Source organism: Streptomyces pluripotens (assembly GCF_000802245.2).
GTDB classification, from domain to species: domain Bacteria; phylum Actinomycetota; class Actinomycetes; order Streptomycetales; family Streptomycetaceae; genus Streptomyces; species Streptomyces pluripotens.
This window is the reverse complement of the sequence record NZ_CP021080.1, coordinates 979,532-1,207,897: the sequence shown is the minus strand read 5'-3', so window position 1 is coordinate 1,207,897 and position 228,366 is coordinate 979,532. Positions and strand designations below refer to the sequence as shown.

At 69.3% G+C, this 228,366-nt stretch carries 213 protein-coding genes, 8 tRNA genes and 3 pseudogenes (2 of these 224 only partly in view); 147 read left to right on the top strand and 77 right to left on the bottom strand.

What is annotated here, in order from left to right; translation table 11 throughout:
• From LK06_RS05255 to LK06_RS05245, 3 genes are all read left to right on the top strand, one after another.
• Positions 1–1,044 carry the 3' portion of a hypothetical protein gene (locus LK06_RS05255; RefSeq protein ID WP_071659102.1) on the top strand. 6 nt of this gene lie to the left of the window's left edge, so 1,044 of the gene's 1,050 nt are visible here — the last part of the coding sequence; the start codon falls outside the window, past its left edge; its stop codon occupies positions 1,042–1,044.
• Positions 1,045–1,269: 225 nt separating this feature from the next.
• Complete coding sequence (locus tag LK06_RS05250) at positions 1,270–2,004, top strand: molybdopterin-dependent oxidoreductase (protein ID WP_039651753.1); 735 nt, start codon at positions 1,270–1,272, stop codon at positions 2,002–2,004.
• A complete protein-coding gene (locus LK06_RS05245; protein ID WP_039651754.1) occupies positions 1,988–2,617 on the top strand; it encodes a cytochrome b/b6 domain-containing protein in 630 nt (209 codons plus the stop codon). Before LK06_RS05250 ends, LK06_RS05245 begins: the two co-directional genes overlap by 17 nt.
• 51 nt (positions 2,618–2,668) lie before the next feature.
• On the opposite strand, the gene LK06_RS05240 is transcribed toward LK06_RS05245, so the two are convergent.
• Both LK06_RS05240 and LK06_RS05235 read right to left on the bottom strand, forming a co-directional pair.
• Entirely contained in the window at positions 2,669–4,120 is a 1,452-nt protein-coding gene (locus LK06_RS05240) for a GntT/GntP/DsdX family permease (protein WP_039651756.1), read from the bottom strand.
• A 36-nt stretch (positions 4,121–4,156) separates the two neighbouring features.
• Positions 4,157–4,675, bottom strand: coding sequence for a gluconokinase (locus LK06_RS05235; RefSeq protein WP_043433246.1), 519 nt, complete (start codon positions 4,673–4,675; stop codon positions 4,157–4,159).
• Between the two features lie 139 nt (positions 4,676–4,814).
• Here LK06_RS05235 and LK06_RS05230 point away from each other — a divergent pair, with 139 nt between their 5' ends.
• Positions 4,815–5,516, top strand: coding sequence for a FadR/GntR family transcriptional regulator (locus LK06_RS05230; RefSeq protein ID WP_039651757.1), 702 nt, complete (start codon positions 4,815–4,817; stop codon positions 5,514–5,516).
• 16 nt (positions 5,517–5,532) lie between these two features.
• On the opposite strand, the gene LK06_RS05225 is transcribed toward LK06_RS05230, so the two are convergent.
• Positions 5,533–5,964, bottom strand: coding sequence for a YchJ family protein (locus tag LK06_RS05225; protein WP_043433220.1), 432 nt, complete (start codon positions 5,962–5,964; stop codon positions 5,533–5,535).
• Positions 5,965–6,068: 104 nt separating this feature from the next.
• Here LK06_RS05225 and LK06_RS05220 point away from each other — a divergent pair, with 104 nt between their 5' ends.
• The 3 genes from LK06_RS05220 to LK06_RS05210 are packed head-to-tail and all read left to right on the top strand — an operon-like array spanning position 6,069 to position 8,825.
• Positions 6,069–6,383: a dsRBD fold-containing protein gene (locus LK06_RS05220; RefSeq protein WP_039651759.1), complete on the top strand. Its 315-nt coding sequence runs from the start codon at positions 6,069–6,071 to the stop codon at positions 6,381–6,383.
• 12 nt (positions 6,384–6,395) lie between these two features.
• Positions 6,396–7,697: a phosphoribosyltransferase family protein gene (locus LK06_RS05215; protein ID WP_039651760.1), complete on the top strand. Its 1,302-nt coding sequence runs from the start codon at positions 6,396–6,398 to the stop codon at positions 7,695–7,697.
• Positions 7,698–7,712: 15 nt separating this feature from the next.
• Entirely contained in the window at positions 7,713–8,825 is a 1,113-nt protein-coding gene (locus tag LK06_RS05210) for a CapA family protein (protein ID WP_039651761.1), read from the top strand.
• 21 nt (positions 8,826–8,846) lie between these two features.
• Here LK06_RS05210 and polX read toward each other — a convergent pair whose 3' ends face one another.
• A complete protein-coding gene (gene polX, locus LK06_RS05205) occupies positions 8,847–10,574 on the bottom strand; it encodes a DNA polymerase/3'-5' exonuclease PolX (protein ID WP_043433225.1) in 1,728 nt (575 codons plus the stop codon).
• A 235-nt stretch (positions 10,575–10,809) separates the two neighbouring features.
• A tRNA-Leu gene (locus LK06_RS05200) sits at positions 10,810–10,897 on the bottom strand.
• 214 nt (positions 10,898–11,111) lie between these two features.
• Here LK06_RS05200 and LK06_RS05195 point away from each other — a divergent pair.
• The 3 genes from LK06_RS05195 (at position 11,112) to LK06_RS05185 (ending at position 13,780) form a co-directional block, all read left to right on the top strand.
• A complete protein-coding gene (locus LK06_RS05195) occupies positions 11,112–12,437 on the top strand; it encodes a M20/M25/M40 family metallo-hydrolase (protein ID WP_039651764.1) in 1,326 nt (441 codons plus the stop codon).
• Between the two features lie 163 nt (positions 12,438–12,600).
• The gene (gene chpH / locus LK06_RS05190; protein ID WP_039651765.1) at positions 12,601–12,834 is read left to right on the top strand and encodes a chaplin ChpH; all 234 of its coding nucleotides are present in this window, start codon (positions 12,601–12,603) and stop codon (positions 12,832–12,834) included.
• A gap of 145 nt (positions 12,835–12,979) precedes the next feature.
• Complete coding sequence (locus tag LK06_RS05185) at positions 12,980–13,780, top strand: chaplin (protein WP_043433228.1); 801 nt, start codon at positions 12,980–12,982, stop codon at positions 13,778–13,780.
• Between the two features lie 89 nt (positions 13,781–13,869).
• Here the strand turns inward: LK06_RS05185 and LK06_RS05180 are convergent, their stop codons facing one another.
• Positions 13,870–14,058, bottom strand: a complete 189-nt coding sequence (locus LK06_RS05180; RefSeq protein WP_043407302.1) for a DUF5703 family protein — start codon at positions 14,056–14,058, stop codon at positions 13,870–13,872.
• 47 nt (positions 14,059–14,105) lie between these two features.
• On the opposite strand from LK06_RS05180, the gene LK06_RS05175 reads away from it, so the two are divergent.
• On the top strand, positions 14,106–14,843 hold the full coding sequence (locus tag LK06_RS05175; protein ID WP_043407299.1) for a hypothetical protein: 738 nt from the start codon (positions 14,106–14,108) through the stop codon (positions 14,841–14,843).
• 58 nt (positions 14,844–14,901) lie between these two features.
• On the opposite strand, the gene LK06_RS05170 is transcribed toward LK06_RS05175, so the two are convergent.
• Together LK06_RS05170 and LK06_RS05165 are read right to left on the bottom strand one after the other, a co-directional pair.
• Positions 14,902–17,208 (bottom strand): ATP-dependent DNA helicase, encoded by a 2,307-nt coding sequence (locus tag LK06_RS05170; RefSeq protein ID WP_107430811.1) that lies wholly within the window; start codon positions 17,206–17,208, stop codon positions 14,902–14,904.
• Positions 17,205–18,188, bottom strand: coding sequence for an aldo/keto reductase (locus LK06_RS05165; RefSeq protein ID WP_043407296.1), 984 nt, complete (start codon positions 18,186–18,188; stop codon positions 17,205–17,207). Before LK06_RS05165 ends, LK06_RS05170 begins: the two co-directional genes overlap by 4 nt.
• A gap of 174 nt (positions 18,189–18,362) precedes the next feature.
• Here LK06_RS05165 and LK06_RS05160 point away from each other — a divergent pair, with 174 nt between their 5' ends.
• Complete coding sequence (locus tag LK06_RS05160) at positions 18,363–19,418, top strand: LLM class F420-dependent oxidoreductase (RefSeq protein WP_043433700.1); 1,056 nt, start codon at positions 18,363–18,365, stop codon at positions 19,416–19,418.
• A gap of 195 nt (positions 19,419–19,613) precedes the next feature.
• Entirely contained in the window at positions 19,614–20,402 is a 789-nt protein-coding gene (locus LK06_RS05155) for a hypothetical protein (protein ID WP_039648722.1), read from the top strand.
• Between the two features lie 25 nt (positions 20,403–20,427).
• On the opposite strand, the gene corA is transcribed toward LK06_RS05155, so the two are convergent.
• Complete coding sequence (corA, locus tag LK06_RS05150) at positions 20,428–21,423, bottom strand: magnesium/cobalt transporter CorA (RefSeq protein ID WP_039648723.1); 996 nt, start codon at positions 21,421–21,423, stop codon at positions 20,428–20,430.
• Positions 21,424–21,485: 62 nt separating this feature from the next.
• Between corA and LK06_RS05145 the strand changes: the two genes are divergently transcribed.
• The 4 genes from LK06_RS05145 (at position 21,486) to mshC (ending at position 24,986) form a co-directional block, all read left to right on the top strand.
• Positions 21,486–22,172, top strand: coding sequence for a histidine phosphatase family protein (locus LK06_RS05145; protein WP_043433698.1), 687 nt, complete (start codon positions 21,486–21,488; stop codon positions 22,170–22,172).
• A gap of 93 nt (positions 22,173–22,265) precedes the next feature.
• Positions 22,266–22,856 (top strand): DUF3090 domain-containing protein, encoded by a 591-nt coding sequence (locus tag LK06_RS05140; RefSeq protein WP_039648725.1) that lies wholly within the window; start codon positions 22,266–22,268, stop codon positions 22,854–22,856.
• A complete protein-coding gene (locus tag LK06_RS05135; RefSeq protein WP_052269724.1) occupies positions 22,820–23,644 on the top strand; it encodes an SCO1664 family protein in 825 nt (274 codons plus the stop codon). The genes LK06_RS05140 and LK06_RS05135 overlap by 37 nt, the downstream gene beginning before the upstream one ends.
• 112 nt (positions 23,645–23,756) lie before the next feature.
• Complete coding sequence (gene mshC, locus LK06_RS05130) at positions 23,757–24,986, top strand: cysteine--1-D-myo-inosityl 2-amino-2-deoxy-alpha-D-glucopyranoside ligase (protein ID WP_039649100.1); 1,230 nt, start codon at positions 23,757–23,759, stop codon at positions 24,984–24,986.
• A 153-nt stretch (positions 24,987–25,139) separates the two neighbouring features.
• On the opposite strand, the gene LK06_RS05125 is transcribed toward mshC, so the two are convergent.
• The 6 genes from LK06_RS05125 to LK06_RS05100 form a co-directional block, all read right to left on the bottom strand.
• Positions 25,140–26,129 (bottom strand): PAC2 family protein, encoded by a 990-nt coding sequence (locus LK06_RS05125; RefSeq protein WP_039648727.1) that lies wholly within the window; start codon positions 26,127–26,129, stop codon positions 25,140–25,142.
• Between the two features lie 166 nt (positions 26,130–26,295).
• The gene (locus LK06_RS05120) at positions 26,296–26,967 is read right to left on the bottom strand and encodes a FadR/GntR family transcriptional regulator (protein WP_039648728.1); all 672 of its coding nucleotides are present in this window, start codon (positions 26,965–26,967) and stop codon (positions 26,296–26,298) included.
• 151 nt (positions 26,968–27,118) lie between these two features.
• Positions 27,119–28,735 (bottom strand): glycerol-3-phosphate dehydrogenase/oxidase, encoded by a 1,617-nt coding sequence (locus tag LK06_RS05115; RefSeq protein ID WP_039648729.1) that lies wholly within the window; start codon positions 28,733–28,735, stop codon positions 27,119–27,121.
• Positions 28,736–28,785: 50 nt separating this feature from the next.
• Positions 28,786–30,324 (bottom strand): glycerol kinase GlpK, encoded by a 1,539-nt coding sequence (glpK, locus tag LK06_RS05110; RefSeq protein WP_039648730.1) that lies wholly within the window; start codon positions 30,322–30,324, stop codon positions 28,786–28,788.
• A gap of 69 nt (positions 30,325–30,393) precedes the next feature.
• Positions 30,394–31,188 (bottom strand): MIP/aquaporin family protein, encoded by a 795-nt coding sequence (locus tag LK06_RS05105; protein WP_039648731.1) that lies wholly within the window; start codon positions 31,186–31,188, stop codon positions 30,394–30,396.
• A gap of 346 nt (positions 31,189–31,534) precedes the next feature.
• Positions 31,535–32,299 (bottom strand): IclR family transcriptional regulator, encoded by a 765-nt coding sequence (locus LK06_RS05100; protein WP_039648732.1) that lies wholly within the window; start codon positions 32,297–32,299, stop codon positions 31,535–31,537.
• A 335-nt stretch (positions 32,300–32,634) separates the two neighbouring features.
• Here LK06_RS05100 and metH point away from each other — a divergent pair, with 335 nt between their 5' ends.
• The 4 genes from metH (at position 32,635) to LK06_RS05080 (ending at position 40,816) form a co-directional block, all read left to right on the top strand.
• Positions 32,635–36,159, top strand: a complete 3,525-nt coding sequence (gene metH, locus LK06_RS05095; RefSeq protein ID WP_039648733.1) for a methionine synthase — start codon at positions 32,635–32,637, stop codon at positions 36,157–36,159.
• A gap of 182 nt (positions 36,160–36,341) precedes the next feature.
• Complete coding sequence (locus LK06_RS05090) at positions 36,342–37,079, top strand: HAD family hydrolase (RefSeq protein WP_078858882.1); 738 nt, start codon at positions 36,342–36,344, stop codon at positions 37,077–37,079.
• Positions 37,080–37,511: 432 nt separating this feature from the next.
• Positions 37,512–39,116: an ABC transporter substrate-binding protein gene (locus LK06_RS05085; RefSeq protein WP_039648735.1), complete on the top strand. Its 1,605-nt coding sequence runs from the start codon at positions 37,512–37,514 to the stop codon at positions 39,114–39,116.
• Positions 39,117–39,235: 119 nt separating this feature from the next.
• Complete coding sequence (locus LK06_RS05080) at positions 39,236–40,816, top strand: ABC transporter substrate-binding protein (protein WP_039648736.1); 1,581 nt, start codon at positions 39,236–39,238, stop codon at positions 40,814–40,816.
• A 65-nt stretch (positions 40,817–40,881) separates the two neighbouring features.
• Here the strand turns inward: LK06_RS05080 and LK06_RS05075 are convergent, their stop codons facing one another.
• Entirely contained in the window at positions 40,882–41,553 is a 672-nt protein-coding gene (locus tag LK06_RS05075; RefSeq protein WP_039648737.1) for a response regulator, read from the bottom strand.
• A 14-nt stretch (positions 41,554–41,567) separates the two neighbouring features.
• Positions 41,568–42,671 carry a RecB family exonuclease gene (locus LK06_RS05070; protein WP_234367363.1) on the bottom strand — a complete coding sequence of 368 codons (1,104 nt, stop codon included), beginning with the start codon at positions 42,669–42,671 and terminating at the stop codon, positions 41,568–41,570.
• A 177-nt stretch (positions 42,672–42,848) separates the two neighbouring features.
• Here LK06_RS05070 and LK06_RS05060 point away from each other — a divergent pair, with 177 nt between their 5' ends.
• The 3 genes from LK06_RS05060 (at position 42,849) to LK06_RS05050 (ending at position 46,297) form a co-directional block, all read left to right on the top strand.
• Positions 42,849–44,525, top strand: a complete 1,677-nt coding sequence (locus LK06_RS05060) for a site-2 protease family protein (RefSeq protein ID WP_043433697.1) — start codon at positions 42,849–42,851, stop codon at positions 44,523–44,525.
• A gap of 44 nt (positions 44,526–44,569) precedes the next feature.
• Complete coding sequence (locus LK06_RS05055; RefSeq protein WP_039648739.1) at positions 44,570–45,472, top strand: tRNA (adenine-N1)-methyltransferase; 903 nt, start codon at positions 44,570–44,572, stop codon at positions 45,470–45,472.
• Positions 45,473–45,715: 243 nt separating this feature from the next.
• Entirely contained in the window at positions 45,716–46,297 is a 582-nt protein-coding gene (locus tag LK06_RS05050) for a hypothetical protein (protein WP_039648740.1), read from the top strand.
• Positions 46,298–46,304: 7 nt separating this feature from the next.
• On the opposite strand, the gene LK06_RS05045 is transcribed toward LK06_RS05050, so the two are convergent.
• Positions 46,305–46,607 (bottom strand): ferredoxin, encoded by a 303-nt coding sequence (locus LK06_RS05045; RefSeq protein ID WP_039648741.1) that lies wholly within the window; start codon positions 46,605–46,607, stop codon positions 46,305–46,307.
• Between the two features lie 522 nt (positions 46,608–47,129).
• Here LK06_RS05045 and arc point away from each other — a divergent pair.
• The 6 genes from arc (at position 47,130) to prcA (ending at position 53,298) form a co-directional block, all read left to right on the top strand.
• Positions 47,130–48,896: a proteasome ATPase gene (gene arc, locus LK06_RS05035; RefSeq protein WP_039648742.1), complete on the top strand. Its 1,767-nt coding sequence runs from the start codon at positions 47,130–47,132 to the stop codon at positions 48,894–48,896.
• A 232-nt stretch (positions 48,897–49,128) separates the two neighbouring features.
• Positions 49,129–50,640 (top strand): depupylase/deamidase Dop, encoded by a 1,512-nt coding sequence (dop, locus tag LK06_RS05030; protein WP_342351823.1) that lies wholly within the window; start codon positions 49,129–49,131, stop codon positions 50,638–50,640.
• Positions 50,641–50,849: 209 nt separating this feature from the next.
• On the top strand, positions 50,850–51,068 hold the full coding sequence (locus LK06_RS05025) for a ubiquitin-like protein Pup (RefSeq protein ID WP_039648744.1): 219 nt from the start codon (positions 50,850–50,852) through the stop codon (positions 51,066–51,068).
• A gap of 206 nt (positions 51,069–51,274) precedes the next feature.
• A complete protein-coding gene (locus LK06_RS35025) occupies positions 51,275–51,661 on the top strand; it encodes an endonuclease domain-containing protein (protein ID WP_324618349.1) in 387 nt (128 codons plus the stop codon).
• Positions 51,642–52,484 carry a proteasome subunit beta gene (prcB, locus tag LK06_RS05015; RefSeq protein ID WP_039648745.1) on the top strand — a complete coding sequence of 281 codons (843 nt, stop codon included), beginning with the start codon at positions 51,642–51,644 and terminating at the stop codon, positions 52,482–52,484. The genes LK06_RS35025 and prcB overlap by 20 nt, the downstream gene beginning before the upstream one ends.
• A gap of 64 nt (positions 52,485–52,548) precedes the next feature.
• On the top strand, positions 52,549–53,298 hold the full coding sequence (prcA, locus tag LK06_RS05010; RefSeq protein ID WP_039648746.1) for a proteasome subunit alpha: 750 nt from the start codon (positions 52,549–52,551) through the stop codon (positions 53,296–53,298).
• Between the two features lie 78 nt (positions 53,299–53,376).
• Here the strand turns inward: prcA and LK06_RS05005 are convergent, their stop codons facing one another.
• Positions 53,377–54,393 carry a LacI family DNA-binding transcriptional regulator gene (locus tag LK06_RS05005; RefSeq protein ID WP_039648747.1) on the bottom strand — a complete coding sequence of 339 codons (1,017 nt, stop codon included), beginning with the start codon at positions 54,391–54,393 and terminating at the stop codon, positions 53,377–53,379.
• A gap of 118 nt (positions 54,394–54,511) precedes the next feature.
• Between LK06_RS05005 and LK06_RS05000 the strand changes: the two genes are divergently transcribed.
• From LK06_RS05000 to LK06_RS04925, 16 genes are all read left to right on the top strand, one after another.
• Entirely contained in the window at positions 54,512–55,771 is a 1,260-nt protein-coding gene (locus LK06_RS05000) for an MFS transporter (protein ID WP_039648748.1), read from the top strand.
• A gap of 9 nt (positions 55,772–55,780) precedes the next feature.
• Complete coding sequence (pafA, locus tag LK06_RS04995; protein ID WP_039648749.1) at positions 55,781–57,142, top strand: Pup--protein ligase; 1,362 nt, start codon at positions 55,781–55,783, stop codon at positions 57,140–57,142.
• A 146-nt stretch (positions 57,143–57,288) separates the two neighbouring features.
• The gene (locus LK06_RS04990; protein ID WP_039648750.1) at positions 57,289–58,293 is read left to right on the top strand and encodes an FKBP-type peptidyl-prolyl cis-trans isomerase; all 1,005 of its coding nucleotides are present in this window, start codon (positions 57,289–57,291) and stop codon (positions 58,291–58,293) included.
• Positions 58,294–58,378: 85 nt separating this feature from the next.
• Positions 58,379–58,759 carry an FKBP-type peptidyl-prolyl cis-trans isomerase gene (locus LK06_RS04985; RefSeq protein WP_039648751.1) on the top strand — a complete coding sequence of 127 codons (381 nt, stop codon included), beginning with the start codon at positions 58,379–58,381 and terminating at the stop codon, positions 58,757–58,759.
• A gap of 161 nt (positions 58,760–58,920) precedes the next feature.
• Entirely contained in the window at positions 58,921–59,898 is a 978-nt protein-coding gene (locus tag LK06_RS04980; protein WP_039648752.1) for a helix-turn-helix transcriptional regulator, read from the top strand.
• A 19-nt stretch (positions 59,899–59,917) separates the two neighbouring features.
• A complete protein-coding gene (locus tag LK06_RS04975; RefSeq protein ID WP_039648753.1) occupies positions 59,918–60,958 on the top strand; it encodes a helix-turn-helix transcriptional regulator in 1,041 nt (346 codons plus the stop codon).
• 82 nt (positions 60,959–61,040) lie between these two features.
• Positions 61,041–61,301 carry a hypothetical protein gene (locus tag LK06_RS04970; RefSeq protein ID WP_039649105.1) on the top strand — a complete coding sequence of 87 codons (261 nt, stop codon included), beginning with the start codon at positions 61,041–61,043 and terminating at the stop codon, positions 61,299–61,301.
• Positions 61,302–61,343: 42 nt separating this feature from the next.
• Positions 61,344–61,538 carry a hypothetical protein gene (locus tag LK06_RS04965; RefSeq protein WP_039648754.1) on the top strand — a complete coding sequence of 65 codons (195 nt, stop codon included), beginning with the start codon at positions 61,344–61,346 and terminating at the stop codon, positions 61,536–61,538.
• Positions 61,539–61,773: 235 nt separating this feature from the next.
• Positions 61,774–62,058: a Sec-independent protein translocase subunit TatA gene (tatA, locus tag LK06_RS04960; protein ID WP_039648755.1), complete on the top strand. Its 285-nt coding sequence runs from the start codon at positions 61,774–61,776 to the stop codon at positions 62,056–62,058.
• 47 nt (positions 62,059–62,105) lie between these two features.
• On the top strand, positions 62,106–63,050 hold the full coding sequence (tatC, locus tag LK06_RS04955; RefSeq protein WP_174673807.1) for a twin-arginine translocase subunit TatC: 945 nt from the start codon (positions 62,106–62,108) through the stop codon (positions 63,048–63,050).
• A 148-nt stretch (positions 63,051–63,198) separates the two neighbouring features.
• Entirely contained in the window at positions 63,199–66,051 is a 2,853-nt protein-coding gene (locus LK06_RS04950; protein WP_039648757.1) for a DEAD/DEAH box helicase, read from the top strand.
• A 933-nt stretch (positions 66,052–66,984) separates the two neighbouring features.
• The gene (locus tag LK06_RS04945; RefSeq protein WP_174673806.1) at positions 66,985–68,634 is read left to right on the top strand and encodes an ATP-binding protein; all 1,650 of its coding nucleotides are present in this window, start codon (positions 66,985–66,987) and stop codon (positions 68,632–68,634) included.
• A complete protein-coding gene (locus LK06_RS04940; RefSeq protein WP_039648759.1) occupies positions 68,631–69,038 on the top strand; it encodes a roadblock/LC7 domain-containing protein in 408 nt (135 codons plus the stop codon). The genes LK06_RS04945 and LK06_RS04940 overlap by 4 nt, the downstream gene beginning before the upstream one ends.
• Complete coding sequence (locus LK06_RS04935) at positions 69,035–69,460, top strand: DUF742 domain-containing protein (RefSeq protein WP_039648760.1); 426 nt, start codon at positions 69,035–69,037, stop codon at positions 69,458–69,460. Before LK06_RS04940 ends, LK06_RS04935 begins: the two co-directional genes overlap by 4 nt.
• The gene (locus LK06_RS04930; protein ID WP_039648761.1) at positions 69,441–70,061 is read left to right on the top strand and encodes a GTP-binding protein; all 621 of its coding nucleotides are present in this window, start codon (positions 69,441–69,443) and stop codon (positions 70,059–70,061) included. Before LK06_RS04935 ends, LK06_RS04930 begins: the two co-directional genes overlap by 20 nt.
• A 46-nt stretch (positions 70,062–70,107) precedes the next feature.
• Positions 70,108–71,598 carry a cytochrome P450 gene (locus tag LK06_RS04925; protein ID WP_039648762.1) on the top strand — a complete coding sequence of 497 codons (1,491 nt, stop codon included), beginning with the start codon at positions 70,108–70,110 and terminating at the stop codon, positions 71,596–71,598.
• A 7-nt stretch (positions 71,599–71,605) separates the two neighbouring features.
• Here the strand turns inward: LK06_RS04925 and LK06_RS04920 are convergent, their stop codons facing one another.
• A complete protein-coding gene (locus tag LK06_RS04920; protein WP_043407278.1) occupies positions 71,606–72,556 on the bottom strand; it encodes a pseudouridine synthase in 951 nt (316 codons plus the stop codon).
• 246 nt (positions 72,557–72,802) lie between these two features.
• On the opposite strand from LK06_RS04920, the gene LK06_RS04915 reads away from it, so the two are divergent.
• The gene (locus tag LK06_RS04915; protein WP_039648764.1) at positions 72,803–73,741 is read left to right on the top strand and encodes a 5'-nucleotidase; all 939 of its coding nucleotides are present in this window, start codon (positions 72,803–72,805) and stop codon (positions 73,739–73,741) included.
• A 50-nt stretch (positions 73,742–73,791) separates the two neighbouring features.
• Here the strand turns inward: LK06_RS04915 and LK06_RS04910 are convergent, their stop codons facing one another.
• Together LK06_RS04910 and LK06_RS04905 are read right to left on the bottom strand one after the other, a co-directional pair.
• Positions 73,792–74,637 carry a siderophore-interacting protein gene (locus LK06_RS04910; protein ID WP_039648765.1) on the bottom strand — a complete coding sequence of 282 codons (846 nt, stop codon included), beginning with the start codon at positions 74,635–74,637 and terminating at the stop codon, positions 73,792–73,794.
• A 114-nt stretch (positions 74,638–74,751) separates the two neighbouring features.
• On the bottom strand, positions 74,752–75,672 hold the full coding sequence (locus LK06_RS04905) for a 5'-3' exonuclease (protein WP_043434390.1): 921 nt from the start codon (positions 75,670–75,672) through the stop codon (positions 74,752–74,754).
• A 677-nt stretch (positions 75,673–76,349) separates the two neighbouring features.
• On the opposite strand from LK06_RS04905, the gene LK06_RS04900 reads away from it, so the two are divergent.
• Together LK06_RS04900 and LK06_RS04895 are read left to right on the top strand one after the other, a co-directional pair.
• On the top strand, positions 76,350–76,922 hold the full coding sequence (locus LK06_RS04900; protein WP_039648766.1) for a helix-turn-helix domain-containing protein: 573 nt from the start codon (positions 76,350–76,352) through the stop codon (positions 76,920–76,922).
• Entirely contained in the window at positions 76,922–77,650 is a 729-nt protein-coding gene (locus tag LK06_RS04895) for a helical backbone metal receptor (RefSeq protein WP_043434386.1), read from the top strand. Before LK06_RS04900 ends, LK06_RS04895 begins: the two co-directional genes overlap by 1 nt.
• Here LK06_RS04895 and LK06_RS04890 read toward each other — a convergent pair.
• Positions 77,562–78,719 carry a TDT family transporter gene (locus tag LK06_RS04890; RefSeq protein ID WP_039649110.1) on the bottom strand — a complete coding sequence of 386 codons (1,158 nt, stop codon included), beginning with the start codon at positions 78,717–78,719 and terminating at the stop codon, positions 77,562–77,564. The two genes, LK06_RS04895 and LK06_RS04890, sit on opposite strands and share 89 nt — an antisense overlap.
• A gap of 71 nt (positions 78,720–78,790) precedes the next feature.
• On the opposite strand from LK06_RS04890, the gene LK06_RS04885 reads away from it, so the two are divergent.
• On the top strand, positions 78,791–79,714 hold the full coding sequence (locus LK06_RS04885; protein WP_039648768.1) for a LysR family transcriptional regulator: 924 nt from the start codon (positions 78,791–78,793) through the stop codon (positions 79,712–79,714).
• A gap of 168 nt (positions 79,715–79,882) precedes the next feature.
• Here LK06_RS04885 and LK06_RS04880 read toward each other — a convergent pair whose 3' ends face one another.
• Positions 79,883–80,572: a gamma-glutamyl-gamma-aminobutyrate hydrolase family protein gene (locus LK06_RS04880; protein ID WP_039648769.1), complete on the bottom strand. Its 690-nt coding sequence runs from the start codon at positions 80,570–80,572 to the stop codon at positions 79,883–79,885.
• 51 nt (positions 80,573–80,623) lie between these two features.
• Complete coding sequence (locus LK06_RS04875) at positions 80,624–81,361, bottom strand: FadR/GntR family transcriptional regulator (RefSeq protein WP_039648770.1); 738 nt, start codon at positions 81,359–81,361, stop codon at positions 80,624–80,626.
• Between the two features lie 95 nt (positions 81,362–81,456).
• Between LK06_RS04875 and LK06_RS04870 the strand changes: the two genes are divergently transcribed.
• From LK06_RS04870 to LK06_RS04860, 3 genes are read left to right on the top strand one after another with little or no spacing between them, the layout of a single operon-like run.
• On the top strand, positions 81,457–82,827 hold the full coding sequence (locus LK06_RS04870) for a glutamine synthetase family protein (RefSeq protein ID WP_039648771.1): 1,371 nt from the start codon (positions 81,457–81,459) through the stop codon (positions 82,825–82,827).
• Between the two features lie 26 nt (positions 82,828–82,853).
• A complete protein-coding gene (locus LK06_RS04865; protein ID WP_043407314.1) occupies positions 82,854–84,227 on the top strand; it encodes an aldehyde dehydrogenase family protein in 1,374 nt (457 codons plus the stop codon).
• Positions 84,224–85,015: a 3-oxoacyl-ACP reductase gene (locus LK06_RS04860; RefSeq protein WP_039648773.1), complete on the top strand. Its 792-nt coding sequence runs from the start codon at positions 84,224–84,226 to the stop codon at positions 85,013–85,015. Before LK06_RS04865 ends, LK06_RS04860 begins: the two co-directional genes overlap by 4 nt.
• Positions 85,016–85,117: 102 nt before the next feature.
• Here the strand turns inward: LK06_RS04860 and LK06_RS04855 are convergent, their stop codons facing one another.
• Positions 85,118–86,320, bottom strand: coding sequence for an amino acid deaminase/aldolase (locus tag LK06_RS04855; RefSeq protein WP_043434383.1), 1,203 nt, complete (start codon positions 86,318–86,320; stop codon positions 85,118–85,120).
• A gap of 271 nt (positions 86,321–86,591) precedes the next feature.
• Here LK06_RS04855 and LK06_RS35020 point away from each other — a divergent pair, with 271 nt between their 5' ends.
• Together LK06_RS35020 and mycP are read left to right on the top strand one after the other, a co-directional pair.
• Complete coding sequence (locus tag LK06_RS35020; RefSeq protein WP_324609087.1) at positions 86,592–87,980, top strand: hypothetical protein; 1,389 nt, start codon at positions 86,592–86,594, stop codon at positions 87,978–87,980.
• Positions 87,977–89,164, top strand: a complete 1,188-nt coding sequence (mycP, locus tag LK06_RS04845) for a type VII secretion-associated serine protease mycosin (RefSeq protein WP_052269725.1) — start codon at positions 87,977–87,979, stop codon at positions 89,162–89,164. Before LK06_RS35020 ends, mycP begins: the two co-directional genes overlap by 4 nt.
• 27 nt (positions 89,165–89,191) lie before the next feature.
• Here the strand turns inward: mycP and LK06_RS04840 are convergent, their stop codons facing one another.
• A complete protein-coding gene (locus LK06_RS04840; protein ID WP_039648775.1) occupies positions 89,192–90,154 on the bottom strand; it encodes a serine hydrolase in 963 nt (320 codons plus the stop codon).
• Between the two features lie 152 nt (positions 90,155–90,306).
• Between LK06_RS04840 and LK06_RS04835 the strand changes: the two genes are divergently transcribed.
• A complete protein-coding gene (locus LK06_RS04835) occupies positions 90,307–91,038 on the top strand; it encodes an SseB family protein (RefSeq protein ID WP_039648776.1) in 732 nt (243 codons plus the stop codon).
• 45 nt (positions 91,039–91,083) lie between these two features.
• On the opposite strand, the gene LK06_RS04830 is transcribed toward LK06_RS04835, so the two are convergent.
• Entirely contained in the window at positions 91,084–91,440 is a 357-nt protein-coding gene (locus LK06_RS04830; protein ID WP_039648777.1) for a DUF1844 domain-containing protein, read from the bottom strand.
• A 380-nt stretch (positions 91,441–91,820) separates the two neighbouring features.
• On the opposite strand from LK06_RS04830, the gene infC reads away from it, so the two are divergent.
• From infC to LK06_RS04775, 10 genes are all read left to right on the top strand, one after another.
• Positions 91,821–92,459, top strand: coding sequence for a translation initiation factor IF-3 (infC, locus tag LK06_RS04820; protein WP_071659165.1), 639 nt, complete (start codon positions 91,821–91,823; stop codon positions 92,457–92,459).
• A 112-nt stretch (positions 92,460–92,571) separates the two neighbouring features.
• Positions 92,572–92,766: a 50S ribosomal protein L35 gene (gene rpmI / locus LK06_RS04815; protein WP_004933563.1), complete on the top strand. Its 195-nt coding sequence runs from the start codon at positions 92,572–92,574 to the stop codon at positions 92,764–92,766.
• 107 nt (positions 92,767–92,873) lie between these two features.
• The gene (gene rplT, locus LK06_RS04810) at positions 92,874–93,257 is read left to right on the top strand and encodes a 50S ribosomal protein L20 (RefSeq protein ID WP_016642495.1); all 384 of its coding nucleotides are present in this window, start codon (positions 92,874–92,876) and stop codon (positions 93,255–93,257) included.
• Positions 93,258–93,417: 160 nt separating this feature from the next.
• A complete protein-coding gene (locus LK06_RS04805; protein WP_043407271.1) occupies positions 93,418–94,278 on the top strand; it encodes a TrmH family RNA methyltransferase in 861 nt (286 codons plus the stop codon).
• A gap of 50 nt (positions 94,279–94,328) precedes the next feature.
• Entirely contained in the window at positions 94,329–95,474 is a 1,146-nt protein-coding gene (locus tag LK06_RS04800) for a sensor histidine kinase (protein WP_039648786.1), read from the top strand.
• Positions 95,475–95,620: 146 nt separating this feature from the next.
• On the top strand, positions 95,621–96,745 hold the full coding sequence (gene pheS / locus LK06_RS04795; RefSeq protein ID WP_039648788.1) for a phenylalanine--tRNA ligase subunit alpha: 1,125 nt from the start codon (positions 95,621–95,623) through the stop codon (positions 96,743–96,745).
• Positions 96,745–99,249 carry a phenylalanine--tRNA ligase subunit beta gene (gene pheT, locus LK06_RS04790; protein ID WP_039648791.1) on the top strand — a complete coding sequence of 835 codons (2,505 nt, stop codon included), beginning with the start codon at positions 96,745–96,747 and terminating at the stop codon, positions 99,247–99,249. The genes pheS and pheT overlap by 1 nt, the downstream gene beginning before the upstream one ends.
• A 300-nt stretch (positions 99,250–99,549) precedes the next feature.
• Positions 99,550–100,635: a PP2C family protein-serine/threonine phosphatase gene (locus LK06_RS04785; RefSeq protein WP_039648793.1), complete on the top strand. Its 1,086-nt coding sequence runs from the start codon at positions 99,550–99,552 to the stop codon at positions 100,633–100,635.
• A gap of 206 nt (positions 100,636–100,841) precedes the next feature.
• A complete protein-coding gene (locus LK06_RS04780) occupies positions 100,842–102,182 on the top strand; it encodes an NsdA family TPR-like regulatory protein (RefSeq protein ID WP_039648796.1) in 1,341 nt (446 codons plus the stop codon).
• A 65-nt stretch (positions 102,183–102,247) separates the two neighbouring features.
• Complete coding sequence (locus tag LK06_RS04775; protein ID WP_071659164.1) at positions 102,248–102,784, top strand: NUDIX hydrolase; 537 nt, start codon at positions 102,248–102,250, stop codon at positions 102,782–102,784.
• Positions 102,785–102,965: 181 nt separating this feature from the next.
• Here the strand turns inward: LK06_RS04775 and LK06_RS04770 are convergent, their stop codons facing one another.
• Both LK06_RS04770 and LK06_RS04765 read right to left on the bottom strand, forming a co-directional pair.
• A complete protein-coding gene (locus LK06_RS04770) occupies positions 102,966–103,226 on the bottom strand; it encodes a hypothetical protein (protein WP_039648800.1) in 261 nt (86 codons plus the stop codon).
• Between the two features lie 194 nt (positions 103,227–103,420).
• Positions 103,421–104,296 (bottom strand): 3-hydroxybutyryl-CoA dehydrogenase, encoded by an 876-nt coding sequence (locus tag LK06_RS04765; RefSeq protein WP_071659163.1) that lies wholly within the window; start codon positions 104,294–104,296, stop codon positions 103,421–103,423.
• Between the two features lie 168 nt (positions 104,297–104,464).
• Between LK06_RS04765 and LK06_RS04760 the strand changes: the two genes are divergently transcribed.
• Positions 104,465–105,733, top strand: coding sequence for a glycoside hydrolase family 10-like protein (locus LK06_RS04760; RefSeq protein ID WP_459171081.1), 1,269 nt, complete (start codon positions 104,465–104,467; stop codon positions 105,731–105,733).
• A gap of 70 nt (positions 105,734–105,803) precedes the next feature.
• Here LK06_RS04760 and LK06_RS04755 read toward each other — a convergent pair whose 3' ends face one another.
• Positions 105,804–106,004: a DUF1918 domain-containing protein gene (locus tag LK06_RS04755; RefSeq protein ID WP_039648807.1), complete on the bottom strand. Its 201-nt coding sequence runs from the start codon at positions 106,002–106,004 to the stop codon at positions 105,804–105,806.
• A 13-nt stretch (positions 106,005–106,017) separates the two neighbouring features.
• A pseudogene (locus LK06_RS35190) lies at positions 106,018–106,490 on the bottom strand (EamA family transporter); the annotation flags it as partial.
• Between the two features lie 127 nt (positions 106,491–106,617).
• Between LK06_RS35190 and LK06_RS04745 the strand changes: the two are divergent.
• On the top strand, positions 106,618–107,226 hold the full coding sequence (locus tag LK06_RS04745) for a histidine phosphatase family protein (RefSeq protein ID WP_039648809.1): 609 nt from the start codon (positions 106,618–106,620) through the stop codon (positions 107,224–107,226).
• Here the strand turns inward: LK06_RS04745 and LK06_RS04740 are convergent.
• Positions 107,193–107,696, bottom strand: a complete 504-nt coding sequence (locus LK06_RS04740; protein WP_052269726.1) for a DUF6314 family protein — start codon at positions 107,694–107,696, stop codon at positions 107,193–107,195. The two genes, LK06_RS04745 and LK06_RS04740, sit on opposite strands and share 34 nt — an antisense overlap.
• A gap of 166 nt (positions 107,697–107,862) precedes the next feature.
• The gene (locus tag LK06_RS04735; RefSeq protein WP_039648811.1) at positions 107,863–108,303 is read right to left on the bottom strand and encodes a carboxymuconolactone decarboxylase family protein; all 441 of its coding nucleotides are present in this window, start codon (positions 108,301–108,303) and stop codon (positions 107,863–107,865) included.
• A gap of 717 nt (positions 108,304–109,020) precedes the next feature.
• Here LK06_RS04735 and LK06_RS04730 point away from each other — a divergent pair.
• Genes LK06_RS04730 through LK06_RS04720 form a run of 3 tightly spaced genes read left to right on the top strand, consistent with a single transcriptional unit; the run spans position 109,021 to position 112,926 of the window.
• Positions 109,021–111,594: a YfhO family protein gene (locus tag LK06_RS04730; protein WP_043407268.1), complete on the top strand. Its 2,574-nt coding sequence runs from the start codon at positions 109,021–109,023 to the stop codon at positions 111,592–111,594.
• A gap of 22 nt (positions 111,595–111,616) precedes the next feature.
• A complete protein-coding gene (locus LK06_RS04725) occupies positions 111,617–112,567 on the top strand; it encodes a glycosyltransferase family 2 protein (protein WP_039649118.1) in 951 nt (316 codons plus the stop codon).
• Positions 112,564–112,926, top strand: a complete 363-nt coding sequence (locus tag LK06_RS04720; RefSeq protein WP_039648816.1) for a GtrA family protein — start codon at positions 112,564–112,566, stop codon at positions 112,924–112,926. The genes LK06_RS04725 and LK06_RS04720 overlap by 4 nt, the downstream gene beginning before the upstream one ends.
• A gap of 95 nt (positions 112,927–113,021) precedes the next feature.
• Here LK06_RS04720 and LK06_RS04715 read toward each other — a convergent pair whose 3' ends face one another.
• Complete coding sequence (locus LK06_RS04715; RefSeq protein ID WP_039649120.1) at positions 113,022–113,855, bottom strand: hypothetical protein; 834 nt, start codon at positions 113,853–113,855, stop codon at positions 113,022–113,024.
• A 266-nt stretch (positions 113,856–114,121) separates the two neighbouring features.
• Here LK06_RS04715 and argC point away from each other — a divergent pair, with 266 nt between their 5' ends.
• The 5 genes from argC (at position 114,122) to LK06_RS04690 (ending at position 119,059) form a co-directional block, all read left to right on the top strand.
• A complete protein-coding gene (gene argC, locus LK06_RS04710) occupies positions 114,122–115,150 on the top strand; it encodes an N-acetyl-gamma-glutamyl-phosphate reductase (RefSeq protein WP_043407265.1) in 1,029 nt (342 codons plus the stop codon).
• 85 nt (positions 115,151–115,235) lie between these two features.
• Entirely contained in the window at positions 115,236–116,387 is a 1,152-nt protein-coding gene (gene argJ, locus LK06_RS04705; protein ID WP_039648825.1) for a bifunctional glutamate N-acetyltransferase/amino-acid acetyltransferase ArgJ, read from the top strand.
• Entirely contained in the window at positions 116,384–117,304 is a 921-nt protein-coding gene (gene argB, locus LK06_RS04700; RefSeq protein WP_039648827.1) for an acetylglutamate kinase, read from the top strand. Before argJ ends, argB begins: the two co-directional genes overlap by 4 nt.
• Positions 117,301–118,506 carry an acetylornithine transaminase gene (locus LK06_RS04695; RefSeq protein WP_043433301.1) on the top strand — a complete coding sequence of 402 codons (1,206 nt, stop codon included), beginning with the start codon at positions 117,301–117,303 and terminating at the stop codon, positions 118,504–118,506. Before argB ends, LK06_RS04695 begins: the two co-directional genes overlap by 4 nt.
• Before the next feature lie 7 nt (positions 118,507–118,513).
• On the top strand, positions 118,514–119,059 hold the full coding sequence (locus tag LK06_RS04690; protein ID WP_039648831.1) for an arginine repressor: 546 nt from the start codon (positions 118,514–118,516) through the stop codon (positions 119,057–119,059).
• Positions 119,060–119,150: 91 nt separating this feature from the next.
• Here the strand turns inward: LK06_RS04690 and LK06_RS04685 are convergent, their stop codons facing one another.
• Genes LK06_RS04685 through LK06_RS04665 form a run of 5 tightly spaced genes read right to left on the bottom strand, consistent with a single transcriptional unit; the run spans position 119,151 to position 124,088 of the window.
• Entirely contained in the window at positions 119,151–119,954 is an 804-nt protein-coding gene (locus LK06_RS04685; protein ID WP_234367362.1) for an FAD:protein FMN transferase, read from the bottom strand.
• A complete protein-coding gene (locus LK06_RS04680) occupies positions 119,947–120,762 on the bottom strand; it encodes an FMN-binding protein (RefSeq protein WP_174673805.1) in 816 nt (271 codons plus the stop codon). The genes LK06_RS04685 and LK06_RS04680 overlap by 8 nt, the downstream gene beginning before the upstream one ends.
• 17 nt (positions 120,763–120,779) lie before the next feature.
• Positions 120,780–122,162 (bottom strand): ferredoxin reductase family protein, encoded by a 1,383-nt coding sequence (locus LK06_RS04675; RefSeq protein WP_039648833.1) that lies wholly within the window; start codon positions 122,160–122,162, stop codon positions 120,780–120,782.
• Between the two features lie 59 nt (positions 122,163–122,221).
• Positions 122,222–122,725 (bottom strand): FMN-binding protein, encoded by a 504-nt coding sequence (locus LK06_RS04670; protein WP_039648835.1) that lies wholly within the window; start codon positions 122,723–122,725, stop codon positions 122,222–122,224.
• A 10-nt stretch (positions 122,726–122,735) separates the two neighbouring features.
• Entirely contained in the window at positions 122,736–124,088 is a 1,353-nt protein-coding gene (locus LK06_RS04665) for a ferredoxin reductase family protein (protein WP_039648837.1), read from the bottom strand.
• A gap of 210 nt (positions 124,089–124,298) precedes the next feature.
• Here LK06_RS04665 and LK06_RS04660 point away from each other — a divergent pair, with 210 nt between their 5' ends.
• Both LK06_RS04660 and LK06_RS04655 read left to right on the top strand, forming a co-directional pair.
• A complete protein-coding gene (locus LK06_RS04660) occupies positions 124,299–125,039 on the top strand; it encodes a response regulator transcription factor (RefSeq protein WP_039648840.1) in 741 nt (246 codons plus the stop codon).
• Positions 125,036–126,577, top strand: coding sequence for a sensor histidine kinase (locus LK06_RS04655; protein WP_374208071.1), 1,542 nt, complete (start codon positions 125,036–125,038; stop codon positions 126,575–126,577). Before LK06_RS04660 ends, LK06_RS04655 begins: the two co-directional genes overlap by 4 nt.
• Here LK06_RS04655 and LK06_RS04650 read toward each other — a convergent pair.
• Complete coding sequence (locus LK06_RS04650) at positions 126,564–127,268, bottom strand: L,D-transpeptidase family protein (protein WP_043433306.1); 705 nt, start codon at positions 127,266–127,268, stop codon at positions 126,564–126,566. The genes LK06_RS04655 and LK06_RS04650 overlap by 14 nt on opposite strands.
• A gap of 146 nt (positions 127,269–127,414) precedes the next feature.
• On the opposite strand from LK06_RS04650, the gene LK06_RS34825 reads away from it, so the two are divergent.
• The 5 genes from LK06_RS34825 (at position 127,415) to LK06_RS04630 (ending at position 132,358) form a co-directional block, all read left to right on the top strand.
• A complete protein-coding gene (locus LK06_RS34825; protein ID WP_267894061.1) occupies positions 127,415–127,546 on the top strand; it encodes a hypothetical protein in 132 nt (43 codons plus the stop codon).
• Between the two features lie 128 nt (positions 127,547–127,674).
• Positions 127,675–129,102 (top strand): argininosuccinate lyase, encoded by a 1,428-nt coding sequence (gene argH, locus LK06_RS04645; protein WP_039648846.1) that lies wholly within the window; start codon positions 127,675–127,677, stop codon positions 129,100–129,102.
• Between the two features lie 57 nt (positions 129,103–129,159).
• Entirely contained in the window at positions 129,160–130,131 is a 972-nt protein-coding gene (locus tag LK06_RS04640; protein WP_039648848.1) for an aldo/keto reductase, read from the top strand.
• 86 nt (positions 130,132–130,217) lie between these two features.
• Positions 130,218–130,766 (top strand): TetR/AcrR family transcriptional regulator, encoded by a 549-nt coding sequence (locus LK06_RS04635; protein WP_039648851.1) that lies wholly within the window; start codon positions 130,218–130,220, stop codon positions 130,764–130,766.
• A 68-nt stretch (positions 130,767–130,834) separates the two neighbouring features.
• A complete protein-coding gene (locus LK06_RS04630; RefSeq protein WP_043435934.1) occupies positions 130,835–132,358 on the top strand; it encodes an MFS transporter in 1,524 nt (507 codons plus the stop codon).
• Positions 132,359–132,425: 67 nt separating this feature from the next.
• Here LK06_RS04630 and LK06_RS04625 read toward each other — a convergent pair whose 3' ends face one another.
• A complete protein-coding gene (locus LK06_RS04625) occupies positions 132,426–133,097 on the bottom strand; it encodes a lysophospholipid acyltransferase family protein (protein WP_039648855.1) in 672 nt (223 codons plus the stop codon).
• 365 nt (positions 133,098–133,462) lie between these two features.
• On the opposite strand from LK06_RS04625, the gene LK06_RS04620 reads away from it, so the two are divergent.
• The 3 genes from LK06_RS04620 (at position 133,463) to LK06_RS04610 (ending at position 135,792) form a co-directional block, all read left to right on the top strand.
• Positions 133,463–134,650 (top strand): glycerophosphodiester phosphodiesterase, encoded by a 1,188-nt coding sequence (locus LK06_RS04620; protein ID WP_039648858.1) that lies wholly within the window; start codon positions 133,463–133,465, stop codon positions 134,648–134,650.
• Between the two features lie 92 nt (positions 134,651–134,742).
• Entirely contained in the window at positions 134,743–135,249 is a 507-nt protein-coding gene (locus tag LK06_RS04615) for a sigma-70 family RNA polymerase sigma factor (RefSeq protein ID WP_039648861.1), read from the top strand.
• Positions 135,250–135,294: 45 nt separating this feature from the next.
• Positions 135,295–135,792 (top strand): GNAT family N-acetyltransferase, encoded by a 498-nt coding sequence (locus LK06_RS04610; protein ID WP_043407258.1) that lies wholly within the window; start codon positions 135,295–135,297, stop codon positions 135,790–135,792.
• On the opposite strand, the gene LK06_RS04605 is transcribed toward LK06_RS04610, so the two are convergent.
• Together LK06_RS04605 and LK06_RS04600 are read right to left on the bottom strand one after the other, a co-directional pair.
• Positions 135,782–136,201: a hypothetical protein gene (locus LK06_RS04605; protein ID WP_039648865.1), complete on the bottom strand. Its 420-nt coding sequence runs from the start codon at positions 136,199–136,201 to the stop codon at positions 135,782–135,784. The genes LK06_RS04610 and LK06_RS04605 overlap by 11 nt on opposite strands.
• 1 nt (position 136,202) lies before the next feature.
• Positions 136,203–136,562 carry a hypothetical protein gene (locus LK06_RS04600; RefSeq protein WP_039648867.1) on the bottom strand — a complete coding sequence of 120 codons (360 nt, stop codon included), beginning with the start codon at positions 136,560–136,562 and terminating at the stop codon, positions 136,203–136,205.
• A gap of 602 nt (positions 136,563–137,164) precedes the next feature.
• On the opposite strand from LK06_RS04600, the gene LK06_RS04595 reads away from it, so the two are divergent.
• The 8 genes from LK06_RS04595 to LK06_RS04560 all read left to right on the top strand — a co-directional run bounded on the left by LK06_RS04595 (position 137,165) and on the right by LK06_RS04560 (position 148,793).
• On the top strand, positions 137,165–138,217 hold the full coding sequence (locus LK06_RS04595; RefSeq protein WP_039648869.1) for a methionine ABC transporter ATP-binding protein: 1,053 nt from the start codon (positions 137,165–137,167) through the stop codon (positions 138,215–138,217).
• A gap of 20 nt (positions 138,218–138,237) precedes the next feature.
• Complete coding sequence (locus tag LK06_RS04590; protein WP_043407305.1) at positions 138,238–138,960, top strand: methionine ABC transporter permease; 723 nt, start codon at positions 138,238–138,240, stop codon at positions 138,958–138,960.
• 62 nt (positions 138,961–139,022) lie between these two features.
• A complete protein-coding gene (locus tag LK06_RS04585; protein WP_039648872.1) occupies positions 139,023–139,847 on the top strand; it encodes a MetQ/NlpA family ABC transporter substrate-binding protein in 825 nt (274 codons plus the stop codon).
• A 140-nt stretch (positions 139,848–139,987) separates the two neighbouring features.
• Positions 139,988–140,626: a GNAT family N-acetyltransferase gene (locus LK06_RS04580; RefSeq protein WP_039648874.1), complete on the top strand. Its 639-nt coding sequence runs from the start codon at positions 139,988–139,990 to the stop codon at positions 140,624–140,626.
• Positions 140,627–140,762: 136 nt separating this feature from the next.
• A complete protein-coding gene (cbiE, locus tag LK06_RS04575) occupies positions 140,763–141,971 on the top strand; it encodes a precorrin-6y C5,15-methyltransferase (decarboxylating) subunit CbiE (protein ID WP_039648876.1) in 1,209 nt (402 codons plus the stop codon).
• A 344-nt stretch (positions 141,972–142,315) separates the two neighbouring features.
• Complete coding sequence (gene cobT / locus LK06_RS04570) at positions 142,316–146,416, top strand: nicotinate-nucleotide--dimethylbenzimidazole phosphoribosyltransferase (protein WP_043435936.1); 4,101 nt, start codon at positions 142,316–142,318, stop codon at positions 146,414–146,416.
• Between the two features lie 252 nt (positions 146,417–146,668).
• Positions 146,669–147,901 carry a uroporphyrinogen-III C-methyltransferase gene (cobA, locus tag LK06_RS04565; RefSeq protein ID WP_039648880.1) on the top strand — a complete coding sequence of 411 codons (1,233 nt, stop codon included), beginning with the start codon at positions 146,669–146,671 and terminating at the stop codon, positions 147,899–147,901.
• A 73-nt stretch (positions 147,902–147,974) separates the two neighbouring features.
• Positions 147,975–148,793: a TrmH family RNA methyltransferase gene (locus LK06_RS04560; protein ID WP_039648882.1), complete on the top strand. Its 819-nt coding sequence runs from the start codon at positions 147,975–147,977 to the stop codon at positions 148,791–148,793.
• A gap of 15 nt (positions 148,794–148,808) precedes the next feature.
• On the opposite strand, the gene LK06_RS04555 is transcribed toward LK06_RS04560, so the two are convergent.
• Positions 148,809–150,251, bottom strand: a complete 1,443-nt coding sequence (locus LK06_RS04555; protein ID WP_052319118.1) for a serine/threonine-protein kinase — start codon at positions 150,249–150,251, stop codon at positions 148,809–148,811.
• A 613-nt stretch (positions 150,252–150,864) separates the two neighbouring features.
• On the opposite strand from LK06_RS04555, the gene LK06_RS33645 reads away from it, so the two are divergent.
• From LK06_RS33645 to LK06_RS04540, 3 genes are all read left to right on the top strand, one after another.
• Positions 150,865–151,032, top strand: coding sequence for a hypothetical protein (locus tag LK06_RS33645; protein WP_167747925.1), 168 nt, complete (start codon positions 150,865–150,867; stop codon positions 151,030–151,032).
• Between the two features lie 241 nt (positions 151,033–151,273).
• Positions 151,274–152,284, top strand: a complete 1,011-nt coding sequence (locus LK06_RS04545; RefSeq protein ID WP_234367361.1) for a phosphotransferase family protein — start codon at positions 151,274–151,276, stop codon at positions 152,282–152,284.
• A 14-nt stretch (positions 152,285–152,298) separates the two neighbouring features.
• Positions 152,299–152,574: a TFIIB-type zinc ribbon-containing protein gene (locus LK06_RS04540; RefSeq protein WP_039648886.1), complete on the top strand. Its 276-nt coding sequence runs from the start codon at positions 152,299–152,301 to the stop codon at positions 152,572–152,574.
• A gap of 47 nt (positions 152,575–152,621) precedes the next feature.
• Here the strand turns inward: LK06_RS04540 and LK06_RS04535 are convergent.
• The 5 genes from LK06_RS04535 to LK06_RS04515 all read right to left on the bottom strand — a co-directional run bounded on the left by LK06_RS04535 (position 152,622) and on the right by LK06_RS04515 (position 153,088).
• Positions 152,622–152,693: transfer RNA gene (locus tag LK06_RS04535), tRNA-Val, on the bottom strand.
• A 28-nt stretch (positions 152,694–152,721) separates the two neighbouring features.
• Positions 152,722–152,793 (bottom strand) — tRNA-Val (locus tag LK06_RS04530).
• Between the two features lie 35 nt (positions 152,794–152,828).
• Positions 152,829–152,900: transfer RNA gene (locus LK06_RS04525), tRNA-Val, on the bottom strand.
• A gap of 1 nt (position 152,901) precedes the next feature.
• Positions 152,902–152,975, bottom strand: a tRNA-Cys gene (locus LK06_RS04520).
• Between the two features lie 40 nt (positions 152,976–153,015).
• Positions 153,016–153,088, bottom strand: a tRNA-Gly gene (locus LK06_RS04515).
• 178 nt (positions 153,089–153,266) lie between these two features.
• Between LK06_RS04515 and LK06_RS04510 the strand changes: the two genes are divergently transcribed.
• The 3 genes from LK06_RS04510 (at position 153,267) to LK06_RS04500 (ending at position 156,104) form a co-directional block, all read left to right on the top strand.
• Positions 153,267–154,367, top strand: coding sequence for a chorismate-binding protein (locus LK06_RS04510; protein WP_039648888.1), 1,101 nt, complete (start codon positions 153,267–153,269; stop codon positions 154,365–154,367).
• Positions 154,364–155,185 carry an aminotransferase class IV gene (locus LK06_RS04505; protein WP_039648890.1) on the top strand — a complete coding sequence of 274 codons (822 nt, stop codon included), beginning with the start codon at positions 154,364–154,366 and terminating at the stop codon, positions 155,183–155,185. The genes LK06_RS04510 and LK06_RS04505 overlap by 4 nt, the downstream gene beginning before the upstream one ends.
• A gap of 94 nt (positions 155,186–155,279) precedes the next feature.
• Positions 155,280–156,104, top strand: a complete 825-nt coding sequence (locus tag LK06_RS04500) for a GNAT family N-acetyltransferase (RefSeq protein ID WP_039648892.1) — start codon at positions 155,280–155,282, stop codon at positions 156,102–156,104.
• A gap of 16 nt (positions 156,105–156,120) precedes the next feature.
• On the opposite strand, the gene LK06_RS04495 is transcribed toward LK06_RS04500, so the two are convergent.
• The gene (locus LK06_RS04495; protein WP_039648895.1) at positions 156,121–156,645 is read right to left on the bottom strand and encodes a DsbA family protein; all 525 of its coding nucleotides are present in this window, start codon (positions 156,643–156,645) and stop codon (positions 156,121–156,123) included.
• Between the two features lie 229 nt (positions 156,646–156,874).
• Here LK06_RS04495 and LK06_RS04490 point away from each other — a divergent pair, with 229 nt between their 5' ends.
• Entirely contained in the window at positions 156,875–157,321 is a 447-nt protein-coding gene (locus LK06_RS04490) for a hypothetical protein (protein ID WP_039648897.1), read from the top strand.
• Positions 157,322–157,486: 165 nt separating this feature from the next.
• Complete coding sequence (locus tag LK06_RS33640; protein ID WP_167747935.1) at positions 157,487–157,639, top strand: hypothetical protein; 153 nt, start codon at positions 157,487–157,489, stop codon at positions 157,637–157,639.
• A gap of 125 nt (positions 157,640–157,764) precedes the next feature.
• On the opposite strand, the gene LK06_RS04485 is transcribed toward LK06_RS33640, so the two are convergent.
• On the bottom strand, positions 157,765–158,322 hold the full coding sequence (locus LK06_RS04485) for a CGNR zinc finger domain-containing protein (protein WP_039648899.1): 558 nt from the start codon (positions 158,320–158,322) through the stop codon (positions 157,765–157,767).
• Positions 158,323–158,659: 337 nt separating this feature from the next.
• A complete protein-coding gene (locus LK06_RS04480) occupies positions 158,660–159,073 on the bottom strand; it encodes an SsgA family sporulation/cell division regulator (RefSeq protein WP_004002642.1) in 414 nt (137 codons plus the stop codon).
• A 191-nt stretch (positions 159,074–159,264) separates the two neighbouring features.
• Here LK06_RS04480 and LK06_RS04475 point away from each other — a divergent pair, with 191 nt between their 5' ends.
• The 5 genes from LK06_RS04475 to LK06_RS34020 all read left to right on the top strand — a co-directional run bounded on the left by LK06_RS04475 (position 159,265) and on the right by LK06_RS34020 (position 162,479).
• Positions 159,265–159,720, top strand: a complete 456-nt coding sequence (locus tag LK06_RS04475; RefSeq protein ID WP_039648906.1) for a TIGR02611 family protein — start codon at positions 159,265–159,267, stop codon at positions 159,718–159,720.
• Between the two features lie 87 nt (positions 159,721–159,807).
• Positions 159,808–159,879 (top strand) — tRNA-Val (locus tag LK06_RS04470).
• A 1,174-nt stretch (positions 159,880–161,053) separates the two neighbouring features.
• On the top strand, positions 161,054–161,506 hold the full coding sequence (locus tag LK06_RS04465; protein ID WP_039648908.1) for an SRPBCC family protein: 453 nt from the start codon (positions 161,054–161,056) through the stop codon (positions 161,504–161,506).
• Positions 161,507–161,545: 39 nt separating this feature from the next.
• Positions 161,546–161,620: transfer RNA gene (locus tag LK06_RS04460), tRNA-Val, on the top strand.
• Between the two features lie 187 nt (positions 161,621–161,807).
• The gene (locus LK06_RS34020; RefSeq protein ID WP_159025284.1) at positions 161,808–162,479 is read left to right on the top strand and encodes a hypothetical protein; all 672 of its coding nucleotides are present in this window, start codon (positions 161,808–161,810) and stop codon (positions 162,477–162,479) included.
• 81 nt (positions 162,480–162,560) lie between these two features.
• Here the strand turns inward: LK06_RS34020 and LK06_RS35185 are convergent.
• A pseudogene (locus tag LK06_RS35185) lies at positions 162,561–163,367 on the bottom strand (recombinase family protein); the annotation flags it as partial.
• A 91-nt stretch (positions 163,368–163,458) separates the two neighbouring features.
• Positions 163,459–164,310: a replication-relaxation family protein gene (locus LK06_RS04445; RefSeq protein WP_078859142.1), complete on the bottom strand. Its 852-nt coding sequence runs from the start codon at positions 164,308–164,310 to the stop codon at positions 163,459–163,461.
• A gap of 499 nt (positions 164,311–164,809) precedes the next feature.
• On the opposite strand from LK06_RS04445, the gene LK06_RS04440 reads away from it, so the two are divergent.
• Positions 164,810–165,961, top strand: a complete 1,152-nt coding sequence (locus tag LK06_RS04440; RefSeq protein ID WP_234367286.1) for an ISAs1 family transposase — start codon at positions 164,810–164,812, stop codon at positions 165,959–165,961.
• Here the strand turns inward: LK06_RS04440 and LK06_RS04435 are convergent.
• The 7 genes from LK06_RS04435 to LK06_RS33030 form a co-directional block, all read right to left on the bottom strand.
• Positions 165,916–168,138 (bottom strand): type IV secretory system conjugative DNA transfer family protein, encoded by a 2,223-nt coding sequence (locus tag LK06_RS04435; protein ID WP_234367359.1) that lies wholly within the window; start codon positions 168,136–168,138, stop codon positions 165,916–165,918. The two genes, LK06_RS04440 and LK06_RS04435, sit on opposite strands and share 46 nt — an antisense overlap.
• Positions 168,135–168,308 carry a hypothetical protein gene (locus LK06_RS33045; protein ID WP_159025283.1) on the bottom strand — a complete coding sequence of 58 codons (174 nt, stop codon included), beginning with the start codon at positions 168,306–168,308 and terminating at the stop codon, positions 168,135–168,137. The genes LK06_RS04435 and LK06_RS33045 overlap by 4 nt, the downstream gene beginning before the upstream one ends.
• A gap of 19 nt (positions 168,309–168,327) precedes the next feature.
• Positions 168,328–169,023, bottom strand: a complete 696-nt coding sequence (locus LK06_RS04430; protein ID WP_078858932.1) for an MT-A70 family methyltransferase — start codon at positions 169,021–169,023, stop codon at positions 168,328–168,330.
• A gap of 304 nt (positions 169,024–169,327) precedes the next feature.
• Positions 169,328–169,546 carry a hypothetical protein gene (locus LK06_RS04425; RefSeq protein ID WP_043434044.1) on the bottom strand — a complete coding sequence of 73 codons (219 nt, stop codon included), beginning with the start codon at positions 169,544–169,546 and terminating at the stop codon, positions 169,328–169,330.
• The gene (locus LK06_RS33040; protein WP_159025282.1) at positions 169,543–169,707 is read right to left on the bottom strand and encodes a hypothetical protein; all 165 of its coding nucleotides are present in this window, start codon (positions 169,705–169,707) and stop codon (positions 169,543–169,545) included. The genes LK06_RS04425 and LK06_RS33040 overlap by 4 nt, the downstream gene beginning before the upstream one ends.
• Positions 169,708–169,906: 199 nt before the next feature.
• Positions 169,907–170,191 carry a hypothetical protein gene (locus LK06_RS33035; RefSeq protein WP_159025281.1) on the bottom strand — a complete coding sequence of 95 codons (285 nt, stop codon included), beginning with the start codon at positions 170,189–170,191 and terminating at the stop codon, positions 169,907–169,909.
• 318 nt (positions 170,192–170,509) lie between these two features.
• Positions 170,510–171,268 carry a hypothetical protein gene (locus LK06_RS33030; protein WP_159025280.1) on the bottom strand — a complete coding sequence of 253 codons (759 nt, stop codon included), beginning with the start codon at positions 171,266–171,268 and terminating at the stop codon, positions 170,510–170,512.
• Between the two features lie 118 nt (positions 171,269–171,386).
• Between LK06_RS33030 and LK06_RS33025 the strand changes: the two genes are divergently transcribed.
• Complete coding sequence (locus tag LK06_RS33025; protein WP_159025279.1) at positions 171,387–172,805, top strand: hypothetical protein; 1,419 nt, start codon at positions 171,387–171,389, stop codon at positions 172,803–172,805.
• 20 nt (positions 172,806–172,825) lie between these two features.
• On the top strand, positions 172,826–174,034 hold the full coding sequence (locus tag LK06_RS33020) for a hypothetical protein (RefSeq protein ID WP_159025278.1): 1,209 nt from the start codon (positions 172,826–172,828) through the stop codon (positions 174,032–174,034).
• 59 nt (positions 174,035–174,093) lie between these two features.
• Here LK06_RS33020 and LK06_RS04420 read toward each other — a convergent pair whose 3' ends face one another.
• Together LK06_RS04420 and LK06_RS04415 are read right to left on the bottom strand one after the other, a co-directional pair.
• Entirely contained in the window at positions 174,094–174,510 is a 417-nt protein-coding gene (locus LK06_RS04420) for an ATP-binding protein (protein ID WP_043434047.1), read from the bottom strand.
• The gene (locus LK06_RS04415) at positions 174,507–174,866 is read right to left on the bottom strand and encodes a hypothetical protein (protein WP_043434050.1); all 360 of its coding nucleotides are present in this window, start codon (positions 174,864–174,866) and stop codon (positions 174,507–174,509) included. Before LK06_RS04415 ends, LK06_RS04420 begins: the two co-directional genes overlap by 4 nt.
• Before the next feature lie 348 nt (positions 174,867–175,214).
• On the opposite strand from LK06_RS04415, the gene LK06_RS04410 reads away from it, so the two are divergent.
• A complete protein-coding gene (locus tag LK06_RS04410; protein ID WP_043434053.1) occupies positions 175,215–176,666 on the top strand; it encodes a helix-turn-helix domain-containing protein in 1,452 nt (483 codons plus the stop codon).
• Between the two features lie 3 nt (positions 176,667–176,669).
• Here the strand turns inward: LK06_RS04410 and LK06_RS04405 are convergent, their stop codons facing one another.
• From LK06_RS04405 to LK06_RS04400, 3 genes are all read right to left on the bottom strand, one after another.
• A complete protein-coding gene (locus LK06_RS04405; protein WP_234367358.1) occupies positions 176,670–177,473 on the bottom strand; it encodes an alpha/beta hydrolase in 804 nt (267 codons plus the stop codon).
• An 85-nt stretch (positions 177,474–177,558) separates the two neighbouring features.
• Complete coding sequence (locus LK06_RS33015) at positions 177,559–179,181, bottom strand: hypothetical protein (RefSeq protein WP_159025277.1); 1,623 nt, start codon at positions 179,179–179,181, stop codon at positions 177,559–177,561.
• A 7-nt stretch (positions 179,182–179,188) separates the two neighbouring features.
• Positions 179,189–179,449, bottom strand: a complete 261-nt coding sequence (locus LK06_RS04400) for a helix-turn-helix domain-containing protein (protein WP_043434059.1) — start codon at positions 179,447–179,449, stop codon at positions 179,189–179,191.
• Between the two features lie 276 nt (positions 179,450–179,725).
• Between LK06_RS04400 and LK06_RS04395 the strand changes: the two genes are divergently transcribed.
• From LK06_RS04395 to LK06_RS04380, 4 genes are all read left to right on the top strand, one after another.
• On the top strand, positions 179,726–180,844 hold the full coding sequence (locus LK06_RS04395; RefSeq protein ID WP_043434062.1) for a hypothetical protein: 1,119 nt from the start codon (positions 179,726–179,728) through the stop codon (positions 180,842–180,844).
• Positions 180,845–181,146: 302 nt separating this feature from the next.
• Positions 181,147–181,902, top strand: a complete 756-nt coding sequence (locus tag LK06_RS04390; protein WP_043434065.1) for a hypothetical protein — start codon at positions 181,147–181,149, stop codon at positions 181,900–181,902.
• Between the two features lie 35 nt (positions 181,903–181,937).
• Positions 181,938–182,912, top strand: a complete 975-nt coding sequence (locus tag LK06_RS04385; protein ID WP_043434067.1) for a ComEC/Rec2 family competence protein — start codon at positions 181,938–181,940, stop codon at positions 182,910–182,912.
• Between the two features lie 43 nt (positions 182,913–182,955).
• A complete protein-coding gene (locus tag LK06_RS04380) occupies positions 182,956–183,168 on the top strand; it encodes a KTSC domain-containing protein (protein ID WP_078858934.1) in 213 nt (70 codons plus the stop codon).
• A gap of 8 nt (positions 183,169–183,176) precedes the next feature.
• Here LK06_RS04380 and LK06_RS33010 read toward each other — a convergent pair whose 3' ends face one another.
• From LK06_RS33010 to LK06_RS04370, 3 genes are all read right to left on the bottom strand, one after another.
• Complete coding sequence (locus tag LK06_RS33010) at positions 183,177–183,560, bottom strand: hypothetical protein (protein ID WP_159025276.1); 384 nt, start codon at positions 183,558–183,560, stop codon at positions 183,177–183,179.
• A 138-nt stretch (positions 183,561–183,698) separates the two neighbouring features.
• Entirely contained in the window at positions 183,699–183,983 is a 285-nt protein-coding gene (locus tag LK06_RS04375; protein WP_052318964.1) for a helix-turn-helix domain-containing protein, read from the bottom strand.
• A 360-nt stretch (positions 183,984–184,343) separates the two neighbouring features.
• Positions 184,344–185,069 (bottom strand): 3'-5' exonuclease, encoded by a 726-nt coding sequence (locus LK06_RS04370; RefSeq protein WP_039648910.1) that lies wholly within the window; start codon positions 185,067–185,069, stop codon positions 184,344–184,346.
• 168 nt (positions 185,070–185,237) lie between these two features.
• Between LK06_RS04370 and LK06_RS04365 the strand changes: the two genes are divergently transcribed.
• The 3 genes from LK06_RS04365 to thrS all read left to right on the top strand — a co-directional run bounded on the left by LK06_RS04365 (position 185,238) and on the right by thrS (position 189,154).
• Complete coding sequence (locus tag LK06_RS04365; RefSeq protein ID WP_043408914.1) at positions 185,238–185,861, top strand: DUF4365 domain-containing protein; 624 nt, start codon at positions 185,238–185,240, stop codon at positions 185,859–185,861.
• Complete coding sequence (locus LK06_RS04360; RefSeq protein ID WP_039648914.1) at positions 185,858–187,078, top strand: hypothetical protein; 1,221 nt, start codon at positions 185,858–185,860, stop codon at positions 187,076–187,078. Before LK06_RS04365 ends, LK06_RS04360 begins: the two co-directional genes overlap by 4 nt.
• A gap of 99 nt (positions 187,079–187,177) precedes the next feature.
• Complete coding sequence (gene thrS, locus LK06_RS04355) at positions 187,178–189,154, top strand: threonine--tRNA ligase (RefSeq protein WP_039648916.1); 1,977 nt, start codon at positions 187,178–187,180, stop codon at positions 189,152–189,154.
• 86 nt (positions 189,155–189,240) lie between these two features.
• On the opposite strand, the gene LK06_RS04350 is transcribed toward thrS, so the two are convergent.
• Positions 189,241–189,897 (bottom strand): potassium channel family protein, encoded by a 657-nt coding sequence (locus tag LK06_RS04350; protein WP_039648918.1) that lies wholly within the window; start codon positions 189,895–189,897, stop codon positions 189,241–189,243.
• A 67-nt stretch (positions 189,898–189,964) separates the two neighbouring features.
• On the opposite strand from LK06_RS04350, the gene LK06_RS04345 reads away from it, so the two are divergent.
• On the top strand, positions 189,965–190,522 hold the full coding sequence (locus LK06_RS04345) for an HIT family protein (protein ID WP_039648920.1): 558 nt from the start codon (positions 189,965–189,967) through the stop codon (positions 190,520–190,522).
• Positions 190,523–190,557: 35 nt separating this feature from the next.
• On the opposite strand, the gene LK06_RS04340 is transcribed toward LK06_RS04345, so the two are convergent.
• Positions 190,558–192,204, bottom strand: a complete 1,647-nt coding sequence (locus LK06_RS04340) for a hypothetical protein (protein WP_086083643.1) — start codon at positions 192,202–192,204, stop codon at positions 190,558–190,560.
• Between the two features lie 370 nt (positions 192,205–192,574).
• On the bottom strand, positions 192,575–194,782 hold the full coding sequence (locus LK06_RS04335; RefSeq protein WP_043434071.1) for an elongation factor G-like protein EF-G2: 2,208 nt from the start codon (positions 194,780–194,782) through the stop codon (positions 192,575–192,577).
• 252 nt (positions 194,783–195,034) lie between these two features.
• On the opposite strand from LK06_RS04335, the gene pgsA reads away from it, so the two are divergent.
• The 7 genes from pgsA (at position 195,035) to LK06_RS04300 (ending at position 200,932) form a co-directional block, all read left to right on the top strand.
• Complete coding sequence (gene pgsA / locus LK06_RS04330) at positions 195,035–195,778, top strand: phosphatidylinositol phosphate synthase (RefSeq protein WP_039648926.1); 744 nt, start codon at positions 195,035–195,037, stop codon at positions 195,776–195,778.
• Positions 195,775–196,683: a phosphatidylinositol mannoside acyltransferase gene (locus tag LK06_RS04325; RefSeq protein ID WP_039648928.1), complete on the top strand. Its 909-nt coding sequence runs from the start codon at positions 195,775–195,777 to the stop codon at positions 196,681–196,683. Before pgsA ends, LK06_RS04325 begins: the two co-directional genes overlap by 4 nt.
• On the top strand, positions 196,680–197,843 hold the full coding sequence (locus LK06_RS04320; RefSeq protein ID WP_043434073.1) for a glycosyltransferase family 4 protein: 1,164 nt from the start codon (positions 196,680–196,682) through the stop codon (positions 197,841–197,843). Before LK06_RS04325 ends, LK06_RS04320 begins: the two co-directional genes overlap by 4 nt.
• A 78-nt stretch (positions 197,844–197,921) precedes the next feature.
• Positions 197,922–198,464: a LemA family protein gene (locus tag LK06_RS04315; protein WP_039648933.1), complete on the top strand. Its 543-nt coding sequence runs from the start codon at positions 197,922–197,924 to the stop codon at positions 198,462–198,464.
• Positions 198,465–198,588: 124 nt separating this feature from the next.
• A complete protein-coding gene (gene pdxS / locus LK06_RS04310; protein WP_039648935.1) occupies positions 198,589–199,494 on the top strand; it encodes a pyridoxal 5'-phosphate synthase lyase subunit PdxS in 906 nt (301 codons plus the stop codon).
• A gap of 27 nt (positions 199,495–199,521) precedes the next feature.
• On the top strand, positions 199,522–200,130 hold the full coding sequence (gene pdxT / locus LK06_RS04305; RefSeq protein WP_039648936.1) for a pyridoxal 5'-phosphate synthase glutaminase subunit PdxT: 609 nt from the start codon (positions 199,522–199,524) through the stop codon (positions 200,128–200,130).
• Between the two features lie 49 nt (positions 200,131–200,179).
• A complete protein-coding gene (locus LK06_RS04300; protein WP_039648939.1) occupies positions 200,180–200,932 on the top strand; it encodes a YebC/PmpR family DNA-binding transcriptional regulator in 753 nt (250 codons plus the stop codon).
• A 61-nt stretch (positions 200,933–200,993) separates the two neighbouring features.
• On the opposite strand, the gene LK06_RS04295 is transcribed toward LK06_RS04300, so the two are convergent.
• Entirely contained in the window at positions 200,994–201,284 is a 291-nt protein-coding gene (locus tag LK06_RS04295) for a hypothetical protein (RefSeq protein ID WP_039648941.1), read from the bottom strand.
• A 310-nt stretch (positions 201,285–201,594) separates the two neighbouring features.
• On the opposite strand from LK06_RS04295, the gene ruvC reads away from it, so the two are divergent.
• From ruvC to LK06_RS04250, 8 genes are all read left to right on the top strand, one after another.
• Entirely contained in the window at positions 201,595–202,134 is a 540-nt protein-coding gene (ruvC, locus tag LK06_RS04290) for a crossover junction endodeoxyribonuclease RuvC (protein WP_039648943.1), read from the top strand.
• The gene (ruvA, locus tag LK06_RS04285) at positions 202,131–202,736 is read left to right on the top strand and encodes a Holliday junction branch migration protein RuvA (RefSeq protein ID WP_039648945.1); all 606 of its coding nucleotides are present in this window, start codon (positions 202,131–202,133) and stop codon (positions 202,734–202,736) included. Before ruvC ends, ruvA begins: the two co-directional genes overlap by 4 nt.
• 25 nt (positions 202,737–202,761) lie before the next feature.
• On the top strand, positions 202,762–203,856 hold the full coding sequence (ruvB, locus tag LK06_RS04280; protein WP_043434075.1) for a Holliday junction branch migration DNA helicase RuvB: 1,095 nt from the start codon (positions 202,762–202,764) through the stop codon (positions 203,854–203,856).
• 177 nt (positions 203,857–204,033) lie between these two features.
• Positions 204,034–204,549 carry a preprotein translocase subunit YajC gene (yajC, locus tag LK06_RS04275; RefSeq protein WP_039648949.1) on the top strand — a complete coding sequence of 172 codons (516 nt, stop codon included), beginning with the start codon at positions 204,034–204,036 and terminating at the stop codon, positions 204,547–204,549.
• A 144-nt stretch (positions 204,550–204,693) separates the two neighbouring features.
• Positions 204,694–206,502, top strand: a complete 1,809-nt coding sequence (secD, locus tag LK06_RS04270) for a protein translocase subunit SecD (protein ID WP_052269728.1) — start codon at positions 204,694–204,696, stop codon at positions 206,500–206,502.
• Between the two features lie 3 nt (positions 206,503–206,505).
• A complete protein-coding gene (gene secF / locus LK06_RS04265) occupies positions 206,506–207,609 on the top strand; it encodes a protein translocase subunit SecF (RefSeq protein WP_039648951.1) in 1,104 nt (367 codons plus the stop codon).
• The gene (locus LK06_RS04260) at positions 207,606–208,154 is read left to right on the top strand and encodes an adenine phosphoribosyltransferase (protein ID WP_039648953.1); all 549 of its coding nucleotides are present in this window, start codon (positions 207,606–207,608) and stop codon (positions 208,152–208,154) included. Before secF ends, LK06_RS04260 begins: the two co-directional genes overlap by 4 nt.
• Positions 208,155–208,623: 469 nt before the next feature.
• Entirely contained in the window at positions 208,624–211,197 is a 2,574-nt protein-coding gene (locus LK06_RS04250; RefSeq protein ID WP_039648955.1) for a RelA/SpoT family protein, read from the top strand.
• 187 nt (positions 211,198–211,384) lie between these two features.
• Here the strand turns inward: LK06_RS04250 and LK06_RS04245 are convergent, their stop codons facing one another.
• Together LK06_RS04245 and LK06_RS04240 are read right to left on the bottom strand one after the other, a co-directional pair.
• On the bottom strand, positions 211,385–212,614 hold the full coding sequence (locus LK06_RS04245) for a DUF349 domain-containing protein (protein ID WP_039648957.1): 1,230 nt from the start codon (positions 212,612–212,614) through the stop codon (positions 211,385–211,387).
• A 157-nt stretch (positions 212,615–212,771) separates the two neighbouring features.
• Complete coding sequence (locus tag LK06_RS04240; RefSeq protein ID WP_043434077.1) at positions 212,772–213,620, bottom strand: peptidylprolyl isomerase; 849 nt, start codon at positions 213,618–213,620, stop codon at positions 212,772–212,774.
• Positions 213,621–213,800: 180 nt separating this feature from the next.
• Between LK06_RS04240 and LK06_RS04235 the strand changes: the two genes are divergently transcribed.
• Positions 213,801–214,517, top strand: a complete 717-nt coding sequence (locus LK06_RS04235; protein WP_039648961.1) for an MBL fold metallo-hydrolase — start codon at positions 213,801–213,803, stop codon at positions 214,515–214,517.
• A gap of 13 nt (positions 214,518–214,530) precedes the next feature.
• Positions 214,531–215,793: a histidine--tRNA ligase gene (hisS, locus tag LK06_RS04230; RefSeq protein WP_039648963.1), complete on the top strand. Its 1,263-nt coding sequence runs from the start codon at positions 214,531–214,533 to the stop codon at positions 215,791–215,793.
• A 131-nt stretch (positions 215,794–215,924) separates the two neighbouring features.
• On the opposite strand, the pseudogene LK06_RS34205 reads toward hisS, so the two are convergent.
• A pseudogene (locus tag LK06_RS34205) lies at positions 215,925–216,280 on the bottom strand (ATP-binding cassette domain-containing protein); the annotation flags it as partial.
• A 144-nt stretch (positions 216,281–216,424) separates the two neighbouring features.
• Between LK06_RS34205 and LK06_RS04220 the strand changes: the two are divergent.
• The 11 genes from LK06_RS04220 to LK06_RS04170 form a co-directional block, all read left to right on the top strand.
• Positions 216,425–217,084: a vitamin K epoxide reductase family protein gene (locus LK06_RS04220; protein ID WP_039648966.1), complete on the top strand. Its 660-nt coding sequence runs from the start codon at positions 216,425–216,427 to the stop codon at positions 217,082–217,084.
• A gap of 55 nt (positions 217,085–217,139) precedes the next feature.
• Entirely contained in the window at positions 217,140–218,495 is a 1,356-nt protein-coding gene (locus LK06_RS04215; protein ID WP_039648968.1) for a replication-associated recombination protein A, read from the top strand.
• Between the two features lie 336 nt (positions 218,496–218,831).
• Positions 218,832–219,446 (top strand): 30S ribosomal protein S4, encoded by a 615-nt coding sequence (gene rpsD / locus LK06_RS04210; protein ID WP_039649136.1) that lies wholly within the window; start codon positions 218,832–218,834, stop codon positions 219,444–219,446.
• A gap of 565 nt (positions 219,447–220,011) precedes the next feature.
• The gene (locus tag LK06_RS04205) at positions 220,012–220,455 is read left to right on the top strand and encodes a DUF948 domain-containing protein (RefSeq protein ID WP_039648969.1); all 444 of its coding nucleotides are present in this window, start codon (positions 220,012–220,014) and stop codon (positions 220,453–220,455) included.
• Positions 220,456–220,464: 9 nt separating this feature from the next.
• A complete protein-coding gene (locus tag LK06_RS04200) occupies positions 220,465–220,812 on the top strand; it encodes a hypothetical protein (protein ID WP_039648971.1) in 348 nt (115 codons plus the stop codon).
• Positions 220,812–223,484: an alanine--tRNA ligase gene (gene alaS, locus LK06_RS04195; RefSeq protein ID WP_039648973.1), complete on the top strand. Its 2,673-nt coding sequence runs from the start codon at positions 220,812–220,814 to the stop codon at positions 223,482–223,484. Before LK06_RS04200 ends, alaS begins: the two co-directional genes overlap by 1 nt.
• A 49-nt stretch (positions 223,485–223,533) precedes the next feature.
• Positions 223,534–223,998, top strand: coding sequence for a Holliday junction resolvase RuvX (gene ruvX, locus LK06_RS04190; RefSeq protein WP_039648975.1), 465 nt, complete (start codon positions 223,534–223,536; stop codon positions 223,996–223,998).
• A 122-nt stretch (positions 223,999–224,120) separates the two neighbouring features.
• Positions 224,121–225,800, top strand: coding sequence for an endolytic transglycosylase MltG (mltG, locus tag LK06_RS04185; RefSeq protein WP_174673804.1), 1,680 nt, complete (start codon positions 224,121–224,123; stop codon positions 225,798–225,800).
• A complete protein-coding gene (locus tag LK06_RS04180) occupies positions 225,800–226,627 on the top strand; it encodes a shikimate dehydrogenase (RefSeq protein ID WP_039648979.1) in 828 nt (275 codons plus the stop codon). The genes mltG and LK06_RS04180 overlap by 1 nt, the downstream gene beginning before the upstream one ends.
• Before the next feature lie 165 nt (positions 226,628–226,792).
• Positions 226,793–227,977 carry a chorismate synthase gene (gene aroC / locus LK06_RS04175; protein WP_039648982.1) on the top strand — a complete coding sequence of 395 codons (1,185 nt, stop codon included), beginning with the start codon at positions 226,793–226,795 and terminating at the stop codon, positions 227,975–227,977.
• A 32-nt stretch (positions 227,978–228,009) separates the two neighbouring features.
• On the top strand, positions 228,010–228,366 hold the 5' portion of the coding sequence (locus LK06_RS04170; RefSeq protein ID WP_086083641.1) for a shikimate kinase. Its footprint extends 126 nt past the window's final position; only the first 357 of its 483 coding nucleotides appear in the window; the start codon lies at positions 228,010–228,012; the stop codon falls past the right edge of the window.

Genomic DNA, 228,366 nt, shown 5'->3' with positions numbered 1-228,366 from the left:
CCAATCCCGCCTCTGCTCGGTGCCCACCGGGCCCTCACGGACCAGCCCAACGGCATCGTCCCGGACGCTTCCGGCGCCTTCCGCGGTGCCTGCGACGAAGTCCTCGATGACGCCCTCGATGACATCCTTGACGATGCCTTCGACGACGCCTTCGACGATGCCTTCGACGACGCGGAACTGCGCACCGCCCGGGCTGCCTTGACGCAGGGCCGCTGGCAGGCGGCCCGCTCGCTGCTGCTGCGCACCGGCGACGACTGGGACCGCCGTGGTCACCGCCTCACCGTGCTCGCGCGGCAGCCCTACGCCGCTGCCTGGGCCCACGACTGGCTGCACGCCGAGACCGGCTCCGCCGATGCCGCGGCGCTGTTCGCCCTGGCCCTGGTCCACCGTTCGCTGCGCGGCAAGGAGGATCTCGAGCGGGCCCGCGAGGCCTGTGCCACGGCCGCAGCGCTCGCCCCCAGCGACCCCACCCCCTGGCTCGGCCTGCTCCTGCTCGCGCGCGCCTACGGCCCGGAGCGCGAACTGCTGGGCGTCTTCGCGGAACTGGGCCGCCGCCACCCCGAGCACCACCATGCCCACCATCTGGTGGTCGCCCGGCTCGCCGAACGGCCCGCGGGCGGCCGGGCCGAGACCCACGAGGTGTACGACTTCGCCGAACTGGCCGCCGCCGGGGCCCCCGCGGACTCCCCGCTGGCAGTCCTGCCCGTCGTCGCGTACGTCGAGCGCTACCGGGTCCTCGCCGCTGCCGGCCTGACCCCGGCCGACCCGTCGACCTCCCGGCACTGGTCCGGCCCCCGAGCCCGCCGGATCCTGCGTGCCTGTTTCGACTGGTGGTTGGAGTGGGAACACGATGACCATCCCCGCCGCCACGTCGACCTCAATCACCTCGTCTTCGCCCTGTCCGGCGCCGGTCGTGCGGCCGAGGCGGCGGCTCTGTTCCAGCGCATCGGGGAGCACGCCACCTCGGCGCCCTGGTCGTACGGGCGCCGGGACCCGCAGGTGGCCTTTCGGTCGGCGCGTGCCCGGGCGCTGGGCATCTGCTGAGCGGCGCGCGGGAAGCGTGCAGGTCTCGCGATCACCACCAGTGGTCCGCGGCCGACGGCACGGAGGCGAGCCGCTGCAGCGGCGTGCGGCCGTCCCGGAGTCGGTACAGGGGTGAGCCGCCGCAGGGGGCGAGGTGCCGCCGCGGATCCGGGAAGTCATTACGGATTGCTGACCGGCGTCCGTGCTCCCTGGCCCCAGGGTCCTCCCCAGTGCTCGAATGGGAGCGTGAACCCCGAACGATCCGAGGCATCCGAACCGAAAGGCACTCCCGTCGGCCGCCGTGTGTTCCTCGGCACCCTTGGCCTGGGCGCGCTCGGCGTGGTCGCCGCGCCCACGCTGCAGCGCGGCCTGGAGAACTTCCTCGGTGGCGTCGCCGACAAGGACCCCACGGGCCTGACCGGCCTGCTCCCCAACGGCGGCGGTTTCCGCTATTACTCCGTCGCCGCCTCCGTCCCGCACAAGAGCGCCACGACCTACCGTCTCACCGTTGACGGCCTGGTCGATCACCCGCGTAGCTACACCCTGGCCGACCTGCGTGCCCTGCCGCAGACCCGCCTGGTCAAGGACGTCCAGTGCGTCACCGGCTGGCGCGTCCCGGGTACCCCCTTCGAGGGGGTACGGCTCTCCACGTTGCTGGACGCGGCGGGCGTCCGCTCCTCCGCGAAGGCCATCCGCTTCACCTGCTTCGACGGCACCTACACCGAGAGCCTCACCCTCGACCAGGCGCGCCGCCCGGACGTGCTGGTGGCTCTGCGCATGCAGGACAAGAACATCGGCCATGACCACGGCGGCCCCGTCCGCCTCTACGTGGCCCCCATGTACTTCTACAAATCGGCCAAGTGGCTCTCCGGCATCACGGTCACGGACCGGGTCAAACCAGGCTATTGGGAGAAACTGGGCTATGACGTCGATGCCTGGGTGGGGCGCTCGAACGGACGGACTGATGAGCCTACGAGCTGAGACCCCGGCCGCTCCGCCGGGCGCCCGTGTGGGTCGCTTCAGCCATGCCGAACGCTGGGTGCACCGTATGACGGCCGCGCTGATGGGCGTGTGTGTGCTGACGGCGGCCGTCCTGTACATCCCGCAGTTGGCGGTCCTGGTCGGCCGCCGTGAACTGGTCGTCCGTGTGCACGAGTGCGCGGGGCTGGCCCTGCCGGTGCCGGTCCTGCTGGGTCTGGCCTCCCGCGCCTTCCGTGCCGATCTGCGGTTCCTCAACCGCTTCGGCCCGCACGACCGGGTCTGGCTGCGCGCCGCGATGCGCCGCGACAAGCGGCGTTCCTCCCGCCCGGCGGGCAAATTCAATGCTGGCCAGAAGATCTACGCCGCCTGGATCGCCGGGGCGACGTTGGTCATGCTCGGCACGGGTCTGATGATGTGGTTCACCCACCTCACGCCACTGATGTGGCGCACCTCGGCGACCTTCGTCCACGACTGGCTGGCTCTGACGATCGGAGTGGTCCTGGCGGGCCACATCGGCATGGCCCTGGGCGACCCGGAGGCACGGAGGGGACTGCGGACCGGCGCGGTGAGCAGGGAGTGGGCGCAGCGGGAGCATCCGTTGTGGCGTCCGTGACCGATGCGGCCCCGGCTGGCCGGGGCCGCATCGGCCGTCGCCGTACCCCGCCTAGATCACCACGGACACCAGCAGGATCAGACCGCCCGCAACCACCGAGATGATCGTCTCCATGACGGACCAGGTCTTGAAGGTCTGGCCGACGCTCAGTTCGAAGTACTCCTTCACCAGCCAGAAACCGGCGTCGTTGACGTGGCTGAAGAAGAGCGAGCCCGCGCCGACGGCCAGGACGAGGAGGGCCGCGTGCGTGGTCGACATGTCCGCCGCGAGTGGTGCCACCAGGCCCGCCGCCGACACCGTGGCCACCGTCGCCGACCCGGTTGCCAGCCGGATCGCCACCGCGATCAGCCAGGCGAGCAGCAGCGCCGGGACCGGCCAGTGCCTGGAGACGTCCAGGATCGCCCGCCCCACACCGCAGTCGATCAGCGTCTGCTTGAACCCGCCGCCCGCGCCGACGATCAGCAGGATGCCGGCAAGGGGCATCAAGCCCTGTTCGACCGTCCGCTGCAAGTGCTGCTTGCCGAACCCGGCGGGCCGGCCCAGCGTGAAGAAACTGGCGATCACGGCGGCCAGCAGCGCGATCAGCGGCGAGCCGAGGACGTCGCATACCCGCTGAGTTCGGTCGGCCGGGTCGTCGACGGCGATGTCCACCAGCGCTTTGGTCAGCATCAGCACCACCGGCAGCAGCACGGTGGAGAGCGTGGCACCGAAGCCCGGACGGCGCTCCAACTCGGCTGAGGCTCGCTGCGGAAGCATCCGGCCGGGGGCTGGGAGGTCCACCCAACGGGTCGCGACCTTTGAGAAGAGTGGTCCGGCGATGATCACGGTCGGGACGGCGATCAGCACGCCGAGCGCGAGTGTCACACCGAGGTCGGCCCCCACCGCGTCGATCGCGACCAGCGGACCGGGGTGCGGGGGTATGAGACCGTGCATCACGGACAGGCCGGCCAGGGCCGGGATGCCGATACGCATCAGGGAGTGGTCGCCGCGCTTGGCGATCATCAGGACGACCGGGATCAACAGCACGATACCGACCTCGAAGAACAGTGGCAGGCCGATCAAGGAGGCGATCACCACCATCGCCCACGGCATGGCCCGGCCGCCCCGCCCCCGCCCGTCGCCCCCCTTCTGCCCAGCGGCCTGCGATCCCGCACCGCCCCATCTGGACAGGATCGTGTCGACGATCCGGTCGGCGCCGCCGGAGTCGGCGAGGAGCCTGCCCATGATCGCCCCGAGCGCGATCAGGACGCCCACTCCGGCCACCGTGCCGCCGAGCCCGGTGGTGAAGCTGGTGATGGCTTGGTCGAGCGGTGCTCCAGCGACCGTCCCGAGCGCCAGCGATCCGATGGTCAGTGCGAGGAAGGCGTGGAGCTTGAACCTGGTGATGAGCAGGATGATCACGGCGATGCCCACGAGGACGGCGAAGCCCAACCGGGCGTGTCCGGCGGAAGTGATGGGCGGAGGCGTGTCCGCTGCCAGCATCTCGACGCTGAGTCTGGTCACGGGGGTTCCCTTGCGGTTACGGGGACTCTTGGGTGCTTAAGCGGATGCCGCAGGAAGCGCTCGAAGTGCCCGCACCGCGCGTTCGGTGATCTCCCCGGGGCTGCCGCCGACGTTCACGGTGACTCCCGCCTCGTCCGGCGCCAGCGGCTGCAACGCGGCGAACTGCGAGTCCAGCAGCGCGGTCGGCATGAAGTGCCCCTGCCGCCGCGACATCCGGTCCTCGATCAGCTTTCGGTCGCCCGTGAGATGCAGGAACACGATCGCGGGGGCGACGGACCTGAGTCGGTCGCGGTACGACCGCTTCAGCGCCGAGCTGCTGACCACCCCGCCGAGTCCGGTCTGCCGCTGCGCCCAGTGGCCGATGGCATCGAGCCAGGGCCATCTGTCGGCGTCGTCGAGCGGGACCCCAGCCGACATCTTGTCGATGTTGGCCTGCGGGTGGAAGTCGTCGCCTTCGGCGTAGGGGACGCCCAGTCGTGCGGCGAGCAAGGGACCGATCGTGGTCTTGCCCGTCCCCGTGACGCCCATCACGATGACGACCAAGGGGGTGCGCATCGCTACCTCGCTGTCTTCCGCGACATCCGACGCCACATCGGCGTCGCCATACTGAAACTCATTAGGTAGGACTAATTCAAGGGGGCATGACATATACGTCTGACTTTTTGCTCCGTGATCCAGGCCGTACGCTGAGTGCATGAGCACACCAGGCCGGGGGCTGCACGGCCGCGTATTGGACACCCTCGGCCCCGCGATCACCGCCGGCGAATACCCGGTGGGCAGCGTGTTGCGTACCGACGAACTGGCACAGGACTTCGAGGTGTCGCGCTCGGTGATGCGCGAGGCGGTCCGTGTACTCGAATCCATGCACCTGGTCGAGTCCCGCCGCAGGGTCGGGGTGACGGTCCGCCCGAAGACCGAGTGGAACGTCTACGACCCGCAGGTCATCCGCTGGCGTCTCGCGGGCGCCGACCGCCCGCACCAACTGCGTTCCCTGACCGTGCTGCGCTCCGCGATCGAACCGGTCGCCGCGGGCCTGACCGCGAAGAACGCGACGGCGCAGCAGTGCGCCGAACTCACCGAGTGCGCCCTCGGCATGGTGGCCCACTCACGCGGGCACAAGCTGGAGGAGTACCTGGTCCACGACATCGCCTTCCACCGGGTCATCCTGTGCGCCTCGGGCAACGAGATGTTCGCCCGGCTCGGCGACGTCGTCGCGGAGGTCCTGGCCGGCCGTACCCACCACGAGGTCATGTTCGAGGACCCCGACCCGGCGGCCGTCACTTTGCACGTGCAGGTGGCGGAGGCGGTCCGCGCCCGGGACTTCGCCCGGGCCGAGGAACTCACCAGGCAGATCACCCTGGGCGCCCTCCACGAACTGGACGTCCTGGCACCCTAGGCGTGCTGCCCCCGCGCTACTCGCCCGGTTCGGGGAAGTCCCCGTCCACGTAGACCCACGTGCCGTCCAGCCGCTCGAAGCGGCTCCGCTCGTGCAGCGAACCACCCGGGTACGAGGCGCGGAAGGTCACCGTGCCCGTGGTGTGGAAGGCGGAGCCGCCGGCCGTACCGAGGATCTCCAGGCCCGTCCACGGCATCGTGGGGTCGAGCTCCAGCCGCCCGGGCCGAGTCCGGGGATGCCAGGTGCGCAGCAGGTACTCCACGTCCCCCGTCGCGAACGCGGTGTACCGCGAGCGCATCAGTAGCTCTGCGGTCGGTGCGGCGGCCGAACCCGTGGGGGCCGCCGCACCAACCGAGCGCGTTCGAGGCGCGGACAGGAACCGGCCGCAGCAGGCGTCGTAGGGCCGGGGGAGTCCGCAGGGGCAGGAGCGCGTCGTCATGGCCCTCATTCTGCCCGCCTCCTGGGAGGCATCTGCCGTCGGCGGGGTGCACAGTGGAAGGGTCCGGCTGGTGCGCCCCGCCGGGCTCGCGGTGCAGGGAGGAGAGACGCACCATGACCCGACCCGTGAGCAACCGTGCTCCGCACGTCAAGGAGTGGCGGCTGAGTCTGTACCTGTCCGAACACGACCCGGACACCACGGCCCGGATCGTCCTGGACACCGGTGACAACGTCATGGAGAGCCGCGCGGAGGCCCGCCGGAACCCCTATGACGCGTCGGTGCCGGAGATCGGCGACGAACTCGCCGCCGGGCGTGCGCTCATCGCCATGGGCCGCAGGCTCCTGCGCGCCGCCGACGGCGACATGAAAGCGACCGGTGCGGCCGAGTCCGATATGCCGGCACCGCTCTGGCAACCGTACGGCGAGTGAGGAGAGGCCACCGTGTTCACCGACCGCCTCGAAGCGGGCCAGCGGCTGGCCGCCCGGCTGGAGTACCTCAGGGGCCAGGACCTCGTGGTCCTCGGACTGCCCCGGGGCGGAGTGCCGGTCGCGGCAGCGGTCGCCGACGCGCTCGACGCACCGTTGGACATCTGCTTGGTGCGCAAACTCGGCGCGCCCTACCAGCCGGAGCTGGGGCTGGGCGCGATCGGCGAGGACGGCGTACGCGTGCTCAACCAGGAGGTGATGAGCGCCACCGGGGTCACGCAGGCGCAACTGACGCGGGTCGAAGAGGACGAGCGCCGGGTGCTGGAACGGCGGGCCGCGCGCTACCGCGGCGCGATCTCCCCGGTTCCCGTGGCCGGACGGACCGCCGTGGTCGTCGACGACGGCGTGGCGACCGGTTCCACCGCCCGGGCGGCCTGCCGGATCGCCCGGGCCCGCGGCGCGGCCCGGATCGTGCTGGCGGTCCCCGTGGCCCCGCCGGACTTCGCCCGGCGGCTGGGCGGCGACGCGGACGAACTGGTCTGCCTGGACACCCCCCGGTACTTCTCCGCCGTCGGCCAGTTCTACGCCGACTTCGCGCAGGTCGACGACGAGGAGGTCATCGCCTGCCTGCGGCAAGCCGCGAGGCGCCACCGGCAGGCCGGCGGCACCGACTCCGGCGACCGGGAGGTGACGGTGACCGCCGGCGGCGTCGGTCTGCGCGGGCGACTCACCGTACCCGGCGGCGCCACCGGGGTTGTGGCCTTCGCCCACGGCAGCGGCAGCAGCCGACACAGCCCGCGGAACAGGTACGTGGCCCAGGGACTGCGCCGGTCCGGCCTCGGCACCCTGTTGTTCGACCTGCTCACCGAGGAGGAGGAAGGCGACCGCACCAATGTGTTCGACATCGGCCTGCTGGCCGGACGGCTGACGGACGCCACCCGCTGGCTGCGCGAGGAACCCGAGGTCGAGGGGCTCGCCGTCGGCTACTTCGGCGCCAGCACCGGCGCCGCCGCTGCCCTGTGGGCCGCCGCCGAGCCCTCCACACGCCCCGCCGCGGTCGTCTCCCGCGGCGGTCGGCCCGACCTCGCCGGACCACGGCTGCCCGCCGTGACCGCGCCTACCCTCCTCATCGTCGGTGGCGCGGACCCCATGGTCCTCGATCTCAACCGCGAGGCACAGGCCCGGCTGCGCTGCGAGAACCGGCTGGCCGTCGTCCCCGGTGCCACCCACCTCTTCGAGGAACCCGGCACGCTCGATGCGGTCACCGAACTGGCCCGCGACTGGTTCACCGACCATCTGGCACCCGCCCACGTCTGACCTGGGCCAGGCACCATGCACGAGCACGCTGTCGACCTGTTCCTCGCCGGTGACGTCATGCTCGGCAGGGGCATCGACCAGATCCTCGCGCACCCCGGCGACCCGGCCCTGAGAGAGGCGTACCTCCGCGACGCCCGGGACTACGTCGCCCTGGCCGAGGCCGCGAACGGCCCGATACCCCAGCCGGTCGGGCCCGCCTGGCCCTGGGGCGAGGCGCTGGCGGCACTGGACGCCGCCGCGCCGGACGCACGCGTGATCAACCTGGAGACCGCCGTCACCCGGGACGGCGACTTCGCCCCGGGCAAGGGCGTCCACTACCGGATGAACCCGGCCAACCTGCCCTGCCTCACTGCGGCCCGCCCGGACGTCTGCACGCTCGCCAACAACCACGTCCTCGACTTCGGGCCACTCGGCCTGGAAGAGACGCTGGACACCCTGGCCCGAGCGGGCCTGCGCACGGCCGGCGCGGGCCGGGACAAGGAGGAGGCGCTGCGGCCGGCGACCGTCCCCCTGCCGACCGGCGGACGCGTGCTGGTGTTCTCCTTCGGGCTCCCCTCCAGTGGTGTCCCGGCCGGCTGGGCCGCCACCGCCGAGCGGCCCGGCGTCGCCCTGGTCGCCGCTCCGACTCCGTCGGCCGTGGCGGACTTCGCCGACCGGGTGCACGGCACCGCGCGCCCCGGTGACATCGTGGTCGCCTCCCTCCACTGGGGCGCGAACTGGGGCTACGCCGTCTCCTTTGGCGAGGTCCGGTTCGCCCACGCGCTGATCGACGCCGGCGCCCACATCGTGCACGGGCACTCCTCACACCACCCGCGCCCGCTGGAGGTGTACCGGGGCAGACTCGTCCTGTACGGGTGCGGAGACCTCGTCAACGACTACGAGGGCATCGGTGGGTACGAGCGCTACCGGGACGATCTGCGGCTGCTGTACCTGGCCTCGGTCGAGCCCACCACCGGCCGGCTGACCGGTCTGCGGATGGTGCCCCTGCGGGCGCGCCGGATGCGCCTGGAGCGGGCACCGGCAGAGGACACCGCGTGGCTGCGCGAGTCCCTGGCCCGGTGCAGCCGGGACTTCGGCACCCGGATCGAGCACGGGGACGAGGGCACCCTCGCCGTACGGCGCCCCTGAGGCACCGACTCCGCCACCGGGTCATCCGCGCACACTCCTGCGCAGAAAGCGGCGTAGCCGGGTCAGCGGCCAGGTGTTGATCACGTCGTCCCGGGTGAGCCAGCCGCGCTGCGCGGTGCCGACGCCGTAGCGCAGCTGCGCCAGGTGCGGGACGGAGTGCGCATCGGTGTTCACGGCGAACTTCACGCCGTGCGCCCTGGCACGCAGGATGTACTCGTCGCACAGATCGAGGCGGTCCGGCTGGGCGTTGACCTCCAGCGCGGTGCCGGTGCGCGCGCAGGCCGCGAACACCTCCTCCCAGTCGGCGTCGACGCCCGGCCGCCTGCCGATCAACCGGGCGGTCGGGTGCCCGAGGACGTCGACGTACGGGTTCTCGCAAGCGCGCACCAGCCGCCTGGTCATGGTGGCCCGGTCCTGATCGAAATGGGAGTGCAGCGAGGCCACACACAGATCGAAACCGGCCAGGAACTCCCCGGGCCAGTCCACCTCTCCGTCCGGACCGATGTTGAGTTCCGTGCCGTGCAGCAGCCGCATCCGGTGCCGGGTGCCGTCCAGTTCCCGCAGTCGCTCGCGCTGGGCGAGGATCTTCTCCTCGGTCATGCGCTGCATATACAGGTTGGGCGCGTGGTCGGTGACCGCGTAGTACGCGTAGCCGCGCTCGGCGGCGGCCTCCACCATCGCCTCCAGTGGGGCGAGCCCGTCCGTGAGATCGGTGTGGCTGTGCAGGTCGCCACGGATGTCCCGCTCGGTCACCAGTTCGGGTAGCGTGCCGCGCAGCGCCGCCTCGATCTCCCCGCGGTCCTCCCGCAGCGTCGGCGGGATCCACGGCAGCCCGAGCCGGGCATACACCTCCTCCTCGGTGCGGGAGGCGACCGACGTCCCACTGCCGGCGTCGAACAGACCGTATTCGGAGAGTTTCAGCCCCTGGTGCACGGCGATGGTGCGGGTGCGGATGTTGTGCGCCTTGGAACCGGTGAAGTACTGCAGCCCGGCGCCCCACGACTCCGGCGGCAACACCCGCAGGTCCACCTGCAGCCCCTTGGTCGTGCGCACCGACGTCTTCTTGGCGCCCCGTGCGATGACGTCCCCGGTGGTTGGCAGGTCGCACAACGCCGCCATGAACGGCGCCGACCGTCGTGCCGCCACCAGGACATCGAGGTCCCCGACGGTCTCCCGCATGCGCCGCAGAGACCCGGCGTACGCACATCGCCGGCAGCCCGGAACCCCGGAGAGCGCGGTGATGACCTCCTCGGCGGTGTCCAGCGCCAAGGGCAGCGAAACCCGGCCACCCGCCGTCCGCAGTATCTCGATGCCGTGCCGGATGTTCTCCTGCGTCTTCTCGCCGAAGCCCTTCAGGTCGGCCAGTGCATCCGCCTCGATGGCCGCGGCCAGCTGGTCCACCGACGCGATGTGCAGGTCCTCGTAGAGCCGCAGCGCCTTCTTCGGCCCGAGGGTCGGAATCCTGATCAGCTCCCGTACACCGACCGGGATCGCCGTCCGGCGTTCCTCGATGACGGCCATCCTCCCGGTGCGCAGATACTCGGCGACCTTCTGCGCGATCGACCGGCCCACGTTCGGGATCTCCCGGAGACCACTCGTGTCCAGCCGTGAGATGTCGGTGGGATAGCCGCCGATGGCGCGCGCCGCCTTCTCGTAGGCGCGCACCTTGAAGGCGTCGCCCCCCGTGATGGCGATGAGGTCCGCGTACTCCTTAAGGAGCGCCTCGACCTCGTCATTGGGCCGGGCCACACGTCAAGTCTAGGAGGCCGACGGCTGGTGAGCCGCGCGTCCCGGACGACCGCACCCGAAGAGGGGCACGTACGGACGCTCGTAAGGACGGAGCGCGGAAATGCCGCCTCCGGTGCGGGTCGACTCGATCCCGCATCCTTGGTCTGACCTGGGGAATCGCTGGGGCGTCGGTCACGTGGTCGGTCACGCCACAGCCCGGAAAAGCAGAAAACCCCTGATGTACAGGGGTCTCAGCTGGTGTCCGAGGGGGGACTTGAACCCCCACGCCCGATAAAGGGCACTAGCACCTCAAGCTAGCGCGTCTGCCATTCCGCCACCCGGACAAGGTGTCTGTCGTGCGAAAGTTCCCGTGGGCGGGGCTTTCCTCGCGGCGACGGAGGAAACATTACCAGGCTTTCGAGGATGGCTGATCACCCCCCGTCTCCGGCGGCGGTCACGGGTGAACGGCGTGTGACGGGCCGGGACGGGTCTTGGGCCCTGGGCGGGGCCGGAGGGAGGATGGGGGGACCACCAGCAGTGACGACGGGAGGAAGCAGCGTGAGCGAGACGGGCGCCGCCGGCGGGATCACCGGCGAGGACGAGGTCGTGGACCTCTGCCGCGAGCTGATCCGGTTCGACACCAGCAACTACGGAGACCACTCCGGGCCCGGTGAGCGCAAGGCCGCCGAGTGGGTCGCCGAGAAGCTCGCCGAGATGGGGCTGGAGCCGAAGATCTTCGAGTCTCACCCGGGCCGTGCCTCGACGGTGGCTCGCATCGAGGGAGAGGACCCCTCACGGCCCGCGCTGTTGATCCACGGTCACCTGGACGTCGTACCGGCCAATGCCGACGACTGGACGCACCACCCGTTCTCGGGTGAGGTCACCGACGGCTGCGTCTGGGGGCGAGGGGCCGTCGACATGAAGGACATGGACGCCATGACGCTCGCCGTCGTACGCGATCGGCTGCGTAGTGGGCGGCGGCCTCCGCGGGACATCGTGGTCGCCTTCCTCGCCGACGAGGAGGCAGGCGGCACCTATGGCGCCCGCCACCTGGTCGACCGTCACCCCGAACTGTTCGAGGGCGTCACCGAGGCGATCAGCGAGGTGGGCGGCTTCTCCTTCACCGTGAACGAGCAGCGGCGGCTCTACCTGATCCAGACCGCCGAGAAGGGCATGCACTGGATGAAACTCACCGTGGCCGGCACCGCCGGGCACGGTTCCATGATCCATCGCGACAATGCCATCACCGAGCTGTCCGAGGCCGTCGCCCGGGTCGGCCGCCACAAGTTCCCGGTACGGGTGACCAAGACCACCAGGGCCTTCCTCGACGAACTGGGCGATGCGCTCGGCATCGAGCTGGACCCGGAGGACATGGAGTCCACCCTGGCCGAGCTGGGCGGGATCGCCAAGCTGATCGGCGCGACTCTGAGCAACACCGCCAACCCCACGCAGCTGAACGCCGGCTACAAGGTCAACGTCATCCCGGGCGAGGCCACCGCGCACATCGACGGACGTTTCCTGCCCGGATACGAGCAGGAGTTCCTGGGCGACCTCGACCGGCTCCTGGGGCCGAACGTCCGCCGCGAGGACGTGCACGCCGACAAGGCGTTGGAGACCGGCTTCGACGGGGCGCTGGTGGCGGCCATGCAGTCCGCGCTGCTGGCCGAGGACCCGACGGCCAAGGCGATCCCCTACATGCTCTCCGGCGGTACCGACGCCAAGTCCTTCGACGACCTCGGCATCCGGGGCTTCGGCTTCGCGCCGCTGAAGTTGCCGCCGGAGTTGGATTTCGCCGGTATGTTCCACGGCGTCGACGAGCGGGTGCCGGTGGACGGGCTGCGGTTCGGCGTGCGGGTGCTGGACCGGTTCATCGACGCCTCGTGACGTCGTGTCGCGCCGGGGGCGCGAGTCACGGTAATCGGGCAGCCGTGCGGGATCGACTGAGATGGGTGAATGCGACCATAAGCTCGTAGCTCCATTACTCCCTCCTCGTTACAGGTGACGTGATCCCCGCACCTTGGGATCGCATTGCCAACTAGGAGGAATAATGATCAAGAAGGTCGTCGCTGCTGCGGCTGCCACCGGTGGGCTGGTTCTCGCGGGCGCGGGCCTGGCCGTCGCCGACTCCGGTGCCCAGGGTGCTGCCGTGCACTCCCCGGGCGTCGTCTCCGGCAACGTCATCCAGGTGCCCGTGCACGTCCCGGTGAACGTGTGCGGCAACACGATCAACGTGATCGGGCTCCTGAACCCCGCCTTCGGCAACACCTGCGTCAACAACTGACGCCGGCTCCCTGGAGGGACTTCTGTCCTGACAGGGGTGCCCGCCCTGAGGGGCTTCTTCTACGAGCCGTCGGCCTCGGAGCGCGTGCCATGCGTTCCGAGGCCGACCGGTCTTTTCCAGCAACGAAGGCAGGGGGGAATTCAGCATGCGGCAAGGCACTCGCAAGGGCCTGATGACCATGGCGGCTGCAACCGGAGTGATCGCCGCGGCGGGCGGCTACGCCCACGCCGACTCGGTCACGTCCGGCACCGCCGCTGGCTCACCGGGCGTACTGTCCGGCAACACCGTGCAGGCGCCGGTGCACGCGCCGGTGAACGTCTGCGGCAACACCGTGAATGTCGTCGGGCTTCTCAACCCGTCGATGGGTAACAAATGCGTCCATCGCGGCGGCACTTCGATGGGCCACGGTGGCTCCGGCGGCACGCACGCCGGCGGCCACACCAGCGGCTCGCCGGGGGTTGGTTCCGGCAACACTGTGCAGGCGCCGATCGATGTTCCGGTGAACGTGTGCGGCAACAGCGTCAACGTGATCGGGGGCGGCAACGCCACCACGGGCGACGACTGCGCGAACGGTGGCGGACACGGCAATCACCCCGGGCATCCCGGTCATCCGGGCCACCCTGGTCACCCCGGTCATCCCGGCCATCCCGGCCATCCTGGTCACCCGGGTCACCCCGGAACCCCACACCACCCCGGTAAGCCGGGGCACTCCGGTACACCGGGTACCCCGCCCCCTCACGGCGGCCCCGCGTCCCCTGGATCGTCGCAGGTGAAGGAGGCGTCGTCCCGCGTCGAGGCGCAGGGCGCCGGCTCCGGCAGGACCCCGGTCACCGCCCAGCTCGCACACACCGGCAATGACGTGCCGCTGGGCCTTGTGCTGCCCGCCGGTGCGGGCGCGCTGCTCGCGGGCGCGGTGCTCTACCGCAAGGCTCGGGCCATGGGGTGATGGTCCGGCGGGTAGGAGGGCCGGGACAGCGGTCGGACGGAGCGGGTCCCGCCATACCGGCGGGACCCGCTCTGCTCAGGCGTTCCGCCTCACCACGTGGCGCGTACCTGGCGGATGATCCGCCGGCGCAACCGCACTTTGCGGCTGCCGTCCCGCAGCAGACTCAGTCGGTCCAACTCCCAGTGTCCGTACTCGGCATGGTCCGTCAGCAGCCGCGTGGCCTCCTTGCGGGACACCCCGCGAGGCACGTACACGTCGACAAATTCGTATTCCGGCATCGCATCTATTGTGCGGGCTGGTGCCCGGTACGGATAGCGTCTGCACTATGTCTGATGCTGCGCAGCCCACCGCTGCCGAGGTACGCGCCGCCGCCGAGGCGGTCAAGACCGCGCTCGACCGTCATCTGGCTGCGGTCGAACGCAGGTCGGGGGAGGACGACCCGACCGTCTCCGAGGCGTTCAACCAGCTCGCCGCGGCCGCCGAGGCGTACGACGAGCTGCTCTACGACTGCTACGACGAGGTGACGCCCTTCGAGATCCCCGGTGCGGAGGACTCGCTGCCGAGGTACACGGGTCCGGAGGAACCGCACACGGTCAGCGTGCTGATCCGCCGTGACTACACCGTGGCGGAGCCCCACCGATTGCTGGCGCAGGCTCAACGGGTCGAGGCGGCGGAGTACCAGGACGTCGGCGGGGCGGACGAGGGCGTCGCCGATACCGTCCCCGGAGCGCTGGGTGTTCTCTTCGGCGAGTTCGAACCGGACGAGATCGCCTCCCGGCACAGAGAGTTCGGCCTGGAGGAGGGCGACTCCACACTCTGGGTGACCGCGGCGGATGAGACTCCCGAGGCCGGTGAGTGGCTGGAGACACCCTTCGAGCCCGTCGATCCGCAACGGGTGGTGTGCCGCTTCGACGTCAGTGCGGTGTTCGACGACGTCTCCGACGAGATCGGAGACGAGGGCGATTTCGACTTCATCGACGACGAGGAGAACGGCGAGGACGCCCAGGAGCGTAGGGCGGGAACACGGAACGCGGACCTGGAGCCGCTGGACACCGAGAGGTGAGGCGGTAGTCGGTGGTGCCGTACCGGCCTTGGGCCCCTGCGGCACCACCGGACGCCGCTCAGTTCGAGGACAGCAGCTGCGTGCGCAGCAAAGTCTGGAGCCGGGTCGTGCGGGGCTTGGCCGGGACTTCGGCGACTGCCCTCGCTAGTGCCTGCTCTGCTCCGTGGACCACGGACAGATGGCGCAGCGCCCGGCCGAACGCCGTGTACACCCAGGGTCTGCTGAGCGCCTGCACGGCGTCACCGGGCAGGACCACGACCGCCGCCGCCCACCGGGTGCCCACCGCCTGGTGGGCGGTCAGTGCCCAGCCGTGCCGTACGGAACCCGCCACGCGGTCGCGCGGTACGACGACGACGGCGGCGCCCGTGCACGACAGGTGCAGTCCGTCGATGTCGGCCTTCACCACCACGCCGGGCATCGTGCGGCCGGGTGCGGGGGAGTAGGCGATCCGGTCGCCGGGGTCGAAGCCGCCGAACTGCCCGGGGCCGGGGTTGAGGCGTTCCTTCAAAGCGGCATTGAGGGCGCGGGTGCCGGCGGCGCCGCCGTGTCCCGGAGTGATGACCACGGTCTGTCCGGCCGGAACACCGAGCGCCCGCGGCACCGAGTCCGCGACCAGCTGCACGGTCCGGTGGACAGCCTCGCCCGCATCCCGCACCGGGACGATCACGATCTCCTTGCCGGGTGCGGCCACCTGGTCCAGTTCGCCGGCCCCGATGCCCGAGACCAGTTCACCGATCGGGCCCGGGTCGGGGGCGCGGGAGACGATCCGGGGGCAGGCGCGGACGCCGAGCAGGTCGGCGAAGACCCGGCCCGGACCGGCCGACCAGAGCGCCGACGGATCGCCGCTGAACACCAGCCTGCCGCCGTCGGGCAACGACTCCACCAGCGCCGCGGCGCTCTCCACGTCGAGCTGGGGCGCGTCCAGCACGATCAGCAGATCCAGCTCCAGAGTGCCTTCCGCGTCGCGACCGGGCCCCTCGGCGCCGGACAGGAGACCGGCGACCGTCCCCACAAGCTGCTCTGCCGCATCCCCACCTAGCAGCTCCGCGAGGCGGTGGCAGCCGTCGGGCGTGTGGCAGGCTGCGAACACACGCAGGCCCGCGGTCCGGGCGGCATGGAGGAGCGCTGCCGGTTCGGCGCGGGCCGCCTCCCCGCCCGTGTGCAGCACCAATCCGTGGACGGTGACCGCGCGCACCAGCTCCGTCGCGGCGCCGGACACCTCCCGAGCAGCCTCTCGCCAGCTCTCCTCGCCCTCCTCGGGCAGCGAGTTGACCAGCCGGGCCAGACCGTCGGCGAGGCTCTCCTCAGCCAGCGCGTACCGCTCCAGGCCGACGAGGACCCGGACCGGCAGTCCTTCCTCATCGTCCTGGGGGCCACCGCCCGGCTCCGTCGTCCGCTCCGCCCGCTGTCCTGCTGGCTGCTCCTCGCGCCGGGCCGGGGCTCCCGGTTCTTCCAAGGCGTCCTGGAACACCAGGGCCTCGCCCGAGGCGAGTGTGCTCTGTACCGCGGCGTCCGGGTCAGGCACCCCCTGCCGGCCCAGCGCCGCACTGAGCACGGGCAGTTCCAGTGCCGTGTGGCCCGCCACGGCCGCCTGCTCCAACAGCCAGACGGCTACCGCGCGGCCCCGCCGTTCGTCGTCCGTCCCGCAGCCGGCGCCGAGCAGCGCCCGGGCGAAGCCATCGGCTTGATCGGGCCGCACGCCGCCGGCCCGGAGCAACTGCCAGGGATCCTTCCGGAGCACGGCGTCGGCACCCTCACCGAGAACCGCGGCGACCTGGGGTGCCAGCGCATCGGGGGCGCCGCCCTCGGCCAGCACTCCGCGCACGGCCTCCACGGTCTTCGACGCGGGCGCGCCGGGCGTGGGGGCCGGCTGCGGTCGGTGCCCGGGAGCCGGTGCCGGGCGGCGCGGAGCCGGGTCGGAGTCGCCGAACACCGTGGAGGCCGGTTTCTCGCCGCCCTCTACCGCGCGTACCGCCGCGAGCAGGTCGGCTGCCTTGCCGCTGAGTTTGGCGCCGCTCTCGATCGGGCTCGTCTTGCCGGCCTTGCGCCGCTCGATCCGCTCCCGCTCGATTCGCTGTGCGGCCAGTTCGGCCTCGGCTTCGGAGACCTCGGCGACGGCGGTGGTGTCCGTACGTGCTGAGTTCCGCTCGCCGTCCGCGCTGTCGGCCTCCGTGCCTTGCGTAGCCTCCGTGGTTCTCGTGGTCCCGTCGGCCTCCCTGGCCCCGTCGGCCTGTGTGTCGGCCTCTGTCCCGTCATCGCCGTCCGCATGGTGTTCCCCCGGGGCATCCGGCTGCCCCGGGGCCACCTCCGGCCTGTCCGGTGTCCTCGGCCCGGCTTCCTCCGCGGTCTCCGGCTCCGTGCTCACAGCGTGCTCCAGTCGTGATCGGGATAGCGGTGCACGGGCGCCGACACGTCGTCGAGTGCCCGGCAGATCTCGTCAGGAAGACTAAGGGTCTCCACTGACAACGCAGCCGCGAGCTGCTGCGCGTTGCGCGCGCCGACGATCGGCGCGGCGACAGCGGGCCGGTCCCGGATCCAGGCGAGCGCCACCTGGAGCGGGGTGACCGCGAGTCCATCGGCGGCGGTGGACACCGCGTCCACGATGCGGGTCGCGGTGTCGTCCAGGTACGGCTCGACGAACGGCGCCATATGCTCACAGGCGCCGCGCGAGTCCGAGGGGGTGCTGTGCCGGTACTTGCCGGTCAGCACTCCCCGGCCCAGTGGTGAGGAGGGCAGCAAGCCGATGCCGAGGTCGAGCGCGGCGGGCAGAACTTCCCGCTCCACACCCCGTTGGAGCAGTGAGTACTCCATCTGCGTGCCGGCCAGCCTGGTGCGGGTGCCCGGTGCCGCGAGCTGCCAGGTGGCTGCCCTGGCGAGTTGCCAGCCGCAGAAGGCGGACACTCCGGTGTACCGGGCCCGACCGCTGCTGACGGCGAGGTCGAGGGCCTGGAGCGTCTCCTCCAACGGGGTGTTGGGGTCGTAGGCGTGGATGTGCCACAGGTCGACGTGGTCCGTGCCCAGGCGGGCCAGGGAGGCGTCGAGGGCAGCGAGCAGATGGCCGCGGGAGCCGTCCACGCGGCGGTCCGGGTCGGGGATGCTGCCCGCCTTGGTCGAGATGATCAGATCCTGGCGCGGGACGAGACCGTCCATGAGGCGTCCGAGCAGGTACTCCGCCTCGCCGTTGCCGTAGACGTCCGCGGTGTCGACCAGGGTTCCGCCAGCCTCCCAGAACGTCTTCAGCATGTCCGCGGCGTCGTGTTCGTCGGTGCTCCGGCCCCAGGTGAGGGTGCCGAGGCCGATCCGGGACACGCGCAGGCCAGTGCGGCCGAGATGCCTCTGCTCCATGCCCGCGAGATTACTGGCCAGAACTGCTGCCGTGGGTTGCCTGTGGATAACTTCGGAGGGCTGCGCGCAAGGCGTGATCCGCCCCGCATCGCGGGCCGCGCACTGCCCCTGTCCCCACCCGCGCGCTAAGGTCTCCGCCACAGAGACGTTACTCGCGGGTAAGGGGAATGGGTCATGCAGCTCGGGATCAACCTCGGCTACTGGGGTGCCGGAATGGACGGGGACAATCTGGCCGTGGCGCAGGAGGCCGAGCGACTGGGCTACTCCGTTTGCTGGGCCGCCGAGGCGTACGGCTCCGACGCGGCGACGGTGCTCAGCTGGGTCGCTGCGCAGACCGAGCGCATCGACGTCGGCTCGGCCATCTTCCAGATCCCCGCCCGCCAGCCGGCGATGACCGCGATGACGGCGGCCACGCTCGACTCCCTCTCCGGCGGCCGGTTCCGGCTCGGCCTCGGCGTCTCCGGCCCGCAGGTCTCCGAAGGCTGGTACGGCGTCAGGTTCGACAAGCCGCTGGCCCGCACCCGCGAGTACGTGGAGATCGTCCGCAGGGCGATGACCCGTGAGCGGCTGACCTACGAGGGCGAGCACTGGACGCTGCCGCTGCCCGGTGGCCCGGGCAAGCCGCTCAGGCTGACCGTGCACCCGCAGCGCGAGCACATCCCGTTGTACATCGCCGCGATCGGGCCGAAGAACCTGGAGCAGGCCGGGGAGATCGCCGACGGCGCCCTGCTGATCTTCCCGTCCGCCGACCACCTTGAGGACACCACGCTCACCCATGTGCGCGCGGGCCGGGAGAAGGCGGGCAAGACCCTCGAAGGGTTCGACGTGTGTCCGACCCTGCCGATCGCCGTCGGTGACGACCGTGACGTGGCCCGGCTCGCGGACACGTTCCGCCCCTACACCGCGTTGTACGTCGGTGGTATGGGCAGCGCCAAGCAGAACTTCTACAACCGGCTCGCGCAGCGCATGGGGTACGAGAAGGAGGCCGCCGAGATCCAGCAGAAGTACCTGTCCGGGGACAAGCAGGGTGCCGCTGCGGCGATCCCGCAGGACCTCATCGACAAGACCACGCTGCTGGGCTCCGTCGACCGCATCGCCGACCGGATGAAGGCCTACGCCGCTGCCGGGGTCACCACGCTCAGCCTCGCCCCCGCCGGCTTCACCCTGGAGGAGCGGATCGCCTCCCTGCGGGCCGGCAGTGAGGCCTTGGAGCGAGCCGGGCTGGCGTAAGAGGTCTTCAGCGGCCGTGGTGGGGGCTCGGGGGTCTTCCCCGCCACGGCCGTCACGGGGAACAACGCGCCGACCGTCGCACGGTTACGACCCAGCGGTTCCCCCTTTCGGGCGAGTCGGTTCGCCCTTCTGTTGCGGCTCCTCTTTGTCCGCATTTGACTCGTTCTCTGCGGAATCCTGTAGAGAGGTGTGCCCATGCTTTCGGCCAAGAATCTGTTCCAGGAGATCCTCGACGACGACGAGTCCTTCCGGCTCTTCTGCTCCATCGCCGCCAGCGGTGAGTCCCAGGGCGGCTGGGAGAACGGACGCATCGCCGCACTGGTACCGCACAGTGAGCGCGCACTGGCCCCGAAGATCGCCCGCCACGGCGCTGACGAGGACAAACACGGGCGCATCTTCAACGCCTTGATGAAGAAGCGGGGACTCGCCCCCGTCCCGGTCCCGCCCGGAACCGACTACACGATGCTCCTGGAACGGCGCGGCATCGGGCTCGCCCACGACAAGCTCAACCGCGACGAGCCGCTCACCGAGCGGGACATCGTCGTCTACCTCGCCCACAGCCGGGTCACCGAACAGCGCGCCGCCGAGCAGATGCAACTGCTCCTCAAGCACTTCGCCGAGCACCCCGACGTCGGCCGGGCCATCCGCGTGATCGCACACGACGAGGACAACCACCTCGCCTACACCCATGAGGAGCTGCTGCGGCTCGCTGCCGCCGGACACGGCCGGCTCATCCAGCGCACCCTGCGCGAGTGCGCACTGGCGGAGATCCGCGTCCACCGGGACGTCAGTCTCGCCGTGATGGCCCGCATGGGCCGCATCCTGGGCTGGTCGACGGCCAAGTCGGCGGTGCTGACTGTCGGCCTCCACGCCATGTACGCCTACGAACGCCTCGTCGGCTGGCGTCGGATGGTCACCCTCAGTATGCCCGCGCACCGCGACGCTCTCGGCGGGCCGGCGACTTCCGCTCCCGAGTTCGCCTGACGGGGCACCCCGTTCGCTGACGGCCTCACAGCCAGCCGCGTTGCTTGAACAGCCGGTACAGCAGCACCTCCAGCACCGCCATCACCACGATCACCGCCGGGTACGACCACACCCAGTGCAGCTCGGGCATGCGGTCGAAGTTCATGCCGTAGACCCCTGCGATCATGGTGGGGACCGCGGCCATTGCCGCCCACGCGGAGATCTTCCGCATGTCGTCGTTCTGCCGCACGCTCATTTGCGCCAGATGGGCCGAGAGAATGTCCGACACCAGCCGGTCCAGCGCCTCGACGGACTCGTTCACGCGCGTGAGGTGGTCGCCCACGTCCCGGAAGAACGGCCGCGCCTTGTCGTGCACAAAGGGCACCGTGCCGCCCAGCGGGCCGGCACCGGCCAGCCGGGCCAGCGGCGGCGCCAGCGGCCCGGTGGCCCGGCGGAACTCAAGGACTTGCCGCTTGAAGGTGTAGATCCGGGACGCGGTGTTGCGTGAGCCGCCGCCCTCCGGCCGGAATACCTCGGCCTCCAGTTCCTCCAGGTCCGTCTGCAGCTCGGTCGCCACCTCCAGATAGTGGTCGACGGTGGCGTCGGAGATCGCGTACAGCACCGCGGTGGGGCCCTTGCCGAGCATCTCCGGCTCGGCCTCCAGTCGACGCCGTACGGCGGCCAGTGGCGCGCCCTCACCGTGTCGGACGGTCACCACGAAGCAGTCGCCGGCGAAGACCATGACCTCGCCGGCCGAGACGGTGTCGCTCTCCGGGTCGTACACGACCGGTTTGAGCACCATGAACAGCGAGTCGTCGTACACCTCCAGTTTCGGCCGCTGATGTGCCTTGAGCGCGTCCTCGACGGCCAGCGGATGCAGCCCGAACCCCTCGGTGACCAGGTCGAACTCCCGCGCGGACGGCTCGTGCAGCCCGATCCACACGAAGCCGCCCGCCGCGCGCGCACCGGTGAGCGCCTCGGACAGGTCCTCCGGCCCCTCGGCACGGTGCCCGTCTCGGTAGACGGCGCAGTCCACGATCATGCGGCGCGCTCTCCCTTCGCCCTCCCACCGCTACACGGTGACGTTGCCCCTACGCTTGCCGCATGCCCACGCTGATCCTCGTAAGGCACGGACGTTCCACCGCCAACACCTCCGGCGTGCTCGCTGGGTGGACACCAGGCGTCGCCCTGGACGAGCGCGGCGCCGCACAGGCCGCCGCGCTGCCCGGCCGGCTCGCGGGCCTGCCGATCTCCGAGGTCGTCACCAGCCCGCTTCAGCGCTGCCGGGAGACGGTACAGCCGCTGCTCCAGGCCCGCCCGGAACTGCGCCTTCACACTGATGAGCGTATCGGGGAGTGCCACTATGGCGACTGGTCCGGCCGCAAGCTCGCCGAACTGCAGGACGAACCGCTGATGGAGGTCGTGCAGGCGCACCCGTCGGCCGCCGCGTTCCCCGGCGGGGAGTCCATGCGGGCCATGCAGACCCGCGCTGCCGAAGCCGTACGCGAGTGGAACGCGCGCGTGGCGCGCGATCACGGTGCCGACGCCGTCTACCTCCTGTGTTCCCACGGCGACATCATCAAGTCACTCATCGCCGAAGCCCTCGGACTCCACCTCGACCTCTTCCAGCGGATTTCGGTGGAACCATGCTCCATCACCGCGATCCGCTACACCCGGCTCAGGCCGTTCCTGGTCCGCCTCGGCGACACCGGGGACTTCGCCTCGCTCGCTCCGCGCGAGGAGCCGGGCGAGGGCGACGCACCGGTCGGGGGTGGTGCGGGCGCACCGTGATCGTCGGCCGCAGTAGGGTGAAGCGAATCCACCCAGTCGCGCATCCGCAATGGCCCGCACTGCCGAAGCCCTCGAATCCCATGGAGACAGGACGTGTCCCGTCAGGTGTTCCTCTACGACAAGCCGGACCGCTTCGTCGCCGGCACGGTCGGACTGCCCGGACGCCGTACGTTCTTCCTCCAGGCCACCGCAGGCTCCCGAACGACCAGCGTGGTCCTGGAGAAGACCCAGGTCGCCGCGCTCGCCGAGCGCATGGACGAACTGCTCGACGAGGTCGTACGGCGTAGCGGTGGCAGCGCCGCCGTGCCTGCAGTGGCACCCGCCGAGATCGCCGACACGGCCCCGCTGGACACCCCCATCGAGGAGGAGTTCCGTGTCGGCACCATGGCCTTGGCCTGGGACGGTGACGAGCAGCGCATGATCGTTGAGGCACAGGCTCTCGTCGAGCTGGACGCCGACACGGAGGAGGACCTCGCCGAAGCCGAGGAACGGCTGCTCCAGGATGAGGAGAACGGGCCCCCGATGCTGCGGGTCCGGCTCACCGGCGCACAGGCCCGGGCCTTCGCCAAGCGCGCCCTCGACGTCGTCAACGCCGGGCGGCCGCCGTGCCCGCTGTGCAGCCTCCCGCTCGATCCGGAAGGACACGTATGTCCGCGCCAGAACGGATACCGCCGAGGAGCGTGACAGCCGGCCCCAGCCCTGTCGAACTGCTCGCGCGGGGTGAGCTGACCGTGCGCGGCCGGATCCGCGAGGCGTCCAACGCGGCCCTGTTCTGCACGGTCGTCCACGGCGGCCAGGAGGCGCGCTGTGTGTACAAGCCGGTGGCCGGCGAGCGCCCGCTGTGGGACTTCCCCGACGGCACCCTCGCCGGCCGCGAGGTGGCTGCCTACGAGGTCTCTGAGGCCACCGGATGGGGACTCGTCCCACCAACCGTGCTGCGCGACGGCCCGTACGGCGAGGGCATGTGCCAGCTCTGGATCGACGTCGGCGGCGAGACGGAGCTGCTCGCGCTGGTCGACCGCGAGGAAGCGGAGCCCGGCTGGAAGGCCGTCGGACTCGCCGAGGTCGGCGAGGACAGTACGGCGTTGCTGGTGCACGCCGACGACGAGCGGCTGCGCCGCCTCGCCGTCCTGGACGCCGTCATCAACAACGCCGATCGCAAGGGTGGTCACCTGCTGCCCACTGCCGACGGCCGGCTCTACGGCATCGACCACGGTGTCACCTTCAACGTCGACGACAAGCTGCGCACACTGTTGTGGGGGTGGGCCGGGGAACCGCTCACCGCGGAGGCCGTCGGCGTGCTCAAGGGGCTGCGGGCCGCCCTGGGCGGAAGACTCGGCGAGCGCCTGACCGGACTCGTCACAACGGCCGAGATCGATGCCACGCGCGCTCGCGTCGACGTATTGCTCGCCTCCGGCCGTCACCCGGAACCCGCCGGAAAATGGCCGGCGATTCCCTGGCCGCCCGTCTGAGCCCCGGCTCACCGAGCATGCACAGCGGGCACGGATCCGCAAGATCGCCAGGTCGGCCATCCAGGGCGATCCCGTTCGTATAGGTGGCCCGCCGCCGGTTAGGCTCATGTACATGCATGCCTGGCCCGCTTCCGAGGTCCCCGCCCTGCCTGGTCAGGGCCGCGACCTGAGGATCCACGACACCGCGACCGGCGGTCTGGTCACCCTCGACCCCGGTCCCGTCGCCCGTATCTACGTCTGCGGCATCACGCCGTACGACGCGACCCACATCGGTCACGCGGCGACCTACAACGCGTTTGACCTCGTTCAGCGCGTGTGGCTCGACACCAAGCGGCAGGTCCACTACGTCCAGAACGTCACCGACGTCGACGATCCGCTGCTGGAGCGCGCGGAGCGGGACGGCGTCGACTGGGTCGCTCTCGCCGAGAAGGAGACCAGCCTTTTCCGTGAGGACATGACCGCACTGCGGATGCTCCCGCCGCGACACTACATAGGTGCCGTCGAGGCGATACCCGGCATCGTCCCGCTCGTGGAGCGGCTGTGCGAGCTCGGCGCGGCCTACGAACTGGAGGGCGACGTCTACTTCTCCGTCGAGTCCGACCCGGACTTCGGCAAGGTCTCGAACCTGGACGCGGCCGCGATGCGCCTGCTGTCCGCCGAGCGTGGTGGCGACCCTGACCGGCCGGGGAAGAAGAATCCCCTGGACCCCATGCTGTGGATGGCGGCCCGCGAGGGCGAGCCCAGCTGGGACGGCGGCTCCCTCGGCCGAGGCCGGCCCGGCTGGCACATCGAGTGCGTGGCGATCGCCCTCGACCACCTCGGCATGGGCTTCGACGTTCAGGGCGGCGGATCTGACCTTGCTTTTCCGCACCATGAGATGGGCGCTTCGCACGCCCAGGTGCTCACCGGCGAGTTCCCCATGGCCAAGGCCTACGTCCATGCCGGCATGGTCGCCCTGAACGGCGAGAAGATGTCCAAGTCCAAGGGCAATCTCGTCTTCGTCTCCCGGCTGCGCCGCGACGGCGTGGACCCCGCCGCGATCCGCCTCGCGCTGCTTGCCCACCACTACCGCGTTGACTGGGAGTGGACCGACCAGGTCCTCGGGGACGCCGTCGCCCGCCTCGGCCGCTGGCGCGCATCCGTCTCCCGGCCCGACGGTCCGTCCGCCGACGTGCTCGTGGAGGAGATCCGCGAGGCGTTGGCGAACGACCTGGACGCGCCCGCCGCGCTCGCCGCCGTCGACCGCTGGGCAGCCCGGCAGGAGCAGCAGGGCGGCACCGACGTCGGCGCCCCAGGCGTGGTCAGCCGGGCCGTGGACGCCCTGCTGGGCGTGGCGCTTTAGGGGGTGTTTCGCACGTCCTCTGCGGTGCCCACGGCGCCCGGCGCCGTGGGTGCTGTGCGGGACTCGCGGAACACACCTCCCGGGGCACGGCAGGCCGTCCGCAACTAGCCGGAAGGGGCGTTCCGCGCAGGAAACCGCCCCTTCCGTCGCCGCTCAGTCCTCGGATGTGTCGCCGTCCCCGTCGTCGCCTTCGGCCGCACCGGGCCGGGGCGGCTTCGGCGGTCGGGTCCTGCCGCTTTGACCGTCCCGCAGGTACGAGCCGCCGTCCCCGCCGTCCGCCGTGGCGTGGCCGCCCGGCGGGCTGACGTCCCGGCGACGCAGATACCGCTCGAACTCACGGGCGATCGCCTCGCCCGACGCCTCCGGAAGTTCGGCGGTGTCCCGTGCCTCCTCCAGCGTCTGCACGTACTCGGCGACCTCGCTGTCCTCGGCGGCCAACTGGTCCACGCCCACCTGCCAGGCACGCGCGTCCTCGGGCAGCTCGCCCTGCGGTACCCGCAGGTCGAGCAGGTCCTCCAGCCGGTTCAGCAGGGCCAGTGTGGCCTTGGGGTTGGGCGGCTGCGAGACGTAGTGAGGCACGGCTGCCCACAGCGACACCGCCGGGACACCGGCGTGTGTGCACGCCTCCTGCAACACGCCGACGATGCCCGTGGGGCCCTCGTACTTGGTCTCCTCCAGGTCCATCCGGCGGGCCAGGTCCGGGTCGGACGTGACTCCGCTGACCGGCACCGGACGCGTGTGCGGGGTGTCACCGAGCAGGGCGCCCAGGATGACTACCAGCTCCACGCCCAACTCGTGTGCGAAACCCAGCAGTTCGTTGCAGAACGAGCGCCAGCGCATGGATGGCTCGATCCCGCGCACCAGCACCAGGTCGCGCGGCTTCTCGCCGCCGACGCGGACCACTGACAGCCGGGTCGTCGGCCAGGTGATCTTGCGCACGCCGCCGTCCATGAACACCGTGGGCCGGTTCACCTGGAAGTCGTAGTAGTCCTCGGCGTCGAGCGCCGCGAACACCTCGCCCTTCCACTCGCGTTCCAGATGTGCCACCACCGTGGAGGCGGCGTCACCGGCATCGTTCCAGCCCTCGAACGCGGCCACCATGACTGGGTCGATCAGCTCGGGAACCCCCTCCAGCTCGATCACCCAGTGCCTCCTTCCGACGTGCCCTCGCTTGACTCACCAACCTTACGGCGTCCGGCGGGGGTAACCGCAGCCCCCTGGTACGGGGGAGTGAACGGATCACTGCCCCGTTCGCCATCTCGGGACACTCCCGGTCGACCGGCGCCAGCGTTCCTTTGCCACGCACAGGTCACAGGCTGCCGCGCAGCCGCCGCTCCACGCCCGCGATGTGCACGGTCGCCCAGGACCGTGCCGCCTCGGCGTCCCGGTCGCGCAGCGCGCCCAGGATCGCCCGGTGTTCCTGCAGGGCGCGGCCGACCGCGTCCTCCTGCGCCAGCTCGCGCCAGATCCGGGCTCGGGCGGTGGGGCCGGACAGACCGTCCAGCAGCGAGCACAGCACCGAGTTCCCGGAAGCGCGAGCGATGCCCCGGTGGAACTCCAGGTCGGCGGCGGCCAGTTCCTCCGCCGAGGGCTCGGACCCCAGTGCGTCCAACCCGGCTGACAGAGCGTCCAGTTGCTGCTCGCTCATCCGGGAGGCGGCCAGCACGGTCGCAGCCGGCTCCAGGATGCGCCGCACCGCCAGGAACTCCAGCACCGTGTCGTCGCGGTGGAAGCCCACGACGAAACTCATTGCCTCCAGCAGAAGTTGCGGATCGAGGCTGGTGACGTACGTGCCGTCGCCCTGGCGCACATCCAGGATCCGCATCAGCGACAGCGCCCGTACGGCCTCCCGTAGGGAGTTGCGCGACAATCCCAGCCCGGCGGCGAGTTCGCTCTCCTTCGGTAGTCGGTCGCCGGGGCCCAGCGCACCGGAGACGATCATGGCCTTGATCTTCTCGATCGCCTCGTCGGTGACTGCCATGACCGGCCTCCCTGCCGCCCCGGACATCGGATGTCTGAGCGCACCCTACTCGTGGGGACGCGGGATCGTTCCTTCCGATCCCGCGTCCCGCACACGCCAGGGGCGGCCCCACCCGTGTGGGGCCGCCCCTGTTCCGGGCACTCGGGCGCTCCTACTCCTTGTCGAGCAGGTCCTGGACCTTCGCCCGGACCTCGTCCGTGGCCAGACCCCGGATGGTCAGCGTCGTACGTCGGCGCAACACGTCGTCCGCCGTCTCGGCCCACTCCTGGTCACGGGCCCAGACGACCTGCGCCCAGATCTCCGGGGCGTCGGGGTGGACGCGCTCGGCCAGCTCCGGGTTCTCGTTCGCCAAGCGGGCGATGTCGAAGGCCAGGGAGCCGTAGTGGGTCGCCAGGTGCCTGGCGGTGTCGGCGGCCATGCGGGGGCCGGGGGCCGGGTGGTCCACCAGCAGGCGGTGGGCGACCGCGCGCGGGTTGGCGACACCCGGCAGCGGCAGCTTCTTCGGCAGGGACGAGATCGGCTCGAAGTCGTCGCCGAGCGGGTGGCCCGGCAATTCCTCCAGCTTCTTCATCACCGTACGGCCGATGTGCCGGAAGGTGGTCCACTTGCCGCCCGCGACGGACAGCATGCCGCCCTTGCCTTCGGTGACCACGGTTTCGCGCTTGGCCTTGGCGGTGTCGCCGGGGCCGCCCGGCAGCACGCGCAGGCCAGCGAAGGCGTAGGTGATCAGATCGCGGGACAGCTGCTGGTCCCGGACGGAGAATGCCGCCTCGTCCAGGATCTGGGCTATGTCCTTGTCGTTGACCGCCACGTCCGCCGGGTCGCCCTCGTACTCCTCGTCGGTGGTGCCGAGCAGCAGCATGTCCTCCCAGGGGAGGGCGAAGGTGATGCGGTACTTGTCGATCGGGGTCGCGAGGGCGGCCTTCCAGTGGGAGGTGCGCTTCAGCACCAGGTGCGCGCCCTTGGACAGACGGATGGACGGTGCCGCGCCCGGGTCCTCCATCCGGCGCAGGTGGTCGACCCAGGGGCCGGTCGCGTTCAGCACCAGACGTGCGCTGACGCCGAACTCCTCGCCCGACACCCGGTCCTTCAGGTCGGCACCGGTGACCCGGCCCTTGGTGAAGCGCAGCCCGGTGACCTCGGCGTGGTTGAGGACCGTCGCGCCCGCCTCGACGGCGGCGCGGACCGTCATCAGCGCCATACGCGCGTCGTTCATCTGGTCGTCGCCGTACACGGCCACGGCCTTCAGGTTCTCGGTCCGCAGCTCCGGCACGTCCTGCGCCGCCTTGGCGGGGGAGAGCAGGTGACCCACGCCGTCACCGAAGGCGGAGAGCGCGGAGTAGGCGAAGACGCCCGCACCGAGCTTCGCCGCGCCGTGCGGCCCGCCCTTGTACACGGGGAGGTAGAAGGTCAGCGGGTTCGCCAGGTGGGGGGCCACCTGGCGGGAGACCGCACGGCGCTCGAAGTGGTTCTCCGCCACCAGCTTCACCGCACCGGTCTGCAGGTAGCGCAGACCGCCGTGGAGGAGCTTGGAGGAGGCGGAGGATGTGGCTCCGGCGAAGTCGCCGGCGTCGACCAGCGCCACCCTGAGCCCGGACTGTGCGGCGTGCCAGGCGGTGGAGATGCCCAGGATGCCGCCGCCGATCACAAGAAGGTCGTACGACGCCTTGGAGAGTTGCTCCCTGGTCTCGGCCCGGCTCGGGTGCGAGCCGGAGGCCGGGTGCGTCCCCAGGGCAGGTACGGACTGCAGGGTGGACTGACTGGTCATGTCGGGTACTTACTCCTCGTCAGAGCTTGCTGAGCCGGGGGAGGAACCGCTCAGCTCTCGTCCTCAAGCCAGCCCATGGTCCGGTCGACGGCCTTGAGCCAGCTCTTGTACTCACGGTCGCGGGTCTCCGCGTCCATGCGGGGGGTCCACTCGGCGGCCCGGCGCCAGTTGGCGCGCAGCTCGTCGGTGCTGGACCAGAAGCCGACGGCGAGGCCGGCGGCGTAGGCGGCGCCGAGGCAGGTGGTCTCGGCGACCATCGGGCGCACCACGGGCGCGTCCAGGACGTCGGAGAGGGTCTGCATCAGCAGGTTGTTGGCGGTCATGCCGCCGTCGACCTTGAGGGCCACCAGCTCGTCGCCGGAATCCTTGACCATGGCGTCGGCGATCTCCCGCGTCTGCCAGGCGGTGGCCTCCAGGACGGCGCGCGCGAGGTGTGCCTTGGTCACGTACCGGGTCAGGCCGGCGATCACACCGCGGGCGTCGGAGCGCCAGTGCGGGGCGAACAGGCCGGAGAAGGCCGGCACGAAGTAGGCGCCGCCGTTGTCCTCGACCGAGAGCGCGAGCGTCTCGATCTCGGCGGCGGTGGAGATCAGGCCCATCTGGTCGCGCATCCACTGCACCAGTGAGCCGGTGACGGCGATCGAGCCCTCCAGGGCGAAGACCGTCGGCTGGTCGCCGATCTTGTAGCCGACGGTGGTCAGCAGACCGGCGTAGGAGTTGATGATCTTGTCGCCGGTGTTCATCACCATGAAGGTGCCGGTGCCGTAGGTCGACTTGGTCTCGCCCTCGGAGAAGCAGCACTGACCGAACAGGGCCGCCTGCTGGTCGCCGAGTGCGGAGGCGACCGGGATACCGCCGAGCAGGTCACCGAGCTTGCCGCCGCTGATCTCGCCGTATACCTCGGCGGAGGAGCGGATCTCCGGCAGCATGGCCAGCGGCACGCCGATGGACTCGGCGATCTTGTCGTCCCACTGCATCGTGTGCAGGTTCATGAGAAGGGTGCGGGAGGCGTTGGTGACGTCGGTGACGTGCCGGCCGCCGTTGACACCGCCGGTGAGGTTCCAGATGACCCACGTGTCCATGGTGCCGAAGAGGATGTCCCCGGCCTCGGCGCGCTCCCGCAGGCCGTCGACGTTGTCGAGCAGCCAGCGGGCCTTGGGGCCGGCGAAGTAGGAAGCCAGCGGCAGACCAGTCTCCCGGCGGAAGCGGTCCTGGCCGACGTTGCGGCCCAGCTCTCTGCAGAGGGCGTCGGTGCGGGTGTCCTGCCAGACGATGGCGTTGTAGACGGGCTCACCGGTGTTCTTGTCCCACAGCACGGTGGTCTCGCGCTGGTTGGTGATGCCGATGGCCTTGATGTCGTCCCGGGTGATACCGGCCTTCTTGATGGCTCCGGCGACGACTTCCTGGACGTTGGTCCAGATCTCGTTGGCGTTGTGCTCGACCCAGCCCGGCTTCGGGAAGATCTGCTCGTGTTCCTTCTGGTCGACGGCGACGATACGGCCGTCACGATCGAAGACGATGCAGCGCGAGGAGGTCGTACCCTGGTCGATCGCCGCGATGAAGGGGCCTGAGGTGTGGGCGTCGGTCACTGTGTGCTCCTGAGAGGTCCGTTGTGAAGGGGCTGTACGTACGGCGCGTGCTCGGAGATTCGGTACGTCTTAAGCAAAAGCGACGTTGTAGATGCCTGCAGCGATCGCGCCGCCGATCAGCGGACCGGCCACCGGGATCCAGGCGTAGCTCCAGTCGGAACCGCCCTTGTTGGGCAGGGGCAGCAGGGCGTGCACGATGCGCGGGCCGAGGTCACGGGCCGGGTTGATCGCGTAGCCCGTCGGGCCACCGAGGGAGAGGCCGATCGAGACCACCACGAACGCGGTGATCAGGCCGCCGATGACGCCGAGGCCGTTGCCCTTGTCGTTCAGGCCTTCGGTGAGGACCGCCAGGATCAGGACGATCGTGCCGATGATCTCCGTGGCCAGGTTCTGTATGGCGTTCCGGATCTCCGGACCGGTGGAGAAGACACCGAGGACCGGGCCGGCGCCCTTCTCCTGGGCCTCGACCGCCTTGGTCGCGGTGGCCTGGGCGCCCGGACCGCCCACGATCTCCCTGTCGGTCAGGTGCGCGTGGAACTGGCCGTAGTAGGCCACCCACACCAGGGTCGCGCCGATCATCGCGCCGAGCAGCTGCCCGGCGAAGTAGGTCGGCACGTTGGTCCAATCGCCGTCCTTGATGGCCAGGGCGACGGTGACCGCGGGGTTGAGATGGGCGCCGGACAGTGGCGCCGAGATGTACACGGCCGTCATGACGGCGAAGCCCCACCCGAAGGTGATAGCGAGCCAACCGGCGTTGCGGGCCTTGGAGGCCTTCAGGGTCACGGCGGCACAGACGCCGCCGCCGAGCAGGATGAGTATGGCGGTACCGATGGTCTCGCCGATGAAGATGTCGGAGCTGGACACCCGCGACTCCTTTGTCCTTCGTCCAGGGGTAACCGAACCCCGGGTCCCACCGGGGGTTCTGGCGCCCTCGGGGGTGAGAGCGATGCCGGCCCTTGGCGTTGTCACACCTTAGCGCGTATTGCCGGTAGGTGTTCGACAATGCCGACCGATGGACGGGAGTCTTGCTTCGGCGTTACGCATGCGTCAAGAGTTCTGTTATCGAAAACAGGATCGTTATTGATCGCTGCGGGTTATCGCTCTTCGTGCACCGACATGCATGTATGCCCTATTTGCCATATTTCAGGGTAGGGCGATGACCGGGACGCCGCCCGGCGTCCCGGTCATCCTCCGCAGGAGCGCGCAGCGCTCAGAAACGTCCCGCGCCCAGGTCCCTGGACACGGCCCGGGCACAGTCGCGTACCGCCGCGATCAGTTCGGGGCGCAGTTCGCCCTCCCGGTACAGTCGCTCCACGGCCCCGGTGATGGCCACCGCGCCCACGGGCATGCGGCGCCGGTCGTGGATGGGGGCGGCGATGGACGCCACGCCCTCCCAGGTCTCCTCCACGTCGGCCGCGTAGCCACGTGCACGCGTGATGTCGAGGATGTGCTCGAAGTCGCCCGGATCGCACACCGTGCGGTCCGTGAACGCCTTCCGGTCGGCTTCCAGCACCTCGCTGTGCGCCACCGGGTCGTAGGCGGAGAGGACCTTGCCCAGCGCGGTGGAGTGCAGCGGCTGCATGGCGCCGATCTCCAGCACCTGCCGGCTATCGTCCGGCCGGAAGACGTGGTGCACGATCAGCACGCCGTGTTGGTGCAGGACGCCCAGGTACACGCTCTCCCCGCTGGACCGGGCCAGGTCGTCGGTCCACACCAGGGCCCGGGCCCGCAACTCGTGCACATCGAGGTAGGTGGTGCCCAGGCGCAGCAGTTCCGCCCCCAGTTGGTAGCGCCCGGAGGCGTCGTCCTGTTCCACGAATCCCTCCTGCTGGAGGGTGCGCAGAATGCCGTGGGCGGTGCCTTTGGCGAGTCCCAGTGACGAGGCGATGTCCGAGAGGCCGAGCCGCCGCTCGCCGCCCGCGAGCAGCCGCAGCATCGCGGCCGCCCGTTCGAGCGACTGGATGTTCCGTGCCATCGCCGTCCTGCCTCCGTCCCCTGCGACTCCGGTTCGGCTCCGGCGAACGCCGGTCCCTGCCGTCCCCGGTGCCGAGCACCGTCCTACCGCTGTACGCCTCACTACCGCCGTTCGGCAATGTCGAACACTACCGGTCCACGCCGATCTCCCGCTAATGGGTGGACGACGCCTGTTACATCACACGTGACCCAAGCGGGGCGCGCGGGTCACCCGAGTCCGGCACGTGGACGTGGCTGCCCATCAAGGCCGACTCCCGGTTACTCTGACGCCGTGCGGCATCCCGCTGGCCGGGTAACCGCATAGCCGACAGCCGTCGCACCTCAGGGAGCCCCTTCATGGCGTCGTTGCCAACGTCCCGTTCCGCCGACAGCCGGGCCCGTGCGTCCGCGCTCCGAGAGGCACTCGCCACGCGTGTGGTGGTCGCCGACGGGGCCATGGGCACGATGCTCCAGGCCCAGGAGCCGAGCCTCGACGACTTCCAGCAGCTTGAGGGCTGCAACGAGATCCTCAACCTCACTCGTCCGGACATCGTGCGTTCCGTGCACGAGGCGTACTTCGCGGTGGGTGTCGACTGCGTGGAGACGAACACGTTCGGCGCCAATCACTCGGCGCTGGGCGAGTATGACATCCCCGACCGGGTGCACGAGCTGTCCGAGGCCGGTGCCCGGGTGGCACGGGAGGCAGCAGACGAGTTCACCGCGCGTGACGGCCGGCAGCGGTGGGTGCTGGGGTCGATGGGGCCGGGCACCAAACTGCCCACCCTGGGGCATGTCCCGTACACGACCTTGCGCGACGCCTACCAGCGCAACGCGGAGGGTCTGGTCGCCGGCGGCGCGGACGCGTTGCTGGTGGAGACCACCCAGGACCTGCTGCAGACCAAGGCGGCCGTACTCGGGGCCCGGCGCGGACTGACGGCTCTGGGACTGGACCTACCGGTGATCGTGTCGGTGACGGTGGAGACGACCGGCACCATGCTGCTGGGCTCGGAGATCGGTGCCGCGCTGACCGCGCTGGAGCCGCTGGGCATCGACATGATCGGACTGAACTGCGCCACGGGTCCGGCGGAGATGAGCGAGCACCTGCGCCATCTGGCCCATCATGCCCGGATTCCGCTGTCGTGCATGCCCAATGCGGGCCTGCCGGTGCTCGGCAAGGACGGTGCGCACTATCCGCTGACCGCGTCCGAGCTGGCGGACGCGCAGGAGACGTTCGTGGGTGAGTACGGCCTGTCGTTGGTGGGTGGTTGCTGCGGGACGACGCCGGAGCATCTGCGGCAGGTGGTGGAGCGGGTGCGGGACGTGACCGTACCGGTGCGCAGCCCGCGCCCGGAGCCCGGTGCGGCTTCGCTGTATCAGTCGGTGCCGTTCCGGCAGGACACGTCCTACCTGGCGATCGGTGAGCGGACGAACGCCAACGGGTCGAAGAGGTTCCGCGAGGCGATGCTGGAGGCCCGCTGGGACGACTGCGTGGAGATGGCGCGGGAACAGATCCGTGAGGGCGCACACATGCTGGATCTGTGTGTGGACTATGTCGGCCGGGACGGCGTGGCGGACATGGAGGAGCTGGCCGGCCGGTTCGCAACCGCTTCGACGCTTCCGGTGGTGCTGGATTCCACGGAGGTGGAGGTCATCCGGGCGGGGCTGGAGAAACTGGGCGGCCGTGCGGTGATCAATTCGGTGAACTACGAGGACGGTGATGGTCCCGGTTCCCGGTTCGCGCAGGTGACGGAGCTGGCGAGGGAGCACGGTGCGGCACTGATCGCCTTGACGATCGACGAGGAGGGGCAGGCCCGTACCGCGCAGAAGAAGGTGGAGATCGCCGAACGACTGATCGCGGATCTGACGGGGAACTGGGGAATCCGCGAGGAGGACGTCCTCGTGGATACGCTGACGTTCACCATCTGCACCGGACAGGAGGAGTCGCGCGGGGACGGGATGGCCACGATCGAGGCGATCCGGGAGCTGAAGCGGCGGCATCCGGCGGTGCAGACCACGCTCGGGTTGTCGAACATCTCCTTCGGCCTGAACCCAGCTGCCCGGATCCTGCTGAATTCGGTGTTCCTGGACGAGTGCGTGAAGGCGGGGCTGGACTCGGCGATCGTGCATGCGTCGAAGATCCTGCCGATCGCGCGGTTCGACGCGGAGCAGGTGGATACGGCGCTCGACCTGATCTACGACCGGCGCCGTGAGGGCTACGACCCGTTGCAGAAGCTGATGGGGTTGTTCGAGGGGGCCACGGCGAAGTCGCTGCGGGCGGGCAAGGCGGAGGAACTGGCCGCGCTGCCGCTTGAGGAGCGGCTCAAGCGGCGGATCGTCGACGGCGAGCGCAAGGGCCTGGAATCCGATCTGGATGCGGCGCTGCGGACGCGCCCGGCGCTGGACATCGTCAACGAGACGCTTCTGGACGGGATGAAGGTGGTCGGGGAGCTGTTCGGTTCGGGCCGGATGCAGTTGCCGTTCGTGCTGCAGTCCGCTGAGGTGATGAAGGCGGCGGTGGCCTATCTGGAGCCGCACATGGAGAAGTCCGACTCAGCGGGCAAGGGCACGATCGTGCTGGCCACCGTGCGCGGTGACGTGCATGACATCGGTAAGAACCTGGTCGACATCATCTTGTCGAACAACGGCTACCACGTGGTCAACCTGGGGATCAAGCAACCGGTGTCCGCGATCGTGGAGGCGGCCGAGGAGCACCGGGCCGATGTGATCGGCATGTCGGGGCTGCTGGTGAAGTCCACGGTGATCATGAAGGAGAACCTGCAGGAGCTGAACCAGCGCGGGCTGGCCGCCCGGTTCCCGGTCATCCTCGGTGGTGCCGCCCTGACCCGCGCCTACGTCGAGCAGGACCTGCACGAGGTCTACGACGGCGAGGTCCGCTACGCCCGGGACGCTTTCGAAGGCCTGAGCTTGATGGACGCTCTGATCGGCGTCAAGCGCGGGGTGCCGGGAGCCAAGCTGCCGGAGCTGCGCCAGCGCCGGGTCCGCCCGTCGGCGGCAGCAGCGGTGGTGGAGGGGGCGGAGCCCGCGCGCGAGGGGCACGTCCGCTCCGACGTCGTCACCGACAACCCCGTACCCGTCCCGCCTTTCTGGGGCACCCGCATCGTCAAGGGCATCCAGCTCAGGGAGTATGCGAGCTGGCTCGACGAGGGCGCTCTGTTCAAGGGCCAGTGGGGGCTGAAGCAGGCGCGTACCGGGGAGGGACCCTCATACGAGGACCTGGTGGAGGGCGAGGGTCGGCCGCGCCTTCGCGGCCTGCTCGACCGACTGCACAGCGACAACCTCCTGGAAGCGGCCGTGGTCTACGGTTACTTCCCCTGCGTGTCCAAGGACGACGACCTGATCATCCTGGACGAGGCCGGTCATGAACGCACCCGGTTCACCTTCCCCCGTCAGCGCCGGGGCCGGCGCCTGTGCCTGGCCGACTTCTTCCGCCCCGAGGAATCGGGCGAGACCGACGTCGTGGGCCTGCAGGTCGTCACCGTCGGCTCCCGCATCGGTGAGGAGACCGCCCGGCTCTTCGCCTCCAACGCCTACCGCGACTACCTCGAACTGCACGGCCTGTCCGTCCAGCTGGCCGAGGCGCTGGCCGAGTACTGGCACGCCCGGGTCCGCGCCGAACTCGGCTTCGCCGGCCAGGACCCGGCGGCCATCGAGGACATGTTCGCCCTGAAATACCGTGGTGCCCGCTTCTCCCTGGGCTACGGCGCCTGCCCCGACCTGGAGGACCGCGCCAAGATCGCCGACCTGCTCGAACCCGAACGGATCGGCGTCCACCTCTCCGAGGAATTCCAGCTCCACCCCGAACAGTCCACCGACGCCATCGTCCTCCACCACCCCGAGGCAAAGTACTTCAACGCCCGCTGAGTCCGGCTTCAGCGCGCGCGGCAACGCCTCCCGTCCCGCGCCGGGGGTGACTCAGGGGTACCCCCGTGCGCGAGTGATAAACGAAGCGCTTCGGTCGCCGGAGTCGTACACTGGTCGGTCCATCGCAGGCCGGTTCCCTGTTCGGGAACCGGCCTGACCGTCCCTCAAGGAGGTGCGCCAGGATGACCAGCACGGTCCCCGCGCCCAGAACCTTTCCCCGGGCCCCTGGCCCCGCTCGGGCGGAGACGCCGATGACCGAAGGCCTCGCGCTGCAGGCGGTGCTCCTCGACATGGACGGGACCCTGGTGGACACCGAGGGTTTCTGGTGGGACGTCGAGGTGGCCGTTTTCGCCTCCCTCGGCCACGCGTTGGACGAGTCCTGGCGGCACGTCGTGGTCGGCGGACCCATGACCCGCAGCGCCGGCTTCCTCATCGAGGCCACCGGCGCCGACATCACCCTCGCCGAACTCGCCGTGCTGCTCAACGACGGTTTCGAGGAACGCATCGGCCACACGCTGCCGCTGATGCCCGGCGCAACCCGTCTGCTCGCCGAACTCCACGAGCACGGCGTCCCCACGGCCCTGGTGTCCGCTTCCCACCGGCGCATCATCGACCGAGTGCTGACCGTGCTCGGTTCGCACCACTTCGCCCTGTCCATCGCTGGTGACGAGGTCTCGCGCACCAAGCCCCACCCCGACCCGTACCTGCTCGCAGCCGCGGGGCTCGGTGCCGAGCCCACCAGGTGCGCCGTGGTCGAGGACACCGCGACCGGCGTCGCCGCCGCCGAGGCAGCAGGCTGCCGTGTGGTAGCCGTACCCTCCGTCGCCCCCATCGCCCCGTCCGAGGGGCGCACCGTGGTCCCCTCCCTGGAAGAGGTCAACCTCGCTTTTCTGCACGGCCTGATGACGGACATGTTCTAGCCGTTCACCCAGCGTGCATTGCCTATTGGCTGCGCTGGACAAATGTCCAGGGAAGTGCGCCCGAGCGGAATTCGGAGCAGATCGTCCGGTCGAATTCCGCTGACGCCCACACAGTTCGAAGTGTGACGTTCCCCACCCCTGGAGGCCTCGACAACGTTGCCGGGCTGTGCTGACGGTCCGGGTTGGGTCGGAATCGGTGAGTCCATGTGTCCCGATTGATGGGATGCTGCACTAATCCTGTCGCTGTCGGGTTTTCGGTGCGTCCGCGCCTGGCTTCACTGCGTGATGGCGGGTCAACTCATGCGGCTGTGAAACCTTCTGCGGGCGCGGACTAATCTCATCGCGAGAACATCGCCGCAACCCCCCGTGATCCGCTGCACCACCCATGCATGTCAGGTACACGGAATAGAACAGTTCTGGAGAAACTCCCGCATGAACCGCAAGACTTTGGTGCTGCCGGCGGTGGCCGGCCTGCTCACCCCGGTTCTCGCCGCGTGCGGCGGAACCGACAGTGGGAGCAAGGGCGGCGACGCCATCGTCGTCGGCACCACGGACCGGTTCACCGCCTCCAAGGATGCTCCAGCGCCCCTCGACCCGGCCTACGCGTACGACGTCGGCACCTGGAACGTCCTGCGTCAGACCGTGCAGACCCTGATGACCCAGCCCAAGGGCGAGGGCGAACCCGTCCCGGAAGCCGCTGAGAGCTGTGGCTTCACCGACAGCGGCAACGAGCGCTACGCCTGCACGCTCCGTGAGGGGCTCTCGTTCGCCAATGGCGACAAGCTGACCGCCGAGGACGTGAAGTTCTCCATCGACCGCGCGATGCGCATCAAGGCCGACAGTGGTGTCTCCGCCCTGCTGAACACCGTCGACACCGTGGAGACGCAGGGTGACCGCAAGGTCATCTTCCACCTCAAGACCGCCGACGCCACCTTCCCGTACAAGCTGTCCACGCCGGTAGCGGGCATCATCGACCCGAAGGACTACCAGAAGGACAAGTTGCGCGCCGGCTTCGAGGTGGACGGCTCGGGCCCCTACACCTTCAAGGCCGAGGTCAAGGACAACGCGATCGTCAGCGCCACGTTCACCAAGAACCCCACCTACAAGGGCAGCGTGACGGTCAACAACAACCAGGTCGTCATCCGCACCTACGCCGACGCCGACGCCATGGGCGCCGCGATCGACAAGGGTGACATCGACGTCATGACCCGCACCATGTCGCCCGCACAGATCAAGAAGCTGGACGCCGGCACCGACGACCAGGTCGACCTGGTCGACATGCCGGGACTGGAGATCCGCTACCTGGCCTTCAACACCGACGCGCCGTCGGTCAAGTCCAAGGCCGTACGCCAGGCCATGGCCCAGGTCATCAACCGCGGCGAACTGGTCTCCAAGGTCTACGGAACCCAGGCCGAGCCGCTGTACTCGCTGGTCCCGGCCACCGTCACCGGCCACTCCAACTCGTTCTTCAACAAGTACGGCAACCCCAGCGTCGACAAGGCCAAGAGCCTGCTCAGCAAGGCCGGCATCACCACCCCGGTGAAGCTGACCCTGCACTACACCACCGACCACTACGGCTCGGCCACCAAGCAGGAGTTCGAGATCCTGCAGAAGCAGCTCAACGGCAGCGGTCTGTTCGACGTCAGCATCCAGGGCCACCCCTGGGCCACCTACCGGCCCGCCGAGCGGAAGGGGGAGTACGACGTCTACGGCATGGGCTGGTTCCCCGACTTCCCGGACGCCGACAACTTCCTCGCGCCCTTCCTCGACAAGGACAACTTCCTGGGCTCGCCGTACTCCAACAGCACCATCCAGCGCACGCTGATCCCGCAGTCCCGCCGCGAAGCGGACCGGCTCAGCGCCGCCAACAGCCTGACGGAGATCCAGGACATCGTCGCCGACGACGTTCCAGTCCTGCCGCTGTGGCAGGGCAAGCAGTACGTAGCCGCGCGGGACGACATCACGGGCATCTCCTACGCCCTCAACTCGTCCTCGACGCTTCAGTTGTGGGAGCTCGGCCGTGGTGTGAGCGGCTGACAGTTCTCCGCGGGGGCCACGACCGTGTCCCCGCATCCGGGGGCCACGTGAACAGGGCCCCGGAAACCGGAGCCAGGGACCGGGGGCCCTGGGACGAACCAACGACAAGGCACCTGCAAGTGAACGTGCGCAACCATTGGCCAGTCCTTCCCCTCGCGGTGGGGCTTGCCTCCGGAATGTTGACCGGCTGTGGCTCGGAGAGCGATGGCTCCGCGGGCACCGGCTCCTCAGTGGTGATGGGGATGTCCGACGACGTCCTGGCCACGGACCCGGCATCCGGCTACGACCCCGGCTCCTGGCTGTTGTTCAACAACGTCTTCCAATCACTGCTCGCCTTCCCCAAGGGAGCTACCGAACCCGAGCCCGAACTGGCGAAGGAGTGCGACTTCACCGACACCCGGGCCACGGTGTACCGATGCGAGCTGAGGGACGGCCTGAAGTTCAGCAACGGGGACTCCCTCACCTCACAGGACGTGAAGTTCTCCTTCGACCGCCTGATGAAGATCAACGACCCCGCGGGGCCCGCGATCATGTTCCCGATGCTCGGCAGGGTCGAGGCCCCGGACGCGAAGACGGTCGTCTTCCACCTCACGGCCCCCGACGCCACCTTCCCCAGCAAGATCGCCTCTGGCGCCGGCTCGATCGTTGACCACCGCCAGTACGACCCGGACCGCCTGCGCACCGACCACAAGGCGGTCGGCTCCGGGCCCTACAAGCTGGACTCCTTCGACAAGGGCCAGGCGGTCTTCTCGGTCAACGGCAACTACAAGGGCAGCGCCGAGGTCAGCAACTCCGGAGTCACGCTCAAGTTCTTCCACGGGGACCGCGCCGCCCTGAAGAAGTCCCTCCTCGACGGCGGCATCGACATCGCCTACCGAGGACTGACTGCCAAGGACATCGCCGGCCTCGACCAGCAGGACGGCAACAAGGGCATCGACGTCATCGAGGGCAGCAGCGCCGAGATCCAGCACCTGGTCTTCAACATCAAGGACCCGGTCGCCGGCAAGCTCGGCGTCCGCAAGGCCATGGCCTACCTCCTCGACCGTGACGCCCTGATCAGGAACGTCTACCAGGGCACCGCCACCCCGCTGTACTCGATCATCCCGGCGGGCATCACCGGCCACAACGCCGCCTTCTTCGACACCTACGGCGCCCGTCCCTCCCGAGCCAAGGCAGCCGCGGCCCTGCAGGCCGATGGCATCACCGGGAAGGTCAAGCTCACCCTGTGGTCCACGCCGTCCCGCTACGGCCCCGCCACCGACCAGGAGCTGAAGGCCATCGCCGGCCAGCTCAACGCCAGCGGGCTGTTCGACGCCGACGTGAAGTCGGTTGCCTTTGACCAGTACGAGAAGGACATCGCCAAGGGCAAGTACGGCGTCTACGTGAAGGGCTGGGTGCCCGACTACCCGGACCCCGACAACTTCACGGCACCCTTCTTCGGCAAGGGCAACGTGCTCGACAACAACTACAGCAACCGCACCATCACCGGCACGCTCATCCCCGGCACGGCCGCACAGAGCAACCGGGGTGCGACCGACAAGGAATTCGGAGAGCTGCAGGACATCGTCGCCGACGAACTGCCCATCCTGCCGGTCTGGCAGGCCAAGCAGTACGCCGTCGCCCGCGACGGCGTCTACGGCCTGGGGTACTGCCTGGACGCATCGACGGTGTTCCGGTTCTGGGAACTCCGCAAGAGCTGACACCGCACACGGCGAAGGGCGCCCCTCACTCGTGGAGAGGGGCGCCCTTCGCCGTCGTACCGCAGCTACTGCGCGCCGGGGCGCACCAACCCGCTCTCGTAGGCGTACACCGCCGCCTGCACTCGGTCCCGCAGCCCGAGTTTCGTCAGTACGTGTCCCACGTGCGTCTTGACGGTGGTTTCGCTGACGAACAGGTCCGCGGCGATCTCGGCGTTGGACAGTCCGCGCGCCACCAGCTTGAGCACCTCCACCTCACGGTCGGTCAGCGTGTTGAGGGTGTCCGGTACCGGCTCCTCACCGGAGGGCAGATGCGTGGCGTACTTGTCCAGCAAGCGGCGAGTGATACTGGGCGCGAGCATCGCCTCGCCGGCGGCCACCACCCGGATCGCCTGCACCAGTTCGTTGGCGGGCACGTCTTTCAGCAGGAACCCGCTGGCACCGGCGCGCAACGCCTCCACCACGTACTCATCCAGGTCGAACGTGGTCAGCACCAGCACCTTCGCCGGGCCGTCCCGGCCGGGGCCGGTGATCTGCCGGGTCGCCTCCACCCCGTCCATCCGCGGCATACGGATGTCCATCAGCACGACGTCCGGCTGCAGGGCCCGGACCTGGTCGAGGGCCTGGAGGCCGTCACCAGCCTCGCCCACGACCGCGATGTCTTGCTCCGCCTCCAAGATCATCCTGAACCCGGTACGCAGCAGCGGCTGGTCGTCGACCAATAGGACACGGATGGCCACGTGACACTCCTTCGCTAGTCCGGCCCCATTCTGCCCTGCGCACCCGTCCCGGACCCGTCCGCCCTCACCGGCAGTGGATACGGCGGGGGAGTGCCCCCGAACTCCGGGCAGCGCGCCTGGTGGTCGCACCACCCGCACAGCTTCGTCGGCCGGGGCCGCCAGGCACCGGTTTCCGTGGCCCGCCTGATGGCCTCCCACAGCGCGTGCAACTTCCGTTCCACCCGCTCCAGATCGGCGGGGACGGGGTCGTACGTCAGCACGTCCCCGCTGCCGAGGTAGACCAGCTGCAGCCGGCGCGGAACCACCTGCTTCAGCCGCCAGACGACGAGGGCGTAGAACTTCATCTGGAAGAGTGCGCCCTCGGCGTACTCGGGCCGCGGTGCCTTGCCGGTCTTGTAGTCGACGATCCGCACCTCGCCGGTCGGAGCCACGTCCACGCGGTCGATGATGCCGCGCAGCCTCAGGCCCGACTCCAGTTCGGCCTCCACGAACAGCTCCCGCTCGGCAGGCTCCAGTCGTGCCGGATCCTCCAGCGTGAACCAGCGTTCCACCAGCTGCTCCGCCTCGGCGAGCCATTGGGCCAGCCGTTCTCCGGTCGGGTCGTCGGCGAACAGCTCGGTCACCTCCGGCCGGCTCTCCCGCAACCGGTCCCACTGCCCAGGGACCAGCGCCTTCGCCCGCGGCGCGGTGCGCTCCCCGGCGGGCGTGTCGAACAAACGCTCCAGCACGGCGTGCACCAGCGTCCCCCGGGCTGCGGCCGGACTCGGTTTCTCCGGCAGCCGGTCGATCACCCGGAACCGGTACAGCAACGGACACTGCATGAAGTCACTGGCCCGGGACGGCGACAGAGAGGTCGGTGCCATGGCGACACGCTCCTCGCCGGTGCCGTCCGTCACCGGGTTCCCCGTGCTCCGGGCGGCGCTGCCGGTCCCGCCGCCCGCCACCGGGCCCGCCGTGGCCGTCCCGTCCGCCGACGACTGCGCCGCCCGGTCCGCCACGGGCTCCGCGGCCGTGTGCGCCGAGGGGCTCGGCGGGGCCGCCCGGGCCGGCGCCACATCCGATCCCGTCTGTGCGGCGCCGCCCGGCAGGGCTCCCGCCTCCTCGATGCTGCTGTCCATGCCCACAGACCCTACGGCCCGCCACCGACAATGCCCGCCCGCCGGCCACGTCGGCGGTGCGACCACGAAGCGAACACGAGGGGTGCCGGGGCGTAACGTGCCACCACGGCCGCATACCATCGACGAGAGACCCTTCCGCCCACCAGGTGCGGAAGACGCTTCGAACGAGGGGACACCGTGGACGTGAGCGGCGGGAACGGGCAGCCGCGGTCCGGCGACGACGAGCCGGCCGAGCGCCCCGCGGGTCCTACGGCCCCGGCGACCGGACCCACCGACCGCCCCGGGCCCGGGCCCGAGCTCCACGGGACTTCCGTGCCCCGCCGGGCCGCTCCTCAGCCGGACCGGCACCCGGACGGCGACGAGGCCCTCCGGGGCGCTGCCACGACCCCGGAGCCCCAGGAAGCCTCGGCACGGCCGGAGCCCGCTGCGCAGCCCTGGGAGCCCGCCGCAGGACGGGAGGACGGCACCGGTGGCTCCCGGGAGGGCGCCGTAGGACGGGAGGACGGCACGGAACCCCGGGCTTCCACCCCCCGGCCGGATCCCGGCGCGGAGGACAACGACGGCACGGGCCGCCCGGGCCACGGCACCGGTACCGGCGCCCCCACCCACGACGCGGGTGGCGCCACCCGCCCACACTCCTCCGAACACCGCTCCCTGGCCCATTCCGGCACCACCAAGGACGAGCCGCCCCGATCACGGCCCAAGGAGCTGGGCGGCGGCATCCTGATGGGCCGCCCCTTCGGCGTGCCGGTCTATGTGGCGCCCAGCTGGTTCCTCGTCGCCGCGCTGATCACCTGGGTCTTCGGCGGCCAGCTCGACCGGGTGCTGCCCGAACTGGGCGCGGCCCGCTATCTGGTGTCCCTGTTCTTCGCGGTCGCCTTCTACGCTTCCGTCCTGGTCCACGAACTCGCCCACACGGTCGCCGCGATCCGCTTCAAGCTCCCGGTCCGCCGCATCCAGTTGCAGTTCTTCGGTGGTGTCTCCGAGATCGAGAAGGAGGCCGAGACCCCGGGCCGGGAGTTCGTCCTGGCCTTCGTCGGACCGCTGCTCTCCCTCGCCCTCGCCGGGTTGTTCTACCTCGCCATGAAGCCCGTCCAGCCCGGCACCGTCCCCGGTGTTCTCCTCGCCGGCCTGATGGTCTCCAACCTCATCGTGGCGGTCTTCAACCTCCTGCCCGGCCTCCCCCTCGACGGCGGCAGAATGCTCCGCGCCGTCGTCTGGAAGATCACCGGCAAGCCGATGAGCGGCACCGTCGCTGCCGCCTGGGTCGGCCGTGCCCTGGCCGTCTCCGTCCTCATCGGCCTGCCGCTGCTCAACTCGTCCGGTACCTTCGGCGGCGGCAGCGACGTGAACGGCATGGACACCGTGACCGACGCCCTGCTCGCCGCCATCCTGGCCGCCATCATCTGGACCGGCGCCGGCAACAGCCTGCGCATGGCCCGGCTGCGCGAACACCTTCCCGAACTGCGCGCCCGAGCCCTGACCCGACGCGCCGTACCGGTCCAGACCGACACCCCGCTGTCCGAGGCGCTGCGCCGTGCCAACGCCGTCGGCGCCCGCGCCCTGGTCGTCGTGGACGCCGACGGCAACGCCGTCTCCGTCGTCCGTGAGGCCGCCATCGTCGGAGTGCCCGAGCACCGCCGCCCCTGGGTGGCGGTCAGCGGCCTCGCCCAGGAACTGACCGACGGCATGCGCGTCTCCGCCGAGCTGGCCGGGGAGGACCTGCTGGACGTACTGCGCGCGACCCCCGCCACCGAGTACCTGGTGGTCGAGGAGACCGGCGAGATCTACGGCGTCCTGTCCGCCGCCGATGTCGAGCGTGCCTTCGTGCGAGCCATGGCCCGTCCCACGTAGCCTCGTGGTCGGCGCCCCCCCGTCGGTGCCGGTACGCTGGTCACATGTCCGAACCGACCGGTGCTGCCCGCAGGCGCGGGCCCTTCAAGGTCGGGGACCAGGTACAGCTGACCGACCCCAAGGGCCGCCACTACACGTTCACGCTCGAAGCCGGGAAGAACTTCCACACCCACAAGGGTTCCTTCCCGCACGACGAACTGATCGGTGCTCCCGAGGGCAGCGTTGTCCGCACCACCGGCAACGTGGCCTACCTCGCGCTGCGCCCCCTGCTCCCCGACTACGTCCTGTCCATGCCCCGCGGGGCAGCCGTCGTCTATCCCAAGGACGCGGGGCAGATCCTCGCCTTCGCCGACATCTTCCCCGGCGCGCGCGTCGTGGAGGCCGGTGTCGGCTCCGGCTCGCTCAGCAGCTTCCTCCTGCGGGCCATCGGCGACCAGGGCATGCTGCACTCCTACGAGCGCCGTGACGACTTCGCTGAGATCGCCCGGCAGAACGTCGAGCGCTACTTCGGTGGCCCGCACCCCGCCTGGCAGCTCACCGTCGGCGATCTGCAGGACAATCTGTCCGACACCGATGTCGACCGGGTCATCCTCGACATGCTCGCCCCTTGGGAGTGCCTGGAGGCCGTCTCCAAGGCACTCGTCCCGGGCGGCATCCTGTGCTGCTATGTGGCCACCACCACCCAGCTCGCCCGGACCGTGGAATCTATCCGGGAGATCGGCTGCTTCAACGAGCCGACCGCCTGGGAAACCATGATTCGCAACTGGCACATCGAGGGACTGGCCGTCCGTCCGGACCACCGGATGATCGGCCACACCGGTTTCCTGCTCACCGCCCGCCGGCTGGCCGACGGCGTCGAGCCGCCCATGCGCCGTCGCCGCCCCGCCAAGGGCGCCTACGGTGAGGACTACGCCGGTCCGAATGCCGATGGCGGAGCCGGCCGCTGATCGGTCACACCCCAGTACAACGCAAGGCCGCCGTGGCTGAGTTCCCCACTGACCGACGGGAACCCGGCCACGGCGGCCCTGTGTTGAGAGGCAACCAGGTAAACCGGGCCGCCGTCTGGACGACGGCTCCCAGGGCGTGTGCCTCCGCCTGCGGAAACTCCGGACCCCGCCGTTCCACCGTGCTGTGACGTGTGGCACGATGCTGGCCATCCTCACCGGCAGCCCTCACAGGAGACACTCCTAGTGCAGCAATCCGCCGTACCGGAGCTCGCCCACACCCGAACCCGGCCCATCCACTGGGTCGCGACGGCCACCGCCGTCGCGGGTGTCGTGGCCCTCTCCCCGGTCCTGCAGCCAGGGTCGGCCACGGCCGCCCAGGGTGCCGTCGGCTCGGACGCCAAGTCCGCCCCCGCGGCCGTCGTACCACCCCGTACCAGCGGAGTGACCTTCCCGCTGAACTGCGGACCGGTGAAGGCGGTGGTGGCCAAGGAGGCCTCCGGAGACCTCGACGGGGACGGCCGGCCGGAAACCGTCGCCGTGGTGCACTGCGACTCCGCCATGGGTACTCCGCCGGACGCGGTCTACGTCCTCACCCGGGCCAAGGACGGCGGCGCGTCCCGTGTGGTCGCCACCCTCGTGACCCCCGGGGAGCGGCTCACCGTCACCGACCTCGCCGTACGCGCACGTGCGGTGAGTGCGACCCTGCTCGGCTACTCCTCTGACGACGTGCCGAATTGCTGCCCCGACCTGAAGACCCCGGCCAAGTGGCAGTGGAACGGGCGCGTGTTCGTCCGCACCACTCCGGCCGGGGCACTCGGCGTCTGAAGCGGGCTCACTCCGCACCCGGTCCGTAGACCTCGGCACCGTCGGAAACCCGGCGCACGTGGATGCACTCGCCAGGACACTCCCTCGTCGAGTCCAGCACGTCCGTCAGTAGCGGCAGTGGCACCGGTGCCACCGCCCCCTCGGCCTGGAGCAGTTCGTCGTCCGCGCCCTTCACATAGGCGAGTCCGTCGATGTCCAGCTCGAACACCTCAGGGGCGTACTGGGCACAGATCCCGTCGCCCGTACACAGGTCCTGGTCGATCCAGACCTCCAGCGCCTCGCCGCCCGGGGCCTCCTGCTGCACGGTCATCTCTCCTGCCGTCGGTTCGCCGGAAGGGTCCGGCGCCGCGAGGGCCGGCCGGGTCCGCTCCCGCGGTCGTTGAACACACCCGACCCTACCTCTGCCCGCATTCCGCCCACTTTCCCCCGGCCCCGGGGCGCCGCCCGAGGCGCCCCGGGCGGCGACCGTCCGGCCGGGAGACAGCACCCTGGCCGCAGGGTCCGGCCGCTCCCCACCCGCCGGCGTCACCCCACCCGCCGGAGCTGTCGCTCTACGTGATGATCGTACAAGCGGTTGCACGGGCTTCCCACGCTCGGACGTCGGACAGCTCGGAAGGGGCAACTCCGGTCAGTAGCGAAGGTTTTTGACCACATCAAGCCTGGAACAGGCTGCTTCCGCATCACGTTGAGTGGGTATTCACTCCGTGCGAGGGAGAACGCGCCGGGTGACCGACGACACACCTTGACAGTCTTTGTGATCTAGGGGTTTCAATCGACACCCACCCAGGTAGGGTCTGGAAGCGTCCAGCTCCCCTTGGAGGAGGTGAGGACCGTGGCAGCCCACGACGACGACATGAACCGCGGCATCCGCCCGGGACGCGGGTCCGAAGACCCGGCCGGGCAGATCGCCTACCTTGAGCAGGAGATCGCCGTCCTGCGACGCAAGCTCGCCGACTCTCCGCGACACACGAGGATTCTCGAGGAGCGGATCGTCGAGCTGCAGACCAACCTGGCCGGCGTGTCCGCCCAGAACGAACGACTGGCCAACACCCTCCGCGAGGCCCGCGACCAGATCGTGGCCCTCAAGGAGGAAGTCGACCGGCTCGCCCAGCCGCCGGCCGGCTTCGGAGTCTTCCTGCAGGCGAACGAGGACGGCACCGCCGACATCTTCACCGGCGGCCGTAAGCTCCGGGTGAACGTCAGTCCCAGCGTCGAACTGGATGAACTGCGGCGTGGCCAGGAAGTCATGCTCAACGAAGCGCTCAACGTGGTCGACGCCATGGAATTCGAGAGCGCCGGCGACATCGTCACCCTCAAGGAGGTCCTTGAGGACGGTGAACGCGCCCTGGTGCTGGGACACACCGACGAGGAGCGGGTGGTGCGGCTCGCCGAGCCGCTGCTGGACGTCACCATCCGCGCCGGGGACGCCCTCCTGCTCGAACCGCGCTCCGGCTACGTCTACGAGGTCATCCCCAAGAGCGAAGTCGAGGAACTCGTCCTCGAAGAGGTCCCCGACATCGGCTACGAGCAGATCGGTGGCCTCGGCAACCAGATCGAGGCCATCCGCGACGCGGTCGAGCTGCCGTATCTCTACCCGGACCTGTTCAAGGAGCACGAGCTCCGCCCACCCAAGGGCGTCCTGCTCTACGGCCCCCCCGGCTGCGGCAAGACGCTCATCGCCAAGGCCGTCGCGAACTCGCTCGCCAAGAAGGTGGCCGAGGTCACCGGGCAAGCCGCCGGCAAGAGCTTCTTCCTGAACATCAAGGGCCCGGAGCTGCTCAACAAGTACGTCGGCGAGACCGAGCGGCAGATCCGCCTGGTCTTCCAGCGGGCACGTGAAAAGGCCGGTGAAGGCACCCCCGTCATCGTCTTCTTCGACGAGATGGAGTCCCTGTTCCGCACCCGCGGCTCCGGCGTCAGCTCGGACGTGGAGAACACCATCGTCCCCCAGCTGCTCGCTGAGATCGACGGGGTGGAGGGCCTGGAGAACGTGGTCGTGATCGGTGCCTCCAACCGGGAGGACATGATCGACCCCGCCATCCTGCGCCCCGGACGGCTCGACGTGAAGATCAAGATCGAGCGTCCGGACGCCGAGGCCGCCAAGGACATCTTCGGCAAGTACCTCACCGAGCGTCTCCCGCTCCACGCGGACGACCTTGACGAGCATGGCGGCGACAAGGCCACCACCGTCCAGAGCATGATCCAGACGGCGGTCGAGCACATGTACGCCGAATCCGAGGAGAACCGCTTCCTGGAAGTCACCTACGCCAATGGCGACAAGGAGGTCCTCTACTTCAAGGACTTCAACTCCGGCGCCATGATCGAGAACATCGTGGGCCGCGCCAAGAAGATGGCGATCAAGGACTTCCTGGAGAAGAACCAGAAGGGCCTCCGCGTCTCCCACCTCCTCCAGGCCTGCGTGGACGAGTTCAAGGAGAATGAGGACCTGCCCAACACCACCAACCCCGACGACTGGGCCCGGATCTCCGGAAAGAAGGGCGAACGGATCGTGTACATCCGCACCCTCATCACCGGAAAGCAGGGCGCGGACACCGGACGCTCCATCGACACGGTGGCGAATACCGGTCAGTACCTGTAAAGGCAGGGCGGCTGCGGGTGCCCTCGGTGGGTACCCGCAGCCGACTGTTTTTCCGGCCACGACCGGAGCAGCCAATGACGCAAATGATCTCCCCACCAGCGCAGAGGCGTTCTAGGCTCGTTCCTACCGCCGAGTCGCGCAGTGCGGGGACGGGCACCGCACACGCACCGGAGCGCCAGCGGTACGTGAGCGGCGCCCACGACCGAGGGTGCCGCCGGGCAAGGAGGGCCGCATGACCGTACGGCGAGTAATGGGCATCGAGACGGAGTACGGGATTTCCGTCCCCGGCCACCCCAACGCCAATGCCATGCTCACCTCATCCCAGATCGTCAATGCCTACGCGGCGGCGATGCACCGGGCCCGCCGGGCCCGCTGGGATTTCGAGGAGGAGAATCCGCTACGCGACGCGCGTGGCTTCGACCTCGCCCGGGAGGCCGCCGACGCCAGCCAGCTCACCGACGAGGACATCGGCCTGGCCAACGTGATCCTCACCAACGGCGCGCGGCTGTACGTGGACCACGCCCACCCCGAGTACAGCGCACCCGAGGTCACCAACCCCCGCGACGCTGTCCTCTGGGACAAGGCCGGCGAACGGATCATGGCCGAGGCCGCCGAACGGGCCGCGCAGCTGCCCGGCGCCCAGCCGATCCACCTCTACAAGAACAACACCGACAACAAGGGCGCCTCCTACGGCACGCACGAGAACTACCTGATGAAGCGGGAGACCCCCTTCTCGGACATCGTGCGCCACCTCACGCCCTTCTTCGTCTCCCGCCAGGTCTTCGCCGGCGCCGGCCGCGTCGGCATCGGCCAGGACGGTCACGAGCACGGCTTCCAGATCAGCCAGCGGGCCGACTACTTCGAGGTCGAGGTGGGCCTGGAGACCACTCTCAAGCGCCCCATCATCAACACGCGCGACGAGCCGCACGCGGACGCCGAGAAGTACCGGCGCCTGCATGTGATCATCGGCGACGCGAACCTCTCCGAGATCTCCACCTACCTCAAGCTGGGCACGACCGCCCTGGTGCTGTCCATGATCGAGGACGGTTTCATCGCCGTGGACCTGGCGGTGGACCAGCCCGTGCGCACCCTCCACCAGGTCTCGCACGACCCCTCGCTCAAACGGCAGGTCACCTTGCGCAGCGGGCGCACCCTGACCGCGGTCCAGCTGCAGATGGAGTACTACGAACTGGCCCGCAAGTACGTGGAGGATCGCTACGGCGCGGACGCGGACGACCAGACCAAGGACGTCCTGGTCCGCTGGGAGGACACCCTCACCCGCCTGGAGAACGACCCGATGAGTCTGGCCGGCGAGCTGGACTGGGTCGCCAAGCGCGAGCTGATGGAGGGCTACCGCCGTCGCGACGCCCTCGACTGGGACGCCGCGCGGCTCCACCTCGTCGACCTCCAGTACGCCGACGTGCGGGCCGAGAAGGGCCTGTACAACCGTCTGGCGGCCCGTGGACGCATGAAGCGACTCCTGGACGAGGCGGAGGTCGACAGGGCCCGTACGAGTCCTCCGGAGGACACCAGGGCGTACTTCCGCGGACGGTGTCTGGAGCAGTACGCGGACGACGTCGCCGCAGCCTCCTGGGACTCGGTCATCTTCGACCTGCCCGGCCGGGACTCCCTGCAGCGCGTTCCAACCCTGGAACCGCTACGCGGAACGCGAAATCACGTCAAGGAGCTCCTGGACCGCTGCCGCACCGCGGAAGACCTGGTCAGGGTCCTGTCCGGCAACTGAGTGCGGTCAACCGCGGACCAGCGGGCAACCGAACCGCCCCGGGCGGACAGGGTGGAAACCCTGCCGCCCGGGAATCATCGAGGTGGCCCCCGCACGTTGTGGAAACTGCGGGGCCGATGTCGGACCCGGCTTGTAGGGTCTGATCATCACCGATCGGCGGATAAGCCGACCCGTCGACCATGTCGGGCGAACTGAGCGGGGTGAGGGTTATGGCAACCAAGGACACCGGTGGCGGCCAGCAGAAGGCGACGCACTCTACCGAAGAGGTCGAGGAGCAGGCGCAGGATGCGCAAGGCGCGGACGACCTCAAGGAGCGGCACGAGAAGCTGAGCGACGACGTGGACTCCGTCCTGGACGAGATCGACGACGTGCTGGAGGAGAACGCCGAGGACTTCGTTCGAAGTTTCGTTCAGAAGGGCGGCGAGTAGCCTTCGAAGTGAAGGCTGCCGGGGGGTCGGCTTTGCGGGCGAAGAGGAAGCCAAGCGGTGCATGCGGCGCCGGCGCCACAGGCCGCGAGCAGGGTCCGCACGGGGCAAGCCGGTATGTGGCGGCTCGCAGGCTCCCTGCCGGGGGCGCGCGGCTGCATGCCGCCAGGGGCGGCGGGCCAAGGAGCGCGGCAGCCGCCGGGGAGCGGATGCGTCTGCGGGTCATGAGTACAGGCCCGCCTGCCGTGAGAACGGGTCTCTTCGGGAGTGGAGGCGGAACCGCAGTGCCCCGGCCGGCCCGGTGGCCCTCAGCAGGCCGGGTGGGGCGGCGGACGGGCCGGGCGGGGCACCTGAAGCGCACCCCCGGTCCGGCGAAGCCCGAACGTGCCGCGACGCTCGTAGCTCGACCAGGGCCCTGCACGATTCGGTTTCCGGATCGGGCCGTGCATGTGGATCACTACCGCAAGACGGGTAGGGTCCGTGACGTACTGTGCTTCAACTGCAATTCGGCCATCGGCAAGTTGGGAGACGATCCCGACACCGCTCGTCTGCCGTTGTCTATCCGGAAGGAAACTTGTGGAAGCCAATCCTCGTAGCACCGGGCGTCTGCCAGCTGCCTTCCTGACGCCTGGGTCCTCCTCCTTCATGGACTTCCTCGCCGGGCACCAGCCCGCGTTGCTGCCCGGCAACCGGCAGCTGCCCGCCCAGGGCGTGATCGAGGCGCCGCACGGCACCACCATCGTGGCCGTGACGTTCCCCGGGGGTGTGGTACTCGCCGGTGACCGCCGGGCGACCATGGGCAATGTGATCGCGCAGCGGGACATCGAGAAGGTGTTCCCCGCGGACGAGTACTCGGCCGTCGGTATCGCAGGCACCGCGGGTCTGGCCGTGGAGATGGTCAAGCTCTTCCAGTTGGAGCTGGAGCACTTCGAGAAGGTCGAAGGTGCCCAGCTGTCGCTGGAGGGCAAGGCGAACCGTCTGTCCACCATGATCCGTTCCAACCTCGGCATGGCCATGCAGGGGCTGGCCGTCGTCCCGCTCTTCGCCGGGTACGACCTGGACCGGGAAAAGGGCCGGATCTTCTCCTACGACGTCACCGGCGGCCGTTCCGAGGAGCATCATTTCGCGGCGACCGGTTCCGGCTCGATCTTCGCGCGCGGCGCGATGAAGAAGCTGTTCCGTGACGACCTGACCGAGGAGCAGGCCACGACCCTCGTGGTGCAGGCCCTCTACGACGCGGCAGACGACGACTCGGCGACCGGTGGTCCCGATGTCGCCCGCCGGATCTACCCGATCATCACCGTGATCACCGAGGACGGCTTCCGCCGGCTCACCGAGGAGGAGTCCTCAGAACTCTCCCGTGCGGTGCTCCAGCGGCGTCTGGAGGAGCCCGACGGCCCGAAGGCCGCCGTGCTCTGAGCACGGGCCCGGTGCTTCTTATCAAGGTGATCCAGTGACCATGACAGAAAGGGACGGATAACCGGTGTCGACGCCGTTCTATGTCTCACCTCAGCAGGCCATGGCCGACCGGGCGGAATACGCCCGTAAAGGCATCGCCCGCGGCCGCAGCCTGGTCGTGCTGCAGTACGCCGACGGCATCGTGTTCGTCGGCGAGAACCCGTCCCGTGCGCTGCACAAGTTCAGCGAGATCTACGACCGGATCGGTTTCGCGGCCGCAGGCAAGTACAACGAGTACGAGAACCTGCGGATCGGCGGTGTCCGCTACGCCGATCTGCGCGGGTACACCTATGACCGTGACGACGTCACGGCCCGGGGTCTGGCCAACGTGTACGCCCAGACATTGGGCACGATCTTCTCCTCCGCAGGCGAGAAGCCGTACGAGGTGGAGCTGGTGGTGGCCGAAGTGGGGGAGACCCCGGAGGGCGACCAGATCTACCGGCTGCCCCACGACGGCTCAATCGTGGACGAGCACGGCTCGGTGGCGGTGGGCGGCAACGCCGAGCAGATCAGCAGTTTCCTGGACCAGCGGCACCGCGACGGCATGAGCCTCGCGGAAGCACTCAAGCTGGCCGTGCAGGCCCTGTCCCGCGACACCAACGGCAGCGAGCGGGAGATCCCTGCCGAGCGCCTGGAGGTCGCGGTGCTGGACCGTACGCGTCCGCAGAAGCGCAAGTTCAAGCGGATCGTCGGCCGTCGGCTCGCCCGCTTGCTGGAGGCGGAGGGTGCGGCGACGGAGGCGGAGGGCTCCGAGGAGGACGGGCCCGAGGAGTAGCGGTCCGCTCCTGAAGCGATGTGCCCCGGCCGGCCGTGAGGACGCCCCCACGTTCCCAGGACCGGGGCGCACCCGCTTTCAGACGGCCCGCGGTGGCGCTGTGGAGCCCCGTACGACCAGTTGCACGGGGATGTCCCCGCCTTCAGGTTCCCTGCCCTCCAGGACGGCCAGCAGGGCCTGCATACCGCGTTCCCCGAACAGCTCCGCGTCCAGCCGTACGGTCGTCAGCTCGGGGTCGATGGCAGTGGCGAGGGCGAGGTCGTCCAGGCCGGTCACGGAGACGTCCTCAGGGACACGCAGGCCGAGGCGACGCAGCGCCTTGTAGGCGCCGGCGGCGAGTTTGTCATCGTCGCAGACGATGGCGGTGGGGCGCGGTCCCGGCGTGGTGAGCGCGGCCTCGGTGGCGGTGAGGGCCCCCACGATGGAGATCGGTGCCCGGGCCGTGCGGATCTCCGTGTTCGGCACGGCTGCCATGCGCGTCGCGAGTTCCCGTGCGCGGACCTCGAAGGTCCAGGAGGGCACGTCCGCGGCCAGGTGGAGCACGTGGCGGTGGCCGAGGTCCAGCAGGTGGCCGGCGACCTGGCGGACACCGTCGGCGATGTCGAGGTTCACGGTGGCGGCGCCGAGGCTGCCTTCGGGGTCGCTGTCGAGCATGACCAGGGGCAGCTGGTCGCCGCGGATCGCGGTGAGGGCGTCGGCGGCCATGGAGGAGGCGATGACGCCGTCTAGGGCGGCTTGCGCGGAGGCGAAGGGGTCGCGGGCCGGGCCGATACCCTCGGGCGAGGGGTAGAGGACGACGCCGAAGCCGTGCTCGGCGGCCACGCGTGCGGCGCCCGTGTAGACGCCGGCGAAGAACTCGGTGGTCAGGGCGGGGACCACGAGCAGCACCGTGCGGGTGCGGCCAAGGCGCAGGTTGCGGGCGGCCAGGTTGGGACGGTAGCCGAGGTCGCGGGCGGCTTCGCGGACCCGTTCGGCGGTGGCCTCCGAGACGCGGCCGCGCCATTTGTCGCCCATGACGAGCGAGACGGCGGCCTGGGAGACCCCGGCGGCCTGGGCGACGTCACGGCTGGTCGGGCGCGTACTGCTGCGTGCCACCGCGGGCCTGCTCCTTCGTCTGGACGTGCGAACAGCGCACATGGTACGTATGAGCAGAGGCGTTATACGTAACACTTCGGGTCGTTGAAGCGTCCCGGGCGAGCCTTTGGAGGCAGGCATGGCCACGGGATACCTGGAGATCCTGCGGACGCGGCATGCTGCGCGACTGCTCACCGGCACCCTCGTGGGGCGGCTGCCGAACGCCACCGCCGCGATCGCCCTGGTGCTGTTCGTGCGTGCCGAGGGCGGCACCTACAGCCTCGCGGGCGCCCTCGCAGCCGTGTACGGCGTCGCCAACGCCATCGGGCAGCCGGTGCTGGGCCGCCTAGTGGACCTGCACGGCCAACCGCGCGTCCAGTTGCCCGCCGCACTGCTCGCGGCCCTCTCGATGGCCGTCTTCGCCTGTTCGGGCACCGATCCGTTGCCTCTCGCCTACGCGGCCGTCGCGGCGGCCGGCCTGTTCGCCCCACCGCTGGAGGGCGGTCTGCGGGCCCTGTGGCCGTCCGTGCTGCGCCGCGAGGAGCAGGTGCACACGGCCTACGCCATGGACGCGGTCGCGCAGGAGGTCATGTACACGGTCGGGCCGCTGCTGGTGACCTTGTGCGTGTCGCTGTGGGACGAGCGTGCCGCGCTGCTCGTGTTGAACGTCCTGGGGGTGCTGGGCGCGTCCTCCGTAGCGGCCTCGCCGCCCTCGCGTGCGTGGCGGTCGGCGCCTCGTGAGGCGCACTGGCTGGGCGCCCTGCGGTCGGCGGGACTGTTGGCGCTGCTCGCGGCCTTCCTGTGCGTCGGTATCGCACTGGGTTCCATCACGGTCGCTTCGGTGTCCTACGCCGACGGTCACGGCGGCGACGCGGTCTACGGATGGCTCATGGCCGGGCTGGGGCTGGGAGCGCTGATCGGCGGCACCGCCTACGGCGCGCGCCGGTGGGTCGGTGCGCCCGAGCGTCGACTGCGGGTCCTGGTGGCCCTTCTGGCGGTGTGTTACCTGCCGCTGATGCTGATGCCGGGTACGGTCGCGATGGTGCTGCTCAGTGTGGTTTCCGGGGTGTTCCTGGCACCGTGCATCGCGTGCGCCTTCATCATCGTCGACCGCCACGCTCCGGGTGGGACCGTCACCGAGGCCTTCTCCTGGCTCGTGACGACGTTCACCGTGGGTGCCTCGGTGGGAACGGGCCTGGCGGGGCCGGTGGTCCAGGCCGGCGGCACGCTCTGGGGTTTCGCGCTGCCGGGTGTGGCGGGGGCCGTGTCGCTGCTGGTCCTGCTGGCCACCGGTCGGGTCCTCGCAGCTCCCGCGCGGGGCGGGGTGGTTGCGGCTTCCTCGGAAAATGATCCGAATCGTGCTGTCGAACCCCGTTTCAGAGCAGGGGATCGGGCGTAATGTTCAGTCATGGACCGCCGCATTTTCGGGCTGGAGAACGAGTACGGCGTCACATGCACGTTCAGGGGACAGCGGCGCCTGTCTCCTGACGAGGTGGCCAGGTACCTCTTCCGCCGTGTCGTGTCATGGGGCCGCAGCAGCAATGTCTTTCTGCGAAACGGCGCCCGGCTCTATCTCGACGTGGGCTCACATCCGGAATACGCGACACCCGAATGTGACAACGTGATCGAACTGGTCACCCACGACAAGGCCGGCGAGCGCATTCTCGAAGGACTCCTGGTGGACGCGGAACGACGCCTGCACGAGGAGGGAATCGCGGGCGACGTCTACCTGTTCAAGAACAACACCGACTCGGCGGGCAACTCCTACGGTTGTCACGAGAACTACCTGGTGGCCCGGCACGGGGAGTTCTCCCGGCTCGCGGACATCCTCATCCCCTTCCTGGTGACGAGGCAGTTGCTGTGCGGCGCGGGCAAGGTGTTGCAGACACCGCGCGGTGCGGTGTACTGCGTCAGTCAGCGCGCGGAGCACATCTGGGAGGGCGTCTCCTCGGCGACGACCCGGTCGAGGCCCATCATCAACACCCGGGACGAACCGCACGCGGACGCCGAGCGCTACCGCCGGCTGCATGTGATCGTCGGCGACTCCAACATGTCCGAGACGACGATGCTGCTGAAGGTCGGCGCCACGGATCTGGTGCTGCGCATGATCGAGGCGGGCACCGTGATGCGCGACCTCACCCTGGAGAACCCGATCCGGGCGATCCGCGAAGTGAGCCACGACACCACCGGACGGCGCAAGGTGCGTCTGGCCAGCGGCCGGGAGGCCTCGGCGCTGGAGGTGCAGCGCGAGTACTTCGACAAGGCCGTGGACTTCTGCGACCGACGGGGTATCCGCACGGGTACGGTCGCCCAGGTCCTGGAGCTGTGGGGCCGTACGCTCGACGCGATCGAGACCGAGGAACTGGACCGGATCGCCACCGAGATCGACTGGGTGATGAAGTACAAGCTCATCGAGCGGTACCGGGCCAAGCACAACATGACGATGTCGCATCCGCGGGTCGCGCAGATAGACCTCGCCTACCACGACATCCACCGCCGTCGTGGCCTGTACTACCTGCTGGAGAAGAAGGGGCAAGCCGCCCGTGTCTGCAATGATTTGAAGATCTTCGAGGGTAAGTCGGTGCCGCCGCAGACCACTCGGGCCCGGTTGCGCGGCGACTTCATCCGGCGGGCGCAGGAACAGCGCAGGGACTTCACGGTCGACTGGGTGCATCTGAAGCTCAACGATCAGGCGCAGCGCACCGTGTTGTGCAAGGACCCGTTCCGTTCGGTGGACGACCGGGTGGAGAAGCTGATCGCCGGAATGTAGCGGAGAGCGTGGGCGAGCGGACCTCCGGACACCAGTCACGGGGGAACGCCACACGGGCGTCGTACGTTTTCCGTACGGCGCCCTTCTCACACCGTAGAGTTTGCGCGCACGCCATCCACAAGACCGACCGATTACGAGGCCTTTCCGTGCGCCGACGCTCGCTTCTCCTTGCCGCCCTGCCCGCAGGACTGGTCACGCTCGCCGGGTGCGGGGACGGCAAGTCCGACTCCAGTAAGGCCGGTGCCTCACCGTCGTCCTCGCAGTCCAGCACGCCTCCGCCGAAGATCGTGGACGGGCCGCTGCCGGCGATCACGGCGGGCGTGAAGTTCGGCGAGAAGCCGACCGTCGCCAAGGGGACGGGGGAGCCGTCGAAGAACCTCGCGGTGAAGACAGTGATCGCGGGCAGCGGCCGCACGGTCGCCGAGAACGAGTTCATCCAGGCGAACTACCTGGGTCAGATCTGGGACACGGGCAAGGTCTTCGACAACTCCTACGACCGCAAGAGCCCGCTGGTCATGCAGCTCGCCCAGGGCAGCATCATCGACGGCTGGCGGTACGCCCTCGCGGGCAAGAAGACCGGTAGTCGGGTCGAGATCGCGGTGCCGCCCGCCCTGGGATACGGCGAGTCGGGCCAGCCACAGGCGGGCATCAAGGGCACGGACACCCTGGTGTTCGTCATCGACCTGATCGACGTGTTCAGTTCCAAGAGCTCAGCCCAGGGCAAAGCGGTCACGCAGAGCGACGCCGGGCTGCCGAAGGTCGCCACCAACACCGACGGCAAGGTACCCGAGGTCACCGTTCCCAAGGCCGATCCGCCGAAGAAGCTCGTGTCCGTGTACGTCCTGGAGGGCGACGGCCCGGAGGTGAAGGCCGACCAGACGGTGCTGTGCCAGTTCCAGGGCCTGGTCTGGGACGGAGGCAAGACCTTCCAGCAGACGTACGGCTCGGGCCGGCTCAGCCAGTTCTCGATCGGGCAGATGCAGCAGACGGTCAAGGGCCTGGCACAGGGGCTGACCGGCAAGAAGGTGGGCAGCCGGGTGTTGATCGTCGTACCGCCGGACCTGGCCTACGGTGACAATCCGCCGAGCGGTGGTGTGATCAAGAAGGGGTCTACCCTGGTGTTCACGGTGGACATCCTGGCGGCGATGTAGCACGCGGGACGCCCGTGGCGGGCGGGAGCGCCTCGGGGATGAAAGACTGTCCGCGTTCCGTGTCGTACACAAGCAGGAGCTTTTGGTGAACATCGACAAGCCCGAGATCGACTTCCCGGGCGGCGAGCCCCCGAAGGACCTGGAGATCAAGGACGTCTGGGAGGGCGAGGGCGAGGTCGCCGCTGCGGGTGACTTCGTCAAGGTCCACTACGTGGGCGTCGCGTTCTCCACCGGTGAGGAGTTCGACGCATCCTGGAACCGCGGCAAGCCGCTGGACTTCCAGCTCGGTGTCGGCCAGGTCATCCAGGGCTGGGACAAGGGCGTGCAGGGCATGAAGGTCGGTGGTCGCCGCCAGCTGACCATTCCCGCCCACCTGGCCTACGGGGACCGTGGCGCGGGCCATGTGATCGCCCCGGGTGAGACGCTGATCTTCGTCTGCGACCTGGTGGGCGTGGCCAAGCGCTGACCGGATCTGGTCAACAGAGGGCCCGTGCCGTGTGTGCGGGCCCTCTTTCCATGTCTCTCGCCCTGTGGGAAGGGACCGCAACTTTGTTCCGGCTTTTGCCCCGACACCGCGGAGCGGTACGGTCATCGGTCGGAAGCACCAGAGGAAGGCGAAGGGCGTCGATGGCCATTGCCAAGGCCGAGCGGCTGATGAACCTCGCGTTGTGTCTGCTGGGGACGCGGCGGCCACTGAGCAAACGGGAACTGCGCGATTCCATCGAGGCGTACGTCGAGGCCTCCAGGGTGGGGAAGGACGCGGCCGGCAGCGACGACTCCTTCAACCGCATGTTTGAGCGGGACAAGGACGACCTGCGCGAGCTGGGCATGGTCATCGAGACCGTGGAGAACCTCGACGGTGAGGTCGGCTATCTCGCCCGCCGCGACAGCAACCGCTTGCCCCCCATCACCCTGGACGCCGAGGAGGCCGCCGCTCTGGGGCTGGCCGCCAAGGTCTGGCAACAGGTCCGCCTCGCCGGCGCCGCCAGCGGGGCCCTGCAGAAGCTGCGTGCCGCGGGCCTGCCGGAGGGCGTCGACCCGTACGAGGCGCATGGCGCCCTGGAGCCGCGTATCCCGGTGCACGAGGCCGCCTTCGAGCCGCTGATGCTGGCCTGCCGTGACCGCCGCCCGGTTGTCTTCGACTACCGCAAGGCCTCGGCCGCCCGCCCCGAGAGCCGGCATGTGGAGCCGTGGGCGCTGGAGTGTTGGCGCGGCCACTGGTACCTGGCCGGTTTCGACCGGGACCGAGGCGCCGAGCGTGTCTTCCGCCTCTCCCGGATCACCGGCCGTGTTCGCTCCCGTGGTACGGGCTTCACCGCGCCGGTGCCGGACGTCGTCACGGTGCGCGAGACCGTTGCGAGCTGGGCGGGGGAGATCGCCAACCGCTCGGCGTTGATCCGGCTGCGCTCGGGCGCCGGATACCCCCTACGGGCGAAAGCCGTCAAGGTCCAGGAACTCGGCAACGGATGGGACGAGTTGGAGATTCCATACGGGCACGGCCTGGACGCCTGGCTGGTGGAGTTCGGGCCAGACGTGGTGGTGCTGGAGCCTGCCGAACTGCGGGCCGACGTGGTGGACCGGCTACGCGCCGTGGCCAAGGGCTGAGGGGGAGCGGAACAGAACCATGGCAGGTAAATCGGCCAGGCCCGTGAACGCCATTGACCAGACGAGGCGGATGCTCTCCCTGGTGACCTATCTCAGGGAGCGCCCCGGCGCCCGGATCGCGGACGTCGCGCGTGCCTTCGGCATCACCGAGGACGAACTCGTCGCCGATCTTGATCTGCTGCCCATGTGCGGTACCAGTTTCCGCGGTGGCGACCTCCTGGACATCGACACCGACGGTGAGCGTATCTGGTGGCACAACCCGGCGGCGCTCGGCGAGGAGGCGGCCGAACCGCTCCGGCTCGCCGCCGACGAGGCCACCGCCCTGCTGGTGGCCGCCCGCGCGGTGTCGACCCTGCCGGGTCTGCGGGAGGGTGACCGCCAGGCTCTGCTGCGAGCCACCGCCAAGGTGGAGACCGCGGCAGGCGAGGCAGCGGGCGCCAGTTCCCGCCTGTCGGTGACCTTCGAGTCCGAGGGCGGGGTCTTCGCCGACGTCGACCGGGCCATCTCCGAGCGCCGCCGGCTGTGGATCCGCTACTACTCCCCGGCCCGGGACGAGGTCACCGAGCGGGAGATCGACCCGATTCGCCTGGTCAGCGTCGGGCACACCTATGTGGAGGCGTGGTGCCGCCGTTCCGAGGCGCGCCGCACCTTCCGGCTCGACCGGGTCGCGGAGATCAGGGTCCTCGACGAGCATTCCGCGCCACCGGAGGTCGAGCTGCGTGATCTGTCCGAGGGGCTGGTGCAGCCGGCCGCCGAAGACCCGGAGGTGGTGGTCGAAGTCGGTCCGGGCGGGCGCTGGGTCGCCGAGTACTACCCGCACGACAACGCCGATGAGCTTCCCGACGGCGGACTGCGTATCACCTTGCGTACACCTGATCCGGCTTCCCTGCGCCGGCTGGCGCTCCGGCTCGGCAGCGACGGCCGGATCGTCTCCCCGCCGGAGCTGGCCGAGAGTGCCCGCCGAGCGGCTCGCGAGGCACTGGCGGCCTACGAAGGACCGCCAGGCGTGGCGGGGGCGGCCGGGCACGGGCAGGACGACGGGCACGACCGGCGGATCTGATCCGCGGCGCCCCGAAGGCGAACGATCAGAGGAATGAGGAGCGAGGGCTTTGTGCGAGTCTCCGGTGACCGGTGCCGGCGAGATGACGGTGGCGACCGCCTTCGCCGGGATGAGGAGAGTGGTCCCCGTGGTGTTCAAGGCCGGATGCCCGGACTGCCGGGGCCGCTTCGAGCTCGCGGCCAGCGCGTTACGTCTCGCCATCGGCGCCACCAGCCGGACCACGTTCTACTCCTTCACCTGCCCGGAGTGCGGCGCTGTGGTCCGCAAGCCGGCCGGCGAGCGCATCGTGGAACTGCTCACCGTCGGTGGGGTCAGGACCCTGCGGCTGCACTCCACGGTGTAGGCGGCTGCGTTCCACGACTCGGGACGGTCTAGGCTCGACGCCATGTTCTGGCCGATGTTCGCGGTAGCCGTTGGTTTCCTGGGTCTCGCCGTTCTGGGGGTGCTCGCCGTCCGGGTCTTCCTAGAGGCGCGGCGTCTCGGACAGCAGGTCACGGAATCCGCGCGCCGCATCAGCAGGGCAGCCGAGGACCTGGAGCGGGCGGCCGTGCGTGCGTCCCAGGCCGTGGACACTCTGTGATCGTGTGATGTTGTGCGTTTTGGGTCACTTCGCCCTGTCACCATGCCCATCCGGCCAGGTACGCTGCTGGTCGCGGCCCGGAGAACGAGGCGCGGTCCGCAGAGCGGGAGTACGCACGGGGATTGTTAGCCGTTCACCCCGGGGCGTTACGATCGCTGCCAGCACAATGGTCAGACGCTTGTCCGACTGGTCGAGCATGTCCCGCCGCCCCGCCTCAGTGAGAAGGTGAAGACTTATGTTCCGCAACGCACTTGAGCCGTGGCACCTGGTGCTCCTGGTTCTGGTGATCGTGCTCGTGTTCGGCTCCAAGAAGCTTCCGGACATGGCGCGTTCGCTCGGTAAGTCCGCGCGCATCCTCAAGAGCGAGGCCAAGGCGATGAAGGACGACGGCAAGCAGTCCACCACCTCCTCCCAGCCCACCGAGGAGCAGGCTCAGGCTCAGCGCACGATCCAGGCCGCGCCCGGCGACGTGACCAGCTCCCGTCCGGTCAACGAGCCGTCCGACACGACCCAGCGCTGACGCGAGGACCGGGGCATCCGGTCCGCTGCACGAGATGAGGATGTGGGTTGCCCAAGTCTGCCCGCAAGGAGGCGAGGGATCCCGAGGGGCGGATGCCGCTCGCGGATCACTTGCGTGAGCTGCGCAACCGGCTCGCAAAAGGTGTCCTGGCGATCATCGTGGTCACGGTGGTGGCGGCCTTCTTCTACAAGGACATCATCAACTTCATCACCAAGCCGCTGCTGGAATCCGTCGGCTGCGCGCAGTCCTTCGGGCAGTTGGCGAAGACCAAAGAAGACGTCCACTGTGCGCACATCACGGTCACCGGCCTGCTGACGCCCTTCACGCTGGCGCTGAAGGCCTCGCTGACCGCCGGTGTGGTGGTGGCGGCGCCGATCTGGCTCTACCAGCTGTGGGCGTTCGTCGCGCCCGGCCTGCACCGCCACGAGAAGAAGTACGCCTACGCGTTCGTCACGCTCGGTTTCCCGCTCTTCCTCGTGGGCGGATACCTCGCCTACAACGTGCTGCCCGCCACGGCGAAGGTGATGATCAACTTCACGCCCCAGGGCGCGGAGAACCTGCTGGAGCTGGACAAGCTGCTCGACCTGGTCACGCGCATGGTGGTGGTCTTCGGCCTCTCCTTCGAGATGCCGCTGCTGCTCGTCATGCTCAACCTCACCGGCATCCTCTCCGGCCGCCGCATGCTCGGCTGGTGGCGCGGCATGGTCGTCGGCATCGCCGCCTTCTCGGCCGTGGCCACACCTGGTGCCGACCCGATGTCCATGCTCGCGCTGGCGGCGCCGATCTGGGCGCTGTTCTTCATCGCCGTGACCTTCTCACTGCTCAACGACCGCCGTCGGGCCCGCCGCGAGGACCGGGCGCTTGGGGACGACGAGGCATCCGAGCTGGACCTCACCCCCGAGGACATCGATGAGGTGGAGGCCGTGACCGCGGGCGCCGCGCCCGAGCTCCCCGCCACCGACCGGGTCAACGGCTACGACGACGTGACATGACCTGACGGGACCCGGTCATCACCGAGTGACTGTGCGATGCCCCGGCCCCGGGCGAGGTCCCGGGGCGGGGGCGTTCGCGTTCGCGTGTCCGCGTCGGTTGGCGCCTCCGGTCGTCTCCTGTCCTGTCGATCAGCACACGTTCCGGATAATGATCGTCCTGTTGTCGGTGGGGCCCGGTACGCTCGAAAGCACGATGACAGAGGACCTCTCACCGGCCGAGCGTTATGCAGCGGCCCGCAGGCGGGCAGCCGAGCAGGCGACCGCGCTCGCGTCCTTCCGCGAGATGTATGACTTCGGCCTCGACCCGTTCCAGATCGAGGCTTGCCAGGCGCTGGAGGCGGGGAAGGGCGTGTTGGTGGCCGCCCCCACCGGCTCGGGCAAGACCATCGTGGGCGAGTTCGCCGTCCACCTCGCCCTGCAGCAGGGCAGGAAGTGCTTCTACACCACTCCCATCAAAGCGCTGTCCAACCAGAAGTACGCCGATCTGTGCCGTCGATACGGCACCGAAAAGGTCGGCCTGCTCACGGGTGACAACAGTGTGAACTCCGGCGCCCCGGTGATCGTGATGACCACCGAAGTGCTGCGGAACATGCTCTACGCCGGCTCGCGGACCCTGCTCGGCCTCGGCTACGTGGTGATGGACGAGGTGCACTACCTCTCGGACCGTTTTCGCGGTGCCGTCTGGGAGGAAGTCATCATCCACCTGCCCGAGTCGGTGACCCTGGTCTCGCTCTCCGCGACCGTGTCCAACGCCGAGGAGTTCGGTGACTGGCTGGACACCGTCCGCGGCGACACCGAGGTGATCGTCGCCGAGCACCGGCCCGTTCCGCTGTTCCAGCACGTGCTGGCCGGGCGCCGGATGTACGACCTGTTCGAGGAGGGCGAGGGCCACAAGAAGGCGGTCAATCCCGATCTGGTCCGCCTGGCCCGCATGGAAGCCACCCGGCCGTCGTACCAGGACCGCAGGCGCGGCCGGTCGATGCGTGAGGCCGACCGGGAGCGGGAGCGCAGACAGCGTTCACGCGTGTGGACGCCGGGCAGGCCCGAGGTCATCGAGCGCCTGGATGCCGAGGGACTGCTGCCCGCCATCACCTTCATCTTCAGCCGTGCCGGCTGTGAGGCAGCCGTCCAGCAGTGCCTGTACGCGGGCCTGAGACTCAACGATGAGGAGGCGCGGCACCGGGTCCGTGCCCTGGTCGAGGAACGCACCGCCTCCATCCCGCCCGAGGACCTGCACGTCCTCGGCTACTACGAGTGGCTGGAGGGGCTGGAACGCGGCATCGCCGCCCACCACGCGGGCATGCTGCCGACCTTCAAGGAGGTCGTCGAGGAACTGTTCGTGCGCGGCCTGGTGAAGGCCGTGTTCGCCACCGAGACCCTCGCGCTCGGCATCAACATGCCTGCTCGCTCTGTGGTGCTGGAGAAACTCGTCAAGTGGAACGGCGAGCAGCACGCCGACATCACGCCCGGCGAGTACACCCAGCTCACCGGTCGGGCCGGGCGCCGTGGCATCGACATCGAGGGCCACGCCGTCGTGTTGTGGCAGCGCGGCATGAGCCCCGAGCACCTCGCCGGCCTCGCGGGCACGCGCACGTATCCGCTGCGCTCCAGCTTCAAGCCGTCGTACAACATGGCGGTCAACCTGGTGGAGCAGTTCGGACGGCACCGCTCGCGCGAACTGCTGGAGACGTCCTTCGCGCAGTTCCAGGCCGACAGGTCGGTCGTCGGGATCTCACGCCAGGTGCAGCGCAACGAAGAGGGGCTGTCCGGCTACAAGGCATCCATGACCTGCCATCTCGGCGACTTCGAGGAGTACGCACGGTTGCGCCGCGAGCTGAAGGATCGGGAGACGGAGCTGGCCCGTCAGGGAGCTGCGCAGCGCCGTGCCGAGGCTGCCGTCGCCCTGGAGCGGCTGAGGCCTGGTGACGTCATCCACGTGCCCACCGGCAAGTACGCCGGTCTGGCCCTGGTGCTCGACCCCGGCCTGCCCGCCGGCCGGTCCAACGGTCATCGCGGGTTCGATCACCACGACGGTCCGCGCCCGCTGGTGCTGACCGCGGAACGGCAGGTGAAGCGGCTGGCAGCGATGGACTTCCCGGTGCCGGTGGAGCCGCTGGACCGGATGCGGATCCCGAAGTCCTTCAACCCGCGCTCGCCGCAGTCCCGTAGGGACCTCGCCTCTGCGCTGCGTACCAAGGCCGGGCACATTCCGCCGGAGCGGGCCCGCAAGAAGCGGTCGCAGGCCGCCGACGACCGCGAGATCGCGCGGCTGCGGACCGCGATCCGCGCGCATCCGTGCCACGGCTGCAATGACCGTGAAGACCACGCCCGTTGGGCCGAGCGCTACCACCGGCTGCTGCGCGACACCTCGCAGCTGGAGCGGCGGATCGAGGGCCGTACGAACACCATCGCGCGCACCTTCGACCGGATCGTCGCGCTGTTGACCGAGCTGGACTACCTGCGCAGTGACGAGGTCACCGAGCACGGTAGGCGGCTCGCCCGGCTGTACGGCGAACTCGACCTGCTGGCCAGTGAATGCCTACGCGAGGGCGTCTGGGAGGGACTCGGTCCGGCTGAACTCGCCGCTTGCGTCTCCGCCTTGGTGTATGAGGCCCGGGTCGGCGATGACGCGCTGGCGCCCAAACTGCCCTCCGGTAGGGCGAAGGCCGCGCTGGGCGAGATGGTCCGGATCTGGGGTCGGCTGGACGCTCTGGAGGAGGAGTTCAGGATCAGCCAGACCGAAGGCGTGGGGCAGCGCGAACCCGATCTCGGGTTCGCCTGGGCCGCGTACATGTGGGCTTCCGGGAAGGGGCTGGACGAAGTGCTGCGCGAGGTGGAGATGCCCGCGGGTGACTTCGTGCGGTGGTGCAAACAGGTGATCGACGTACTCGGCCAGATCTCGGCGGCGGCCCCCGCGGAGGGCTCGACCGTGGCCAAGGCAGCGCGCAAGGCCGTGGACCAGTTGCTGCGGGGTGTGGTGGCCTACTCGTCCGTGGGGTGACCGGCCGCCACCGGCGGCTGCTAGGAGCTCGGTGCCGCCGGCGGCCGGGCGGACTTCCGCGGAGGGTCGCCGGGGTGCGGTCGCCGAAACCGGCCGGGCAAGCACCACCGGCGGAAGTCTCGCGTACGGGGGCATGCGCGTCCACCGGACGGTGGACGTCCGGTGTCAGCACAGTCACGTTCCGTACCCCCTGAAAGTGATGCCGCCCCCGCGTACGGGCGGGGTGTCGGTGGGCCCCCGGGCCCCCGCGCACCGGCCGTGTCCGTAAGCGGACGGCCGGTGCCGCACCGGGGCTCCCTCGCGGCCCTCCCGGGTCAGCGCCTTGCCGTCCCCACCCCCCGGGCCGAGAGGCGGCTCCGGGGACGCTGTGCCGTGCCGGCGTGGAGCCGTTGTGCCGTGGCCGAACGACCCCGGCGAGCGGTGTCCTGACCGGGCCGGGTGCCCGGCAGGGTCGGTTCGCCGTGCTCCGGGCCGCACGTACCCACCCCAGCCGTTTGTCGGCAGTCGGACACTGTCACCGGCAAGGGAACGTCCCGTTCGGGTGCCCGGTCCGGGTGGCGGCTGACGTGGCGCGGGGCGACACCGGCGTCCGGTCCACCTGATCGCTCCGGTCCGGCTCGGTCCCGTTCAGAGGGCCATCGTCACCCCTCACGGTGAGTGGTGTTCGCACGCCCGCCCGCCGTCACCCAGCGTGTGCGAAGAGAAGCCGAGCGTGTAAATGAGGCTGAGCGTACTCCCGTTGTGTGGGCGTTTTCAGGTGCTTGCCGAATATGACACGGCGTTGATCCGGTCGGACTAAGCTCGCCCGCGGCGCACCGAGTTGCGGTGTATTCGTGCGCTTGTTCCCAAACATTCCCCGACGCCCCACAGTTCCGTGAACCTTCCCCCTGCAAGCTCCCCCGACACCCAGCCGATTCGTCTCAGAAGGCATCCATGGTGAGTGTTCAGAAGCCTCCCGGTGGCCGTGAACGTCCCTATGCGCGCGTGCTGTTGCCGCCCGCCATATTGATGGCCGCCGCGACCGGGGCCGCCGTCGTCCTTGCACCGGCGGTGGCCCGGATCGCCGTCGGCGCGGTCGGGGCCCTGGCCGTGCTGCTGGTCCTCGCCACCGGCGCCGAAGCCGTTCGCCGCGGACGCAGGCTCCGCGAGGCGCAGGCCGAACACGCCCGTCACACGGCGTATCTGGAGCACCGCCTCGCTGCCCATGACGAGCTGATCACCCGCTTCGCCACCGATGTCCTGCCCACCGGCCTGTACCGGCTGCGTGCCGGAGAGGTGCTCCGGGACGTGCTGCGCAACGTCTACGACATGGATCCCGAGCTGCGCTCGCTGCCCGAGGCGTACCGCGAGTTGCTGCGCGTCGCGCTGCGCGGGGCCGATCACGAAATCTCGATGCGCGACGCCACCGAGCGCTCCTTCGTCAGCATCGCCCGCCGCGTCCAGGCCATCGTCCACCAGCAGGCCCGGGAACTCCGGGAGATGGAGGAGGACCACGGTCGCAACCCGGAGGTCTTCGACGACCTGCTGCGGCTCGACCACGGCACCTCGCTGATCGGCCGCCTCGCCGACTCCATCGCGGTCCTCGGCGGCGGCCGGCCCGGTCGCCAGTGGCCGCTGCCGGTATCCCTCTACAGCGTGCTGCGCGGCGCCATGTCCCGCATCCTGGAGTACCGCCGCATCGACCTGAACTCCATCGTCAACATCAACATCAAGGGAACCGCGGTCGAGCCGGTCATCCACGCCGCCGCCGAACTCCTCGACAACGCCACCCGCTACTCGCCGCCCTCGACCAAGGTGCACGTCACCGCTGCTGAGGTACAGACCGGGATCGTCATCGAAATCGAGGACGCTGGCGTCAGCCTCAACGAGGAGTCCCGCGCCCGCATCGAGCGGATGATCGAGGACGCCAAGGCGGGTGACGACGCCCAGAACCTCGGTGAGAACCCGCGTCTCGGCCTCGCTGTCGTCGGCCGGCTCTGCAAGCAGTTCGACATGGAGGTCTCGCTGCGCGCCTCAGCCTACGGCGGCGTTCGTGCGATCCTCATCGTGCCGCGCGTGATGACCACCACCGAGCCGGGTGTGGGTGCCGCGCACGGCATCGGAGCCACCGGCGTACCCAAGCCCGAACTCGGTGCCGTCGAGGGTCCCAAGCGCCCGCCCAAGAAGCGTCGCCCGACCAGCCCCCGCATCCCCGCCGGGATCTCCATGGAGGAGGACGTCCCCGAGGTCACCGAGTGGACCGCGGGTGGACTTCCACAGCGCCGCAGCCGGGTGAAGACCCCGCTCAGCCAGCGGTACGCCGAACAAGCCGCCATCGAACGCGCCGAGCGCGAGGGCACACCGACCATCTGGTCCCAGCCCGAGCCCGAGCCCGAGAGCGACCCCGAGCTGCAGAAACTGCGGGACCGACCGCCAGGCCTGTGGGTTGACGCCTTCTTCGAGGGTCTGAAGAAGGGCATGCCCGAGGACGTCTCCCCGACCGACTTCACCCAGAACCCGCACAAGTACCTGTACCTGCTCAACGATTCGGACACTGTCATCGAGGCCGCCACCGAGGCCGACGACGAGGGGGACCTCACGTGATCCAGCAGCGAGGCAACTTCGACTGGATGCTCAAGCAGCTGAACGACGGCGTACCCGGTATCCAGATGATCGTGGTCCTCTCCGCCGACGGACTGCGCATCGCCCGCTACGGCGGCGACCCCGACGCCGCCGACCGGGTGGCCGCTGCCTGCGCGGGCGTGCAGAGCCTGGCCGGTGCCATCATCCAGGAGATCCCCGGCGCCGGTGAGATGAAGCTCGTCGTCATCGAGATCGACGGCGGCTACTTCTACCTGATGTCGGCGGGGGGCGCCAACGCCTACCTCGCCGTCCTCGCCGACGTGACCTGTGAACCGGGCCGGATGAGCGGCATGATGCGCGACCTCGTCGTCCGGATCGGCGCCCACCTCACCAGTCCGCCCCGGCGGAACGGGCAGACCGTATGACACCTCCACAACGCAAACGGCACCGGCCGCAGCCCCCTCCGCCGCCGAACCCGCCCGGGACCGCGGACGGCCAGGCCGAGCCCAAGAACCCCGAGCCCAAGAATCCCGAACGGCTTTACACCATTGCCGGATCCGACGACGGCGCGCGCGCCGAACTCGACCTGGTGACGTTGATCGTGGCGCGCTCCGCGCCACCGCCGGCCGCCACACCGGAGCACGCCGCAGTGCTCCGGCTCTGTGCCGCCCCCCTGTCCGTGGCCGAGCTCTCGGCCTATCTGCAACTGCCGTTCAGCGCGATGACCGTGATGATCACCGAGCTGATCACGGCCGAACTGGTGCAGGCGCGCGCCCCGATCGTCCGCCAGGCGCTCCCCGACCGTTCACTCCTCGAAGCGGTGATGCATGGACTTCAAAAGCTCTGACACCATCCCCGGCCCGCGTACCGAGGACCATCTGCCGCACACGGCCCAGGCCGCGGTGAAGATCGTGATCGTGGGCGGTTTCGGTGTCGGCAAGACCACCATGGTTGGTTCCGTCAGCGAGATCAGGCCGCTGACCACCGAGGAGACCATGACCCAGGCCGGGATCGGCGTGGACGACAACTACGGTTCCGACTCCAAGGTGGCCACTACCGTGGCCATGGACTTCGGCCGCATCAGCATCACCGAGAAGCTGGTGCTCTACCTCTTCGGAACCCCCGGCCAGGAGCGCTTCTGGTTCCTGTGGAACGGCCTCTTCGAAGGTGCGCTCGGCGCCGTGGTCCTGGTCGACACTCGGCGCCTGGAAGTGAGCTTCGACGTCATGGGTCGGCTGGAGGAACGCGGCGTGCCCTTCGTCGTCGCCGTCAACTCCTTCCCCGACGCGCCGCGTTACCCGATCGAGGAACTACGCGGAGCACTGGACCTCGGCCCGGACATCCCGATCGTCGAGTGCGACGTGCGGCGTCGCGCCTCCAGCAAGGACGTGCTGATGACCTTGATGCGCTTCCTGCATTCCCTCGCCCTGTCCGGCGCCCTCGTCTGACCCGCAGCCGACCGACCTCCACACCATCCGTTCCGGAGCGATCACCGTGACGCCTGAACCCCATTCCCTCACCGGCACAGACATCACCCCCGGCCCGCCGCCCGGTTGCCCGGCACACGGCCTCGGCCCCGGGGGGCTGCACCGGCTCTACGGTCCCGACTCGGAGGATCTGGGCGACCTCTACGAGCGTCTGCGGGAGCAACACGGAGCTGTGGCCCCCGTGCTCCTCCACGACGACGTACCGATGTGGGTGGTCCTCGGGCACGCCGAGAACCTGCAACTGGTCCGCACCCCCTCGCAGTACACCCGTGACAGCCGCATCTGGACCCCGCTCCAGGAGGGCATGGTCAAGCCCGACCACCCGCTCATGCCGCACATCGCTTGGCAGCCCATCTGCTCCCACGCCGAGGGCGACGAGCACCAGCGGTTGCGCGCCGCGGTCACGGCGGCCATGGCCACCATTGACCACCGCAGTGTCCGGCGCCACATTGGCCGCTACACCCAGGGCCTGGTCAACGACTTCTGCGGACGGGGCCGGGCCGACCTGGTCTCCCAGTTCGCCGAGCACCTGCCGATGGCCGTGATGTGCGAGATCCTCGGCATGTCCGAGGAGTACAACGACCGGATGGTGCACGCCGCCCGTGACGCCCTCAAGGGCACCGAGACCGCCATCCAGAGCCACACCTACGTGATGGACGCGCTGAGCCGGCTCACTACCCGGCGCCGCGCGCGGCCCGAGGACGACTTCACCAGTCACCTCATCACCCACCCGGCAGGACTCAGCGACGACGAGGTCCGTGAACACCTGCGCCTCGTCCTCTTCGCGGCCTACGAGGCCACCGCGAACCTCCTCGCCAACGCCCTGCGCATGGTCCTCACCGAACCGGGCTTCCGCGCCCAGCTCAACGGCGGCCAGATGACCGTGCCGGAGGCGATCGAGCAGTCCCTGTGGGACGAGCCGCCGTTCAGCACCGTCTTCGGCTACTACGCCAAGCAGGACGCGGAGCTGGGCGGCCAGCGCATCCGCAAGGGCGATGGGCTGCTGTTCGCCCCTGCCCCGGGCAACCTCGACCCGCGCATCCGCCCGGACCTGTCCGCCAGCATGCAGGGAAACCGCTCCCACCTTGCTTTCGGCGGCGGCCCGCACGAATGTCCCGGTCAGGACATCGGCCGCGCCATCGCCGACGTCGGTGTCGACGCCCTGCTGACCCGGCTGCCGGACATCCAGCTCGACTGCGCCGAGGAGGAGCTGCGCTGGCGGGCGTCGATCGCCTCCCGGCACCTGGTGGCCCTGCCCGTGCGCTTCGAGCCCAAGCCCCAACAGGACGTCGACCTGCCGCCGCGGCCCATGCCTCTTCCACCGCAGCGTTCCAACTGGCAGGTCGGCAGCCTGAGTAGCGACCCGGCGCCGGCCACCCAGCAGCGGCCGGCGGCTCCCCGTCCCGGCGCCGTGCCCGAACCCGCAGGTACGGCACCGGGACCGGCCAGGCCCAGGGGCGTCCTGCGACGCCTGCTGCGCTGGTGGCGTGGCGAATGACCTCAGGCTAGCCTTCCGCAGCCCAGGCGGCGTAGGACGCCCAGGCTTGGAGCACGCGCCCGCTGGTGAACGCGTGCTCCACTCCGGTCACCGGATCCGTGAACTCCATTCTTCGCGCAAGCAGTTGGAGCGGACGTCGGAAGTCGCCGGGTGGCACCGGGCCGGTCACGTCCGGGTACAGCGGATCACCGAGGAGGGGTACGCCGAGCGAGTTCAGATGCACCCGCAACTGATGGGTCTGTCCGGTTGTCGGGACGAGCCGGTACCGGGCCAGCCCGTTTCGGCGGTCGGCAACGTCCACGCGGGTCTCGGCGTTCGGCTCGCCCGCCACCTCCCGGGCGGCCGGTACACCGTGCTCCTTCACGATCCTGCTGCGCACGGTCCGGGGCAGCACCAGCGACGGGTCATACGGTGCGACGGCCTCGTACTCCTTGCGTACCCGCCGGTCCCTGAAGAGCGTCTGGTACGCGCCGCGTTCCTCGGGGCGCACGGTGAACAGCACCAGCCCCGCAGTCAGCCGGTCCAGCCGGTGTGCCGCGGTCAGCGTCGGGATGCCCTGCTCGCGCCTCAGCCGGGCCAGAGCGGTTTCGGCTATGTGCGTGCCGCGCGGGGTCGTGGCCAGGAAGTGAGGTTTGTCGGCCACGACGATGTGCGCGTCCTGGTACACCACCTCCACCGGGAACGGCACCGGTACCTCGGCGGGCAACGCTCGGTGGAACCACACGAACATTCCCGGCCGGTAGGGTGCGTCCGGTGCCACCGCCCGCCCGTCGGCCCCCACGACCAACCCTGCGTCGAGCATCCCCTCGACGACCCCGGGCCCGGCCCCGGTCAGCCTCTCCACCAGGTGCTCCCGCACCGTGGCCCACGTCCCGTCCGCAGGCAGCCGCACCCGCACGGGATCCACACCGTCGCGCTGGGGGAGCGGGGCAGGAGGGGGCGGGGTGCGGCGTCTCACCGCACCAAGGGTACGGGGCCGCCGTGCCGGGTACCCGAGCCCCGCAGCGGCAACGCCTGGGCCACCGGCGGTACCGTCGGCGGCCCGAGCCGAAGGCACCGGACGGGCTGTGCCCGGCCACCGCGACCCCGAGGCGCGTCGGGCCGGTTCCGGAAGAAGCCGGGCACCTGCCTGATGACGGCTTCTCCCCGGTGGGCAGGATGTGGGGGACACAAGACCATTGCCGCCACACCAAGGTGCCGCCGAATGCCCTCTTTCGAGCTTGCCGACCGACTCGTCATCGGCATCGCTTCTAGCGCTCTGTTCGATCTGGCGGAGTCGGACGCGGTCTTCCGGGAGCGGGGCGAAGAGGCCTACCGGGCCTATCAGGAAGAGCACCTCGACGACACGCTGCGGCCGGGAGTCGCCTTCGGCTTCGTCCGTCGACTGTTGTCGCTGAACGACCTCTGTGCCCCTCAGGACCCTCTCGTCGAGGTCATCATCCTCTCCCGCAACGATCCCGACACCGGCCTGCGGGTCATGCGGTCGATCCAGGCGCACGGCCTGCCGATCAGCCGGGCCGTCTTCAGACAGGGGCGGTCGCCGTACCCGTACATGACGGCGCTGAACATGTCCCTCTTCCTGTCGGCGGACGGACCCGATGTGCGCGAGGCCGTCTCCGCCGGCCTGCCCGCCGGCCATGTGCTCGGTTCACCGTACGCGGACGATCTCACTGACCGGGACCTGCGGATCGCCTTCGACTTCGACGGCGTGCTCGCCAGTGACGCCGCCGAGCAGGTCTACCAGTCCGGCGGTCTGGAGGAGTTCCGCGCCCACGAGGCCCTCAACGCGGGTATTCCGCACGACCCCGGACCGTTGCGCGACTTCCTCGCCGGCGTGAACCGGATACAGCGCCGTGAGGAGGAGCGGCGCAGGAACGATCCCGGCTATGCGATCCGCGTGCACGTCTCCATCGTGACGGCCCGCAACGCGCCGGCGCACGAGCGTGCCGTGCGCAGCCTCAAGGAGTGGGGCGTGACGGTCAACGACGCCTTCTTCCTCGGAGGCATAGACAAGGGCGCGATCATGGAGGTGCTCAGACCGCACATCTTCTTCGATGACCAGGTGACCCACCTGGCGAGTACCTCCCGGACCACACCCAGCGTGCACATTCCCTTCGGTAAGATCAACGAAACGGCCTGCTGAGGCGGGTGCGGGTCAGCGACGGCATCCGTGGGCGTGCCGCCCTACGGCGCTCACGCGGCCGTAGCGTCACCCTCCTGCTCGGCCTCGACACGGGAGTTCCACTCGCGTTTCGTGGCCTGCCAGCCGTCCTCGTCGTGGCCGAGGCGCCAGTAACCGGAAATCGACAGGTCTTCGCGCGGGAGCTGCCGCTCGATGCGCAGCAGCCGCCGCAGCTCCTTCACGAAGCCCGCCTCGCCGTGTACGAACGCGTGCGGTCTGCCCCCCGGGAAGTCCAGTGCCTGCACCGCCTCCAGCAGGGCCTTTCCGACCGGACGGTCCCCGCGGTGCAGCCAGACGACTGCCACATCGGAGTCGATCTTCTGTTCCTCATCGGGGCCCTGCACCTCGACGAAGGCGTGCACGCGGGCGCCGGTCGGCAGGTTCTCCAGGGCACGGGCGATCGCGGGCAGGGCGCTCTCGTCACCGGCGAGCAGGTGCCAGTCGGCGTCCGGGGCGGGTGCGTAGGCGCCGCCGGGGCCCATGAAGCGGACCGTCTCGCCGGGCCGCACGCGGGTGGCCCACGGTCCGGCCAGGCCCTCGTCGCCGTGGACGACGAAGTCCAGGGTGAGCTCACGGTGCTCTCCGTCCCACGCGCGCACGGTGTACGTCCGGGTCACCGGCCACTGCTCGCGAGGGAACTCCGCGCGGATCCGCTCCAGGTCGAATGGCTCCGGGTAGGTCACCCCCGCAGGTGCGAACAGCAGCTTCACATAGTGGTCCGTGCAGGTGTCAGCGGCGAATCCGGACAGGCCCTCGCCGCCGAGCACCACACGCTGCATGTGGGGGGTCAGCCGCTCGGTGCGCACCACCTGCGCGGTATGGAGCTTGCGCGGCTTTCGTCTCGGACGCTCTGCCATTACGGCCTCCTACAAGGAAATTAGGGTTACCTAACTTAGCACCTCGTGCCGCGTCGGCATCTCTTTTTCCCGGGGGCGACGGCGGGACCCGCTACCGGAACCTGTCGACCGTGATCATTCTGCGAGCGTGGTCAGCAGCCGCTGCAGGGAGCCGCCGAGCCCCCACCGTTTCGCCAGGCCCTCCAGCGCCACCGGGTCGCGCGGGGTGCGCGGCAGGGAGGGGTCGACGTCCGGCAGAAGGACGTCGTCGGCCACCCGCACCACCTTCGGTGCGACCGCGAGGTACGGCCGAGCCTCGGTGAGTCGCTTGCGCTGCGACGGCGTGAGTGCGGCCCGCGGGTCGTCCAGGGCCGCCACGACGCCGGCGAGGTCACCGAACTCAGCGAGCAGTTTGGCGGCCGTCTTCTCGCCGATGCCGACCACGCCCGGCAGACCGTCGCTCGGGTCGCCACGCAGCAGTGCGAGGTCCGCGTACCCCCGCCCGCCGACCCCGTACTTCTCGCGCAGCACCGCCTCGTCGGTCAGCTGGAGCGTGCCGACCCCCTTGAGCGGATAGAGCACGCGGACCCCGCGTCCGTCATCCACCAGTTGGTACAGGTCGCGGTCGCCGGTGACGATGTCCACCGGGCCGTCCGCGCGCGCCGTGAACGTGCCGATCACGTCGTCCGCCTCGTACCCGGCCACCCCTGCGCGCGCGATCCCGATCGCGTCCAGTACGTCCTCGATGACCGGTACCTGCGGGGCGAGCGTGTCCGGTACCTCTTCCTCGTCCGGTGCGCCGGAGTGCTCCTCGGCGACCCGGTGCGCCTTGTAGGTCGGGATGAGGTCCACCCGCCACTGCGGTCGCCAGTCGGCGTCCATACACGCCACCAACTGCTCCGGTCGGTGGTCCCTGACCAGCCTTTCGATGAAGTCCAGAAGGCCGCGCACGGCGTTCACCGGCGTGCCGTCGGGTGCCCTCACGGAATCCGGGACGCCGAAGTAGGCGCGGAAATACAGCGAGGCGGTGTCGAGGAGCATGAGTCGTCCGGTCACGCTCGCATCATGCCGCACACCACCGACAGCGAAGAGGACCGATTCGCCGCCGTCCTCCAGCCGATCCTCCCGGACGTGGACCGTGCCGCGCCGGCCGGGGCCCCGGCCGGCGCATGCGTGCATCCACATCGGGCGGCGTGGTGCGCAGCCCTGCGGAGGTGCGCGCAACTGCAGGGAGTCGGGTGGATCTGGTGCCCGCGAGCGGCCCGGCCGGCGGCCGGGCCGCTGTGCCGACCACGACAAGGATCCGGCCAACCACAGAGAGCTATGCTGCACCCTTCGGGTGTGGGCCCCGTGAGCGCGGCGGGGAACACCGGCGGGCGGAAACGCCTTGAATACCATGTCGTGGTGATCCGTTGAACGGCGGCGGCCACGCCGTCCGTCGTCGCGCCGGGACACGCTCCCGGTCCGGGCCCCGCCTCGCGCGGGCAGCTGTGCATACGGTGGGAGCGGTCGCCCCGATGCGTGCGGGCAGCTCGTGGACTGGCGTGAACCGTGAGGGTCGCGGCCCAGGCCGGGACATGGATGGCACGGGCGCATGAAACGGTTTGCCGAACATGCGTAGGGTGCAGAGGAGCCGTCGGAAGGTGCACAGAGGCCATCGCGAGCAACCTGCCCCATAGCGGGCACCCGGACAGCGGTACGACGTACGACGAGCGAGGGAGGGAGCCGGAGCCATGGGCGACCACAAAGAGCACCAGCCCGTGCGGGTGGGCGCGGCCGTGCGGCGCCGCCGCCGCGCCCTGGAACTGACCCTCGCGGTCGTGGCCGAGCGCAGCGGCCTCTCGGTGCCCTTCCTCAGTCAGGTCGAGAACGACCGGGCCCGGCCCAGCCGCAGTTCCCTGGAGAAGCTGGCAGACGCCCTGCGCACCACGGCCGTCGAACTCCTCGCCGCGGCCGATCCGGCCGCCAGTGTGGACGTCGTGCGCGCCGAGCCGTTTACCGAGGGCGACTTCGACTCGCGGACCCGCTCTCTCGTGCGCGGTCACCACCAGCTGCACGCCTCCGAGTTCATCGGCGACCATGACGCCGGCCGCGAGTTCCAGCACCGCAACGACGAGTTGATGTACGTCGCGGACGGCGCCGTGGAGATCGAGGCCGAGGGGCGCGCCTACCGCCTGGGCCGAGGTGACACCCTGTACCTGACCGGCGGGGTCCGGCACCGCTGGCGGGCTACCGTCCCGGACACCCGGGTCATCGTGGTGGCGGTCGCCGAACACATCGAGGCGGTACAGGACCGGTCCCGCTGATGCGGAGGGTCGTCTCCCTCGTCCCGTCGCTGACGGAGGCGGTGGCCGGCACGCTGCCCGGGACCCTGGCCGGTGCCACCGACTGGTGCAGTCATCCGCTGGACCTGGACGTCACCAGGATCGGCGGCACCAAGAACCCGGACGTGGAGCGGATCGTCGCCCTGGCTCCCGACCTGGTCCTCGCCAACGAGGAGGAGAACCGCGCCCCCGACCTCCAAGCCCTGCGCACGGCGGGACTGGAGGTGCTGGTCACCGAGGTGCGCACCGTGCCCCAGGCCTTCACGGAGCTGGACCGGGTACTGGCCGCGTGCGGCTCGCCGGGGCGTCCGCGCTGGCTGGACCAGGCGGAGGAGGCCTGGGCGGCGCTGCCCGAGCGGCGTCTGGGGCAGCGCGTGGCGGCGGTGGTGCCGGTCTGGCGCCGCCCCTGGATGGTTCTCGGCCGGAGCACGTTCGCCGGCGATGTCCTGGCCCGCCTCGGGGTGGACCACCTCTACGCCGTCCACCCAGAGCGTTACCCCCGTGTCCCGCTGCACGAGCTGTGCGCGGCGCGCCCGGATCTGGTGGTCCTCCCCGATGAGCCCTACCGCTTCACCGCGGACGATGGCCCGGAGGCCTTTCCGGGCCTGTCCTGCGCCCTCGTCAGCGGGCGGCACCTGACCTGGTACGGCCCTTCCCTGACGCAAGCGCCGCGGGTACTGACCGGGGCCCTGCGAGCAGCTCTCCGCTGACCAGGCCGCGCACGGTACCGGTGGCGGCTGCGCCCCAGGCCGCGACCAGCAGGGCGTACAGTCCGACGGTCAGCCCGTCGTACACCGCGAGAGAGGTGTGCCGGGCGAGGGCCGCAGCACCGGTCACGCAGGTGCCGACCGGGAAGGTGAACGCCCACCAGGTCATCGCGAAGCCCATGCCCCGCCGTCGGGCCCGTGCCACGTGTGCTGTCGCGAGCCCCAGCCACAGCAGCGCGAACCCCATGACGGGCACTCCGTACAGCACCGCGAAGACCACGAGGCCGCGGTCGTACGGGGCGGCCACGACTCCGGGAGCGGCGTCCGCGACCAGGCCGACCGCGGTGGTGGATTGCCCGAGCGGGCCCAGGACCAGGAACAAGGTCGGCGTGAGGACGAGCGGCAGCGGGCCGGAGGTGATCAACCGGGCGAAGACCAGCGGCAGCATCAGCAGGGTGGCGAACAGGCTCAGCCCGAACAGCGCGAGGCAGGCCATCAGCAGGGTCTCCCGCGGCTGTCCCGGGGGCAGATGCGGTACGAGCAGCGGACCGAGGGCGGCCGACACCATGGGCGCCACCAGTGGCAGCAGCCAGACGGGGGAGGTCTGGGACGGTTCGGCGCGATGCCGTACGGCCATGAGGTAAGGGACGGCAACGGCTGCGGCGATCCCGATGCAGGTACCGGCGGTGAACAGCACGGCGTCGAGGGCGACGGCCACATCATCGCCGATCAGGGGCCGACCGGCCGTCATGGCACCGCCGCCCACCGCCAGCAGGGCCATGGACAGGCAGCCGTAGAAGGAGGCCATGGCCGGGTCGAGGAGATGGGCGCGGGCCTGGTCGCGATGGTGCGTCCAGTGCACGGCACGGGCCGTCAGCAGGGCCACCAGCATCAGCAGGGACAGCGCCCAGAACCCCGCGAAGACGCCCCGCAGCCCGGCCACGGGTCCGGGCAGCGCGGCGCCGGCCGAACCGACGACGGCGGTGCCCATGACGGAGGCGTACCAGTTGGGGCCGAGATCACGGAACCGGGCGGCGCGGGCGAGCGGTAGGGGCTGGACTGAGGTGACCATGGCACCCACCGTCCCGCGTCCCCGCGGCCCCGACCAGGGAGCTCTGATCTATCAGGGCATAAGCTGGTCTTATGGGCGAGGCGGAAGGGCAGCGAGAGCGCACGGAGCCACTGGCGCACCGGGTGCCGGATCTCGCCGCGCTGGAACTGCTGCTGGCCGTGGCACGGCTGGGTAGTCTCGGCGCGGCGGCGCGGGAGGTCGGCATCACCCAGCCGGCCGCCAGCAGCCGGCTCCGCTCCATGGAACGGCAGCTGGGCGTCGCCCTGGTCGACCGCTCGCCGCGCGGCTCCCGGCTCACCGACGCGGGTGCCCTGGTGACCGACTGGGCCCGCCGGGTCGTGGAGGCGGCGGCGGCCTTCGATGCGGGTGCGCGGGCCCTGCGGGCCCGCCGGGACTCGCGTCTCAGGGTCGCGGCGAGCATGACGATCGCCGAGTATCTGCTGCCCGGGTGGCTCCTCGCACTGCACGCCGCGCGTCCCGACACGGCCGTGTCGCTGCTCGCGGGCAACTCGGCCAAGGTCGCCGAGCTGCTGCTGGCCGGGGACGCGGACCTCGGCTTCGTGGAGGGCCTGACGGTTCCGGCCGGTCTGGACTCCGTGGTCATCGCCCACGACCACTTGATCGTCGTCGCGGCCCCCGCCCATCCGTGGGCCCGCCGTCGACGTCCCCTGATGGCGGAGGAGCTGGCGGCCACACCGCTCATCCTCCGCGAACGCGGCTCCGGCACCCGCCAGGTTCTGGACGCGGCCCTCGGCGGCCTGGCCCGCCCCCTGATCGAACTGTCTTCCACGACAGCGGTGAAGGCCTCGGCGGTCAGCGGCGCCGGTCCGTCGGTGCTGAGTGAACTGGCGGTGGGGGAGGAGCTGGCGATGCGGCGCCTGGTCAGCGTCCCGGTGGAAGGTATGCCGCTGCGCCGGGCGCTGCGGGCGGTATGGCCGAGGGGGCACCGGCCCACCGGCCCGGCCCGGGATCTGCTGTCGCTGACCCGCGGATGACCGCGCAGCCGGGGCCGGCGGCCGACCCGGGTGGGACGGTGTCCGCCGACCACCGGGCGCGGGGTTCTGCGGCTGCGAGCCGTGTCGAAGTGGCGCCGCGGCACGGGTGGGGTGGTTGCTGACCGCCCGGCGCAGGCATCGGACGGTGATCGTCGTCGCCGACCGCGCTCAACGGGACGCGGCGGCCACCAGCGCCCGCATCACCCGGGTGTCCTCACCCGCCTCCGGATGCCACTGCACGCCGAGCGCCCATCCCCCGTCCCACGGCAGCTCGATCGCCTCGACCGTTCCGTCCGCCGCGTGCGCCGAGGGGAGCAGACCTTCGCCGAGCCGGTCCACCGCCTGATGGTGATAGGTCGGCACCGTTGTCTTCTCTGGGGCGAGCGCGGCATACCGGGTACCCGGCACCGGGTTCACCGGATGCCCGCCGAACACGCCGACCGCTTCCGCGTGCCCGTCCAGGTGCTGCACGAGGGTTCCGCCGAGGGCCACGTTCAGCAGTTGCATGCCCCGACAGATGCCGAGCAGCGGTGTGCCCGTCGCCAGAGCCGCGCCGATCAGCGCCAGTTCCCAGGCGTCCCGCTCCGGCGCGGGCGGCCCGGTGCGCGGCGAGCGCGCGGCGCCGTACCGGGCCGGGTCGACGTCCGGGCCGCCCGCGATGACCAGCCCGTCGATCCGGGCCACCGCCGCGGCGGCCCGCTCGGGTGCGTCCGGCGGCAGCATGCACGCCAGACCCCCCGCCTGTTGCACCAGCCGCGGGTAGCCGGCGGGCAGCAGCGCCGCCGGCAACTCCCACACCCCCCAACGCACCCCGGACTCCAGATACGTACTCACACCGATCAACGGTCGCACCGTCATGCTGTCCTCCCCGAATGCAAAGGTAGTCATGCATACCTTTGCAGACCGGTCCTATGCCAGGAAGCCCCGGAGCAGGGCCGCCGTGCCGGCGCAGTGCTCGCGCATCACCTCCCGCGCACCGTCGGCGTCCCCGTCCAATACCGCCTCCACCAGCGCGGTGTGCTGCTGCTGGGAATGTTCCAGGTTCCGTACCAGCAGCGGGATGCAGTCGAGCAGATCGTTCACCGCGGCCCGGACCGCCGCGTACTGCGCGGTCAGCGAGGGTGACCCGCACAACTCGGCCAGTGTCAGGTGCAGCAACGTGTCCAGGCGCCGGTACTCGGTGAGCGGGACCTCGTGCGTGCGGTCCAGCACCTCCCGCAGCCGGCGGCCCTGCTCCCCGGTCAGCCCGTGTGCCGCGCACAGCCCGGCCGCGCCCACCTCCAACACCTCGCGGAAGCGCAGTACGTCCTCGATGTCGACCTGGGCGACGCGGCGCCGCAGTTCGTCCTCTCCGCCGGCTTCCTGACGTGGTCGCACGAACGTTCCGCCATAGCGCCCGCGCCGGGCCTCCACCAATCCCTGGTCCTGGAGCACTTTCAGCACCTCGCGCAGGGTCACCCGGCTGATCCCGAGCCGCTCCGCAAGCTCCCGTTCGGCCGGCAGCCGCTCGCCGGCGGGCACCAGGCCCAGGCGGACAACCTGCAGGATCTGCTCCAGTGCTTCCTCGAAACCGTTGCCTGCGCGCACCGGCCGCAGTACTGGGGCGAGCCGGTCATCCACCCCGTGCCGCTCCGTGTTGTGCGACATCCGCCGTACCCCCTTCCCAAGCAATGGTTCTCCGCAATACCTTATGGCTTCCGGCCCGGCCGAAGAAGCGCGAAGGCGCCGAAGGAGGCTCTCCCGTGGCAGACCGCACAGCCCCGCTCAGCGTCGAGGAACTGCACGCCCTCGTCGCGAGCGGTGAGATCGACACTGTCGTCCTGGCCTTCCCCGATATGCAAGGGCGGCTGCAGGGCAAACGGTTCGCCGCCCGCTTCTTCCTCGACGAGGTCCTGCACCACGGCACTGAGGGCTGCAACTACCTGCTCGCCGTCGACGCCGACATGAACACCGTCGACGGCTACGCCATGTCCTCCTGGGACCGCGGCTACGGCGACTTCGCCATGCACCCCGACCTGTCCACGCTGCGCCACATCCCCTGGCACCCCGGCACCGCCCTGCTCGTCGCCGACCTGGCCTGGCAGGACGGCTCCCCGGTAGTCGCCGCCCCCCGCCAGATCCTGCGCCGACAACTGGACCGGCTCGCCGAGCTCGGCTACACCGCCCAGGTCGGCACCGAGCTGGAGTTCATCGTCTTCAAGGACACCTACGAACAGGCCTGGAGCGCGAACTACCAGGGGCTGACCCCCGCCAACCAGTACAACATCGACTACTCCGTCCTCGGTACCGGTCGCATCGAGCCCCTGTTGCGCCGTCTGCGCAACGACATGGCCGGAGCCGGCCTCACCGTCGAGTCGGCCAAGGGCGAGTGCAACCCCGGCCAGCACGAGATCGCCTTCCGCTACGACGAGGCCCTGCGCACCTGCGACCAGCACGCGCTGTACAAGACCGGCGCCAAGGAGATCGCGGCCCAGGAGGGGGTCTCGATCACTTTCATGGCCAAGTACAACGAGCGCGAGGGCAACTCCTGCCACATCCACCTCTCGCTCGCCGACGCCGAGGGCGACAACGCCATGGCCGGGTCCCCCACCGATCCGGGGGGCATGTCCCCGGTCATGCGGCACTTCCTCGCAGGACAGCTCGCCGCCCTGCGAGATTTCTCCCTGCTCTACGCCCCCAACATCAATTCCTACAAGCGGTTCCAGCCCGGCTCCTTCGCCCCCACTGCCGTGGCCTGGGGCCACGACAACCGCACCTGCGCCCTGCGCGTGGTCGGCCACGGACGCTCCTTGCGCTTCGAGAACCGCCTCCCGGGCGGGGACGTCAACCCGTACCTCGCCGTCGCCGGCCTCGTCGCGGCCGGTCTGCACGGCATCGAGCAGAAACTCGAACTTCCCGACTCCTGCCCCGGCAACGCCTACACCGCGGACTTCGCGCACGTCCCGACCACGCTCCGCGAAGCCGCCGGACTCTGGGAGAACAGCCCCATCGCCCGGGCCGCCTTCGGCGACGAGGTCGTGGCCCACTACCGCAACATGGCGCGCGTCGAACTGGAGGCCTTCGACGCCGCGGTCACCGACTGGGAGCTGCGCCGCTCCTTCGAACGCCTGTGAGGCACACCTCCGTGAAAGGCCATCACGTGTCCGACCCGCACGAGCTGAAGGTCCTCAATCCCGCCACCGAGGAGGTGGTCGCCACCGTCCCCGCCGCCGGTGCGCAGGACGTGGACGCCGCCGTCGCACGGGCGGTTCGCGCCCAGACCGGGTGGGCCGCGCTCGCCCCCGCCGACCGGGCACGGCAACTGCGTCGTTTCGCGGACGTCGTCGACGCCCGCATCGAGGAACTGGCACTGCTGGAGGTCCGCGAGGCGGGTCACACCCTCGGCAACGCCCGCTGGGAGGCCGGCAACGCCCGCGATCTGCTGCTGTACTCGGCCGGCGGCACCGAACGCCTCCTGGGCCGTCAGATCCCGGCCCCCGGCGGCTGGGACGTCACCTTCCACGAACCCCTGGGCGTGATCGGCGTGATCGCCCCCTGGAACTTCCCGATGCCCATCGCTGCCTGGGGCTCCTTCCCCGCGCTCGCCGCGGGCAACGCGGTCCTCCTCAAGCCGGCCGAGACCACCCCGCTCACCGCGCTCCGCCTCGCCGAACTCGCCCGGGAGGCAGGCCTGCCCGAGCACCTCTTCCAGGTGCTTCCCGGCCACGGTCACACCGCCGGGCGCGCCCTGGTGGACCATCCGGACGTGGCCAAGATCGTGTTCACGGGCTCCAGCCGGACCGGGCGCGAGGTCATGGAGCGCTGCGCACGCTTGGTCAAGCCGGTCACGTTGGAGCTCGGTGGCAAGAGCCCCAACGTCGTCTTCGCCGACGCCGACCTCACGTCCGCCCTCGACCCCTTCTCCTTCCTGGACAACTCGGGCCAGGACTGCTGTGCCCGCACCCGCATCCTGGTCCAGGAGACGGTGTTCGAGGAAGCCCGGGACTTCCTCGCCGACGCGCTGGCCGCCGTTGTCGTGGGTGACCCAGCAGACGAACGGACCCAGATGGGCCCGTTGATCTCCCGTCAGCAACTCGACCGCGTACGGACCTACGTCCCCGACGACATCCCGGCCCTGCGCGGCAGCGCCCCCGGTGGCCCCGGCTTCTGGTTCCCGCCGACCGTGCTCACCGGGGAGCGGCACGACAGCCGGGCGGCCCGTGAGGAGATCTTCGGCCCCGTCGCCGTCCTCCTCCCCTTCACCGACGAGGAGGATGCCGTCCGCCTCGCCAACGACACCCCCTACGGCCTCTCCGGATCCGTCTGGACCCGGGACGTGGGTCGCGCCCTGCGCGTCTCCCAGGCTGTCCGCGCGGGCAACCTGTCCGTCAACTCCCACGCCAGTGTCCGCTACTGGACCCCGTTCGGCGGCTTCAAACAGTCCGGCCTCGGCCGGGAACTCGGCCCGGACGCCCTGTCCGCCTTCACCGAGACCAAGAACGTCTTCATCAGCACGGAGGGCCCCGCACTGTGACCTCTCAGACACCTGACACCATCTGCCGCCGTCTGGCCGGCCGTACCGCCGTCGTCACCGGAGCAGGCAGTGGCATCGGCCTCGCCGCCGCCCGCCGGCTCGCCTCCGAGGGCGCACACGTGGTCTGCGCCGACGTGGACGAGACCCGCGGCAAGGCCGCGGCCGACGAGGTCGCCGGGCTCTTCGTCAAGGTCGACGTCACCGACCCCGAGCAGGTCGAGGCGCTGTTCCGGACGGCGTACGACACCTACGGCAGCGTCGACGTGGCCTTCAACAACGCCGGCATCTCCCCGCCCGACGACGACTCCATCCTGGAGACCGGCCTGGAGGCCTGGAAACGCGTCCAGGAGGTCAACCTCACCTCCGTCTACCTGTGCTGCAAGGCCGCCATCCCGTACATGCGCCGCCAGGGCAGGGGCTCCATCATCAACACCGCGTCCTTCGTGGCCCGCATGGGCGCGGCCACCTCGCAGATCTCCTACACCGCGTCCAAGGGCGGCGTCCTCGCCATGTCCCGGGAACTGGGCGTGCAGTTCGCCAGGGAGGGGATCCGGGTGAACGCCCTGTGCCCGGGCCCGGTCAACACCCCGCTCCTGCGGGAACTGTTCGCCAAGGACCCCGAGCGAGCGGCCCGCCGCCTGGTCCACATCCCCGTCGGCCGGTTCGCCGAGGCCGAGGAGATCGCCGCCGCCGTGGCCTTCCTGGCCAGCGACGACTCCTCCTTCGTCAATGCCACCGACTTCTTGGTGGACGGCGGAATCTCCGGTGCGTACGTCACGCCGCTGTAGCGGCGGAGGGCCTGTGGCCCGCGCGGAACGGACAGCGTCCCGCGCGGACCCGGTCGCGGTGCAGCCGCCCCCCGATCGGACGGCAGCCGGTCTGGCGGTCACTCAGAGGAAGGTCTGCCCCTCGCCCCGGTAGGTGGGCACGGTCGCCGTCACCGCGTCACCCTCGACCAGGTGCAGCACGTCGAACCGCTCGCACAGCTCACCCGCCTTGGCATGCCGGAACCACACCTTGTCGCCGATGAGCAGATCGTCGGCGGGCGAGCCGAGCAGCGGGGTCTGCACCTCGCCGGGACCCTCCTGCGGGTCGTAGGCCAGCCCCTCCGGCAGGTACGGCACGGGCAACCGGTCGGGACCGGCCGCGCCGGAGGCCGGATAGCCACCGCCGAGCACGGTGACCACCCCCACCCCCGGCCGCCGGACGACCGGCTGGGCGAAGAGGGCGGCCGGACGGGCGCTGAAGGACGTGTAGTTGTCGAAGAGACGCGGGACGTACAGCCCCGAACCCGCTGCGATCTCCGTCACCGCGTCCTCCGCGGCAGTGTGCTGCACGCTGCCGGTGCCCCCGCCATTGACGAACTCCAGACCGGGGGCGACGGCCCGTACCGCGTCGACCGCGGCGGCGCGCCGCTCGGCCAACTCGCGCCGTGCGGCGGTCTGCATCAGCCGGATCGCCCGCGAGCGCAGCGGGCGACCGGCCACCGCATCCCCGACGCCGGCGATGTGCCCCTCGTACGCCATGATCCCCACCAGGAGGAAACCCGGCCGCTGGGCCACTGACCGGGCCAGCTCGGCGAGTTGGCCGGGCGAGCGCAGCGGCGAGCGCCGCGCCCCCACCCGCATCCGACCGCCGAACAGCCAGAAGGCGGTGTCCAACTCCAGGCAGACACGGACCACTTCGCTCCCGCCGGCGCGGGACGCGTCGATGAGGTCGAGCTGGGCCGGATCGTCCACCATCACGGTTACGGCACCAGCCAGCTTGGGATCGGCGGCCAGTTCCGCGAACCCGGCGCGGTCGGTCGAGGGATAGGCCAGCAGGATGTCGTCGAACCCGGATCGTGCGAGCCACAGCGACTCGGCCAGCGTGAACGACATGATGCCCCGGAAGCCGTCCTTGGCCAGGGCCCGTTCCAGCAGGGCCCGGCAGCGGACCGACTTGCTGGCGACCCGTACCGGTTTGCCGGCGGCACGGCGGACCAGGTCGGCCGCGTTGGCGTCGAAGGCGTCCAGATCCACGATCGCGAGGGGGGCTTCGAGAAGGGCGGTGGCCCGGTCGTAACGGGCCCGGTCGGCGGCGAGCGCAGTCATGGCGGAAGCCTGCCAGACAGGATTACCGCAGGGTAGGGGACGTTCCGGGCAGATGCCCCGGGGGCGCGGACTGGTGCCCCGCTTCTCCCCGTCAACCCGTAGAGTGACGCGCACGTACGGCGGCACGTGCCCGGCGCACCGCGTGAACCGGGATGCCCGGAAGACCGTACGGGTATGCGTGCCCGCACCGGTATCCGTACGCCGGGCACGGTCGGTCAGCAGGACGGTCCGCGCAGGAGCAAGCGGCCCGAGCACGAGGAAGCGGGGGTGCATGAGCACGGAAGCGCGGCACGCCCCCGTCCCGCCACCTCCCGCGACTCCGCCCGGTGCCACCGTGCCCGAGCCGGTCCGGCAGGGCACAGCACGGGGCAGCCGGGCCCCCGCACAGGCCGCGGACACCGGGCTCGATCATCCCGGGACCGCACCGCGGGTCGGGACGCCACCGGACGACGAGCCCGACGACGAGACGTCCCTGTTCACCCCGCCCGGCTCCCGGCCGCACACCGGACACCCGGGCTCCGCGACCGGCGCCCCCCAGTCCTACGGTGCGGCCTTCCGCCGCTCCGCCGTGTCCGGGCTCGCCGAACCTTCGAGCCCACCCCCACCCCCTGCCTCGGCACGCTTCCCCGACACCCCACCGGCCCAGGGCCCCGGACCCCGTCCGGCGCGGTCCGTCCGGCGTACCGCACGGAAGACGGGGCAGCCGGAGCCCCCGGTCGGATCGCCTGAGGAGGGCACGGACCGGCTCCGCCCGGTTCCCCCGACGGCGCTCGGCCACCCTTTGGATCCCCCACCGTCCCCGTGGTCCGCCGCTTTGGACCCGGCCCTCTCCTGGAGCGCCGGCCCGGCCCCGCAGCCGACCGCGTCGTTCGGGGAGCCCGCGGTGCCCGGCGCCTGGACACACCCCCGGGCACGGCGGCGCACCGCCGCTGCCGCCGTCTGCTGGGTCCTCGGCCTCGGGCTCATCGGCGGTGCCGTGACCGGGGACTGGCTCACCGGGGGCGGGGGAGACGAGCCTCCCGTAAACGGGTTCGCCACCGCCGGCACGCTCTGGCACAGCGTGCCCGTCGACCAGCTCTTCCCGCCCGCTGTGCAGGGCACCGGTGCAGGTCCCGGCGGTGCCGACCGCACCTGGACCAGGATCGCCGTGGCCCCGGACAGCGGCTGCGCCCACGCCTTCGACCCGCTGCTGCACAAGATCCTTGCCCAGGTCGGCTGCCGACGGCTGCTGCGCGCCACCTACACCGATGCCACCCAGAGCTACGTCACCACCGTCGGCCTGCTGTTCACCAAGGCCGACCCCGCCGCCATGACCGCACTCGCGACCCGCTTCCGCAACGAGCACCTGGACCGGCGCAGCGACCTGATGCCCCGGCCGTACGCGGCCAAGGGCACCGCCGCAGCCGGCTTCGGCGACGACCAGCGTGCCTCCTGGACCATCTCCGTACTCACCGACGCTCCCGTCGTCGCCTACGCCGTTTCCGGATGGGCCGATGGCCGCAGCGTCGACTCGCCCCAGCCCGCCGCGGACGCCATCAGTTCCGGTGCCACCACCGCACCGGCCCAGGCCGGTCTCGGCAACGAGGCCCAGGGCCTGGCCGACCGCATCGAGCGGCGCCTGCGCCAGACGGCCGGCTCGGCCACGGAGACACCCTCATGAGGCGTTCGACGCGCGGCCACGGCCGTGCGGGTGTGACCGGGGCAGTGGTGAGCCTGTTGTTCACCGGCGCACTCGTCCTGCTGCCTGCCACCGCCGCCCACGCCGACGCCATTCGCGCCCAGCAGTGGGGCCTGTCCGCGCTCCACCTGTCCGAGGCCTGGCGGACCACCAAGGGCCGGGGCGTCACCGTCGCCGTCTTGGACACCGGTGTCGAAGCCGGTCATCCGGACCTTGCCGGGAACGTCCTGCCCGCCAAGGACATGATCGGATTCGGTGCCGAGCCCGGCGAACGCACCTGGGCCCGGCACGGTACGGCCATGGCCGGCATCATCGCCGGACACGGCCACGGGCCGGGCCACACCGAGGGCGTGATGGGCGTGGCCCCCGAGGCCAGGATCCTGCCTGTGCGGGTGATCCTGGAGGACGGCGACCCCGCCCGGGCCAAGGCCCGTACCACCCGGGGAAACGCCCTCGCCGACGGCATCCGCTGGGCCGCTGACCACGGTGCCGACGTCATCAACCTGTCCCTGGGCGACGACTCCGACTCCGCACACCCCGAGCCGAGCGAGGACGAGGCCGTGCAGTACGCCCTGAAGAAGGGCGTGGTCGTCGTCGCCTCCGCGGGAAACGGCGGAGACAAGGGCGACCACGTTTCCTATCCGGCCGCCTACCCCGGCGTCATCGCCGCCACCGCCGTTGACCGTTACGGCGCCCGCGCTTCCTTCTCCACCCGCCGCTGGTACGCAGCGGTCAGCGCGCCCGGCGTCGACGTCGTCATCGCTGACCCCGACCACAAGTACTACGAGGGCTGGGGCACCAGTGCCGCGTCCGCCTTCGTCTCCGGCGCCGCCGCCCTGATCAAGGCCGCCCACCCAGACCTGACCCCGGCCCAGGTGAAGAAGCTCCTGGAGGACACCGCCCGGGACGCCCCCGCGGGCGGTCGCGATGACTCCCGCGGCTTCGGCATGATCGACCCCGCCGCGGCCCTCCAGGCGGCCGACCGCCTCAAGCCGCGGGGCTTGCGCGTGGCGTCGTACGGCAAGAAGTACTTCGGCGTCGGCCCGGACACCAGCAAGGCGTCCGACAGCGCCTCAGACTGGGCAGGCCCGTTGGCCGGCGGCGTCGGCGGGGTCCTCCTGGTGGCCGGAGCGGTCCTGTGGCGGGGCCGCAGGCAGATCGGCTGAGAGGGTGCGCATGCCTGGTGGGCACCGCTACGCCGCGGAGGCGAACCCCGACACCGCCGCCTTCGCGGCCGCCTCCACCAAGGTGATCCCTTCCGCCTGACTGGCGGTGCCCTTGGACAGGACGGCCACCAGGTAGTCGGTCCCGTCCACCGTCACCCGTCCGATGCTGTTGACGTCCCACAGCCCGGTCGTGCTCCGCGCCAGCCACCCGTTCTTCAGCGCCCAGGAGTTGCCTTCCGCGGCAGCCGAAACTCCCCACTGCTGATCGGCTTCCACGGACTTCATCAGCCCCTGCACATACGTCCGGGAGGCCACGCTCAGCTCGGAGTTCCCTCCGAACACCTGCTGCAGCAGCACCAACTGATCCGAGGCGGTGGTCTGGGTCAGCCCCCACAGCTCACCCTCACCACCGGAGGTTTTCGCCAGTCCGAACCGCTCGTTCGCCGCGTCCAGTCCGGCCGCGCGTCCGATCGTGTGCCACAGCGCCGTCGCCGACGCGTTGTCGCTGTTCTCGATCATCTTCGCGGCGTACGCCTTCTCCGCCGCCGTCAGCCGCCGCCCCGCGTCCTGTGCTTGGAGCAGCAGCGTGGCCAGGATGTCGACCTTGACTATGCTCGCCGTGTCGAAGACGGTGTCGCCGCACTCGGCGCTCTCCTCGGAATCCAGCTCCAGCACCGCCGCCGACACCGTTGCGTGCGGGGGCACGGCGACCTTCGCCATCGCCCTGCGCAGCAGCGTTGCCCGGTCCGGCGTCGCGGGCTCGGTCACGGGTGCCACCGGTGCCTCCTCGTCCGCCCCGGCCGAAGCGGTCGAGGTGGCCGAGGGCGACGCCGACGATACGGCCACAGTGCCGGAGTGCGCGCGCGTCTTCACATAGACCGTCCCTCCGGCCGTGGCCCCGCCCACGGCGACGACCGAGAGCACGGTGAACAGGAGGGGGCGGTGCCGGCGCGGGCGCGCACGGTGGCGGCGGGCTCTGGGGGACTCCATGCCGGCGATGTTCGGCGTGCGCGCTGTGTGCTCCGTTGGGCGAACCTGAGAGCCACGTCAGGAAACGCTGAGATTCCTGTGAGTCGCTCGTGCGACGGCGGTTGCCAACCCCGCACAAGCGCCGCAGTTCCTCCCCTATAGGGTCGGTGACCGTGGCGAACAAGAACATTCCCGACCCCGGCTACTCCGACGACGACGGTTCCGCCGATCCCCGGCTGAGCGCCGCCCTCGCCGCCTGGGCCGAGGACCGCAGTGCCGCAGGTCCCGTCCTGGAAGCGCTCAAGGGCGCCCGCCTGCTCGTCCCCGTCGTCGCCGTACTGGGCGAGGTGGAGGAGGACGAGAACGGGCTGCGCCGGGAGAAGACCAGCGAGATGGCCGTACCCACGCTGAAGGCCGGCCACCGTACCGCCCTGCCCGCCTTCACCTCCACGGACTCCCTCGCGCGCTGGGACCCCGGGGCCCGCCCCGTAGCCGTCCCCCTGCACCAGGCGCTGCAGGCCGCTGCGCACGAGAAGGCGGACACGGTGGTACTGGACCTCGCTGGACCGGTTCCGTTCGAGCTGACCGGCCCGGCGCTGCTCGCCCTTGCCGAGGGCCGCACCAGCACCGATCCGCTCGCCGATCCCGCCGTGGTCGAGGCCGTTCGTACGCTCGTGGCAGAGGAGCCCGCCGTGCTGCGCGCTCATCTCGGGCCCGGGCAGGCCGACGGCACCCTCGCCCTCGTGCTGGACCCGTCCGCCCCACCGGCCGAGTCGGCCCGCGCGGTCGCCGAGCGTCTGGCCGCTGACGAAACACTGAGGGCCCGCCTGGTACGCGGCCTCGACCTGGCGGTACTGCCGGCCGGGACCGCGCCTCCGGGCGAGCCCTTGTACGTACGCGGATGAGCGGATGAAGCAGACGAAACAGGTGAAACGAATGAAATGGATGGGCTAGCCGTAGACGGGTCCGGTGTATTTCTCGCCCGGGCCCTGGCCGGGCTCGTCCGGGACGATCGACGCCTCGCGGAATGCCAGCTGCAGTGACTTCAGGCCGTCGCGCAGCGGTGCCGCGTGGAAGGAGCTGATCTCGGTCGCGCCGCCGTCCAGCAGTCCCGCGAGCGCGGTGATCAGCTTGCGCGCCTCGTCCAGATCCTTGTACTTCTCGCCCTCCTCGCTGAGCCCGAGTTTCACGGCGGCGGCGCTCATCAGGTTGACGGCGACCGTCACGATCACCTCGACGGCGGGAACCTCGGCGATGTCCCGGGTCATCGCGTCGAAGTCGGGGGACTCAGGAGGGGTCTCACTCATGCCCCACACGATAGGCGGTCTGCCGGGCCTCCCTTCAATTAGCCCTTGTCAAGCGATCCTGCTAATCTGGTGGACGACCGGCTGGACGTGCCCTGTGTGAACGGGTCATGCCCAGCCCACAAGTGGAGGCTCCGATCTCCCACCTGACTGCCCTCCGGGGCGGCGGGTCACCCGGTCAGGCGGCCACCATCGTTCCGTACGGACGATGGAGTCGCCCGAAAGTGCGCCCCGCGGTCACCGCGGCGGTGCTCCGGTAGCAATGGGAGCCCCGCCTGTGATCGTCCGGGGCATTTTTTCTGCTTCGGCGCGGTTAGGTCACAACGAACACACGTTACGCGGCTGTCCGCCAGACCGTCGCGAGGTGCTACCGAGGAGGATCCATCAGCGCCGAGCCCCGCATCAACGACCGGATTCGCGTTCCCGAGGTGCGACTTGTCGGTCCCAGTGGCGAGCAGGTCGGCATCGTGCCGCTCGCGAAGGCACTGGAGCTTGCGCAGGAGTACGACCTGGACCTGGTCGAGGTCGCGGCGAACGCCCGCCCGCCCGTGTGCAAGCTCATGGACTACGGGAAGTTCAAGTACGAGTCGGCCATGAAGGCCCGTGAGGCGCGCAAGAACCAGGCGCACACGGTCATCAAGGAGATGAAGCTCCGGCCGAAGATCGACCCGCACGACTATGACACCAAGAAGGGTCACGTCGTCCGGTTCCTCAAGCAGGGCGACAAGGTCAAGATCACGATCATGTTCCGTGGTCGTGAGCAGTCGCGGCCCGAGCTGGGCTACCGGCTGCTCCAACGTCTCGCTGAGGACGTCCAGGACCTCGGTTTCGTTGAGTCGAACCCGAAGCAGGACGGCCGGAACATGATCATGGTTCTCGGTCCGCACAAGAAGAAGACCGAGGCGATGGCCGAGGCCCGTCAGGCGCAGGAGGCCCGCAAGGCGTCCGCGAAGGCCAACCCCGGTCGTTCGCAGAACCCTGCCGAGGCTGAGGCGTCCGCCGAGGAGCCCGCCGAGGCGTGATCCCGGGGGACACACGTCCCCGAGGATGTAACCGAAGAACAAAGCGACGCTCTGCCGTGCCCGGTTTCGCGACCGGGCACCGGAGCGCCACCGACGAGGAGAGAACGGCGCTATGCCGAAGAACAAGTCGCACAGCGGTGCCAGCAAGCGCTTCAAGGTCACCGGCTCCGGCAAGGTGCTCCGCGAGCGCGCCGGCAAGCGCCACCTGCTTGAGCACAAGTCGTCCCGTGTGACGCGTCGCCTCACCGGCAACGCCGAGATGGCCCCGGGCGACGCCGCGAAGATCAAGAAGCTTCTCGGCAAGTGATGTACCCGACGCTCACCATCTGCCGAGCGTCGTACGTCAGGACCGGGACCCAAGTCGTTTCCGGGTCGTGTGAGTACCCCCACGACCCCGCTACAAGGAGTTAACAAGTGGCACGCGTCAAGCGGGCAGTCAACGCCCACAAGAAGCGCCGGGCGATCCTCGAGCAGGCTTCCGGCTACCGCGGTCAGCGTTCGCGCCTGTACCGCAAGGCCAAGGAGCAGGTCACCCACTCGCTGGTCTACAACTACAACGACCGCAAGAAGCGCAAGGGCGACTTCCGCCAGCTGTGGATCCAGCGCATCAACGCCGCCGCCCGCGCCAACGGCATCACCTACAACCGCTTCATCCAGGGTCTGAAGGCCGCGAACATCGAGGTCGACCGCAAGATCCTGGCCGAGCTGGCCGTGAACGACGCGAACGCCTTCGCCGCGCTCGTCGAGGTTGCGCAGAAGGCGCTGCCGTCGGACGTCAACGCGCCGAAGGCCGCGTGACGCTGCGCAGGCCTTAGGCCGACGTGACTGTACGGACCCGTGGGCTGCTGCCCGCGGGTCCGTCGTTTTGCCGTGCGGTGGGGTGGGTGCGGCACCGACCACCCCACCGTGGTGCTCGACCACCGCTCCGGCGGACAAGAGGTTTTCGAAGGTGAAGAGGATGCCGTCAGCCACTCCCGAGCTCATTTCCCCCCGGTCCGCCCGTGTGAGTGCCGCCCGGCGGCTCGCCAAGCGGAACTCCCGGGGCAAGGACCGCTTGTTCCTCGCGGAGGGGCCGCAGGCCGTCAGGGAAGCGGCCGGGCACCGCGTCGACGCGACCTCCACACTCGTCGAACTGTTCGCCACGGTCGAAGCCGCGGACCGTTACGCCGACATCATCGGGGCGGCCCGTAGCGCCGGTGCCCGGGTGCACCTGGCCTCCGAGGACGTGATCGCCGACATCTCCACCACCGTCACGCCGCAGGGGCTGGTCGGCGTCTGCCGGTTCCTGGACACCCCGTTCGAGGACGTCCTCGCCGCCCGACCCCGGTTGGTGGCCGTTCTCGCTCATGTGCGCGACCCGGGCAACGCCGGAACCGTGCTGCGCTGCGCCGACGCCGCCGGTGCTGATGCCGTGATCCTCACCGATGCGTCCGTCGACCTGTACAACCCCAAGGCCGTACGGGCCTCCGTCGGTTCGCTGTTCCACCTGCCCGTCGCCGTCGGCGTGCCCGTCAGGCGGGCCGTGGCCGGGCTGCAGGACGCGGGTGTGCGGATTCTCGCCGCCGACGGGGCCGGTGACCGTGACCTGGACGAGGAACTGGATAAAGGAGCCATGGGCGGGCCGACCGCCTGGGTGTTCGGCAACGAGGCCTGGGGGCTGCCAGAGGAGACCCGGGTCCTCGCCGACGCCGTCGTACGCGTTCCGATCCATGGAAAGGCCGAGAGCCTGAACCTCGCCACGGCCGCCGCCGTATGTCTCTACGCATCGGCCCGTGCACAGCGCGCCTCCGGAGGGTGCCGCTCCGTCACCCAGAGCTAGTAGGGTGGCCAACTCGGGGCCCTGCGCTGTTTGAGAGGTGGGCTACGGGGATGAGTGTGGCCGGCACGAGCACCGCGCCGGAGGGACGGGACGCGTGGCGCACACCCGCGCCCCGGCCTGGCGCCGACGAGGCAACCCGCTGCGGCATCGATCCCGATCAGTTGCCCGACGGTCTCGTCGTCGCCGACGAACACGGTCGTGTCATCTGCTTCAACGCCGCTGCCACCCGCATCACCGCCGTACCGGCTGCCGACGCTCTCGGCCGCCTCTTGGAGAAGGTGCTGCCCTTAGAGGACCTGGAAGGGCGACGCTGGTGGCAGTTCACCGACCCTTACGGCGGCCTCGCCACCCGGGTACGGCAGCCGGAACGCAACCTGCTGCTGCCCGGCGGCCGGGAGGTGCTGGTGTCCGCCCGGTACGTCCGCGACGAGCCCCTGGGCCCCGTGCGGCGCGTGGTCGTCTCGCTGAGGGACACCGAGGCCCGCCGCCGCACCGAGCGCAGCCACGCGGAGCTGATCGCCACCGTCGCCCACGAGCTGCGCTCTCCGCTGACCTCGGTGAAGGGCTTCACCGCCACGCTCCTTGCCAAATGGGCGCGCTTCACCGACGACCAGAAGCGGCTCATGCTGGAGACCGTCGACGCCGACGCCGACCGGGTCACCCGCCTCATCGCTGAGCTGCTCGACATTTCCCGGATCGACTCCGGGCGGCTGGAACTGCGCCGCCAACCCGTCGACATCGGCGCCGCCGTCTCCCGGCACATCCAGGCCTACGTCGCCTCCGGGCAGCCCGCCGACCGCTTCCTGCTCCGCATCGAACAGCCCTTGCCCGCGCTGTGGGCCGACCCCGACAAGGTCGACCAGGTCCTCAGCAACCTCATCGAAAATGCGGTGCGGCACGGCGAGGGAACCGTCACGATGGACATCGCGCCCTCGGCGTCCCCGCGCGAAGGCGAGGAAACCGGGACGTCGGTCACGGTGAGCGACGAAGGGCCCGGCATCCCGGAGGAGTCCATGAACCGCGTCTTCACCCGCTTCTGGCGGGGCAGCAAGCGTGGTGGAACGGGCCTCGGGCTGTACATCGTCAAGGGCATCGTCGAGGCTCACGGCGGCACCATCACGGTCGGCCGCGCCCCCGGCGGCGGCGCCGAGTTCCGCTTTACGCTGCCCGTGGGGGCGCCGGCGTATCTCGCCTAGCGGCCCGCGGGCTCTTCATACACCTCCGCCCCGTTAGACTCGGCCTTTGGCACCTTTGTGTCCTTCACATGGCCCGGGCAGGACTCAGTGAGTCTCGGAGTCGGTGACGGGGACCATCCGCCAGCCAATCGGAAGCACGGGAAGAGATGTCGGCACCCAATAAGTCGTACGACCCTGTCGAGGTCGAGGCGTTGAAACCTGAAGAGATCGAGCGCATGCGGGACGAGGCGCTCGCCGCCTTCGCAGCCGCGGACTCCCTCGACGCGCTCCACGAGGCCAAGGTGGCCCACACCGGCCCCGGCTCCCCGTTGGCTCTCGCCAACCGCGAGATCGGCGCCCTGCCCCCGCATGCCAAGGCCGAGGCCGGCAAGCGGGTCGGTATGGCCCGCGGCGGCGTGAACAAGGCCCTCGCCGCCCGTCAGACCGAGCTGGAGGCAGAGCGCGACGCCCGCGTCCTGGTCGAGGAGTCGGTGGACGTCACGCTGCCGTACGACCGCGTCCCGGCCGGTGCCCGGCACCCGCTGACCACCATGATGGAGCGGGTCGCGGACGTCTTCGTGTCCATGGGCTACGAGGTCGCCGAGGGGCCCGAGGTCGAGGCGGAGTGGTTCAACTTCGACGCCCTGAACTTCACCCCGGACCATCCGGCCCGGCAGATGCAGGACACCTTCTTCGTCGACGGCCCCAAGGGTGAGAACGGCGACTCCGGTGTCATCCTGCGCACCCACACCTCGCCGGTGCAGGCACGCACCCTGTTGGAGCGCGAGCTGCCGGTGTACATCGTCTGTCCCGGCCGTGTGTACCGCACCGACGAACTGGATGCGACCCACACCCCGGTCTTCCACCAGATCGAGCTGCTGGCCGTGGACGAGGGCCTGACCATGGCCGACCTCAAGGGCACCATGGACCACATGGTCCAGTCGCTGTTCGGGCCGGAGATGAAGACCCGGCTGCGCCCGAACTACTTCCCCTTCACCGAGCCGAGCGCCGAGATGGACATGCTCTGCTATGTGTGCAAGGGCGAGTCGGTCGGCAACCCCGACCGGCCCTGCCGCACGTGCTCCAGCGAGGGCTGGATCGAGCTGGGCGGCTGCGGCATGGTCAACCCGCGGGTCCTCACGGCCTGCGGTGTCGATCCCGAGAAGTACAGCGGCTTCGCCTTCGGGTTCGGTATCGAGCGGATGCTGATGTTCCGCCACAACGTCGAAGACATGCGAGACATGGTCGAGGGTGACGTCCGGTTCACCCGGCCGTTCGGGATGGAGATCTGATGCGGGTCCCGCTTTCTTGGCTGCGGGAGTACGTCGACCTGCCGGCGACGGAGACCGGCCGCGACGTCCAGGAGAAGCTGATCTCGGTCGGCCTTGAGGTCGAGACGGTCGAGCAGCTCGGCGCCGACCTCAAGGGGCCGCTCGTCGTCGGCCAGGTGCTGACCATTGAGGAGCTGGAGGGCTTCAAGAAGCCGATCCGCTTCTGCACCGTCGACGTCGGCCACGCCAACGGCACCGGTGAACCCCAGGAGATCGTCTGCGGCGCCCGCAACTTCTCCGTCGGCGACAAGGTCGTCGTGGTCCTCCCCGGCGCCGTCCTGCCCGGCGGCTTCGCGATCTCCGCGCGCAAGACCTACGGCAAGGTCTCCCACGGCATGATCTGCTCGACCGACGAGCTGGGCATGGGCGACGACGGCACGCACGGCATCATCGTGCTGCCGCCGGAGCACGAGGCCGGCACCGACGCGATCGAGCTGCTGGAGCTGGTCGACGAGGTCCTGGACATCGCCGTCACACCCGACCGCGGCTACTGCCTCTCCCTGCGGGGCGTCGCCCGCGAGACCGCCATCGCCTACGGCCTCCCGCTGCGCGACCCGGCCCTGCTGGACGTGCCCGCGCCGAACGCCTACGGCTACCCGGTTCAGGTCTCTGACCCGCTCGGCTGCGACCGCTTCACCGCGCGCACGGTCACGGGTCTCGACCCGGAGTCGCGTTCCCCGATCTGGCTGCAGCGCCGCCTGCAGAAGGCCGGCATGCGCCCGATCTCCCTCGCGGTCGACGTCACCAACTACGTGATGCTGGAGCTGGGCCAGCCCCTGCACGCGTACGACCGGAGCCGGGTGCAGGGCACCATCGGCGTGCGTCGCGCCGAGGCGGGCGAGAAGCTCACCACCCTCGACGGTGTGACCCGCACCCTCGATGCCGAGGACCTGGTCATCACCGACGACCGGGGCCCCATCGGCCTCGCCGGTGTCATGGGCGGCGCCAACACGGAGATCGATGAGGCCGACGGCACGAGCACCGAGGTCGTGGTCGAGGCCGCACACTTCGATGCGATCTCCATTGCGCGCTCCGCCCGCCGGCACAAGCTGTCCTCCGAGGCGGCCCGTCGCTTCGAGCGCGGCGTCGACCCGCAGGCCGCCGCCGCGGCCGCCCAGCGGACCGTTGACCTGCTCGTGCTCCTTGCGGGCGGTACCGCCGAAGCAGGTGTCACCGAGGTCGTCGCGCCCACCGCGCCGCGCACCGTCACCATCCCGGCGAACCACCCCGACAAGGTCGCGGGCATGGACTACGGTCGCGAGACCGTCGTTCGCCGCCTCCAGGAGATCGGCTGTGATGTCTACGGGCAGGACGAGCTGATCGTCACCGTCCCGTCCTGGCGCCCCGACCTCACCGACCCGAACGACCTGGCCGAAGAGGTCATCCGGTTGGAGGGTTACGAGAACCTGCCCTCCACGCTGCCCAAGCCCCCCGCGGGCCGTGGCCAGACCCACCGGCAGCGGCTGCACCGCCGCGTCGGCCGCGCGCTCGCCGGTGCCGGGTACGTCGAGGCACTGAACTACCCCTTCATCGGCGAGCAGGTCTTCGACCAGCTGGGCTTGGCGTCCGACGACCCCAAGCGCAGGGTCGTGAGGCTCGTCAACCCGCTCTCCGACGAGGAACCCGCGCTCCGTACGACGCTGCTGCCAGGCCTGCTCGGTGCCCTGCGGCGCAACGACGGGCGGGGGTCGCACGACCTCGCCCTGTTCGAGACGGGCCTGGTCTTCCACCCCCGGGCGGAGCTGAAGGCGGCCGTCCGGCTGCCGGTCGACCGGCGACCGACCGACGAAGAGGTCGGCTCCCTCACCGAGGCACTGCCCGTCCAGCCCCGGCACGCCGCCGTCGTGCTCACGGGCGCCCGCGAGCAGGCCGGATGGTGGGGCAAGGGCCGCCCGGCCGATTGGGCCGACGCCGTCGAGGCCGCGCGCATCGCCGCCCGGGAGACCGGAACCGAGCTGCTCGTCCAAAAGGGCCAGTACGGGCCGTGGCACCCCGGGCGCTGTGCCGAGCTGGCGGTCGTGGTGGACGGCACCGAGCAGGTCGTCGGATACGCCGGTGAGCTGCACCCCCGGGTCCTGAAGGCGCTGGGTCTGCCCGCGCGCACCTGCGCGATGGAGCTGAACCTGGACATGCTGGAGGAGGCGAGCGCCGGACCGGTGAAGAGCCCGCGCATCTCGACGTTCCCGGTGGCCACACAGGATGTCGCCCTGGTCGTGGACAAGTTCGTTCCGCATGCCGAGGTGGAGGCCGCGCTGCGCGAGGGCGCGGGCGAACTCCTTGAGTCCATCCGGCTGTTCGACGTGTACGAGAACGCCGAGCAGCTGGGCGAGGGCAGCAAGTCGCTCGCCTATGCGCTGCGGTTCCGGGCCGAGGACCGGACGCTGACCGTGGACGAGGCCTCGGCTGCTCGGGACGCGGCCGTCGCGCTTGCGGGGGAGCGGACCGGGGCCGTACTCCGGGGCTGATCGCCTTCCGGGTACCGCGCGCGGCCGGCCACGGGTATCCCGTGGCCGGCCGCGCCGTCATCCTGCGTCAGGAGGCCAGGGGGACGCGAGCGGTCCGCACCCACCGCGTGGCCCACTCCTGAACACCGTTCATACGTCGTAAGCGGCTGCATAAATGCAGGTTGACCGGGGTGACCTCACTCGTTCGGGTGGCAATGGCAGGCGATCTGATCCCTTCGGGCCATGTCGTCGACAGAATCGGACCGGCCTTTCGGGGCCGGTCCGTCTGCTCTGTCAGGGCCCACATGGGGGACCATCGGCATGATCCGCATCAAGGCACGGGCTCCCACCGTGCGGGGAGCCGTACTGCCCTTCGCCTGGGGAGCTGCGGCAGTCGCCTACAAGTACGGATGTCCGCTAGCCCGGCAAGGCGGGCTCGGCGGGCGCATTGTCACCAGCGCCGTGTTCTTCGCCGTCGGCGCAGCCCTCGTCTTCCACGTCCGCCGTGCCCTGCTGCGGGAACTCCGGCAGGTGCGCCGGGTGGCGCGGGCTGCGCAGAGCGTCGTCCTGCGTCCGCTTCCCCCGCGCCTCGAAGGGCTGAACGTCGCTGCCGCCCAGTTGTCCGCGGACCGGGGCGCGTGCGTCGGCGGTGATCTGTACGAGGCAATCGCCACCGAATACGGGGTCCGGGTCGTCATGGGCGACGTGCGAGGCCACGGTCTGGCCGCGCTCGGAACCGTCGCCGCCCTCCTCGGCAGCTTCCGCGAGGCGGCCCACGACGAGCCTGAACTCGACCGAGTCCTGCGCAGAATGGACCGCGCCCTGGCCCGGCACCTGCGCGAACAGGCCCGTACCGAACATCCCTCGCACGGTGGACCGGACCCCGGCCACCCGGTCGTCGAGGACTTCGTCACCGTCCTGCTCCTGGAAATCGGCGAGAACGGCGAACTGCGCGTCCTCAACTGCGGCCATCCGTGGCCGTATCTGCTGAGTGGCAGTACCGTCGAGCCTCTGACCCGCACCGATCCGTTGCCGCCCCTGGGCCCGTTCGCGTTGCCCGCGAAGCTGGAGGCCCACGCCCGCGGCCACCTTCTGGTGGGCGAGTCGCTGGTCCTGTTCACGGACGGTGCGGAGGACGCCAGGGACGCCAGGGGCCGCTTCTTCTCCCTGCCGGGGGCGCTGGCGGACGTCGTCCGAAATCACACCGTCACCCCCCAAGCAGTGTTGCGTACGGTCTTCACCGCGCTCCTCGGCCACACCGACGGCAGACCCACCGATGACGTCGCGCTCCTGGTTCTCCGCAACGAGCGGGGAATGAAGCCGGGGGCGTGGGACAGCGACCTGAGCGGCCCCGGTGCGCGGCTGCGGCCGGCCATGACTCGTCCGCAGCCGACCACCCGTCGTTGACGGCACCTGGGCCCCGCCCGGCCAAGCCACCGCTGTTCGAGGGGGAGCCGGCGGCTTGGCCGGCCTCTTGCGAGGCACCTCAGTCAACCGAAATCGGCACACCCTGCGACAGCGCGCACACGGCTCGGATGCGCGCACTCGGTTCACACCCCGTGTGCTTGCGAAACCACTACGCTGACTACACCAGGCCACTCGGGGGGCATTTCATGCAGCCCAACACTTTGCTCGACGCCATCCTGGACGAGGCGGGGATCTCGCACGCCGGCCTCGCCGCCCACGTCAATCAGGCGGGTCGGTGTCGGGGTCTTGTACTCCGCTACGAACACACCGCCGTGGCACGATGGTTGAAGGGCCAGCGGCCCCGCGGCCAGGTGCCCGACCTGATCTGTGAGGTGCTTGCCGCACGCCTGCACCGCCCTGTGACACTCGATGACATCGGCCTCGGAGTGCCCGGCGAGCCCAGCCTTCCGCACGCCGGTACGTTGTCGGGCTTCGTGGAGCGGGCCACCGCGCTGTGGCGCTCCGACGAACAGCAGCGCCCCCATGTGCTCGGCGCCCCGGCCGTCACCGGCACCCCGGCCGTCATGCCCGTGTGGGAGTGGGAGAACCCACCCGAGGACGTCGATGTCTCACGCGGCGGCCGGCACCGGGTCACCGTGGCCGACCTCGCGATGCTGCGCGCCGCTCGCACGCACTACGAGCAGATGTACAGGAAGGCCGGCGGCATCGCCACGCGCACCCGGATCGTCGGCTTCCTCAACACCGAGGCGGCGCCGCTACTGCGCGGCAGCTACACCGATGCCACCGGCCGCCAACTACACCGGGCGACTGGCGGGTTGGTGGCGATCGCGGGCATCTGCGCCTACGACTCCGACGCCCACGGGCTCGCCCAGCGCTACTTCCACCAGGCGCTCAGACTGGCAAAGGCCAGCGGCGACCGGGGGCTTGGCGCGTATGTCATAGCACTTCTGGTCAACCAAGCGCTGTTCACCCAGGAGTACCGGCAGGCCGTGGCCTTTGCCGAGGCCGCGCTGCGCTCCGCCGGCAGGCACATCACCCCGGCCCTCGCCTCGGACCTGTACGCGATGCAGGCCAAGGCCTACGCACACCTCGGAGACGCCGGTAGCGCTCTGTCCTGCATCCGGCGCGCGGAGACGGCCGCCGAACGCATCCGGCGCGGACATGAGCCCGATGAGACCGGCTACGTCCAGCCCGGTCTGGTCAACGTGCAGGTGGCCGAGGCACTGCTCAGTCTCGGGGAACTCGCCGCTGCCCGGGAGCACGCCGCTGCCGCGGTGGACAATCCGGCGCACGACCGGGGCCGGGTGCACCGGCTTGCCATGCTGAGCACCATCGAACTCCGCCGGGGCGATGCCGACAGCGCGGTCGCCACCGCTGTGCAGATGGCCGAGCAGGTACGGGGGATGGAGTCCCAGAGGCTGCGCGACAGACTCCGTGCGGTACGCGAACACCTGGTGAGTTGCGGTTCGGCCGGAACCGCCGAGGCTGCTGAACTCATCGACGGAGCACTACGCGTGCCGATTTAGGGCCACTGCAGTGGCACGGTCCCTGCTGCGATATTGCCACCTACTCGGCGGAAGGTGGCAGAACCGTGCAATGGGCGAAGCGAAACGAACAAACTGTGTATGAAAACCGCTGGTTCAGCGTCAATCTCGCAGACGTCGAGCTGCCGAACGGCCGGCACCTCGACCACTTCCTGATCAGGATGCGGCCCGTGGCCGTGGCCACGGTCGTCAACGACGCGAACGAGGTGCTCCTGCTCTGGCGGCACCGCTTCATCACCGACAGCTGGGGATGGGAACTGGCCGCGGGAGTCGTGGAGGACGGCGAGGACATCGCCGGCGCGGCAGCCAGGGAACTGGAGGAGGAGACCGGCTGGCGGCCGGGGCCCCTGCATCACCTGATGACCGTGGAGCCGTCCAACGGCCTCACCGACGCCCGGCACCACATCTACTGGTCCGAGCAGGGCGAGTACGTCGGAGATCCCGTGGACGACTTCGAGTCCGACCGCCGGGAGTGGGTCCCCCTGAAGGTCGTCCCCGACCTGATCACCCGTGGGGAGGTCCCGGCCGCCAACATGGTGGCCGCGTTACTCCTGTTGCACCACCTCAGGCACGCGGACGGATAGCGCCGTACCAGGCCCGTTCGCCCCGTCACGACGCCCGGTGCGCACGCTCGCCGCACCGTCCGGAACCCCGTACGTCCAGTCCGCGGGCTTCCGGCCGGCGCTCCTCCAGCCTCCGGCTGGGCCCCAGAGCTCGCACCGGACGCCGCTCCCTGACGGTCCACCACCACTGCCTGGCGTGACCCTAGTGGACCGCCAGGGCCTGCCAGATCGTCACGACGAGCGCGCCCAGCGTGGTGAGTACGGCGAGCGAGGGCAGCGGCCAGCGGGCGTGTTCGAGTGAGAACATGCGGGTGTTCAGCTCCTCCAGCTCCTTCGAGGTCTCCTCGGTACGGTGGCTGAGCAGAGCCAGCCCTCCCTCGACGCGGGCGTAGGTCACGTCGAGGCGGCGCCGTAACTCTGCGAGTTCTCCTTGGACCACGGGATGCTCCGGATCGGCGGTCACGGGTCCGCTCCTTTCGGTAGGGGAAATGGATGGTTCCGCATCCCTTGCATGCGCATGAAGAGTCAACTCGCCTGGTGGGCGCGTGGGGAGCGTGTGCGACGGGCATATGCGTGTCCGGCGCGCACACGGTGTGTGAAACAGACGGGCCCGGCACCGAAGTCCGGTGCCGGGCCCGTGGCCGTAGCGGTCTGTGATCAGCCGTAGGCGTAGAACCCCGAGCCGGTCTTCCGGCCCAGCCGACCCGCCTCGACCATGCGCTGGAGCAGCGGGGGAGCGGCGTACAGCGGCTCCTTGTACTCGGCGTACATGGAGTTGGCGATGGAGACGATGGTGTCCAGGCCGATGAGGTCGGACAGCTTCAGCGGGCCCATGGGGTGGGCGCAGCCCATCTCCATGCCGTTGTCGATGTCCTCGCGGCTGGCGATGCCCGACTCGAACATCCGGATCGCCGACAGCAGGTAGGGCACGAGCAGCGCATTGACCACGAACCCGGAGCGGTCCTGGGCGCGGATGGCGTGCTTGCCGAGTACCTTCTCGGCGAAGAGCTGGGCCCGGCTGAGGGTCCCCTCGGAGGTGGTGAGCGCCGGAATCAGCTCGACCAGATTCTGCACCGGGGCCGGGTTGAAGAAGTGGATTCCGACCACATGGTCCGGCCGGGAGGTCGCGACCGCCAGCTTCACCAGCGGGATCGAGGAAGTGTTGGAGGCCAAGATGGCGTCCGGGCGGGTGACCACCTGGTCCAGTACCTGGAAGATCTCCGTCTTCACCTGCTCGTTCTCCACGACGGCCTCGATCACGAGGTCACGGTCGGCGAACTCGCCGAGATCGGTGGTGAAACCGAGGCGCGCCTGCGTGGCGTCCCGTTCCACCTCCGTGATCTTGCCGCGTTCGGCGGCCTTGGCCAGGGAGCTGAACAGCCGGGTGCGGCCGATCTCCAGGGCCTCGCCGGTGGTCTCGGCGACCTTCACGTCCAGTCCCGCGCGGGCGCACACCTCGGCGATGCCCGCGCCCATCTGGCCGCAGCCCACGACCCCGACGCGCGCAATGTCTCCCCCTGGGATGCCCGTCACATCGACCCCTTCGCTGGTTTTCCGGCTCGCTGGCAGACCTCCGGGTTTCGGTGTCTGCTCCGAACGTGCACGTTACCGTCAAGTATCGATGATCGATCGGCGGGGTGGGGGCATGCTAGAGCGCGAACGATCCGTGATCAAGTGGATCCGCAGCGTACAGGGGTGTGGATGGGACGCATGTCACGGCGGGCGTTCGCGCTGGCGGCACTGTCGGTGCCGGTCACCGCCCAGGGCGCGGCGGCCCGGAGCCAGGGGGTGGCCCGGAGCGCGGAGGGGCTCGGCGGATGCTCGGTGCCGAGGGCGGCGACCGCCGGTCGCCCGCGGCGCGGGACCGCCGGGATGCGGGGCGTGTGGTTGGCGACCGTCGCCAACCGGGACTGGCCCTCGCGGCCCGGGCTCACGGCCGCCGCCCAGCACAGGGAACTGATCGGCCACCTCGACCGGGCGGTCCGTGACCGGCTCAACACGGTGATCTTCCAGGTGCGGCCCACCGCGGATGCCCTGTGGCCGTCACCGTACGAGCCATGGTCCGAGTACCTCACCGGCACCCAGGGCAGGGATCCCGGCTGGGATCCGCTCGGTACCGCGGTCCAGGAAGCCCATGCCCGAGGTCTGGAACTGCATGCCTGGTTCAACCCGTATCGGATCGCCAACCACACGGACGTGACCCTGCTGGCCGCCTCGCATCCGGCCCGCACCCACCCCGACTGGGTGGTGCCCTACGGAGGCAGGCTCTACTACAACCCGGGCCTGCCCGAGGTCCGTGCCTTCGTCCGGCAGGCGATGCTCGACGCGGTCGCCAGGTACCCGGTCGACGCCGTGCACTTCGACGACTACTTCTACCCCTATCCGGTCGCCGGGCAGACCTTTGACGACACCGCCGCCTACGACCGCTACGGGGGCGCGTTCACCAGCCGGTCCGCGTGGCGCCGGGACAACACCGACCGGCTGGTGAAGGAGATGGCCGTCGGCATCAAGCGGATCCGGCCCGGCACCCGGTTCGGGATCAGCCCCTTCGGAGTGTGGCGCAACGCCTCAACCGACTCGCGTGGCTCCGACACCCATGCCCGTGTCCAAACGTACGACGACCTGCATGCGGACACCCGCAAGTGGGTCCGCCACCACTGGATCGACTACGTCGTCCCGCAGCTGTACTGGAACATCGGGTTCGCCGCCGCCGACTACGCCAAGCTGGTCGCCTGGTGGGCGGGCGTCGCCGAAGGCACCAAGACGGACCTGTACATCGGCGAGGCCCTGTACAAGACGGGCGCCGCCGGTCAGAGCACGGCCTGGCAGGACCCGGCCGAACTGTCCAGGCACCTCGCCCTGGCCGCCCACTACCCGCAGGTGCGCGGGCACGTGTTCTTCGCCGCCGGGGATGTGGCGGCGGATCCGATCGGGGCGATGGCACGGGTGGTCGCCGACCACTACGGGTGATCGGCGACCAAGGCGATGACCCGGCGAGGCCACCTCGTCGATCCGGCTGCCCCGCTCCGTCTCGTTCGTGCTACCTCTGCGTCTGCTTGTCCGGGTGCCGGACCTCGCAGTCAGGGCCCGGGGACATCACGGCCTCGTGCCCGTCCAGGAAACGGACCCGGTAGGGCGGATTGCCCTCGGCGCCCATCACTTCGACGACTTCCGAGACCTGGTCGTGTTGGCCGACCACCCTGCCGTGCTGGACAAGCAGGTCGCCCTTGGATGCGCGCATCTGCAGGCCCTCCTCACGATCGCGACCGCTGGGTGACGGCGGTGCACACGAGTACGGCGACGGCGGTCCAGGGAGCGGCCGCCGTGAAGTGCTCGCCCAGCAGCAACGCCGACCACACCAGTGTGAGCAGCGGCTGAGCCAACTGCAACTGGCTGGCCCGCGGGACTGCGGTGAGCGCCGTGCCCCGGTACCAGGCGCGCAGGCCGGGGGCCACACGCCCAGCGCCTCCACAGCAGACCGGAGAACCCGTGCGCGATGAAGCGCACGGCTCGTACGCCAGTGCCGCCGCGGCGGTCGATGCCCTGAGCAGCAGAACACGGCACCAGCGCCCAGCCGATGCCCTGCCAGCCCGACACAGCCGTCCACCCTCGGCGCAGCCGGCCGCGCACACCAGCAGGGCGGCGAACCGAACGGCTGGTCGTCGGTGGCCGTGAGGGCACCGCCACGCTGGCCGATCGCGAGGGTGGGCACGGCCGCGGCGCTGGCAGTCTTCGTCGCTGGCGGGCGTGGGGACCCCACGCCCGGGAACGCCCGGGGTGAGCAGTCGTGCACCCGGGGTGACTCCCCCGTGCGACCCCTTGACCTGCTGCCACCGGCGGCTCACCATCACCGCATGCCACTGACGGTGACGTTCGTCTCCGCCGCGCGCAGTTCCCCGCTGCTGGCGGAGCGCTTCGAAGACAACCGACCGCTGGACCAGGCGGGCTGGGACGAGGTGCGGCGTGTCGCCGGGGACCTGCTGCCGCTGGCGGCGGCGGAGCTGCGCTACTGCTCTCCGACCCCGCGCAGCCGGGCCACCGGCGACGCCCTGGGATACGCCCCGCTGGTCCAGCCGGCGTTGCGGGACTGCGACATGGGCCGCTGGCGCGGGCTGACGCTCGGCGAGGCGATGGCCCGAGAGCCGGATGCGGTGGACGCATGGCTCGCCGACCCGCGCGCCATGCCGCACGGCGGCGAGTCCCTGCTGGCCTTCATCTCCCGGGTCGGCAGCTGGCTCGAGACCCGGCCGGTGGGCGATGGCGGTCGGATTGTGGCGGTCGCCGAGCCCGCCGTGATCCGTGCGGCGCTGGTCTACGCCCTGAAGGCGCCGCCTGCGAGCTACTGGAACATCGACGTGCGCCCGCTGTCGTCGACCACGGTGAGCGGTTGTTCGGGCCGCTGGAACTTCTGTGTGGACACGGTGTCCGTTCAGCGCTCGCGCGGGGAGCCGGTCGAGTGGTGACCGGAGCCGGCCGTGCGGGTACGACTGCCCGTGTCGCGCTCGTAGTCGGTGCTGAGCAGCAGGTTCTTGGCTGGTCCGCCGACCCGCCACACCGTGCGCCAGTGGTCGGTGTCCCGGACGGTGAACTCACCCCGATAGAGATCGGCTGAGCAGAGGTGGTCGGCAGTGCACCGCCCGGACGCCAGGTCCAGCGGGTGGAAGGGCCTGCCGTCGGCGAACCGCACATCCGCCGATCCCGGCATAGGCCCGGGCAGGAACCGCAGGGTCCGGGTCGCGGGACGTGCTGTGCCCCGCCAGGTGAAGGTGCCGGACTCGGTGTGCAGCAGGCCACCGTCTTCCAGAGCGCTGAAGGCGGTGACCCCTTCGAAGCGCCCCTCCTCCCCACCGGCCAGATCCCGGATGCTCCGTTCCACCCGCCAGCGCCCGACCAGATAGGCCAGTGCGTCGGCCACGGGCCAGAACTCGCTCATCGTCTTCTCTTTCCCGCTCGGTCCCCCCTTGGTCGCCCCTCGGTGCCGCCTCGGTCCCCCTCGGCCGCCACACCCAGTCGACGCGTGCACGCTGCTCCTTTCCTATCCTGCCGTTCCAAGCGTTGCCCCACGTACGCCGTTCCATCGGGCTGCCGGTTGTTGAGGATCAGGCAGAGGCGCCCGGGTCTTCCTCGGCGGGGCGCTGTCCGACCGGCAGCAACCCACGCTCGGCGAAGACCTTCTTGGCGACGAAGGTGGCGTTGAGGGCCCTGGGGAAGCCGCAGTACCCGGCTGAGTGCAGCAGTGCCTCCGTGATCTGCTCCGGGGTGAGACCCACGTTTAGTGCCGCGTTGACATGCACCTCCAGCTGGGCCTCGCAGCCGCCGAGCGCCGTCAGCATGCCCAGGGTCACCAGCTGGCGGTCCCTCGGGGCGAGTCCTGGCCGAGCATAGATCTCACCGAAGCCCCAGGAGACGATCTGGTGCCCCAGTTCAGGGCTGATGTCGGCGAGCGAGTCGATGACCCGCTGCCCCGCCTCGCCGTCGACGCTCCTCAGCACGTCGAGGCCGCGGGCGAACCGCTCGTCACGGGTGGCGTTCTCGTTCATTCAGCTTGTCCGTTCCCGGCCTGTGCTTGTGCAGCGGCCGTGTGAAGTGGTTGGTCCCGTCCTACCGCGCGCCCGCCGTTCCGCCGCGGTGCCCGGATGCATTGGCCGGCTCGGCGTGGTGCGCGCGGAGCACTGCCCTCCGGTCGGCGAGCCGAGCCGCTCGTCCCACGCCCGCTCGTCCCGCGCCCGCTCGAACTGCTGCCCGCTCCGCGCGAAACGCCGCGTGCCGGCGACCGGCGTCCTCCCGGTGCTGTGGGAGAGGCTGTGCGCCGGTCATGGCAGGAACCGTAGGCCCTGGAGTGCGCTCCAGGGCAAACACCTCCGGAGCCCGCCCGCCGGTGTCCCCGTACCCCGCGGCTCCGGCCACGCTCATCCGCTCCGGCTCTCCGGCTCACCGGCACCCGCGCCGAGAGACTCGCGGAGTGCGCCGCCCCGGGGGCGCTGGTTCCCGAGCTTCCACGGTGCCCGCCGCTTTCCACGACCAGGTGCGGCAACCGGGTCCGGTCGGCCCGTGTACGGGTGGCTCGCCATGCTGATTCACTCTGGAATAACTTTCCCGAAATCCCGAGTTTCCCCGGCGGTCATGAAATCAACAATTTTCGGCCGCCGTTCGAAATGTTTCACCTCAATTACCGGAAGCGGCCCAACCATTCGGAGACCCGCCCCGTCTAAGTCTGCGCAATCAATGGTGCGAATTCACTGGGGGCCTTCCGGTAAATGGACCGCACGACACCGCCCGGTGCGCGGCACACGTCCGTACGCCGCGCCGCCCTGCTCGCCGCGGCCACCACGGTCGCGGTGTTCTGCACGGCCGACGCCCTCGCGCGCAGCTTCCCCTTCGGCCCCCACACCCGCAGCGTCAACGACCTGGGCAACCAGTACGTGCCCTTCCACGCTCACCTGTGGGACCTGCTGCACGGCAGAGCCGACGGCGGACTGCTCATCAACTGGCAATCCGGCTACGGCTCCAGCTTCCTGCCCGATCTGGGCACCTATCTCAGCAGTCCGTTCGCGCTGCTCGTCGCGGTCTTCCCCAGGGACCGGATCGACCTCGCCGTCTACGTCGTCACCGTCCTGAAGACCGGCGTGGCCGCGGCCGCCATGGCTTGGCTGTTGCTCACCCTGCGGTCCGGCCGGTGGTGGGCGGCGGGCCTGCTCGGCGTCTCCTACGCCCTGTGCGGCTGGAGCGTCGCCGACGCCTCCTACAACCCGATGTGGCTGGACGGCCTGGTCGCCCTGCCCCTGCTGTGCCTGGTCGGGGAATGGACGCTCGCCGGACGTCGGCGGCTCCTCGGCGTCCTGGTCGTCGCCCTCACCTGGACCGCCAACTTCTACACCGCCTACATGGCCACCCTCGGCGCAGGTCTGGTCCTGCTGCTGCGTCTGCTGCTCGCCCGCCTCTCGCGGGGGCAGGCGTTCGCCGCGGCCGGCCGAGCGGTACTCACCGTCGTACTCGGGGTGGGTCTGACCGCCCCGCTCCTGACGGTGATCTACTTCGGCACCAGACACGCCTACCCGGGCCGGGTACGGCAGTTCACCCCGGTACCGGTCGCGGACGTGGCGGCCCGCCTGCTGCCCGCGACCTACGGCTTCGGCTCCCCGGCCCTGTACGTCGGCACTGCAGCCCTGCTGCTCGCCCTCACCCTGCCCTTCCACCGGGCGGTCCCGGTCCCGATCCGCGTGGGGTGGACCACGCTGGTGCTGGTGGTGACCCTGTCGCTGCAGTGGGCCCCGACTCACCTGGTCTGGCACGCCTTCGCCACTCCGCAGGGCAGCCCTTACCGGCAGGCGTTCGTCCTGTGCGGGCTGCTGGTGGTCGCCGCCTGGCACGCCCTGGCGTACGGTCCACCCGACCGACTCGCCCTCGCCGCCGGGACCACTCTGCTCGCCCTGACCGCCGCTCTCGCGAGCCGCAGCGAGCTGGTGCGGCCGTACACCTGGCCCGTGCTGCTGTTCGCCGTCGCGGGAGCCCTGGGCGGTCTCGTCCTGCTGGGACGGGCCGGTCGGCGCGCGGGGCTGGTCGGGTTGGCCGCCGTACTCCTGCTCGGCGCACAGTTCGGGGAGACCGCCGCCACCTCCGCCGCGGCCACGCGGATGCGCCTGCGGCACCTGGACGACTACGCGCCCTGGGGGCAGCGGCAGGAGCGGCAGGCGAGGGCGATCGCCGGGGCCGACGGCTGGCCCGCGTACCGCACCGAACCAGGCCGGGAACAAACCGTCGGCAACGACCCGATGCTGGTGGGTGGCCAGGGTGCCCAGTACTACAGCAGCTTGACGTCGGACGTTCTCAGCCGCACCCTCACCGCCCTCGGTGGCGGCTGGACCTCGCGTGGCCGGAATCTGCAGAGCCTGGACAACGCCGTCACGGACGTGGTCTTCTCCGTCGGAGCCCGGGTGCACTCGCCGCCTGACCCGCACCAGAAGTGGCTGCCACAGCACGGCGGGCCGGTGACCGTCACCAGACGGGACGTGCCCCCACTGGTCACGGTCCGGGCCCGGCCCGGCAGCGGGGCCTTCGGCCCGTCGCCGTACCGCAACCAGGAACTGCTGCTGGGCAGCCGGGTCTACACCGTGCCCCGGGTCACCGTGCTCGACGACACCGGTAACCCTGCTGGAGCCGGTCGGGTCGGCCCGGGGACCGCGGCGGCACGACCGGTGCTCACCGCCCACTGCCCGGCCGGGACCCAGGTGCACCTGTGGGCCCCGTACTACTCCGGAACCGCGCGGCTCGCCGGCACTGGTGCCCCCGCCGCCCGGTTCCGGTCCGCATACCCGCGCAACCGCGCCGCCATGGAACCCCTCGGCCGGGCCCCGGCCTCCGGGCGGCTGCGCATCCAGCTGGTTCCAGACCGCCCCGGGCGCATTCCGGCCGGCGCCGTCGGCTGTCTGCACACCGGGCGGTTGCGCACGGTCGCCGCCCGTCTGAAGGCCACCGGCGCCACCGACGTGACTGTCTCCGACGGCACGGTACGGGCCCGGCTGCCGGCCGGCAGCCGGGGCATCGCGGTCGTCGCTGCCCCCCGCATCGCGGGTTGGCGCTGCGCCACGGACAATGGCCGCGCCCGCCCGGCAGGGGACTACCACGGTCTGATCGCCGTCCCGCTCACCGGTACCCCGATCAGCCTGACCTGCACCTTCCACCCACCCGGCCTGCGGTTGGGGGGGATCGTCGGGGTCGCCTCGTCCGGCGCCCTCGTGCTGCTCGCCGTCTTTGCCGCGCTCCGGCGCCGACGTGCTCCGGCGCAGCCCACGACCACGCCACCGCGTGAGCGCGCGCCCACCGCCCACTGACCGCGCCCTGGGGGCCACCACCATGCTGATATCGATCGTCGCGCCCTGCTACAACGAGGAAGACGTCGTGGAACGCTTCCATGAGGAGATCCAGCGGGTCGCGGAGGAGCTGCTGCCGCTCGGCCACGACATGGAGTTCGTGTACGTGGACGACGGCAGCCGTGACCGTACTCTCGCCGTGCTCGAAAGCCTGGCCGAACGCGACTCGCGCCTGCGGTACGTCTCCTTCAGCCGCAACTTCGGCAAGGAGGCGGCCCTGCTCGCGGGGCTGAGGCACGCCTCGGGTGAATCGGTGGTCGTCATGGACGCCGACCTGCAGCATCCGCCGGCCCTGATCAAGCGCATGGTGGAGCTGTGCGAGCAGGGCCACGACCAGGTCGTCGCCAGGCGGACCCGCACCGGTGACCGCCTGACCCGTACGCTCACCGCGCGCCTGTACTACCGGCTCGTCAACCGCTTGGTCGATGTCGAACTCATCGACGGCGTAGGCGACTTCCGGTTGTTGTCGCGCCGTGTCGTCGACGCCGTGCTCACCCTCACCGAGTACAACCGCTTCTCGAAGGGCCTGTTCGCCTGGGTGGGATTCCCGAGTGCGACCCTCCAGTACGAGAACGCGGCCCGTGAGGCCGGCCGCAGCTCCTGGAACCTGCGCGGGCTGCTCAACTACGGCCTCGACGGCCTGTTGTCGTTCAACAACCGCCCGCTGCGCGCCGCGCTCTGGCTCGGTACCGGACTGCTGCTGTGCGCGGGTCTCTACACCGCCTGGATCGTGGGCGCCGCTCTCGTCAACGGTGTCGAGACCCCCGGCTACGTGACGATCATCACCGCGGTGACCGCCCTCGCCGGAGTGCAGATGGTCATGCTGGGAGTCATCGGGGAGTACACCGGCCGCATCTACTACGAGGTGAAGGGCCGTCCGCACTTCCTGGTGAAGGCGACCAATGTGGAGCGGACGAAGGACCTCATCCCTTGATCTCGAGACAGATCTTGACCTTCGTCGTGGTCGGCGCCGTCAACACGGCCACCTACTACGGTCTTTATCTACTTTTCCTCGACTGGCTGCCCTACCTGGGCGCGCATGCCCTGGCATTCCTGCTCAGTATGGTCGGATCCTTTTTCCTCAACGCCCGCTTCACCTACCGGACACGGCCGACCTGGCGGAAATTCCTGCTGTTCCCGCTGACGAACGTCACCAACTTCCTGGTCACCACCACCGGTGTGTACGTGATCGTGGACGTCCTGCACGCGGGGAGCCGCCTTGCCCCACTCGCCGCCTCCGCCGCCGCCATCCCGGTGACCTTCGTGCTCTCCCGGCGCATCATGGTGCGGTGACCCGAGCACGCCGGTCGGCCTGACGGGCCGGCGGGAACACCCCACCGCAGCGCACTCCGGTCTCCCGCTGAGCCGGTGCGGCACAGCGCGTCCGGTCACGCGCCGTCGGCGATGCGGTCGAGCAACGCCCGCGCCTCGACGGTGCGGTAGTGGTCCTGGCCGAAGGCGGCCAGGCAGGCGTCATGGGCGGCCGAGGCCCGGGAGCGGGCCTCGGCACCACGGCCCAGTCCCAGCAGGGCCGTGGCCAAGGACAGCTCGACGGCGCCGGTCTCCGGGCCGCGCTGTTCCTCGGACATGCCGCGGTGCAGCTCTTCGGCACGCTCCGCCTCGGCGAGGGCCTCCTCGTAGCGTTCCTGGCCGTTGAGGCTGCGGGCCAGACCGAGCCGAAGGACCAAGGTGAGCCGGTCTCTTGCAGGAGGGTCGGCGAGCGCCTCGCGGGCAAGCTGCTCGGCCTCCAGCTGACGGCCCTGGGTGTTGAGGGCGTAGACCTGCCCGTTGCGGGCGGCCGCTGCAATGAGCGGCATCTGCGGGTCCGTGCCGCGGGCTGCGGCACGGGCAACGGCCTCGCACTCCGCCGCGCATTCGGCGTGCCGGTCCAGGGCAGTCAGCGTCTGGGCGCGGTCCGAACGCAGTTTCAGGGTCTGCCAGTGTTCGGCGCCGAAGGTGGTGCCGAAGACGGGAAGCAGCGAGTCGTATGCGGCGAGGGCCTCGGTGTAGCGGCCCTGGGCATTCGTCGCCATCGCGGCGAGGCTCAGCGCCAGCGGTGCGATTCTGTTGTCGGACCGCCGGAACGGGTCCGCGGCCTGGACGAGAGCCTCGGCCTCCGCCTCGGCGTAGCGCCCGGCCTTGAACAGGGCCATGGCCTTGGCCAAGGGGAACTCCGTCGTCTGCCCGGCGTGGTTTCGACCGCGTGACCGGAAGAGTCTCATGCCCGAAGCATACGGACGCTGCGCACGCGCGTTCGAGGAACGGGCGAAGCCGACCGGTGCACCCATGGGGACCAGGCGGGCGGTGCCGGCTCGTAGCGCAACGGTGCGAACCAAGGTGGTGGAACCAGCTGAGCCCCAAGGCGGCCACCGGGGATGCACGGTCGCCAACTCGGACGCGCCGCCACACACGGCCCGGCGGCGGTCGAGAGTGCATTGCATAAAAGTGCAGAACTACGTATAGTCATGCCATCCAGAGGAGGGTGGACATGGCGGTACGTGCGGCGGTGGCCGGAGCGAGCGGATATGCAGGCGGAGAGATCCTGCGCCTGCTCCTCGCACACCCTGAGATCGAGATCGGTGCCCTGACCGGCAACTCCAACGTCGGGCAGCGGCTCGGTGCGCTCCAGCCGCATCTGCTTCCGCTGACCGGCCGTGTACTGGCCGAGACCACGGCCGAGGTCCTCGCCGGGCACGACGTGGTCTTCCTGGCACTGCCGCACGGGCAGTCCGCCGCCGTCGCCGGGCAACTCGGTCCGGACGTCCTCGTGGTCGACATGGGCGCCGACTTCCGGCTCCAGGACCAGACCGACTGGCACAGGTACTACGGCTCCCCGCACGCCGGCACCTGGCCCTACGGCCTGCCCGAACTTCCGGGTGCCCGCGCCGCGCTGGAGGGGTCCAAGCGCATCGCGGTGCCCGGTTGCTACCCGACCGCCGTCTCCCTCGCCCTGTTCCCGGCCTACGCGGCCGGACTCGCCGAGCCTGAGGCGGTGATCGTCGCCGCGTCCGGCACCTCTGGGGCGGGCCGGGCGCTCAAACCGCACCTGCTGGGCAGCGAGGTCATGGGTTCCATGTCACCGTACGGCGTCGGCGGTGGCCACCGGCACACCCCGGAGATGATCCAGAACCTCAGCGGGGTGGCCGGGGAGCGGGTCGCCGTCTCCTTCACGCCCACCCTCGCGCCGATGCCCCGCGGCATCCTCGCCACGTGCACCGCCAGGGCCGTCGGCGGGACGACCGAGGATTCCATCCGGGTCGCCTACGAGAAGGCCTACGCCGACGAACCGTTCGTCCACCTGCTCCCCGAGGGCCAGTGGCCCACGACGGCGTCCGTCCAGGGTTCCAACGCCGTTCAGGTGCAGGTCGCGTACGACGCGGCCGTGGGCCGCATCATCGCGATCAGCGCCATCGACAATCTGACCAAGGGCACCGCGGGCGGTGCCGTGCAGAGCATGAACATCGCGCTGGGCCTTGACGAGACCACCGGCCTTCCCACGATCGGAGTCGCACCGTGAGCGGGGCACGTGCAGCCGCCGGGCCGCAGACGACGATGGCCGCACCGCTGTGTGGCGGGTGCGGAGACACGAACGAGGAGATGCAGTGAGCGTCACGGCAGCCAAGGGATTCGCGGCGGCGGGCATCGCCGCCGGGATCAAGGAGAGCGGCAACCCCGATCTGGCCCTCGTGGTCAACAACGGGCCCCGCCGTGCCGCCGCGGGCGTCTTCACCGCCAACCGTGTGAAGGCCGCGCCCGTGCTGTGGTCAGAGCAGGTCCTCAAGAGCGGACAGGTCTCGGCCGTCGTCCTCAACTCCGGCGGTGCCAACGCTTGTACCGGCCCCAAGGGTTTCCAGGACACCCACGGCACGGCCGAGAAGGTGGCCGAGGTGTTGGGCCGCGGCGCCATTGAGGTCGCCGTCTGTTCCACCGGCCTCATCGGCGTGCTGCTGCCGATGGACAAGGTGTTGCCAGGCATCGAGACGGCTGCCGCCCAGTTGTCCGAGCACGGCGGTGAGAAGGCCGCCATCGCCATCAAGACCACCGACACCGTGCACAAGACGTCCGTCGTCACCAGGGGCGGCTGGACCGTCGGTGGCATGGCCAAGGGTGCCGGCATGCTGGCCCCCGGCCTCGCCACCATGTTGGTGGTGCTCACCACCGACGCCGATCTCGGCGGTGAGGCGCTGGACAAGGCCCTGCGTGCCGCCACCAAGGTCACCTTCGACCGGGTCGACTCCGACGGGTGCATGTCCACCAACGACACCGTCCTGCTGCTCGCCTCCGGCGCCTCCGGCACCACTCCCGAGTACGCCGAATTCGCCGAGGCGGTACGGCAGGTCTGCGACGACCTCGGCCGCCAGCTCATCGGCGACGCCGAGGGCGCCAGCAAGGACATCAAGGTCGAGGTGGTGGGCGCCGCGACCGAGCAGGACGCCGTGGAGGTGGGCCGCTCCATCGCCCGGAACAACCTCCTCAAGTGCGCGATCCACGGAGAGGACCCCAACTGGGGTCGGGTGCTTTCGGCGATCGGTACCACCACGGCGGCCTTCGATCCCGATGAACTCAACGTCGCCATCAACGGCGTCTGGGTGTGCAAGAACGGCTCCGTCGGCGAGAACCGCGAACTGGTCGACATGCGCTACCGCGAGGTGCACATCGTCGCCGACCTCGCCGCAGGCTCCGAGACCGCCACGATCTGGACCAATGACCTGACCGCCGACTACGTACACGAGAACAGCGCCTACTCCTCATGAGTGACTCCACCGCAAGCGGCACGACGCGGAAACACACCGCCCTGCCCAAGGCCAAGACCCTCATCGAGGCGCTGCCCTGGCTGACCCGGCACCACGGCAGGATCGTCGTCATCAAGTTCGGCGGCAACGCCATGGTGAACGAGGACCTCAAGGCCGCCTTCGCCCAGGACGTCGTCTTCCTCCGCCATGCCGGCCTCAAACCCGTTGTGGTGCACGGCGGCGGCCCGCAGATCAGCGCGGCACTCGACCGTCACGGCATCGTCAGCGAGTTCAAGGCGGGCCTGCGTGTCACCACCGAGGACGCCATGGACGTCGTGCGGATGGTGCTGGCCGGACAGGTGCAGCGCGAGCTGGTCGGACTGCTCAACCAACACGGTCCGCTGGCCGTCGGCCTGACCGGCGAGGACGCGCACACCATCACCGCCACCAAGCACCAGCCCGAGATCGACGGTGAGCTGGTCGACATCGGGCGGGTCGGTGAGATCACCGGAATCGACACGGGCGCGATCGAGGCCCTGCTCGCCGACGGCCGCATCCCGGTCGTCTCCTCCATCGCCCGCAGCGAGGACGACGGACACGTCTACAACGTCAACGCGGACACGGCCGCCGCCGCACTCGCCGCGGCACTGGGCGCCGAGACCCTCATGGTCCTCACCGACGTGGAAGGTCTCTACGAGGACTGGCCGGACTCCGACGAGGTGATCAGCCGGCTCACCGCGTCCGAGTTGGAGAAGCTGTTGCCGGAGCTGAGCTCCGGCATGGTGCCCAAGATGGAGGGCTGCCTGTACGCGGTGTGCAACGGCGTGCACACTGCACGCGTCATCGACGGCCGGGTGCCGCACTCGATCCTGCTGGAGATCTTTACCGACGAGGGCATCGGCACCATGGTCGTGCCGGACGGACAGGGGGAGTCATGAGCAACCAGGATCTGACCGCGCGCTGGCAGGGCGCGCTCATGAACAACTACGGCACCCCGCTGCTGCCCTTGGTGCGCGGCTCCGGCACGAAGGTGTGGGACACCGAGGACCGTCAGTACCTCGACTTCGTCGGCGGCATCGCCACCAACGCCCTCGGACACGCCCACCCGGCGGTCGTGGCAGCCGTCGGCGGGCAGATCGCCTCGCTCGGCCACATCTCCAACTTCTTCATGGCCGAGCCCACCGTCGCCCTCGCCGAACGGCTCCTGCAACTCTTCGGCCGCGAGGGAAGGGTCTTCTTCTGCAACTCCGGCGCGGAGGCCAACGAGGCCGCCTTCAAGATCGGCCGGCTGACCGGGCGGACCCACCTGGTCGCGACCCAGGGCGGTTTCCACGGCCGTACGATGGGCGCCCTCGCGCTCACCGGTCAGCCCGCCAAGCAGGAACCCTTCCGGCCGTTGCCCGGCGACGTCACCCACGTCCCCTACGGCGACGCCCAGGCGCTCGCCGCCGCGGTGACCGGGGAGACGGCTCTCGTCATCATCGAACCCATCCAGGGGGAGAACGGGGTCGTGGTGCCCCCGCCCGGCTATCTCAAGGCGGCCCGCGCGATCACTGCCGCCTCCGGCGCCCTGTTGGTGCTCGACGAGGTACAGACCGGGATCGGCCGCACCGGGACCTGGTTCGGGTACCAAGCCCACGAGGGCGTGCTGCCCGACATCGTCACCCTGGCCAAACAGCTCGGCGGCGGGCTGCCGCTCGGCGCCACCATCGCCTTCGGCCGTGCTGCCGAACTGCTCCAGCCCGGCCACCACGGCAGCACCTTCGGCGGCAACCCGGTCTCCTGTGCGGCCGGACTCGCCGTTCTCGACACCATCGCCGCCGAGGGACTGCTGGAGAACGTCAAGCGGCAGAGCAGCGCGTTGCGCGAGGGAATCGAGGCGCTGGCCCACCCGCTGATCGATTACGTCCGGGGCGCGGGCTTGCTCCTGGGTATCGTGCTCTCCGGGCCGCACGCACCGCAGGTACGGCAGGTGGCCCAGGAGTCCGGGTTCCTGGTGAACGCGCCCACTCCCGACGTCGTACGGCTCATGCCACCGTTGAACCTCCGCGACGACGAGGTGGACGCCTTCCTCCAGGCGCTGCCCGGCATCCTCGACGCAGCGAACCCGATGACCGGGGACGGACGATCCGGAGAATGAGACGACGATGAGCCAGGCGCAGGACCACGAGCAGGGGGCGGGCGCCGGGCCCGCCGTGCCGCAGACCCGCACCGCTCGGCACCGCCGGATCGTGGACATCCTCAACCGGCAGCCGGTGCGGTCGCAGAGCCAGCTGGCGAAGCTGCTGGCCGACGACGGGTTGAGCGTCACCCAGGCGACGCTGTCCAGGGATCTCGACGAGCTGAATGCGGTGAAGATCCGCAACACCGACGGCGACCTGATCTACGCCGTGCCGAGTGAGGGGGGCTTCCGCACCCCACGCGCTCCGCTGGGAGGGTCGGCCAAGGAGGAACGGATGCGGCGCCTGTCCCAGGAGCTGCTGATCTCCGCAGAGGCCTCCGCAAACCTCGTGGTCCTGCGCACTCCGCCCGGGGCCGCGCAATTCCTCGCCTCGGCCATCGACCAGGCCGAACTCCACGACATCCTGGGCACCATCGCCGGTGACGACACACTGCTGCTGATCAGCAGGGACCCGAGCGGAGGACAGGCACTGGCGGAGCATCTGCTGCGACTTGCACAGAACGGACACTGAGCCCTGCCGGGGCAAGGTGACCGCGGAGCCACGCACGGCCCGACCGAGCCGGGCTCCGCGGTCACCTTGCCCACTGTCTCCCCGGTCCCGCTCACCCCAGACGCGCCGCTAGTCCCCCGGTGCAGAGCACCTCGTCACCCGCGGTGATCAGCAGGCCCTCGACGTCGGGCAGGGCCTCCAGCCACGCCGAACCCGCCCGCGACCCCATGGCGAACGCCGCTGTGGCCCAGCAGTCCACCCAGGTCAGCCGGGGGCCGACCACGGTCACCGCCACCAGGTCCGTCACCGCGGACCGGCCCGTCCGCGGATCCACGATGTGTGCGCCCCGCTCAGCCGTACCTGACGTCGCCACGGACAGTTCCGGCACGCCGGCGGCCGAGATCACCGCCGCCAGCCCGCCCGGCCGGAGCGGATCGGTCACCCCGACCCGCCAGGGCCGCCCCGGTTCCGGAGCACCGAGCATCTGGACGTCCCCGCCGCCGTTCACGCTGACCCCGTGCACCCCGGTGACCTCGCCCAGCAGCCGTGCTGCCCGCTCCGCCGCCCAGCCCTTGACGATGCCGGTCGGATCCAGCGAGCCCCGGTACCGCGTGCTGAACCAGCCGTCGCTCACCCTTTCCGCCTCGGCCGCCAACTCCAGCACCTCGGCCACCTCGGGAGCACACTCCGCCACGGTCAGCTCGCCCCTGGCCAGCCGTGACACCTCGCTGTCCTCCCGGTAGGTGCTGAACAAGGCGTCCGCCCGGTGCAGACCGGCGATGGCCTCGGTGAGTGCCGCCCGTACTGCACCGGGTTCCCCGCCGCGGACGTCGAAGGAGAAGACGGTCCCCATGACCTCCTCCGCGTGACGCACCGCGGCGGGAGTCTTCGCCGGCTCGGTCACCGGATCAGCCACCGGCCCGGTCCAGCGCCGACTGCAGTGACTGCCGGTAGCCGGTACTGGTGTAGGTGGCGCCGGAGACGGCGTCGATCCGTGCGTTGCCGGCAGCCACGGCCTCCTGGTTGAGCCGGGGGACGGCGAGTGCGGTCTTCTGGCCACTGAGTCCCCCCTGGGGCGCCTGGACCGCTTTCGCCGCGGTGATCTTCCCGCCGTCGACCGTGATCCTCACTTGTACCGGACCGTACCGGGTCCGCACGGTTTCTCCGGTGACCGTGCGTGACCGTGCCGCACCGGAGGCACCGGAGGCACCGGAGGAGCCCGAGGGCCTGGCGGTACCCGAAGGCCCCGTGGACGCCGACGGCTTCACCTTGTCCAGCGCCGACTGCAGCGACTTCTTGTACCCGGTACTCGTGTACGTCGCCCCGGACACCGAGTCGATCCGCGCGCTCTGCGCCGCCACGGCCTCCTGGTTGAGCTTGGGCACGGCGAGTGCGGTCTTCTGGTCGCTGAGTCCGCCCGCGGGTGCCTGGACGGCCTCCGCCTTGGTGACCTTGCCGTTGCTGACGGTCAGCCGTACCTGCACGGGACCGTACTGCGTCCGCTCCGTGTCACCGGTCACGGTGCTGGAGCCGGCGGCGGTCGGTGCCCCGCCCCGCGTACCGCCCTGCGGGGACTGCGCCGCCGCCGTCTGCTGCGGGGCCGCGCCTGCCGCCGACGCCGAGGCCGGGCCGGAGGCCGGCTTCAGCGACAGCAGCAGTACGACACCGGACACCGTCGCGGCGGTGGTCAGCACGATCCGCCGAATGGGGTGGCTCTTCCTCATCTCTGACTAGCTCCCGCTCACATCTCGAACGACTCGTGATGGATGCGGCGGGCGGGAACTCCCGCACCGCGCAGTGCCTCGTACACGGATTGGGCGAACCCGGGCGGGCCGCACATGAACACATCGTGCCCCTCGATGTCCGGGATCTTCCGCAGGAGGTTCTCCGCGGAGATGTCCGGCCGCTCGCCCTCCGGGCTGTTCACCGCGTACATCAGCCGGGCGTCCCGCTCCTTCGCGATCGCGGCCAGCTCGTCCCAGAGGGCCAGGTCCTGAGTGGTGTTGGCCCGGTAGAGGAGCGTGATGTCACCGGCGGCCCCGGGCAGGGTCTCGAACAGCGCCCGCATCGGCGTGATGCCGACCCCGCCCGCGATCAGTAGTACCTTGCCGCGGCTGCGGCGCTGTGCGGTGAGTGCGCCGTACGGTCCCTCGGCCCACACCTTGGTGCCGGGCGTCAGCTCGCGCAGCCGGGCGCTGTGGTCCCCGATCGCCTTCACCGTGATCCGCAGCATGCCGGGCCGGGGCGCCGCCGAGAGGGAGTACGGGTGCGAACTGAACCGCATCCCCGGAGCGAGGAAGCGCCAGCGGAAGAATTGGCCCGCCTCCGCGCCCATCCGGTGCAGCTTCCGCCCACCGATCAGTACCGACACGATCCCCGGGCTCTCTTCGACGACCGCTTCCACCCGCAGCCGGTGCCGGAGGTTCAGCCGGATGGGCGTGAGGACGCGGTACCAGAGCAGGAGCGCGGTGACCGTGCCGTAGAGGCCGTACCAGAAGGTCCTGGAGGCGGGCTCGACCGCGAAGTCGTTGCCGGTGGTGATCTGGTGCCAGAACGTCAGGAACACCGCCGCGTAGGTCAGCAGGTGGACGTGGTACCAGGCGTCGTACGGCAGCCGTCGGCGGATCCCGCCGACCGACGTCAGCCCGATCAGCACGAACAGGCCCGTGCCGACGGCAGCCTTGCCCATGTCCGGCAACTGTTCGACGGACTCCACGGTCTGCTGCACGATGCCGCTGAGTGATCTGCCTGCTTGCAGCGCGTACCCCCACATGGTGAGGAAGACGTGCGCGACGATCAGACACAGCGTGTACCGGCCGCTCATCGCGTGCCAGCGGGCCACCCGGTCGGAGCCGACCCGCCGTTCCAGCGCTGGTACCCGGGCCATCTGGAGCACGACCAGCGCCATCAAGTAGCCGGCCAGCAGACCGGTGATCCGGCCCGCGTTCAGGATTCTTTCGCCGTTGCCGGCGACCGACGGTGTGTTGTGCCACCACAGCCACAGCACGGCCGCCGCGCCCGCCCAGACGGCGAGCAGCAGCGGGATGGCTGGGGAACGGCGCGGGCGGATGCGGCGCATCGTCTGTCGGCGGGCGGCGCGTCCGCCTGCGAGCGTGGTGGTCACGGTTCCTCCGTGGGGACTTGACCCTTGGCCCTGAGATACGGGCCGTGTCCGCCGAGTGTTCAGAGGCCGGCCGAGTCCAGCGCGGACTGAAGCGACTGGCGGTAGCCGCCACTGGTGTACGTCGCTCCCGACACGGTGTCGATCTGCGCGCTCTGCGCGGCCAGCGCTTCGCGCCGCAGCTGGGGGAGGGCGTAGTTGTTGATCTGCTGGTCGCGCGGATTGCCCTGCGGATAGGCGACGGCGGTGACGTCGGTGAGTTTGCCACTCTTGATCGTCACCCGGACCTGGACCGGACCCCAGCGGGTCTGGACGGTGTCGCCGGTCACGGTCTTGGAGACACCGGTCTTGGAGCCCCCGGACGAGCCGCCGGACGAGTCCCCGGACGCGCCGCCCGGCTGGGCGGGCGCGCTGGCGCTGCTCTGCGGGGCCGGGGCGGAGGACCCTACGGCGAGCCCGGGACTGGTGTGCGGCTTCAGCGACAGCAGCAGCACCATTCCGGAGACGGTGGCGGCGCTCGCCAGCACGATGCGGCGGAGCGGGCGGTTCTTCTTCAACGCGTGCACGTGGGCTGCCTCACAGCTCGAACGATTCGTGGTGGATACGGCGGTCCGGGACCCCGGCGCCCCGCAGTGCCTCGTACACGTTCTGTGCGAAGCCGTGCGGACCGCAGATGTAGACGTCGTGGCCGGCGAGGCCGGGGAAGTTCGCGCGCAGCGACTCCGCCGAGATGTCCGGGCGCTCTCCGCCCGGCCCGTTCAACGCGTAGAGCACCCGAGCACCGCGCCAGCGGGCGATGGCTTCGAGCTCGCCGCCCAGCGCCAGGTCCTCCGAGGACCGGGCCCGGTACAGCAGGGTGACCTCGCCCGGCAGCGTCTCGAACAGCGCCCTGAGCGGGGTGACACCGACTCCGGCCGCGATCAGCAGGGAGCGGTGGCTGGTGGCCCGGTCCGCGGTCAGGGAGCCATAGGGGCCCTCCGCCCACACCCGGGTGCCGGGCTTGAGCAGCGCGACGGCCGTGCTGTGGCCGCCGAGCGCCTTCACCGTGACGCGCAGCAGGTCCGGGCGCGGCGGCGCCGACAGCGAGTACGGCGTCGACGTCCAGCCCAGGCCCTCGCCGAGGAACCGCCAGCGGAAGAACTGCCCGGACCGGGCGTCCATTTCCTCCAGGTGCTGTCCGCGCACGACGACCGAGTACACCCCCGGCGCCTCCCGGTGCACCGATTCCACGCGCAACTGGTGCCGCAGGTTGAGCCGCACCGGTGCGAGGATCCGGTACCACAGGACCAGGGCCGCCACTCCCAGGTAGAGCGCGTACCAGGCGGCGGTGGCGACCGGCTTGCCGTTGAAGTCGTTGCCGATCGCCAGCTGGTGCCCGAAGGAGAGGAACACCGCCGCGTAGGTGAGGAGGTGGACGTAGTACCAGAACTCGTAGCTGGTGCGGCGGCGCACGGCCCGCGCGGAGGTGATGCCGACCGCGAAGAGGATCACCGTGCCGGCGGTGGCCTTGAGCATCTCGGGGTAATCGAGGACGACGGTGACCGTCTCGTGCCAGAGCGAGGCCCGGTCCTGGGCGGCGTACCCGGCGAGGATCAGTACGACGTGTGCGACGAGCAGGCAGATCGTGTACCGGCCGGCCATCGCGTGCCAGCGCGCCACCCGGTCCGAGCCGATCCGCCGCTCCAGCAGCGGTACCCGCGCCATCAGGCCGACCAGTACGGCACAGGCGTACCCGCACAGGAGTCCGGCGATCCGCCCGGCGTCGGTCAGCCAGCCCGCGGCGCCGACCACGGACCCGGTGTCCGCCCACCAGAGTGCGACCACGGCCGCAGCTCCCGCCCAGAGCAAGGCCAGCACGGGACCTGCAGGGGAGCGCCGTGCGGTCCCCGGCAGGGGCGGGGCCGCCCGCCTCGTTTCCACGGTGGTCATCAGTCGCCGTCCCTTCGTCCGTCCTGCCAGGCAACTGTGCGTGCCCAAGCTCTGAGGAACCTCTGAGAGACCCCCCTTTCGGGCTCCTTCAGAGCAGACTCAGAGCCTGTTCTCAGACGGGGTTCACAGAGCCCCGGAATCCACTCAGAGGAAATTCAGAGCGTGCGAGGCGGACGATCACCCCGCGCACGAGCGATGCTGGTAGATGCGATGAATACGACCCGTTCCGGCCGCCCGGCCCTCACCCGCCCCGACGGCACCCCGCTGCGCGTCCTCGTCGTCGACGACGACCCCGACCTCGCCGAGGTGCTCACCGGTGCCCTGCGCTACGAGGGCTGGGAGGTGCGTGCCGCCGGTGACGGCGCCGCCGCGCTCGCCGCTGCGCGCGATCTACTGCCCGACGCCGTCGTCCTGGACGTGATGCTCCCGGACACCGATGGCTTTGCCGTGCTGCGCCGTCTGCACGAGGTGAAACCCGATGTGTGTGTGCTGTTCCTGACGGCACGCGACGCGGTCGAGGACCGGATCGCGGGCATCACGGCGGGCGGCGACGACTACGTCACCAAGCCCTTCAGCCTGGAGGAGGTCGTGGCCCGGCTGCGCGGACTGCTGCGCCGCGCCGGCATGGCCCGCCGGCCGGAGGAGGGGCCACGGCTGACCGTGGGCGACCTGGTCATGGACGAGGACGCCCGTGAGGTGACGCGGGCCGGCGAGCTGATCGAGCTCTCGCCGACCGAGTTCGAGCTGCTCCGCTTCCTGATGCGCAACCCGCGCCGGGTGCTCAGCAAGGCCCAGATCCTCGACCGGGTGTGGTCCTACGACTTTGGCGGCCGGGCTCATGTCGTGGAGCTGTACATCTCCTACCTGCGCAAGAAGGTCGACGCGGGCCGCGAACCCATGATCCACACGGTGCGTGGCGCCGGCTACGTGCTGAAGCCGGTGAGTAAGTGAGTCTCAGGAACCGTCTGAGCCGTCTGCTGCGTTCGGACCGCATCCGCAAGCTGCCCCGCCCCCGCACCCTGCGCGCCCGTCTCACCGTCGGCCTGGTGGTGTTGCTGGCGGTGAGTTGTGCGACCGTCGGCCTGGCCGCGGTGTTCGAACTGAACGGTTTCCTTACCCAGCGCCTGGACGAACAGCTCGCCCAGGTCGGTACTCGTTTTCCGGAGAGCCTGGAGCACCGGGGTCGGCTGCCGGACGACCACGACGGCGACGAGTACGGTGACACCCGTCGGATGGCCACCGGCACCTTCGGCGCCCGCCTGGTGAACGGCACGGTCACCAACAAGGGCCTCATCCGCAGTGGCGACCCGGCCGCGGACCTGAACGTGGACCTGACCGAGCAGGACGCCTTGCAGTTGGCGCGGGTACCGGTCGACGGCCACGCCCACACCGTCGAGCTGTCCGCCCTGGACGACTACCGGGTCGTTGCGACCGCCGGCCGGGACGGGGACGTCCTGATCGTCGGCCTCCCGCTGGAGCCGGTCCAGGCCACGGTCCACCGGCTGGAACTGGTCGCCGGGGTCGTCTTCGGCCTGGCCCTCGTGGTGACCGGGGTGGCGGGGGTGGGCTGGGTGCGCTGGTCGGTGCGGCCGCTCAACCGGGTCGCCGCCACCGCCACCCGGGTCAGTGAGCTTCCGCTGGCCAGCGGAGAGGTGGCGTTGCCACCGCGGGCCCCGGAATCCGACCCGCACAGTGAGGTGGGCCGGATGGAGGTGGCGTTCAACCGCATGTTGGGCCATGTCGAGGACGCGCTGACCAAACGACACGCGAGCGAGGAGCGGCTGCGCAGTTTCGCCGCCGACGCCAGCCACGAGCTGCGCACCCCGGTCGCCTCGATCCGTGGGCACGCCGAGCTGGCCCTGCTGCACCCGGGGCCGGTGCCATCGGAAGTCACCCGGGCGCTGGAGCGCATCACGGCGGAGTCCTCCAGGATGGGTGAGATGGTCGACGACCTGCTCCTCCTCGCCCGCCTCGACGCGGGCCGCCCGCTGGAGAGCCGGCCGGTCGACCTCACCCACCTGGTCCTGGACTCGGTTACCGACGCCCGTGCCGCGGGTCCCGACCACCGCTGGAGCATGGACCTGCCGGAGCACCCGGTGACGGTTACCGGCGACGCCCATCGCCTCCACCAGGTGTTGGCCAACCTGCTGGCCAACGCACGGGTGCACACGCCCGCAGGCACCAAGGTCACGGTGATTCTGGACGTCGACGGCGGCTGGATCCGTCTCCGCGTCCACGACGACGGTCCGGGTGTGCCCGAGGACGTCCGGTCCGGTGTCTTCGAACGCTTCACCCGCGCGGAACACCGCCGCCGTCCGGGCTCCACTGGCGGCGGCGCTGGGCTGGGCCTGTCGATCGTGGCGGCGGTGGCGGAGGCGCACGGGGGCGGCGTGGGACTGGAGAGTCGGCCGGGGTCCACGACGTTCACCGTGCGGTTGCCCGCCGACGGGGTGCCCGGAACCGTCTACGGCACCTTCAGTACCGAGTGATCGCGGTGGTCCCGTGCTCCGTGCCGATGGCGATGTGGGGGTTGTGCCCGGGCTCGGCCCACCGCAGGATCCGCCGCATGGCCTCCTCCGGCACCGAAACGCAACCAGCCGTCGCCGCCCGTCCGTTGACGTGCAGGAAGATACCGGCGCCACGCCCGCGCACCGGTCGGTCGTAGTTGAAGCCGATGACCAGCCCGTAGGCGTATTGCGCCGGGTACGCGACCAAGTGTTCGGACTCGGTGGCGGCACAGTCGGTCGGCAGCGGCTCTACCCAACGGTTGTACGAGCGGGAGTCGTTGTCCTGGCACCACCAGGAACTCCCGTGTACCGGCCGGTACACGATCCTCGTCCCGGCCGGCGCCGTCTGGATCCCGAAGGCGAAGGGGAGGCCGTACAGCCCGGCCGGTGTCGTACTGGTGCCCTGCTTGCGTGAGCCGCCCGCCACCAGTCCGCTCGCCCCGAACCGGGCCGGTGCGGAGCCGGCCCGCCTCCACTGGCCGTCCCGCAGGTCCCACCAGGTGACCGTCCCCGAGGTTGCGCCGGTGTCCGGGGCCAGCGCGGTGATCAGCTGGGTGCCGCCGCCGGTGTCCGCCATCCGTTCGGGCAGCGGCGCCGGGCCGGTGCCGGGCGCGGAGCCGAGCAGGGCGAGGGAGGCGGCGGACAGGAGGGCGAGGGCGGCACCGGGGCGCATGGCTCAGACCGTAGACGGCGCCCGGGTCAACGGCAGCCCGGGTGGGCCGTCCAGGTGTGCCGTCGCGTGGTCTTGCTCCGCTGCGGGCCCGTTCAGGGAAGTTCGTCCCGTTGCTCCCCTTCGGGTGCTTCCACCCTCTGAGGCGATTGACGAATCATGCAGAGTTCTGCATACTCATGCATGTCGGTGATCCGCGCGGTCGTCACCGGCAGGCGCTCGCTGGAGTCGCCGTACGACTCCAGTCTGCCGCCCATGACACCGGCGACACCTTCGACTAGTCAGCGGCCAAGGGCTTCATCGACATCTACAGCCTGTCATCGAAGATCGCGGCCCGGCGCCAGCCTGCGGCCCGGGCCTGAGGCAGGCCACGTTCGACACCGACCTACTCTCCTGAGGAGCAGCGCAAGTGAGCAGCAACAGCGGTGACGTACGGCTCTGGGGCGGCCGTTTCGCCGACGGTCCCGCCGAGGCCCTGGCGAAGCTGTCCGCGTCCGTCCACTTCGACTGGCGGCTCGCTCCCTACGACATCGCCGGTTCCCGTGCCCACGCGCGCGTGCTGCAGCGGGCGGGGCTCCTCACCGAGGACGAGTTGCAGCGCATGATCGCCGGACTCGACCGGCTGGAGGCGGACGTGGCCTCCGGCGCTTTCGTGGGCACGATCGCCGACGAGGACGTCCACACCGCCCTGGAACGCGGCCTGTTGGAGCGCCTCGGCCCCGACCTCGGCGGCAAGCTGCGTGCCGGCCGCTCCCGCAACGACCAGGTCGCCACCCTCTTTCGGATGTATCTGCGCGACCACGCCCGGATCATCGCCGGGCTGATCGCCGACCTGCAGGACGCCCTGATCGGCCTGGCCGAGGCTCACCCGGACGTGGCGATGCCCGGCCGCACCCACCTCCAGCACGCTCAGCCGGTGCTCTTCGCCCACCACGTCTTGGCGCATGTGCAGTCCCTGTCCCGGGACGCCGAGCGACTGCGTCAGTGGGACGAGCGCACGGCCGTGTCGCCCTATGGTTCCGGCGCCCTCGCGGGCTCCTCCCTGGGGCTGGATCCCGAGGCGGTGGCGAAGGACCTCGGCTTTGAGCACGGCAGCGTCGGCAACTCCATCGACGGCACGGCCTCTCGCGATTTCGTGGCGGAGTTCGCCTTCGTCACGGCGATGATCGGGGTGAACCTCTCCCGGATCGCCGAGGAGATCATCATCTGGAACACGAAGGAGTTCTCCTTCGTCACCCTGCACGACGCGTTCTCCACCGGCTCATCGATCATGCCGCAGAAGAAGAACCCGGACATCGCCGAGCTGGCCCGTGGCAAGTCCGGTCGTCTGATCGGCAACCTGACCGGTCTCCTGGCCACGTTGAAGGCGCTGCCCCTGGCGTACAACCGCGACCTGCAGGAGGACAAGGAGCCGGTGTTCGACTCCTGCGACCAGTTGGAGGTCCTGCTGCCCGCCTTCACCGGCATGATCGCCACTCTCACGGTCAATCGCGAGCGCATGGCGGAGCTGGCCCCGGCCGGGTTCTCCCTCGCCACCGACATCGCCGAGTGGTTGGTGAAGCGGGGCGTGCCGTTCCGCGTGGCCCATGAGCTGGCCGGGGAGTGCGTCAAGGCCGCCGAGGCGGAGGGCAAGGAACTGGACGACCTCACGGACGAGCAGTTCGCGAAGATCTCCGCTCACCTGACACCGGAGGTCCGCACGGTCCTCAACGTCCCGGGCGCCCTCGCCTCCCGCGACGGCCGCGGCGGTACCGCCCCGAGCGCGGTGGCCGTTCAGCTCGCCGAGGTCAGGGCGGACGTGGCGGCACAGCACGAATGGGCCGCCACCAAGAAGTGAGGTGAGCCCATCGCGGGTTAGGTTGGCCGGAAGCCAGCCGACCGAACGGAGCCCGCGATGTCCTTCGCCCGTCTCGCTGCCGCCACGACGCCGACCTGCCACATCGGCCTGGGTCTGGCCGCCGTCGGCCGTCCCGGCTACATCAACCTGGGCCGCGAGCGGGACCTCCCGCAGGTCCGCAGTGTCGACGCGCTGCGGACACGCACCCATGAACTGCTCGACGCCGCCTACGCCCAGGGGGTGCGCTACTTCGATGTGGCCCGCTCCTATGGTCGCTCCGAGGAGTTCCTGGCCGATTGGCTGAACGCTCGCCCGGACCTCGACGATGTGGTCGTCGGGAGCAAATGGGGTTACACCTACACGGCCGGCTGGTCCGCCGAGGCCGAACAGCACGAGGTCAAGGACCACAGCGCCGCCACCTACGAGCGGCAGCGCGCCGAGACCGACGCGCTGCTCGGCGACCGGCTGGACCTCTATCAGATCCACTCGGTCACCCCCGAGAGCCCAGCCCTCACCGACAAGGAACTCCACGCCAGGCTGGCGGAGGCCGCGGCGGGCGGTCTTACCGTGGGCTTCTCCACCAGTGGCCCGGCCCAGGCCGACGCGATCCGCGCCGCTCTCGCCGTCACGGTCGGCGGTGAGCCCCTGTTCCGTACAGTCCAGTCGACGTACAACATCCTGGAGACCTCGGCCGCACCCGCCCTCGCCGAGGCGCACGACGCCGGCCTCACCGTGATCCTCAAGGAAGGCATGGCCAACGGCCGGCTTGCCGCGCCGCACGCCCCGGAGGTGTTGAGGGCGGTGGCGGAGGAGACCTCGCTCGGCTGCGACGCCGTGGCCCTTGCATGGATCCTGCGGCAGCCCTGGGCCGGCGTCGCCCTGTCCGGCGCCGTGACCATCACCCAGCTCACCTCCAACCTGCACGCCCCCGCCGTGGACCTCGGTGACGACCAGTTGGCCCGCCTCGCCGCGCTGGCGGAGGACCCGCGGGCCTACTGGGAGAAGCGCGGACAGCTTCCCTGGCACTGACGCCTTACCTGCCCGGTAGCCAGCAGGCATGAGCCGCGTGCGCCCACGGTGAGACATTTTTGTCTCATGTGGGCTATGCTTGTCTCATGGCTTTGGACCGTGACCACGTGCTGCGCAGCGCAGCCGCCCTGCTGACCCGCAAATCCACCGCGACCATGGACGAGGTCGCGAAGGCGGCCGGCATCAGCCGGGCCACGCTGCACCGACACTTCGCCGGGCGTGACGCGCTGGTACGGGCGCTGGAGGCACTCGGTATCGCGGAGTGCGAGGCGGCACTGGACGCGGCCGGTCTGGACGAGGGACCGGCGGGTGAGGCCGTTCGCCGCCTGGTCCGCGCGATCGAACCGTCGGCCGGTCTGCTGGCCTTCCTGTACACCGAGAACCAGCTGTTCGAGGGCGAGGGGCAGAACCAGGGCTGGGCCCGTATCGACGAACGGCTCACGGCCCTGTTCCGACGCGGTCAGGAGAGCGGCGAGTTCCGCATCGACCTCACCCCGGTCTGGCTCACCGAGGCGCTGTACGGCCTGCTGGCCTCCGGCGCCTGGGCGGTGACGGAGGGCCGGGTCGCCGCCAAGGACTTCACCTACATGATCGTCGAGCTGCTGCTCGGTGGCGCACGACGCGCCCGTGCCTGAGACAGCACTACACCCGATGAACGCACCCGCGCGCGGTGGAAGACCGGCGTGTGACGAAGAGAGGAAACATGACCAGCACCCTGCAGCCGGCCGACGTGGCGGAGGTGGAGAAGCGTCCGGGCCGCTGGCTCGCACTCTCCGTCCTCGTTCTGGCCGTGCTGCTGGTGGCCGTCGACGCCACCGTCCTCGGCCTGGCGACCCCCTTCATCAGTGAAGACCTCAACCCCACCGGCACCCAGCTCCTGTGGATCGGTGACGTCTACTCCTTCGTCATCGCCGGCCTGCTGGTCTCCATGGGCAGCCTCGGCGACCGCATCGGCCGCAAGCGGATCCTCCTCGGCGGCGCGGCTGCGTTCGGTGCGCTCTCCGTGCTCAACGCCTATGCCACGACGCCCGGAGTGTTGATCCTGGCCCGTGCGTTGCTCGGTGTCGCGGGCGCGACCCTGATGCCCGCTACCCTCGCCCTGATCCGCAACCTCTTCCACGACCCGCGCGAGCGCAGTCTCGCCGTGGGCGTCTGGGGTGCCACCGCCTCCGCCGGTACCGCCGTCGGCCCGATCGCCGGAGGCTTCCTGCTCGAACACTTCTGGTGGGGCTCGGTCTTCCTGATCAACCTGCCGGTGATGGCTGTCCTGGTCCTCGTCGGCATCCGCACCTTGCCCGAGTCCCGCAACCCGAACCCCGGCCCCTGGGACTTGATCAGCGTGGTGCTGTCGCTGGTCGGCATGATCGGTGTCGTGTACGCGGTCAAGGAGGTGTCCACACACGGCGTCACCCGGGCCACGCTCGTCTCGGGCCTGCTGGGTGTGGCCGCGCTGTGCGGCTTCGTCCACCGCCAGCTCACCATGCCGGTGCCGCTGCTGGACATGCGCCTGTTCCGGCGGCGTGGCTTCAGCGGTGCGGTCCTCGCGGACCTGTTGACCGTGCTCGGCATGTCCGGACTGGTGTTCTTCCTCTCTCAGTACCTGCAACTCGTCCAGGGCAGGCGTCCCTTCGAAGCTGGACTCGCCGAACTGCCGGCAGCCGTCGGCGCGGTGGCGGCCGGCCTGATCGCAGGCCGCGTGGCCCGCCGTTTCTCGGTTCGTGCGGTGGTCTCCGGGGGCCTGGCGGCGGTGGGGCTGGCCCTGGCCGCGCTGACGACGCTCGGCCAGTCCACGGGTTACCCGGCTCTCGGAGCGGCCCTGCTGGTCGTGGGCATCGGAGCGGGCTTCTCCTTCACCGTCACCGCCGATGTGATCCTCTCCAGTGTGCCCAAGGACCAGGCCGGTGCCGCCTCGGCCGTCTCCGAGACGGCCTACGAACTGGGCGCGGCGCTGGGCATTGCCCTACTGGGTTCGATCGTGACTGGTGTCTACCGCGGCTTCGCGGGTCCGGCCGACACCCCGGCCGAGGCCCACGAATCGCTCGGTGCCGCGGTGGAGGCGTCGGCGCACATGCCTGCGCACCCGGCCCAGGCACTGTTGAGCGCGGCCCGTGAATCCTTCGTCCACGGGCTCACGCTGGCGTCGGGTGTGGGCGCGACGGTCCTGCTCGTGACGGCGGGGGCGGCATGGTTCCTGCTGAAGAACCAGAAACTGGAGGACGTCGGCTGAGGCGGCCGGCCCCTGGACGCCAGGCCCCCACCCACCTGCCCGGGAACCGGTCGGGGCCAAGGCGGCGTCAGGCCGCCTTGGCCTTGGTGGCGTACATGTCCACGTATTCCTGCCCGGACAGCCGCATTACCTCGGCCATCACGGAATCGGTGACCGCACGCAGCACGTAGCGGTCCCGGTCCATCCCCTCGTACCGGGAGAACTCCATCGGCTCACCGAACCGGACGGTGACCCGACCGGGCCGCGGGATCCCGCGGCCTCCCGGTTGCAGCTTGTCCGTGCCGATCATTGCGAAGGGAACCACCGGCGCACCGGTCATCAGTGTCAGTCGCGCGATACCGGTGCGCCCCCGGTACAGCCGGCCGTCGGGCGACCGGGTGCCCTCGGGGTAGATCCCGAAGACCTTCCCCTCCTCCAGGATCCGCCGTCCGGTCATCAGCGCCGCCACGCCGCCGCTCGCCCCGTCACGGTCCACCGGGATCATGCCGACACCCGTGAAGAACCACGCCATCAGCCGACCCTTGAAGCCCTTACCGGTGACGTACTCGTCCTTGCCGATGAAGAACACCTGCCGCTTGGTGACGAGCGGCAGCACGATCGAGTCGATGAACGTGAGGTGGTTGCCGGCCAGGATGACCGGGCCTTCCCCCGGGATGCGCTCCGCGCCCTCCACCCGTGGGCGGAACATCAGGCGCATGATCGGTCCGAGCACTGCCTTGATGAGCGCGAAGCGGGACAACGGGTCCTCCGGTGCCGACGGGAGCGGTATGAGTCTGTGCAGGTGAGGACATTACTCGCGGTGGCGGGGCGAGCGCACATCGGGTGCGCCCGGTTCACCGAGGCCTTACGAACTGTTGACGTGGGTTTACCTGCGGTGACACATCGGGGACGGTGCGTGACGTCACATGGCGGTGTGACGGACATCGCGTGGAACCGGCATTCGCCACACGGTCGGGCCGCCCCGCCATCGCCGACGGTCCGTCACATCCCGCCGTCTGTAGGACATGTGGTCTCAGCCGTGTGTTCGAACGGGGGTCTCCCGGTGGTCATGTGTGGGTGCCTACCATCGGCCCGCACGGACGAGCTGGCGGCAGGAGGGCGCTGATGGGCGACGAGCAGGCGAACGAGCGGACCCAGGGCAGCACCGGACGGCGGGCGGTGCTCGGCGCGGCGGTGCTCGGCGCGGGCGGAGCCGTCCTCGGGCTGCCCGGGGCAGCTAGAGCCGCCGAGACCCGGCCAGCCGGGCACGGCAGGCACGGCAGCCGCGGGCTGAAGTCCCTGCCGGTGCCGACGGTCGTCGGTCACCGGGGTGCTGCCGGCTACCGCCCCGAGCACACCTTCGGTTCGTACGACCTGGCCCTGGATCTGGGCGCCGATGTCGTCGAGGCGGGAGACCTGGTGGCCACCAGGGACGGCCACCTCGTCTGCCGGCACGAGCCGGAGATCGGTGGCACCACGGACGTCGCCGCGCGTCCCGAGTTCGCCGGTCGCAAGACCACCAAGGTCCTCGACGGCGTCTCCGTCACCGGATGGTTCACCGAGGACTTCACCCTCGCCGAATTGAAGACGCTGCGTGCCGTCGAGCGCATACCGGCCAGCAGGCCGCACAACACCCTCTACGACGGGCGCTGGGAGATCCCCACGTTCGAAGAGGTTCTCGCGTGGCAGGACGAGCAGACCCGTAGGCGCGGCAAGCAGGTGTGGATCTACCCGGAGACCAAGCACCCCACCTACTTCCGCAAGCTCGGCCTCGGTCTGGAGGAGCGGGTGGCGAAGCTGCTGCGCAAGCACGGCAAGGACGGCCGGAACTCACCGGTCATCCTGCAGTCCTTCGAGCCCAGCAGCATCCAGAGGCTCAATCGGCTGGTCGACAATCCGCTCGTCGTGTTGCTCTCCTCGGCGGACAGCCGCCCCTACGACTTCGTCGAGGCGGGTGACCCGCGCACGGTCGCCGACCTCATCACGCCCAAGGGCCTGCGGGAGATGGCCGGCTACGCGCAGGGCATCGGCCCGACCCTCAACCTAGTGATCCCCAGGAACGCGGACGGCACCCTGGCCGAGCCGACCACGCTGGTCTCCGACGCGCACAAGGTGGGTTTGGTCCTGCATCCCTACACCATGCGCAACGAGAACCCGTTCCTGCCGGCCGACTACCGAAAAGGCAACTCGGCCGATGGGTACGGGGATGCCTTCGGTGCCTTCCGGACGTACTTCGCGACCGGTATCGACGGCGTATTCACCGACAACGCCGACACCGCCCTGTTGGCCCGCGCCGACTTCCTGCGGGGCTGATCGGGTCAACCGCCGAATCGGCACGCACCCCCTTCGAGTCGACTCCGAGTCGCCCCGGCAACCCGCCGCCGGGGCGACTCGTCGTTGCGCATATGACGCACGACCTGGTAGCCGCCCTGCGCCCCCTGCTCCTCGCCGAAGCTTCTGCGGAGGCGTGTGCTTCCGGAACCGATCCGGGTGACCTCGAACAGGCCGTCTGGCTGAGGCTGCTGGAGCGGCTGGAGAGCGACGGGCCACCGTTGAACCCGGAACGCTGGCTGCGCAGCGCCGTCCGTGCCGAGGTGCGCCGCAGTCGCCGCACCAGCCGCCTCGAACGTCCGTACGGCATCGAGCCGGCCGACGACGGCCGCTCCGGGCCGGAACAACTCGCTCTCACTGCCGCTCGGCACCGGGCCCTGCGGGACGCGGTCCGCCGCCTGCCCGGTCGCTGCCCCCGCCTCATGGAGGCACTGCTGTCCCCGAGGGACCTGACATACCGGGAGATTGCAAGGGAGTTGGGTATCTCACAGGGCAGCCTGGGGCCGGAACGTTCCAGATGTCTGGGATGTCTGCGCCGATTACTTGCCGCGGAGGTTGCGGCTCGCGAAGCGCGGGGATAGGAGTGAGGGACGACAGGTGATCAGGTGAGCGGGAGGCATGCGCACATGGGCATGAGCGTGACCATCTCGGCGGCGACCGAGCAGGACGCGGAGCAGATCTTCAGGCTCCAGTACCTGTGCTTCCAGAGCGAGGCGGCGCTGTACGGCAACTACCGCATCGACCCGCTCGTCCAGAGCCTGGACTCCGTCCGCCGGGAGGTCGCCACCGACTGCGTCTTCGTCGCCCGGCTTGGCGACGAGGTGGTCGGCTCGGTGCACGGAAGAACCACCGAGGACGGTGCGGCGGCCATCGGCAAGCTCTGCGTCCACCCCCGCTTCCAGGGGCACGGCATCGGAGCGAGGCTGCTGCGCGCGGCCGAAACCGCCCTGTCCGAACAGCGTGGGGCCACCACGTTCCGCCTCCACGCCGGCCATCGCAGCGAGGGCAACCTCCGGCTGTACCGCCGCTTCGGCTACCAGGCGGTGGGCCGGTCCACGGGGGCGGACGGCGTGGAGATGATCGTCCTGGAGAAGCGAGCGGGGGCGTACGCGGCTACGGCGTGACGGTGTTCCGCGACTTCCGCAGCCAGTAGAGGGCGGAGAGGGGCAGCAGCACCGGAATGAAGATGTAGCCCCCGCCGTAGTACGACCACACGGTGGCGTCCGGGAAGGCGGACGGGTCAACCAGCGTCCAGGTACCCACGATCAGCACGCCCGCGAGTTCGGCGGCACAGCACACCAGTGCCGCCTTGCGCGCGGTCTCTCCTCCGCGGACCAGCGTGTATGTGATGAACCCGTACACCAGACCGGCCACGGCCGAGAGGGAGTACGCGAGCGGTGCCCGATCGAACTCCGTCGCGATCTGGAACACGGACCGTGACACGGCCCCGACCACCATCACGCCGTAGAACCAGACGAGCAGCATGCCCGGCCCGCTGATCAATCGAGCCGGCTTCTCCTCCACTGCCGTCACCTCAGCCTCCCCAGATGTCGTAGAGCCGTACTTCGAGCACGGCGAGCACCACACCGCCCGCCGCGACCGTCACCGAGCCCCAGCGTGTCCGTTCGGCCAGTGACATGAACCCCGCCGCCGGAATGCAGGCGAACGCACCGAGCAGATACGCCACGAAGATCGTCCTGCCCTGGTCCGGCTTCTCGCCCCGCGCGAGCAGCACGATGCCGACCACCAACTGGATCACAGCCAGCAGCGACACCACGGCCATGCCGATGAAATGCCAGTCCTTGGTCGGCTGGTCCCGGTGGGCGGCCCAGCCGCACCAGGCGGCGAGCAGCAGCGCGGCGACTCCGGTCACCAGCGTCAGGGCGTTGAGCATGCCGTGACCTTATTACGGCCGAAATGGCCCGCTCCCGTCGCCCCCGCCGCCGGCGTCGTCGGGGCCGGCCTCCGGCGGGCGGGGCTGTTGTGCGGCCCCCGTGGCGTTGACCACAGCACGCCGGGTGCGGCACCTCGACGCGGGCCGGTAGCGGAGGGGTCGCGGACTCGTCCGCACGGGTCATAGGCGGGGAAGCGGGGGCCTCGCTTGCGGCAGAGAGGTGTCCGCGACTGTCCAACATGCGGACGGCGCCGGCAAGTCAGCACCGTACGTCTGCTTTACTGATCGCATGACCACGACGAGCAACCGCACCCCTGCGACCGAGGCGACCCAGCCGCCCGGTGCTCGTTGTATGCGCATGCGGCGAATGTGCGCCTTCTAGAGGGCCCCTGCACCACCTGAGCCTCGCGCCCCGAAGCGAGAGCCGCGGCCGTCCGGCACCGACATCCCGGTGCACGTGACCGAAGCCGCCCCGCGCACACGATGTTCTCCCCGGCTCACCGCCGTGGTGAGGACCGTGCCGCGTCCTGAACCAATGCAAACGAACGCTTCCGTGTCCGGGCACACCCATGCCCGGACACTCGACAGTGACGGAAATCCCAGTGATCACCACCACGGGCCTGACGAAAATCTACGGGGCCGGCCGCTCCCGCGATCGTGCGGTCACCGCCCTCGACGGCGTTGACCTCCACGTCCGCGAAGGCGAGGTCTACGGCGTCATCGGCCAGTCCGGCGCGGGCAAGTCCTCGCTCATCCGCTGCGTCAACCTGCTGGAGCGTCCCACGTCCGGCACGGTGACCGTGGCCGGGCAGGACCTCACCGCCCTGGCCGGCCGTGGACCCCGCGCCGGCCAGGAGCTGCGCCGGGCCCGCAGCCGGATCGGCATGGTCTTCCAGCACTTCAACCTGCTGTCCTCACGGACCGTGCAGGACAACGTCGAGCTGCCGCTGGAGATCCTCGGTAGATCCGGCAAGGACCGTTCCCGCAAGGCGCTGGAGCTACTGGACCTGGTGGGCCTCGCCGACAAGGCCAAGGCCTACCCCGCCCAACTCTCCGGCGGACAGAAACAGCGCGTCGGCATCGCCCGCGCCCTTGCCGGCGACCCCGAGGTGCTGCTCTCCGACGAGGCCACCAGCGCCCTCGACCCGGAGACCACCCGCTCCATCCTCCAGCTGCTGCGCGACCTGAACCGGCAGCTGGGTCTGACCGTGCTGCTCATCACCCACGAAATGGACGTCGTGAAGTCGATCTGTGACTCCGCCGCCCTGATGGAGAAGGGGCGGATCGTGGAGTCCGGCACGGTCGGCGAGCTGTTGGCCACCCCGGGCTCCGAACTGGCCGCAGCGCTCTTCCCGGTGGGCGGCGAAGCCTCCGGTGCCGGCCGGACCGTCCTCGACGTCACCTTCCACGGAGAGGCCGCTACCCAGCCGGTCGTCTCCCGACTCTCGCGCACCTACAACATCGACATCTCGATCCTCGGAGCCGCCGTCGACACCGTAGGTGGCTTCCAGGTCGGCCGCATGCGCATCGAACTGCCCGGCCGCTACGAGGACAACGTGGTGCCCATCGGCTTCCTGCGCGAACAGGGCCTGCAGATCGATGTCGTCGACCACACGGTCCCGGAGGCCGTGCTGGTGAAGGAAGGTGCCAAGTGAGCTGGACGGACTGGTCCGCCATGGAACCGTTGCTGTCCCAGGCGTGTTCCCAGACGCTGGCGATGGTGCTGTGGTCCACGCTGATCACTGTCGCCGCCGGGCTGCCGCTCGGGGTCCTGCTGGTCCTGACCGACCGCGGCGGTCTGCTGCAGAACGTCGTCGTCAACAAAGTGCTCGGCCAGGTCGTGAACATCGGCCGGTCGATGCCCTTCATCATCCTGATGGTCGCCCTGATGGGCTTCACCCGCTGGGTGACCGGCACGACGATCGGCACCACCGCCGCGATCGTGCCGCTCGCCATCGGTGGCATCCCCTTCTTCGCCCGCCTGGTCGAGACGGCCGTCCGTGAAGTGGACGACGGTCTCGTCGAGGCCGTCCAGGCGATGGGCGGCACCACCTGGACGATCGTCCGCAAGGTCCTGGTCCCCGAGGCCCTGCCCTCGCTGATCGCCGCCGCCACCACCACGATCATCGCCCTCATCGGCTACTCGGCCATGGCCGGCACGGTCGGCGGCGGTGGCCTCGGCGACCTCGCCGTCCGCTACGGCTACCAGCGCTTCGAGACCGGTCTGATGTGGATCACCGTCGCGGTCCTCGCCGCCGTGATCTCCCTCATCCAGTTCGCCGGCGACCTCGCGGCCCGCTCCCTGCACCGCCGTGGTTCCCGCTCCACCGCCGCGCCCAAGCTCCGCCTGCTGAAGGCCGGAAAGCCGACGGCGTCGGAGGCGGGCAAGCCCGCCTGACGCACCGGCACAGCCCCCGTCCGAACACGGGGTCGCACCACCCACAAGGAAAGGCACTTTTCGTGCGTAACACCACCAAGATCACCACCGCCGTCCTCGCCGCCGGAGTCCTCACCCTCGGGCTCACCGCCTGCGGGTCGGACAAGGCCTCCGCCGGCACCAGCGGCCCGCTCGTGGTCGCCGCGAGCCCGACGCCGCACGCCGAGATCCTGAACTTCGTCAAGAAGAACCTGGCCAAAAAGGCGGGCCTCGACCTGGAGGTCAAGGAGTTCAGCGACTACATCGTGCCGAACACGGCGACCGAGGACGGCTCGGTGGACGCCAACTACTTCCAGAACCAGCCGTACTTGGACGACTTCAACCACAAGCGCGGCACCCACATCGTGCCCGTCGTCACGGTGCACCTGGAGCCGCTCGGCCTGTACTCCCGCAAGGTCGACAAGGCCGACGCCCTCAAGAGCGGTGCGACCATCGCCGTCCCGAACGACGCCGTCAACGAGGCCCGGGCCCTGAAGCTGCTCGCCCACAACGGACTCATCACCCTCAAGGCCGGCACCGGTAACGAGGCCACCCCGCAGGACATCGCTGAGAACCCCAGGAACCTCAGGTTCAAGGAGGTGGAGGCGGCCCAGACCCCACGCTCCCTGGACGACGTGGACGCGGCCGTCATCAACGGCAACTTCGCCATCTCCGCGGGCCTGAAGCCCGCCAAGGACGCCCTCGTCCTGGAATCCGCGAAGAACAATCCCTACGGCAACTTCCTCGCCGTGAAGAAGGGGCGTGAGAACGACCCGCGGGTGAAGAAGCTCGCCAAACTCCTCACCTCGCCCGAGGTCAGGAAGTTCATCGAGGACAAGTACCAAGGGTCGGTCATCCCGTCCTTCTAGCCACGGCCGGACGGTGCACCGCCACGCACGGGGTCCGCGTCCTCACTTGGTGTGGACCCCGTCGTGCGGTTCCGTGGTCTCATGCTGCATGCTGGGCAGTTCAGCAGGCCCTAGGTTCTTCCGAAGTTACGGAGCGGCGCATGACTGGCACCTTCCCCAACGTCTCCATCAGCACGGAGCGGTTGGTGCTGCGTCCCCTCGACGAGGACGACGTGTCCGCGCTGACCGAGATGATGAACGATGAGCAGGTCGGCGCCTGGACCGACGTACCCCAGCCGTTCACGCGGGACCGCGCCCGGCTCTGGATCACCGAGTACGCGCCCGTCGAGCGCGCCGGGGGCCGTGGACTCGACCTGGTGGTCACCGAGTTCCTCACCCAGCGACTGGTCGGCATCGTGCAGCTGGCCAGGACCGACTGGCACGTACGGTCCACGGAACTGTCGTACATCGTCGCCCCTTGGGCCCGGGGTGAGGGCTATGCCTCCGAGGCGGCCCTGGCGACTGCCCAATGGCTTTTCCGGGACCAGAAGTTCGAGCGCATCGAACTGCGCACCGCCGCGGACAACACCGCGTCCCAACAGGTCGCCCAGAAGATCGGCTGCATCAGTGAGGGCGTTCTGCGCAACGCCTGCATAGCGCACCACCGTACCCAGGACGGCACCTGGACCGACGTGCGCACCGACTACATCGTGTGGAGCCTCCTCCCGGAGGACCTGGAGGACGCAGACGAACAACTCGCCGACACCGGCGGGTTCGCCTCGTACGCCGCCTGGAACTGAGGCACCTGGAACGGAGGCGGCACGGGAACGCGGCTGTGCCCCGGCGCGCGCCCGACCGCATCACCAGGTACCCTCTCGAAGCCCACTCAGGGATCCATACCCCTGACGACCTGCGGAAACCTGGAGATAGACGACGATGGCCGACCGGGTCACGGTGATCGGCTGGGACGGTTCGCCGTTGACCGCCGCGGCACGCTCCGCCCTTGGCGCCGCCACCCTCGTCGCGGGTGCGGCACACCACCTGGAGCTGCCCGAGGTCCCGCCTGCCGCCGAACGCGTCCGCCTCGGCAGCCCGGCGCTCGCCGCGCGTCGCATCGCCGACCATCGCGGCACCGCGGTGGTCCTCGCCGACGGCGACCCCGGGTTCTTCGGTGTCGTACGCACGTTGCGCGCACCCCAGTTCGGACTGGAGGTCGAGGTCGTCCCCGCCGTCTCGTCCGTCGCCGCCGCTTTTGCGCGCGCCGGCATGCCCTGGGACGACGCCCAAGTGGTCGTCGCGCATCCCCGCACCCTGCGCCGGGCGGTGAACGTCTGCCGCGCCCACACCAAGGTCGCCGTCCTCACCGCCCCGGACGCCGGCCCCGCCGAACTCGGTCTTCTGCTGGACGGCGTCCACCGCACCTTCGTCGTCTGCGAGGAACTGGGCACCGAACGCGAACGAGTCGCCGTCGTCACCTCCGACAAGGCTGCCGACCACACCTGGCGGGACCCCAACGTCGTCATCGTCATCGGTGGGCCTGCCGGGGCCGCCGCCGACGGCTGGATCGCCGGGCGCGATCCGGGCGCCGGGCCGCGCGGCTGGGTGCAGCCCGACGACACGTACGGCGGCGGTCTCGGCGAGGGCGAGACGGCGCTGCTCCGCGCCGCCCAGCTCGCCCGTCTCGGCCCGCGCGTCGGAGACCTCGTCTGGGACATCGGCTGCGGCAGCGGCGCGTTCGCCACCGAGGCCGCGCGCTCCGGAGCGGCCGTCATCGCGGTCGACCGGGACCCGGCGTCCTGCACCCGCGCCGAGGAGGCCGCGCGCCGGTTCGGCGTCCAGCTGCACGTGGTGCCGGGCACCGCCCCGCACGTACTGGAGGACCTGCCCGAGCCGGACGTCGTACGGGTCGGGGGCGGGGGAGCCGCCGTCGTCTCCGCGATCGCCGACCGCCGTCCCCAGCGCATCGTCACACACGCCGCGACCCGTGATGCGGCCGAGCGCGTCGGCCGTGCCCTGACCGAGCACGGATACCGGGTCGAGTGCGCCCTGCTCCAGTCCGTCGCACTCGACACCCAGGCCTGGACCGAGACCGAGCGGAGTGTGGCATTCCTGCTCACCGGGGTTCTCCCGGATCGCGCCCCGTGATCCTGTTGTCGTACCGCGCGCGGTAGGCTGGCCGATCGTTGTACCGCACCGGGCAGCCCGTAACTTCGTTCGCCAATGTCCGGAAAGGACGCCCGTTTTGGGCTGGGTGTGGTATTGCGGAACCGGAGGACGCGCAACGTGGCGCAGTCCACAGCGGACTGTCGCGGATCATGCTGTCGCGACGGCTGAACGGCCGGGACAATGCCACTGAATGGCTTTGTCGTCTTTTCCGGCGGGTCGTTCGTGCCGCTGGGCACGGACGCTCGTTCTCCACTACGGGGCGGTCGGCGCCGTTCCGGTTGAGCTGGTCGTAGAAGCACTAACCAATTGGGCGAGGGGTACGCATGACCGACACCGGCCAGGTCCCGGGCGAGGGGCAGCCGGAGAGCGCAGGCATGGTGGAGCAGCCGGGCGTCCCCGCGCACGGCGCGTACACCTACTTTCCCGAGGCTCCTGCCGAGGACGAAGACCTGCTGCTGCCGGGCGCCCAGGGCGCGTGGGGCAATGAAGTGCCGCCGCCCGCTCCGGAACCGGTGGTCGAGACCGTCCATGAGCCGGGCCCGCACGAGACGGCCGGCCGGGACAGTGGTGCGGTCGACCTCAGCGGCGTTCGCCTGCCGGACCCGGCACCGGCGTCCGTGCCCTCGTCGCCGATCCTCTCGACCCAGCACGATCCGACGGCCGCCCCGCAGGCGGCGCGCCGGCCGCTGCACCTCGGTCCGCCGGTTCCCGACGCCTCCGCGAGCCCGGTCCGTTCCCTCGCCGACCGCGGTCCCGCCGGGGCACCGGCCCGCCAGTCCGGTTCGCCGGCGGCCGGACCCGAGTACCTCGATGCGCAGCCGCTGCGTGACATGGCCCCGCAGAGTGCGGCGCCCTGGGGCGCCGCACCGGCCGTCGTGCCACCCCAGCCCGGTGGACAGGTCCCGGCGACCGAAGTGACCGATCCGGCCGTTGGCCCGTCGGCGGACGCCGTGTCCGGTCCGGTCGACCAGTCCGGCGCAGCCCAGGCCGCCGTCGCGCGCCTCGCGACCCAGGCGGCCGGGCAGGTTCCGGCCTCGGCCCAGGTGGTGCACGGCCACGACGGCGCGCAGCCCGCGCACGGCCACGACGGGGTGTATGCCACCCCCGTTGCTCAGGGCGCCGAGGACACCCAGCAGGCTCCGGTGGTCGCGGAGCAGGGTACGCAGCCCGCACCGGCAGCGGTGGGCGCGCAGGCACCCGGGAGTTCGTCGGTGGTGGCCGAGGCCCCGGTCCAGGCCGGTGCCCCGGTGCCGGAGGCCGGGCAAGCCGCCGTCCAGGGCACACCCGTTGTCGCCGAGTCCGACCAAGTCGCTGAGGGCCCCGGTGAGGTCCAGGAGCAGGTGCCCGCTCAGCAGGCGGACCCGGCCGGGCAAGGTCCCGTCCCTGGCGCTGTGGTCCAGCCGAAGGCGGTTCAGGAAGCAGTACTTCAGAAAGCAGTACTTCAGGAAGTGGTAGTTCAGGAAGCGGTGGTCCCGGTGACGCCGAGCGAGGCCGCGCCGGGCCTGACGCCGGAAAACGCCCGGACCACGGTCAGCCCCGACAGACCCCACAGCCCCGACAACGCCGGTGTGGCCGAGGCTGCACAGCCGTCGGAGGCCGCCCCGGAAACGGGGCAACCGGGCGTGGGCCTGGAGCAGGACGCGGGGGTACGGCAGAGCACGGGCACGCCCAGTGCCGTGCCGCCTCCTGCGGTCACCGCCGAGGCCGTCGTGGCACCCGGCCCTGCCGGGACCGAGGCGGCCGTCCCCGTTCAGGAGGCCGCACCGGCACTCCCCGCCGAGGAAGCAGCCCCGGGCGAAGTGGCCGCTCCCGCTGTGGCAGCGGACCGGACCGAAAGCGTCGTACCCGCCCAGGAGGCGGCAGAAGCACAGGCCGGCCCGACGCCGACAGAGCCCGCCGCCGCGCAGGGACCGGCCGTTGCCGAAACCGTCCAGGCGCCCGGCGCCGAATCCGTGCAGGCACCCCAGCCGGCGGAGGCACCCAAGCCCGTCCCTCCAGCCCCAGCCCCCGGGTCGCAGGCACCGGAAGTCGAGGCCGCTGCGGCCTCCTCGGCCCCGGACCCCGTACCGGCCCGACCCGCTGCTGACGGCACCGGTACACCCGAGGCGGACCTCCGTCAGGCTCAGGGCCCGCAGTCGGACGAACCTCTTGCGCCGGCCGCCTCGGTCGTGCCAGGAGCGCCACAGCCGTCGGTCCAGCCCGTGCCGCAGGACCAGGATGCCGTCTCCGTACCGATCGGCTCGGCACCCGTGGTCCACGAGGACGCCGCCGTGCCTGAGGGTCTCCTCGCGCAGCCGGAGTCCGTGACCGGCCCCGCTCAGTCGGAGCCTTCCGAGCAGTCCGCCCCCGCCGGTACCGCCGAGTCGCCCGTCGCTGGCCTGCCGCTGGAACCCCACCCGGAACAGCCGCTCGGGCAGTTCGTGCCCGTGGAGGGGCAAGTGCCGAGCCCCCCGCACCTGGCGCCTACCCCGCCGCCGTCCGGCGTCCTGCCCGCGCAGGAGCCGCAGGAACAGGTGGCCGTGGTACCCGCCCCGCGGGGCGCCGAGGCGGTTTCCCCGGTAGTTCCTCCAGCAGCCGCACCGGATGCGGAGCACGCCGCCGACGTCGTACAGCACGCGGAGGACCTGCAGACCAGGGCCGCTGACCAGGAAGAGGGCGCAGCCGAAGTGGCGGAAGCACCGCAGCCCACCGGTCCCGCCGCGCCCCCCTACGCGGACGTCGAGCGCGAGGCCGTCCTGAAGGTGATGCGCGAGCGCCGCGACATCCGCAACGGCTTCCGCGGCGACCCCATCCCGCACGAGGTGCTGCTGCGCGTACTGGAGGCGGCCCACACGGCGCCCTCCGTGGGGCATTCGCAGCCCTGGGACTTCGTCGTGATCCGGTCCGCCGACACCCGGCGCGCCATGCACGAACTGGCCATGCGCCAGCGTGAGGCATACGCCAAGTCGCTACCCAAGGGCCGGGCCAAGCAGTTCAAGGAACTGAAGATCGAGGCGATCCTCGACACCCCGGTCAACATCGTCGTCACCGCGGACCCCACCCGTGGCGGCCGTCACACCCTCGGCCGCCACACCCAGCCGCAGATGGCGCCCTACTCCTCGGCGCTCGCGGTGGAGAACCTCTGGCTCGCCGCCCGCGCCGAGGGCCTCGGCGTCGGTTGGGTCAGCTTCTTCGACGAGCGGGAGATGGTCCGTGCGCTCGGCCTGCCCGAGCACCTGGAGGTCGTCGCATACCTGTGTGTCGGGTACGTCGACGAGTTCCCGGACGAGCCCGAGCTGATGCAGGCCGGCTGGTCCAAGCGGCGCCCCTTGTCCTGGGTGGTGCACGAGGAGACGTACGGCCGCCGCGCCCTGCCTGGAGAGGAACCCCACGACCTGCTTGCCGAGACCGTCGCACAGATCCGCCCGCTCGACGCCAAGGCGCTCGGTGAGGCGTGGGAGCGCCAGAAGCGCATGACCAAGCCGGCCGGCGCGCTCGGCATGCTGGAGATCATCTCCGCGCAGTTGTCCGGGTTGTCCCGGCAGTGTCCGCCGCCGATCCCGGAGCCCGCCGCCGTTGCGATCTTCGCGGGGGACCACGGTGTGCACGCCCAGGGTGTCACTCCGTGGCCTCAGGAGGTCACCTCCCAGATGGTGGCCAACTTCCTCGGTGGGGGAGCGGTCTGCAACGCCTTCGCCAACCAGGTCGGCGCCGAGGTGTGTGTCGTGGACGTCGGTGTGGCCGCCGACCTTCCCGCCACCCCCGGTCTGCTGCCCCGCAAGATCCGCGGTGGCACGTCCGACATGACCACCGGGCCCGCGATGACGCGCGAGGAGGCCAAGGCGGCCATCGAGGTGGGCATCGAGACCGCCCGCGACCTGGTGACGGCCGGCAACAAGGCATTGCTGTCCGGTGAGATGGGCATCGCCAACACGACCGCGTCCGCCGCACTGATCTCCGTCTTCACCGGAGCCGACCCGGCGGAGGTGACCGGTCGTGGCACGGGCATCAACGACGAGACGCTGGCCCGCAAGACGGACGTGGTCCGTCGCGCCCTGGAACTCCACAAGCCGGACCCGGCCGACCCCGTCGGTGTGCTCGCGGCCATCGGCGGCTTCGAGCACGCGGCCATGGTCGGTCTGCTGCTCGGCGGCGCCTCGCTGCGTACGCCGGTGATCCTGGACGGTGTGAGCGCCGGCGCGGCGGCCCTCGTCGCCCGTGCCATCGCCCCCGAGGTCCTTGCGGCCTGCATCGCGGGCCACCGCAGCGCCGAACCCGGCCATGTGGCCGCGCTCAAGAAGCTGGGGTTGCGCCCGCTGGTCGACCTCGACCTCCGCCTCGGCGAGGGCACGGGAGCACTCCTGGCCCTGCCGCTGGTCCAGAGCACGGCACGGGCGATGCGCGAGGTGGCGACGTTCGATTCGGCCGGAGTCACCGAGAAGTAGAAGCGGAACGGGGTGCTCTGGATGACGGTTCCGGAGCCCCCCCGCGCGAGCGGATGGTGGGCGTGAGCAGCCTTCCGCGGTGAGACGGGGGTCCTCCGCTCAGGCCAGGGGTGAGTCTGCCGGGAGCAGGGCGCGCCCCCCCAGTCGCGCGCCCTGCCCAGCCAGCGGACACCTGTCCCGCCCGAACTCCGCGCCGCCTAAAATTCGCACGTCAGGGCTATCGCACCGCTGCCCCAGGAGGAGCCGCACCCCATGGCCGAACACCCCGCCTACCCAGTAGGCCTCCGCCTCTCCGGCCGCCACGTGGTTGTTCTCGGCGGTGGTCAGGTCGCCCAGCGTCGCCTCCCGGCGCTGATCGCAGCAGGCGCGGACATCGTGCTCGTGTCACCGGAAGCGACCCCGTCGGTCGAGGCCATGGCGGAAGCCGGTGAGATCACCTGGCAGCAGCGGTCCTACACCGAAGGCGACCTCGCCGAGGCCTGGTACGCGCTCATCGCCACCAACGACCCGGGGGCCAACGCCCAGGCATCCGCCGAAGCGGAGCGGCACCGTGTGTGGTGCGTCCGCTCGGACGACGCCGACCGGGCGACCGCCTGGACTCCGGCCACCGGCCACAGCGAGGGCGTGACGGTCGCCGTCCTCACCACAGAGGCACGTGGCCGGGACCCCCGCCACACCGCCGCGATCCGGGACGCGGTCGTTGCGGGCCTGCGGGACGGCACCCTCGTCGCCCCCCACCACCGCACCCGCACCCCTGGCGTCGCCCTGGTCGGCGGTGGCCCCGGTGACCCGGACCTGATCACGGTCCGCGGTCGTCGCCTCCTCGCCGAGGCCGACGTCGTCATCGCCGACCGGCTCGGCCCGCGTGACCTGCTCGCCGAACTCCCGCCGCATGTGGAGGTCATCGATGCGGCGAAGATCCCGTACGGCCGCTACATGGCTCAGGAGGCCATCAACAACGCGCTGATCGAGCATGCCAAGCAGGGCAAGTCGGTGGTCCGACTCAAGGGTGGGGATCCGTTCGTCTTCGGCCGGGGCATGGAGGAGGTCCGGGCACTCGCCGAGGCCGGCATCCCCTGCACGGTGGTCCCCGGCATCTCCAGCTCGATCTCGGTGCCGGGCGCCGCCGGAATCCCGGTCACCCACCGGGGCGTCGCCCATGAGTTCACCGTGGTCAGTGGCCATGTCGCCCCCGACGACGAGCGTTCCCTGGTGGACTGGCCGTCACTGGCCAGGCTCACCGGCACCTTGGTCATCCTGATGGGCGTCGACAAGATCGGGAAGATCGCCGAGACGCTCGTCGCGCACGGGAGGTCCCCCAAGACCCCGGTCGCCCTGGTCCAGGAGGGCACGACGGCCGCACAGCGCCGGGTGGACGCGACCCTGGCCACGGTCGCCGATGCGGTGCGGGACGAGGACGTGAGGCCCCCGGCGGTCATCGTCATCGGTGAGGTTGTGCGGGTAGGCCCCGGGCCGGCCGCTTGATCATGCGTAACCCGGGGTAACGTACCCCTTCCCAGCCGTTGGCACGACACCCAGGACAAGGCAGTATCACCCTGTGGCCGATCTCATCACCGTCGAGGATCCCGACGACCCCCGTCTCTCCGACTACACCGGCCTGACCGATGTCGAACTGCGCCGCAAACGCGAGCCCGCAGAGGGCCTGTTCATCGCCGAGGGGGAGAAGGTCATCCGCAGGGCCAAGGAAGCGGGCTACGAGATGCGCTCCATGCTGCTCTCGGCCAAGTGGATCGACGTCATGCGCGACGTCATCGACGAGCTTCCGGCCCCCGTGTACGCGGTCACCCCGGACCTCGCCGAACGGGTCACCGGGTACCACGTGCACCGCGGGGCCCTCGCCTCCATGCAGCGCAAACCGCTGCCGACGGCCGCCGAACTGCTCCGTTCGGCCCGCCGGGTCGTCATCATGGAGTCGGTCAACGACCACACCAACACCGGCGCGATCTTCCGTTCGGCCGCGGCCCTCGGCATGGACGCGGTCCTGTTGTCGGCCGACTGCGCCGATCCCCTGTACCGCCGCAGCGTCAAGGTTTCGATGGGCGCGGTGTTCTCGGTGCCGTACGCCCGTCTTGAGACCTGGCCCAAGGGCCTGGACCAGGTCCGGGAGGCCGGCTTCTCACTTCTTGCGCTCACCCCGGACGACAAGGCCCGTACCCTCGACGAGGTTGCTCCGCACGCGATGGACCGGGTCGCACTGATGCTCGGCGCGGAGGGCGAGGGCCTGTCCAGGCAGGCCTTGGTCGCCGCCGACGAATGGGTGCGCATCCCGATGTCCCACGGAGTCGATTCGCTCAATGTGGGCGCGGCAGCGGCCGTCGCCTTCTACGCCGTGGCCACCGGCCGGCCGGAGTCCTGAGCCCACCGCCCCGGTTCACTCCCCGGGACGGTGGTCCGCGGGCGATCGGTAACGCTCGGACATCAGCTTGCCGCTGTCCGGCGAGAGGCGGCTCGACTGGGTGTTCCGCTGCTGCCGGACGCCACCGTCGTCGCCGAGCCCGTGTGCCGGACCCTGGCAACCCTGGGCCACAGCGATGCCGAGCGCCACGAGTAGCGTCACCACCACGAACACGAACAGCCGCTGCCGCAGCAGCCGAGGATTGGCCGGGCGCCGTCCGGTCCCGGTCGTGCGCTGCGCCGATCGACCCGGGCCGGTGCGCGGAGCGGGACGGCTCCCGCTGCCGGAACGCGGGCCGCCATGCGGCGCCGGAGTGGGGCGTGCCGCACCCGGCCGGGCGGCGGCACTCCCGCCTCGCGGGCCGCCGCCTCGCGAGGGAACCCCGCCGCGTGAGTCGCCGCCGGTCGGCGGAGCCATCCCGCCACGCGACGGTGCACCTCCACGGGAGGGGATGCCGCCACGCGCAACCGGCGTTCCGGGAGCGGTGCGCCGCTGGGTGCGCTGCTGTTCGGGGTAGGTGTCGGCGACCCGTCCGGTGGGTCGGTCCGCCTCCGCGGAGCGCGGCGTCGGCGGCCGTGCGTCTGCCAGGCCCTGCGCCTCACGCGCGGCGATCTCCTTGAGCCGCAGCGACAGCTGCAGGGTGCTGGGCCGCTCGTCGGGCTCCTTCGCGAGGCAGGCGCGGATCAGCGGCGCGAGCGCGTCGGGTACGCCGTGCAGCTGCGGTTCCTCGTGCACCACCCGGTACAGCATCACCTCGGAACTGCCGTGCCCGAAGGGCGAGTCACCGGCCGAGGTGTAGGCCAGGGTCGCACCCAGCGAGAAGACGTCCGTCGCCGGCGTGACCGCAGCACCGCGCACCTGCTCGGGCGCGAGGAAGCCGGGGGAGCCGACCGCGGTGCCCACATGGGTGAGCGTGGAGGCGCCGGTGGCCCAGGCGATGCCGAAGTCGATGATCCGCGGCCCTTTCGGGGACAGCAGGATGTTGGAGGGCTTCAGGTCCCGGTGGACGACACCGGCCTCGTGCACGGCGACCAGCCCCTCTGACAGGGCCGCACCGACCGCCGCCGTGTCCGCCGCGCCGAGCGGCCCCTCGTCGGCGACCTTGTCGTGGAGGGAAGGCCCAGGCACGTACTGGGTGGCGAACCAGGGCCGGTCGGCCTCCAGGTCCGCGGCGACCAGCCGGGCCGTGCATCCGCCCCGGATGCGCCGGGCGGCCGACACCTCGCGCGCGAAGCGGGACCGGAACTCCTGGTCCTCCGCCAGGTCGGGCCGGATCACCTTCAGCGCGACCCGCTGCCCCTTCTTGTCGGAGCCGAGATAGACCACGCCCATCCCGCCCGCGCCGAGCCGTCGGTGAAGCCTGAACGAGCCGACGACGCGCGGGTCCTCGCGCCTCAGGCGCATCATCGCCATGTTCATCCCCGCTGCCCGGTCCCTGTGACGTGGCACAGCTTACGATTCCCCGGCCCCCTGCGCGCAGAGGCCGCGCCCTCACGGCCGAATGGATTGCCCGCCCTGCGAGAACGAGGTGAAACATGGTCAGGAAACCGAAGCCTGGGACTCCTTTGAGGCATTGGCACCCCCAACCGGTCTGCACGGCAGGGTGGTTGGGGTCGGGCATGGGCTGCGCCCGCGGCGGTGTGCACCCGTCGGGAAGCCACTGCGGAGAACCCCAGGGACGCCGTGCGGAGGGGAGGCACCGCCGTGAGCGAGGCCACTGCGCACCCGAGTCGGAGTGATCGAAGTCACTCCACCCGGCCGATCGGGCGCTTCCGGCATGACGGGACATGGTGGGCGTCGTCTCCGGGAAGACCCCGAGACCCGGCGCCGCGTCTCCACCCAGGGGAGTACTTCGCAGATGAGGGCTCATCCTCCGGGAGGCCTGGTAATCGGTACGAGGGCATGACGCCCCGTGGTCGCCATCCACCTAGATTTGAGGTCAAGCGGCGGGTGCGTCACTCGTCCCCCGAGGCTCAGACGCTCGCCGCTGTCCATGACAACCGAGACGGTCAGGAGAGGGACCATGGCCCACATGGCGCCGCGACGCCCCGCGTTTGCATCCCGCCGGACGGGCCGCCGCCACCCCCTGGTGGCGACGCTGATGGCCCTTCCCCTGGCGGCCCTGCTTCTACTCGTCTTCGACGGCTGGGAGACGGTGGCCACACAAGCGTCGTCCGTGGGTGCGATGCTGGGGCGCTGAGCGGCGACTCCAGGCCCGGAAGAGCGGTCCGGGCGGGGACATCCATCCAGGAAACCCCGTGGGGACGGGGGTGCGGCGGACGGCACGAATGCCGGCGCAGCTGGGGAGCTGCGCCGGCATTGCGCCGTGTCCGGGGAGCCCTCCCGGCTGCTGCGGCCTTTCCGCCTGCCGTGCCCCTTTCGGTTTCCGGCTGTTCCTCCCCATTCGACCGCCCCGCCCCCCTTCGACCGTCGAGGCTGCTGTGAACCTCCTCCCTGCTCTCACCGCTCAGGTCCGAGCCGTCGCCCACCCGGAAGCCGGCGGAGCCGTCTGCGCGTGCGACACCACCGCGCCCCTGGCCGACCGCCCGGACGCCATCGTCGTACGCCATGCCGGCACCGTCGCCAAGTCCCACGCCCCCGGCACCGGCCACGCCGAGCTGACCCTCCGCCTCGGCACGGCCGCACACCTGCCCGACGTCCTCCTGCCCCCACTCACTTCCACCCCGGCCCCGCTGCAGGACCGCCTGGTGACCTTCTGGCCGTACGGCACTCCGGTGGACCCCGACGACCCGGAGGCGGCTCCCTGGGAGGCCGCCGGCACACTTCTGGCCCGGCTCCACAGGGCGACCCCGCCCGGGCCCCTGCCGCCGATGCGTGGCCCTGCCAGAGCGGCCCGGGCCGTCGGTCGGCTCCACGCTGTGCTGCACACCGTGCCCGGCACAGCCGCGCGCCCCGTTCTGCGGGCGTGGGCCACGCTTCCCGCCTGGGCCAGGGCAGAAGCCCCCGCGCCCGGTCCGACGGCGCTGTGCCACGGGGATCTGCATCTCGGGCAGCTCGTCCGGTATCCGGCACCGGACGGCCCGTGGCGGTTGATCGACGTGGACGACCTCGGTACGGGCGCCCCGGCCTGGGACCTCGCACGTCCCGCCGCCTGGTACGCCTGCGGACTCCTCCGGCCCGACGAGTGGACCCGCTTCCTCGGCGCCTACCGCGGGACCGGCGGCCCCGCGGTGCCCGAGGACGGTGACCCCTGGCCCGTGCTGGACGTCCCGGCCCGCGCACTCACCGTGCAGTCCGCCGCCCTGGCGATCGTCAAGGCGCTCAAGGCGGACCGCGCGTTGGACGAGGCCGAGCAAGCCTTGGTCGACGCCTGCGTCCGAATGACTTCCATCCCGCAACAGTTGACGTCCACCCGCCCGGACCAGACTGCAACCGCCAGGGGCCGGACGGAGTCTGTGCTGGGGAAAGACGAAGCAGGATCGACCGGCTAGGAGTTGAGCCGCCCATGCAGTGCCCGAAGTGCCATGCGCCGATGCACACCTACGACAGAAGCGGTATCCAGATCGAACAGTGCAGCGGTTGCCGCGGTATCTTCCTCGACTACGGCGAGCTGGAGGCGCTGACCCGTCTGGAAGCCCGGTGGACCCAGCCGGCGCCGCCGCCGGCCCCGCATGCGTACCCCGCTCCGCCGGCGCCCGCCTGGGGTGCCCCGCACGGTGGCCACGGCCACCACAAACACCACCGTCGCAGGGGCTTCGGCCACCTGTTGTTCTCCAGCTGAGCCGGCACGGAGAAGCCCCCGGTCGCAGGACCGGGGGCTTCGGTGTGTGGACGATACTGGGATTGAACCAGTGACCTCTTCCGTGTCAGGGAAGCGCTCTCCCGCTGAGCTAATCGTCCAGGTCCGTGACTGAGCGGTCACGGGCTGTGCGCGATACTGGGATTGAACCAGTGACCTCTTCCGTGTCAGGGAAGCGCTCTCCCGCTGAGCTAATCGCGCGGATCGGATCTCGCCGTACAAGCCGGCAGACCCAGTGGACGATACTGGGATTGAACCAGTGACCTCTTCCGTGTCAGGGAAGCGCTCTCCCGCTGAGCTAATCGTCCTTGGAGGTGGAGACGGGATTTGAACCCGTGTAGACGGCTTTGCAGGCCGTTGCCTCGCCTCTCGGCCACTCCACCAGGAGTGTAGGGGGATCGGGACGACCCCTTACTTCCTTCGAGCGGACGACGAGGCTCGAACTCGCGACCTCAACCTTGGCAAGGTTGCGCTCTACCAACTGAGCTACGTCCGCCTGTCGTTTCGGTCCGCTTCCGCGTCCCGGCGACGTGTTGAACTCTAGCGGATTCCCCGGCCAGTACAAAAACGCGTTTGCCCAGCGTGCTGCGCTGCCCCCGACGGACCCGGCGGTCAGGGCCCCCTCCGGTACATCCCGAGGCCACCTTTCGGACACGCGTCCTAGACTCGACCTCGTGCTTCACCACCCTCCCGGCCCGCCGTCGCGGCTTTCTCCACTGGCCCGCTTCGGCGACCGCATCGCCACCGGACTACTCGACGTCACCAGCGACCCCGCCGCACTGGACTCCACCGGCTTCTGGGCCGTCTGCGCGGACTTCGAGGGCCGCCTCACCTGTGCCCGCTTCGCCGACGTACGGGAGGAGCCGGTGCCCGCACCGGTGCGCGGTGGCTGGCGGGGTCCGGCGGCGGGGGACTGGACCTCCTCCTTGGACCGGTCCGCGTACACGGCGGGGGTCCGCCGGATCCGCGAGCACATCGCGGCCGGCGAGGTCTACCAGGCCAACCTCTGCCGCGTGCTCAGCGCGCCGATTGCCGCCGACGCCGACGTGGACGCCCTGACCGCGCTGCTGGCCCGAGGCAACCCGGCACCGTACGCCGGGACGATCCGCCTGCCGGGGCGGGGGGTGGAGATCGCCACCGCTTCGCCCGAGCTGTTCCTGCGACGGCGCGGCCGGACCGTGGAGTCGGGACCGATCAAGGGCACCGGGCGTACCGAGGCGGACCTCCTGGAGAAGGACTACGCCGAGAACGTGATGATCGTGGACCTGGTCCGCAACGACCTCGGGCGCGTCTGTGCGACCGGCACCGTGACCGTGCCCGACCTGTGTGTCGTCGAGAAGCACCCGGGCCTGGTCCACCTGGTGTCCACGGTCCGCGGTGAACTGCGCGACGGAGCCGGGTGGACCGAACTCCTGGCGGCCGCCTTCCCGCCCGGCTCGGTCACCGGGGCACCGAAGTCGAGCGCGCTCAGGATCATCGAGGCGCTGGAGACGGTCCCGCGCGGGCCGTACTGCGGGGGCATCGGCTGGGTGGACGCCGACCGAGGTACCGCTGAGCTGGCCGTCGGAATCCGCACCTTTTGGATCGACCGGGAGGCCGGTGCACTGCGTTTCGGCACCGGCGCCGGCATCACCTGGGGCTCGGACCCCGAGGGCGAGTGGCGGGAGACGGAGCTGAAGGCATCAAGGCTGCTCGCGGTAGCGTCAGGGGCGTTTGAGGAATACGGGGCGGACGGAACGCGTGGGCCGGGAACCGGGGAAGGAGCGCTGGCATGACGATCTGGCTGGACGGCGGACTGCGGGACGTGGAAACCGCCCGCGTCTCCGTCTTCGATCACGGGCTGACCGTCGGAGACGGCATCTTCGAGACGGTGAAGGCGGTCGACGGCAGGCCGTTCGCGCTCACTCGACACCTCGACCGGCTGACCCGTTCGGCCCGGGGCCTCGGCCTGCCCGACCCCGACCGCGGCGAGGTCCGTGAGGCCTGTGCGGCCGTCCTGGAAGCGAACCCGATGCCGCTCGGCCGGCTCCGGATCACCTACACCGGCGGTCACGGTCCGCTCGGCTCCGACCGCGGTGGGCACGGCCCGACCCTGGTCGTCGCCGTCGGTGAGACCACCCGCCGTCCGGACTCCACCGCGGTGATCACCGTGCCGTGGACCCGCAATGAGCGCGGCGCTCTCACCGGCCTGAAGACGACCTCCTACGCCGAGAACGTGGTCGCTCTGGCGCGTGCCCACCAACACGGTGCCTCCGAGGCCCTGTTCGGCAACACGGTGGGACAGCTCTGCGAAGGCACCGGGTCCAACGTCTTCGTCGTCCTGGACGGCGAGATCCACACCCCACCGATCACCTCCGGCTGCCTTGCGGGCATCACCCGCGCCCTGACGATCGAGTGGACGGGCGCCAAGGAGATCGACCTGCCGCTGGATGTCCTGGATCGGGCCGACGAGGTGTTCTTGACCTCCACCTTGCGGGACGTCCAGGGCGTGCACCGGGCCGACGACCGGGAACTGCCCGGCGCTCCGGGCCCGGTGACCACCGACGCGATGCGGATCTTCGACGAGCGGTCCGGGGCGGACCTGGACCCCTGAGTCCGGCAGCCTGCCGGAGCGAGCCGTGAAACGGTCGGGTCGAGCAGGGAAACCGGGCTGACGCCGGATGGCGGTTGCGGGTAGAACACCTGTGATGACCACGACCCTGCGGCCGAGCGAGCCGCTGCAGCAGCACCCCGACGGTACCCGTTCCCGCCGCTACCGGGTGTGCGTCAACAGCCGACCGGTAGGCGAGATCCACCTCGGCACCTCACCGGCCCTCGGCGCCGCGGGGGCCCGCATCCTCGACCTGCGGATCGCCGAACCGGACCGGCGGCGCGGCCGGGGCACGGTGGCCGCGCTCACCGCGGAGGAGGTAGCGCGCAGCTGGGGTTGCACGCAGATCGACGCCGTGGTTCCCGTCGGCGCCGAGGCGGCGCTGCGGCTGTTCACCGCACTCGGTTACACCCTGCGCAACCGCGGCATGGAGAAGCGCCTCGCCGCCGTCCCGCCCGAACTGCCGCCGGGGAGCAGGGCGCGGCCCATGACCGGCGCCGAGTTCGACGAGTGGCAGGAGCACGAGAGCGAGCAGTACACGCGGGAGTGGATTGCGCGTGGCGTCCCCGAGGCCACGGCCCGCGCCAAGGCGCGCGACGACCACGAGATGCTGCTGCCCGACGGGCTGGCCACCGACGGCATGCTCTTCAGCGTCCTGGAGCACGAAGGGGTCCGGGTGGGCACCCTGTGGGTGGCCCTGCAGGACGCCGGGGCGTTCATCTTCACCGTCGAGACCGCCACGGACCGTCGGGGCCAGGGGCACGGCCGTGCACTGATGTTGCTGGCGGAACGCCAGGCGATCGAGGCCGGGCGGCAGGTCCTCGGCCTCAATGTGTTCGCCGGCAACACCCCGGCCGAGCGGCTCTACGCGTCACTCGGCTACCGGACGGTGAACCGCTCCCTCGCCAAGCCGCTGGGGTGACGAGGCGCTGCCCGGCTCAGGCACCCCGCTCGTCCAGCAGTCGGTCCGCGATCTCCTCGATCCGCTCGCGCAGCCCCTTCTGGCTCTTGCCACCATCGAGGCGCTCGCCCCCGATGACGTATGTCGGGGTTCCGGTCACACCGATCGCCTTGCCTTCGGCCTGGTCGGCGTCAACGATCAGGATGTGCCGGCCGTCAATCAGCGCGGTGTCGAATTCCTCGGTGTCCAGCCCGAGTTCGCGGGCCACCTCGACCAGGAAGGGTTCCCCGGTCCGGTCCAGCTCCTCGACCCGGTCGAGCACGGCCTCCACGTACGGCCAGCCCTGGCCCTGTTCCAGTGCCTCCTCGGCGGCCTGGGCGGCGGCGAAGGCGTGCTTGTGCTTCTCCAGCGGGAAGTGCCTGAGGCGGAGCTCCAGCCGGTCGCCGTAGCGGGCGCGCAGGGCGCGTACGTCGTCCAGGGCGCTGCGGCAGTCGGGGCACTGCAGTTCACACCAGAGGTCGAGGACGACGACATCGGCGTGTGCGGGGGAGGAGTCGCTCATGCGCTCCAGTCTTCCAGGCCGGTCCCGGGCCACCCCATCGGGTACTGCGCGGACCGGCACCTCAGGAGGAGGTGACCCGGAGATGTCCCTGAGGTCCGCCCCGGTCATGGCATCACCAGGGTCGGACGGTGCAGGATGGAAGGAACGAAGCGCAGCTCGCGTATGTCGGGGTGCCGTCGTTGCCGGGAGCCTCTTCCACCCGCCCGACCGAGTCCGCCAGGAGGATCGGATGATTGCCGAGACCGTCTGTTCCGCCGTGTCCGTGGCCGGCCTGGGCATCGCGGCGGTCACCGCCTACCGCAAGCGTTTCCTGGCGGCGGCGCGCATTGCGGCCTACTCGCTCGTGCCGGTCGGCCTGGTGATGACCGGAGTCGTCGGCTGGCTCTCCGACACCGCCTTCAGCCCCACCGCCTGGGCGGGCTTCGGGGTGCTGGGCGCGGCCTGGCTGTTGTTCGCCAGCACGCGTGCCGTGGAGCGCCGGCGAGCCGCCGCCGGTTCCGAGCGCAAGGCAGCCAAGGGTGCGGCACGGCAGCAGGCGGTGGCACCCGGCGCCTCGGCACCGGCCCTGGACCAGCCGACGCGCCCGGCGTCCCGCCCCACCGCGGCCTCTCGGGGATCTGATACGGCCGACGACTTCAGCGACATCGAGGCCATCCTCAAGAAGCACGGCATATGACAGTCATACGACTCGCTGAAGCGACACAGTGAGTCCAGGAACGTCCGGTTCCGGTCGCCAGGTGAAGCGAGCCGAACGAGAGATCATGGGAATCGGCGAAGTCCTGCAAGATCCGTGAGTGCTGATCGCGCACCGGGCTCCGGGTAGGCCATTATCGGCCGCGAGATGCTGGACACGTCAGAGAGCGAGGCCGCGCCGCCGAAGGACGAGCCGCGCGGGTGCCTGTTCGCCCTTTCCCAGCCACCGCTGATGATCTTCCTTGCGGTGATCGGGTGTCTGCTCCTCATGGCTGCGCTGCACGATCTGCTGTTGCTGTGAGTCGTACACGTCCGTCCCGGCGCCACCCGCCGGGACCGACGTCGCCCGACTGGACGAGCGCCGGGGCCGGTGCTGCCCCGGGTGCGGAGAGCAGGAGCACCTCGGGTCCCGGTGGCGCGGCGGTGTCAGCCTGCCGCTTCCTTGCGCCTGGCCCGGTAGGCGGCGACATGCAGGCGGTTACCGCAGGTGCGGCTGTCACAGTAGCGGCGCGAACGGTTGCGGGAAAGATCGACGAAGGCGCGCCGACAGTCTGGTGCCTCGCAGCGCCGCAGTCGTTCCTGCTCCCCGGCCACCACGAAGAAGGCAAGGGCCATGCCGCAGTCGGCGGCGATGTGGTCGGCCACGGATGCACCGGGCGCGAAGTAGTGGACGTGCCAGTCGTAGCCGTCGTGGTCCGTCAGGCGCGGTGTGGTGCCCGCCGCGGCGACCAACTCGTTGATCAATCCGGCGGCGGACCGGGCGTCCGGGGCTGCGAAGATCGCCGCGAACCGCCCCCGGGCCCTGCGCACCGCCGAGAGGTCGAAGTCCGACAGCACGCCGACATCACTGATTTGGTGCGTTCGTACGAAGTTCACAAGAGCCGGGACATCGGACAGTCCGTCCGTCGCGTCGTCCTCCGGCGCGGTGTTCACCAGATCCACCACGGTATCGAGGGCGCACCGGGTGTCGTGGGTGATCAGCACATTTCGCTCCCTGGCCTGGGGGTCGGGCGGGCGCCCGCCGATGCTGGCCGATGGTAGCGACAACCGCGCCCACCGCACTGCCCCTACCCGGTCCCGGTTGCCCGTAGAACGCGTCCGCGCCGCCGGGCGTTCCCGAACCCGTCCGCTGAGGCTCCAGAAAACCTCGGCTGTCATCCGCCCGGCGCCCACCCGGCAGCGGTGCCACCTGCCGGGCACAGGTCGACGCCGTCACCGTGAACACTCACGGTGACGGCGTCGGCCCATGCCGTATGCGGTTGTCTTCGCCCGAGCCGTCTCCCCGAGTGGACGGCGCCGGGCTGCTTTGCGGGGTCGCGACCTAGCTTTCCGCCAGGATGTGCGACAGCTCCTGATCCAGATCGAAGTGCCGGTGCTCCGTGCCTGGGGGCACGGCGGCGTCGGTTCGCTTCAGGAAGGACTCCAGGGCCCGCGCCGGGGCTTCGAGCAAGGCTTCCCCCTCAGGGGAGCTGAGGGCGATGCACACGACGCCCTGACCATGACTGCGGGACGGCCAGACGCGGACGTCGCCGGTGCCGGTGGGCCGGTGGAGCCCCTCGGCGAGGAGGTCGCGGGCGAACACCCACTCGACGGTCTCTTCGGCTCCGGTGTGGAAGGTGGCGTGCACGGCGTAGGGGTCGGCCGTGTCATACCGCAGGCCTGCGGGGACAGGCAGGGAGGACTCGCTCGACACAACGAGGCGCAGGTGCAGCTCGCAGCTGACCGTGGTGTTCATAAGCGCCAGGGCCTTTCGCTCAGTGTGCGCTCGGGGATTCGCACGTCGGCGAAATCGACATGCCACCTACGGTGCCGTTGTAAACCCCTCTGAGGGTTTTGCGTGTGTTTACGTAACTCTTCCGGCCGAGATCTCGTGCCAGGCGTATGACCATTTCGGTGGCTCGAATCACTCCGGTAGGGTTTGTCTGTATGAATACGGGGAGTGACGAGCCGGGCGAGGTCGCCGTGGCAGTGAACAAGATGAAGGCGCGGCAGCACGAGCGGACCGGGCACAGGCTCGGATCCAGGGCGCCGGAATTCATCAAGGCTCGCCGGGTCCTGCACCTGAGCTGGCAGGTCGGCGTGTTCCTGGTCGGCCTGGCGGTCGTCGGCGTCGGCATCATCATGTTGCCCCTGCCAGGGCCCGGCTGGGTGGTGATCTTCGGTGGCATGGCGATCTGGGCGACCGAGTTCGTCTGGGCCCAGCTGGTGCTGCGCTGGACCAAACGCAAGGTCACCGAAGCGGCCCAGCGGGCTCTCGACCCCAGGGTGCGCCGCCGCAACATCGCCCTCACCGCGACCGGCCTGGTGATCGTCGGAGTGCTGGTCGGGGTCTACCTCTGGAAGTTCGGGCTCGTCATGCCGTGGAAGATCCAGGGCCAGTGACGTGCTCCTGCGTGCCGGCCGCCGGACGCCGGCTGGCTCCCTGGTCGGAGGCACCCCCTGACATGGGGTAATGTTCCTCCTGCGCCCGGGCGATTAGCTCAGTGGGAGAGCGCTTCGTTCACACCGAAGAGGTCACTGGTTCGAACCCAGTATCGCCCACCCGGACCGACGGCCCACCTGCTCCAAAGCAGGTGGGCCGTCGGCGTACGCCCGCCGCACCGAGCTCCGCGGACGTCGTGACGCGGTACCGGGAGAGCGCGGTGCTTCCGTCTGAACCGATGGCGTGCTGTGACCCGGCGTGCTGAGCGAGGTACCAGATCAAGGTGCAGGGGGAGCCGAGCGCAGCGGGGGCGGGATGTGCCCGGATCGGGTCGTTGTGGGCCCAGTCGACGCCGGTGCCGGTTCTGTGGGGGGCGCCCGTCCCTCCGGATGTGCGGTCGGCGAGGTACGCAGGGCGGGAGAACGGCCGGAGCAGGGCGCCGTGGTCCGGTGGGTCCAGCCGGTGGACGCCACCCGAGACGATGCACGGGCCCTCGCCCCAGCACGGTTCAGGACTGTGCCGTACGGGCGCCATGGCGCGGTCATGGTGACGCCCGGAACGGCAGGGACCCGCCGCGGGGAGGAGCCGCTTGCCGGAACGGCGGTCTTGAGCGGCCTGCGCCCCTGAAGGCGGCCATGGCTCCGGCGACCGCGACCGACTCCCGTGGATGAGCGGCGCAACGGCGGGCTTGGTTCGGCGGTACGGTGACGATCCGTTACCCCGGTGGGGCGTCGAGGGCTCGGCGGGAAGGCGGGCCAGGCGATCACACCCTTCGAGAAGAAGCGCTCGGAAGATCAAGGCCGAGGTGACTTCGGTACCGATCACTCCTTCTTGCCGGAGTTCCCGATTCAGGCCGCCCGTGGAAATCCCGAGAATATTTTCGAGAATGGCGTCGGGATTCCACGGGAGTGTGACGGGAGAACATTTTCTCTCGAACTCAAGACCCAAGTGAAAGTCACCGACCTGAGCCTCGATCAGTTCCACCCGCAGCGTTTCGGAGGCGGGCGAGGCTGGTGGCGTGCACCTCGGAATTCCGGTCGGCATCACCATCGCGGTGCTCCTCACCGGCCGTCGTCGGTTGCCCGTCCGGGGTCCCGAAGACCTGCAGCCGCCTCCGCTGACCCGTGGTCACCGAGCACCGGTCCTCCCCAACGACCGGATGCCTCCCCGTAGAAGGGGAAGGAAGCGCCGTCGCACGGGCGGCGGCGCTCCAACCGAGTCTGGTCCGCCCCATGGCGCCGCGCATGAGTACGGGTACTCAGATTCCCGCCGCAGCTCCGGCAGACTCGCCCCATGGACTGGACCCGGTACCGCTTCCGCAGCCTGTGGCTCCTGCCCGCCCCGCCCGCCACCGTGTACGCGGTACTGGACCGGCCCGAGGACTACCCCCGCTGGTGGCCGCAGGTACGGGAGGTGCGTCGACTGGACCACCGCACTGGTGTCATCGTTATCCGGTCCGTGCTGCCGTACACCATGACCTTCACCGCTCGCGCCGTGCACCGCGAACCGGCCGCAGGCGTCCTGCAGATCGACGTGACCGGCGACATCGAGGGCTGGATCCGGTGGACCGTCACCACCGGCGGCCCCGGCACGTGCGCTTCCGCCCGGTACGACCAGGAAGTCCGGGTGCACAAGCCCCTGCTGAGGCGGTTCGCCGTACCGGGTCGGCTCGTCTTCCGCGCCAACCACCGGCTCATGATGCGGGCCGGACGGCGCGGGCTGCTGCGCCACCTGCAAGCGGTTTGAACGAACCGTGCCGGGACCTGTATCGTTCAGTGCGTTCCCGGGCGATTAGCTCAGTGGGAGAGCGCTTCGTTCACACCGAAGAGGTCACTGGTTCGAACCCAGTATCGCCCACCATAAGAAGTTCATTGGAACCCGTTACCTTCCAGGGGCCGTCCGCCAGGGCGGTCCCTGTTTGGTGCCTGGCAGCGCCCGCCCCCACCTGGGGAGGGCGCTGTGTGCGTTTGGGGGCACGCACGGCGGCATGGGGGCTACCGGGGGCCGCTGGGCCGTCTGTGGGCTTGGGGCCACTGTTCTGGGCCACGTGCAGGGTGTCGAACGGCTCCTTGAGCTGGTGACCAACCCGCAGCTCACCGTCCGGTTCCTCATGGATGTACAGCTCCTCGAAGAGAGCTTGGTTCAGCCGGCGGCGCTGCTGGTCGTCGCAGCGCTGGTAGAGCGCTTGCGGGTCCGCGAGGAGCTGCAAGCACGTCTCGATGATCTCTGCCGTGACGCTGAGATCCTGGTCGGTGTCCTGCAACCGGCCGGTGAGACGGTCCCGCTGCCGGGTGATCTCCCGCAGCCTGGCCTTGATCTTGCCCTGTGGCAGTGTGCCGTCGGCGGCCAGATCGATGAGGTTGGTCTCCTTGGTGTCGAGCTCACGAAGCTGTTTGGTGAGCTGGGCATGGAGGAGCTTGGTCGTGCTCTGCTGCTCGTCCAGCATGGCAGCCAGGTCGGCACGCATCGCGCTCGTGAACTCGGGCGTGAACCGGACAGTCGCGTAGTGGGCCTCGACAGCTTCCTCGACCCGCCCGAGCGGGACGTAGGGCAGCTCGCAGGTGTGGCTGTAGCGGCCGGTGCAGAAGAAGTACCGGTAGGTGTTGCCATGCCGATTGGTGGCGTGGCTCAGGATCATGCGGCGGCGTTCGCCGTGACGACGCAGGCAGGAGCCACAGAACAGCGAGCCTTTCAGCTCGTGGTGGTGGACACGCCGTAGCTCCTGGGCTTGGGTGCGGCTGTTGGCGATGTCCTGCACCCGGTCGAAGACGTCTTCCGAGATGAGCGGCTTGTGGCGTCCCCGAAACTTCTCGCCCTCGTAGGTGATCCACCCCGTGTAGTAGTCATCCCGGATGGCTACGGCCAGGCGGTTCGGCGAGATGCCGCGCTCCGGGTACTTGGCGTTGCGCACCATCCGCAGGCCCCGCTCGTAGAGCTCATCGGCCAGGTCGGCGAGGGTGTACTCGCCGGTGGCGTACAGCTCGAAGGCGGTGCGGATGAGCGGGCCGCGTACTGGGTCGATGATCACGGTCCGGACCCGGCGGTCCTCGATGTGCTCGATGGTGTTCAGGTAGCCGACTGGCGCCCGGGTGATCGTGCCGCCGTTCTTGGCCTTCTGCCCCATCTTGTACTTGACGTCCTCGGCACTCTGGTTGGAGACGTACTCGTTGACTACGGCGAGAAAGCCGTGGAGCATCCGTCCAGCCGGGGTGTCGTCGATGTTCTTCTCGACGGCGGAGATCAGCTTGACGCCGAGTTGCTCCAGAGCCGCCACCATGATCGCGTCATCCAGCCGGTTCCGGGCGAACCGGCTCAGCATGTAGACGATGACGTAGCGCACGTTGGGGTGTTCGCGCAGGTAGGCGATCATCTGTTGGAACTCGGGGCGCTGGTCGATCGTGCGGGCAGTGCGCCCGGGGTCCACGAACTCGGCGGCCTTGACGGAGCCCAACTCGCGGCCTCGCTCCTCAACCTTCTCTCGCTGGGCCGGGAGTGACAGCCCCTCAGGGTTGTAGTCGGTGTTGACCTGTCCCTTGGTGGAGACGCGTAGATACGCTACGTAGTCGTCGCCAGTGACTCGTTGAGCGGCCTTTTGCTTTTGCTTCATTCAATTCCTCCTTGTTTCCGGGTATTTGGCAGTCCTATTTTAACTCCGTTATGGCCAATTACCGAGGGCCATTTTGGCTGGCCAAGCCCGTTTAGGGGCTGGCCAGTCCAGCGCTTGTTATAAGCGCTGGAAATTCCTCACTCGTCACCACCTGAAACAACCCGGCGGTCACCGGCTCCCGGAGCCGTGGCTCGCTTTCCAGTGCCGCCCGGATGGCGTTCTGCCGCTTGGCATCTGGCACCACCCAGACCACGGCCGGAAACAACCCGTGCTCCTGTTGGTGGATGCCCGCCCTGGCGTACTGCTGGTATTGGAGTGCCTTGCGCACGATGACCGGCGCGTGCTCTGTCGCACAATCTGCCTCGATGAATAGATGGTGCTCGTAGTCTCCGCCGGCCGTGACCGCGAACAAGTCAGGCTTGAGCCACTGGCGGGCCCCATGTGCCGACAGGAAGGTGCGCCAGGCCTCCGGCTCCGCTTCCAAGGCCAGCAGCTCGATCACGCCCGCACGGGCCAGCTCGTACAGCCGGATCGCGAGGTCAGCAGCCGCCAAGGTGTGCGCTATGAAGCTCGGTGACGGCTCGCTGTAACGCCGTCGTGCCGGGTCGGCATGTCGTGCCCGCAGCAGCCGTTCACCACTGGCGCCCAGTTGCCAGGAGATGCCACTGCTACCGGCACGCACTCCCCCGATCCGCCGACTGAGCCGAGCAATGAGGCGACGCGACTCCAGCCTCGTCAGGACTCGGATGGTGGCGACGCTCGCGGCCATTTCGGTGGCGTGGCCTTTGTTGGTGCCTGGTTCTGTGGGCTCTCCAGTGATCGGGAAATGGAGCCGCCGGATAAGAGCGGTGGTCAAAACGCGGTGTGTGCGCAGTGATTCAAGGATGGATAGGTCACGGTCGGAAAGTAGTTCAAGGAGGCTTGAGATGTCATTATTCTTCATTCGTTCTCCCTTCTTTAAAAAATGTAGGGTTTTCACGCAGGGTGGCCGTTCCGCCAGGAGCGCCGCCCGTCGCCGATCTCACGCGCAGGAAAACGGTTCATGGACCGCTTCGCTGTTCCTCCGGCCTGCCGGGCCGGGGGTGCGGATTGGACGACTGAAGACGCTCTGAGTCCCCTCCGGCATCTGCCGGTGAACAGGCGTCGAGCTGGGCGAATGCGGCTGTCTGCTCCAACGTGGAGAGAGCAGCGGACAGACGGGCGAAGACAGGGTCAACCCCGAGCGCTATTCGCGACCCACGGCTATCCCTCGGCGGGCTTCGTGCGTCGCTTGCGCCCGATCTGCGGAGGCTCGACAGCCAGGGCGGTTTCAAAGTCCCGGTGATCACGTGAGTGCGCAGGTCGCGACGGTATGACGATGCGCGGTCGGCCCGGTCCGTACGCAACGAAGCTCCGGTTGATGCCGGTGACCGATCAAGTCGCCCGCACCGCCCGGAGCTTCGATGTGCCGTCAGTCTGCCACCGTCTGTCTGATCAAGTCGCCCACCCGTCAGCACCGGTTGATCGGACCGCTGGCCCTGCGGCTGCGGACCTTGGCCGACCCCCGGCATCGGCGCGGGAAGCGTCACTCGTTCGTGAGCGTGCTGCTGGTGGCCTGCTCGGCGGTGCTGACCGGAGCCCGTTCCTTCGCCGCGATCGGCCAGTGGGCAGCGAGCGCCCCGCAGGACACGCTCGCCCGGCTCGGCGCCCGCGCCACGACGGTCTTGAACGTGCGCATCGCGCCGAGTGCGGCGACCATCCGCCGCGTCCTGAACGCCGCCTGCCCCGGCGGGCTCGCCGACCTGCTCGGATCCGATCCGGCCGGGGCGGACACCCTCGCGGTGGACGGCAAGAGCGCCCGCGGCTCGCGCCACGGCGAGATCCCGGCCGCCCATCTGCTGGCCGCGATCACCGGCGCCGGCCTGACCGTCACCCAACTGCGGGTCCCCGGCAAGACGAACGAAATCACCTGCTTTGACGCCTTGCTGGCGCCCTACGACCTGACCGGCGTCACGGTCTCCGCGGATGCCCTGCACTGCCAGCGCGATCACGCCCGGTTCCTCGTCGAGGAGAAGAAGGCGCACTACGCCTTCACCGTGAAGCGCAACCAGAAGAACCTGCACCGCCAACTCGCCACCCTGCCCTGGGAGAAGGCGAGTGCGAAGTTCTACGACCGCACCGATGCCCACGGACGCCTGGAGACCCGCGTCGTGCAGGCCCTGACCATCACCGACCTCGGCGTCGACTTCCCCCACGCGGTCCAGGTCGCGAAGATCGTCCGGCACCGCACTCAGCGCAAGACCGGCAAACGCAGCCGCGAGACGGTCTACGTCATCACGGACCTGGCCAGCCGCGAAGCCTCCCCCGAGCGCATCGCGAAGATCGTCCGTTCGCAGTGGATCATCGAGAACCGTCTCCACTTCGTCCGAGACACCGCCTTCGCCGAGGACGCCTCCACGGTCCGAACCGGACACGGCCCGGACAACATGGCCACCCTCCGCAGCTTCGCGATCAACACACTGCGAGCCTCCGGCCACGCGAACATCGCGGCCGGACTCCGCGAGATGTCCTACGACGGCTTCCGCCGACCACTGGACCTCCTCGGCCTTGCCTGACCAGCGCTCCCACGCAAGATCAAAAGACTTTGCAACAGCCCTGGCTCGACAGCGCCTTGGACTCCGGCAGCAGGCCCGCCCGTTGACGTGCTCGGCTGGGGACTCCAGTTGGTGCGGGCAATAGCCCGAACCGCTTCGGCGTCGCCAGTGACCGGCGGTGGCGGCAGCGTTTTGACCAGCGCCCAACCGGAAGGCGCACCATCCGCCACAAGATTCACGTACGCCTCAAAGCGACGCAGCGACATGAAGTCGACAGGCTCCAGCTCCGGCGCCAGCTTGGTCGCCAGGTCGCGCGCATCGTCGGCCTCGGTCGCAAAGACGACCTTGCTCCGTGCGTTTATGTCCACCGCCGTCCGCAGCTCCGCCGGGAATTGGCTCCTGAACTGTGCGGCGAGGAACCAGCCGACGGACAAACTTCGCGAAATGGCCAAAGCGTCGGCCAGTGAAGTCGGCAGGTGTACAAACCGGGGTGCTTCATCCACATACACCGTGCCGGGCCGCAGGTGTGCACCCGGTTCACCGGCCCGCTCCTGGACGGCCTGCCAGACCTCCGCGATCACGAGGCTACCGATGAGTGATGCCACCCCCGGCCCGATGAGCCCCTCGTTGAGCCCTACGAGCACGACCTTGTTGGTACGGAAGACATCCCGCAGCCGAAACTTCCCCGACCGCTGGTCGAGCATCCGCACCACCGCTGGCCGCAGCAGGAATTGTCGTAGTTTATTCATAGGGGCTGCCAGGATGGCGGCCTGGTTGGCCGGAGCGAGATCGTCGTACCAGGACCAGAACCCAGCCAGCGCTAGGTCGCCTTGCACGCGGCCGACGTAGGGACGGCGGAACGCCGGGTCGGTGAACAACCGGGGCAAATCTGTCAGAGTCGCCGGTGCGTTCGGAAGACTGCCGCGGGCCAGCGTGCGCAAGCCCGAGCTGAAGATGTCCGCTGTACGTGGGCCGTAGCCGTCTGCGAAGACTGCTGCGAAAACGGCCAATAGGCCGTCAACGATCACGTCGGGGTCACGCTGGCCAACGTCCAGCGGATTGAACGAAACAGGCGAAGCGTCAGCAGGGTTGAGCTCCACGATCCGATCAACCTGGTCGGCGGGCACGCGCGCCAAGATCGAGTCGATGAGCTGCTGTTTTGGATCAAGGACGATGACCGGCCGACCTGCTGCTATGTCCGCGAGGATGAGGCGAAGTAGGACATTAGTCTTACCCGACCCGGAGGGGCCGTAGGCCACTCCGTGAAACGTCTGGTCTCTGGCCGATATCCCGATCCGGCGCGTGTCGCCTGGCGCAGCGCTCTGGGCGAAGACCCGCTCGCCCTGGTGTACCCGTGCCGATGCGCGCAGCGGCTTCGGGTGCAGCGGTGGCAACCCTGGCAACTCCTCCTCGCCAAGCGGCCAGGCCAACAACCCAACCAACTCTGGCACGGACAGCTTGAGTGGCCACAACCACGGCCGACGGCCCTCGTTGAGGCGCTCCGCGCTGTCGTGGACGAGCCGAATACGAGTGCCCGGACCTTGGGCCACGGTCAGGCCGGACAACACGCCGAGGAGCAGGCTGGTCCGACGCTGCCGCGTGGCAGCTGCCGCACCGACGCGGATTGTGGCCATGAAGCCGGGGTGTTCCACACGCTTGCGTAGGCGTCCGCGAAGCTCCGCCCCCGCCGGCCTGGTGCCGACCAGAAGCAGTTGTGCGAGCGGCAGGCTTGGGTCCTGGAATTCCGCCGGTAGCACACGCGGCAAAATCCGTTCACCGAGGATGACCTGTACGACCAACGCCTCGTCTGGCGCGAGCGGTATGGACACTGCCGACAGCACCGCCCGGGAGACATTCTCGGGTGCGTCCATGCTCAAGGGCAGATACGAAGGCCGGACGCGCAGGCGACCAGCGGCCGTGACGGGCGGACGAGCCGGAGGCCGCTCCGGCGTGACTTCGAGCAAGGAGCCGGGCAGGAAGTGCCCGAGCAGATGCCCCAGCCGCGCCATGTCTACCGGTCGGGCACCGAGGAGGCAGCGCACCTGGCTGCCGCTCTCAGCGTGAAGTTCAAGCACGAGGTGCCCCGATTGGCGATCTGGCGCCAGCCGGCCCAAGAGGGCGAGCACGGCATCGGCATCGAGGGGGCGCGGCAGGTGCAGTCGGGCAAACTGCAAGGCTTTGCCCAAGGCAGCAGTCATCCGCGAACACCTTCCTCGGGTTCAACGGCATCCGCGGTGCGCTGTTGTTCGGCGAGCACCACTGCCAGGAGGGCCTTGCTGAGCTTCCGGAGATCTGGCATCTCCCGCCGGACACCGTGGACGACGTAGCGGCGTTCTGGCCGCTTGCTGCTTGTCTTGCGTTTGGTCATGGACCACCTCCTTCCGCGGTTAGGTGTTTCGCTGGTGGTGCCGGTCACTCGGCACGGGATAGCTGGGGATGACCAAGTCGGAATCGACCTCATTACCCCAGATTGACCATCCTCGATTGCTCGGGGGACGCCTGCGGGCAAATAGCTCCAAATATGGACCATCCGACAGTCGCTCGATGAGGGCGTACTGCTCGTCGGGCTTCCTGGAGTGCTCAGTGACCGGCGCGTTGAACCACGTCGGCTGTGACTTGAACTTGACCGGAGCCTTGCCCCGCGTGCAAAACAGCACATGCTCGGAAGCATTTCGGAGCGTGCTGCCCAAACCGAGACGAAACTTCACCCAGGTCAAGATCGACTTGGGGACGAAGCCCCAGGCTGCGGCAACGTCGTAGCCGTCACGGAGTGAGCTATTTGTGACCCAAAGCCACAAATGACTGTTCTCTTCCGCCAGATCGGCGACCGGCATCCCCTTGATCTTGCTCAGATCCATGAGCGAGTAATGCCGCTCTGCACCTTTTGCACCTCTTTGGTCATGCGACCACGGCGGGTCCGCCAAGATCGTCCGGAACCGGGTGGGGGTCACCTGCTTTGCTGTTGCATTTTCTTCCACATGCTCTCCTTTCTTTTTTCGCTCCAGATGGCAGGTTGCCCCCGGAGTTATGTATACATTTAGGGCATGGAGATGATCTTGAAAATCCTTTACTCGGTCGAGCATTCGAGCGAAGGTTCGATCGAGTAAACGGTCAGCCAAGCCTGTTGAAGCGCTCGTTTTGCGCGCGGGTCGGGCAGCGAGAAAGTCGGAGTGTTATTCACAACGACACCTCGGACCTGCCCGACTTACCATTGCCGTCGCCGACGTACCAGACGCCAAATACCCAGTCCGATCGCCGCCGGTATGAGCAGTGGGAGCATTGGCGCGAGGAGATCGAATATCCAGCGTGCCAAAATCGAGACAATGAGGAACAGAGACAGCGCTTGAATAAAGCGCTGTCTCCATCCATCCAACGGGCCACCACGGTTCACGCCGGGCGGTACTCCCGCTCGTGCTCGCTGTGTCGGAACTCGTCCAGGCCGCGCAGCGTGGCCAGCAGCCGTGCTTTGGCGATCTGCTTGCGCTGCTTCTCCTCGCCGTAGGCGGCCACAAAGGCCGCCTGAAACGAGTCCACCAGAACCGTGATGGTCTTGGACTCCAGCAGTCCCAGCGGTATGGCAACCGCTGTGTGCGTTGTGGTGCTCACTCGGGCTTTCCCTTCTTGTCGTTGGACTTGTTGAGCACATCTCGGATGTGCTCAATGGCCTTGGTGGTCTTGCGGTCGCTGCGGTTCCGGGTCCATTGCTGGATGCGCCCGAAGGCATACGCCCCAGCGATGATTGCCGGAACTATGAGGTCGTGCTTCACGAACCACCTTTCAGGTAGACAATGCGTCGCATCTGTTCTTCAGACCTACGACGCTGTGCAGCTATGTCGCTCATGACTTGTTGCTGTCGCAGACCGAGCGCATGCGCACGCCACTGACGGCGTGCGGATTGCTTGGCGGCGACGACCGACCGGAGCACCCAGCCGGCCACCACCCCGACCAAGAGCAGCAGAGCGGCAGTCATCCGCTCATCTGCTGACCGAAGCGCCGCACCTGCTGCGCGATGGACAACGCGGCGGAATTGGCAATCAGGGCCAGGGCTTCCGCTGCATCCGGGCACTGCTGCTCAAGCGCTGCTTGTGTCTGCTTGAGGAACAGCACCTCGCTCATGCCGTACTCGGCTGTTGCCGATACGGCTCGCATGGCGACCTGTTCGGCAAGCGTCGCTTCGGAAGCCGAAGCGACAATCTGTCGTGTCCTACGCGACGTAGGTGGAAGCGCATTGCGCCTCATGATCTCGCTCAAGGGCGAGACCTCCTTTCACTCTGTTGAGTTCTCAATATGCAAGCCATTCCCAGGGCCTTCACGTTTGGTGTGCGTGCCTTGGGGGCTGTCGCTTGGTGGCGATGAGAGAAGCAGAGCAGAGTGCGAAGAGTGGTGTCGAGCGTGAAAGCCCTTGTCCCAGTTATTGACCAGTGACCAGTTTTTTCCCAGCACAAAACACCAGCTCAGAAGCTGAACTGGTAAAAAACTGGGAGGGCGGCAGGAACGACCAAGACGACGTGCGCGAACACAGGTCGGCCGGGCCTCGAAGGTGGTGAGTAACTTTGGGCGTGCCCTGCTCTACTCGCTGCGCTGCCGTCGCTGGCGGGCTTGTTCGGCGAGAAATTTGGCGGCGTAGGCTTGAGCCCGCTGATAGATGTATGGAGCTCGTTTCTCGGGCTCCATACGGCTTACTTCATTAACATAAGCCCAGTTGGGATTCAGAAAGCCGGGTATCTTTTCGATCCCTGATACCCCAAGTTTTAAAATTTCCTGAATGCGAAGATGATCAAGACTGTCGATGCCGAGGACTGCCGACGTCACTTCGTTCAGGCTGGGGCAGAGAAGCACGGCCGTCTCGATTTTTGGGTCTTCATCCCATGAGGTGCCCGGGAGTGCCCGGTCAATCAGGAGCTGTAAGTCGCGGATGGCGCCCGGGCCGACCTCGCGCAGGTTAGATGCTTGGCGCTTCCCGACGACAAGTACGTCGGCGAGGTTAACGACTCCACTGTTCTTGAACGCGCCATCTCTGAAACGTTTGCCGCGGTCAGTAAATTCTAAGAGTGCACTTTTAATTGGTAACCCGAGCCGATATCGTCGTTCGACCTCATCCAGTGAGGCAGGTGCTTCGGTTGTTGCTGGCTCAGCCACTTCGGGTATGTCGTCGAGTTGTACCGTGGCTACCTCGAACCGGACGGCCACGCCACCGATGGCCTTAAGGACTTCGGCGATTTCTAACTGTTTGGCAAGAGCCGTTTCCGGATCGGTGACAACTTCGGCTGTGACCTGGAGGCGCACAACTGGGCTCTCGCCTGGTGTTGGTTGGTGCAGATGTTCCATATATGCGATATTTATAACATTTTATGCATATATATGCAATAGTTCGATTGCCCCATGAGATCGCCGATCTGTCTCTATACTCTTCGACCAGGGACGAGCGCATTGGGGGGCGGGGGCTGTGAACCAGGAAGAGCGTCAACCGATAAAAGCCAGTCTCGAAAACGTGCTGAGGGACTTGCCAAAAGGACGTGGTATTCGACGTCCTCTGCGCAAGGCATTCGAGGAAAAGCCGGACTATTACTCCCTCCGTTCTTATTGGGATATTGGCGTCGACGACACCCCCGACGTCGTTTGCGCCAAGATGGCCATCCAGCTTGAACGACTTGTTAGTCGGCTCGCCGATCCGAAAGCGCAAATTGTTGCCCGGGTAAGCTTTAACCTAGTTGGCCCAGGGCTTGAATCATTGGGACTCGCAGGGCTCGACCTGAAAGAGCGTCACGAAGCAACGCGAAACTATAAGCCTCTTCACGGGAGCTACGAAGCCAACCGTAAGAAATTTTCGATCGATATCGTTCCCGATCTTGTGAGCTTCGGTCTATCCAAACCCGCGCCCATACTCAAGGAAGAACTCGATATCTTCCTTGCAAGGTATACCGATATTGTAGCCCCCGTTGACGTACTGCAAGAAATTCCGCCATCACCCACCCCGGAGCCTGCCCCCAAACCTCAAAAGCGAAAGATCCGCCCACTTGTGCTGTCGGCAATTACTCTTGTCGTTGTGGCGAGCGCAGTCGGCATTGCAACACTCACCACCAGCTTCGGCCAGCGCACGGGTAATAAAGCTCAGTCAACCTCAGAACCTCGTCCTGCGCCCTCATCATCACCCCCTGTGCAAATCGAGAGCGTGAGCCCTCTGGCCAACAACGAGCCAGGAGATATGAGTTTCGTTCTGCCGGACAAACTCAGCTTGACATCGACCGGGCTGGTTAACTTCAACAAGAACGTGTACTCGAACTCGACAGCCTTCCGCTCATGGTATACCGGTCGCCAAAGCGCCCAGGTAGGTTTTGCTTTCACCACGGTCACGCTGCGTGGGAATGAATCTGCCGAAGTCACGGTCCAGGGGATGTCGGTCAACTCGACATGCCGAGCGCCCCTTCGAGGGACTATTTTTTCGTCTCCCAGCCAGGGAGAAGGCGATAACATTGGGATGGCGTTTAATCTCGACGTTCCCGACCCGATTCCTCAGAAGGTCGCTTTCAGTCCTGAATCCGGAGCCGGCACACCGTACAAGAGCAACTATTTCGTCGGCCGTCACATCACACTGGCCCGCGGAGAATCTGTGACTCTGAGCATCGGGGCATTCACCAAACTACACGATTGCTCGTTCAGGTTCGAGATGCTTGTCGCAACCACTTCCGGTGCGTTCACAGAGACCATTGATGACCACGGCAAGCCGTTCGAACTCACAGCGCTTGCCAAACCCCGAATCGAGGGAGCGCCTTTCTCGGGGTATCAGGCAACGTACATCAATGGCCCGTACTACGGATTGAGCGAATGGCAGAAGGTTGACCCGGCAACGTATAAGCATAAGTAGAGTGGAGTGAGGAAGCGCACATGTCGTGGAGGAAACTCTTACTACTGCTTATTCCGTTGTGGTTTGCGACTTTCGGTGTGGCCGTATTTATACTCTACCAACAAGCCCATAAAGCGAAAGCTCACAGCAATACCACCGTCTCGGACGGACCTGCCTACGCTTACATAACGGACAGCGCTTTTGTTCTCATGCGAGGCACACAGGTAGTCGCTCGGGCTCCACGTAAGTTCACAGCAGCCAATCCAGATGAAGACCAGGTCGTGTGGACGCCTACTGGTGACTACGTTGCTTTTCTAGCAGATCTGCTCTTTGATCCAGACAGCAACCCAAAGAAGCAAGAGATCAAGTTCGTCAACACGCATACTGGAGCTGTAGGTCATGTCTCATGTCCTGGCTGCACTAGTTTTGCCGCAATCGGCGCGAACGAAATAATCGCCCTCGGCGATACACTCATGCGCTTCAACCTCGATGCGCCGAGTACTGCTATCCCGGTGGACTCAAGCTCTCTACTTCCAGCACAGTTCAATCAGATCCTTGGCGCTACCTCGGGTCGAGTGCTTATCAACGCAACTGACCCAACACAAACGCAGCTACACGACCAAGAGAAGCTGTATCTGCTCGGTGCGGACGGCTCGGACATTTTCACCTGGGGAACTTTCAGTCTTTCTCATATTTTTGCGGCATCCGCCGAGCACACCGCCTATGGATCGGCCCAAATCGCTCTGAAAGCCGACGAAAATCCGGGGATTTGCACCAACACCTCTCGTGTCTCCATCTTCGATCCGAAGACATTCGAAATGGTCGAGACCGATTTCTCCGCCGCCTACCCACCTGGCTACGTCGCCGGTTCCCGCAACGGTTTTTCAGCCTCAGATATGTGGTGGGGCCTAGATGGTCATCTCAGGGCAACGGTTACCTCGTGGACCTGCAAGAAGCAAAGCTCTGGCAACCCGTATATGACGGTGATGCCTGCAAGTCTGTGGCGTTTGGATGGCACCCGATGGGTCAAGGAAGGTACCAGCACTGAGATGATGGTGCGCCAATTGAACCACGCAACAAGAATTTCCCTTATCCAGCACCACTGCGCGGCGAGCAATACTAATGCTAGCTACTGTGGCTCAGGAAAACTCTACCGATCCTCAGATGGACACACTTCTGTTGTAGCTGACCAAGTCATTTCCATCTTTATGCCACCGTTGGACCACGTAGTAGTACCGAGCGGTTCGTAGCACGAACGAACCCGGCCCCCGTCATCAAGACAAGGGCCGGCGCGTACGCGGTGGCCCGTTCACCCCAGCCCAATCGAGCACCACACCACCTTGCCGCCGGTCGGCACAAAGTAGTAGCTCCACTCTTTCGTGATCCGTTCCAAGATGAGCAGCCCTCGGCCGTTCTCAGCGCCAGCCGCAGGCGAGGCGTTGAGAACGGGCGGCCGGGGGTCAGGGTCGGCCACCCAGATCAGGAGCCGGTGTGGCTCCTTGTGCAGCGTCAGCCGAATGCGAGGAGGTACGGCGTCGAGCGACGCGTTGCCGACGCAGCGCACGGCGTTGGTGACCAACTCCGAGACCGCCAACTGGGCATCGTCAATGCGGTCGTCGGGCAAGCGCCAGGCGGACAAGACATCTCGTGTGTGGCGACGACCCCAGCGAACGGCGTCGGCCTGGGCGGCAAGCTCCAGCTCGCTGGTGTAGGGGGTGGCGTTCACGGCCGTGCCTCCTGCTCGGGAGCGGCGGTCGTTTCGAGCGACGCGGCGAGCCACAGCGTGCCACCAATCTCCCGCTCGACATCGTCCTTCATGAGCTCGGCCAAGACGGGGATCGTGTGCAGGTGTTCGGGCGAGGGCATGACGACGTGGCGTACGTTCCTCGTGTGGCAGTGGACCACGACCTCGTGCCACGCCTTGAGTTGCTGCCACTGGGCCTCGATGAACACGTCGGCGAGCACAAAGCCTCGGGCCTCGGCGAAGGCCACCAGGTCACGGTGGAGACGCAGCACGTCGTCTATCCCGAGCCCTGGCAGCACGCGGAGGTAGCCGTAGGCCAGTCGGGGTGTTGGGGGCATCGCGTCGGCTCCTTGCCGCCCCGTGTCGGCTGGGGGGTAAACGGGGCCTCCCGAGCCTGGTGGGGGTCAGTTGGCGGGCCAACTACGGCCGCGCATGGGGACATATACGTCCCGCGTATTGCCCCCGGGGGCCGTATGTGGCAATACGCTGGGTAGGCATGGCCAGAGGGCACCAAGGGCGGGAGCGGCGGCAATATGGCACCACAGCAAGCGGTCCGCTACTGCCAGTGCGGTACGCGGCTGGCCAGGGACAACGCCGGAGATCGCTGCGGGGCCTGCGTCCGCCAGGAGCGCCAGTCAGCCGGCCAACCGCCCGTTCTCCCCGCCGAGTTCTGGGAGCACCCCCGGATGTGTGAGGCCCTGGAGAGTTGGCACTTCGGCCAAGTGCTCTACGCCTACCGCACCCATCCGCATCACGGACGAGCGCTGTCGCAAGGAGCCGTCGCCGACTGGCTCGGCGTGACCCAGGCCCAGCTCAGCCGGATCGAGAACGGATCGGCCCCGCAAGACCTCTCGAAGCTCATGCAATGGGCGCATAGCCTGAAGATCCCGGCCGACTTACTGTGGTTCAAGCTGCCAGGCAGCGGACATCAGTTCGCCGCTCCTGCCAATCCGCGGCAAGAAAGCGACCACCAGAGGCCCGAGGAACCACCCGAGACCCGGGGCTCGGCGCTGCTTCCGGTCATGGTCAACGGACAACCCGTCTTCGTACCGGTCGATGCGGAAACGCTGGCGACGAGCGGCCTCGGCAGCCTGTCGGCACTCCCGGCCGACAGCACCACCGCCACGGAATACGAGGCCATGAGTCCGCTCCACCGCCGAACGCTCCTCAGCGGCATTGCCGCTGCCGCCCTGCCGGGTTGTGGCCTGGAAGAACTTCAGCGCGTCGCGACCGCTCTGGAAGATTCCCGCCGCTACCAGGGCGGCCCTGTCGTCGACTACTTCCGCACGCAGCTCGACTACGCCAAGCGTGACGACGGCAGCCTCGGCCCAAAGAAGACCCTGCCGGTGGTGCTCGGACTGCTGGGGGCGATCGAGCAACATGCCCGGGATGTGAAGCCAAAAAGCCGCCGCGAGCTGCTTTCCGTCGGGGCCGACGGAGCGGAGTTCGCAGGCTGGTTGTGGCGTGATCTTCACCAGCCCGGTCAGGCTGGCTTCTGGTACGACCGCGCCATGGAGTGGGCACAAGAAGCCGACGATGCTGCCATGCAGGGGTACGTCCTACTCAAGAAGTCGCAGATGGCCTACGACGAACGCGACGCCTTGCGGGTGCTCACCCTGGCCCAGGCAGGGAGCCACGATCGGTGGTGCCTGCCGGCGCGGGTAAGAGCCGAGGTCACGCAGCAAGAAGCCCTCGGTCTGGCCATGACCGGTGAACCGCTGGACGCCGTCAAGCAGAAGCTCGACGAGGCACACGGACTGTTGACCGCCGTGCCGGACGACGACGCCCCGACGCTCGGCGCGTACTTCACCGAGGACACCCTCATGCTCCGCAACGCCATTACTTTCACCGAGGCCGGGAAGCCCAGTCTCGCGGTGGAACTGTTCGGCGATGCGATCGGGGCGGGGACGCTGTCACGGCGCGATACGGGGTTCTTCAATGCGCGTCGGGCGGCTGCTGTGGCGCTCTGCGGCGAACCCGATGAAGCTGCCCAACTCGGCCGACAGTCTGCCGAGGTAGCCCACACCATGAAGTCGGAGCGGACCCTGCGTGTCCTCTCCGAAGTGCTGCACACCTTGGGACGCTGGAGCGGCCGGCCTGCGGTACGAGATTTCCGCGAGGCTCTTCGCGCCTCCTGACGGTCACAGCGGCGTCGTTACCCACTCGGCCACGGTACGGATGACGAACGCCTGCCACTCCTGGCTCTGGGGGTCGAGGTACTGCGGGTCGTCGTGCACGGCGAAGCCGTGCTGAGAGCCCTCGATCTCGACGAGCTTGCAGGGACCGCCGAACTGCTCGACTGCGGCCCGTGACGACTCGATGGGCACGAAGGTGTCTTTCGTACCATGCACGATAAGCGTCGGGGCTTGGACGCCGCCGAGCGCCTCATGGGGCCGCAGCCAAAACACCTCGTTGAAGATGGGCCGCCCGTGCTTGAGCGTCGGCGTGAACTGGATGAAGCCCTCCGACGCCAACTGCTGTGCGGCTTCCTCCTGGAGGTAGTCGTTCTCCCAATACGCCCGGCTGTCGATAGTCCGCTTCTTGTAGTCGAGCTGGGGGTTGAAGAGCACCAGACGGGAGACGTCATCCGGGCGCTGCGCGGCGTAGTACGCGCAGATGCCGCCGCCGAAGCTGGCACCGAGCAGCGTGACCTCCTGAGCGCCGGTTGCTTCGCGGGCATGTGCCAGCACGACGCGGATGTCGTTCAGGATGGCCGACAGGGTGAGTTCTTCCTGGCGACCCTCGCTCTGTCCATGGCCGCGGAGGTCGAAGCGAAGCGAGGCAACGCCCGCGTCGGCCAGGCCAGCCGCCAGCCGTGTGAAGAAGCCGCCCTCTTCGCGGGTGACGCCACCACCATGCACGAGCACCACGGCTCGGGATGTTGGCTGTCCTGACTCAACCAAGGTGCCGGCGAGGTGGAGACCGTCGAGGGTGCGGACGCTCACGTCTGTAGTTGGCATGGTGGCAAGCGTAGGGCGGTCGGTCCGACGGCCGACAGAGGGTGACCACTGCTTCGGGAGTGGCAAGCGGCTACATCAGAGAAACCCATGCAGATGTGTCATCGCCCGGCACGATTTTCACGGAAATCGTTTCTTCAGTGCCAGAGTCGTTGGCAACATCGGTCAGAGAATCTAGCTTTGCCGAGGCGTACGTCCTATTTAGGCATCCCAGGTTGTAGGAATCCTCACCCAAGCGAAGGACTAGTTCATTCCTTAGAACGAGGTTGTGGACGGCGTCACCCTGTCGGAGCTGCTGAAGCTCGGGGCTATCCAAACTTGCCCGCGGGATCCTGAAAGAGACGTAATCCCATTGCTCGATGGTCGTCTCGCTCGTTAGGTGCCGGTGGGTCTCTTTGGTTGCCTCGAATTCTTCATCAGTCAAGGACTGAGGAATCGGAAAGTACACGCCGCTGATGCGTTGAATGTCGTCGAGGACGCGAAGAAGTTTGAGCGACTCCTCAACGTTTGGGGTTGAGGCGGGTAGATCCATTGGCGGACCGATTTCCTTGCCATTAAGCACCAAGGTTGCGCCACGGCCCTCTTTCGCCTCTGCTAGAAAACGGACGACTGGCAACAGGATGCAGGGCAGGCTGCGCTCGGGCATGTGGAACGAATAGTTGATTTTGGCGTGATGGGTAGACACGTCGAACCGCGTCACAACCTTCGCCACACCACCGAGGTCTTCGAGCTTCAGCTCGACGCCTCTCCTACCCGATGTTCGTTCTTTGGCTTCGAGCGGGAGGTGAGCCCTGATAACCCCCTGAGCATCCCGAATGCGGAGCGCGAAGCGTGCGTCTGCCAGTGGCGTGTTGTCAATGGCGCCACCGACACGGAGTTCACCACCATCGAAATTTCCGCCAAAATCAGCGGGTGCATCGATGGAAAAATTCTTCACGAACTCGCTCGGAACAACAGTGGCTGTCCCGTAGTCGAAACTGTCCTGAAGCGCCTGTGCAGCTTTCTTTCCGTCCTCGGTGTCGGGGAAGGTAAACACGCCACCGACCTGAATGGGGCGATCCTTCTCAGCGCCAGGGTATCGAGGATGTGTTGTGACGTTGACAGAGCCGTTGGGCTGAATACTGAAGCTAAATTCGTAATGTGGATCGAGAGAGTTGAGGCGGTCCTTGAGTGTGCGTACACGATCTGCTAGATCAGTAACACCTCGGGTGAGAGCGGCTTGTTCTTGGTTGATCTCCCGCATCATGCTAACGATCTCGTCGTTACTACCCTCTAGGTAATAACGTGGGAGCTCCGGGCGGGAGGCCAACTGCCCATCGAGCCAATCTTTCCCGCGCCAGACGCACGGGAACGGATACTTGGCAGTCAGATCATTGAACCACTTGAGTTCGCTATCGGTGTGATTGATGGGCACCACGAGGTACCAAGCCGCGGGGTTATGCTTGGCGGCATTCTTGAGCGAGTCGGAAACTTGCCGTCTCCTGCCGGACCTTTCGTCGAGACGCCCGGTAAAGCTCTTGAGTTCGAAGATTTCCAGGCCGGTCGGAAGCGGTACCTGAACGTCACGCCCTTTGTCTCCGCCCGCTCCGTCGATGCGCTGGGCCTGCGGATGAAGACGACTGATGAGGACGGAGACCATGTCTTCGTAGACGTTGGATCCGAGCCGCTCGTCGGTCCAGTCGACCCTGTTCTTCATGCCGCCCTCAGTCCTTACTGCTCCCGGCCTCGCCCGGCGACTTCAGCCCGCGCACCAACTCCGCCGGATCCACGCCAAGCGCCTCGGCCAACTTCAGAATGTTGTGCAGGCTCACGTTGCGCTGACCACGCTCGACCTGCCCGATGAACGTCCAGTGCATGCCGCTGTCGTCGGCGAGGCGTTCTTGGCTCTTGCCGAGTTCGTTCCTGCGGGCGCGTACCCGGGCTCCGAAGGTCTGGGCGGCGTCTGAGATGGGCTGTTTTGCCATGGCAAGCCCTAGCTCATATGTCCCAAGCCTCAAGATCCAGAGACTATGTATCCCAACTCTCTGCATCCCATGACTATGTGTCCTATGCTGCCTCGCGTAGGCAGCTCTCGGAAGCAGAGGAGGTGGTGGTCATGGTGCACGGCAACGGTGGTGGCGGTGGTACCGGCGGCGGATAGCCCCGCACCCTGGAGACCCCGGCTCGCACCCCTTGCGGCCCGGGGTCTTCCTGCGCTCGGCATTGGAGCTGAGCTGCACGTTTGTTACAATTGATCTTGTATGCAGAGCCCGCTACAACGTCTCTACCGCACCAAGCTCGCACTCCTCGCCACCGTCGCAACGGTTGCGGGCATTGCCCTCATGGTCTTGGCGCACTGGGCAGCCGGCCACGCGGGTTGGGCGTGGTTCAACGACCTTCCCGTCTTGGATGTGGGCTCGGCCCTGTTCACTACGGGCCTGATCGCCATCTTCTTCGAGTACATCGACCAGGCCGACGCTGAGACGCGAGCCAATGATCGCCTCCGCAAGGTGCTCTCCGAGGAAGCGCCTGCGATCCGGGACGCGGTGGTCGACGGCTTCGCCTTCGCGCCGGAGGCCCTGACGAACGTGGCGTCCCCGAAGACGCTCGACCGGATCGTCGAGAACTGTCTGTCCATCCGGCTCGGTGACAACGAACTGGCGGCTGACGCCTACGAGGACCTCCGGAAGCAGATCATCGGAGCCAAGCAGCGATGGGAGGACGCCCGCGTTGCGGTATCGCTCGCGCCCTGGGCCAAGGGGCCGGCGGAGGGCCGAGGCGCGATGTTCGTCGCCACCATCCGGTGGGAGTACCGCTTCGTGCCGTCGAGCCCAGTGCTCCGCTTCTCCTGTGTCTCCGACCTGGACACCTACCGGGAACTTCTGACCGACCCGGTGTCTACGGCGACGTGGTACTTCGAGCCTGTTCACGGCCTCGATGCGTCGTCGCCCGAGGTATTCGAGCTCGTGCAGCTCGCCGTGAACGGCAAGTCGCAGAAGATCCGGCGCAGCGTCCGCAAGGAGGGCCAGGTCTGCACCGTGGGCCTCGGCGGTGACGTGAAGACCTGGGAGCCGGTCACCGTTTCGTACACGTACCGCGTGCTGGTCCAGCAGCACGGACATGCCCTACACCTCGACCTCGCCCAGCCGACCAAGGACTTCAGGGCTGAACTCTGGTACGGCGATTGCGGTATCCGCTACATGAACGTCCTGGACTACCTCTCTGGTCCTCGGCAACCGCGGTACACCGAGCTCGCTGCATCGGATCCGTCACCGTGTGTCGAAGTCGCCTATGAGGGCTGGACGTTCCCCAAGGGTGGCGTGGCGTTCGTGTGGGTGTTGGAGCGAGAGATGCACACGGTCACTGGTCGACAGAAGTGATCACGTTCGGTCAGGGGCGTGGGTGGTCTACTCCCTTTGTCTGCCCCGAGCCTGACGGAGCGTGAGTGAATGTCGGTCTGTGGGGCTACTGTGTGGAGTAGTTGGCCGATGGCACGGGGGTGCGGCGGCCGTCTCTTTGTGTGATGCGCCAATGCGCCTGGATGCCAAGGAACCAACGTGCGATACGAGATCGACCTTCTCCCGGTCGGGGAGGAGCCCAAGGGGTGCGATGCCATCGCCCTCCGGCATGGGAACCTCAGCGGGAACCGTCACGAGCAGGCCGCCGCCGGGGGTGTCTGACCGTGGTGTGGCTCGACGAGTACGAGCGCCGGGCGAGACTTGTGCCCGGTCTGCTTGCAATCTTTCCGGTGGCGATCCTGCTGTCGGTGCTGAGCTTGCGTCAGCTCCCGACGGTGTCCTACGTCATGGGCGCGGTGGTCCTCATCGGTACCCCCGTCGTCGTGGCTGACATAGTTCGTCAGCAGGGCCGGAAGGCCGAGAAGACCCTTTGGGCCAGCTGGGGCGGCCCGCCCACTACGGCATGGTTGAGGCTGCGGGAGCCCTCGGACAACGAAGTGCAGCGGGACCTGTGGCGCAAGGCAGTGGCGGAAGTGTCCGGCGTAGAGCTTCTGAGTCTGCGGGCGGAGCGCGCGAACTCTTCGCGGGCCGACCAGGCGATTGCCACCGCTGTCGGTCAGGTGCGAGACCGTACGCGCGACTCCGAGAAGTTCAAGCTGTTGTTCAACGAGAACCGAAACTACGGGTTTGCGCGCAACCTGTACGGGGTTCGCTGGATCGGGCGCGGCATCAGCCTCGGCGGAGTCCTGGTTGTAGGCGCCTACATGGCATGGGTGTCGCTCGGGCGGCACCAGGACGGCATTACATCCGAGAACCTGTTCGGCGTGGCTTCATGCCTCGCATTCTTCATCTACTGGTGCGTGTGGCCGTCTCCAGGGCGGGTGCGAGAAGCGGCTAACAAATACGCCCAGCAACTGTTGCAGTCCGCTGTCACCTTGAAAGGTGACGCCCCTGTGGCTGCGCCGGATCCGAACGCATAATCCTGTACGACCTTGAACGGAGTAGTGAAACACCCGTGATGAAGATTCATTTCCTCAATGTGGGGCACGGAGACTGCACGATCGTTGAGCTGCCCTCGGGGCGGATCATGATGATTGACATAAACAACTCGAAAAAGCTGCCCGAGGAGGACGAGAAGGCCCTGGCCGCCAGCAAGGGGCTGTCGCTGTACGAGTTCCGCTCACGCCGCTTCATCGAGGGCCAGTTCCGCTCATGGGAGGAGTACTACAAGTCGCTGCTGGTCGATCCGGCTGACTACTTCAAGGAAAACTTCTCGGGTAAGAGCCTCTTCCGCTACATCCAGACGCACCCCGACATGGACCACATGAGCGGCCTGCACCGGATCTTCTGGGACGAGAAGGTGGATCTGGGTAACTTCTGGGATGTCGAGCATGATAAGACGTTCAAGAAGTCTGACTTTGACTACGGGCCGTTCGACTACGCGGACTGGGAGGCGTACGAGAACCTGCGCCAGGGAAAGGGGCCGGACGGCAGCACGCACAAGGTCCTGAACAAGTTCAGGGGCTCGACGGGGGAGTACTGGACGGATGACAGTATCGAGATCTTGTCCCCCACGCAGGAGCTGATCGACGGCTGTTCTGTAAGCGGCAGCTACAACGACTGTTCCTACGTCCTGAAGCTCACGCACGCCGGCCGTACGGTGATCCTGCCGGGCGACGCCGAGTCGGCAGCCTGGAAGTCCATCCTGGATAATCCTGGGGAGGATGCGATCAAGTGCGACATCCTGAAGGCGTCGCACCACGGCCGGGAGTCTGGCTACCACGAGGAGGCCGTCGACGCCATGTCGCCGGAGGTCGTGATCTGCTCGGTCGGCAAGAAGCCCGACACCGACGCCTCCGACGAGTACAAGAGCCACGGCGCCAAGGTGCTCTCTACTCGGTACAACGGCACTATTACCGTCAAGATTTGGGATGACGGCGACGTGTGGGTGCAGAACCACAAGGGGGAGAACATTCACACGATCAACTGATGCAAACTGAAGCCAGCCGGAACGAATATCTGAAGGAGGGGTCTTGCAGCGACAGCCTGTCGCCTCAAGTAATGTTGCCTCTGTGGGCTATGCCCTCGAAGGATCGATTCTTGAGGTCGGGTTCCACAGCGGAACTGCGTATCAGTACTACGGTGTTCCGCAGTCTGTGTACGCCGCGTTCATGAGCGCTTCGAGCAAAGGTCGCTACCATGCTCGCTTCATCAAGGACAGGTATCGGTTTCGGCGAGTGGTGTGATGCGGGAGCTATTCGCTTCCGCCTTTGCTTCTACGCCCGCCTCGGCTGGTGGTACCTGCTTCTGGAGCGGCCTTGCTGGCAGTTCCCGCCCCGGTGGCCTGCTGTCCGAGGATTCCCGCAATCGCAGCCCGCCGTTCCTGGAGTCGCTTCTCCTCGGCGTCTAACTCGGCCATAGCCTTCTCTTGGATGGCCTCATCGGTAAGTGTCTTCGTAACCCAGTCGTTGAGGGCTTCGACACCAACATCGTTGACACTCTGCTCGGTTATGCCGCGTAGCCCCTCAATCTGTTCTCGTAGAACTGGATCAATGCGTACGGCGAAGACTACGGGCTTGCGTTCTTCTTCTGTCGCTGCTGAAACCTGTGGTTGCATATCTGGTTGTTGCTCACTCATTTGAAGCTCCTTCCGTTTAGTGGTTGGTGATTTTAGTTATACGGTACTTGCCGTAAGATTTGCGCTATGTCAGAAGAAAATGAATGCCCCACTCGCCGACCATGGGCGAGTGGGGCATTCTTGGTGTGTGGTTCGTGATCATCCTCGCCAATGGGGGTCGCGCATCTTGACGCCGCGCTTCAACAAGCGCAGGCGGACCGTGTCGGCGGCTACGTCCAAGCGTTCGGCGACCCGGGCCAGCGACAGGCCTTTGGCGTACAGGCGCTCGGCTTCGTCCACATCCGCCTCGCTGAGACGCTGCCAACGGGTCGCTACGCCTTGTCGCTTGAGGATCTTGCTGACCGTTCGCCGCTCGATCCCGAAGCGGTCGGCGAGCTGGTACACCGTGGCCCCGACTTCGTACGCCGTGACCAGCTCTTGCACTTGGGCACCTTTGAGGCGCTTGGCTGTGCGTGGAGCGGGCGCTCGAACCTGCTCCACCAGCGGCGCATCCAGTCCCGGAAGTGTGGCGACAAGGTGCTGGAGGGCTTGGAGCTGGGCTTTTGTGTTCCAGAGGTGAGCCGTATCGCCCACCGGGAAGAGCCGGTCCGCACAGCGGACCGGCTCTTGTGGTGCCAGGGGGCCTCGGGCAAGCGCGAGCGCCTCCTGGGAGGTGCCCCTTCCCCACGACTGAAGCAGCTCCGGCGGAAGGTACCGGGGCGGCTCCGGCGGAGGCTCGCTCCGGTGGTGTCGGTGGTGCGGGTGCGAGTGACAGCGGAGTCGGTTCCTGGCGGCCCGTGTCCGCTACGCCGCAGCGGGCAGCTCCGGCCGCAGCGGCCAGTCCGTGCTGACGATCTCCGTCGAGCCGCTGCGCGCGAACCAGGCCTGCAGCCCGCGTGCCTGCGCCGCGTGCCAGCCGGCCTGCAGCGAGTGCAGTTCGGCGGGGGACAGACGTTCCAGACGGGTCGCGAAACGACGGCTCAGAGCCCGTACGACCTCCAGTGCGGCCAATGCGTCCGCCGCCGCGTCGTGGGCGTCCTGCAGCGTCACGTCGTAGTGCGCGCACAGGTCGGTCAACGTGCGACGGCCCTTGCGGTAGCGGTCCAGGTGCTTGTCCAGCACTCGCGGGTCCAGCACCCGCAACGGGGCCGCCTCAAACCAGTGCTCCAGCGACGACGCCCGGTGCCGGCGCAACTCCCGGTCCAGTAGCGTCAGATCGAACGGCGCGTTCATCACCACCAGCGGCCGGCCCATCCCGGCCTGCCTGGCCAGCTCCTCGGCTATCTCGTACACCACCGGCGCCGGCCAGCGGCCGTTGCGCTGCAGGTGTTCCTCCGTCAGGCCGTGCACCGCGGTCGCTGCCTCCGGCACCGGCACACCCGGGTTCACCAGCCAACGGGTGATCCGGGGCCGGGATCCCGGCGCGTCCTGGACGGCGACGGCGGCCGACACGATCCGGTCGGCCTCGACGTCCACGCCCGTCGTCTCCGTGTCGAAGGCGGCCAGCGGCCCCTCGTACCAGGTCGTCATCCCAACCCAACTCCTCGTTCACCCATAGCAGGTGACGTGCCGTCTTCTGCCTGTTTGGTGATACCCGGGCCGTTTGCGCCGTACGCCGGGAGGACACAACAGGAGTACGGGTCTTTGCAGTTCAGCGGCCCGTAGTGGGGAAACTCTTGGCTTGGAAGGCTATTGGTCATGGCCATGGCGCAGCCCGAGCGGGGCGGTCTGCTGCCCGACCGCACGGGCTCCCTTCGCGGCACGCTCGCCACCACCGCCTGCATGGAGACGCTGCAGGTCGGCTATCTGCACGCGGTCGCCGCCGCGGCCGGCTGCTCCCTGTCCCAGCCTTTCCCGGACAACGGCATCGACTGGCACATCAGCCACAGCGCGCCGGGTCACACCGTCGACGACGAGGTCACCATCAAGGTGCAGCTGAAGGCCACCTACCAGCTCGCACCGAAACCGCCCGCCCGGCTCCCCTCGCCATCCCGCACGGACCGCACCGCGGCCCCGCCCCCCGGCCTGGGCCGTTCCTTCTCCTTCACCCTTGACAACGACCATTTGCGCAAGCTCGCCCGGACCCCCGTCTCGGTGCACAAGATCCTGGTCGTCATGCTGGTCCCGCGCTCCCCGGACGACTGGCTGCGCGCCAGCCACGACCGGCTCGACCTCAGACATTGCTGCTACTGGATCAACCTCGCCGGGCACCCCGTCACGGGCCGGCACCGGACCACCGTGCGGATACCGACCTCGCGCATCTTCGACGACCGGGCCCTCTGCGAGATCATGACGCGGGTCGGGACGGGAGGCAGGCCATGAGGAGCCGTCCCTACGAGGAGCCGGTGCGGCGGGTTCGGCCGCACCCCGACGATCTGCCCTGGAACCGCCCGCCGGAGCCTGCCGAGGTCGACCCCGCCGTGCTGGGCGCCCTGCTGCGCCGGCACGGGTGGCAGCGGCGTGGGGGAGCTGCCGGGCGCTACGGCCGGTGGACCCCACCGGGACCGAGTGGCGGGGGGACCAGCCTGCTGGTGCCGGAGAGCCGTGCCTTCCCCGACAGTGACGACCTGCTCGCCGAGGCCCTCGGTGCGCTCGCTCGCACCGACACCCCCTCCGCGCACGAGGTGCTGATCTCCCTCGCCGTCCCCAGCGACGAGATCCGCTGGTGGCGGGACACCCCGAGCGGGCCCGTCGGCGCCGCGGCGTGGACGGCCGACGAGCAACTGCGTGCTGCCGCACGGCAGATGCTGCTCGCGGCCGCGCTCGCCACACGCGCTCGGGCCGGCTACTACGGAGCCCGGCACCGCCGCGCGGCCGTCGCCCTCCTGGCGGACGTCCTCGTCGGCCCCGCGGCTGAGGGGCGCCGGCTCACCGCCTTCGCGCCCCTGTCCACCGGCCGCCCCCTCACCGTCCGCCTCCACCAGGCGCTGTGCGCCGCCCGCGAGGCCATCGACTACCGGCGGGCCACCGGTGGCATGGACGCCTTCGACGGCGCCGTCGAAGCCGGTGTCAGCCGTGAGCTGACCGAGGCGCTGAGCGAGCTCGTCCGCGGCACCGAGGGTGCCCGTGTCGCCGTCGCCTGGGCACCCGGCGCCGGCGCACCCGACGGATGTGCCGCCCCGGCCGACCCGATCGAGTTCTCACCCGGCGACCTGCCCGTGCTGCGTGAGGCCGCAGCCCGCTACCTGAGCGCGGAACCCTCCGTCCCGGCCTGCGTCACCGGGGCCGTCGTCCGGATGCGCAGGGCCGGACCCGGCGGCGAGGGCACCGTACGCCTGCGTGTCCTGGCCGGTGCCGAGGTCTCCCACGTCCGCGTCGCCCTGGACGAGGAGGACTACCGCATCGCCGGCCATGCCCATCTCGTCGGACTCCCCGTGTGCGTGCGCGGCCGGTTGGAGCGGCGGGGCGGCTTCCGCAGGCTCACCGGAGCCTCCGGTGTCGTACCCGTTCAGGTCGACGAGGCGGAGCGGGACCGACTGCTGAAGTCCCTCCAGGAGAACCTCGACTTCGTCGAGGAAGCGTACGCGGACGGGGACTGAGAGTCACCGTTTCGCGGTCGGTACCCCCGGGTCGGTACGATCGCCTGTGCGCGCGCTCCTGGTATGGCGCCGCACCCCACCTTCAGTCAGGAGAGACCGGTGTCAGACGTCCGTGTGATCATCCAACGCGATTCCGAGCGGGAAGAACGCGTGGTGACAACGGGCACTACGGCCGCCGAGCTGTTCGCGGGCCAGCGGTCGGTCATCGCCGCCCGCGTGGGCGGAGAACTGAAGGACCTCGCGTACGCACTGTCCGACGGTGACGAGGTCGAGGGTGTCGAGATCTCGTCCCAGGACGGGCTGAACATCCTGCGCCACTCCACCGCGCACGTCCTGGCCCAGGCCGTGCAGGAGCTGTTCCCCGAGGCCAAGCTGGGCATCGGCCCGCCCGTCAAGGACGGCTTCTACTACGACTTCGACGTCGAGAAGCCGTTCACGCCCGAGGATCTCAAGGCCATCGAGAAGAAGATGCAGGAGATCCAGAAGCGCGGGCAGAAGTTCGCCCGCCGGGTGGTCACCGACGAGGCGGCCCGTGAGGAGCTGGCGAGCGAGCCGTACAAGCTGGAGCTGATCGGGCTCAAGGGCTCCGCGTCCACCGACGACGGTGCGGACGTCGAAGTCGGCGCCGGCGAACTGACCATCTACGACAACCTGGACGCCAAGACCGGTGAGCTGTGCTGGAAGGACCTTTGCCGCGGTCCGCACGTGCCCTCCACCCGGCTCATCCCGGCGTTCAAGCTGATGCGCAACGCTGCCGCCTACTGGCGCGGCAGCGAGAAGAACCCGATGCTCCAGCGCATCTACGGCACCGCATGGCCGTCCAAGGACGAGCTGAAGCAGCACCTGGACTTCCTTGCCGAGGCCGAGAAGCGCGACCACCGCAAGCTCGGCTCCGAGCTGGACCTCTTCTCCATCCCGGAGCAGATCGGCTCGGGCCTCGCGGTCTTCCATCCCAGGGGTGGGATCGTCCGCCGGGTCATGGAGGACTACTCGCGGCGCCGCCACGAGGAAGAGGGCTACGAGTTCGTCTACACCCCGCACGCAACGAAGGGGAAGCTCTTCGAAACCTCGGGCCACCTGGACTGGTACGCCGAAGGCATGTACCCGCCCATGCAGCTCGACGAGGGCGTGGACTACTACCTCAAGCCCATGAACTGTCCGATGCACAACCTGATCTTCGATGCGCGCGGTCGTTCCTACCGCGAACTGCCGCTGCGTCTCTTCGAGTTCGGGACCGTGTACCGGTACGAGAAGTCGGGCGTCGTGCACGGTCTCACCCGAGCCCGCGGCTTCACCCAGGACGACGCGCACATCTACTGCACCCGTGAGCAGATGTCCGAGGAGCTGGACAAGACGCTCACCTTCGTCCTCGGCCTGCTGCGCGACTACGGCCTGACCGACTTCTACCTGGAGCTGTCCACCAAGGACCCGGAGAAGTTCGTCGGTTCCGACGAGGTCTGGGAGGAGGCGACCGAGACGCTGCGCCAGGTCGCTGAGAAGCAGGGCCTGCCGCTGGTGCCGGACCCGGGCGGCGCCGCCTTCTACGGTCCGAAGATCTCCGTCCAGGCGAAGGACGCGATCGGCCGTACCTGGCAGATGTCGACGATCCAGCTCGACTTCAACCTGCCTGAGCGCTTCACCTTGGAGTACACCGGCCAGGACGGCTCCAAGCAGCGTCCGGTCATGATCCACCGCGCGCTGTTCGGCTCCATCGAGCGCTTCTTCGCGGTCCTCCTGGAGCACTATGCGGGGGCCTTCCCGGCATGGCTGGCGCCGGTTCAGGCGGTGGGCATCCCGATCGGTGACGCGCACGTGGAGTACCTGGAGAAGTTCGCGTCGGCGGCCAGGAAGAAGGGCCTGCGGGTCGAGGTGGACTCCTCCTCGGACCGCATGCAGAAGAAGATCCGCAACGCCCAGAAGCAGAAGGTGCCCTTCATGGTCATCGCGGGCGACGAGGACATGTCGAACGGCTCGGTGTCCTTCCGCTACCGCGACGGCTCCCAGGAGAACGGCATCCCGTTCGACGAGGCCCTCGCGAAGATCGCCAAGGTGGTGGAGGAGCGGACCCAGGTTTGATCCGGTCCGGCTGTCTGCTTCCCAGCCGGACCGGCGTGATCGGTCCGGCCCGGTGCCGGCCCGGCGTACGAAGGCCTTCGCGGGAGTCAGTCCTGCGGGGGCCTTTCGTCGCCCTCAAGAGAGAAGACCTGCAGCAGCCAGGAGGAGAACGAACCCGTCACCGCGCCGAGCAGGGCCAGCCCGCCGGCCATCATTCCGCTCGCGATCACCCGGCCCAGCGGGGTCACCGGGGTGATGTCGCCGTAACCGACGGTGCTGAGGGTCGAGCAGGCCCACCACACGGCGTCCCCGAACGTCCGCATCGTCGCCCCGGGTGCGTCGCGCTCCTGCTGGTAGACCGCGAGGGAACCAGCGAAGCCGAGGAGGAGGGTGGACAGGCTGGCGTAGGCGATCACGCGGGCGTGCAAGGAGAGCCGGGGCTGTACGTGCCGGCGTCGCATGACGTCGTACAGCGGAATGATGCGCAGGGGGCGCAGCAGCGGCAGGATCACCACGACCGTGTGTAGGGGATGGGCGGGAACGAAGCGCAGGCCCTGCCCGCTCAGCCTCCAGCGCACCCCGTAGTCCACGGCGAACAGCATCCAGAGGGCGAGCAATGCGAACCCGCACACGTCCTGCCAGAGGGCAGGCATGTCCACTGCCAGCACACGGGCGGCATAGGCAGCGATGAAGAGCAGGGCCGCCAAGAAGAGGGGGATCTCGGTGCGCTGCTCCCAGCGGGCTTCGGGGCTGTCGGCGTCCACCGGCCAAGCTTGGCCGGTGGACGGCTGCTGTTCGCCCCGGCGACACGCCGCGAACGGGCGAAGCCATATGCTGCCTCACATGACGAGTGAGCCGGAACAGCAGATCGGAGTGGGGACGCAGGACGCGTTCCAGCGCCTGTGGACGCCCCACCGGATGGCCTACATCCAGGGTGAGAACAAGCCGACCGGTCCGGGAGCCGGCGACGGTTGCCCCTTCTGCTCCATCCCGGCCAAGTCCGACGAGGACGGACTGATCGTCCGGCGTGGTGAGCACACGTACGCCGTGCTCAACCTCTACCCCTACAACGGCGGACACCTGATGACCGTGCCGTACCGGCACGTGGCCGACTACACCGACCTGACCGGGCCGGAGACCGCCGAGCTGGCCGAGCTGACCAAGCAGGCGATGACCGCCCTGCGCACCGCCTCCGGGGCGCAGGGCTTCAACATCGGCATGAACCAGGGCGCGGTGGCGGGCGCAGGTATCGCCGCCCATCTGCACCAGCACGTCGTCCCGCGCTGGGGTGGCGACACGAACTTCATGCCGGTGGTGGGCCACACCCGGGTGCTGCCGCAGTTGCTGGCCGACACCAGGAGGATGCTGGCGGAGGCGTGGCCCGAGTAGCCGCATCGAGCGGGCGCCTCGGCGAGAGGTGCCCGCTACGCGTCGTACAGGTCCGCCTTCTTCGGCGCCGGGTCCTGCACGGCGCCGCTGAGGGAGGACGACCGGGCGCCGAACTTCTCCGTGTCGACGCCGTGTTCCTGGAGCACCTTGATCGCCGCAGAGTGCACCACCCGCAGCACCGGCGTGGCCGCGCGCAGCGCGTCGTCGGCCATGAAGCGGTGCCGCCACGGCTGGTCGGCCCAGGCGTGGCGCAGGCCGAACGGTTCAGGGAGGCCCAACGAGCCCCCGAGCCAGTTGAGCAGCGGCGGATACCAGGTCAGCGGGGCGCGGGCGGCGAGTCGTACCACCTCGTCCGTGCCGACCAGCGGTAGCTTGATCGAACGGGTTTCCCAGGGTTTGAGGGTCTTGGTGACCTCCTTGGTCGGTGCCTCCGGCTTGGCGTTGAAGAGCGGGTTCACCGGTCCCAGGGCGTGCCCGGTGACCTCGATGCGCAGCGTCTCGTGCAGCACGGTCACCGAGATCAGCATGGTGAGGACCAGCTGTCCGTCCCACAGCGTCCACTGCACCCCCAGGTAATACCTGTCGCCACTGCCGAACTGCTGCTTGTTGCAGATCTCCTGTATGGCGTGCGGCTTGACCTGGAAGGCCTCGACATCGGAGCCCTCAGGCCGGGACACCGCTCCGGCCTTCTCGCCGATCGGCGTGACGATCCAGTGCCGTACCGACGGTTTGGGGAAGCCGCCGGTGTTCAGCGGGCCGCGCTCCAGCAGGCCCAACTGGTCGTGGATCGCGCGTATGACGTCCCAGCTGCGGAAGGGGTGGATCTCCCGGGCGGGGTCGACGGGCACCAGGTCTTCAGCGAGCTGCCAGGCACCCCACCGGGTCCCCATGCCGAGTATGCCCTTGGGCCCGGCGTAGAAGACCGAATTGGACTGCTGCTCGGCGCTGAGCCGTGCCAGTGACTGGCGCAATTCCTCGGCCGCGGTCTCGTCCGGGCTGCGGGGTACGGCCTCGGGAACCTTGGCGCCGACGCTGGTACCGGAAAGCAGGCCGTCCCAGCGGGCCCGCAGGTCCTTGGCGGCGCGCTCGCAGATCTGCTTGGCCAGGAACCAGCCCAGCACGGGCACCACGACGGCGGCGCGCGCATACCACGCCCAGAAGCCGCCGAACGGCATTTTGATCAGGAACAGCACCGAGAGCGCGCCGACGCCGAGGAGCAGTGCGGTGGCCAGCGGGCCGGCGCGTTTGCCGTCGCGTCTGGCGACGAGCGCGCGCAGCTGGAAGACGAGCAGCCAGCCGATCAGCCCGGGCAGGAACAGCAGTCCGCACAGGACCGTCACGGCGGTCAGGCGGTTGTCCCGCTCCCGGCGGAGGTGGTTGGCCGCCAGGCAGTGCTCCACCACGAACCTGGGCTCGGAGCCGAAGGACTGGATGAGGGGCTTGCGGCCAGGGGCGAGCATGCGGTCGACCACGGCCCGGGAGAACGCCTCGCCGAGATTCGGCCGGAACAGTGCGATCCGTCCGGGCTTGACGGTCGACTGGTGCCATTCGTTGTCGGCCTTCTTGATCTCCTCGATCGGGCTGTCCCGGTACGCCGCGGAGGCCAGCGAGGAGGTCGCCGCATGCCCCGCGTCGCCCGAGACGGGCACCTGCGGCCCGTCCCACTCCGTTCCAAACGACATTCCCGCCCCCATCGCCGCCGGCTGTGCTTCTGCGGCCTTCCCGACTTCCTTGCTCCGCACACCTGTTGGACCGGCCGTCGCGCCGATATCACGCGAGCGCCGAACAACTGCGGCACGACGTGACCAGGTGATCAGCGTATCCGGCCATACCGACAACACGCGGGCGGACGGTCGAAACCGCCCGCCCGGGTGCGAAGCCGGACCCGCCCCGATCATGCGGCCGTGCGGGCGCCGTCCCGCCCCGGTCCGCCGGGGGTTCGCGTACCTGGTGCCGATCCGGTCGGTCCGTGTCGGCGAACCTGGCGCCGTCCAGGGCCGGTTCGCGGACACCAACCGCGGGCCGTACCGGGCCCGTCCGCACGATGCCCTCCTACGCTTCGTCCCCTGCCTGTTCACGGATGCGCTCGGCGATCTGCGGCGGCATCGGCTCGTGCCGGGCGTAGGCCCGGTCGAAGCGGGCCGTGCCGTGCGACAGCGAGCGCAGGTCGACGGCGTACCGGCCGATCTCGAACTCCGGCACTTCCGCCCGGATCAAGGTCCGTCCGGAGCCCATCTGTTCGGTGCCGAGTAGCCGGCCGCGCCGGCTCGACAGGTCGCTCATCACGGCGCCCACGAAGTCGTCGCCCACCAGCACGGTCACCTCGGCCACCGGCTCCAGCAGATGGATCTTCGCCTCCGTGGCGGCCTCACGCAGCGCGAGTGCGCCCGCGGTCTGGAAGGCGGCGTCGGAGGAGTCCACCGAGTGGGCCTTGCCGTCCACCAACGTGACCCGCACATCGATCAGCGGATAGCCGGCGGCGACCCCCTTGGCGGCCTGCGCCCTCACGCCCTTCTCGACGGACGGGATGAACTGGCGGGGCACCGCGCCGCCGACCACCTTGTCCACGAACTCGATGCCCGAGCCGCCGGGCAGCGGTTCCACCTCGATCTCGCAGATGGCGTACTGTCCGTGCCCGCCGGACTGCTTCACGTGACGTCCCCGCCCGGTGGCCTTCTCCGCGAACGTCTCCCGGAGGGAGACCTTGTGCGGGACCACGTCGACCTGGACGCCGTAGCGGGTGCGCAGCCGCTCCAGTGCGACGTCGGCGTGGGCCTCGCCCAGGCACCACAGGACCACCTGGTGGGTGTCCGGGTTCTGCTCCAGGCGCATCGTGGGATCCTCGGCGACCAACCGGGCCACGCCCTGGGAGAGCTTGTCCTCGTCGGCCTTGCTGTGCGCCCGGATGGCGAGCGGCAGCAGCGGGTCGGGCATCTGCCAGGGCTCCATCAGGAGCGGATCGTCCTTCGCGGACAGTGTGTCGCCGGTTTCGGCGTGGCCCAGCTTGGCCACGCACACCAGGTCACCGGCGACCGCGTGCGTCACCGGGCGCTGCTGCTTGCCGAAGGGCATGGACAGGGCGCCGATCTTCTCGTCGGCCTCGTGGAGGGGGCGGCCCTCGTGGCCGTGGTCGGCCAGTCCGTGCCCGCAGACGTGCACCGTCTTCTCGGGCCGCAGGGTGCCCGAGAAGACACGGACCATGGAGATACGGCCGACGTAGGGGTCGGAGGAGGTCTTGACGACCTCGGCGACCAGCGGGCCGTCCGTGTCGCAGGGCTTCATCTCACGCGGCTTGCCGTCGGGCGCGGCCACCTCGGGCAACGGGTGTTCGAACGGGGTGGGGAACCCGCCGGTGACCAGTTCCAGCAGTTCGACCGTGCCCAGTCCCTGCTTCGCTCCCTCGGCGGCGGGTGCGGCAGCCAGCACCGGGTGGAACGTGCCGCGGGCCACCGCCCGCTCCAGGTCCTGGACAAGGGTCTTGAGGTCGACCTGCTCACCGCCCAGGTAGCGGTCCATCAGGGTCTCGTCCTCGCTCTCGGCGATGATTCCCTCGATGAGCCGGTTGCGGGCCTCCTCGATGTCCGGCAGCTGGTCCTCGCCGGGCTCGAACTCCTTGCGCTCCCCCGTGGAGTAGTCGAACAGCTTCTGCGACAGCAGGCCGATCAGCCCGGTCACGGGCGCGTGACCGTCGGGGCCCTCGGGGCCGCGCAGCGGCAGGTACAGGGGCAGTACGGCGTCGGGGTCCTCGCCGCCGAAGGCCTCGGCGCAGATCCGCGTCATCTCCTCGAAGTCGGAGCGCGCGGCCTCCAGGTGTGTGATCACGATCGCGCGAGGCATCCCGACGGCCGCGCACTCCTCCCAGACCATCCGGGTCGATCCGTCGATCCCGTCCGAGGCCGAGACGACGAAGAGGGCCGCGTCCGCGGCGCGCAGACCGGCCCTGAGTTCCCCGACGAAGTCCGCGTAACCGGGAGTGTCGAGGAGGTTGATCTTGATGCCGTCCCATTCGACCGGTACCAGGGAGAGCTGTACGGAGCGCTGCTGCCGGTGTTCTATCTCGTCGTGGTCGGAGACGGTGCCGCCGTCCTCCACGCGGCCCGCCCGGTTCACCGCTCCCGCGGTCAGCGCGAGGGCCTCCACCAGCGTGGTCTTTCCCGAACCGGAGTGGCCGACCAGCACCACATTCCGTACGGACGCGGGGCGGTCGGCCGCTACTGCCCTGCCGGCGGCTCCGGGGTGTGTCTGTGTCTTGTCGCCCATGATCCTGCCTCCCGTGCACGGTGAGGTCACTGTGGGCGCGGACACGCGGGACCCGCGTGCACTGGCGGCTCCGGCGACGCCCGCGGTTATTCGAGCTTTCCACTCCCGTCATGCTGCGTCCATACGAAGGACCGCGAAGGGCGCGGACCGGCACGGATCGCGCCACGCACCGCCGCACGCGCGGCGCCACACCACGGTTCGCGGCATCGGGTGCAGGTGCCCGCCCGCCACGGACTCGCGGGCGTGGCTACGATGGGCCAGCCGATGGCCACCAGGGCCACGGCGACACCGACCGTCGGGAAGGCCATGCTGAACAAGTACGCGCGTGCATTCTTCACGCGTGTCCTCACACCTTTCGCCGCGTTCCTCATCCGGCGGGGCGTGAGCCCCGACACGGTCACGCTCATCGGCACGGCCGGGGTGGTCGCGGGCGCGCTGGTCTTCTACCCCAGGGGTGAGTTCTTCTGGGGCACGGTCGTGATCACCTTGTTCGTCTTCTCCGATCTGGTCGACGGCAACATGGCCCGTCAGCTGGGTCGCTCCAGCCGCTGGGGTGCCTTCCTGGACTCCACCCTGGACCGGGTCGCCGACGGGGCGATCTTCGGTGGCTTCGCCCTTTGGTACGCGGGCAACGGGAACGACAACGTCCTGTGCGCCGTCTCGATCTTCTGCCTGGCGAGCGGGCAGGTGGTTTCGTACACCAAGGCGCGCGGTGAGTCCATCGGGCTGCCGGTAGCCGTCAACGGGCTCGTCGAGCGTGCCGAGCGGCTGGTCATCTCGCTGGTCGCGGCCGGTTTCGCGGGTCTGCACAAGTTCGGTGTGCCGGGCATCCAGTGGCTCTTGCCGATCGCCCTGTGGATCGTGGCCGTGGGCAGCCTCGTCACGTTGGTCCAGCGAGTCGTCACCGTTCGGCGCGAGTCCGCCGCTGCCGAGGCCGCTGCCGCGGCAGCGGCCGACCGCGGCAGCGCGTCCCGGGGAAGCGAGGCGGCGACGTGAGCACCGCAGAACGGTTGACCGACGCGCTGTACGGTCTCGGCTGGGGCACCGTCAAGAGGCTTCCCGAACCCGTAGCGGTCCGCCTCGGCCGCACCGTCGCCGACCTCGCCTGGAAGCAGCGGGGCAAGGGCGTCGAGCGCCTGGAGGCCAACTATGCGCGGGTGGTGCCCGACGCCACCGAGGAGCGCCTCGGCCAACTCTCACGTGCGGGCATGCGCTCGTACCTGCGCTACTGGATGGAGTCCTTCCGGCTCCCGGCCTGGAGCGCCGAGCGCGTGAAGTCGAGTTTCGACCCGAAGGACGTGCACTACCTGACCGACGGCCTGGCGGCCGGCAACGGTGTGATCCTCGCCCTACCCCACCTGGCCAACTGGGATCTGGCCGGTGCCTGGGTCACCACCAAGCTCCAGACGCCCTTCACGACCGTCGCCGAGCGGCTGAAGCCCGAGACCCTCTACGACCGTTTCGTCGCCTACCGCGAGGGCCTCGGCATGGAGGTCCTGCCACACAGCGGGGGCTCCGCCTTCGGCACCCTGGCCCGCAGGCTCCGCGCAGGCGGCCTGGTCTGCCTGGTCGCCGACCGCGACCTGTCCGCCTCCGGCGTCGAGGTCGACTTCTTCGGCGAGCGGGCCCGGATGCCCGCTGGCCCGGCCCTGCTCGCCCAGCAGACGGGTGCCCTGCTGCTGCCGGTCACGCTCTGGTACGACGACTCGCCCGTCATGCGGGGCCGTGTGCACCCCCCGATCGACGTGCCCGAATCGGGTACCCGGGCCGAGAAGACGTCCGCCATGACACAGGGGCTGGCCGACACCTTCGCCTCCGGGATCGCTGACCATCCCGAGGACTGGCACATGCTCCAGCGCCTGTGGCTCGCTGACCTCGACCCCGCGAAGGAACCCTCGTGAGAATCGGGATCGTCTGCCCGTATTCCTGGGACGTGCCCGGTGGCGTCCAGTTCCACATTCGTGACCTCGCCGAGTACTTCATCCGTCTCGGCCACGAGGTGTCCGTCCTCGCCCCGGCCGACGATGACACCCCGCTGCCGCCCTACGTCGTCTCGGCCGGCCGTGCCGTCCCGGTGCCCTACAACGGCTCGGTGGCCCGGCTGAACTTCGGCTTCCTGTCGGCCGCGCGGGTACGGCGCTGGCTGCACGAGGGCTCCTTCGACGTGGTCCACATCCACGAGCCGACCTCGCCCTCCCTGGGTCTGCTGACCTGCTGGGCGGCGCAGGGACCCATCGTCGCGACCTTCCACACCTCCAACCCGCGCTCGCGCGCGATGATCGCCGCCTACGCGATCCTGCAGGCTGCCCTGGAGAAGATCAGTGCGCGGATCGCGGTCAGCGAGTACGCCCGCCGCACCCTGGTCGAGCACCTGGGCGGGGACGCCGTGGTCATCCCCAACGGCGTCGACGTGGACTTCTTCGCCAAGGCCGAGCCGAAGCCGGAGTGGCAGGGGGACACGATCGGCTTCATCGGCCGCATCGACGAGCCCCGCAAGGGCCTGCCCGTTCTGATGACGGCACTGCCGAAGATCCTGGCTGCCCGCCCGGGGGCACGGCTGCTGGTCGCGGGGCGGGGCGACGAGGAGGCAGCCGTGCAGAACCTGCCGGAGGAGTTTCGCTCACGCGTGGAGTTCCTCGGCATGATCAGCGACGAGGACAAGGCTCGCTTCCTGCGTAGCGTGGACCTGTACGTCGCACCCAATACCGGCGGTGAGAGCTTCGGCATCATCCTGGTCGAGGCGATGTCCGCGGGCGCCCCGGTCCTCGCCTCCGACCTGGACGCCTTCGTACAGGTCCTCGACCAGGGCGAAGCGGGCGAGGTCTTCGCCAACGAGGATGCGGACGCGCTTGCGGAGGCGGCCGTACGGCTGCTGGGGGATCCGGAGCGGCGGGCCGAGCTGCGTAAACGCGGCAGCATCCACGTGCGGCGTTTCGACTGGTCGACGGTCGGCGCGGACATCCTGTCCGTCTATGAGACCGTGACGGCCGGCGCCGCCGCGGTCGCGGCCGACGAGCGGACGACGGGTTTGCGGGCACGGTTCGGGCTGGCACGGGACTGAGTACACTCCGCCGGATTGGACCGGACGGAAGCGAACCGGACCGGACGACCGCGCGGACCGTCCGGATAACCTTCGGCCGTGACCGCAACCCTCATTTGGATCCTCGTCGTACTCCTGGCGATCGGCGTGTACCTGAGCTGGACGGCCGGCCGGCTCGACCGGCTGCACGTGCGGATGGACGCCGCCCGGGCCGCACTGGACGCGCAGCTGCTGCGGCGAGCTTCCGTGGCGCAGGAGCTGGCGACTTCGGGCGTACTGGACCCGGCCGCCTCGATCGTGTTGTACGAGGCCGCGCACGCGGCCCGGCAGGCCGAGGAGGAGGAGCGGGAGGTCGCGGAGAGCGAGCTGAGCCAGGCCCTGCGCGCGGTCTTCGCGGACCCGGCGCAGGTGGAGGCCGTACGGGTGGCTCCGGGTGGCCAGGCGGCGGCCCGTGAGCTGGCGGAAGCCGTCCGTCGGGTGCCGATGGCCCGCCGCTTCCACAACGACGCCGTGGGAGCCGCCCGCAGGTTGCGGGAACACCGCAAGGTCCGCTGGTTCCGGCTGGCCGGCCACGCCCCCTTCCCACTGGCCTTCGAGATGGATGACGAGCCGCCGTCGGCCCTGGTGGAGAGGGCCACCTGAGCCTCTGGCGGGGCCGCCGGAGGCCAAAAGGATCCACCGGCTTGCCATTGGCCCTTGCAGTGGACTGGTCCACTCACGTTTCCTCTGGGGGCAGCAACCCTCTTTCCCTTCAGTGAGGTCATCCGTGTCCACCATCGACAACCAGGCTCCCGAGACCGGCACCGCTCGCGTGAAGCGAGGCATGGCCGAGCAGCTCAAGGGCGGCGTGATCATGGACGTCGTCACGCCGGAGCAGGCGAAGATCGCCGAGGACGCGGGCGCCGTCGCCGTCATGGCCCTGGAGCGGGTCCCGGCCGACATCCGCAAGGACGGCGGTGTGGCCCGCATGTCCGACCCGGACATGATCGAAGGCATCATCGACGCCGTCTCCATCCCGGTCATGGCCAAGTCCCGGATCGGTCACTTCGTCGAGGCCCAGGTCCTGCAGTCCCTCGGCGTGGACTACATCGACGAGTCCGAGGTCCTCACCCCGGCCGACGAGGTCAACCACTCCGACAAGTGGGCCTTCACCACCCCGTTCGTGTGCGGTGCCACCAACCTGGGCGAGGCCCTGCGCCGCATCGCCGAGGGCGCCGCGATGATCCGCTCCAAGGGCGAGGCCGGGACCGGCAACGTGGTCGAGGCGGTCCGTCACCTGCGCCAGATCAAGAATGAGATCGCCAAGCTGCGCGGCTTCGACAACCACGAGCTGTACGCCGCCGCCAAGGAGCTGCGCGCCCCCTACGAGCTGGTCAAGGAGGTCGCCGAACTGGGCAAGCTCCCGGTGGTCCTCTTCTCCGCCGGCGGCGTGGCCACCCCGGCCGACGCGGCCCTGATGCGCCAGCTCGGCGCCGAGGGCGTGTTCGTCGGCTCCGGCATCTTCAAGTCCGGCGACCCGGCCAAGCGCGCCGCCGCCATCGTGAAGGCCACCACCTTCTACGACGACCCGAAGATCATCGCGGACGCCTCCCGCAACCTCGGCGAGGCCATGGTCGGCATCAATTGCGACACCCTCCCCGAGGCCGAGCGCTACGCGAACCGCGGCTGGTAAGCGACCTCCCCCTAGGACTGCACGTACATGACTGACGCACCCGTCATAGGCGTCCTGGCCCTCCAGGGCGACGTACGGGAGCACCTCATCGCCCTGGCCGCGGCCGACGCCGTGGCCAGGGCGGTGCGGCGCCCCGAGGAACTCGCCGGGGTCGACGGCCTCGTTCTGCCCGGCGGCGAGTCCACCACCATCTCCAAGCTGGCCGTCCTCTTCGGCGTGATGGAGCCCCTGCGCGCCCGCGTGCGCGCAGGCATGCCCGTTTACGGCACCTGTGCGGGCATGATCATGCTTGCCGACAAGATCCTCGACCCGCGCTCGGGCCAGGAGACCATCGGTGGCATCGACATGATCGTGCGCCGCAACGCCTTCGGGCGGCAGAACGAGTCGTTCGAGGCCGCGGTCGACGTGAAGGGCATCGCGGGCGATCCCGTGGAGGGTGTCTTCATCCGCGCTCCCTGGGTGGAGTCCGTGGGCGCTGGGGCCGAGGTGCTCGCCGAGCACGGCGGCCACATCGTCGCCGTCCGTCAGGGCAACGTGCTCGCCACGTCGTTCCATCCGGAACTCACCGGCGACCACCGTGTGCACTCCCTGTTCGTCGACATGGTGCGCGCCAACCGGACACCGGAGTCCTTGTAGGATCTCTGGCGTTCGTTGCAGAGATGGGTTACGCGAAGGAGACAGGCAGATGTCCGGCCACTCTAAATGGGCCACGACGAAGCACAAGAAGGCCGTGATCGATGCCAAGCGCGGCAAGCTCTTCGCGAAGCTGATCAAGAACATCGAGGTCGCGGCGCGGATGGGCGGTATCGACCTCGAGGGCAACCCGACGCTGTACGACGCTGTCCAGAAGGCCAAGAAGCAGTCGGTTCCCAACAAGAACATCGACTCCGCGATCAAGCGCGGTGGCGGTCTTGAGGCCGGCGGCGCCGACTACGAGACGATCATGTATGAGGGCTACGGCCCGAACGGCGTCGCGGTGCTCATCGAGTGCCTCACCGACAACCGCAACCGCGCCGCCTCCGAGGTCCGCGTGGCCATGACCCGCAACGGCGGCTCCATGGCCGACCCGGGCTCGGTGTCGTACCTGTTCAACCGCAAGGGCGTCATCATCGTCCCCAAGGGCGAGCTGACCGAGGACGACGTGCTCGGCGCCGTCCTGGACGCCGGTGCCGAGGAGGTCAATGACCTCGACGAGACCTTCGAGGTCATCAGCGAGGCCACCGACCTGGTCGCGGTCCGCACCTCCCTGCAGGAGGCCGGTATCGACTACGACTCCGCCGAGGCCAACTTCGTTCCGACCATGCAGGTCGAGCTGGACGAGGAGGGCGCGAAGAAGATCTTCAAGCTGATCGACGCGCTGGAGGACAGCGACGACGTGCAGAACGTCTTCGCCAACTTCGACGTCAGTGACGAGATCATGGAGAAGGTCGGCGCCTGAGCAGGCGAAACGGCCCGCCGAAGAGTCTTCGGCGGGCCGTTCGTCGTTCAGTCGGCTACGGTCAGCCGTAGATCGACTTGATGGAGCCGGTGTGCTTCAGGTGGCCTTTGCCGTTGGCCTTGACGGTGGCGGCGCGCATGTAGTCGATCCTCCCGTCCTTCCACCAGATGTTGATCGTCGCGGTGTGCTTGCAGATGTTGTGGAAGTAGACGGTCGTCGTCGAAATGCCGTCCCCGTAGGAGTAGTTGAAGCATCCGATGTGGCCCCTCGTCACACCGGACGCGGCCTGCGCGGGAGTCGCGACGGCCATGCCGGCCAGCAGGACGGAAGCGGTCACGGCAACCTTCGCCATGGAACGCATGGTTTCCCCGATTCTCTAGCAATGCGGTCAAACCGAACGCGAGTTCGGTTGTGGTCGGAAAAGTACTGACTCGCCCGACCGTCGGGGAAGTTATAAGCGATCAAGTGTGCGAAGCAATCGGAATTCGATGGCGTTATGTCCGATTCCTGCTTACTTATGTGATCATGATGGGCCACCCTGCTCTGATCCTTTGCCCAGGCTTTGATCATCTTGACCGGTGAAGCGTTGTCAGCGCCGCCGGATAGCCTGGCGCAGCAGGATCCGAAGACTTGAGTCAACGCAGAGGGGGCGACGGAGCGAGGTGCGCGTACTCGGTGTGGACCCGGGGCTGACGCGGTGCGGCGTCGGCGTGGTCGAGGGTGTCGCGGGCCGGCCGCTGACCATGCTCGGCGTGGGGGTCATCCGCACGCTCCCGGACGCCGACCTCGGCCACCGCCTGCTCGCGGTCGAGCAGGGCGTCGAGAAGTGGCTGGACGAGCACCGGCCCGAGTTCGTCGCCGTCGAGCGTGTCTTCAGCCAGCACAACGTGCGCACGGTCATGGGGACCGCGCAGGCCAGCGCCGTGGCCATGCTGTGCGCCGCCCGCCGCGGCATCCCGGTCGCCCTGCACACCCCCAGCGAGGTCAAGGCCGCTGTCACCGGCAGCGGTCGCGCTGACAAGGCGCAGGTCGGCGCCATGGTCACCCGGCTGCTGAGACTCAGTGCTCCACCGAAGCCCGCGGACGCCGCGGACGCTCTGGCGCTGGCCATCTGCCACATCTGGCGCGCCCCCGCCCAGAACCGGCTCAGGCAAGCCGTCGCCCTGCACACAGCCAACGCAACGAAAGGCCGTACGGCATGATCGCCTTCGTCAGCGGCACGGTCGCCGCGCTCGCCCCCGATGCCGCAGTCGTCGAGGTGGGCGGCGTCGGCATGGCCGTCCAGTGCACGCCGAACACGCTGTCCACGCTCCGACTGGGCCAGCCCGCCAAGCTGCACACGTCGCTCGTCGTCCGTGAGGATTCGCTGACCTTGTACGGCTTCGCCGATGACGACGAGCGCCAGATCTTCGAGCTGCTGCAGACCGCGAGCGGCGTAGGCCCACGGTTGGCCCAGGCGATGCTCGCCGTGTACGCGCCCGACGCGCTGCGCCGCGCCGTCGCCACCGGTGACGAGAAGGCCCTCACCGCGGTCCCCGGGATCGGCAAGAAGGGCGCGCAGAAACTGTTGCTGGAGCTGAAGGACCGGCTCGGCGAGCCCACCGGTGCCCCCGTGGTCGGCACACCGGTCACCCAGGGCTGGCACGACCAGCTGCACGCCGCCCTCATCGGCCTCGGCTACGCCACCCGCGAGGCCGATGAGGCCGTAGCCGCCGTGGCACCCCAAGCCGAGGCAGCGGGCGGCACGCCCGAGGTGGGCAGACTGCTGAAGGCCGCCCTGCAGACCCTGAACCGAGCCCGCTGACCCCACCACTGTTGAGGCACGCCATATGAACTGGGACGAGACGACCGACATCCCCGCCGAGGACCGGCTCGCCGGCCCTGCCGCGGAGCGCTTGGTGGGCTCTGCCGCCGACCGGGAGGACCAGGCCGTCGAGGCCGCCCTGCGCCCGAAGGACCTCGGCGAGTTCATCGGCCAGGAGAAGGTCCGCGAACAGCTGGACCTCGTGCTGCGCGCCGCACGCGCGCGTGGCGCCACCGCCGACCACGTGCTGCTCTCCGGCTCGCCCGGCCTGGGCAAGACCACCCTGTCGATGATCATTGCTGCGGAGATGGGTGCCCCCATCCGCATCACCTCCGGCCCCGCCATCCAGCACGCTGGTGACCTCGCGGCGATCCTGTCCTCCCTCCAGGAGGGCGAGGTGCTCTTCCTCGACGAGATCCACCGCATGTCCCGGCCCGCCGAGGAGATGCTGTACATGGCGATGGAGGACTTCCGGGTCGACGTCATCGTGGGAAAGGGCCCCGGTGCCACTGCGATCCCGCTGGAGCTGCCCCCGTTCACCCTGGTCGGCGCCACCACCCGCGCGGGTCTGTTGCCACCCCCGTTGCGTGACCGCTTCGGCTTCACCGCCCACATGGAGTTCTACGAGCCCGTCGAGTTGGAGCGGGTCGTCCACCGCTCGGCAAACCTGCTGGACGTCGAGATCGAGTCGGACGGCGCCGCCGAGATCGCCGGTCGCTCCCGCGGCACGCCCCGCATCGCCAACCGCCTGCTGCGCCGGGTGCGCGACTACGCCCAGGTCAAGGCGGACGGCGTCATCACCCGGGAGATCGCCGAGGCCGCCCTTGCCGTCTACGAGGTCGACGTCCGCGGCCTCGACCGGCTCGACCGGGCCGTACTGGAGGCCCTGCTGAAGCTCTTCCGCGGAGGACCAGTCGGTCTGTCCACCCTCGCCGTCGCGGTGGGGGAGGAGCGGGAGACGGTCGAGGAGGTCGCCGAACCCTTCCTGGTCCGCCAGGGGCTGCTCGCCCGCACCCCGCGCGGCCGTGTCGCCACGCCCGCCGCCTGGGCACACCTCGGTCTCACCGCGCCGCACTCGGCCACAGGGGGGAGTGGGCAGCAGGACCTGTTCGGGACGTGACGACCCCGTCACGGAGGGGGTAATGGCCCAGACAGGAACCCAGGTGCCATGCTGAGCGTTGTTCCATGCACGCGGACTCGCTTAGACTCCGCCGATGCCGCCTTTGCGGGCGGCGCCGACCACACCCCCATCCAGAAGGCCGCTCTCCGTCGCGGTCGCGCGAAGGAACCCCGTCCCGTGAATGCCTTTACCCTTCTCCCCTTCATCGTGCTCATCGCGGCCATGTTCCTGATGACACGCTCGGCAAAGAAGAAGCAGCAGCAGGCCGCCCAGATGCGGAACGAGGTGCAGCCCGGATCCGGCGTCCGCACGATCGGGGGCATGTACGCGACGGTCAAGGAGGTCAACGAGGACACGGTCCTCCTCGACGCCGGGCCGGGCGTCGAGCTCCTCTTCGCCAAGAGCGCGATCGGGTCCGTCCTGACCGACGACGAATACAACCGCATCGTCCACGGCATCGAGCACGACCTGAAGTCCGACGCCGACCTCGTCCCGGACGACGCTTCCTCCCTCACGCAGTTCCACGACGCCGACGAGCCCGCTGCCGCCGCCGCTGCCGCCGCCTCCGGTGACAAGGCCGTCGATCTCGGCAAGGAGGACGCGGATGACCAGGAGGACGACGTGGCCGAGGCCGTCGTGGCCGAGGCGGACGAAGAGCCGAAGAAGACCGACGGCGACTCCGGCGCGAAGTAGTCACGCCCCGGGGCGTGCGCGGCGCGGCACGGCCGCGCTCCGCGCGCCCCGGGCGCGTCTGTTTCCCGCAGGGGATCCCGACACCATGTCATGGCCGTTCGGCGCCCACCTGGCGCGGGGCGGCCCGAGAGGGAGTTCGAGAAGGTGGCAGCACCTAAGAAGGGCCGGAATGCGAGCGCCCAAGGCAAGCCGGGGCGCTCGCTGGCCCTCATTCTGATCGCCATCGTGGGGCTCGCCGGGGGAATGTTCGCCTCGGGGCACGACACCCCGCGCCTTGGTATCGACCTCGCCGGCGGCACCAGCATCACGCTGACGGCGGTCAACCAGCCGGGACAGCCCAACGCGATCAACAAGGCCAACATGAACACCGCGGTCGACATCATGAACCGCCGTGTCAACGGGCTGGGCGTGTCGGAGACCGAGGTCCAGACCCAGGGCGATCGCAACATCATCGTCAACATCCCGCGGGGAACGAACTCCAAGGAGGCGCAGCAGCAGGTCGGCACCACCGCCAAGCTGTACTTCCGCCCGGTCCTGCAGCGTGAGGTCTCGGGTACGACCGGCAAGGCGAGCCCGAGTACCGGATCCAGCCCGAGTCCCGGATCCAGCGCGGGTGGCACCTCCTCTCCGAAGGCGAGCGGCACCCCCTCATCGAGCGCGTCGAGCAGCGCAGGCACGCAGAAGGCGACCGGCTCCAGCAGCGCCCCGTCGGCCTCTGCCACCACGCAGGGCCGCGCTGTCACCGGTGGCCTGAAGAAGACCTCTCCCACGCCGTCCCCGACCGGCTCCGCGTCCCCCAAGGCCGCCACGCCCTCGCCGTCGGCGAGCAGTGGTGCTGCCGCCCTCCAGGCCCGCTATGCCGCCCTCGACTGCAGCAAGCCCACCGAGCAGAACAGCGCCGGCAAGGGTGCCAAGCCCACCGAGCCCACCGTCGCGTGCGGCAAGGACGGCAAGGTCTGGAGCAAGTTCCTGCTCGGCCCGGTAGCGGTCGACGGCACCGAGGTGAAGAAGGCCCAAGCCGTCTTCGCCACTCAGGGTGCGGCCGGCTGGCAGGTCCAGATGACCTTCGACTCCAAGGGCTCCAGCAAGTTCGCCGACATCACCGGACAGCTGTCCCAGAAGCCTTCCCCGCAGAACGAGTTCGCGATCGTCCTCGACGACCAGGTGGTCTCCCACCCGTTCGTGCAGAGCGCCATCACCGGCGGTGACGCGGAGATCTCCGGCAGCTTCAGCCAGCAGGAGGCCCAGAGCCTGGCCAACATGCTGTCGTACGGCGCGCTCCCGCTGTCCTTCAAGGAATCGAGCGTCACGACGGTGACCGCTGCACTCGGTGGTGAGCAGCTGAAGGCCGGCCTCATCGCCGGCGCCATCGGCCTGGCCCTCGTGATCATCTACCTGGTGGTCTACTACCGCGGTCTCTCGCTCGTCGCGGTGGCGTCCCTCATGGTCTCCGCGATCCTCACCTACGTGATCATGTCGCTGCTCGGCCCGGCCATCCACTTCGCGCTGAACCTGCCGGCGGTCTGCGGCGCCATCGTCGCCATCGGTATCACTGCCGACTCGTTCATCGTGTACTTCGAACGCATCCGCGACGAGATCCGCGAGGGCCGCACGCTGCGTCCTGCCGTCGAGCGGGCCTGGCCGCGCGCCCGGCGCACCATCCTGGTCTCCGACTTCGTGTCGTTCCTGGCCGCCGCGGTGCTGTTCATCGTCACCGTCGGCAAGGTGCAGGGCTTCGCGTTCACGCTCGGCCTGACCACCCTGCTCGACGTGGTCGTCGTCTTCCTCTTCACCAAGCCGCTGATGACGATCCTCGCCCGCCGCACGTTCTTCGCGAGCGGCCACAAGTGGTCCGGGCTCGACCCGAAGAGCCTGGGTGCCAAGCCCCCGCTGCGCCGTACCCGCCGTCCCGCCGGTCCTGCCGCCGGCTCTGTCGACACGAAGGAGGCCTGAGCGATGTCGAAACTCGGCAACCTCGGTGCCCGGCTGCACCGCGGCGAGATCAGTTACGACTTCGTCGGCAAGCGCAAGATCTGGTACGGCATCTCGATCCTGATCACCATCACGGCCATCGTCGGCCTGGCGGTGCGCCACCTGAACATGGGCATCGAGTTCCAGGGTGGTGCGGTCTTCACCACACCGAAGACCAGCATCTCGGTGGCCCAGGCCGAGAATTACGCCCAGCAGGCGTCCGGCCATGACGCGGTGGTGCAGAAGCTCGGGACCGGAGCCCTGCGGATCCAGATCGCCGGCATCGACACCGGCAAGTCCGACCAGATCAAGGACACGCTGGCCAAGGACCTGAGCGTCGACTCCGAGCAGATCAATGCCGACCTGGTCGGCCCGAGTTGGGGCGAGCAGATCGCCAACAAGGCCTGGGAAGGCCTGGCGATCTTCATGGTGCTCGTCGTGATCTACCTGGCGATCGCCTTCGAGTGGCGCATGGCTCTCGCGGCCCTCGTCGCGCTGATCCACGACATCACCATCACCACGGGCATCTACGCGCTGGTCGGCTTCGAGGTCACACCCGGCACGGTGATCGGCCTGTTGACCATCCTCGGGTACTCGCTCTACGACACGGTCGTCGTCTTCGACAGCCTCAAGGAGCAGACGAAGGACATCACCAAGCAGACCCGCTTCACCTACGGCGAGATCGCCAACCGGTCGATCAACGGCACCCTGGTCCGCTCCATCAACACCACGGTCGTCGCCCTGCTGCCGGTCGCCGGGCTGCTCTTCATCGGCGGTGGCTTCCTCGGCGCGGGCACGCTGAACGACATCTCGCTGTCGCTGTTCGTCGGTCTCGCCGCTGGTGCCTACTCCTCGATCTTCATCGCCACACCGCTGGTCGCCGACCTCAAGGAGCGTGAGCCGGCGATGCGGGCACTCACCAAGCGGGTCATGGCCAAGCGCGCCCAGGCCGCCGCGGAGGGGGACCTCGCCGAGGCCCGTTCCGCCGGTGACGACGCCGAGGACGCCACTCCCGCCGTCGTGGGCCCGCGCAACCAGCCCGCGTCCCGTAGCCGGGGCCGTGGCCGGACCTCCGGGAAGCGCCGATGACCGAGCTCACGGACACCACCTCGCTGCTGCTCAGCCGCATCCGGGACGTCGCCGACTACCCCGAGCCGGGTGTGATGTTCAAAGACATCACCCCGCTCCTGGCGGACCCGGCCGCGTTCATGGCGCTCACCGAGGCACTGGCTGGGATCGCCGCCGACACGGGTGCGACCAAGGTCGTCGGCCTGGAGGCGCGGGGCTTCATCCTCGGTGCCCCGGTCGCCGTCCGCGCGGGCCTGGGCTTCATCCCGGTCCGCAAGGCGGGCAAGCTGCCGGGAGCCACCCTGCGCCAGGCCTACGACCTTGAGTACGGCTCGGCCGAGATCGAGCTGCACGCCGAGGACCTGACCACCGGCGACCGTGTGCTGATCGTGGACGACGTGCTGGCCACCGGTGGCACCGCAGAAGCCGCCGCGCAGCTCATCCAGCGGGCCGGAGCCGAGGTCTCGGGCATCGCGGTGCTGATGGAACTGGGCTTCCTGGGCGGTCGCGCCCGCCTGACGCCGTCCCTGGACGGCGCACCGCTGACGGCGCTGCTCCAGCTCTGACCCCCCGCACACACCCTGAACGGCCGTTCCGGTGCTTTCTCCGGGACGGCCGTTCGCTGTTCGGGCCAGCTGTGCGGCGTCCGCCTCCGCGTCGCTGCCTGAGCGGCCGAGTCCGGTCTGCCCGGCCAGCGGGGTTCCGACCGCGCCGAGGGGCCGGAACAGGGCTTCGGCGGCGTGGCCGGCCGCGAGATCGGAGGCCTCCAGCACGGTCAGCCCTCGGAGGCACGCTGAGCGGGAGAGCCTGACCGATGAGGAGGGGGCGGTCCGGGAACTGCAGCGGCACACCGCCGTGTGCAGACGCGCACCTCGCGGGCCCCGGGACCCTCTGTCGGAATCCCGCGACCGCCCCTTGTGTTTCACGGATGGACAGTCCTCACATCCGCCTGCGGGCGATGGTCAGGCGCAGGATCGCTACCATGGGGTTTCCGGAGCCTGACCGGGGGACCCGGATCGCGCACGAGGAGTCCTCTTGCCAGACGAGGCCCAGCCACTGACCGCCGCCAAGCCCGAGCCCGCCTCGGCCCCCGCGGCGAAGCCCGCGTCGACCGCGTCCCACGCGAAGAACGACACCCGCGGGGCGATCGAGCACGCCCAGTCCGCGCCCGTCGAGAAGGCTGCCGAGGTTTCACGTCCCAAGCCCTCCCCCGCCGCCGACCCCGCTCGGGCGGGGGGACCCCCGTCGCCTGAGCGTCCGGTGCAGCCACCCGTGCTTCGCCAGCCCGCCGTGCAGTCGAGCCGGAGCGGCTCCTCCAACCGTGTCCGCGCCCGCCTCGCTCGGCTCGGCGTCCAGCGGGCGAACCCCTACAACCCGGTCCTGGAGCCGTTGCTGCGGATAGTGCGCAGCAACGACCCCAAGATCGAGACCTCTACCCTCCGCCAGATCGAGCGTGCTTACCAGGTCGCCGAGCGCTGGCACCGGGGACAGAAGCGCAAGAGCGGTGATCCGTACATCACGCATCCGCTCGCCGTCACCACCATCCTCGCCGAACTCGGCATGGATCCGGCCACGCTCATGGCGGGCCTGTTGCACGACACCGTTGAGGACACCGAGTACGGCCTGGACCAGCTGCGCCGTGACTTCGGTGACACCGTGGCCCTGCTCGTCGACGGTGTCACCAAGCTGGACAAGGTCAAGTTCGGCGAGGCCGCGCAGGCCGAGACCGTGCGCAAGATGGTCGTGGCGATGGCCAAGGACCCGCGCGTGCTGGTCATTAAGCTCGCCGACCGCCTGCACAACATGCGCACGATGCGTTACCTCAAGCGTGAGAAGCAGGAGAAGAAGGCGCGCGAAACGCTGGAGATCTACGCGCCCCTCGCCCACCGCTTGGGCATGAACACCATCAAGTGGGAGCTGGAGGACCTCGCGTTCGCGATCCTCTACCCCAAGATGTACGACGAGATCGTACGGCTGGTGGCCGAACGGGCGCCCAAGCGTGACGAGTACCTCGCCATAGTGACCGACGAGGTGCAGGCCGATCTGCGTGCTGCTCGCATCAAGGCGACCGTCACCGGACGCCCGAAGCACTACTACAGCGTCTACCAGAAGATGATCGTGCGTGGCCGCGACTTCGCCGAGATCTACGACCTGGTGGGCATCCGTGTCCTCGTCGACACGGTCCGCGACTGCTATGCCGCCCTGGGCACGGTGCACGCGCGGTGGAACCCGGTCCCGGGCCGGTTCAAGGACTACATCGCGATGCCCAAGTTCAACATGTACCAGTCGTTGCACACGACGGTCATCGGGCCGGGCGGCAAGCCGGTCGAACTGCAGATCCGCACCTTCGACATGCACCGCCGCGCCGAGTACGGCATCGCCGCCCACTGGAAGTACAAGCAGGAGGCGGTCGCCGGCGCATCCAAGGTCCGCACGGACGCGCCCAAGACGTCCGCGAAGGACAAGGACGCCATCAACGACATGGCGTGGCTCCGGCAGTTGCTGGACTGGCAGAAGGAGACCGAGGACCCCGGCGAGTTCCTGGAGTCCCTGCGCTTCGACCTGTCCCGTAACGAGGTCTTCGTCTTCACCCCGAAGGGTGACGTCATCGCATTGCCGGCCGGCGCGACCCCGATCGACTTCGCTTACGCCGTGCACACCGAGGTCGGCCACCGCACCATAGGAGCCCGGGTCAACGGCCGGCTCGTGCCGCTCGAATCCACCCTGGACAACGGCGACCTGGTGGAGGTCTTCACCTCCAAGGCCCCCGGAGCGGGCCCCTCACGCGACTGGCTCGGGTTTGTGAAGTCGCCGCGTGCCCGCAACAAGATCCGGGCCTGGTTCTCCAAGGAGCGCCGGGACGAGGCGATCGAGCACGGCAAGGAAGCCATCGTGCGGGCCATGCGCAAGCAGAACCTGCCGATCCAGCGCATCCTCACCGGGGACTCCCTCGTCACGCTGGCGCACGAGATGCGCTACTCGGACATCTCCGCTCTGTATGCGGCGATCGGCGAGGGCCACGTGTCCGCGCAGAACATCGTGCAGAAGCTGGTCCAGGCCCTCGGTGGTGAGGAGGCCGCCACTGAGGAGATCGACGAGACGGTTCCGCCGGCCCGCAGCCGCAGCCGCAAGCGCCGCTCCAGCGCAGATCCGGGCGTCGTCGTCAAGGGCGTCGACGACGTCTGGGTCAAACTGGCCCGCTGCTGCACACCGGTGCCTGGCGATCCGATCATCGGCTTCGTCACGCGCGGCAGTGGCGTATCGGTTCACCGCAGCGACTGCGTCAACGTCGAGTCACTGTCCCGTGAACCGGAACGCATCTTGGAAGTCGAGTGGGCGCCCACCCAGTCCTCGGTGTTCTTGGTCGCCATCCAGGTGGAGGCCCTGGACCGTTCCCGCTTGCTGTCGGACGTCACGCGTGTGCTGTCCGACCAGCACGTCAACATCCTCTCGGCCGCCGTCCAGACCTCCCGCGACCGGGTGGCCACCTCCCGGTTCACCTTCGAGATGGGTGACCCGAAGCACCTCGGTCACGTCCTGAAGGCGGTACGGGGCGTGGAGGGCGTGTACGACGTCTACCGGGTGACGTCGGGGCGCAGCAGGTCCTGACGGACGCCCTCGGACCCCCTGAGGGACGCCCTCGGACCCCCTGAGGGACGCCCTCGGACCCCCTGAGGGACGCCCTCGGACCTCGCCAAGCACCGAGGGCCGGTGACGATGGCAGAGGGCCCCGTACACGCGTACGGGGCCCTCTGCCATCGTCACCGGCCCTGTTTCAGTCCACCGGCCCTGTCTCTCAGCCGCCGAACTCCTGCAGGCCCTTGAGAGCCTGGTCGAGGAGCGCCTGGCGGCCCTCCAGTTCGCGCTCCAGCTTCTCGGCCTTGGCGTTGTTGCCCTGGACCCTGGCCTGCTCGATCTGCGCCTTCAGCTTGTCCACGGCGGCCTGCAGCTGGCCGGTCAGACCCTCGGCACGCGCACGTGCCTCCGGGTTCGTCCGGCGCCACTCGGCCTCCTCGGCCTCCTGGATGGCACGCTCGACCGTGTGCATCCGGCCCTCGACCTTGGGACGTGCGTCCCGCGGCACGTGGCCGATGGCCTCCCAGCGCTCGTTGATCGAGCGGAAGGCGGCCCGTGCGGCCTTCAACTCCGTGATCGGTAGGAGCCTCTCGGCCTCCTCGGCCAGCTCCTCCTTCAGCTTCAGGTTCTCCGCCTGCTCCGCGTCCCGCTCGGCGAACACCGAGCTGCGTGCAGCGAAGAACACGTCCTGGGCACCGCGGAAGCGGTTCCACAGGTCGTCCTCGTGCTCGCGCTGGGCGCGGCCAGCGGCCTTCCACTCCGTCATCAGGTCGCGGTAGCGAGCCGCCGTCGGCCCCCAGTCCGTGGAGCCCGACAGCGCCTCTGCCTCGGCGACCAGCCGCTCCTTGGTCTGGCGGGCCTCCTCGCGCTGCGCGTCCAGCTGCGCGAAGTGCGCCTTGCGACGCTTGGAGAACGCCGACCGGGCGTGGGAGAAGCGGTGCCACAGTTCGTCGTCGGACTTGCGGTCCAGGCGAGGCAGCCCCTTCCAGGTGTCCACCAGCGCCCGCAGCCGCTCACCGGCGACCCGCCACTGGTCGGACTGGGCCAGCGCCTCCGCCTCCGCGACCAGTTCCTCCTTGGCCGTGCGGGCCTCGTCGGACTGTCTGGCCCGTTGCTGCTTGCGCTCCTCGCGGCGCGCCTCTACGGTCTCCACGAGCTTGTCCAGCCGCTTCCGTAGCGCGTCCAGGTCACCGACGGCATGGTGCGCGTCGACCTGCTCGCGCAGGTGGCCGATCGCGGTCTGGGCGTCCTTCGCCGACAAGTCGGTGGTCCGCACGCGCTTTTCGAGGAGGCCGATCTCGACAACCAGGCCTTCGTACTTGCGCTCGAAGTAGGCCAGTGCCTCCTCAGGGGAGCCGGCCTGCCAGGAACCGACGACCTTCTCACCGTCGGCCGTACGCACGTACACGGTCCCCGTCTCGTCGACGCGGCCCCACGGGTCGCTGCTCACAGCGCCTCCTCCACATGATGCCTGCGAGGTGCTCGGCACCTCGGGCATCGTCCACAGTTTCGTCACGGCCAACATAGGCGACCAGCGGGTTGCCTGTCCGCATCCAGCGCGACCGAAATTCCCCAGTCAGCCGTTCTCGGGTTTCTTTCCGGCGGCGTCAGGACTTGGTGACCGTCGCCTTGTTGATCACCACGGTCGCGTTGGGAGCGGTGTTGCGCGAGACCGGATCCGGAGCCTGGGCGCCGGCCGCGGCGATCTTCTTGAGCACCTTCATGCCGGCGGCGTCGACCGTGCCGAACGGCGTGTAGTAGGGCGGCAGCTGACTGTCCTGGTAGACCAGGAAGAACTGGCTGCCGCCGGTGTTCTGTCCCTGCTGGGTCTGCGCGTTGTACTGGTTGGCCATCGCCACCGTGCCCGCGGGGTACACATTGCCCTTCAGGCTCTTGTCCTTCAAATTCTCGTCCGGGATCGTGTAGCCGGGACCGCCCGTCCCCGTGCCCTTCGGATCACCGCACTGCAACACGTAGATGCCCTGCGTGGTCAGGCGGTGACACTTGGTGTGATCGAAGTAGCCCTTGGCCGCCAGGAAGTTGAACGAGTTCACGGTGTGCGGCGCGGCCGAAGCCTTCAGCGCGACGTTGATGTCACCGCACGTCGTCGCGAGCTTCATCGAGTACTTCGCCGACGTGTCGATCGTCATCGCCGGCTCCTTCTTGAAGCTCAGCTTCTTCACCGAGCCCTTGGCCGGCTTCGCGCACGGATCCGGCGCCTTGCTGGTGGGGGCGGCGCTCGGCGTGATGTCGGCGCTCGCGTTGGTCTTCTTGCCGTCGTTCTTCAGCACGCCGGTCGTGTACAGCGCGACACTGCCGATCACGACCACGCCCAGTACGGACGCGATCGCGGAGTTGCGCACGCGAGCCTTGCGCCGCGCCTCGGTGCGCCGCTGCTGCTGCCGCAAGAACTTCTCCCGGGCGAGCTGACGCCGCCGCTGATCCTGGCTGACCACCGGGTTCTCTCCTCATGCGTGTCGTGTGTCGAGCGGTACGCGTGCGTCCTCGTGAGCTGACCGCTGCGTGTAGCCCCGTACCGTATATGGGTTCGCTGAGGAAACGGCAGCGCCGGTAGGCTCTGACAGCAGCTGAAGCTGGCCGAAGCCGCCTGTATCCGACACAAACGAAGGACGATCGTGCTCATTGCCGGGTTCCCCGCCGGGGCCTGGGGGACGAACTGCTATCTCGTCGCCCCCGCCGCCGGTGAGGAGTGCGTGATCATCGACCCCGGCCACCAGGCCGCCGAAGGCGTCGAGGAAGCCCTGAAGAAGCATCGGCTCAAGCCTGTCGCCGTCGTCCTCACCCACGGTCACATCGACCACGTGGCCTCGGTGGTCCCGGTGTGCGGCGCACACGACGTGCCGGCCTGGATCCACCCCGAGGACCGGTACATGATGAGCGACCCCGAGAAGGCACTCGGCCGGTCCATCGGCATGCCGCTGATGGGCGAGCTGACCGTGGGGGAGCCGGACGACGTCAAGGACCTGACCGACGGTGCCGCGCTTGAGCTGGCCGGACTCGCCTTCTCCGTCGCCCACGCCCCGGGCCATACCAAGGGGTCGGTGACCTTCGGCCTGCCCGAGGCGGCGGACATCCCGCCCATCCTGTTCTCGGGCGACCTGCTGTTCGCCGGCTCCATCGGACGCACCGACCTGCCGGGCGGCTCCATGGAGGACATGTTTGCGTCACTGGCCCGCGTGTGCCTGCCGCTTGATGACTCCACCGTGGTGCTGCCCGGTCACAATGACCACACGACCATCGGCCGTGAGCGCGCCACCAACCCCTACCTACGGCAAGTGGCCACCGGCCGCCAAGTCGGCAGCGCCGCTGACGTTCCCCGACGAGGAATGTGACGAGAGAGCTTCCGTGAGCACCTTCAAGGCCCCCAAGGGCACCTACGACCTGATTCCGCCGGAGTCCGCCACATTCCTGGCGGTCCGTGAGGCGATCGCCGCCCCGCTGCGCACCTCCGGCTACGGCTACATCGAGACACCCGGCTTCGAGAACGTCGAACTGTTTGCGCGCGGTGTCGGCGAGTCCACCGACATCGTCACCAAGGAGATGTACGCCTTCGAGACCAAGGGCGGCGACAAGCTCGCCCTGCGCCCCGAGGGCACGGCATCCGTGCTGCGGGCGGCCCTGGAGGCCAACCTGCACAAGGCGGGCAACCTCCCGGTCAAACTCTGGTACTCCGGCTCGTACTACCGCTACGAACGCCCGCAGAAAGGCCGCTACCGGCACTTCTCCCAGGTTGGCGCCGAGGCGATCGGGGTGGAGGACCCGGCGGTCGACGCCGAACTGATCATCCTGGCCGACCAGGCGTACCGCTCGCTGGGTCTGCGCAACTTCCGCATTCTGCTGAACAGCCTGGGCGACAGGGAGTGCCGCCCGGTGTACCGGGCCGCGCTGCAGGACTTCCTGCGCGGCCTGGACCTGGACGAGGACACGCTCCGCCGGGCGGAGATCAACCCGCTCCGGGTCCTCGACGACAAGCGCGAGTCGGTACAGAAGCAGCTCACCGGAGCCCCGCTGCTCCGTGACTATCTCTGTGACGCTTGCAAGACCTACCACGAGGAGGTCCGCGGACTGCTCACCACGGCGGGCGTGGCCTTCGAGGACGACCTGAAGCTGGTACGCGGCCTGGACTACTACACCCGCACGACCTTCGAGTTCGTCCACGACGGTCTGGGCTCGCAGTCCGCGGTGGGCGGCGGTGGTCGTTACGACGGCCTGTCCGAGATGATCGGCGGCCCCGCGCTGCCGTCCGTCGGCTGGGCCCTCGGCGTCGACCGCACGGTTCTCGCCCTGGAGGCAGAGGGGATCGAACTCGAACTCCCCGCCGTCACCAGTGTGTTCGCCGTCCCGCTGGGTGAAGAGGCCCGCCGCGTGCTGTTCGCGAAGGTCACCGAGCTGCGCAAGGCGGGCATCGCGGCCGACTTCGCCTACGGCGGCAAGGGCCTCAAGGCGGCGATGAAGGCGGCCAACCGCTCGGGCGCGCGCTACGCCCTCGTCCTCGGGGAGCGCGACCTGGCGGACGACGTGGTCCAGCTCAAGGACATGGACTCCGGTGAGCAGTCGGCGGTCGCGATCGCCGAGGTCCTCACGGAACTCCGCTCACGACTCGGCTGACGGCCGGGGCCGTGCGGCACCCCGCCGTACGGCCCCCGTCCGCGACCGCGGGGAACACGCTGCACAGCGCCAGATGGCGGCGGGCCCGCGAGGGATCGGCGTCCCGTGTCACTTGCACGGCCTGGACCAGCATCAGCAGGCTGGCGAAGCCCTGGGTGAGGACGGGCGAAGTGCCGTACGGTCTCCCGGACCGTCAACTCGGCGGGCGCGGATTCGTCCTGCCAGACGATTTCCACGCGAGATCTCCACGCCCGGGTGGCTGCCGCCGGGTTCGCGCCGCGGACCGTGACCTCGCCTGCGTTGTCGGACCGGTTACCCGGGGGGGGGATCTCCACGGTGCTGCTCTTGCCCGCGCCATGGGTCCGAGCAGGCTGAACACCTCACCGTGCCGGATGCCGAGATCGAGCCCGTCCGCCGCGGTCACGTCCCCGTACCACGGGTGCAGCCCCCGTACGTCCACCGCGAGTTCGTTCGCGTGTGCCGTCATGCTTTCGATCATTGGCCGGAGCCGAACGGTCCACCACCACCGTGCGTACCTTCTTACGTCCACCAAACGGTGGACGCGGACGTGCGTGCGGCACAATGACCGTGCCCGAAGATGGTCCAGGACTCAAGTGACGGAATCGGCGTGATGAGCAAGACGACAGTCAAAGACGTCTCCACGGAGCCCGAACCCGAGCGCGACGCCCATGCGCCCCGGGTGGTGGGCGGCAGCCGTGCGTTCGCCCTGCTGCTGGTGATCACCGGTGCGGCTGGCCTGCTCGCCGCCTGGGTCATCACGCTCGACAAGTTCAAGATCCTCGAGTACAAGGTCGAAGGCAAGACCTTCACACCGAGTTGCAGCGTCAACGCCGTCGTCTCCTGCAGCAACGTGATGGAGAGCAAACAGGCGTCCGTCTTCGGGTTCCCGAACCCGATGCTCGGTCTGGTCTGCTACGGCATCGTGATCTGCGTCGGCATGAGCCTGTTGGCCCGGACGCGCTTCCCCCGCTGGTACTGGCTGACCTTCAACCTCGGCACCCTCTTCGGCGTCTGCTTCGTCACTTGGCTGCAGTTCCAGACGCTGTACCGGATCAACGCGCTGTGCCTGTGGTGCTCGCTGGCCTGGGTCGCGACGATCATCATGTTCTGGTACGTGACCACCTTCAACATCCGCAACGACTTCCTGCCCGTGCCGCGCCCGGTGAAGAAGTTCGTCGCCGAGTTCACCTGGGTCCTTCCGGCCACGCACGTCGGCGTCGTCGCCATGCTGGTCCTGACCCGCTGGGGCAGCGACCTCTGGGTTGGTTGACCGGCCACCCGGTCGGCCCGGCCGCGATGTCAGCCCCGTGATTTAGGGTTTCAGCGTGGAACCCGACCTCTTCACAGCCGCAGCAGAAGACCGCCAGGAAAAGGACCCGGCAGGCAGCCCCCTGGCGGTGCGCATGCGCCCGCGCACGCTCGACGAGGTCGTCGGCCAACAGCATCTGCTGGGCCCCGGTTCCCCGCTGCGCCGGCTGGTCGGTGAAGGGGCCGGCGGCCCCGCCGGGCCGTCCTCGGTGATCCTGTGGGGTCCGCCCGGTACCGGCAAGACGACCCTCGCCTACGTCGTCTCCAGGGCGACCAACAAGCGGTTCGTGGAACTGTCCGCGATCACCGCGGGCGTCAAGGAGGTCCGCGCGGTCATCGACGGCGCCCGCCGGGCCACCGGCGGCTTCGGCAAAGAGACCGTCCTCTTCCTGGACGAGATCCACCGCTTCAGCAAGGCCCAGCAGGACTCCCTGCTGCCGGCGGTGGAGAACCGCTGGGTGACCCTGATCGCGGCCACCACGGAGAACCCGTACTTCTCCGTCATCTCCCCACTGCTCTCCCGCTCTCTCCTGCTCACCCTCGAACCGCTCACCGACGACGACGTCCGGGGCCTGCTGCGCCGGGCGCTGAGCGAACAGCGCGGCCTGAAGGACGCCGTCGGCCTCCCCGAGGACACCGAGGAGCACCTGTTGCGGATCGCCGGCGGTGACGCCCGCCGGGCCCTGACCGCCCTGGAGGCCGCTGCCGGAGCCGCACTGGACCAAGGCGAGAGCGAGATCAGCCTGCGGACACTGGAGCAGACGGTTGACCGGGCCGCCGTGAAGTACGACCGCGACGGGGACCAGCACTACGACGTGGCCAGCGCCCTCATCAAATCCATCCGCGGCTCCGACGTCGACGCGGCCCTGCACTACCTGGCACGCATGATCGAGGCCGGCGAGGACCCCCGGTTCATCGCCCGCCGCCTCATGATCTCGGCCAGTGAGGACATCGGCCTGGCCGACCCGAACGCCTTGTCGATCGCCGTCGCCGCCGCCCAGGCCGTCGCGATGGTCGGCTTCCCCGAGGCCGCCCTCACCCTGAGTCACGCCACGATCGCCCTGGCCCTCGCCCCCAAGTCCAACTCCGCGACCTCGGCCATCGGCGCCGCACTGGAGGATGTGCGCAAAGGGCTGGCCGGCCCGGTGCCGCCGCATCTGCGTGACGGGCACTACAAGGGTGCCGCCAAGCTCGGCCACGCCCAGGGCTACGTGTATCCGCACGACCTGTCCGAGGGCATCGCCCAGCAGCAGTACGCGCCGGATGCCCTCAAGGACCGCGAGTACTACACGCCGACCCGGCACGGAGCCGAGGCCCGGTACGCGGACGCGGTCGAGTGGACCAGGAAGCACCTCGGTCGCAAGCGGCCCTGAGCGCCCTGTAGAATCCACCGGAGTGCTGAGCCCCGTGTCCGTGCCTCCGCAAGGAGTACCGGCACCACCAGAGCGGGGCATCCAGCCGGAACCTCCCCTGGGGGGTTCCAGGAGCGTCGCGCACCGTCGAACGGTGTCGCGGGCAGCCCACCACCACCCGGGTCCGGGAGAGGTCGGTGGGCCACTCGCGTGCTGCACGTATGTGCCCAGACCAGGGGAGCGGCTGCCCACCGGGGACCGGCTACGGTCCCGGCGGGAATTTCCCGGCTGCGGATGCGACCTCCCCTAACCCTGGTGAAGCCGTATTCGCATCAGAAACACGAGGTGTTCGGTTCCATGGCGAACCAGTCCCGTCCCAAGGTCAAGAAGTCGCGTGCCCTCGGCATCGCGCTGACCCCGAAGGCCGTCAAGTACTTCGAGGCCCGCCCCTACCCGCCGGGTGAGCACGGTCGTGGCCGCAAGCAGAACTCGGACTACAAGGTCCGTCTGCTGGAGAAGCAGCGTCTGCGCGCGCAGTACGACGTGTCCGAGCGCCAGCTCGTCCGCGCCTACGAGCGTGCTTCCAAGGTCCAGGGCAAGACGGGTGAGGCCCTGATCATCGAGCTGGAGCGCCGTCTCGACGCGCTGGTCCTGCGTTCGGGCATCGCCCGCACGATCTACCAGGCCCGCCAGATGGTCGTCCACGGCCACATCCAGGTCAACGGCCAGAAGGTCGACAAGCCGTCCTTCCGCGTCCGCCCGGACGACGTCGTGCAGGTCCGCGACCGCTCCAAGGACAAGACGCTCTTCCAGATCGCCCGCGAGGGTGGCTTCGCCCCCGAGGGTGAGACCCCGCGCTACCTGCAGGTGAACCTCAAGGCCCTGGCGTTCCGCCTGGACCGCGACCCGAACCGCAAGGAGATCCCGGTGATCTGCGACGAGCAGCTCGTCGTCGAGTACTACGCCCGCTGATCCCGGCCGCGGCGTAGCACCTCAGCCCGCCGTCTCCCCGCCCCTCAGGGCGGGCGAGGCGGCGGGTTCGCGTTTCCCGGTCGACCCGCGGTAACGAGGGCGCCCCCCGCTCTCGTCGCGGCGGACGACCGATTGTGCCGGGGAGCCCCTCCAACCGGTAGCAGAGCTCCCGCACTTCCGGGCGGTCGGGCACCTCCGCCCCCCGGCCCCAGGCACGGCCCGTGAATAGCCCCACCACCTCGTCGGCGTTCAGCGGTGCCAGCGGGAACAGCTGCGCGCCCGGTCCAGCACGGCCGCCAGCCGGTCGAGTTCGGCCGAGCGCCCGACGAAAGAGGTGGGTTCGGGGGGCCGATGGCCGTCTGCCCAGGGGGGCGGGGCTCTGAGGCGCTCGCCTGGGACACGGAGCGTACTGAAGCCTGTTCCCTCCGTACAATCGCTTCCCGCAGCTCCCGGCCCGGTGCCAGCTAATCCGGTACGGAGCCCCGGTCGCGGCGCGATAGGCTCGGGGCACTGCCTTTTCAAGGTTCCGATGCTCAGAGAACGTTTCAGGGAGCGGGTGCGCACAGTGTCCGGTGGAGAGGTGGCCGGGATTCTGGTGGCCGTCTTCTGGGCGATCCTGGTCTCCTTCCTCGCGGTCGCGCTGGCGAGGGTGGCCCAGACGCTCAAGGCGACCACCAAACTCGTGGTGGACGTGACTGACCAGGCCGTCCCGCTGCTCGCCGACGCATCGTCGGCCGTGCGGTCCGCACAGACCCAGATCGACCGGGTCGATGCGATCGCCTCCGACGTCCAGGAGGTCACGTCGAACGCCTCCGCGCTGTCGACCACCGTCGCCTCCACCTTCGGCGGCCCGCTGGTCAAGGTCGCGGCCTTCGGCTACGGCGTCCGCCGGGCTCTGGGCGTCCGCAAGGAGGGCGTGCCCGCGAAGTCGCAGCGGCGTACCGTGATCGTGGGCCGCACCGTCCCTGCCGCACCACGCAAGCGCACCGCCCGCGGAAAGAGGGACTGAGACCGAGCGATGTTCCGCCGTACGTTCTGGTTCACCACCGGTGTCGCCGCCGGGGTGTGGGCCACCACCAAGGTCAACCGCAAACTCAAGCAGCTGACGCCGGAGAGCCTGGCCGCCACTGCGGCGAACAAGGCCCTGGAGACCGGTCAGCGCCTGAGGGACCGCGCAGTCGGCTTTGCCGTCGACGTCCGCGACAACATGGCCCAGCGGGAGGTCGAGCTGGGGGAGGCGTTGGGTATCGACGTGGACCCCGCACTTCCCGCGCCCCGGCGTCACACCGCCATGGAGAACAACCGCAGTAACCCGAAGTACATCGAGAACACGACGTACTCGTACAACCGGAATGAGGACCACTGATGGAGTCGGCCGAGATTCGCCGCCGCTGGCTGAGCTTCTTCGAGGAGCGCGGGCACACCGTCGTCCCTTCGGCGTCGCTCATCGCGGACGACCCGACTCTGCTCCTCGTACCCGCCGGCATGGTGCCCTTCAAGCCCTACTTCCTGGGTGAGGTCAAGCCGCCCTTCCCGCGCGCCACCAGCGTGCAGAAGTGCGTGCGCACACCCGACATCGAAGAGGTCGGCAAGACCACGCGGCACGGCACGTTCTTCCAGATGTGCGGCAACTTCTCCTTCGGCGACTACTTCAAGGAAGGCGCCATCAAGCTGGCCTGGGAGCTGCTCACCTCGCCCCAGGACAAGGGCGGTTACGGTCTCGACCCCGAGCGCGTGTGGATCACCGTCTACCAGGACGACGACGAGGCCGAGCAGATCTGGCACGAGGTCGTCGGAGTGCCCAAGGAGCGCATCCAGCGCCTGGGGATGAAGGACAACTTCTGGTCCATGGGCGTGCCCGGCCCGTGCGGCCCCTGCTCCGAGATCAACTACGACCGCGGCCCCGAGTTCGGCGTCGAGGGCGGGCCCGCCGTCAACGACGAGCGGTACGTGGAGATCTGGAACCTCGTCTTCATGCAGTACGAACGAGGTGAGGGCATCGGCAAGGACAACTTCGAGATCCTCGGGGACCTGCCGAGCAAGAACATCGACACGGGGCTCGGCCTCGAGCGGCTCGCCATGATTCTGCAGGGCGTGCAGAACATGTACGAGATCGACACCTCCATGGCCGTCATCGACAAGGCCACCGAACTGACCGGGGTCCGCTACGGCGACGCCCACGACTCGGACGTGTCCCTGCGCGTGGTCACCGACCACATGCGCACCGCCACCATGCTCATCGGTGACGGCGTCACCCCGGGCAACGAGGGCCGCGGCTACGTACTGCGCCGCATCATGCGCCGCGCCATCCGCAACATGCGTCTGCTCGGCGCCACCGGTCCGGTCGTCAAGGGCCTCATTGACACCGTGATCGGCATGATGGGCCAGCAGTACCCCGAGCTGATCACCGACCGCGAGCGCATCGAGAAGGTCGCTCTCGCCGAGGAGAACGCCTTCCTCAAGACGCTGAAGGCCGGCACCAACATCCTCGACACCGCCGTCGCCGAGACCAAGGCCGCCGGCTCCGCGATCCTGCCCGGCGACAAGGCCTTCCTGCTCCACGACACCTGGGGCTTCCCGATCGACCTCACCTTGGAGATGGCCGCCGAGCAGGGCCTGACCGTGGATGAGGAGGGCTTCCGCCGCCTGATGAAGGAGCAGCGGGAGCGCGCCAAGGCTGATGCCCAGGCCAAGAAGACCGGCCACGCCGACCTGGGGGCCTACCGCGAGATCGCCGACGCCTCCGGCGCCACCGACTTCATCGGCTACAGCGACACCGAGGGGGAAGTCACGGTCGTCGGTCTGCTCGTCGACGGTCTGTCTTCCCCCGCCGCCAGCGAGGGCGACGAGGTCGAGGTCGTCCTGGACCGCACTCCGTTCTACGCCGAGGGCGGCGGCCAGATCGGTGACACCGGCCGGATCAGGGTCGACTCCGGTGCCGTCATCGAGGTCCGCGACTGTCAGAAGCCGGTGCCGGGCGTCTATGTCCACAAGGGCGTCGTCCAGGTCGGTGAGGTGACGGTCGGGGCCAAGGCCCACGCTTCCATCGACGCCCGCCGCCGCAAGGCCATCGCCCGCGCCCACTCGGCCACCCACCTGACCCACCAGGCCCTGCGCGACGCCCTCGGCCCGACCGCCGCCCAGGCCGGTTCCGAGAACCAGCCCGGCCGCTTCCGCTTCGACTTCGGTTCCCCGTCGGCCGTGCCGACGGCCGTGATGACGGACGTCGAGCAGAAGATCAACGAGGTGCTCGCCCGCGACCTCGACGTGCACGCCGAGGTCATGGGCATCGACGAGGCCAAGAAGCAGGGTGCCATCGCCGAGTTCGGCGAGAAGTACGGCGAGCGGGTCCGCGTGGTTACCATCGGCGACTTCTCCAAGGAGCTGTGTGGTGGCACCCACGTGCACAACACCGCTCAGCTGGGTCTGGTGAAGCTGCTCGGAGAGTCCTCCATCGGTTCCGGGGTGCGTCGTATCGAGGCCCTGGTCGGTGTGGACGCCTACCACTTCCTCGCCCGTGAGCACACGGTCGTCAACCAGTTGACCGAGCTACTCAAGGGCCGTCCGGAGGAGCTGCCGGAGAAGATCTCCTCGATGCTCGGCAAGCTGAAGGACGCCGAGAAGGAGATCGAGAAGTTCCGCGCCGAGAAGGTGCTGCAGGCCGCCGCTGGTCTGGCCGAGTCCGCCAAGGACGTACGCGGCGTGGCCGTCGTCACCGGCCGGGTTCCGGACGGCACCACGCCGGACGACCTGCGCAAGCTGGTCCTCGACGTACGCGGCCGCATCCAGGGCGGCCGGGCGGCCGTGGTGGCCCTGTTCACGGTGACGGGCGGTAAGCCGCTGACCGTCATCGCCACCAACGAGGCCGCCCGCGAGCGTGGGCTGAAGGCCGGTGACCTGGTCCGTACCGCCGCCAAGACGCTCGGCGGCGGCGGTGGCGGCAAGCCCGACGTCGCTCAGGGCGGCGGCCAGAACCCGGCTGCCGTCGGCGACGCCGTGGCTGCCGTCGAGCGTCTTGTCGCCGAAGCCGCCAAGTGATCGCCGAAATGGCCGACGAGTGACCGCAGAGCAAGGAAACGGCCGGAACATGCGCAGAGGACGTCGTATCGCGATCGACGTCGGGGACGCTCGGATCGGAGTCGCCTCGTGTGACCCCGACGGGATCCTTGCCACCCCTGTGGAGACGGTCCCCGGCCGGGACGTCCCCGCCGCCCACCGCCGGCTGCGGCAACTGGTGGAGGAGTACGAACCGATCGAGGTCGTCGTCGGTCTCCCCCGCTCCCTCAAGGGGGGCGAGGGCCCGGCCGCGGCCAAGGTCCGCAGCTTCGCCCAGGAGCTGGCCCAGGGTGTCAAACCGGTGCCGGTGCGCCTGCTGGACGAACGGATGACGACCGTGACGGCCAGTCAGGGACTACGCGCCTCGGGGGTGAAGTCGAAGAAGGGCCGCTCCGTCATCGACCAGGCCGCGGCCGTCGTCATTCTGCAGCAGGCCCTGGAATCCGAACGGGTGTCAGGTAAACCACCCGGTGAGGGCGTCGAAGTGGTCATCTGATCGCGATACGGTAACGTTCCGCGCGATGCGCCGGTGTTCGAACAGCCGGGGCACAACAAGAGGCGGAATGGGAACCGGCCCACCGGTCGCGTGACCATCGGCCTCGCGGCTCTAGGGGATCGATGACTGAGTATGGCCGGGGCCCTGGCTCCGAACCGTGGCATCCCGAGGACCCGTTGTACGGGGACGGCGGATGGGAAGGGCAGCAGGCGCACGTCGGCCGGCAGGCTGCCTACGGCGGCCAGCCGCAGCAGCCCTACCTGCAGGAGCCGCAGTACGGAGACTGGAGCCAGGAGCAGCAGTCCGGGCACACCGGGCAGCAGTACCAGCAGTACTACGAGGAACAGAGCCTGCTCCAGTACGACCAGCAGTACGCCGGTCACCCCCAGCAGCAGTTCCACCGGGGTGGCTGGGACGCGACCGGCGGCCACGGTCCCCTGCCCCATGCCGCCGGTGCAGGCGACCCGTACGACCAGCAGCCCGTGGCCTATGGCGGGGAACAGCCCGACTTCTATGGCACGGAGGACGCCTACCCGCCCCCGAAGCCGCCCGGCCACCGAAGCCCCGAACCGGAACCGGAACCGGAATCCCCGGCCGAGGAGGAGCACGCCTTCGCCGGCGGCGGGGGCGACGACGGGGAGCAGCACGAGCTCCAGAGCCGGCGCGACCGGCGCGGCAAAGGCAGGAAACCAGGCAGCGGCCGCAAGCCGGTCAAGGGCAGGAAGGGACGCACCGGCTGTGCCTGCATGGTGGTCGTCCTGGTGTTCGGCGGCGGACTCGGTGTAGTCGGGTACTTCGGCTACAAGTTCTACCAAAATCGTTTCGGCGTGGCACCGGATTATGCGGGTGACGGAAACGGTGAGCAGGTCACGGTGACCATCCCCAAGGGCGCTGGTGGCTTGGCGATCGGCCAGAAACTGAAAGAGGCGGGCGTCGTCGAGAGCGTGGACGCGTTCGTCTCCGCGCTGCAGGCCAATCCCCACGGCAAGTCGCTCCAGGACGGTGTCTACACCCTGGAGAAGCACATGTCCGCCGCGAGTGCGGTCAAACTGATGCTGAGCCCGAAGAGCCGTGGCAACCTGATCATCGCCGAGGGCCTGCGCAACACAGCGGTCTACGCGCTCATCGACAAGCGCCTCGAGGTGGCGGCGGGGACCACCGCGCGCGTTGCGAAGAAGGAGTACAAGCACCTCGGCCTGCCCGGCTGGGCGCTGAACCACCCGAACCTCAAGGACCCGCTGGAAGGGTTCCTCTACCCGTCCAGCTACGCGGTTACCAAGGGCCAGGAACCGGAAGCCGTCCTGAAAAGCATGGTGTCGCGGGCCAGCGCCAAGTACTCGGAGCTGGGCCTGGAGAAGAACGCCAAGAGCCTTGGTCTCGACAGCCCCTGGCAACTGCTCACCGTGGCGAGCCTGGTGCAGGCGGAGGGCACGAGTCACGAGGACTTCCGCAAGATGGCCGAGGTCGTCTACAACCGCCTCACGCCGGACAACACCCAGACCTACGGGCGCCTGGAATTCGACTCCACGTACAACTACGTGAAGAACCAGAGCAAGATCGACCTGAGCATCGCCGAGCTGCGTAGGTACAACAACCCCTACAACACCTACTTCTCCAAGGGCCTGCCACCGGGACCCATCGACAACCCCGGCGAGGAAGCGATCAAGGGCGCGCTCGACCCGACACACGACGGCTGGTACTACTTCATCTCGATGGACGGCAAGACCAGCAAGTTCACCAGGACGCTTGAGGAACACAACAAGCTGGTCGAAGAATGGAACGCGTCGAGGAAAAAGAACTGATGACCGTAAGACACCGGGCCGCCGTGCTCGGTTCGCCCATCTCCCACTCTCTCTCCCCGGTGCTGCACCGGGCGGCGTACGCCGAACTCGGGCTCACCGACTGGTCGTACGACCGCTTCGAGGTCGACGAAGCCGGTCTGCCCGCCTTCGTCCGGGAGCTCGGAGAGGAATGGGCGGGGCTGTCGTTGACCATGCCGCTCAAGCGGGCGGTCATCCCGCTGTTGGACGAGATCAGCGACACCGCCGCCTCCGTTGACGCGGTCAACACCGTCGTCTTCACCGAGGACGGACGCCGCACCGGCGACAACACCGATATCCCGGGCATGGCGGCGGCACTGCGTGAGCACGGCATCACCCGGGTCGATTCTGCCGCGATCCTCGGTGCCGGTGCCACCGCCTCCTCCGCGCTCGCCGCGTTGTCCCGGATCTGCGCCGGGGAGGTCGCCGTCTACGTCCGCAGTGAGGCCCGTGCCGCCGAGATGCGGCACTGGGGCGAGCGGCTGGGCGTGGAGGTGCGGACGGCGGACTGGGCGGACGCGGCCGAGGCCCTGCGCGCACCGCTGGTGATCGCCACCACGCCCGCTGGTGCCACCGACGACCTTGCCGCCGCCGTACCCGAGCGCCCCGCCGCCCTCTTCGACGTGCTCTACGACCCCTGGCCAACCGAGCTCGCGGCTCGCTGGTCCATGTTCGGGGGCGCTGTGGTCAGCGGCCTCGACCTGCTGGTCCACCAGGCCGTCCTCCAGGTCGAACGAATGACCGGCCGCTCCCCGGCTCCGCTGGAGGTCATGCGTCACGCCGGTGAGAAGGCCCTGGCCGGCCGTTGACCCCTCTCTCGCGCGTCCGTCTGCTGGACCGGCCGCAGGATGCCGGCCCCGGACGTGGGAGGATCAGAGGTGGCGGGCCGGGGTCGCGCACCCGGTCGCGTCGTCGCCGTACGCGAGCACCTGCGTACGCCGGGCAGTGCCGGGCGCGAACACTGAGGAGCACCGTTGAGCAGGCTGCGTTGGCTGACCGCGGGGGAGTCCCACGGACCCGCACTCGTCGCGACGCTGGAGGGCCTTCCCGCCGGCGTGCCGATCACCACGGAGATGGTGGCGGACCACCTCGCGCGGCGGCGACTTGGCTACGGCCGTGGTGCGCGGATGAAGTTCGAGCGCGACGAAGTCACCTTCCTGGGAGGCGTCCGGCACGGTCTGACGCTCGGCTCCCCAGTGGCGATCATGGTGGGCAACACCGAGTGGCCGAAGTGGGAGCAGGTCATGTCGGCCGACCCGGTCGACCCGGAGGTTCTGGGCGGGCTGGCCCGTAACGCGCCGCTGACCCGGCCGCGTCCCGGCCACGCGGACCTGGCCGGTATGCAGAAGTACGGCTTCGACGAGGCGCGACCGATCCTGGAGCGCGCCTCCGCCCGGGAGACGGCGGCCCGGGTGGCACTCGGTGCGGTCGCCCGCTCCTACCTGAAGGAGACGGCCGGTATCGAGATCGTCTCCCACGTGGTGGAGCTGGCGTCGGCGAGGGCGCCCTACGGCGTGTACCCGACCCCGGCTGATGTGGAGAGGCTGGACACGGATCCGGTGCGTTGCCTGGACGCGGACGCGTCGAAGGCGATGGTCGCGGAGATCGACCAGGCCCACAAGGACGGTGACACCCTCGGCGGTGTGGTGGAGGTGCTGGCCTACGGCGTGCCGGTGGGGCTGGGTTCCCATGTGCACTGGGACCGGCGGCTGGACGCCCGGCTGGCGGCGGCCCTGATGGGTATCCAGGCGATCAAGGGTGTCGAGGTCGGCGACGGCTTCGAGTTGGCCCGGGTGCCTGGTTCCAAGGCGCACGACGAGATCGTGGCCACTGCGGAGGGGATCAGGCGCGCTTCGGGCCGTTCGGGTGGTACCGAGGGTGGCTTGTCCACGGGCGAGCTGCTGCGGGTGCGTGCTGCGATGAAGCCGATCGCGACCGTACCCAGGGCTTTGAAGACCGTGGACGTCGCCACCGGCGAGGAGGCCGTGGCGCATCACCAGCGCTCGGATGTGTGCGCGGTCCCGGCCGCCGGGATCGTGGCCGAGGCGATGGTGGCGCTGGTTCTCGCCGATGCGGTTGCGGAGAAGTTCGGCGGCGATTCCGTTGCCGAGACCCGCCGCAACGTGCGGTCTTACCTCGACAACCTCGCGATCGGGTGAGCGCCGTGCCTGTGGTGGTCCTGGTCGGCCCGATGGGTGTCGGCAAGTCCACGGTCGGCCAGCTGCTGGCCGGGCGGCTCGGGGTCGGCTACCGGGACACCGACGATGACATCGTCGCCGAACAGGGCCGCGCCATCGCGGAAATCTTCGTGGACGAGGGCGAGGCTGCCTTCCGGGCGGCCGAGAAGCGTGCGGTGCGCGTGGCCCTCGCCGAGCACCCGGGTGTTCTCGCGCTCGGTGGCGGTGCGGTCCTCGACGCGGACACGCGTGCGCTGCTTGCCGGGCGCCGGGTGGTCTACCTGTCCATGGAGGTGGGGGAGGCAGTCAGACGGACCGGTCTGGACGTGGCCCGGCCGCTGCTCGCCGTCAACCCGCGCAAGCAGTGGCGC

Excerpts from the sequence above, each read along its gene's own strand:
- LK06_RS05245 (WP_039651754.1), top strand. The coding sequence starts at position 1,988 with ATGAGCCTACGAGCTGAGACCCCGGCCGCTCCGCCGGGCGCCCGTGTG.
- LK06_RS05235 (WP_043433246.1), bottom strand. The coding sequence starts at position 4,675 with ATGCGCACCCCCTTGGTCGTCATCGTGATGGGCGTCACGGGGACGGGC.
- LK06_RS05230 (WP_039651757.1), top strand. The coding sequence starts at position 4,815 with ATGAGCACACCAGGCCGGGGGCTGCACGGCCGCGTATTGGACACCCTC.
- LK06_RS05225 (WP_043433220.1), bottom strand. The coding sequence starts at position 5,964 with ATGAGGGCCATGACGACGCGCTCCTGCCCCTGCGGACTCCCCCGGCCC.
- LK06_RS05220 (WP_039651759.1), top strand. The coding sequence starts at position 6,069 with ATGACCCGACCCGTGAGCAACCGTGCTCCGCACGTCAAGGAGTGGCGG.
- LK06_RS05210 (WP_039651761.1), top strand. The coding sequence starts at position 7,713 with ATGCACGAGCACGCTGTCGACCTGTTCCTCGCCGGTGACGTCATGCTC.
- chpH (WP_039651765.1), top strand. The coding sequence starts at position 12,601 with ATGATCAAGAAGGTCGTCGCTGCTGCGGCTGCCACCGGTGGGCTGGTT.
- LK06_RS05185 (WP_043433228.1), top strand. The coding sequence starts at position 12,980 with ATGCGGCAAGGCACTCGCAAGGGCCTGATGACCATGGCGGCTGCAACC.
- LK06_RS05180 (WP_043407302.1), bottom strand. The coding sequence starts at position 14,058 with ATGCCGGAATACGAATTTGTCGACGTGTACGTGCCTCGCGGGGTGTCC.
- LK06_RS05175 (WP_043407299.1), top strand. The coding sequence starts at position 14,106 with ATGTCTGATGCTGCGCAGCCCACCGCTGCCGAGGTACGCGCCGCCGCC.
- LK06_RS05165 (WP_043407296.1), bottom strand. The coding sequence starts at position 18,188 with ATGGAGCAGAGGCATCTCGGCCGCACTGGCCTGCGCGTGTCCCGGATC.
- LK06_RS05160 (WP_043433700.1), top strand. The coding sequence starts at position 18,363 with ATGCAGCTCGGGATCAACCTCGGCTACTGGGGTGCCGGAATGGACGGG.
- LK06_RS05155 (WP_039648722.1), top strand. The coding sequence starts at position 19,614 with ATGCTTTCGGCCAAGAATCTGTTCCAGGAGATCCTCGACGACGACGAG.
- corA (WP_039648723.1), bottom strand. The coding sequence starts at position 21,423 with ATGATCGTGGACTGCGCCGTCTACCGAGACGGGCACCGTGCCGAGGGG.
- LK06_RS05145 (WP_043433698.1), top strand. The coding sequence starts at position 21,486 with ATGCCCACGCTGATCCTCGTAAGGCACGGACGTTCCACCGCCAACACC.
- LK06_RS05135 (WP_052269724.1), top strand. The coding sequence starts at position 22,820 with ATGTCCGCGCCAGAACGGATACCGCCGAGGAGCGTGACAGCCGGCCCC.
- mshC (WP_039649100.1), top strand. The coding sequence starts at position 23,757 with ATGCATGCCTGGCCCGCTTCCGAGGTCCCCGCCCTGCCTGGTCAGGGC.
- LK06_RS05120 (WP_039648728.1), bottom strand. The coding sequence starts at position 26,967 with ATGGCAGTCACCGACGAGGCGATCGAGAAGATCAAGGCCATGATCGTC.
- LK06_RS05115 (WP_039648729.1), bottom strand. The coding sequence starts at position 28,735 with ATGACCAGTCAGTCCACCCTGCAGTCCGTACCTGCCCTGGGGACGCAC.
- LK06_RS05100 (WP_039648732.1), bottom strand. The coding sequence starts at position 32,299 with ATGGCACGGAACATCCAGTCGCTCGAACGGGCGGCCGCGATGCTGCGG.
- metH (WP_039648733.1), top strand. The coding sequence starts at position 32,635 with ATGGCGTCGTTGCCAACGTCCCGTTCCGCCGACAGCCGGGCCCGTGCG.
- LK06_RS05090 (WP_078858882.1), top strand. The coding sequence starts at position 36,342 with ATGACCAGCACGGTCCCCGCGCCCAGAACCTTTCCCCGGGCCCCTGGC.
- LK06_RS05085 (WP_039648735.1), top strand. The coding sequence starts at position 37,512 with ATGAACCGCAAGACTTTGGTGCTGCCGGCGGTGGCCGGCCTGCTCACC.
- LK06_RS05070 (WP_234367363.1), bottom strand. The coding sequence starts at position 42,671 with ATGGACAGCAGCATCGAGGAGGCGGGAGCCCTGCCGGGCGGCGCCGCA.
- LK06_RS05055 (WP_039648739.1), top strand. The coding sequence starts at position 44,570 with ATGTCCGAACCGACCGGTGCTGCCCGCAGGCGCGGGCCCTTCAAGGTC.
- LK06_RS05045 (WP_039648741.1), bottom strand. The coding sequence starts at position 46,607 with ATGACCGTGCAGCAGGAGGCCCCGGGCGGCGAGGCGCTGGAGGTCTGG.
- dop (WP_342351823.1), top strand. The coding sequence starts at position 49,129 with ATGACCGTACGGCGAGTAATGGGCATCGAGACGGAGTACGGGATTTCC.
- LK06_RS05025 (WP_039648744.1), top strand. The coding sequence starts at position 50,850 with ATGGCAACCAAGGACACCGGTGGCGGCCAGCAGAAGGCGACGCACTCT.
- LK06_RS35025 (WP_324618349.1), top strand. The coding sequence starts at position 51,275 with ATGCGTCTGCGGGTCATGAGTACAGGCCCGCCTGCCGTGAGAACGGGT.
- LK06_RS05000 (WP_039648748.1), top strand. The coding sequence starts at position 54,512 with ATGGCCACGGGATACCTGGAGATCCTGCGGACGCGGCATGCTGCGCGA.
- pafA (WP_039648749.1), top strand. The coding sequence starts at position 55,781 with ATGGACCGCCGCATTTTCGGGCTGGAGAACGAGTACGGCGTCACATGC.
- LK06_RS04980 (WP_039648752.1), top strand. The coding sequence starts at position 58,921 with ATGGCCATTGCCAAGGCCGAGCGGCTGATGAACCTCGCGTTGTGTCTG.
- LK06_RS04975 (WP_039648753.1), top strand. The coding sequence starts at position 59,918 with ATGGCAGGTAAATCGGCCAGGCCCGTGAACGCCATTGACCAGACGAGG.
- LK06_RS04970 (WP_039649105.1), top strand. The coding sequence starts at position 61,041 with ATGACGGTGGCGACCGCCTTCGCCGGGATGAGGAGAGTGGTCCCCGTG.
- LK06_RS04965 (WP_039648754.1), top strand. The coding sequence starts at position 61,344 with ATGTTCTGGCCGATGTTCGCGGTAGCCGTTGGTTTCCTGGGTCTCGCC.
- tatA (WP_039648755.1), top strand. The coding sequence starts at position 61,774 with ATGTTCCGCAACGCACTTGAGCCGTGGCACCTGGTGCTCCTGGTTCTG.
- LK06_RS04950 (WP_039648757.1), top strand. The coding sequence starts at position 63,199 with ATGATCGTCCTGTTGTCGGTGGGGCCCGGTACGCTCGAAAGCACGATG.
- LK06_RS04945 (WP_174673806.1), top strand. The coding sequence starts at position 66,985 with ATGGTGAGTGTTCAGAAGCCTCCCGGTGGCCGTGAACGTCCCTATGCG.
- LK06_RS04935 (WP_039648760.1), top strand. The coding sequence starts at position 69,035 with ATGACACCTCCACAACGCAAACGGCACCGGCCGCAGCCCCCTCCGCCG.
- LK06_RS04930 (WP_039648761.1), top strand. The coding sequence starts at position 69,441 with ATGGACTTCAAAAGCTCTGACACCATCCCCGGCCCGCGTACCGAGGAC.
- LK06_RS04915 (WP_039648764.1), top strand. The coding sequence starts at position 72,803 with ATGCCCTCTTTCGAGCTTGCCGACCGACTCGTCATCGGCATCGCTTCT.
- LK06_RS04910 (WP_039648765.1), bottom strand. The coding sequence starts at position 74,637 with ATGGCAGAGCGTCCGAGACGAAAGCCGCGCAAGCTCCATACCGCGCAG.
- LK06_RS04900 (WP_039648766.1), top strand. The coding sequence starts at position 76,350 with ATGGGCGACCACAAAGAGCACCAGCCCGTGCGGGTGGGCGCGGCCGTG.
- LK06_RS04895 (WP_043434386.1), top strand. The coding sequence starts at position 76,922 with ATGCGGAGGGTCGTCTCCCTCGTCCCGTCGCTGACGGAGGCGGTGGCC.
- LK06_RS04890 (WP_039649110.1), bottom strand. The coding sequence starts at position 78,719 with ATGGTCACCTCAGTCCAGCCCCTACCGCTCGCCCGCGCCGCCCGGTTC.
- LK06_RS04885 (WP_039648768.1), top strand. The coding sequence starts at position 78,791 with ATGGGCGAGGCGGAAGGGCAGCGAGAGCGCACGGAGCCACTGGCGCAC.
- LK06_RS04880 (WP_039648769.1), bottom strand. The coding sequence starts at position 80,572 with ATGACGGTGCGACCGTTGATCGGTGTGAGTACGTATCTGGAGTCCGGG.
- LK06_RS04875 (WP_039648770.1), bottom strand. The coding sequence starts at position 81,361 with ATGTCGCACAACACGGAGCGGCACGGGGTGGATGACCGGCTCGCCCCA.
- LK06_RS04855 (WP_043434383.1), bottom strand. The coding sequence starts at position 86,320 with ATGACTGCGCTCGCCGCCGACCGGGCCCGTTACGACCGGGCCACCGCC.
- LK06_RS35020 (WP_324609087.1), top strand. The coding sequence starts at position 86,592 with ATGAGCACGGAAGCGCGGCACGCCCCCGTCCCGCCACCTCCCGCGACT.
- mycP (WP_052269725.1), top strand. The coding sequence starts at position 87,977 with ATGAGGCGTTCGACGCGCGGCCACGGCCGTGCGGGTGTGACCGGGGCA.
- LK06_RS04840 (WP_039648775.1), bottom strand. The coding sequence starts at position 90,154 with ATGGAGTCCCCCAGAGCCCGCCGCCACCGTGCGCGCCCGCGCCGGCAC.
- LK06_RS04830 (WP_039648777.1), bottom strand. The coding sequence starts at position 91,440 with ATGAGTGAGACCCCTCCTGAGTCCCCCGACTTCGACGCGATGACCCGG.
- rpmI (WP_004933563.1), top strand. The coding sequence starts at position 92,572 with ATGCCGAAGAACAAGTCGCACAGCGGTGCCAGCAAGCGCTTCAAGGTC.
- LK06_RS04805 (WP_043407271.1), top strand. The coding sequence starts at position 93,418 with ATGCCGTCAGCCACTCCCGAGCTCATTTCCCCCCGGTCCGCCCGTGTG.
- LK06_RS04800 (WP_039648786.1), top strand. The coding sequence starts at position 94,329 with ATGAGTGTGGCCGGCACGAGCACCGCGCCGGAGGGACGGGACGCGTGG.
- pheS (WP_039648788.1), top strand. The coding sequence starts at position 95,621 with ATGTCGGCACCCAATAAGTCGTACGACCCTGTCGAGGTCGAGGCGTTG.
- pheT (WP_039648791.1), top strand. The coding sequence starts at position 96,745 with ATGCGGGTCCCGCTTTCTTGGCTGCGGGAGTACGTCGACCTGCCGGCG.
- LK06_RS04785 (WP_039648793.1), top strand. The coding sequence starts at position 99,550 with ATGATCCGCATCAAGGCACGGGCTCCCACCGTGCGGGGAGCCGTACTG.
- LK06_RS04780 (WP_039648796.1), top strand. The coding sequence starts at position 100,842 with ATGCAGCCCAACACTTTGCTCGACGCCATCCTGGACGAGGCGGGGATC.
- LK06_RS04760 (WP_459171081.1), top strand. The coding sequence starts at position 104,465 with ATGGGACGCATGTCACGGCGGGCGTTCGCGCTGGCGGCACTGTCGGTG.
- LK06_RS04755 (WP_039648807.1), bottom strand. The coding sequence starts at position 106,004 with ATGCGCGCATCCAAGGGCGACCTGCTTGTCCAGCACGGCAGGGTGGTC.
- LK06_RS04745 (WP_039648809.1), top strand. The coding sequence starts at position 106,618 with ATGCCACTGACGGTGACGTTCGTCTCCGCCGCGCGCAGTTCCCCGCTG.
- LK06_RS04740 (WP_052269726.1), bottom strand. The coding sequence starts at position 107,696 with ATGAGCGAGTTCTGGCCCGTGGCCGACGCACTGGCCTATCTGGTCGGG.
- LK06_RS04735 (WP_039648811.1), bottom strand. The coding sequence starts at position 108,303 with ATGAACGAGAACGCCACCCGTGACGAGCGGTTCGCCCGCGGCCTCGAC.
- LK06_RS04730 (WP_043407268.1), top strand. The coding sequence starts at position 109,021 with ATGGACCGCACGACACCGCCCGGTGCGCGGCACACGTCCGTACGCCGC.
- LK06_RS04725 (WP_039649118.1), top strand. The coding sequence starts at position 111,617 with ATGCTGATATCGATCGTCGCGCCCTGCTACAACGAGGAAGACGTCGTG.
- LK06_RS04715 (WP_039649120.1), bottom strand. The coding sequence starts at position 113,855 with ATGAGACTCTTCCGGTCACGCGGTCGAAACCACGCCGGGCAGACGACG.
- argC (WP_043407265.1), top strand. The coding sequence starts at position 114,122 with ATGGCGGTACGTGCGGCGGTGGCCGGAGCGAGCGGATATGCAGGCGGA.
- argB (WP_039648827.1), top strand. The coding sequence starts at position 116,384 with ATGAGTGACTCCACCGCAAGCGGCACGACGCGGAAACACACCGCCCTG.
- LK06_RS04695 (WP_043433301.1), top strand. The coding sequence starts at position 117,301 with ATGAGCAACCAGGATCTGACCGCGCGCTGGCAGGGCGCGCTCATGAAC.
- LK06_RS04690 (WP_039648831.1), top strand. The coding sequence starts at position 118,514 with ATGAGCCAGGCGCAGGACCACGAGCAGGGGGCGGGCGCCGGGCCCGCC.
- LK06_RS04680 (WP_174673805.1), bottom strand. The coding sequence starts at position 120,762 with ATGAGGAAGAGCCACCCCATTCGGCGGATCGTGCTGACCACCGCCGCG.
- LK06_RS04665 (WP_039648837.1), bottom strand. The coding sequence starts at position 124,088 with ATGACCACCGTGGAAACGAGGCGGGCGGCCCCGCCCCTGCCGGGGACC.
- LK06_RS04660 (WP_039648840.1), top strand. The coding sequence starts at position 124,299 with ATGAATACGACCCGTTCCGGCCGCCCGGCCCTCACCCGCCCCGACGGC.
- LK06_RS04650 (WP_043433306.1), bottom strand. The coding sequence starts at position 127,268 with ATGCGCCCCGGTGCCGCCCTCGCCCTCCTGTCCGCCGCCTCCCTCGCC.
- LK06_RS04640 (WP_039648848.1), top strand. The coding sequence starts at position 129,160 with ATGTCCTTCGCCCGTCTCGCTGCCGCCACGACGCCGACCTGCCACATC.
- LK06_RS04635 (WP_039648851.1), top strand. The coding sequence starts at position 130,218 with ATGGCTTTGGACCGTGACCACGTGCTGCGCAGCGCAGCCGCCCTGCTG.
- LK06_RS04630 (WP_043435934.1), top strand. The coding sequence starts at position 130,835 with ATGACCAGCACCCTGCAGCCGGCCGACGTGGCGGAGGTGGAGAAGCGT.
- LK06_RS04620 (WP_039648858.1), top strand. The coding sequence starts at position 133,463 with ATGGGCGACGAGCAGGCGAACGAGCGGACCCAGGGCAGCACCGGACGG.
- LK06_RS04615 (WP_039648861.1), top strand. The coding sequence starts at position 134,743 with ATGACGCACGACCTGGTAGCCGCCCTGCGCCCCCTGCTCCTCGCCGAA.
- LK06_RS04610 (WP_043407258.1), top strand. The coding sequence starts at position 135,295 with ATGGGCATGAGCGTGACCATCTCGGCGGCGACCGAGCAGGACGCGGAG.
- LK06_RS04600 (WP_039648867.1), bottom strand. The coding sequence starts at position 136,562 with ATGCTCAACGCCCTGACGCTGGTGACCGGAGTCGCCGCGCTGCTGCTC.
- LK06_RS04590 (WP_043407305.1), top strand. The coding sequence starts at position 138,238 with ATGGAACCGTTGCTGTCCCAGGCGTGTTCCCAGACGCTGGCGATGGTG.
- LK06_RS04580 (WP_039648874.1), top strand. The coding sequence starts at position 139,988 with ATGACTGGCACCTTCCCCAACGTCTCCATCAGCACGGAGCGGTTGGTG.
- cbiE (WP_039648876.1), top strand. The coding sequence starts at position 140,763 with ATGGCCGACCGGGTCACGGTGATCGGCTGGGACGGTTCGCCGTTGACC.
- cobT (WP_043435936.1), top strand. The coding sequence starts at position 142,316 with ATGACCGACACCGGCCAGGTCCCGGGCGAGGGGCAGCCGGAGAGCGCA.
- cobA (WP_039648880.1), top strand. The coding sequence starts at position 146,669 with ATGGCCGAACACCCCGCCTACCCAGTAGGCCTCCGCCTCTCCGGCCGC.
- LK06_RS04555 (WP_052319118.1), bottom strand. The coding sequence starts at position 150,251 with ATGAACATGGCGATGATGCGCCTGAGGCGCGAGGACCCGCGCGTCGTC.
- LK06_RS33645 (WP_167747925.1), top strand. The coding sequence starts at position 150,865 with ATGGCGCCGCGACGCCCCGCGTTTGCATCCCGCCGGACGGGCCGCCGC.
- LK06_RS04540 (WP_039648886.1), top strand. The coding sequence starts at position 152,299 with ATGCAGTGCCCGAAGTGCCATGCGCCGATGCACACCTACGACAGAAGC.
- LK06_RS04505 (WP_039648890.1), top strand. The coding sequence starts at position 154,364 with ATGACGATCTGGCTGGACGGCGGACTGCGGGACGTGGAAACCGCCCGC.
- LK06_RS04500 (WP_039648892.1), top strand. The coding sequence starts at position 155,280 with ATGACCACGACCCTGCGGCCGAGCGAGCCGCTGCAGCAGCACCCCGAC.
- LK06_RS04495 (WP_039648895.1), bottom strand. The coding sequence starts at position 156,645 with ATGAGCGACTCCTCCCCCGCACACGCCGATGTCGTCGTCCTCGACCTC.
- LK06_RS04490 (WP_039648897.1), top strand. The coding sequence starts at position 156,875 with ATGATTGCCGAGACCGTCTGTTCCGCCGTGTCCGTGGCCGGCCTGGGC.
- LK06_RS33640 (WP_167747935.1), top strand. The coding sequence starts at position 157,487 with ATGCTGGACACGTCAGAGAGCGAGGCCGCGCCGCCGAAGGACGAGCCG.
- LK06_RS04480 (WP_004002642.1), bottom strand. The coding sequence starts at position 159,073 with ATGAACACCACGGTCAGCTGCGAGCTGCACCTGCGCCTCGTTGTGTCG.
- LK06_RS04475 (WP_039648906.1), top strand. The coding sequence starts at position 159,265 with ATGAATACGGGGAGTGACGAGCCGGGCGAGGTCGCCGTGGCAGTGAAC.
- LK06_RS04465 (WP_039648908.1), top strand. The coding sequence starts at position 161,054 with ATGGACTGGACCCGGTACCGCTTCCGCAGCCTGTGGCTCCTGCCCGCC.
- LK06_RS04445 (WP_078859142.1), bottom strand. The coding sequence starts at position 164,310 with ATGAAGAATAATGACATCTCAAGCCTCCTTGAACTACTTTCCGACCGT.
- LK06_RS04440 (WP_234367286.1), top strand. The coding sequence starts at position 164,810 with ATGTGCCGTCAGTCTGCCACCGTCTGTCTGATCAAGTCGCCCACCCGT.
- LK06_RS04435 (WP_234367359.1), bottom strand. The coding sequence starts at position 168,138 with ATGACTGCTGCCTTGGGCAAAGCCTTGCAGTTTGCCCGACTGCACCTG.
- LK06_RS33045 (WP_159025283.1), bottom strand. The coding sequence starts at position 168,308 with ATGACCAAACGCAAGACAAGCAGCAAGCGGCCAGAACGCCGCTACGTC.
- LK06_RS04430 (WP_078858932.1), bottom strand. The coding sequence starts at position 169,023 with ATGCTCGACCGAGTAAAGGATTTTCAAGATCATCTCCATGCCCTAAAT.
- LK06_RS33030 (WP_159025280.1), bottom strand. The coding sequence starts at position 171,268 with ATGGAACATCTGCACCAACCAACACCAGGCGAGAGCCCAGTTGTGCGC.
- LK06_RS33020 (WP_159025278.1), top strand. The coding sequence starts at position 172,826 with ATGTCGTGGAGGAAACTCTTACTACTGCTTATTCCGTTGTGGTTTGCG.
- LK06_RS04415 (WP_043434050.1), bottom strand. The coding sequence starts at position 174,866 with ATGCCCCCAACACCCCGACTGGCCTACGGCTACCTCCGCGTGCTGCCA.
- LK06_RS04410 (WP_043434053.1), top strand. The coding sequence starts at position 175,215 with ATGTGTGAGGCCCTGGAGAGTTGGCACTTCGGCCAAGTGCTCTACGCC.
- LK06_RS33015 (WP_159025277.1), bottom strand. The coding sequence starts at position 179,181 with ATGAAGAACAGGGTCGACTGGACCGACGAGCGGCTCGGATCCAACGTC.
- LK06_RS04400 (WP_043434059.1), bottom strand. The coding sequence starts at position 179,449 with ATGGCAAAACAGCCCATCTCAGACGCCGCCCAGACCTTCGGAGCCCGG.
- LK06_RS04395 (WP_043434062.1), top strand. The coding sequence starts at position 179,726 with ATGCAGAGCCCGCTACAACGTCTCTACCGCACCAAGCTCGCACTCCTC.
- LK06_RS33010 (WP_159025276.1), bottom strand. The coding sequence starts at position 183,560 with ATGAGTGAGCAACAACCAGATATGCAACCACAGGTTTCAGCAGCGACA.
- LK06_RS04370 (WP_039648910.1), bottom strand. The coding sequence starts at position 185,069 with ATGACGACCTGGTACGAGGGGCCGCTGGCCGCCTTCGACACGGAGACG.
- LK06_RS04365 (WP_043408914.1), top strand. The coding sequence starts at position 185,238 with ATGGCCATGGCGCAGCCCGAGCGGGGCGGTCTGCTGCCCGACCGCACG.
- LK06_RS04360 (WP_039648914.1), top strand. The coding sequence starts at position 185,858 with ATGAGGAGCCGTCCCTACGAGGAGCCGGTGCGGCGGGTTCGGCCGCAC.
- LK06_RS04345 (WP_039648920.1), top strand. The coding sequence starts at position 189,965 with ATGCTGCCTCACATGACGAGTGAGCCGGAACAGCAGATCGGAGTGGGG.
- LK06_RS04340 (WP_086083643.1), bottom strand. The coding sequence starts at position 192,204 with ATGTCGTTTGGAACGGAGTGGGACGGGCCGCAGGTGCCCGTCTCGGGC.
- LK06_RS04335 (WP_043434071.1), bottom strand. The coding sequence starts at position 194,782 with ATGGGCGACAAGACACAGACACACCCCGGAGCCGCCGGCAGGGCAGTA.
- pgsA (WP_039648926.1), top strand. The coding sequence starts at position 195,035 with ATGGGCCAGCCGATGGCCACCAGGGCCACGGCGACACCGACCGTCGGG.
- pdxT (WP_039648936.1), top strand. The coding sequence starts at position 199,522 with ATGACTGACGCACCCGTCATAGGCGTCCTGGCCCTCCAGGGCGACGTA.
- LK06_RS04300 (WP_039648939.1), top strand. The coding sequence starts at position 200,180 with ATGTCCGGCCACTCTAAATGGGCCACGACGAAGCACAAGAAGGCCGTG.
- LK06_RS04295 (WP_039648941.1), bottom strand. The coding sequence starts at position 201,284 with ATGGCGAAGGTTGCCGTGACCGCTTCCGTCCTGCTGGCCGGCATGGCC.
- ruvA (WP_039648945.1), top strand. The coding sequence starts at position 202,131 with ATGATCGCCTTCGTCAGCGGCACGGTCGCCGCGCTCGCCCCCGATGCC.
- ruvB (WP_043434075.1), top strand. The coding sequence starts at position 202,762 with ATGAACTGGGACGAGACGACCGACATCCCCGCCGAGGACCGGCTCGCC.
- secF (WP_039648951.1), top strand. The coding sequence starts at position 206,506 with ATGTCGAAACTCGGCAACCTCGGTGCCCGGCTGCACCGCGGCGAGATC.
- LK06_RS04260 (WP_039648953.1), top strand. The coding sequence starts at position 207,606 with ATGACCGAGCTCACGGACACCACCTCGCTGCTGCTCAGCCGCATCCGG.
- LK06_RS04220 (WP_039648966.1), top strand. The coding sequence starts at position 216,425 with ATGAGCAAGACGACAGTCAAAGACGTCTCCACGGAGCCCGAACCCGAG.
- rpsD (WP_039649136.1), top strand. The coding sequence starts at position 218,832 with ATGGCGAACCAGTCCCGTCCCAAGGTCAAGAAGTCGCGTGCCCTCGGC.
- LK06_RS04200 (WP_039648971.1), top strand. The coding sequence starts at position 220,465 with ATGTTCCGCCGTACGTTCTGGTTCACCACCGGTGTCGCCGCCGGGGTG.
- alaS (WP_039648973.1), top strand. The coding sequence starts at position 220,812 with ATGGAGTCGGCCGAGATTCGCCGCCGCTGGCTGAGCTTCTTCGAGGAG.
- ruvX (WP_039648975.1), top strand. The coding sequence starts at position 223,534 with ATGCGCAGAGGACGTCGTATCGCGATCGACGTCGGGGACGCTCGGATC.
- mltG (WP_174673804.1), top strand. The coding sequence starts at position 224,121 with ATGACTGAGTATGGCCGGGGCCCTGGCTCCGAACCGTGGCATCCCGAG.
- LK06_RS04180 (WP_039648979.1), top strand. The coding sequence starts at position 225,800 with ATGACCGTAAGACACCGGGCCGCCGTGCTCGGTTCGCCCATCTCCCAC.